This is a genomic window from Pseudoduganella guangdongensis (genome assembly GCF_009857475.1).
Lineage (GTDB): Bacteria > Pseudomonadota > Gammaproteobacteria > Burkholderiales > Burkholderiaceae_D > Rugamonas > Rugamonas guangdongensis.
This window is the reverse complement of record NZ_WWCJ01000008.1, coordinates 54,731-271,541: the sequence shown is the minus strand read 5'-3', so window position 1 is coordinate 271,541 and position 216,811 is coordinate 54,731. Positions and strand designations below refer to the sequence as shown.

Here is a 216,811-nt window from a genome sequence, read left to right as displayed (position 1 = left end):
GCCGGCCGGAGTGGCGGCGGCGGGCGCGGGCTGGGCGCGCGCGGCGCTGGCTTGCTGCGCAGCGCGTCCGGCGGCCAGCGCGGCGTCGAAATCGTTCAGCAAATGGCGCGGCAGCGAAGCGCGCTCGGGAGCGGCCAGGTGGGCGGCATGCTCGGCGGCCAGGCGTTCGAAGGTGGCGGCATCGGGCTGCTGGCGCAGCACGGCCAGCGCGTCGATCATGGCGCGCTGCAGGGCCACTTGCGCTTCCAGCCGCTCGCCCAGGGCATTGCGCACGTGGGCGAACTCGGCGGCGGCGCCGGGCGCGGCATCGATCACCTTCCATTGCCGGTCCAGGTCGGCCACCTGGTTCGGCGTCAACTTTTCATCAGCCAACAATCGCTGCGCCATGGCAATGCAGGTAGCGGCCTGTTTCTGCTCGGCCTGGGTGTGGCGGATGGCGTCCAGCCGCCCCTGCATGAGCTTGGCGACGCGCCGGTCCGAATTGCGCACGGCGTGCTGGACTTTCTCCAGGGCCTCCTGCGACACGACGTGCTCGGCTGCGGCCAGCCGCACGTCGGCAAACTCGCTGTTGAGGATAAGCTCGACCGCCGCGGCCTCGTCGCCCGCCATATTGCGGGCCAGCTCGGCTTGCGCCGCGCGGCGTTCGGCAGGAGTGCCAAGCGGTGCCTGCGATCCGCCGGCACTCGACTGCCCGGCAACGCTGGCCTGGCTGGCCTGTTGCTTGAAAAGGAACTCAAACATAGTTGGGCTATGAATGGATCAAAACCACCATCATAGCGCAGCGCCGCCCACCCGGGGCGGCGAATGCAGCCACGGCATGTCAGGCCGTGCCTGCAGCGGCGCGATGGGCCGAACGCGTGCGCCGGTGGTAGCGCAGCTTCGGCACAGGAACTGCGACCGCGTCTTCGTCCCGCAGGGAGGCATGCACCTGGCGGGCCTGGGACAAGGCTTTCCTGTCTTTCTCGGCGACAGCGGGCGTGCGGCGCGCTTCCACCACCTGGGCATCGTGCGCCAGGAATTTATTCGCGATATCAAACCATGCCTCGCCGCCAATGGTGCTGCGGGCGATGGCGAACAGCTCCTTCTCTTCCTTTTCCAGGCGCTGCAACAGCACCGTGCAAAAAGTTTCAATCGACGCGCACACGTCGGCCACCTGGCGCTCGCTGGTCTCGTTCGCCTGGTCCAGTTCGCCTTGCAGGCGGCGGATCACGGCCAGCGCCGCCTGGTTCAGGCGACTCAGCTCGTCGAGCAGCTGGTTGGCTTGTTCGGTGGCGTTTTGCAGGGCGGGAATCAGGTACAGCTCGATCTTGCGCCAGTGGCAGGCCTGGTACAGGCGCTCCAGGGTTTCGCACGCGTATTCGAGCTGGGACAGCGTCAGGCGCTGCTGGCGCAGCAGCGTCGATTGCACGTATTTTTGAAACGACAGCAGGCTAAGGCGCACGTTAGCCTGTTCAACGGATAGCGCAACTAATGTGTATGTGGCCGTTAACATTCTTGCTCCCAAAGTTCGCTACGCGGAAACGGAAGTACAAGTGTAAATAAGCCCAACCAGAACGCCTTGACATTCATCAATGTAACGTCACGACGCATTCCCCAATTTAGGAGTTTTTCGAATGCAGCGCAAGGCGAAGATCTACCATACCAGCTTCGCGCGACGGCGTCACGGTTCCGCCAAATCTGCGCATAAGTTGTTGCATTCCGATATTCTCCGACAAGGCCTCGCCCGTGATTTCCCGCGTCCCCCGGCTGCGGAAATAGTCAAGCAATTTCTGGAACAGGATATTTCCCAATCCTTTCCCTTTCAAATCGGAACGCACAATGATGGCGAACTCGGCTTTTTGGTTGTCCGGGTCGGCCACCGCCCGCACCACGCCCAGCGTTTCCGGCAAGCCGTCGGCGCCGGTGCGGGTGGCGATGAAGGCCATGGCGCGGTCGTAGTCGATCTGGGTCAGGCGCGCCAGCTGGGTCGGCGGCAATTCCTTCATGGCGGAGAAGAAGCGCAGGCGCACATCGTCCGGCGCCAGGCGGCTGAAGAAGCGCACGTGGGCCGGCGCGTCTTCCGGGCGGATCGGGCGCAGCACCAGCGGCGCGCCCTGCCACGCGATTTCCTGCTCCAGCTCCTGCGGGTAGGGGCGGATCGCCATGCTGCTTTCCGGCCGGCGCGGGCCGAGCGCGGCGCGCGCGCCGTGCACCTGCAGCACGCCGTCGACCACCGTAACGGGGTCGATTTCCAGCGCGGCGATTTCGCCGATATCGGCCACCAGCTCGGCCACGTGCACCAGGGCGCCGCACAGGATGTCGCGCTCGGCCACCAGGGCGCGGCCGACGCCGGTGCGCCGCAGCATGTCGCGCGCCAGCACGGTGTTAAGCGGCGGCAGGCCGACCGCGCGGTCGTCCACCACGCGCCCCGCGCTGCCGCCCAGCCCGACGCTGATGGCGGGGCCGAAGACGGGATCGAGCTGCATGCCGATGCGCAGCTGCTGCGTGTCCGGGCGCACCACCCCGGCGCCGGCGGGCGCCAGCGGCAGGCCGTAAGCGGCCAGCAGCGCGGCCAGGTCGGCCGGCGCCAGTTCCGCATGGCCGGCGGCGCGCGCCGCTTCCACCACCTGGCGCGCGGCCTGGCGCTCGGGCACCGAGTGGGCCGGCACCTGGCCCGGCACCTCGATCAGCAAGGCCTGGTTGCGCGCGTATTGCACCACCTGGCTGTAGGCGCGCACCGCTTTTTCCGGCGTGTCGTACGTGGGCAGGCCGGCGTCGGCAAAGACCTGGCGCGCGCCGGCCACGGCGGCGCCGCCCAGCCAGCAGGACAGCACGCTGCGCCCGCTTTGCTGCAGCAGCGGCGCCAGGGCCTGCGCCACGCCGGTGCTGGCCGCGGCCGACGAGGGCGCGTGCACCAGCAGCAGCGCGTCGGCGTCCGGGTCGGCCAGCAAGGCGCTGGCCACGGCAACGTGGCGCTCGGCGCTGGCTTCGCCGCCGATGTCGATCGGATTGACCGGCAGCAGCCCGGCCGGCAGCTCGCTGCGCAGGCGCTTGCCGGTCTCCGGCGAGAATTGCGCCAGCTTGCCGTGCACATACTGCAAGGCGTCCGCCGCCAGCTGGCCGGTGCCGCTGCCGTTACTCATGATGGCCAGGCGCGTGCCGCGCGTGGGCCGCGCGCGCGCCACCGTTTCCACCGCGTCGAACAGGTCGGACGAGGAGTACACGCGCAGCATGCCGGCGCGCCGGATCACGGCGTCGTACACCTTGTCGTCGCCGCTGCGGCCGGCCTTCAGCACCACCACCGGCTTGCTGCGCGCGGCCAGGCGCGCCGCCGAAATGAATTTGCGGGCGCAGCTCACCGTTTCGATGTGCATGACGATGGCCGTCGTGTCGTCGTCGGCGGCCAGGTAGTCCAGCATGTCGCCCAGGTCGATATCGCCGCCCGCCACCAGCGACACCACGCGCGAAAAGCCGATGCCGTGCTGGCGCGCCCAGTCCAGCACGGCCGTCATCACGGCGGACGACTGCGCAATAAAGGCGGTCTTGCCCGGCTTGGCGCCGGCGTGGGCGGCGCTGGCGTTCAGGCCGGCCAGCGGCGCCACCAGGCCGATGCCGCCCGGCCCCAGGATGCGCAGCAGGTGCGGCCGCGCGGCGCGCATGAGCTGCTGGCGGATGCTGTCGCTGACCGGGGTCAGGATGATGGCGCCGCGCGTGCCGCGCGCGCCCAGGTCGGCGATCAGTTCGGCCACCGTGTCGGGCGGGGTGCAGATGATGGCCAGGTCGGGCGCGCGCGGCAGGGCCGACAGGCGCGCGTAGCAGGGTATGCCGAGCAGCTTGTCGTACTTGGGATTGACCGGCCAGATGGCGCCGGCAAAGCCGCTTTCGGCCATATTGTTCAGGACCTGGGTGCCCATGCGGTCGGGCCGCAGCGAGGCGCCGAAAATGGCCACCGAGCCAGGGTTGAACAGGCTGTCCATATTCCGGATGCTCATCGGCCTTCCTCCTTACCAGCGCGAGTAGTGGTCTTCCGTCACGCCCGGCAATTGCGTGACGATGCGTTTCGGCGCGTCCGGCGCGCGCCGCACCCAGCCGCTGAAGTAGCCGACCGGCTGGATATAGCGGCTGGCCGCCACCAGCAGCTTGCGGTCCTGCTTGCGCGCGCCATCTGGCGTGAAGAACAGTTCCAGCTGGTCGTCCTCGGTGAAGATGTGCCAGCGCTGCATCGGGTCCTTCGGGTCGAAAATGAAGTGCGCCGGCCCTAACGGTACCACTTCGCCGTCGATCCAGAGCGCGTTCTCGTTGCTGCCGAAGTAGCCGGCCTGCAGGTTGAAGCCCAGCTCCAGGTTGTGCGCCGAGGCCCAGCGCCACGCCGTTTCGCGCGCCAGCAAGCCGTTCGAATAGTCGAAACTGGCCACGCCGCCGTCCAGCGTATAGGCGTCGCGGAAGGTGCGCACTTCGCCGCTGAGCGGCATGCCGGGCGACTTCTGCGTGCCGTGCAGCGCCCCGCCTTGCACCGCGCCGGTGGCCAGCAGCAGCGGCGCGCCCGGCGGGCCGAACTCGGCCTCGATTTCCATGTAGGGGCAGCGCAGCGTGAGCTGGTAGCGCCCGCCGGGCAGCGGCTCGATGCGGATCTGGGTGGCGCGCGTGCGGAACCAGCTCGCCGCGCCGGCATGCTCGCCCACGCTGGCCGAGAGCCGGCCGGGCAAGCCGTCCTGCGAGAAGTTGGCCATCATGTCGCTGTCATTGCGGTCGAAGACGTAGGCAAAGCAGGTGCTGGTCCAGCCCAGGTCGACGATGGCGACGGCGGCCATCACCTGCTCCGAGACCAGCGACACGTAGTGCCATTTCTTGTGATGGAAGCGGCGCCACAAGGCGCCGCGCGCGTACTCGCCGGCCAGCAGGTGCCAGTCGAAGGCTTGCGCGGCGCCGGCAAAGCGGCCCAGTTGCGGCACGCCGTCGCTGCCGACGACGCGGGCGGGTGCGCCTGGCAATGTCATTGTTCTACTCCTTGTTCATCCAGTTCGGCTTGCAGCGTGGCGGCAAAGCCGGGCGGTTCGCTGGCGGCGGCCTGCACGCGCGGGCAGCCATGCCAGTTGGCCAGGCGCTGGATGGCGCCGGCCACGTCGCGCACGAAACGGTCCGTGGCGCGCACGCCCGGTTCCAGCGCCACGTTCTTCAGTTCAAATACGCCGGCGCCACGGTGCGCCTTGGCGTCGATGCGGCCCACCAGCGCGCCGCGGCGCAGGATGGGCAGGGTGAAATAGCCGTAACGGCGCTTGTCGGCCGGGGTGTAGCACTCCAGCCGGTAGTCGAAACCGAACAGTTCCAGGGCGCGGCGGCGGTCCCATACCACCGGGTCGAACGGCGACAGGATGGTGGTCGCCGTGGGCCTCAAGGCGCCGTCGGCGGCGGCCCGCGCCAGCTCGCCCAGGTCGGGATGGATGTAGACCGGGTCCTGCCAGCCCTGCACGCGGGCGCGCAGCAGCGCGCCCGCCCCGGCCAGCGCTTCCAGGTCCGGCCGCGGCGGCTTGCTGCGGTAATAGTCGGCCACCCAGGCGCTGCGCGCCAGGCCCAGGGCGCGCACGGTTTTCAGCGCCAGCTCGCGCCGCGTCTCCTCCATGGCCGGCATCTGGCTGTCATGCCAGCCCGGCAGCACGCGCTCGGCCAGGTCGTACACGCGCTGGAAGTTGTGGCGGCGCGCGATCATCAGTTCACCGGCGGTGAACAGCACTTCGAGCGAGCGCTTCTCCGGCTTCCATTCCCACCAGCCGCCGCCTTTGCCGTCGGTGCGCTCGAAATCGGCCGAGCGCACCGGCCCATGGCTGCGGATATGTTCCAGCACGCGCTCAACGTCGGCGCGCCGATCGCGCATCCACTTCTCGGAGTACTTCCAGCCCATGGCGCCGGGATCGACCATGCGATGGCGCAGCAGGCGGTAATCTTCCACCGGCACGAAGCAGGCCTCGTGCGCCCAGTACTCGAACAGCGCACCTTCGGCCAGGTGCTCCTCCAGCCAGGGCTGGGGGTAGTCGCCCAGGCGGCTCCACAGCACCAGGTAGGGGCTGCGCGCCACCACGTGGATGGTGTCGATCTGCAGCACGCCCATGCAGCGGATGGCGTCCAGCACGTCCGCCTTCTGCGCCTTGCGCCGGCGCGGCTGCAGCAGGCCCTGGGCCGCGAGGTGCAGCGCGCGCGCCGCGGCCAGGCTGAAGGTCAATTCGGTCAAGACTCGGTTTCCTGTGACGGGGGAACGGCTATTCTAATAGCTTATTGTCAGTATTTCTTGGCATTTTGCGAAGGATGGTCGCCGCAAAGCAGCAGGCCCCAGATTTTTTTGCCCGGCGCGCCGGGATTGAGTGCAGAATACGCTGGTGCCCCCTTATTCGGACCAGGACAATTGACGACCCCCGCTTCCCCTGCCCGCCAGGTCATGCGCAGGTTGTACCGCATGATACTGCTGCCATCTTTCACCCTGGTCTTATTGGTGATCATGTGGGCCGACGTTTTCTATCAATTAAAAGAGGAAGCGGAAAGCGCCCACTACGACGCCGTGCAGCATAGCCATTCGCTGGCGCGCACGCTGGCCGAGCATTCCGGCCACCTGCTGCGCCAGGCCGACCACGCGACCCAGCTGTTCAAACTCAAGTTCGAGGAAACCGACGGCAAGCTGCGCCTGCCGGAATTCGTCAAGCGCGGCGGCCTGCTCGATTCAGTCATGCCATCGCGCCTGCAGTTGCCGATCGCCCTGATCGACGCCAACGGCAAGCTGGTGGACAGCCTGCACGGCCTGTTCCCGGCCAACGCCGCCAACCAGGCCTATTTCAAAACACTGGCCACCACGGCCGGCGATGCCGCGCTTGTAACCAACCCGATGGTTGACCCGCTAACCAAGAAGTGGCAAATCCAGATTGCGCGCCGCCTGGACGACAAGGCCGGCAAGTTCGCCGGCGCCATCGTGCTGATGATCGACCCTGTCTATTTCGTGGAGGACTACGACCGCATGCACGTGAAGGAAGGCGGACTGGTCATGCTGATCAGCCGCGACACGGCGCTGGCCACCGGTCGCATCGACGAAAAGGTGTTCATCAGCGACAGTATCGACTACGTGGCGCCGGCCGACCCGATCAACCTGCCCGAGGAACTGCTGCTCAAGACGCCGGTCGACAAGATCGACCGCATCTACGGCTTCCGCGACATGCCGCGCTACTCGCTGACGGCGGTGGTGGGCGACGCCAAGGCGCATGCGCTGGCCAAGTTCTATACCCAGCGGCGCCTCTACTACCTGGTGACGGCCGTCGTTTCCGTCGTGGTGCTGGCGTTCTCCTTCCTGCTCACGCGCCAGGCGCGGCGCCTGCGCGAAAGCATACGCGAGTCGACCGAGGCGCGCGAAAAGCTGCACGCGGCGGTGGACGCCAGCCTGGATGCCCTGTTCCTGATCAAGGCGTGCAGAAAAGGGGGCGGCGGCGGCGAGATCATGGACTTCACGCTGGTGGACGTGAACGAGCGCGGCGCGCGCATCCTGGGCTACGCCTCCGATGACGCGTTGGGCAAGCGCATGGGCGACATGCTGCCGCGATGGCACAGCGAGGGACTGTTCGACAAATGCCTGGGGGTGCTGCGTACCGGGGAACCGCTGGAGGAGGAGTTCGAGTCCACCGTCTTCGGCGAACATATGTGGCTGCGCCACCAGATCGTGGCGATCGAGGACGGCGTCGCCGTCACCGCGCGCAACATCACGGAGCGCAAACGCTCGGAGCTGGCGGTGCGCCAGAACCAGGCCGAGCTCCAGGCGGTCAACGACGCCTCTCCGCTTGGCCTGGTGCGCGCCGACGCGGACGGCAAATGCAGCTATGTCAACCGCACCTTCGAGGCCATCACCGGCATGCCGCGCGAGCAGGCCCTGGGCGACGGCTGGCTGCAGGCGGTGCATCCGAACGACCGCAACATGCTGCTTGCCTCGCTGCGCCACCTGAACCAGACGCAGCAGGCTTTCCAGGAAACGCTGCGCTGCGTGCACCCGGACGGCAAGATCGTCTGGACCTCGATCAAGGTGGCGCCGATCGTGGTCGACAATATGGTAAGCGGCTATGTCGGCACGCTGGACGACATCACCCTGGTGCGCAAATCGGTCATGGCGCTGCGCGAAAGCGAGTCGCGCCTGCGCACCATTGCCGACACCCTGCCGGCCATGATCGCCTACATCGATTTCGAGGAGATCTACCGCTTCCACAACCTGGCCTACGAGCGCGAGTTCAGCAAGACCGGCCTGCACGTGACCGGCCGCACCGTGCTGGAAACGGTGGGCGAGAAGCGCTATGCCGTGCTGCAGCCCTATATCGCGCGCGCCCTGGGCGGCGAAACCCTGACCTTCGAGGAGGAGGACGAAAGCGGCGACTACCCGCGCACCTTCGACGTGGTCTACATCCCCCAGCTGGACGAGGATGGCATCACCGTGGTCGGTTTCCACGTGATGCGGCAGGACGTGACGGCGCAAAAGCGCGAGAAGCAGCGCTTGCTGCGCCTGTCCCAGGTCGACGCCCTGACCGGGCTGACCAACCGCGCCGGCTTCCTGCAAAAGCTGAACGAAAGCATGGCCGCCTGCCGCGAAAGCGGCGGCCTGATGGCCGTGATGTACCTCGACATCGACCGCTTCAAGCCGGTCAACGACACCTATGGCCATGCGGTGGGCGACGCCCTGCTCAAGGCTTTCTCGGCGCGCCTGTCGAACACCGTGCGCGCCAGCGACACGGTGGCGCGCCTGGGCGGCGACGAGTTCACCATCATCATGGACCGCATCTCCAAGCCGGAAGACGCAGCCACCACGGCCGCCAAGATCGTGCATGCGATGCAGCAGACCTTCGAACTGGATGGCGTGCTGGCCAACGTCTCCACCAGTATCGGCCTGACGTACTACCGGGCGGAGGACGTGAGCCCGGCGGAATTGCTGAAACGGGCCGACTTGCTGCTGTACGAGGCAAAGCAGGCCGGCCGCAACACCTTCCGCAGCGGCGCGCCGATGCCGGAGCTGCGTTCCCCGAACGCGGCCTGACGCAGATCAAGACAGGGGCGTGTTGTTTGCGCTATATTTGCGCTTCCCACGCCTAGCTTTACATTCCATGCGCCTGCTGCACACTTCCGACTGGCACCTTGGCCAGTCGCTGCATAATTTTGACCGCCACTACGAGCACCAGTGCTTCCTCGACTGGCTGCTGGAGACCATCGTCTCCGAGCAGGCGGATGCCTTGCTGGTGGCGGGGGATATTTTTGACAACGCCAATCCGTCAGCGGCCTCGCAGCGCCAGTTGTATACCTTCCTGCAGCAGGCCCGCGCGCGCGCGCCGCAGCTCGATATCGTGGTCATCGCCGGCAACCACGACTCGCCGGGCCGCCTGGAGGCTCCCGGACCGCTGCTGGAAGCGCACGGCACCACCGTCATCGGCTACCCGCACCGCGACGCCGACGGCGCCATCGCCATGGAACGCATGCTGGTGCCGCTGACCGGCAAGGACGGCCAGGTTGCTGCCTGGGTGCTGGCCGTCCCCTTCCTGCGCCACGGCGACGTGCCGCGCCCCGCCGCAGCGCCCGCGCCATCCGCCGATTCCGCTGCCGACACGCCGGCCGGCGACGCCAGCCCGCCCGCGCCGCAACCCGACCCCTACCTGGCCGGCATCGCCGAGCTATACCGTCAGGCCATCGCGCTGGCCGCCGCGCGCGCCGCCGACGGCCAGGCCATCGTCGCCATGGGCCACTGCCACATGGTGGACGGCACCATGTCGGCCGACTCCGAACGCCGCATCGTCATCGGCGGCACCGAGATGCTCCCCGCCGGCATCTTCCCCGCCCCCATCGCCTACGCCGCCCTCGGCCACCTGCACCTGGCGCAGCAAGTCGGCCCGCACGCCCACATCCGCTACTGCGGCAGCCCGATCCCGCTCTCGTTCGCCGAGACCAATTACCCGCACCAGGTCCTGCGCATCGACTTCGACGGGCCGAAGCTCAGCACCGTCACAGCCTTGCCGATCCCGCGCGCCGTCCAATTGCTGCGCATTCCCGCCAAGCCCGCCCCGCTGGAAGAAGTGAGCGCCGCCCTGGCAGCGCTCGACCTGCCGGACGCGCCGCTCGCGCAGCAACCCTTGCTGGAAGTGCGCATCCTGCTCAACGCCCCCGAACCCGGCCTGCGCGCCAGCATTGAGAAAGCCCTGGAAGGCAAGCCGGTACGCCTGGCCAAGATCGAAACCAGCAGCGCCGCCCGCGCCTCCTTCGAACAAGCCGCCATCTCGCTCGACCAACTGGCAACGCTACAGCCGGACGACATTTTCAAACGCCTGTACCAGCAGCGCTACGGCAGCGACGCCCCGCCCGACCAGCTAGCCGCCTTTGCGGAACTGGTGCAGCCATGAAGGTCCTGCGCATCGCCGGCAAGAACCTTGCCTCGCTGGCCGACGAATTCTCGGTCGACTTCACCGCCCAGCCGCTGTCCGACGCCGGCCTGTTCGCCATCAGCGGCCCCACGGGCGCCGGCAAGAGCACCCTGCTGGACGCGCTCTGCCTCGCCCTGTACGACGACACCCCGCGCCTGCACAAGGCGGTTGGCAAGACGCCCGATGTCGGCGACCCGGTCTCCTCGCAAGACCCGCGCACCCTGCTGCGGCGCGGCGCCGCCGAAGGCTGGGCCGAAGTCGACTTCGTCGGCAACGACGGCCTGTCCTACCGGGCCCGCTGGAAAGTCTGGCGCGCCCGCAGCAAGGCCGCCGGCGCCCTGCAACCGAGCGCCATGTCGCTGCAAAAGCTGCCCGGCCTGCAGCCGCTGGGGCACACCAAGACCGAAGTCATGGCCGAAATCGCGCAGCGCATCGGCCTTAGCTTCGAACAGTTCACGCGCGCCGTGCTGCTGGCGCAGAACGAGTTCTCGGCCTTCCTGAAAGCCCCCGACGATGAACGCGGCACCCTGCTCGAAACGCTGACCGGCAGCGGCATTTACAGCGACATTTCAAAGCGCGCCTTCGAACGCTGGCGCGCCGAGGAACTGGCCCTGAAAACGCTGACCGCCGGCCTGGCCAACCAGCAGCCGCTGGCGCCCGAACAGCGCGCCGAAGTCGCCGCCCAGGCGCAAGCGGCCGACGCCGCGCTGGAAGCAGCGGCGCAGCGTGTCGCCGCCTTGGAGGCCGACCTGCGCTGGCACCAGCAAGCCGCCCGCCTGGCCGCTGCCGTGCAACAAGCGCAGGAAGCCTGCCAGCAAAAACAGGCCGAATCCGATGCCGCCGAAACGCGCCGCGCCACGCTGGCCCAGCTCGACGCGGTGCAGCCGGCGCGCGCGCTCAATGATGATATCGTGCGCCTGGCCGCCGAACGCAGCGCCGCCCAAGCGGCGCTCGCCGTAGCCGAACAGGAAGCCGAACGCACCCGCCTCGCGCTGGAAGTCTTGAACGGCGACGTGCAGCAAGCCCTTGCCGCCGCCGGCGCGGCGGAAAGCGCGCAGCAGGCTGCCGCGCCCCAGCTCGACCAGGCCAAGGTGCTCGACACGCGCCTGTTAGCGTTGCAAGCAGCCTTCAGCCAGGCGGCCGCCGCGCGCGACAGCGCCGCCCAGGCCGACGCCGCCGCCCTGGCGACCCTGCGCGCCAGGGACGAGCAGCAGCAAACACTGGCGCGCGAGCAGGAGGCAGGCCAGCAGTGGCTCGCCGCCCACGAACACTGGGCCGCGCTGGCCCGCGACTGGCCGCGTTGCGACGTGCTGTTCACCCAGGCACGCGAGCAGGCCGCGCGCGCCGAGCAGCAATCCCAGTCGCTGGCGGCGGTGCAGGAAGCCACCGCGCGCCAGCGCCAGGACGAAGCACATGCCCGCAGCGGCCTGGAAGCGGCCGCCGAGCGCCTGCGCCAGGCCGAGGCCCAGCGCGCGCAGGCCGGCGCCGCCCTGGCCGGCATCGACGCCGAAGCCCTGGCCGTCCAGCGCCAGCAACTCGACCAGCGCCGCGCGCAGTTGGCCGACGCCGGCGCCGCCTGGCAGGAACTGGCGCAACTCACCGAACGCCAGCAGACGCTGGCCGCGCGCAGCGCCGCCCAGCAGGCCGCGCGCGACAGCGCCGAGCAGGAAGCCGGCGCCGCGCGCCAGGCCAACCTGGCCCTGGTCGCCGCCTCCACCCAGGCCGAACGCGCGCTGAAGCTGGCCGAAGCGGCCACCGGCGAAAGCGTGGAAGAGCTGCGCGCCGCGCTGCAGGACGACGCCCCCTGCCCGGTGTGCGGCGCCCGCGAGCACCCCTACCGCCACGAGGACGGCCCGCTGCAAACCATGCTGGCCCAGCTCCAGGCCGAAGTACACGACTGCCGCGACAAGCTGCAGCGCAATATGAAATACGAAGCCGAGCAGCAGGCGCGCTGGCAATCGAGCGTCGAACAGCTCACCGCCCTCGCCGCCGAGCAGCACGGCATCGCCACTGCCCTCGCCAGTGCCCAAGCGCGCTGGCAGGCCCGCAGCAGCGCCCTGTTCACCACCGACGACGCCGGCGACGACATCCCGGCCTGGCTGGCAGCGCAGGATAGCGCCCTGCAAAGCGCCCTGCGCGCGCTGGAAGCCCAGGAGCAAACCCAGCGCCGCGCCAGCCGCGCGCGCGAAGTCGCGCAAACCGCCTGCGAGCAAGCCGCCGCCGAATGCCAGCGCCACCAGCAAGCCCTGGCCGCCGCGCAAACCGCCCTGGCCCAATCCACCGCCCAGCAGCAGGCCCTGGAAGCGCAACGCATCGACACCGCCCTGCAAATCGCCGCCCTGCTCGACCAGCTCGACGCACCGCAAGGCGGCAGCGGCTGGCAGGACGAATGGAAAGCAGGCCCGGCCCGATTCCACGAGCAGCGCAGCCGCGAAAGCAAGCAATGGCAGGCGCAGCGCCAGGCCTGCGACGAACGTTCCAACGCCCTCGCCGCCCTCGCCACCGAACTGCAAACCCTGCGCGCGGCCCAGGAACGCAGCAACACCGAAGCCCGCAACGCCCAAGTGGCAAGCGCCGCCGCGCAAGCCGCGCTGGCCGCCGCCCAAGCCGAACGCCAGGCCCTGTGGCAAGGCCGCCCCGTGCGCGAAGTCGAAGCCGGCCTGCGCAACGCCATCGAACAAACCCGCAGCGCGCTGCAGGCGCGCCAGGAGTCGGCCCAGCAAGCGGCCCAGCAACGCACCCGCGCCGACGAAGCCCTGGCGCAAGGCCGCCAACGCCTGGCCGCGCTGCAAAGCGCCGCCGCACTAGCCGAGGCCCGCCTGCAAGCCTGGCTGGCCGAAGGCCACGCCCCCGGCATCGACAGCATGGACGCCCTGCGCGCCCTGCTCGCCCACCCGCAGCAAGCCATCCGCGACGAACGCACGGCGCTGCAAGCGATGGCGCAAGCCCTGGCCTCCGCCAAGGCGGTGCACGCCGAACGCGCCGACCAGCACGCGCAACACCTGGCCAGCGCCGCCCCCGGCGACCAGCGCGGTGCCGCCGATATCGAACAGGCGCTGCAAACAGCCCAGGAGGAGCGCCAACAAGCGCACGACCAGGCCGCCGCCCTGAAACTGCAGCTGGCGCAGGACGACGCCCGCCGCAAGGCCGCGCAGGGCCTGCTGGCCGACATCGCCAGCCAGCAGGAAACGGAACGCCGCTGGGCCCAGCTCAGTGAATTGATCGGCTCCGCCGACGGCAAGAAATTCCGCAACTACGCCCAGCAATTCACCCTGGACGTGCTACTCGGCTACGCCAACGCCCACCTGGCGCAGCTGGCGCCGCGCTACCAGCTGGAACGCATCGCCAACCCGCTCCAGCCCTCGCTCGGGCTGCTGGTGCGCGACCTGCACATGGGTGATGAGAAGCGCTCCGTGCACTCGCTGTCCGGCGGCGAATCCTTCCTGGTGTCGCTGGCCATGGCGCTCGGCCTGGCCTCGCTCTCTTCCAACCGCGTGCGCGTGGAATCGCTGTTCATCGACGAAGGCTTCGGCAGCCTGGATGCGGAAACCCTGCGCGTCGCCATGGACGCGCTGGACGGCTTGCAGGCCATGGGAAGAAAAGTCGGCGTCATCTCCCACGTGCAGGAAATGACCGAGCGCATCGCCACCCGTATCGTGGTGCAGCCCGCCGCCAACGGCAGCAGCGCAATCTCAGTCAGCTAGGCGCCAGGCGCGCTCGTCCTGCTCGGCGCGCGCCATCTCCCAACCCAGCTCGCGGCGGATCTGCTGCGGGTCGGGCAACGGGCGGCGCTCCTCCTGGCGCGATTGCATCCAGTGGCGCACGGCTTCCTTGCTTGGTTGCTTGGGCTGTTCCATCGTAAACCTCCATCGGGGTGACGGTCACCCCTTCAACGCCGGCGCCGGCCGCGCGTTGACCGGCAATTTGTTATGATGTGTAAATGGGCATCGGTGCCATTTCATCGTCGACCAGCTACGCGCCGCAGGCCAGCGCGCCTGCGCGGCAGCGCACGCCCGCCGAACCCGAACTCTCCCCCGAAGACCAGGCCAAAGTCGAGCAGCTCAAGGCGCGCGACCTGGAAGTGCGCCAGCACGAGCAAGCGCACCTGGCCGCCGCCGGCGGCCTGGCCACTTCCGGCGCCAGCTACACTTACCAGCGCGGCCCGAACGGCGTGAATTACGCCGTCGGCGGCGAAGTCAATATCGACACCTCGCCCGGCCGCACGCCGGAGGAAACCATGGAAAAAGCGCGCCAGATCCAGGCCGCCGCCCTGGCCCCGGCCGAACCGTCCAGCCAGGACCGCAGCGTGGCCGCGCGCGCCGCCCAGATGCAGCAGCAAGCCCAGGCCGAGATTTCAGCCAAGCAACAAGAAGTGGCCCGCGCCTACGGCCAATCCGGCTCCCAATCTACGATCGATGTCTTTGCCTGATAAAATCGACCTTTTGCCCGGAGTCTGGCCCCATGTTGCTGAAAGCCCCACGCACCCTGACCTTCAAATGCGTTAAATGTTCTAAAGCAGTAAAAGTTTCACTACAGAAAACCTCTGCCTGCTCCCACATCACGCCTTATTACGGCGTCTGCGCCTGCGGCGAAGTCAAACTGCACGCCACCGGCGCACCGGATGCGGTAAAGTCTTATCTCGAATCCAACGGTCTGTGGTCGCACCACCATTGATCTGCCTCAAGAAATCCGGAAATTTGCCGTATCAGGGGTAGCACCCTAAAGGTTTCTTATCATGAACAACCTGAACTCCATCGGCCCACGCTCGTTCCAGAACAGCTCGTTGACCCCGGCTTTGCAGCCGCAGGGCGGCAAGTCGTCGCGCGCCAACGCGCTCAAGGAACTGAGCCCAGACACCCCGGTTTCGCTGTCGAGCGGCGCCGTCGACCTGCAAAAGCGGGTCGACCGCCTCGGCAATAAGACAGTGGACATGGCGCAGAACCTGATCGGCAGCTTTGCCCAGAAATTGCTGGGCGATGATGCCAAAGGTGCAACAATCGATTTCGATTCGATTGAACTGGAAGCCAGTTCCAGCTTTGCCGCCGGCGCCCTGCGCAGTGAAGGGGCGAACGGCATCACCCAGGCCCTGGGCTTCAGCCTGAACGAAGACTCGCACTTCATCGGCAAAGGCACCATCACCACCGCCGACGGCCGCAAGCTGGACTTTGAAGTCGAGATCAAATACGAAACCAGCCTGACCGCCGCAGCGGCCAGCAGCGTGCCGTCGCGCCGCCAGGAAATGGCCGAACAAAACCCCGCCATGCCGCTGCCGGAAGTCGAGTTCCCGGACATCGACTTCCCGGGCAGCCTGGCCGACCTGTTCCGCCTGATGGACCGCAATATCAGCGCCGCCCTCAAGCAGCTGGGCGACGACGGCCAGGAGCAGGAAGCGGGCAACCTGAGCATGCGCCTGCTGAAGATGGTGGATGCGGAAACCCCGCTCGACAGCTACCTGCCGCCGAACGCCAGCGACAAGGCCAAGGCTTACGGCCGCCTGCAGGCCGAGCCAGGCCAGGCCGCCGAGCTGGCGCAAGCCGCCAAAGCCGCGCGCGACGCCGCCAAGGGTGGTGCCATCGACCCGCCGGCAGAGCCTGCAGAGCCGCCGGTGGAGACTGCCCCTGCAGCGGACGCGGCCCCGGCACCAATCGGCTCGCCTGCCGCGACGGCCGACGCCCCGGCATCGAAGGAGCCGCCTGCCGCATAAGGCCGCGTATAATGACGCATCCTGACGAAACCGCCTTTTCAGGCGGTTTCGTCGTTTACCGGGCAAATAAATGCAAGAAATCCACTGGACAGAACAAGGCGAGCCGCGCTCCGCGCGCTGGCATTCCGAATCCGGCAATCCGCCGCCAAAGCGCGTGCAGGTCGCCGACGACACCATGAACGCCGACGTCGCCTACCGCCTCGCCTGCGAAGGGACCGCCCTGCTGTGGCGCGGCGACTTCCAGAACGCGCGCCAGCTGCTGCAGGCGCTGGCGCGCCGCGCCGACCATAAGAAGAGCAAAGGCGGCAAAGGCAGCAAGGCACGCGCCGAAAAGGCCCCGGCCAGCGCCACCGAAGCCTTCCACCTGCACCGCCAGGCCCAATCGCAGCGCGCCCGCACCCTGGCCATGCTGCTGATCCCCTTCGAGCCGGGCTACCGCATTCCACTGCGCCGCGCGCCGGACGTGGCGCTGGCCTGCAACGAAGCCTACGGCCGCGGTGACGACGCCTTCGTCATCTCCCTGCGCGAGCTGCTGGGCCTGGTCGGCGCCCACGAATGGCGCAAAGCCGGCGTGGCCGTGGCCGCGCTGGGCGAACGCATCCACCCGCACTACGGCGTGTTCTCGCCGGTACGCGGCGAGTATGTGCAACTGGTGGCCGACGCCCCCCTGCCGCGCGGCGCCAACGAGCTGGCCTTCGACATCGGCGCCGGCACCGGGGTGCTGTCCGCCGTGCTCGCCAAGCGCGGCGTCAAGCACGTGGTCGCCACCGATATGGACAAGCGCGCCCTGAGTTGCGCCCGCGACAATATTTCCCGCCTGTTGCTGGAGGGTCAGGTTGAGCTGCTGGAAGCCGACCTGTTCCCGGCCGGCCAGGCGCCCCTGGTCGTATGCAACCCGCCCTGGGTGCCGGCCCGCCCCAATTCCTCGGTGGAAGCGGCGGTATACGATCCCGACAGCCGCATGCTGCGCGGCTTCCTGTCCGGCCTGAAAACCCACCTCACGCCCGGCGGCGAAGGCTGGCTGATCATGTCCGACCTGGCCGAACACCTGGGCCTGCGCACGCGCGCCGAGCTGGAAGAATGGATCGCCGCCGGCGGCCTGAAGGTACTCGGCCGCCTGGACGCCCGTCCGGTCCACCCCAAGGCCAGCGACGCCAGCGATCCCCTGCACGCCGCCCGCGCCGCCGAGGTGACTTCCCTGTGGCGTTTAGGCGTCGCATAAATCGTCCTTGCGGAACCGTACAAGGCGAGCTATAATGCTTGCCTCAGACGCGGGGTGGAGCAGTCTGGCAGCTCGTCGGGCTCATAACCCGAAGGTCACAGGTTCAAATCCTGTCCCCGCAACCAGATTCTAAAAAGCCGTTGATTCCGAAAGGATCAACGGCTTTTTTTCATTCCAGCAGCGCCCGCCGGCGCTTCGCCTCATGCATCGCCTCGCGCGCCTGCAGCGCGTAAGCCTGCGACAACGCCTTGCACACCTCCAGCGCGGCAGGCAGCACATCCGGCGACATCTCCGCCGCGCCGCTGCTGACGGCACGCTCCACGATCGCCGCATGTGAAGACTGCATGCGCTCCATCAGCAGCGCAGCGCGCTCCCGATCCCCCTCCGGTGCAGCCAGGCTACGCGGCAACTGCGGATTCTTCAACTCCGCGATCATGCCCTCCGCCAGCGCGCGCCACGCGTCGCGATCCGCCCCGCGCGCCACCGACTGCACCGCGTTGGCCACCAGCGCCTGACGCACTTGCGCCAACTCCCGCTCCAGCGCGGCAATGCGATCATCCATCGTTACTCCTTGCAAAACTTGCATGATAGCCCAATGGACAAGGGCCAGCTTGCCCCGGCCAAGCGCCAGCCCTACAATTCGGCATGACCATTCACCCGCGCCTACTGGCAGCGCTTGTCCTTGCCCTGCCCCTGCTCACCCCCCGTGCCCACGCCGATTCGTCCGGCGCCGGGCTGCCGCAAGCCCAGTCCCAGGCCGAGACGCTCAATGCCAACATCCTGGCCAGCAGCAGCGCCACGCTGGCCCTGGAACAATGGTGCGCCGCGCACGCCATGGCCACCCCCGCGCGCATCGTCGCCCGGCTACAGCGCGGCAACGAGCAAGCCGCCAGCGCGGAACAGCGCACCCGCCTGGGCGTGGACGCACACACTGTCGTGAAGCACCGCCGCGTGCACCTCTATTGCGGCGACCACCTCATGTCCGAAGCCGACAACTGGTATGTGCCCAGCCGCCTCAGCGCCGAGATGAACCGCCTGCTGGAAGAAACCGACACACCCTTCGGCAAGGTAGTGCAGCCGCTGGCGCCTTACCGCCGCACGTTCGCCGCACGCAACCTGTGGGCCGCCGACGCACAGGAGGTGCCCGCCGCCCTGTTCGAGCACCGCGCCGTGCTCTACACCGCCGCGCACCAGCCGATTGCCGAAGTGCGCGAAAGCTACCAGCGCGGCGTCCTCGCCTTCCGCTGACAGGGTTGCCCGTGTTACAATCCGCCGGTTTGACAAGTGAAGCCCGACTGATTCAGCCGGGCTTTTGTTTTCTGCGGCTGATCATGAGAGATAAAAAAGACAACGCGACAATCGACCTGCCCGGCTTCGAGCCAGCAGCGCCGATGGCACCGGAAGCCAAGCTTCCGCCGCCACCGCGTGTCCGCCGCGCGCCCCGCAAGCAAGAGCAGATGGATTTGCTCGGCGAGCTGGGCCCCACCGATGCCAGCGGCCTGCCGATCTGGCAAAATGACCCCAACCTTGATTTGAGCGGCCTGCCGATCTGGCGCCGAGACTGAATATGACCTCTTTCGCCACCCTGCCGCTGTCCGAAGCCTTTCTCGCCAACCTGGACTCGCTGGGCTACCGCGAAATGACGGACATCCAGGCCCAAAGCCTGCCCGCGGTGATGCAAGGCCGCGACCTGATCGCGCAAGCCAAGACCGGCAGCGGCAAGACCGCCGCCTTCGGCATCGGCATGCTGTGCAGCCTGAACACCGCCTGGTTCGCCGTGCAAGGCCTGGTGCTCTGCCCCACCCGCGAACTGGCCGACCAGGTGGCGGGCGAGCTGCGCCGCCTGGCGCGCTGCGTGCCGAACGTGAAGATCGTGGTGCTGACCGGCGGCACCCCGATGCGCCCGCAAATCGCCTCGCTGGAATTCGGCGCCCACATTATCGTGGGCACCCCGGGCCGCGTGCGCGACCACCTGTCGCGCGAGACGCTCGACCTGTCCACCGTGCGCACCCTGGTGCTGGACGAAGCCGACCGCATGACCGATATGGGCTTCTACGACGAGATCGCCGGCATCGTGAAAGCCTGCCCGAAACGCCGCCAGACCCTGTTGTTCTCCGCCACCTACCCGGACGATATGCGGCAGGCCACGGAAGCCTTCCTGGCCGACCCGCTGGAAATCACGGTGGAAGCGCAGCACTCCAGCAGCAAGATCGAACAGCGCTTCTACGAGATTGGCTTCGATGAACGCGACCGCGCTGTCGGCAAGCTGCTGCGCGTTTACCAGCCGGCGTCCGCCATCATCTTCTGCAACACCAAGGTGCACTGCAAGGAGCTGCTGGACGAACTGCGCGCCGAAGGCTTCTCCGCCCTCGCCCTGTACGGCGAACTGGAACAGCGTGAGCGCGACGAGGTCCTGGTGCTGTTCGCCAACCGCAGCTGCTCGATCCTGATCGCCACCGACGTCGCCGCGCGCGGCCTGGACATCGCCAACCTGGAAGCGGTGATCAACGCCGACGTATCGCGCGACACCGAGGTGCACATCCACCGCATTGGCCGCACCGGCCGTGGCGGCGAAAAAGGCCTGTCGCTGACGCTGTGCGCGCCGAACGAGAAAAAGTGGGTCAAGCTGATCGAGGAATACCAGAACGCGCCGGTTGAATGGCACGACCTGAAAGCGCTGGGCGACGACGAATACGCCAACGCCGAACCGGCACCGATGCTGACCCTCTGCATCTCCGGCGGCAAGAAAGAGAAGCTGCGCGCCGGCGACGTACTGGGCGCCCTGTGCGGCGATGGCGGCCTGGTCAAAGAGCAGGTCGGCAAGATTGCCGTTACCGAATTTCAGACCTATGTCGCGCTCGACCGCCGCATCGCCCACGCCGCATTCGACCGCCTGAAAGCCGCCAGCACGATGAAAGGCGGCGACTTCGGCAGCTTCAAAGGCCGCAACTTCAAGATGCGCTTCATTGAAGTCTAAAAATGTCCGCCTTGGGGTCAGGAAGAAAAGTGGACATTTCCAAAAGAAATGTCCACTTTTCTTCCTGACCCCAATACGGACATTTTCTAGGGGCGGATGGAGACGCTAGGCGGGAATTGGGGAGCGCGGCGGATCTTGGTGGCTTGCTCGAAGGCGTAGGCCATGCCGATCAGCATCGCTTCGCTGTAGGCGGTGCCGACGAATGAGAGGCCGACCGGTAAGCCGCGCACGTAGCCTGCGGGGACCGTGACGTGCGGGTAGCCGGCCACCGCGGCGGGGGATGAGAAACTCTTCGGGTAGTGGTCGCCGTTGATGAAGTCGGTCAGCCAGGCGGTGCCATCCGTCGGCGCCACCAGGGCGTCCAGTTCGTGCGCTTTCAATACCAGGTCAATGCCCTCTTCGCGCGAGTAGCGGTGGTTGTTGGCCAGCGCTTCCTGGTACGCCTTGCTGTCCAGGCCCGGCTTGGCTTCCGCGCGCTCCAGGTATTCCTGGCCGAAGTATGGCAACTCCAGTTGCGCGTTCTGCTTGTTGAAGGCGATCAGGTCGGCCATGTTCTTGACCTTGGCGTCTGGCGCGTAGTCGCGCAAGTAGGCGGCTAGGTCAACCTTGAATTCGTGCAGCAGCACTTCGGTTTCGCTGTCGCCGTATTTTTCCGTGTTGGGCACCTGCACATCAACCAGGATCGCGCCCTGCGCTTTCAAGGCCTCCAGCGCTTTCTCCACCTCCGCATCGACGCCGTCGCTGCCGCCGAAGAAGTTGCGGGCGACGCCAAGCCGCTTGCCGCGCAGGCTGTCGGTCTTGAGTGCTGCGGCGTAGTCGGCGGCTTTGCCGGCACCATCTTGCGTGGCGGGGTCGGAAGGATCGACGCCGGCCATTGCCGCCAGCATCAGGGCGGCGTCGGAGACGCTGCGCGCCATCGGGCCCGCCGTGTCCTGCGAGTGGGCGATGGGGATGATGCCGCTGCGGCTCACCAGGCCAAGCGTGGGCTTGATGCCGACCAGGCCGCAAATCGATGCGGGCGAGACGATGGAGCCGTCGGTTTCGGTGCCCACCGCCAGCGTCGCCAGCCCGGCCGCAATGGCGGCGCCGGAGCCCGAACTGGAGCCGCTGCAATTGCGGTCCAAGGAATAGGGATTGCGGGTCAAACCGCCGCGCGCACTCCATCCGCTGACGGAGTGGCTGGAGCGCATATTCGCCCATTCACTAAGATTGGTCTTGCCGATGATGACGGCGCCCGCTTCGCGCAGCTTGGCGGCGACATGGGAATCGCGCGCGGCGCGCACGCCGGCCAGCGCCAGCGAGCCGGCAGTGGTGCTCATGCGGTCGGCGGTGGCGATATTGTCCTTCAGGAGCACCGGGATGCCGTGCAGCGGCCCGCGCAGCTTGCGCTGCAGGCGTTCGCGGTCCATCTCGCGCGCGATCTTCAGCGCTTCGGGATTGATTTCGATGACGGCGTTGATGCGCGGGCCGGCTTTGTCGATCGCGTTGATGCGGGCCAGGTATTGCGAGGTCAGCGAGTGCGAGGTCAGCTTGTTGGCCGCCATCAGTTCCTGTTGCAGCTGGACGCCGCCATCCAGCACCGACGGCACCGCCGCTTGCGTGCGCGGCACAGTCGCTGCGCCGCCGGCAGCCAATCCCAACTTCACGAAACCCCGTCGATCCATTTGGTACGCCCTCTTTTGTTTAAACAACAGCAGAAATCAAAAGGATACCAGCAGTTTGCAAGTAAATAATACTGTCAGAAAGTAAAAAAGCCCGCAAAAGCGGGCTTTTCATTGCGAGTTTGCAACAGATCTTGCGATATTAACCGCGAACGACCTTTTTGAACTCGTGGGTACGGGTGTCGATCTCGACCACGTCATCCTGGGACACGAACAGTGGCACCTGGATGGTGAAGTTGCGGCCTTCGATGGAGTTTTCCAGCTTGGCTTCTTTGGTCACGTTACCGGAGGTGTTGCCTTTAACAGCTGGCTCCGAGTAAATGATCTGGCGCGCGATGGTGGTTGGCAGTTCAACCGAGATGGCTTTGCCGTCGTAGAAGACAGCTTCGCATTCCATGCCGTCTTTCAGGTAGTTGACGGCGTCGCCCATGTTCTCTTCTTCGATTTCGTACTGGTTGTACTCTTCGTCCATGAAGACGAACAGTGGGTCAGCGAAGTAGGAGTAGGTCACTGGCTTCTTGTCCAGAACGACCACGTCGAACTTGTCATCGCCGCGGAACACGTTTTCCAGCGGAGCGCCGGTCAGCAGGTTCTTCATCTTCCATTTGTAGGTGAAGCCAGTGCGGGACGAGCCGTTGACGTCGGAACGCAGAACGATGAATGGCTTGTCTTCAACCATGATGATGTTGCCGACACGAATCTCTTTTGCGAATTTCATAGCGAATATATACCGGTTAAGGGGAGTTGCAGTAACCGCGCATTATAGCACGGGGTTGTGATGTATTACGTCAGCGATGCACAAAATTTAGTCAAATTCGAGGCCAGATCGCCGTTGGCCAGGATTTTTTGTTGCCATTGTGCCGACCTTGCCGAAATTTCAGGCATTGCCTCGGCGAGGCCTTTCCACAGGTCGGGCCAGTCGCCTTGCCGCGCGCCGTTCCAGCACAGCGAAAACGCGTCAAGCGCTTCGCCGCCGGAATGGCGCTGCAGGAAGGCGCGCAGTTTTTTATGGTGCAGGTTTTCGTCTTGCGCGTAAATATGCCAGATAAAGGATTTCCCAGCCCATTGCGCGCGCACCCAGGAGTCTTCACCGCGCACGAAGTTCAGGTCGCAGGACCAGAGCAGCTTGTCGTAGTCCTGCTGCGGCACGAATGGCAGCACGCGCACGGTCAACGCACCCTCGCTGCGTACGGCGCCCGGCACGGCCGGCTGGCCGAGGAAGGCTTGCACGGCATCAGCCGCCACGCCCTCCGGCACCAGGCAGGTCACGGGCTGGCCGCCATCGCGCCAGGCCGCGAACAACTCGGCGACAGGTGCGTAGGGATAGCAGAACAGCGATACCTTCAAGCCCGCCGCCTCGGCAGCGGTGACGCCGAGCGATGCCAGGAAGCGCGGCGCGGCGGCCGGATCGGCGGCAAACGCCGCGCGCTCGCCTTCCAGGCCGGACTCGCACAGCAAGCCGCCGGTCTTGTTGGTGAAGCCGGGGAAGAAGAAATACTTGGTCAACGGCAGGCGCGGATGCTTGGACGGCAGGCTGTGACAGCCCTCCACCCACTCTTCCGCGCTCAAGCCTTCCAGATTCAGCCACACCGGTTTGACCGGGCGCTGCGCCATCGCGGCGATATAGCCGGGCGGAATATCGCACGCGAAGAATTCGATCACGATATCGGCCACCTCGGACGGCGTGTACTCGCCGTCCTGGCCGACCCAGTGGCGCACGGCGACGTGCTCGATCACCTGCTGCGCGGCGCCGCTATCGACTTGCGGGCAAATGCGCTGGAAAGCGCGCAGGTCATCAACCCACAAGCGCACGGCGATGCCGTGTTCGCGCTCAAGCTGGCGCGCCAGGCGCCAGCAAATGCCGATGTCGCCGAAGTTATCGACAACTTTGCAAAACAGATCGAGGGTCAAGTTGGCCATAGCGTCGGGAAATACGCGGAAAATGAAAAAGCCGCACAAGGCGGCTTCATTCTGATCTTTGGCGTCCCCACGGGGATTCGAACCCCGGTACTCACCGTGAAAGGGTGATGTCCTAGGCCTCTAGACGATGGGGACCCTGGACTTGCACTACGCATTTAAACAACTTGGCGTCCCCACGGGGATTCGAACCCCGGTACTCACCGTGAAAGGGTGATGTCCTAGGCCTCTAGACGATGGGGACGTCGTAAAAGCGTGCGCGAATTATATCAGCGTGCAAGCGTCATTTCAAGGGCGCAACGGCGAAGTGTTCGATGCGATTATCGTGCACGTATCCCGACTCCGCGCCCATCATCGCCACCAGCACCAGTATCGCCAGCGGCGGCAACACAATCGCGGAGATCAGCGCCAGCCGTTCCCACTTCATATGCATGAAGACCGCCACGATAAAGCCCGCCTTCAACACCATCAGCACAAGAATCAGGCCCCAGCGCAGCACGCCTTGCACGTGGAAGAAATCGACCAGGTAAGAGAAGAAGCTCAGCACGAACAGCAGGATCCAGACTTTAACGTAAGTGCCTATCGGATGCTGCTGGTGCGTGCTGCCGGCATCTGCGTTGGACATGGTCGCCTCCTACCAGAGATAGAACAATGCAAAGATGAACACCCAGACAAGATCGACAAAGTGCCAATACAGGCCGGTGATTTCCACGATGCCGTAACCTTTCTGCTCATAATGCCCATTCAGCACGCGGCGCGCGATGACTGCCAGGTAAATCACGCCGGCGGAAACGTGCAGGCCATGGAAGCCGGTGATCATGAAGAAGCAGGAGCCAAATTGCGCCGCGCCCATTGGATTACCCCACGGCCGCACGCCCTCGTGAATCAGCTTGGTCCATTCGAACGCTTGCATGCCGACGAACAGCAAGCCAAAAGCTGCGGTCACCAGCATCAGTATCGCCGCCATCTTGCGGTTACCCTGGTAACCGTAGTTGACCGCCATCGCCATCGTGCCACTGCTGGTGATCAGCACAAACGTCATGATCGCGATCAGGATCAAAGGATAATTGGTGCCCATGATCGTCAGCGAGAACACTTCGCTGGGGTTGGGCCAGGCTGCGGTGGTGGCCATGCGCACCGACATATAACCGGTGAGGAAGGTGCCGAAGATGAAGGTGTCGCTGAGCAGGAAGATCCACATCATCGCCTTGCCCCAGGGTACCCGGAAGGCGACACGATCGCCGGCCCAATCCGAGACGAAGCCTTTCATGTCATTGGTGCCGGTATCCATAAGCTCACCTCACGGGAATGCCTATCGTTGTGCAGAATGCGCGGACAAACTCGGGCGTCACCAGGTAGATCATGCCGAACACGGCAAGCCAGAGCACAAACAGGAAGTGCCAGTACTGCGCGCACAGGCCGACCGCCTCCCCTGCCCTGCGCACCGCAAACGCGCCCGCCACCATGCCGCCCAGCACGTGCGCCGCGTGCAGGCCGGTGATCAGGTAGAAGAAGCTGTTGGCGGGATTGGCGGCCACGCTGTAATCGGCCGCCACCATCGCCTGCCATGCATACAGCTGCGACAGCACGAAGGCCGCCGACAACACCAGCGCGCCCATCGTCGTGCTGCGCGCCGCCTGCGCGCGGCCAGCGGAAACGTGGCTGCGCGCCAGCTCCCACGCCAGGCTGCACAACACCAGCAGGCCGGTGCTGCAATATAGCTGCCACGGGACATAGGTGATGGGCCGCCAGTCCTCATAGGCCGCGCGCATCATGTAGGCCACGCCAAACAGGCCAAACAAGGTGCTCACCACCACCATGAAGACCCACAAGCCGATGCGGCGTGCACCTTGCGGCCATGCCGGGCCGCCGCCGCGCGGGTCGCTGCCGTCACGCCAAGTTGCGCCGGCGCTCATTTCACCACCCCGGCAGCGGAGTCCGCAGGCGAAGGCGCGGGCGGCGGCGCGTGTGGATCCGGGCCGAACTCCGGCCCGGCATTCTGCGGGATGTAGTCGCCGCCGGGGCCATCGACACCGTATTCATATGCGCCGCGATGCACGGCAGGCAGTTCGGGTCCCCAGTTGCCGTGGCCCGGCGGGGTCTGCGGCGTAAACCACTCCAGGCTGGCCGCGCGCCAGGGATTGCCGCCCGAGGCGACGCCCTTGCGCGCGCTCCAGAAAATGTTAAACAGGAACAGCAACTGCGCCACGCCGACGACCAGCGCCGCCACCGTGATGAAGGCATTCAGGCTTTGGGCCGACTCCGGAATAAAGGCGTAATTCTCGTACGCGTAATAGCGGCGCGGCATGCCGAGGATGCCAAGATAGTGCATGGGGAAGAAGATGGCATAGGCGCCGATGAAGGTGATCCAGAAATGCGCCTGGCCGAGCGCCTCGTTATACATGCGGCCCGTCACCTTCGGGTACCAGTGATACAGGCCGCCGAACACCGCCAGCACGGGCGATACGCCCATCACCATATGGAAGTGCGCCACCACGAAATAGGTATTCGAGAGCGGGATATCGACGCTGACATTCCCCAGGAACAGCCCGGTCAGCCCGCCGATCAGGAAGGTGCTGATAAAGCCAAGCGCAAACAGCATCGGCACGGTCATATGGATATCGCCGCGCCACAGTGTCAGCGTCCAGTTATAGACCTTGAGCGCGGTCGGCACGGCGATGATCAGCGTCGTGGTGGCGAAGAAGAAGCCGAACCACGGATGCATGCCGCTCACATACATATGGTGCGCCCATACGACAAAGCTCAAGCCGCCGATGATCACAATCGCCCACACCATCATGCGGTAGCCGAAGATGCACTTGCGCGCATGCACACTGATCAAATCCGAGATCACGCCGAACGCCGGCAGCGCCACGATGTACACCTCCGGGTGGCCGAAGAACCAGAACAGGTGCTGGAACAGCAAGGGGCTGCCGCCCTTGTAATCGAGCTGCTGCCCCATCGACACCAGGGCCGGCATGAAGAAGCTGGTGCCGAGCAGCTTATCGAACAGCATCATCACCGCGCTGACGAACAAGGCCGGGAATGCCAGCAGCGCCAGGATGGTGGCCACGAAAATGCCCCACACCGACAAGGGCATGCGCATCAGTGTCATGCCGCGCGTGCGCGCCTGCAGCACTGTGGTCACGTAATTCAGGCCGCCCATGGTGGCCGCCACGATGAACACCGCCAGCGACACCAGCATGACGACAATGCCCCACTCCACGCCCGGCGTGCCGGGCAGGATCGCCTGCGGCGGATACAGGGTCCACCCGGCCCCGGTCGGGCCGCCCGGCACGAAGAAGCTCACGCACAGGATCACCACCGCCAGCAGGTAGAACCAGTAGGACAGCATATTCAGGAAGGGGAACACCATATCGCGCGCCCCCACCATGAGCGGGATCAGGTAGTTGCCAAAGCCCCCGAGGAACAGCGCCGTCAGCAAATACACCACCATGATCATGCCGTGCATGGTGATGAACTGGTAGTAGCTGCTGGGGTCGATGAACTGGAATTTGCCCGGGAAGCCAAGCTGCAGGCGCATCAGGTCCGACAGGATCAGGCCGATCAGGCCGATGAACAGCGCCGTGATCGTGTACTGGATCGCAATGACCTTGTGATCCTGGCTCCAGATATACTTGGTCCAGAAGCTCTGCGGGGCGTGATGCTCGCCATCAGCGTGGCCATGCTGTTCACCATAAGACATGCGAGGTCTCCTCAGCGTACCGTCTTGATGTAGTCGATCACTGCCGCCATTTCCTCATCGTTCAGGGGATTGGGCGGCATGATGTTCGGATAGCCCTTGACCAGGGTGGCCTTGGGGTCGTTGATCGCCTGCTTCAGGTAGGCCTCATCCACCGCGACAGTGGCGCCGCCCTCCAGTGCTTCCTGCTTGCCAAACAAACCCTTCCAGCTCGGGCCAACGCTCGCCGTGCCGTCCACGCTGTGGCAGGCCACGCAGCCCTTGGACTGGGCGATCAGCCTGCCCTGCTTGCCCGGCTCCATCGGCCCGCCCACGCCGCCCGCCGCACCCTTGCCGCTAAAGGTCGGCTGCTTCGCCAGCCAGGCCTGGTAAGCCGCCTGCTCCTCCACTACCACCGCGCTGCGCATATTCGAATGCCCAACCCCGCACAACTGCGCGCACAGCACCTCGAAGCGTCCCACTTGCGTCGGCGTCAGCCAGAAATGCGTCACCAGCCCCGGCACCATATTCATACGGGTGCGGAACTGCGGCACATAGTAGTCGTGCAGCACGTCCTGCGCGCGCAGCAGCACCTTGACCGGCTGGTTGAGCGGGATATGCATCTCGTTGCCGTCGACCAGCACATCATCCTGCCCCGCCGGGTCTTCCGGGTTGATGCCGAAGGGATTGGTGGCATTGATAAAGCGCACATCGGTCGCGCCCAGCTTATTGTCCTTGCCCGGCAGGCGGTAATGCCAGTCCCACTGCTTGCCCATCACTTCGAACACGCTGGCATTGGGCGGCGGGTCAATCAGCTTGGCATACACATGCAAGCCCGGCGCCAGCATCGCCACGATGCCGACCGAGGTGCCGCCGATCAGCCACCACTCCAGCTTGCGGTTATGCGACTCCGCCGCCGCGCGGTGCCCCTCGCGGTGGCGGAACTTGACCACGGCATAGGCGACAAACAGGTGGATGACGATAAAGAGGACGGCGCAGATCACCAGCGTGATCATGAAAGCATCGTCCATCGCCTGCCAGTTGGAGGCGATGGGAGTCAGCCACCATGGGCTGAGCCAATGAAAAATTATTGCGCCAAGAACAATCAGGATAAGGGAGATTGCCAACGCCATAATATTCAGCCCGGTTAGTTATGGGAACTACACACGGCTACGCCCCGCAGCTGGCGGGGCGGTTTTGCAAAGGCTTGCTTATTCGCGTTTTTCGGGCCGCTCGAGCATGCGGTAGAACAGCGCGCAGCTGGCGCCAAAGATCACATGCGCAATGAAGGTGGACCAGCCGCGCAATTGGGTGAACCAGGAGAACGCTTCCGACATGCCGTAGAAATTCAGCACATAGAGCAGCACGCCAAAGGCGGCGCCGACCAGCGTGACCAATCCGAGGCTCGAATCGAGCTGGAAGGGAGCGATAATCGCTGCCAGCATGAGGGCGAAAGCGATGCCAAGGATATAGTGGACGGCGAGCGCGGCGATCACGACAGTGAGGTCGTAGCCGGAGGTTTGCAGGACTTCCCACCCCATCACCATCGCGGCGACCATGCGCGTGACCAGCCATCGGTCCGGCGCCTGCATTGTGGCCCATATCAGCTCCACCAACATCAGGATACCGCCGGCACCAAAGCCGGCAATGGCTGCAGCGGTCCAGTCAGCCTGGCGCGCTACCCAGCGATGCGATTGCAGCGATCGAAGTTCCATGACGTTCTCCAATGCAGGGTACGTAACTAATCTTAGTACGCAAACACCTAGGATGCAAAGGAGTTAAACTTGCAGGCTTTTTATTTGATGGCGTCCCCACGGGGATTCGAACCCCGGTACTCACCGTGAAAGGGTGATGTCCTAGGCCTCTAGACGATGGGGACCTGTTGGACTGTTGCTACGTTGTGCCATTGATGGTGGAGGTAAGCGGGATCGAACCGCTGACCTCTTGCATGCCATGCAAGCGCTCTCCCAGCTGAGCTATACCCCCCGGGCACAACATATTACGAAAAGCTGGCGTCCCCACGGGGATTCGAACCCCGGTACTCACCGTGAAAGGGTGATGTCCTAGGCCTCTAGACGATGGGGACCTGTTGGACTTTCCGTTACTGCTACTACGCAATCTGTGCTTAGTGGTGGAGGTAAGCGGGATCGAACCGCTGACCTCTTGCATGCCATGCAAGCGCTCTCCCAGCTGAGCTATACCCCCAAACTGGCACAAATTGTTACTGCTCTTGGCGTCCCCACGGGGATTCGAACCCCGGTACTCACCGTGAAAGGGTGATGTCCTAGGCCTCTAGACGATGGGGACCCTGGACTACTTTTACTACCGTTTTTACTACATTTCCTTCGCTAAACTGGTGGAGGTAAGCGGGATCGAACCGCTGACCTCTTGCATGCCATGCAAGCGCTCTCCCAGCTGAGCTATACCCCCGTTTTCGAAGGAGACAGAAGTATAGCAGCCCTTCCGAAAATTGCAAATGCTAATTTGCAAGATTGTCGAAAATATTTAAATGCGGGCTGCCAGACGGGCTGCCACGGTCTCGCGGCCGAACAATTGCAGCACCGCATCGATCGCCGGCGTCTGCAGCTGGCCAGCCACCATCAGGCGCAACGGCATGGCCAGTTGCGGCATCTTCAGGCCGTGCGCGGCCAGCACTTCCTTGATCATGGCGGCAATCGCTTCCTTGCTCCACTCAACGGTGGCAATGCGTGCGGCAAAGTCAGCCATGGCCGGTTTGACGGCGTCGGTGTAGTGCTGTGCCATCAAGGCGGCATCCGGCTGCGGGGCGCGGAAGAACAGCATGGCGGCGTCTGCCAGCTCAACGATCGTATTGCTGCGGTCCTTCAGCAGGCCGATGACGGTGGCCAGCTCCGGCGCCCCGTCGAACACGGCGCCGGCCGCCAGCAGCGGTTTGCGCGCCAGCTCGGCCAGGCGGCCATTGTCGGCTTGCTTGATCCAGTGGTTGTTGACCCAGGCCAGCTTGTCGAAGTCGAACTGGGCGGACGAGGCGGTCAGGCTCTCCAGGTTGAACCACTCGATGAACTGCTCCATCGAGAACAGCTCATCGTTGCCGTGCGACCAGCCCAGGCGCGCCAGGTAGTTCAGCATGGCTTCCGGCAGGTAGCCCTTGTCCGCGTAATCGATCACGCTGACAGCGCCGTGGCGCTTGGACAGCTTGGCGCCGTCGGAGCCCAGGATCATCGGCAGGTGGCCGTATTCCGGCAGGTCGGCGCCGATGGCGCGCAGGATGTTGATCTGGCGCGGGGTGTTGTTCACGTGGTCGTCGCCGCGCAGCACGTGGGTGATCTGCATATCCCAGTCGTCGACCGCGACGCAGAAGTTATAGGTCGGGGTGCCGTCCGGGCGGGCGATCACCAGGTCGTCCAACTCTTTATTGGAGATGGTGATCGGGCCCTTGACCACATCGGTCCAGGTCACATCGCCATCCAGCGGGTTCTTGAAGCGCACCACAGGCTTGCGGCCTTCCGGGATGGCCGGCAGGGTCTTGCCCTCTTCCGGACGCCAGGTGCCGTCATAGCGCGGCTTCTCGCCGGCTGCGGTGGCCTTGTCGCGCATGGCCTGCACTTCTTCCGGCGAGGAATAGCAATGGTAGGCGGTGCCGGCGGCCAGCATCTGCGCCACCACCTCGCGGTAGCGGTCCATGCGCTGCATCTGGTAGAACGGGCCTTCGTCATGCTGCAGGCCCAGCCACTCCATACCATCCAGGATGGCCTGCACCGCCTCCGGGGTCGAACGTTCCACGTCGGTATCTTCGATACGCAGCACGAAAGTGCCGCCGAAATGGCGCGCGAAAGCCCAGGAATACAGCGCAGTACGGGCGCCGCCCAGGTGCAGGAAGCCGGTCGGGCTAGGAGCGAAACGGGTACGGACAGGTTTAGCTGGTGCGGTGGTCATCGTGGTAGCAAGCGGAAGATGTAAAACCCGCTATTTTACCCGTGGAATGAGATTCGGGGTCAGGTCTGACAATCGGACAAATGGTGCCCAAGGGCACCATTTGTCCGATTGTCAGACCTGACCCCGAATTTTGTCCTTACTTGACGGTAACGGTGATGCTCTTGGACAGGCCGGGGCCGTAGCTTTGGTGGGCGCCGTTGGCGAATTGCATGGTCAGCTTGTAGGTGCCGGGCGGGAGGGTGACGTCGGCTTCGGTCTGGCCCTTGCCGAAATGCAGGTGCTTTTCGTCGAAGGGGATCGATTCGCCGGCTTTCAGGCTGTCGCCGTTGATGATCAGATGGTGGTGGCCGGTGCTGCTGGTCATGTCGCCGGCCGGCTTCACTGCCATGCCGGTGACGGCGAATTTGACTTTGAACGGGCTGCCGACCACCGCGCCATTTTTCGGCTCGGCGAAGTCGACGGATTGCGCTGCGGCGCTGCCTGCTGCCACGACCATGGCGATGGCCGCCAGAATCTTCTTCATATTATTTCTCCTGTGTGAGTGGTGTGCCTGCATATTTCACGATCAGGCCTTGCGGGCCGACCGCCCATCCGGCACCGTTGGCGGCAAAGCCAACGGCGTTCAGTTTCGTTTCCTGCTCGATGACCGTCCAGCTGGTGCCGCCATCGCGGGTGTAGCCGGAACCGGCCAGGCCGACGGCGACGAATGTGCCGCGCGCGCCGGGCACCGGGACCACGGCCGAGATGAAGCCCGTTGGCAGGATTGGCGCCGGCGTCCAGCCTTTGCCGCCGTCCGTGCTGGCGGCGCCATTCAGCGTGCCGAGCGCGGTTTCCTTGTAGTCGCCGCCCACCGCGAATCCGCGCCCACCGGGTGCGAAACCGACCGAGAAGGCGCCTTTGGTGGCGGCTGCGGCGGGAATCGGCAGCGTGGCCGCCTGCCACGTGCGGCCGCGGTCTTTGGAGCGGAAGGCGCGCGCTTGCGCGGCGCCGCCGGTCACGAACCAGGCGTCGCTGCTGCCGGCCACGCTCAGGCAGGTGCCGCTAGCCGCGAAGGCGCCTTCTTGCGGCAAGGCGGCCAGGCCTTTCGGGTCTTCCATCAGTTGCCAGCTGTCGCCGCCGTCGTTGGTGACCAGCACCTGGAAGGCGCCGCGCACCGGGTCGCCGAAGACGATGCCGTGCTGCGCATCCCAGAATGCCATGGCGTCCCAAAAGCCTTCCGGCTCCTGGTTCACCACGAGCAGTTGCCAGGTGGCGCCGCCGTCGCGCGTGCGGTACATGCGCGACGCCGCGCCAGGGCCGGCGCCCATGACGATGGCGGTGTTGGCGTCGAAGGCTTCGATATCGCGGAAGTCGTACGCTTCCGCGTCCGGCACCTTCAGGCGGGTCCAGCGTTCGCCATCGGTGGTGCGCAGCACGGTGCCCTTGGCGCCGCTGGCCCAAGCGATCTGGTCGCTGACGACGGACAGGCCGCGCAGTTCGGCATCAGCGGCGCTGGCCTGACGCTGCCAAGCGGTTTTGGCCGCTGGCACCTGCTCGGCAGCCAGCGCCGGGAGGGACGCAAGCGCCATCGCCATCACCGCTGAACGAACCAGGGCGCGCCGCATCAGTCGTGCTTAATGACGATGCTTGGGAATTTACTGCTCATGTCCTTGGCCTTCTCGGCGACCTTGACTGCCACCTTGCGCGCGATCGCCTTGTAGATCAAGGCTTCCGGGCCGTCCGGCGAGGCCACCACGGTCGGCTTGCCGGCGTCGGTCTGCTCGCGGATCGCCAGTTTCAAAGGCAGCGCGCCCAGGAAGTCCACGCCGAAGTCGGCGCACATCTTCTCGCCGCCGCCGTGGCCGAAGATCTCTTCGGTATGGCCGCAGTTGGAGCAGATGTGGGTGCTCATATTTTCCACCACGCCCAGGATCGGGATGCCGACCTTCTCAAACATCTTCAGCCCTTTGCGCGCGTCCAGCAGGGCGATGTCCTGCGGCGTGGTCACGATCACGGCGCCGGTCACGGGCACTTTCTGCGACAGCGTCAGCTGGATATCGCCGGTGCCCGGCGGCATGTCGACGATCAGGTAATCCAGGTCGCGCCAGTTGGTCTGCTCCAGCAGCTGCTGCAAGGCCTGGGTGACCATCGGGCCGCGCCAGACCATCGGTTCGTCCGGGTCGATCAGGAAGCCGATCGAGGACACCTGCACGCCATGCCCTTCCATCGGGTCCATGGTCTTGCCGTCGGACGTGGTCGGGCGGCCGGAGACGCCCAGCATCATCGGCTGCGATGGACCGTAAATATCGGCATCCAGCACGCCGACAGACGCGCCTTCGGCGGCCAGCGCCAGCGCCAGGTTCACTGCGGTGGTGGACTTGCCCACGCCGCCCTTGCCCGATGCCACGGCAATGATATTCTTCACGTTCGGCATCAGCTTCAGGCCGCGCTGCACGCTGTGGGAAATGATCTTGCTATAGACGTTCAGGGTGACTTTGGCGCCCAGCGGCTGCAGGGCCGCCAGCACATTGGCACGGATCGCGTCGATTTGCGATTTGGCAGGGTAACCGAGCTCGATATCCAGGCTGATTTCGCCGCTTTCGACCTTCAGGTTGCGGACGGATTTGGAGGAGACGAAGTCTTTTGTTGTGTTCGGGTCAATTACGCCAGACAGTGCAGATTTAACGTCTTCTACGGTGATACTCATGCAATTCTCCATTGGTGATGGCGCAGTCTAGCGCATCCGCTGGTAAAATGCTCTTTTTATCCACCTTAATAGCGCATCAATTATGACTCGCAAGCTGTTCGTCACCACTGCCCTGCCATACGCAAACGCTGCCTTCCACATCGGCCATATGATGGAGTACATCCAGGCCGACATCTGGGTCCGTTTCCAGCGAATGCAGGCCGAGGGCGACGGTTTGCGCGAGGTCCACTTCGTGGGCGCCGACGATACCCACGGCACCCCGATCATGATCGCCGCTGAAAAGGAAGGCATCACCCCGCAGGAATTCGTGGCCAAGATCGCCGCCGGCCGCGCGCAGTACCTGGATGGTTTCCATATCGCTTTTGACAACTGGTACTCGACCGATTCGCCAGAGAACGTCGAACTGTCGCAAGGCATCTACGTCAAGCTGCGCGAAGCGGGCCTGATCCAGACCAAGACCGTGGACCGCTTCTTCGATCCGGTCAAAGGCATGTTCCTGGCCGACCGCAACATCAAGGGCGAGTGCCCGAAGTGCCACGCCAAGGACCAATACGGCGACAACTGCGAAGTGTGCGGCGCCGCCTACCAGCCGACCGAACTGGTGAACCCGTTCTCGGTCTTCACCAATGCCACCCCGATCCTGAAGCCTTCGGAGCAGTACTTCTTCAAGCTGTCCGACCCCCGCTGCTTCACGTTCCTGCGCGACTGGCTGAACACCCCGGGCCGTTTGCAGCCGGAGATGGTGAACAAGGTCTCCGAGTGGCTGGGCGAAGCCGGCGAAAAGCTGGCCGACTGGGATATCTCGCGTGACGCGCCCTACTTCGGCATCCCGATCCCGGATGCGCCGGGCAAGTACTTCTACGTCTGGCTGGACGCGCCGGTCGGCTACCTGGCTTCGCTGAAGAACTACTGCGGCAAGAAAGGCATCGATTACGACGCCCTGCTGGCGGATGAAGGCACGGAGCAGATCCACTTCATCGGCAAGGACATCGTCTCCTTCCACCTGCTGTTCTGGCCAGCCATGCTGCAGTTCGCCAAGCACCCGACCATCGACCGCATGAAGGTGGCGGTGCACGGCCACCTGACCGTGAACAACGAGAAGATGTCCAAGTCGCGCGGCACCGGCATTTCGCCGCTGCGCTACCTGAACCTGGGCATGAATCCGGAGTGGCTGCGCTACTACCTGGCCTACAAGCTGAACTCCCGCGTCGAAGACCTGGACTTCACCGGCGACGACTTCGTGGCGCGCGTGAACTCGGACCTGATCGGCAAGTTCGTCAACATCGCTTCGCGTTGCGCGGGCTTCATCGCCAAGAAGTTCGACGGCAAGCTGGCATCCGAGCTGTCCGCCTCGTCGCAGGAGTGGATCAAGAAGGCCCTGGTGGCGGAAGACGGCACCGAGCGCCAGGCTTCCATCGCCGCCAACTTCGACTCGCGCGAATTCGGCAAGGCGCTGCGTGAAATCATGGAAATCGCGGACGTGGCCAACCGCTTCGTGGACGAGAACAAGCCGTGGGTGCTGGCCAAGGACGAGACCAAAGTGGCCGAGCTGCACGATGTCTGCACCACCGCCCTGATCCTGTTCCGCCAGTTGACCATCCTGCTGTCGCCGGTGCTGCCGGGCGTTGCCACCAATGTGCGCAGCTTCCTGAACGACGCCGCCTACACCTGGGCCGACACCTCGCTCGCCTCCGGCGCCGCTTACCAGCCGCTGCTGGGCCGCACCATCGGCGCTTACAGCCACCTGATGACCCGCGTGGATGCAAAGATGATCGAAGACCTGTTCGACGCGCCGGCCCAGCAAGCCGCCGCCGCTGCTGCGCCGGCCGCCGTTGCCGACGCGGCACCAGCCGCACTCGATGCGCCAGCCGCCGGCGATATCGAAGAACTGGCCCCGGAAATCTCGATCGACGACTTCTCGAAGATCGACCTGCGCATCGCGCGCATCGTCAACTGCGAACACGTGGAAGGCGCCGGCAAGCTGCTGCGCCTGACCCTGGACGTGGGCGAAGGCCGCTACCGCAACGTCTTCTCCGGCATCAAATCGATGTACAAGCCGGAAGACCTGGTCGGCAAGCTGACCGTGATGGTGGCCAACCTGGCGCCGCGCAAGATGAAGTTCGGCGTCTCCGAAGGCATGGTGCTGGCTGCCTCCGCCAAGGATGAAAAAGCCAATCCGGGTATCTACGTCCTGAACCCATGGCCGGGCGCCGAGCCAGGCATGCGCGTGCGTTAAGCAATGGACATAATCGTTCGCGAAGCGACCGCTGAAGATGCGTCACTGATCGCCGAGCTCACGCGCAAAGCGTGGGCCGGCAAGGTGCATGTCACCTCCAGCGGACACCGTGAAACCGCCGTCTACGTCGCCGAACACCTGCGCGACGGCGGCGGTTTTATTTTGCTCGATGGCGAAACGCCGGTCGGCTCCGTGCGCTGGCTGCCGCTGGACGGCTATCCCGACGTGTGGGAAATCCTGCGCATGGGCGTGGTGGCCGAATACCGCGGCACCAATATCTCGCAGCACCTGCTGGAAGCGGTGATCCACCACGCGCTCGCCTCCGGCGTGGAAGAACTGCGCCTGGCCGTGCGCAGCGACCAGCCCAAGCTGATCGACTTCTACACCGCCTACGAATTCACCCTCGCCGAAGAACTCGAATACTCCCACGCCAACCCGCTGGAGCCCGCGCCGCTGGTCATGCGGCGTATGCTGAAGTACTGATCGGCTTATGCCTGCACCCTGACCTTGAGTCGGCAAGCTGGTCCATCATCAAAGCGCACATGGACGCGCGCGCCGCCCTTGCCCGCAAGCGCGGGCAAGGTTAGCGATCAGAACTTGGCGTTCAAGGTCAGCTTATAGCTGCGCGGGGCGCCGGGCATGATGTTGTTGTCGCCGTGGGCGGCGGCGTAGTATTTCTTGTCGAGCATATTCTCCACGTTCAGCTGCAGTCGGTAATCCTTGCCGATGTTGTAGTACAGCGCGCCATCCACGCGGGTATAGGACGGCAGCTGCACCGTGTTGCTGGTGGAGGTGAAGATGCTGTCGCGGTACACCAGCCCCAACGCAGCGCCCAGCTGCGCATTCACATCCAGGCGATTCCACAGCGAGAAGGTATGGCGCGGCACCTGCGCGACGCGGGCGCCGGCTTTCACCGTGGCCGACTGGTCGGCGGTCAACTCGGCGTCCTGGTAGGCGTAGCCGCCGGCCACGCTCCAGCTGCGCGTAACCTGGCCGTTCAGGCCCAGTTCAATGCCTTTGCTGGTCTGGCCATCAACCAGGATGCTGGTGCCGGCTACCGGGCCTGGCACGATCACATTGCTGCGATCGAGCTTGTACACGGCAGCCGTCGCCGCCAGACTTGGCGTCACATCCCACTTGATGCCCGCTTCGTAGTTGCTGAACTGCTCAGGGTCGAAGGTCTTATTGGTGACGCTCAGGGAGGTCAGTTGGTCGCCGCTGCGCGGTGCGAAGGCGCGGCTGTAGCTGGTGTAGATCGACATGGCCGGCACTGGCTTGTAAATCAGGCCCGCGCGTGGCGACACCGGCGTATCAGTGATATCGATCTCGCCCGCCGTCAGGCGGTTGGTGTGATCGACGCTGAAGCGGTCGTAGCGCACGCCCAGCACGGCCTGCCATTGCGGCGACAGTTCAAGCTGGTCCTGCAGGTAGGCGGAAGCTACGTTGGCAATGCTGGAGCTATTGCTGCTGATGGTTGCGAAGCTCACGCTGCCGGCATACACCGGGTTGGTGGCCGGAACCGTCGGCGCAGCACCGGGGAATACGCCGTTGCGGCGCACGCCATCGGTCTCCTGGCGGCCAAGCTCCAGGCCGAATGCCAGCTTGTGGCGCACCGAGCCCGCCGCCAGCGTGTATTGCAGGTCGGTCTGGTTGAAGCGGTTTTCGCGCTTGGTCTCGTCGCGGTAGGCGCCAACAGCCAGGCGGCCGGTGATGGCCGAGACGGCGCCGCCGGCAAATACGTTCTGGTAGTACTTGTCGTAGTCGGCAAAGCGGGTGCGGTTGCGCAGCAGCAGGCCGTTGCCGAAATCATGTTCGAGCAGCGCGGTGAAGGCGTTCAGGCGCACGGCATTCGGGCTCAGGTCCGCATTGCCGAAGAAGGTGGCCACGCCGGTGTCGTACGGGCGGCCGTTGAACGACGGCACGCCGCGATCGCCCACGCGCTCATCCTGGAAGTGCTCGTACGCCACACTGACCACCGTGTTGCGGCCGGCGCGCAACGTGGCGGTCGGGTTGATGCCCTTGCGCTCCAGGTGCATGCCGTTGCGGAAGCTGTCGGAGTTTTCCATCATGGCGTTGACGCGCAGCGCCAGCTCGGGGTTCACGGCATCGCCCACGTCGATCGCGGCGCGCTTCTGGCTGTTGGAGCCATAGCTCAACACCGCTTCGCGCACCGGCTGGTAGCGCGCCTGTTTGGTGGCGCGGTTGATCACCCCGCCCGAACCGCCACGGCCAAAGATCATGGCGTTGGAGCCCTTCAGCGCCTCGACCCGTTCGATATTGTAAAAATCGCGGTAGTACATCACGTCGTCGCGCACGCCGTCCACGTAGAAGTCGCCGGTGGAGCTGTTGCCGCGGAAGATGGCGGCGTCGCGGTTGCCCTCGCCCTGCGAGGTGACGATGCCGGGGACGTAGCGGATGGCGTCGGCCATGCTGGTCATGGCCTGGTCGTTGATCAGCTCACGGGTGATGACGGTGATCGATTGCGGCGTATCGCGCAGCAGGGTGTCGGTTTTGGTGGCGGTCGAAGAGGAAGCCTGGGCATAGCCCTGCTCCGCCGCGCCCAGCACGTTCACTTGGGGCAGGATTTGTGGCTCGTTAGCGAATGCGGCGCCGGCGGAAAGGGTTGCGGCGACGGCGAGGGCGATCTGGGTTGGGGTGAGGCGAGTCATGGAAAATCTAGTAAATGAGAATGAATCTCATTCTAAGTTCACCCCACCCTTTCCCGGATTAAGCCAGATCAAGGAAATTCAAGTGCGCCGCCAGCCGTACCAGAGCCCCACCGCCACTGGCGCGCCCAGCGCCAGCGCGGAGACGACATCCCACCAGCCGTCGCCCACCAGGGCGGAGAGCAGGCCGATGGCAGTCGAGATGCCGAGCGCAATGGGCGCGCCCCACAGTTTCCAGTTCATCGTGCGGCCCCTTCGCTTGGGGCCGCGCCCAGCGCTGGAGCCGCCTCGGCCTCGCCTGGCGCTGGCGTTGCCGCTGCGGCAGGCACGCTCACCCCGCGCTTAATCCACGAATACAATCCGCTACCCAGCACCGCCATTACCAACCAGGGTGAAGTTTTCTCGCCCTATATTTCGCGTCAAAAAGAACTGGGTGTGAAATTCGATACCGGCGCCCTGGCATTCAGTGCTGCCGCATTCTCCACCGGCATGCCGTCGGCCTATGTGCAGAATAATCTTTTCGGCGTATTCGGCGAACAGCGTAATCGTGGCCTGGAATTCTCGGTATTTGGCAATCCAATGCGCGGCGTGCGCCTGCTCGGAGGTTTGACATTACTCGACGCAAAACAGCGCCGCACGGCGGAACCGATTAACCAGGGCAATGACGTTATCGGCGTTCCGGAAAGCCAGCTGAATATCGGCGGTGAATGGGATATTCAAGCAGTTTCCGGTCCATCCCTGAATGCCCGTGCCGTTTATACCTCCAAACAATTCGCCGACGGTACCAATACCCAGCAATTACCGTCCTGGAATCGCATTGATTTTGGCGTCAATTATGCGACGCGCATTGCCGACCGCAACGTGACCTTCCGCGCCCGCCTCGATATTGTCTTCGACCGCAATTACTGGGCCTCGGCCGGCGGCTATCCGGGCTCGGGCTATCTGGTCGCGGGCGCTCCGCGCAGCGCGACCATTTCGGCCACCGTCGAGTTCTGATCCGCGCCAACTATTGGCGCGTTCAGGCCAGCAGCTGGCTCGTAGCGATGGGCTGGGGCGGCTTGGGTGGCGGCTTCTGGCAGGCGGTCAGCAGGACGGCCGCGGCCAGCGCGGCAAGGGTGAGGAAACGCATGGCAACCTCCGGGCGTAACGGTGAATTGAATATGAAAATTAACAGATTCAGCGACGAGCTGTCGCACGGCCCGAGGAAATAATAATCCCGCCGACAATCAGCATAAATGCCAGGGCATGATAAACATGCGGTGATTCGCCCAGAATCAGCGAGGAAAACAGCGCAGTAAATAAAGGCGTGAGATTTACGAAAAACGCGGCGACGGCCGGCCCGGCTTGCTGCACGCCGGCGCCCCAGCAGCGGAATGCAATAATTGCCGGCCCCACTGCCACATAAGCCAGGGCCGCCACCAATGTCCAGCTCCAGTTAATCGAGGCTGGCGCTATCAGCGCCTCCCCGGCAGCAAATGCACCGGACCAAACGACGCCAAATCCCACTTGCGCCGCCAGGAAGCTGGCCCAATTAGCGCGAATATCAGCCGGGCCGGTAGTGCGGGTTAATAGCCAGCTATATAAAGACCAGGCGATGGTCGCCAGGATCATGAATAAATCGCCTGCCACCAGGCGCATTTCCAATAAATGCGCCCATTCCCCGCGCGCCAATACCAGCACAACCCCGGCAATTGAAAGCACGGCGCCCGCAATCTGGCGGCGCGATACCCCAACGCCGAAAAACAGCCAGCCAGTCAGCATCATCCAGACCGGCATGCCGGACGCCACCAGGGTCACATTGATCGGCGTTGAGCTCTGCAAAGCCAGGTATTGCAGGGCGTTGTAGAGCCCGATGCCGAGCAAGCCCAGCACGGCAAAACGTTGCCAGTTCGGCCACACCGCACTGTCGCGGCGGAAGATCGGTCCGGCCAGGGGCAGCAGCAGCGCCAGCGCAATAGCCCAGCGCAGGAAGTTCAGCAGGATGGGCGGAACATCGTGCGCGACCATCCGCCCCACGATCGCGTTGCCCGCCCACAGCATGGGCGGAATCGTCAGCAGGATGGCGGTGCGTGTCTTCATGTTGCCCGCTAGCATACGCTAAGCGGGCCATCCCTGCCGGTGCTGCCAGGCGCTAGCCGCGCTTGGCCTTCTGCTTGGCGCCACCGCCGGCGCCCTCGTCCTTGCCGGCCTTGGTGCGCGACTGCTCATTCTTGGTATTGCCTTTGCGTTTGTCCTCGGTCTTGTCCGACGCCACGGTTTGCACGGACTGACGGTTCTGGGTGCCCGATTGCTTGCTCTGTGCCATGACAGCCTCCTTTAAGTGAATGGTGGCGCCACTGTGCCGCGCGCGCGGGCTTTAGTCTGTGCGCTGGCAAACCGGCGTGGCGGCATGCCCACGGCGGGGGAAGTTTTGCTTGTCGGCCGCCCGGACAGCGGGTGACAATGGGCCGCAGCACGAGGCCTGAACAACAATATTAAGAGAAGGTATCCATGAACAGACTGCTCCCGACGCTCGCCCTCACCCTTCCCCTCGCCGCATCGGCGCAAACCCAGGTTTCCATCTACGGCGTGCTGGACGCCTTTGCCGGCCGCACCGCCACCGCCAGCGCCCCGATCGCCGTCAGCGCCGTCAACAGCGGCGGCTTGATCACCTCCTACTATGGCTTTTCCGGCAGCGAGGCGCTGGGCGGCGGCATGAAAGCGCAGTTCCAGATCGAAGGCTTCTTCCGTGGCGATACCGGCGAATCGGGCCGCTTCCCCAACGAACCGCTATTCTCGCGCAACGCCAACATCGGGCTGGCAGGCAGTTTCGGCACCGTCCGCATGGGGCGCATCGGCAATCCCCTGTTTATTGCCGCCGGCCAGATCAACCCGTTCGGGCCCTCGACCCGCTTCTCGCCCCTGATCAACCAGGTCTTCACCGCGCCCGGCGGCAATGGCACCCTGGGCGATACTGGCTGGAGCAACGCGCTCCAGTACGCCTCCAACCCGGTCAACGACACCACCTTCATCGCCCAGTATGCGCTGGGCGAACAAGCCGGCGCGCATAACAACAACTGGGCTGGCGTTGCCAAGTACGTTGGCAAGGAGCTGGCCGTCACGCTGGGCGCGCAGAACGTCCGCTTCGGCCCCGGCATCGCCGCCGCCACGCCGGCGCAGCGCACCTATATGGCGGCCGCCTCGTATGACCTGAAATCGGTCAAGCTATTCGCCTCCTACACCGACCACCAAACCAAGGTCAGCGAGCGCGATGGCCACTCGGTGCAAGCCGGATTCACCGTGCCCACGCACGGCGGCCTGGGGCGCTGGATGGTGGCTTGGTCGCGCATGACCGAAGACGCCAGGGGCGTGCCCGAATTCCACCGCGACACCGGCGCCCTGGGCTACGACTACAACCTGTCGCCCCGTACCGATGTATACGCAATCGTGATGTACGACAAGATTAGCAACGCCGGCAAGGGAAATACTTATGTTGCAGGCATTCGCCATCGTTTCTGACGAGAAAAGGCGTTAAAATGTCCGTTGCTGAACCCTGTTACTTTCAAGATATGAAATTCCTCAAGCAGAATCATAAATACGAATCCGACCATTCCTTGTTCATCAAGGAACTGAAGGCAAAGAACCCGCAAATCGAGGCAGGCCAGCAAGCCGGCCGCGCCATCCTGTGGGACAAGCCGGTGACGACGCTGGACGAGCAAGCCCGTAACAAGGCTTCCGCCGTCAAGCAACAGGCTTACGTGTACCAGAACAAGGTATAAACGCCGGGACGGCACACAGCATGTCGCCAAACGACGCGGTGGACGAACAGGCTGAACTGTCGGTCGCCGCGGAGGTGCCGCCGGACGCAGGCGGCACCGATAGCGGCGCGGACCGCGCGCCACCTGAAGCGAGCGCCCCGGCTAGCGACGACGGCGCTGCTTTTGCACGCCTGTACGGCGAGCCGGTGCTGAAACTGCCGAACGACCTCTACATCCCGCCCGACGCGCTGGAAGTCTTCCTGGAAGCCTTTGAAGGCCCGCTTGACCTGCTGCTGTACCTGATCCGCAAGCAGAACTTCAACATCCTCGACATCCCGATGGCCCAGGTGACGCTGCAATACCTGAGCTATGTGGAGGAAATCCGCAAGACCAACCTGGAGCTGGCGGCCGAATACCTGCTCATGGCGGCGATGCTGATCGAGATCAAATCGCGCATGCTGCTGCCGCAGCGCCAGCACGACCTGGAAGTGGAAGCAGACGATCCGCGTGCCGAGCTGGTGCGCCGCCTGCTGGAATACGAACAGATCAAGCTGGCTGCCTACGAGCTGAACACCCTGCCCGTGGTCGGGCGCGACTTCGTGCGCACCCAGATCTTCATCGAGCAAAGCCTGGTGCCGACCTGGCCGGAAGTCGAGGTGGTGGATCTGCAGGACGCCTGGCGCTCGCTGATGAAGCGCGCCACGCTCAAGCAGCACCACAAGATCACGCGCGAAGAGCTGTCCGTGCGCGAGCACATGACCACCATCCTGCGCAAGCTGCAATCGAGCCGCTTCATCGAATTCACCGAGTTGTTCAACCCGGAAGCGCCACCGCCGGTGGTGGTGGTGAACTTCGTCGCGATGCTCGAGCTGGCCAAGGAAACCCTGATTGAAATCACCCAGGCGGAACCGTTCGCACCGATCTATGTGCGCCTCGCGTATTCGCCCGCTTAACCACTAATAACATGAAAATCATCTCCAATATCGAAGAACTGCGCGACCAGCTCAGCGGCCAGTTGCGCACCGCATTCGTGCCAACCATGGGCAACCTGCACGAAGGCCACCTGTCCCTGATGCGCCTGGCGCGCAAGCATGGTGACCCGGTGGTGGCGTCGATCTTCGTCAACCGCCTGCAGTTCGGCCCGAACGAGGACTTCGACAAATACCCGCGCACCTTCCAGGCCGACGTGGAGAAGCTGGAGAAGGAAGGCGTGTACGTGCTGTTCGCGCCGACCGAAAAGGATATGTATCCAGAGCCGCAGGAATACCGCGTGCAGCCGCCGGACGGCCTGGGCAACACGCTGGAAGGTGAATTCCGCCCTGGCTTCTTCGGCGGCGTGTGCACCGTGGTGACCAAGCTGTTCTCCTGCGTGCAGCCGAAGGTGGCCGTGTTCGGCAAGAAGGACTACCAGCAGCTGATGATCGTGCGCAATATGGCGCGCCAGCTGGGCATGCCGACCGAGATCATCGCGGCGGAAACTTACCGTGCCGACGACGGCCTGGCGCTGTCCTCGCGCAATATGTATTTGTCGGCCGACGAGCGCGCCGAAGCGCCGGCGCTGTACCGCGCGCTGAACCAGGTGGCGGACGAGGTGCGCGGCGGCCATTTGGACGTCTTCCAGCTCGAGCACAAAGCCATGGACGAACTGGCCGCGCGCGGCTGGAAGCCGGATTACATCTCGATCCGCAAGCGCAACGACCTGCAACCGCCGAATGCCGGCGATATCGCGCAAGGCGAAAAACTGGTCGTGCTGGCCGCCGCCAAGCTCGGCACCACCCGCCTGATCGACAACCTCGAAATCTAAATGTCCATCCTGGGGTCAGGAAGAAAAGTGGACAATGTCCACTTTTCTTCCTGACCCCAGGACGGACATTTTTTTTAAGTGGTGACGCTCTGGGTCCAGGCCAGGGCGGAGAGGTGGGCTTTGTTGACGTCTTCGGGGGTCAGCGACAGGGTGCCGGCCAGGCTGCTGACCAGGTTGCTGTTCAGCTCGCAAGCTTCGGCCAGGGCGAGGAAGGGGCCGTATTTGCCGCCGCGCGTCAGCAGGGCTTTCACCACTTCTTCGTTCAGCTGGATCGTTTCCAGCACCTCTTTCATCGGGATACCCAGCAGGCGGTCGAGCAGCGAGAACATGCCGGCAACGAAAATATTCTCGGCGTCGGCCTTGCCCAGGGCTTTCTGGCCCAGCAGTTCGGCCAGGCGGCCGCGTACCACGGCGGTCTCCAGCAGCACCGGCGAGAAGCCGGAGGTGGAGGCGGTCGCCAGCAACAGGGTCAGCCAGCGGTACATCGGCTGGTAACCCAGCAACTGGATCGCTTGCTTCAGCGATTGCACTTCGCGCCCGGCGCCAAAGCCGGCGGAGTTGATATAGCGCAGCAGCTTGTAGGACAGGGCGGCGTCGCGCTTGAGCACATTTTCGATCTGCACCACATCGGCATTCGCGTTCACCATCTGCATCAGCTGCAGGATGATGGTTTGCGACGGGTTCAGGCCGGCGCCTTCCGAGCCGGGACGCGGCGTCAGGTGCAGTTTGCCGACAAAGGCATCCAGCCCCAGCGCGGCGCAGGCGTCAAAATCGGCCCAGGTGCTGACCGGGCGGCCCACCATGCGGATGTTCGACGTTTTCAGCTGCGAATAGGTGCGCGCCTGCGCTGCCACGTCGGCCCCGGTGAAGCGCACTTCCACGTAGGAGCAAATCGTGCCCAGGCGGCTGCCGACGCGCGCCAGGTCGGCATCGCGCAGCAGGATGCCGACACCGCCCGCGCGCAGGCCCTGCACGGCGGCCAGGGTGGTCGGGTTGGCCAGTTCGGAGGTCTTGATCGACAGCACCGTATGCTCGGGCGGCATGTCGAACAGGGAATCGGTGGACAGCATGCCCGGCACAGCCTGCAGGAACAGGGTCTTTTGCTTGAGCAGCCAGCCGTGGTCGGGATGGTTCACCTGCCCGGCAACAAAGCCGACCAGGTCTTCCAGCTCGGCCAGCGAGGGGACGTGGGTGGCAGTTTCCTGCTGCCAGGTAAGTTCGTAACCGACCACGCGTTGCTCGGGATCGAGCAAGGGTTCGCGAACCAGGAAGTGTGTCTGATGCATACGTGGTCTTATGCGTGGCTCAGGATAGAGCAGCGGCGGTCATGGCTGCCGCCGGTGAGTGCAAACGGGCCAGCCGCCCAAGCGGCCGGCCCGACAGGATGAGGCGGCCGGATCAAGCCCCGAGTTTCTCGAAGATCTTGTTCAGCTTTTCGTCCAGGGTGGCGGCGGTGAACGGTTTCACCACATAGCCGTTGGCGCCTGCTTGCGCAGCCGCGATGATGTTTTCCTTTTTCGCCTCGGCGGTCACCATCAGCACCGGCAGTTTGGCCAGTGCCGGGTCGGCACGAATGTTCTGCAGCATGGTCAGGCCATCCATATTCGGCATGTTCCAGTCGGAGACCACGAAGTCGAATTGCTCCGCGCGCAGTTTGGCCAGCGCCATCACGCCGTCTTCTGCCTCGTCCACGTTGGCATAACCCAGTTCCTTCAAGAGATTTCGTACGATGCGACGCATCGTCGAAAAATCGTCAACAACCAAAAATTTCATCTTTGGATCAGCCATGAATTGCTCCGTTGTTTCTACTTACGCGGTTATTAATTAAAGTGGTGTTCCCAGCAAGTTGTAGGATAGCATTTTCGTTGCTCCAAGGCGAACAAACTACCCCAAAACCGTATCAATCCCGTCAAACACGCAGTGCGCGCGAGCCGTGCTGGGCCAGATAGCCCAGAACCATGCCCGGCAGCGCTTGCAATGCGCCGACTTCGTGCGTGGCACCGACGGCAATTGCCTCGCGCGGCATGCCGAACACCACGCAGCTGGCTTCGTCCTGCGCGAAATTATACGCTCCGGCGTTCTTCATCTCCAGCATGCCGACCGCGCCATCCTTGCCCATGCCGGTCAGGATAACCCCAACCGCGTTTTTACCGGCGTTTTGCGCAGCGGAACGGAACAGCACATCGACCGACGGGCGGTGCCGGTTGACCGGCTCGCCCTGGTCCAGTTTGGTCATGTAGTTGGCGCCGGAGCGGGCCAGCAGCAGGTGGGAATGGCCGGGGGCGATGTAGGCGTGGCCCGGCAGCACCCGCTCATTGCCTTGCGACTCGACCACGGAAATCTTGCACAGCGAGTCCAGGCGCTTGGCGAAGGACTTGGTGAAGCCTTCCGGCATGTGTTGCGTAATCAGGATGCCGGGGCAGTCCGACGGCATTTGCATCAGGAATTCGCGGATGGCTTCCGTGCCGCCCGTCGAGGCCCCGACAATAATCAGTTTTTCCGAAGACATCAGCGGATTCCGTAATTGCGGCAGCGCCACGCTGCCCTCCCCGGCCGTGCCGGCGGCCGGCAGGGTGCGCGCCCGCACCTTGGCCTTGGCGGCGGCGCGGATCTTGTCGGCGATCAGCTCGGTGTACTCGCGCATGCCGCTCTGGATCGAGATCTTGGGCTTGGTGACGAAGTCGACCGCGCCCAGCTCCAGCGCGCGCAGGGTGATTTCGGAACCGCGCTCGGTCAGCGAGGACACCATCACCACCGGCATCGGGCGCAGGCGCATCAGGCGCTCGAGGAAGTCGAGGCCGTCCATCTTCGGCATCTCGACGTCCAGCGTCAGGACGTCGGGATTGGTTTGCTTGATCAGCTCGCGCGCCACCAGCGGGTCGGGCGCCACGCCCACCACCTCCATGTCGGGCTGGCTCTTGATGATTTCGCTCATCACGCTGCGGATCAGCGCCGAATCGTCGCAAATCAGGACTTTGATCTTGTTCATTTGGCTTACCTGGTTTCTTACCTAGTTTCTTAGAACAGCTCGACTTCGCCCGCCACCGGTTTGGATTTGAGGCGGCTGGCGTATTCGTTTTCACGTTGCGCCAAGGTGTCGTTATGGGTTTGCATCAGTTTTTTCACGAGCACCTTGCCGGTGCGCGGGAAGAAATAGACCTTGCGCGGGTATATATCATTGAGGTCTTCGGCCACGATGCGGATCTTCTCGTTCTTCAGGAAGGTCTGCACGAAGGCGGCGTTGCGCTCGCCGACGTTGATGGCGGTAAAGCCCTTCAGCACGGCGCCGCCGCCGAATACCTTGGCTTCCAGGTTCTCGCGCCGGGCGCCGGCTTTCAGCAAATCGTTGATCAGCACTTCCATGGCATAGGTGCCGTAGCGGGCCGAGGCCGACACCGGGCTGCCGGCGTCCGAGCCGCCGTCCGGCAGCATGAAGTGGTTCATGCCCCCCACCCCCGTCACGCGGTCGCGGATGCAGGCCGACACGCAGGACCCGAGCACGGTCACGATCAGCATCTCCTTGTGGGTGTAGTAGTACTCACCCGGCAGGATCTTGGCCGCCTCGCAGTCGAACGTCCGGTCGTAGTAGACGTTGGTGGCGAAATGTTCTTTGTCCATGTCATGCTCACTATCGTTGTGCTGCTGCGTGGCCGGCACCAAGCTTGCGCTCGTCCAGCTCATAAACGGTCTTGCCACGCAACTTCAAAGCGTCCGACACGTAAAGGAAGTTTTCCGAGTGCCCGGCAAACAGCAGGGCGTCCGGTTTCATCAAAGGCACGAAGCGCTTGAGGATCTTGCGTTGCGTGTCTTTGTCGAAATAGATCATCACATTGCGGCAGAAGATAATGTCAAAGCCGGGGCGGATGTCCCATTTCTCGTCCAGCAGGTTGAGCTGCCGGTAGGTGATCAGCTGGCGCAGCTCCTGCCGCACGCGGGCCATGCCTTCGTTGGCGCCGCGCCCCTTCATGAAGAAGCGGCGCTGCTGCTCGGCCGACAGCTTCTCGATGCGCTCCATAGGGTAGACCCCGTTGGCAGCCGTGGCCAGCACATTGGTGTCGATGTCGGTGGCCAGGATATGCACCGGCGGCGTCAGCGTGTTGAACGCTTCGCAGCAGGTGATGGCAATCGAATACGGTTCTTCGCCGGTGGAACTGGCGGAGCACCAAATGTTGATCGGTTCCCCGCGCCGCGCCTTGATATGCTCGGCCAGCAGGGGGAAGTGGTGTGATTCGCGGAAAAACGACGTCAGGTTGGTCGTCAGTGCGTTGGTGAACGCCTCCCATTCGCCGTTGCCCAGGCGCCCTGCTTCCAGGTCGTCCAGGTAACGCACGAAGGTGGTGATGCCGGTGGCGCGCAAGCGTCGCGCCAGCCGGCTGTATACCATTTCCTGCTTGCTATCGGCCAGCGCAATGCCGGCCCGCTTGTAAATCATTGCGCGGACCCGTTCAAAATCCTTGCCGTTGAAGTCAAACTCTTTCACGGTCTCTCTGGTCAGCGCCATATGTGTGGCCTCCGCTATGAACTACATTAAAACTCTTCCCAGTCGTCGCCGGATGGCGCGGCTGTGGCCAGCTTCTTCGGCGGCTGCTTGGGTTCAGCCGCCGCCACGACGGCGGTGCTGCGCGCCGGGGCGGCAGCTTTCGGCTTGCGTACCGGCGCGGCGGCGCGCTTGGCGAATTCATCGCCTGCCAGCTTGAAGATCGACACGGCCTGGGCCAGGTTGGTGGCCTGGTCCTGCATCGATTCGGCGGCGGCGGCGGCTTCTTCCACCAGGGCGGCATTTTGCTGCGTCATTTCATCCATCTGGCCGATGGCGGCATTGACTTCCTCAATGCCGTGGCTCTGCTCCAGGGTGGCGGCGGTGATTTCGCCCATGATGTCGGCCACCTGCTTGATCGAGGTCACGATCAGGCCCATGGTCTGGCCGGCTTCGTCGACCAGGCGGCCGCCGTTGTCGACCTTGGTCACCGAATCGTCGATCAGGTGCTTGATCTCCTTGGCGGCGGCGGCGGAGCGCTGCGCCAGGTTGCGCACTTCCGACGCCACCACGGCGAAGCCGCGGCCCTGCTCGCCGGCGCGCGCCGCTTCAACAGCGGCGTTCAGCGCCAGGATGTTGGTCTGGAAGGCGATGCCGTCGATCACGCCGATAATGTCCACGATCTTGCTGGAGGACTCCTTGATCGAGCCCATGGTATCGACCACCTGCGCCACCACCGTGCCGCCCTTCACCGCCACCGAGGAGGCGGATACCGCCAGCTGGTTGGCCTGGCGCGCGTTGTCGGCGTTCTGCTTCACGGTGGAAGTCAGGTTCTCCATCGAGGACGCGGTTTCCTCCAGCGAGGAGGCCTGCGATTCGGTGCGCGCCGACAGGTCGGCATTGCCGGTCGCGATTTCCTGCGACGCGGTGGTGATGGTGTCGGTCGCCAGGCGCACCTGGCCGACCGTCTTCACCAGGCTGTCGTTCATGTCCTTCAGCGCCTGCAGCAGCTCGGAGGTTTCGTCCTTGCCTTCCACCGTCACCTGCGAGGTCAGTTCGCCGGCCGCCACTTTCTGCGCCACTTCCACCGCGCCCGACAGCGGGCCGGTGATGGAGCGGGTGATGACCAGGGCGCACAGCACGCCCACGCCGACGCCCACCGCGGCCAGCACCACCATCCACATGGTCAGGGTGCGGTCGGCCTTGTTGGAGTCTTCCTTGAATTTGGCGATGGCTTTTTCCTGGATTTCCACCAGCTTGTTCAGCGAGGCCAGGGCCTGCTGGTTAAGCGGGTCGATACGGCCGGCGATCACCTTGGCCGCGCCCTCGGCGTTGAAGGCCATGATCTGGCCCATCGCCTCCTTGAAAGCGGCGTCCACATCGGTCTGCAGCGCGGCGATGTCGTTCAGCACCTTCTTCTCGGCGTCGTCCAGGCCCAGGCTCTGCAGCTTGGCGCGCGCCGCGTCGTAGCGGGCGCGGCTCGCCTTGACCTTCTCTTCTTCCTTCTGCATCAGGCTGACGTCCGACTGCAAGCCGATATTGCGCATGGCGATGCCGGTTTCCAGCATGGTGCTCTTCATGGTCTGCGCCTGCAGTTCCTTGGCGCCGGACAGGTCGAGGCCCGTCATCAGGGCTGATTTGTTGCGATAGTTCAGCACGTTGGTCAGTAATACCGTGCCGACCAAAATCAGCAGGATCACCCCAAAACCGAAACCAAGCCGCGTGCCTATCTTAAATTCGCGCACGTTCATTTTATGTTATCTCCCTTTTTGTAACCTGTAATTGCTGACTATATTTTTATAACCGGTGCGCGGGGGGCACCCCGGGGTGCGGATCAAGCCGCGAGTTTTTCGCTCAGGCCCATTTCGGGGCTGGACATCAGGCGCTGGATGTCCACCAGGATCAGCATACGCTCATCGATGGTGCCCAGGCCAATCATGTATTCCGAACTGAACGCCGTGCCCATGTCCGGCGCCGGTTTGATCTGGTCCGGCGTCAGCGAGGTCACGTCGGACACCGCGTCGACCACCATGCCGACCACGCGGCCGTTGATGTTCAGGATGATCACCACGGTGAACTGGTCGTAGACCGGCTCGCCGAGGTTGAATTTGATGCGCATGTCCACCACCGGGATGATGATGCCGCGCAGGTTGATCACGCCTTTGATGAACTCGGGCGCGTTGGCGATGCGGGTCACCGCCTCGTAGCCGCGGATTTCCTGCACCTTCAGGATGTCGATGCCGTATTCCTCGGCACCCAGCTTGAACGCCAGGTACTCCTGGGATGCAGCGCCTGCGTTTTCTGCTTCGCTCATGGTTCTTCCTTCACTAAGTTTGATTCGTCAACCAGCTGGCGCGAGGAGCGCACCAGGGCCGTCACGTCCAGGATCAGCGACACGCCGCCGTCGCCCAGGATGGTGGCGCCGGAAATGCCGGTCACCTTGCGGTAATTCGACTCCAGGTTCTTCACCACCACCTGCTGCTGGCCCACCAGTTCGTCCACGAACAGGCAGGCTTTCTTGCCTTCGGTTTCCACGATCACCAGGATGCCCTTGGTCGGATCGGTAAAGCGCGGTTCGATGTCGAAAATCTGGTACAGCGGCACCAGCGGCAGGTATTCGCCGCGCACCTTGACCACGCGGCCCTTGCCGCTGATTTCCTTCACGTCCTCCGGCGCCGGCTGCAGCGACTCCAGCACAAAGCCCAGCGGCAGGATGTAGACCTCCTCGCCGGTCTGGATCAGCATGCCGTCCAGGATGGCCAGGGTCAGCGGCAGCGAAATCGACATGGTGGTGCCAAAGCCCTTGGCGGAACGGATATCGACCGTGCCGCCCATGGCGGTGATATTGCGCTTGACCACGTCCATGCCGACGCCGCGTCCGGAGACGTCGGTCACCTGCTCCGCCGTCGAGAAGCCCGGCGCGAAGATCAATTGCCAGACGTCGGCATCGCTCATATTGTCGGTCACCGGCAGCCCGCTTTGGCGCGCTTTCGCCAAAATCTTATCGCGGTTCAAGCCGCCGCCATCATCCGCCACTTCGATGATGATGCTGCCGCCCTGGTGCGAGGCGGACAGGAACAGGCGGCCGGCATCGGTCTTGCCGGCGGCGCGCCGCACCTCCGGCATTTCAATGCCGTGGTCGATCGAATTGCGCACCAGGTGGGTCAGCGGATCGACAATGCGCTCGATCAGGCCCTTGTCCAGTTCCGTGGCGGCGCCGCTGGTGACGAAATCGACCTTTTTGCCAAGCTTGGTGGCCAGGTCGCGCACCATGCGCGGGAAGCGCGAGAACACAAAGTCCATCGGCATCATGCGGATCGACATGACCGATTCCTGCAGGTCGCGCGTGTTGCGCGTGAGCTGGGAAATGCCGCTCAGGAGTTTTTCGTGCAGCACCGGGTCGATGGTGCTGGCGCGCTGCTCGATCATGGCCTGCGTGATCACCAGTTCGCCCACCAGGTTGATCAGCTGATCGACCTTTTCGATCGAGACGCGGATCGAAGAGGACTCGGCGCCGGCCGGCGCGTGCGCCTGCTTCTCCGCCTCCTTGCGGGCCGCTTTCTTTTCCTGTTCCTCGCTCGGCTTGGCCGCTTCCGGCGGGGCGTCCTTGATGCCGGCCTTGGCGCGGATCACGTCCAGCGGCTCGAAGAAGCCGTAGCCGCGCGCGTCGTCGGCGGCGCCGGCCGCGTTGGAACGGATTTCGTCCAGCGGCTGGAAGAAGCCGTAGCCTTCACCGCCGCTCGGCACGGCGGCCGCCGTCGCCGCCGGGGCCGCGGCCGGCGTGGCGCCGCCCGGCGGCAGCGGATCGAAGAAGCCGTAGCCCATGTCCGCTTCCTTGCGCGCGCGCTCGGCGTTCTCGCGCGCGGCCTGGGTCGGACTCAGGGCCGGCAGTTCGCTCACCTGCATCTGGTCGGCGTCGATCACGAAGGAGCAGATCGCCACGATGTCGTCCAGCGACTCGTGGGTGCTGACGATCATCGCGTGGCGCTCGGCGTCCAGCGGCATCAGCTCCACGTGGCCCATCAGGCCCAGTTCGGCCGCCAGCGCCTCCACCTCGCGGTGCACCATGGGCGGCAGCTCCAGGCGATAGCGCTGGCCGCCGCTGTGGTCGACCGCCTGCACTTCCGGCGTGCTGAAGCCCGACGCCACCGGCGCCATCGCTTCAATGTGCACATCCTGCGCCAGCTCCTGCAGCATCATGCGCACGTCGCCCACGGCCTCCTGGTCGACGGCGCTGCCCAGGCGGTGCCCGTCCAGCTGCATCTTCAGGATGTCCTTGGCCGCCAGGAAGGCGTCCACATGGGTCGAGGTCAGGGCCATTTCGCCCTTGCGGATGCGGTCCAGCAGCGTCTCCAGCACGTGCGTCACTTCGCTCATGTCGGTCACGCCGAACGTCGACGCGCCGCCCTTCACCGAGTGCGCGGTGCGGAAAATCGCATTCAAATCTTCGTCGCTGGGCGACGCGACATCGACGCCAAGCAGCAGACGCTCCATTTCAGCCAGCAGTTCTTCCGCTTCATCGAAGAAGACCTGGTAGAACTGGCTAATATCGATGGTCATGCCATACCCCTTAATCAGCCAATGACCTTCTTCACTACCTCAATCAGACGTTGCGGGTCGAACGGCTTGACCAGCCAGCCATTGGCGCCGGCAGCGCGGCCCTTGGCTTTCATCTCATCGGACGATTCGGTGGTCAGCATCAGGATCGGCACCTTGGCATAGGCCGGCTGCTCGCGCAGCAGCTTGATCAGCTGCAGGCCGTCCATGCGCGGCATGTTCTGGTCGGTCAGCACCAGGTCCACGGTTTGCAGCTTGGCCTTTTCCAGGCCGTCCTGTCCGTCGACCGCTTCCACCACCTGGTAGCCAGCGGCCTTCAGGCTGAATGCCACCATCTGGCGCAGCGAGCTGGAATCGTCGACTGCAAGAATTGTTTTAGCCATCTTTTTATCTCACTAAGTAAAATTTTTATCGTATTCAGAACAGTTCGATGTCGCCGCTTTCCAGGTGCTTCTGGCTGACCGCCTTGCGCAGCACGCTGCGCAGCTCCAGGCTCTGGATTGCCAAGGCCATACTGACCTTGCTCAGCAGGTCGACGATCTCGTCGCTGCCCGATTCCGGCACCACTTCGGCGCCGTGCGCCCCCAGGGTGCCCAGGAATTCGCGCAGACCGGTCACGCGTTTCAGCGTGCGGTCGATCAGCTGGCTGGTCATGTCCTGGAACTGCATGCTGGTGATGGCGGCATTCACATAGCCGCTCACCTGCTCGTTCATCTCTTGCAGGCGCGCCTTGTCCTCTGGCGAAGGGTCGCCGCCTTGCAGCAGCAACTCAATGGTCGCCTGCTGCGCGCTGACCGCCTCATGGATCGCCATGAAGTTGCGGGTCAGTTTTTCAATCGCTTCTTCCAGCAGCAGATTGGTCTGCAGCAGGTCGGTCTCGACTTCCGTCAGGTGGCGCCGGCCATGGTCCGACACACCGGACAGCAGCCGTTTCACATGGGAGCCAAGGATTTTCTTTCTCGTCATAACTGTCTCTATTATTTCTTCCCGGCGGGGGCCGGGGCCGCTGGCGTCACACCCGTTTCCGCGCCGATCTCCAGCTTGCCGCCGTCACGCAGCACGTTTTCTTCCGTTTTCTTGTTCATCACGATGATGCTGATGCGGCGGTTGATCGGGTTGAACGGGTCCTGGCGGTCCAGGTGGGCGGCGCCGGCCAGGCCCACCACGCGCAGCATCTTGTTATCGGCCAGGCCGCCATGCACCAGGGCGCGGCGCGAGGCGTTGGCGCGGTCGGCCGACAACTCCCAGTTACTGTACCCCGTTTCCGTGAAATACGGGGTGGAGTCCGTGTGGCCGGACAGGCCGATCTTGTTCGGCACATCGTTCAGGGCCGGGGCGATGGCTTCCAGGATTTCCCGCGCATACGGCTGCAGGTCGGCCTTGCCGCCGCTGAACATGGGGCGGTTCTGCAAGTCCACGATCTGGATCCGCAAGCCCTCGCTGGTGAAGTCCAGCAGCAGCTGCTCCTTGAATTTCTTCAGTTCGGCGCTGGTGTCGATGGTCATCTCGATGCGCGCGCGCAAGGCTTGCAAGCGCGACTTTTCTTCCGCCTCCATCGCCTTCTTCGCCGCATCCAGGTTGTAGGTCTTGTTCTGCTGCGGGTCTTCCGCCATTTTCACCTGGCCAGTCTTGCGCGACAGGTCCTGGCCGCCGCCCTGGATCACCGAGGAGCTGTCGCCGCTGCCCGAGCCGCCCTGCATGGCCACTTTCAGCGGCGTCTTGAAGTATTCGGAAATACCGTTCAAATCGCCCTTGGTGGTCGAGCCCAAAAGCCACATCAGCAGGAAGAAAGCCATCATCGCCGTCACAAAGTCGGCGTAAGCGATCTTCCAGGCGCCGCCATGGTGGCCGCCCCCGCCCTTTTTGATCTTTTTGACGACAATGGGCCGCAGGCCTTCTTCAGCCATGGCTGGTCCTCGCTTCCATTACTTCGACTTCGATTTCTTGATATGTTCTTCCAGCTCGGCAAAGCTTGGCCGCTCGGTCGAGTACAGCACCTTGCGGCCGAACTCCACTGCCAGGGCTGGGGCGTAGCCATTCAGGCTGGCCAGCAGCGTCACTTTGACGCATTGGAACATCTTGGTCGACTCTTCCAGCTTCTGCTCCAGCAGGCTGGCCAGCGGACCGACAAAACCATAGGCCAGCAGGATACCGAGGAAGGTACCGACCAGCGCTTTCGCAATCAGGATGCCCAGCTCGGACGGCGGGATGCCCACCGACTCCATGGTGTGCACCACGCCCATCACCGCCGCCACGATACCGAAGGCCGGCAAGCCATCGCCCAGTTTGGCGATGCAATGGGCCGGCACGTGGCCTTCCTGGTGGTGGGTCTCGATCTCATTATCCATCAGGTTCTCGATCTGGAAGGCATCCATATTGCCCGACACCATAAGGCGCAGGTAGTCGGTCATGAATTCGACAATATGGTGGTCCTCCAGCACGGATGGATATTTACTGAACAGCGGACTGTCTTCCGGCTTTTCGATATCGCCTTCGATCGACATCAGGCCTTCCTTGCGGACCTTGGACAGGACGTCGAACAGCAGCGACATCAGTTCCATGTACAGGTCCTTGGTGTAACGCGACCCCTTGAACAGGCCAGGGATGGCGGCCAGGGTGGCCTTGATGGCCTTGCCGTTGTTACCGACAAAGAAGGCGCCGGCCGCCGCACCGCCAATCATCAGCAGTTCAAGCGGCTGGAACAGGGAGGCAAGGTGGCCGCCACTCAGCGCGAAGCCGCCGAAAACCGACGCGACGACAATGACGTATCCAATGATGACTAACAAGCGCGCGGACTCCTCGAAAGCTAGTTAAAAGCAATAATATTCCACAGTGGAACTACAATAACGTGAAGACGCCTCTGCGGCAAGGAAAACTGCCTCTAAATCTCTCTTATATAGAGTGGCGGCCCGCCCTCTGTGGTAAGGATGGTCTTGACGCCGTTTGCCACTGGAATCTCAAATTCATAACTCGCCAACAAGGTGCCGGGGCGCATCTCGCGTTGCGCCTTGCGCCATAGGGCGGGCATGGCGGCCGGCGACAGGTAGGCAAAGACCAGGTCGTAATCGGCGAAATTGAGCTGCTCGTAATCGCCCCGCACAAAGCGGGCGCGGCTGCCGGTGAGCGCGGCGCGCAGCCGCGACACCAGCCAAGGCACGGGCGCCAGTTCAATACCAGTTATCTCCGACTCAGCGCGCGCGGTCGCCAGGTGCAGGGTGAATCCGCCCAGGCCGCTGCCGATGTCGATCACGCGCAAGGCCCTGCCCTGCGGCAGCTGCGCCAGCACGGCTTGCCAGACATGGCGGTTAGACGGGTAGTAGGGAACTTGGGTGCGGTAGGTAGACCAGTACCAGCCCAGCAGGACGAGGAAAGCCAGGCCCGCCAGCCAGGGCGGCAGGCGCAACGCCAGCCCGGCCAGCAAAGCCAACGGGAACAGGAGCTGGATTGGCAGCCACCAGCGCGCCAGGCCCAGCTTCCAGCTGAGCGCTGCCGCCAGCACACCTTGCAGCAGCGCGGCGTGCAGCAGGGTCAGGCCGACGCCGGCCGCATCCGCGGCAACCGCCAGCGCGGCGCATGGCAGCAGCGCGCCGGCCTGGACCAGCAGCGCCTGAAGGGCGGGAATTTTAAGCGGCGAGCGCTTCGGCGGCATCCTTGGCCTTGCGGGTTTTGCCAGCGCGCGAAGGCATGTGGCACAGGCCGCACTTGTAGTCGCGGTTCAGGTCCATGGCATCGACCACGAACTTGCCTTTGCAGCAGGTGCAAGGCTTGAGCTGCAGCATGCTGCTGCTGGCGAATTTAACCAGGGTCCAGGCGCGCGTCAGCGAGAGCAGCGGCTCTTCGCCCGGCGCCGGCGGCATTTGTTCCAGGTAGAGCTGGTAGGCCTTCATCACGGCATGGATGCCGCTGGCGCCTGCGTGCTCGACCAGGAAGTTATGGATATTCATGAACAGCGAAGAGTGGATATTCGGCTGCCAGGTCAGGAACCAGTCGGTCGAGAAAGGCAGCATGCCCTTCGGCGGCGACACGCCGCGCAGCTCTTTGTACAGCTTGAGCAGGCGCTCGCGCGACAGCGAAACCTCGGTTTCCAGCAGTTGCAGGCGGGCGCCCAGGTTGATCAGCTCGATGGCCAGCTGGATTTCCTGCGCCTCGGTCACCACACTCTTCTTGGTCATGGTCCGCTCCTTAAGCGATTTCTTCGACGGCCTGGCCGGCCATCAGGATGGCGGCGTGGGACTGGGCCAGGGAACGGTCCTTATTGTAATTGGTCAGCATGCCGAGGATGGCGCTGTCGTCGAAGCGGAAACGCGCCAGCATCATATTGCCGCCAGCCAGCTTCAGGATCTGGGCATTGCTCATGCCTTCGATCAGGTCGGCGATGTCAGCCGAGATGCCGAGGCGGAAGATGGCGGTGACCTTATCAGCGCGGATCATCTGCTGAGCCAGCATCAGGTAGCTCAGGTTCGCATCGCGGATTTCAGCCATCATATCGTTTGCAGTCATGTCCATCTCCTGTCGGTTTCAGCTTGCAACGCAAATGTTCGTTGCCGTTGAGACACATTCTGCTGGACGGGCTTAAATCCACAAAGAGGCGGGAATCCGTATTTTCGGTCGGGAATAGGCGAAGGCACCCCGTAGGATTTCGTCCTACAGAGCTCTGCCCATAGAGGGGCAACACCAGTATTGGTGCGGGTTTGCGGGGTGTTTCGGCACGCTAAAAAGCAGGAGCCGAGGGTAAAAATGCGATGGCGCGGAGATGCTTTTTTGCGACATCTAAACTGGTAACGGCAGGGTTTTGAGGAACTTTAGGGTTTTCAGCAAAAAATTTTAAATTTTTTTCGTCCAACCCAAACTGCCGAACAGCAAGCCTTTTACCGGGCTTCTAAGATTGGTAACGGCGCGACTTTGGGGAACTTTAGGTTTTTTTAAAAAAAATTTTGAAAAATTTTTGATTTCCTTGTAAATCAATGACTTGCCATCAAAACCGGTAGAGCGCTGTCTGACCCTCAGGGTCAGACAGCGGGCTGGCGGCCGTCGCGCGGGGGTGTCTGACCCTGCGGGTCAGACACCGGTTTACCGGTTTCAGGCGGGTAAACGTTGCTACAATCTCACTTTCTTTAAGCCTCAAGGAAACCCCGATGATTTCCCGCCCCGACTGCCTGGCCCGCGATGCCGCGGACACCCTGGCGCCGCTGCGCGAGCAGTTCGACCTGCCCGCCGGTGTTATTTACCTCGATGGCAACTCTTTGGGCGCCCGCCCCAAGGCCGCCCTCACCCGCGCCGCCGACGTCATCGCCAGGGAATGGGGCAAAGACCTGATCACCAGCTGGAACAGCGCCGGCTGGTTCGAAATGCCAAAACGCCTGGGCAACCAGCTCGCCCCCCTGCTCGGCGCCAGGGACGGTGAAGTGGTGGTCACCGACACCACCTCCATCAACCTGTTCAAAGCCCTGGCCGCCGCCCTGCACGACCAGGCCGGCGCCGCCCCCGGCCGCAAGCTCATCATCACCGAGCGCTCCAACTTCCCGACCGACATCTACATGGCCCAGGGCCTGACCAACTGGCTCGAGCGCGGTTATGAAGTACGCCTGGTCGACAGCCCCGAACAGCTGGCCGGCGCCGTCAATGCCGACACCGCCGTCGTCATGCTGACCCACGTCAACTATCGCACCGGCTACCAGCACGACATGGCCGCCATGAGCGCCCTCGCCCACCAGCACGGCGCCCTCATCGTCTGGGACCTGGCGCACTCGGCCGGCGCGGTACCGCTCGACCTGCACGGCGACGGCGCCGACTACGCGGTCGGCTGCACCTATAAATACCTGAACGGCGGCCCCGGCGCGCCCGCCTTCATCTGGGTGCCGCAACGGCGCCAGGAGAAGTTCCGCCACCCGCTGTCCGGCTGGTGGGGCCACGCCAATCCGTTCGCCATGGCGCCCGACTTCGCGCCCACCAGCGGCATTGGGCGCGCCCTGTGCGGCACCCAGCCCATCACCTCGCTGGCGATGGTGGAATGCGGCCTGGACGTGTTCGCGCAAACCGACATGGCGGCGATCCGCGCCAAATCGCTGGCCCTGACCGACCTCTTCATCGACCTGGTGGAGCAGCGCTGCGCCAACCATCCGCTCGGCCTGGTGACCCCGCGCGAGCACGCACGGCGCGGCTCGCAAGTGAGCTTCACCCACCCGCACGGCTATGCCGTGATGCAAGCCTTGATCGCGCGCGGCGTGATCGGCGATTACCGCGAACCGGAGATCATGCGCTTCGGTTTCACCCCGCTTTACACCAGCTTTGCCGACGTGTGGGACGCCGTGGAAATCCTCAAGCAGATCCTGGACGACAAAGCCTACGACATCAGCGCCGCCCGTGGCGCAGTGACCTGAATACCATGACCGAACAAAAGAAACCCGGCGCCGAATGGCATGGCGCACAGATGGACTTCTCCAAGTCCATGAGCTACGGCGACTACCTGGGGCTGGAGAAAATCCTCAGCGCCCAGCACCCGCTCTCGCCCAACCACAATGAAATGCTGTTCATCGTGCAGCACCAGACCAGCGAACTGTGGATGAAGCTCATGCTGCACGAGCTGCACGCCGTGTGCGAGCATATCCGCGGCAACGACCTGCCGCCCGCCTTCAAGATGCTGGCGCGCGTGGCCCGCATCATGGACCAGCTGGTGCACGCCTGGGACGTGCTGGCCACCATGACGCCGCCCGAATACACCGCCATCCGCCCCTACCTGGCCTCGTCCTCCGGCTTCCAGTCGCACCAGTACCGCGAGATCGAGTTCATCCTCGGCAACAAGAACGCCAATATGCTGGCCGTGCACCAGCAAGCGCCGGAATCGCACGCGCGCCTCGATACGGCGCTGCGCTCGCCATCCCTGTATGACGAAGCGATCCGCCTGCTGGCGCGCAACGGCCTGCACATCGACCCCGAACGCCTGGACGGCGACTGGACCCAACCCACCGTCGCCAACGAATCGGTCAAGAACGCCTGGCTCGAGGTGTACCGCGACACCACGCGCTATTGGGCACTGTATGAGCTGGCCGAAAAGCTGGTCGACATGGAAACCGCGTTCCGCTTCTGGCGCTTCCGCCACGTCACCACGGTCGAACGCGTGATCGGCTTCAAGACCGGCACCGGCGGCACCGCCGGCGTCTCCTACCTGCGCAAAATGCTCGACGTCGTCCTCTTTCCCGAACTCTTCGCCCTCCGGACCGCCCTATGACCGCCACCGCAACGACCCGATCCTTGCCCACCAAACGGGGCGCGCTGGCCTTGGCCTGGCTTGCCGCCGCCACCGTTTTCGGCGCCTCCCCGGCGCAGGCGCGCGCTGGCGACCAGCCTGGCGTGTTTGATTACTACGTGCTGTCGCTGTCCTGGTCGCCGGAGTATTGCGCCGGGCGCGGCGGCAGCGACCAGGTGCAGTGCGCTACCGGGCGCCAGCTCGGCTTCGTGCTGCACGGGCTGTGGCCGCAGCATGAGCGCGGCTATCCGGCCAGTTGCGGCCGCGTGCCGATGCCGGCTGCGCTGCGCGACAAGTATGAAAGTATTTATCCGGCGCCAAAGCTGCTCCATCACGAGTGGAACAAGCACGGCACCTGCTCCGGCCTGGCGCCCCAAGATTACCTGGCGCTGAGCGCGAAGCTGAAGGATGGCCTGAAGATCCCGGCCGCCTTCGCCCGCCCGCAACAGCCGGTGCGCGTCTCGCCCGGCCAGTTCGAGGCGGAGTTCCATAAGGCCAATCCCTGGCTGGCGAAAGACTCGGTGCTGCCGGTGTGCGGCTCCGGCGGCCGCTTCCTGCGGGAAGCGCGCGTCTGCTATGCCAAGGACGGCAAGTCGCGCAGCTGCTCGACCGAAGCGATCGCCTATTCGCAAAAAAGCTGCGGCCAATCCACCTTCCTCATGAAGAATGTGAAATGAGCGTCCTGACCCTGGCCGGCCTGTGGAATTCCGGCCCGCAGCACTGGCAGACCCACTGGGAACAAAAGCACGGCTGGCAACGCGCCCCGCACCGCGATTGGGAAACGCCCGACCGCGAGGAATGGGTGCGCGAGCTCGATGCCGCCATCGCGGCCTGCGAACATCCGCCGGTGCTGGCCGCGCATAGCCTGTCCTGCACCCTGGTGACCTGGTGGGCGGCCAAGCATGCGCAGACGCCGCAAGGCGCGCAGCGTATTGCCGGCGCCTTTCTGGTAGCGCCCAGCGATGTCGATGCACCCTCCTACCCCGATTGCACCACCGGCTTCCAGCCGATGCAATTGGCGCGCCTGCCCTTCCCGTCCCTCGTGGTGGCCAGCAGCAACGATATCTATGTGAGCGCGGCCCGCGCGCGCCAGTTTGCGCAAGCCTGGGGCAGCGAGCTGCATGTGATCGGCGCTGCCGGCCATATCAATGGCGACGCGGGCTACGGCCCGTGGCCGGAAGGCGAGAAGTTGCTGCTCGGATTCGTGCGCCGCACCAGCGCGCGTTAAGCGGACAATGGGCTCGCTGGACTACCAGGAGCCACTATGAAAAACCACCTGAGCGAGGGGCTGCTTGCGGCCGCCCTGTTGTTCGGCTGCGCAGCCGCGCAGGCCGATCCCGTCACCTTCACCGCCAACCTGAGCGGTGCAGCGGAAGCCCCGCCCAACGCTTCGCCTGCCACCGGCAGCGTGACTGTCGTCTTCGATATCGCCACCCACTACTTCAGCATCGCCACCAGCTTCAGCGGGCTGCAGGGCAATAGCGCGGCTGCCCACATCCACTGCTGCACGGCCAGCCCGGGCGCCGGCACGGCAGGCGTGGCAACGATGCTGCCTACCTTCACCGGCTTCCCGGCCAGCGTCACCGACGGCAATTATTCCGCCGTGTTCGATACCTCGCTGGCCTCGTTCTGGAACGCGAGCTTCATCAACAACAATGGCGGCACCACGGCCGGCGCGGAAGCGGCCCTGCTGGCGGCAATGGGCGCCGGCACGTCCTACTTCAACCTCCATTCGAGCGAGTACCCGGGCGGGGAAATCCGCGGCTTCCTGGCGCCGGTGCCCGAGCCGAGGCAAGCCGTGCTGCTGCTGGCCGGCCTGCCCCTGCTCCTGCTGCGCCGGCGGCGCGCGCCCGGCGCATGAGGTTTAGCGCGGGATAGGGTTGCGCGAGGCCACGTTCAGCATATTCCAGGAACGGATGACCGCCACCACAAAGCCCAGCTCTGAAATCTCTTCATCGGAGAAGTGCTGCTGCAGGCGGGCAAGAGCCGCGTCGTCGGGGTCGCGCACGGGAATGGCGTTGATCAGCTCCGCCCACTCCAGGGCGGCGCGTTCGCGTTCGGAGAAGAACGGCGCCTCGCGCCAGCCGGCCACCGCGTTCACGTGGCGCGGGTCGACGTCGATCTTGAGCAGGTCCTGGTAATGCATGTCGATGCAGAAGCCGCAGCCGTTGATCTGCGATACGCGCAACAGCAGCAGGTCCACCAGCTTGCGCCCCAACAGCTCGCGGTTCAGGCCTTCCGACAGGGCCAGCAGCTTCTGGAACGATTGCGGGGAAAGTTTGTAGAAGTTGTAACGCAGGGTGCTCATGGCAAGTCCTTTCAGTCTATGGTGAAGACCGCACCGCGCGGCCTTCTTATCCATTAGACGGAGCAGCCCCGCCGTTTGTGACAGCTTAGTGCAATACCCCTGCCAGCTTATCGGGATTACGCACCACATAAATGCCGGTAATGCGCTGGCCGTCGCTCAGGAAGCCCTGCGCCGACTCCAGTTGGCCGTCGACAAAGCGCAGCAAGCCCGGCTCGCCATTGACCAGGGCCGGACGGTATTCGATGGCCCCCAGTTTGTGCATGCCGGCATACAGGGCGGCGATCTTGTCCGGATCGGTAATGACGATGCCGAAGGATTTGACCTTGCCGCCGCCATCGCCCACCAGCTCCAGGTCTTCCGCCAGCAAGGCGCGCACGGCGGCTTTCTGGCCGGTGGCGGCAGCCTCCACAAAACGCTGCAGCAGCTGGCGGTGGGCATCCGGCGCCACCTCGAAACGCGATTGCGGCTGCTGCACGCGCTCGCCGGCCCGGCTCACCAACTGGCGGCAGGCGGCTTCCGACTTGCCCAGCTGCTGCGCCACTTCCGCGTAGTCGTAATCGAACACCTGGCGCAGCAGGAAGGCGGCGCGCTCCTCCGGGCCAAGGCGTTCCAGCATCCACATATAGGCCAGGGACAGGTCGCTGGCGCGTTCGGCCTGCGTTTCCGGCGTTTCCTCGTCGATGGCCACCAAGGGTTCGGGCAGCCACAATCCCTCATACGCTGCGCGCTCGGCGATGGCGGCGCGCAGGCGGTCGATGGCGAGGCGGGTCACCACCGTCACCAGCCAGGCTTCGGCCGATTGCACGCCGCGCGTGTCGGCGCCCTGCCAGCGCAGCCAGGCATCCTGCACCACGTCCTCGGCATCGGCGCGGATGCCGAGCATGCGGTAGGCGATGGCGAACAGCCGCGCGCGGTGCGCGGCGAAAGTGATTTCGTCAGTCATGCACGGGACTATACCCGACCTTGTGCACTTTCAGCAGGACCTCGCGCAGTTCGCGCACGCGCGGCGGCTTGCTCAGCACCTCGTCCACGCTGGCTGGTTTGGCGTCCACGTCGCCCTCGGGAATCAGGCGCTGGCCCCACCCCGTCACCAGGATCACCGGCGTGGCCGGCGACATTTCCTTGATGCTGGCCGCCACCTTGCGTCCATCCACATGCGGCATGCCAAGGTCGCTGAACACCACGTCGAACGGCCGGCTTGCCGCCTGCGCCAGGCGGAATTGCTCGATGCCCGCCGCGCCGCCGTCGACCGCCACCACGTCGTGCCCGTCGCGCTGCAGGATGGCGCGCATGGAGGCCAGCACCGCCGGATCGTCGTCGATCACCAGCAAGCGCATGGACTCGGCGATCGGCACGCTGCCCGCCGGCGTTTCCAGCGGCGGCATGACGGGATGCGCCTGCAGCAGCGGGAAGGCCAGCGAGACCGTGGTGCCCACGCCCAGCGCCGACTCCACCTGCACCACCGCGCTGTGACGCTCGGCCATGGAATTGACGGTGGCCAGCCCCAGGCCGCTGCCGCGCTCCCCCTTGGTGGTGAAGAAGGGATCAAGGCAGTGGCGGCGCGTCGCCTCGTCCATACCGATGCCGCTGTCGGCGACCTCCACCAGCACATGTTCGCCGCTGCTGCGCGTGCGCAGGGTCAGGGTGCCGCCCTCCGGCATGGCGTCCACCGCGTTGAACACCAGGTTGGTGAGCGCCTCGCGGATCTCGCTGTCCGCCCCCATGACGGCGGGCAGGCCAGGCGCCAGCTCCAGCTTCATATTGATGAAAACACCGCGCTGTTGCGGCATGTCGCTCCAGCGCGCACGCGTCAGGTCGGCCACCTGTTGCGCCAGCACATTCAGGCTCACGACGCCCAGCTCCACCTGCGGCTCGCGCCGGCGATAGAGCTCACGCATGCGCGCCACGGTGGCCGCCACGTCGTCGATAGCGCGCGCAATCACCTGCAGGTTGTTGCGGCCGGCGGCGCTCAGGCCGGTTTCCGTTTCCAGCAAGGCTTCGGTGTACAGCGCCACCGGCGAAATGGCGTTGTTGATATCGTGCGCGATGCCGCTGGCCATCTGGCCCAGCGCGCGCAAGCGCTCCTCGCGCGTCACCGTCTGCTGCGTGGCATGCAGCGTGTGGTAGGCCTGCTGCAGCGCACCGTACAACTGCGCCTGGCGCGCCGCCAGCGCCGCGTGCTCGCTCAATTGGCGCAGGAATTCGCACTCGCCGCTGGCGAAGGCGTTGGGCGCCACGCGCGCCACCGCCAGCACCCCGAACACCACGCTTTCCGCCTGCAGCGGCGCCAGCACCAGGGACGACAGCCCGCCGCGCGCCATGCGCTGCGGGAAGGGAAAGGCGGAGCCGCTGATGTCCGGCTCATACACCAATTGCCCTTTCACGCAGCGCGACAGGCCGTTGTTGTCGATGGAAATCTGGGCGCCCTCCTTCAGCGCCGCGTCGCCCGGCAGCAAGGCGTTGCCCATGCCGACGCAGCTCGCTTCCAGCACGCCGTCCTGCAGCAGGAAGACGCAGGCAAAGTCCACCGGCAGCTGGTCTTCCAGGTTGCGCACCAGGACCTGCAGGATGCTGCGCAAGTCCTGCCGCTCGCCGATCGCGCGCGTCATCTGGTGCAGCAGGCTGAGACGGGCCAGCTGCGCCTGCACTTTCAGCTCGGCCGCCTGGCGCACCTCCATTTCGTCGTGCAGGGCCGCGTTGGCGTGCACCAGTTCATCGCGCGAGACGGTGGTGGTGCGCAGGCGCTCGGTCATGGTGTCGAAGGCGCGCGCCAGGTCGCCCACCTCGTCCACCGCCTTCCAGTTCATGCGGAAATCCAGCTTGCCGGCCCCCACCTGCTCGGCCCCGTGCCGCAAGCGCTCCAGCGGATGGGCCACGCTGCGGATCGTCATGGCCAGCGCGCCCAGCACCGTCAGCGCCAGCATCAGGCCCAGGCCGGCCGCCACAATCGACGCATCCTGCTGCGCCTCCAGCACGCCCTGCCGGCTGCGCCGCGCCAACTCGTCGGCATCGCTGATCATCACCTGCGTGCGCGACATCAGCTGGCCGAACAGGCGCGCCTCCAGCTGGCGCAGCACTTCCGCCTTCTCCGGATCGCCGCGCAACTCCTGCCGCACCAGCACCAGCTCGGAAAAATGGCGCGCCAGCAGCGGCAGGCTGCGCTGCAAGTCCTGCAGCAGGCGCTCCTCCTCGCGGTCGCGGAACAGGTCGCCCCGCAGTATCAGGCCTTGCAGCGACTCCTTGCGCAACTGCCACTGCACGTGGGCGCGCCGCTCCTGGGTTTGCGCAAACTCCAGCGACAGGTAGCGCAGCGACACCACGCCGGAAGCGATGGCGCCGGCGCGCTCGTTGCGCAGCAGCTCCTGCCGCACCTGGCGCGTGGCGCCCAGCATCAGCAGCACGGCAATCGCCACGCCGGCCAGGCAAAGCCACTGGGCCCACTTAAGGCGGGTGATGATTTTCATAGGCGGCTAATGGATCACCGTGACGGCTGCCGGGCGCACCTGGAGCAACCCGTCCAGGTACATATTGTCGAGAAAATTGGGCATCTCGCGCGAACCGGCCAGTCGGTTGCGGATGGCCCAGCGCGCGCGGTCCTCCAGCGCCAGCAGCAGCGACTGGTCCAGCTCCAGGCCGAAGTGGTAGGCCGGCCACGCCGCCAGCACCTCTGCCCGGTCCAGGCGCGCAATGGCCGGCAGGATGCCATGCACCTCTTGCGGCGAACGCTCGCAGTACAAGGAGGCATCGCTCAGCGCCTGCAGCACGCGCCGGACCACGGCCGGGTTCTCCGTGGTGTAGCGCCGCAGCGCCACCAGGTTATAGATGCTCTCATACGCCTGTTCTCCCGAGAAGCTGACCGCCGCATCGCCCAGCTGCTTGCGCGTCGCGCCGAGGAAGGGCTCCCAGCCCGAAATCGCATCGACATCGCCGCGCTGCAAGGCCGGCCCCAGCTCCTCAGGTTTGTAATTGACCATGGTAACGTCGCGCCCCTCCATGCGCTGCCAATTCAGGAACACGTCGAGCGTGAAGTGGCTTGAGGTGCCTTGCGTCATGCCGATACGCTTGCCTTTCAGGCTGGCCGGCGTCACCACCCCGTGGTCGCGGCGGCCGACAATGCCGTGGTCCGTGCCGGAGCGGAACAGGGTTGCCAGCACCTTGACCGGCAAGCCGTCCATCGCCGCGTACACGATGGGGATATCCGCCACCGTCGCCACGTCGGCCTTGCCATCCAGGACCGCCTGCAGCGACGCCTTACCGCTCGAAAACGGCAGTACCTGCACCTGCAGGCCCTGCGCCGCGAAGAAGCCGCGTGCCTGCGCCGCCACCACGGCGCACGCGCCCACGTACTCCGTATTGGCCGCGATCACCAGCTTCTTCGGCGCGAAAGCGGGCAGGCTGCGCTGCTGCCACAGCCAGGCCACGCCCAGCGCCAGCAGCAGGAACAACACGGCCAGCACCTGCATGGTGCGGCTACGCATGCTGCACCTGTTGCGAAGTCTCTTGCGCCAGCGGCAGCTCAACCCAGAAGGTGCTGCCCTGGCCCGGCTTGCTGTCAACGCCGATATCGCCCTGCATGGCTTCCACCACACGCCGCGTCAGGGCCAGGCCCAGCCCGCTGCCCTCCACTTCCTCGTCGCGCCCCAGGCGGTTGAAAGGCTGGAAAATATGCTGCACCTGGTCCGGTTCCAGCCCCGGCCCGGTGTCGGTGACAGAGATACGCAAGCGCTTGCCCTCCTTTTCGCTGCAGGCCACCGCAACCTTGCCCTGCTCGCGGTTGTACTTGATGGCGTTGGATAAGAGATTGATCAGCACCTGCACCAGGCGCGTGCGGTCGGCGCGCAGTCGCAGCTGCGGCACCGCGCCGAAACCCAGGCTGATATCGTGCTTGGCCGCCAGCGGCGTGACCATCATGCGGCACTCCTGCAGCACGGCGGGCAGGTCCACCGCCTCCAGCGCCAGCGGCACCTTGCCCGCTTCGATGCGCGCCAGGTCGAGGATCTCGTTGACCAGCTTGAGCAGGTGCTGGCCCGACTGCACGATATTGCGCGCAAAGCGCTGCTTCTCCAGTTGCGTGGCCGGCAGCTTGTCGGCCGCCAGGATTTGCGCGAAACCGAGGATGCCGTTCAGCGGCGTGCGCAGCTCATGGCTCATGTTCGAGAGGAAGCGCGACTTCTCCGTGCTGGCCTGCTCGGCGGCGGTGCGCGCCTGCTCCAGCCGGTAGTTGGCCTCCGCCAGCTCGATCACGTTCAGGCGCAGCTGGCGTTCCAGTTCCGCGTTGGCGATGCGCAGCGCCCGAGTGGACTGGGCGCGCGCCAGCACCGGCAGCAGCGACGAAGCCTTGAAGGGTTTGACGATGTAATCCAGGGCGCCGGCCTGCATGGCGCGCACGGCGGAGGCAATACTGCCCTCGCCCGTCATGATGATGCACGCCAGGTCGGGGTCGCGCTGCAGCGCCGCCTTCACCAGGCTGATACCGTCCAGCCCCGGCATGTTCAGGTCGGACAGCATCAAGTCATAGCTGTGGGTTTGCAGGCGCTGCTGCGCCGCCTCGGCACTGACGCATCCCTCCGCCTCGTAATTGTACTGACGCAGCACGTCGCACAGCGCGCCGGTCTGGGCGCTCTGGTCGTCGACGATCAGGATACGCAACTTGCGAACGTCCGTCATGCAATCCTCGCAGGTGCGGGTGTGTTTTGATTATGACTTCCGAAACCACTTAAAGTCTCACCAAATCTCACGCGGCGCCGCCAATACCATGAAGCGCGGGGTACGGCGCACCAGGCGGTACTGTTGCAACTCAGGCACATCGCGTCCGAAATAGGCGACAAAATCGACAATCGGCCGGCCGTCCTCCCGGGTTTCGATCAGCAGCAGGCGCGGCGGCTTGCGATAGAAGTCTTCCGCAAACGAGCGCCGCACCCAGGCGATCGACGCCGCGTTACCGCCCTGCTCCATGGCGCCGACGATGGTCATGGTCGGAAAGCGCGTGGACGAGCCGATGCCCGGCTCCGTCACCAGCGGGAAGGATGCCTCGAAATTCGAGAACACGATCACCGGCCCGCCACCCAGTTCGCGGATCAGGGGCGCCAGCTGGCTGGGATTGGGGTTGGACAGGCGTCCCTTGCTGACCGCCACCGCCAGCGCCAGCACCGAGGCCAGCGCCACCGCCGCGCTGATGATCAGCGGCGCCAGTGGGTGCCCCTGCCATTGGCGCTGGCGCGTCGCCTGCGCGATGCCCAGCGCGAAAGCCAGCCAGGCCAGCGACAGCGCCGGCAGCCAATGGTAGGACCAGCCCTTATGCTGGATCAGCGCCGCCGCCGCGAAGCCGCCGCTGGCCAGCAGCAGCACACGCGGCAACGTACGCGCCTCCACCCGCGACGCGGCGGCCAGCCCAAGCAAAACCACCGTCGCGTAGAAGTACGGCTGGCGCAGGAAGACCAGCCAGCCGCTGGAATGCGCCCAATAGCCGCCCGCCAGCAGGCGCAGCATGTCGCGATAGGCCGGCGCGAACAGCAGCACCGCGCCCAGGTAGGCCAGCAACAGCGCAGCAGCCAGCAGGCAGCCCGGCGCCAGGCGCCGCACACGCAGCCAGGCAAAGCCTTCCACCAGCAGCGCCACCAGCAGGAAATGCGGCTTGATCGCCATGCCAAGGCTGGCCAGCGCCGCCACCGCGAGGTGCGCCCCGCGCCCGACAGGCTGGCCATCGACGCGGCGCGCCGCCTCCGCCAGGTAAGGCAAGGTGCACATCAACGCAATGTGCTCGCGCTGGCCGAAGGCATACCCCGGCAGCAGCAGCACCACATACAGCGCAGCCACCAGCCACGCCACCAGCATCGGATGCCCCAGCCAGCCGCGCAGGATAGCGCCGGACCATGCCACCACCGCGCACCCCAGGGCCAGCAGCACCACCCGCAGCACCTGCGGCTCGGGCACGCCCCAAGCCTGCGCCAGCCAGGCCACCGGCAGGTTAAGCCAGACGATCAGGGGCGGATTAATTTCAGGCAGGTCCACATACAGGGTCGCCCCCTGCAAGAGCCGCCCCGCGATGTACAGCAGGTAGGACACATCGTGGTTCAGCACATAAAAGAAGTTCGCCGCCAGCCCGCAAGCCAGGGTCAGCGCCCCCAGCAGCCACGGCGCCCGCCGCAGCCAGCGCGGCGCCGCGTCCTGGCCGGTGCGCGCCGCCAGCCCGTCCGGCACGGCGCTCACACCTGCTTCTCCACGATATAGCGCGGCCGCCGCTTGCTCTCCAGGTAAATCTTCGCCACATACTCGCCCAGCACGCCGATGCTCAGCAACTGCGCCCCGCCCAGGAAATAAATCGGAATCACCGACGACGCCCAGCCAGGGATCACATTCCCGTGCATGAGTTTCCCGTACAGCACCCAGAACACCATCACAAAACTGAACATGAAGGTCAGGAAGCCCAGCAAGGTAATGAAGCGCAGCGGCGCCACGCTGAACGAGGTGACGCCCGTCATGGCAAAGGCCAGCATCTTGCGCAGCGGGTACTTGGAAATGCCCGCAAATCGAGGCGCGCGCTCGTAATAGACGATATCGCTGCGAAAGCCAAGCAGCGGGATCACCGCCCGCAGGAACATATTCACCTCCGCGTACTCCTGCAAATGCGCCACCACGCGTTTGCTCAAGAGACGGAAGTCGGCATGGTCGTACACGATCTCCACCCCGAACAGCTGCATGGTGCGGTAATAGCCGCGCGCCGTCACGCGCTTGAAGGCACTGTCCGAAGCGCGCGAATTGCGCACACCGTAGACCACCTCGCAGCCCTCATGGAACTTCGCGACCATGGCCGTGATCACTTCGGGATCATCCTGCAGGTCGGCATCGATCGACACCAGGGCATCCGCATCCGCCAGCGCCAACCCGGCCAGCAAAGCGTTCTGGTGACCGCAATTGCGCGACAGCTTCAAGCCGTGCACCCGGCGATCACGCGCCGTATGCTCCTCGATCAGCGCCCAGGTACGGTCACGGCTGCCGTCATCCACGAACAGCAGGAAGCTATCCGGCGTCACCGCACCGCGCGCCTGCAGGCCATCGAGCAGCGCCAGCAAACGCGCCACCGTGGTCGGGAAAACCTCCTCCTCGTTATAGCAAGGAACGACGATTGCCAGTTTTGCGCTCATGCCGGGTCTCCAAACACAAACTGCTTCTGCACCAGGTAAGACAGCAACGCCATCGGCGCGATCGCCGCAGCGCCAGCCCAATACGCATCCAGCCCAAGGCGCATAAAGCCGCCAATCAGCAGGACGTTCACGCCATACAGCAGCGCCCAAGCAAGGAGATAGCGCGGAAAAGGCCGCCCACCCGCCTGCCGGAACACCAAAGCCGAATGCGTGCGAAAACTGAACACGATACCGAAGACAAGGCCGCCAAGATTCGCCAGCGCATACGGCAGCCCAAGGAACAGCAAAAGCGCATAGACCGCATAACTCGCCGCCGTATTGACACCACCCACCAGCAGAAAGCGCAGCCAGCGCCGTTGCCACAGCGCCCGCGCCGCGCTCATGCCCGCACGCCGAAGCGGTAGAACGCCATCCGCAGCAGGTTATTCACCCGCGCCATCACGCTCCCCGCCAGCAGGTCGAAGCCGCGCGCGCCCGTCTTGCGCAGGAAGCGGCGGAACGCCTCGCCCTGGCTACGCCCGATCTGCGCGCTCCAGGAACCGGCAGTCACACGAAAGCTCGCCAACGGCGCCGCGCAATACCAGGCATCCCCATGCTGGAGAAGGCGGAACCAGTAATCCAGGTCGATCACATACGCTATTTCGCCATCAAATCCCCCCACCTTCTGCGCCAGCGAACGGCGGAACAGCACCGCCCCCGGCTCGCCCAGCAGGTTGGTGCCGCGGCGCAGGCACTGCCGACGCAGCACGGCGGCCGGCACCAGCCCATCGCCAGCGCGCCCATACCCGCGCTGCATGAGCGGCCGTCCGGCCCCATCCAGGACGGTGCGCGCGCAGAAAGCCAGCGCCAGGCGCTGGTCCCGCTCCAGCGCAGCGACCTGCTGCCGCAGGCAATCCGGCGCCAGCAAATCATCATGGGGAAGCAGCTTGATATAGGTCCCGCGCGCCTCGGCGAGGCAGCGGTTCCAATTCGCCTCCGCCCCCAGGTTGCGCTCATTGCGAAAGAAGCGGATACGGGAATCAGAATAAGCGGCGACCAATTCCTCGGTGCCATCGGTGGAATGGTTATCGACCACGACCAGCTCAAAGTCGCCGAACGACTGCGTCAGTACCGAATCGATAGCCTGCCCTAAGTAGGCAGCGCCCTGGTAAGTGGGGATGCAGACGGAGACGAGCATGCCCCGATAGTAGCAACAAACAACAATAAGAAAAGGGGCCGCAGCCCCTTTTGTTGCATTACATCGACAGGTGCCAAACCGGCGCCGAACCGGTTTTGGGCCCCTACCGGCTTACTTCGACAGCAGCATTTCGTTCATGCGTTTGACGAAGGAGGCCGGGTCGGTCAATGTGCCGCCTTCAGCCAGCAAGGCCTGGTCGAACAGGATGTGGGCCCAGTCTTTGAACTTGTCGCTCGCCGCATCTTCGTACTTCAGGCGCGTCACCAGCGGGTGCTGCGGGTTGATTTCGAGGATGGGCTTGGACTCGGGCGCGCTCTGGCCGGCTGCCTTCAGCATGCGCAGCAGGTTGCCGGACAACTCATGCTCGTCGGCGACCAGGCAGGCCGGGGAGTCGGTCAGGCGGAAGGTGACGCGCACTTCCTTGGCTTTGTCGGCCAGCGCTTCCTTCATCTTGCCAACCAGTTCCTGGTACTGGGTTTCGGTCTCGGCGTGCTCTTTCTTCTCGGCTTCGTCTTCCATGCCGCCCAGGTCGAGGCCGCCCTTGGCGACGGAATGCAGCTCTTTGCCGTCGAAGTCGCTCAGGAACGACAGCATCCATTCGTCGACGCGGTCGGTCAGCAGCAGTACTTCGACGCCTTTCTTGCGGAAGATCTCCAGGTGCGGCGAGTTCTTGGCGGCGGCGTAGCTGTCGGCGGTGACGTAGAAGATCTTGTCCTGGCCTTCCTTCATGCGGCTGATGTAGGCTTCGAACGAGACGTCCTGCACGTCGCTGTCGTTGTGGGTCGAGGCGAAACGCAGCAGCTTGGCCAGACGGTCCTTGTTGGCGAAGTCTTCGCCGATGCCTTCTTTCAGCACCTGGCCGAATTCAGTCCAGAAGGTGGCGTATTTGTCCTTCTTCTCCTGCTCGTCGGCGTTGGCCAGTTCTTCCAGCATGCCGAGCACGCGCTTGGTGGAGCCTTCGCGGATGGCTTTCACGTCGCGCGATTCCTGCAAAATCTCGCGCGAGACGTTCAGCGGCAGGTCGGCGGAGTCGATCACGCCTTTGACAAAGCGCAGGTAGGTCGGCATCAGCTGCTCGGCGTCGTCCATGATGAAGACGCGCTTGACGTACAGCTTGATGCCGCCGCGCTTGTTGCGGTCCCACAGGTCGAACGGGGCCTTGGCTGGAATGTACAGCAGCTGGGTGTATTCGCTGCGGCCTTCCACCCGGTTGTGGGTGTGGGTCAGCGGCGCACCAAAGTCGTGCGAGACATGTTTGTAGAACTCGTCGTACTGCTCCTGGGTGATCTCGCTCTTGCTGCGGGCCCACAGGGCGCTGGCCTGGTTGATGGCGGCCGGCGCGTCGGCGCCTTCCTTCTTCATCAGAATCGGCAGGGAGATGTGGTCGGAATACTTGCGGATGATGGATTCGAGCTTCCATTCGTTCAGCAGCTCGTCTTCGCCTTCGCGCAGGTGCAGGATGATGTCGGTGCCGCGGCTGGCCTTGTCGATCGGTTCGACCGAGTAGTCGCCCTCGCCCGCCGATTCCCAGCGCACGCCTTCGCTGGCGTCCAGGCCGGCGCGGCGCGATTCGACGGTGATCTTGTCGGCGACGATGAAGCCGGAGTAGAAGCCTACGCCGAACTGGCCGATCAGGGCGGCGTCCTTCTGCTGGTCGCCGGACAGGCGGCCGAAGAACTCTTTGGTGCCCGACTTGGCAATGGTGCCGAGGTGGGAAATCGCCTCGTCGCGGCTCATGCCGATGCCGTTGTCGGAAATGGTGATGGTGCGCGCTTCCTTGTCGAAGCTGACCTGGATCTTCAGCTCGTGGTCGTCGCCGTACAGGGCGTCGTTGTTGATCGCTTCGAAACGCAGCTTGTCGGCGGCGTCCGAGGCGTTCGAGACCAGCTCGCGCAGGAAGATTTCTTTGTTCGAATACAGCGAATGGATCATCAGCTGCAGCAGCTGTTTGACTTCCGCCTGGAACCCCATGGTTTGTTTATTTTCTGACATTTTTTACCTCAGTAGTCTTGTGGATATGTTTCCAAGGGCAGCACATGGGGCCGCGGCGACCGATTTCAAGACCCGGCAACGTTTCAAAAATACAACCCCGCTGTGGACAATGACAAGTCATACTCTTAGCATGGATTCAACAAAAGGCACCGGAGACACTGTGATCAACCAGGGCTTGTTGCCATCCAACCTGCCGAAGGACACTTCGGATGCTTCCATGGTGCGCTGGATGCGCCTGGTGCTGGCCGTGGCTTGCCTGTTTACCCTGCTGGTGGAGCCGGCGGGACGGGCCGATGTCCTGTCGCTGGGCGTCTTTCTCGCCTATTTCCTGCAAAGCGTGACCCTGCTCCTGCTGGCCAGCCGCTCCATCCTGATCCGCAGCAAAGTGGTGTATTGGCTGGACGTGGGCTGGTTCACCCTGATGGTGTACGTGACCGGCGGCGATTCCAGCTTCTATTTCCTGCTGTTTTTCTTCGCGATCCTGACCTCGGCCTTCAGCCACGGCTTCGAAGAAGGCGCCCGCATCACCATGGTGGCTTCGCTGGCCTTCGCCTTCACCTCGCTCTACACCCATAGCCAGGCCGAGATGGCGCTGGTGATGCTGCGCGCCACCTTCCTGCTGGCCCTGGGCTATATGATCGCGCATTGGGGCGGCATGGCCACCATTCAGCGCCAGCGCATGGCTTTGATGCATGCAGTCAGCCAGATGTCGAACCCGCGTTTCGGGGTGGACCGCACCATCAGCTCCGTCCTGGAGCAGACGTGCCAGTTCTACCATGCCCATAGCTGCATCTTGCTGATGCACGATCACAGCGCCGCCATCTGGACTTTGCGCGCATCCAATCCGGCCAATGCCGGGCGCCCCATCCATGCCAGCAGCCTGGCGCAGGAGGCGGCGGCACCCTTGCTGGTGTGCGGCGAGGATGCCATTTTGCTGTTGCGCCAGCCGCGCGGGCGCTGGCTGCGGCGCACCATGCGGCTCAAGAGCTACGATGTGGCGCGCCAGCGCTGGGTGCCGGAGGAGCCGCAGGCCGGTGAAACCCTGGCCGAATTACTGGATGCGCTGTCGCTGATCGCGGTGCCGGTGCCGCTGCGGCGCGGTTCCGGGCGGCTGATCGTGGTGTCGCAGCGCCACCACTTCTCCAAGTCGGACGCGCTGTTCCTGCTGCAGATCGCGGCCCAGGCCTTCCCGGTCATCGAGAACATCGAACTGCTGGACCGCATGGCGTCGGAGGCGGTGCTGCGCGAGCGGGAGCGCATTGCGCGCGACCTGCACGACACCACCATCCAGCCCTACATCGGCTTGCGCCATGGCGTGTCGGGCATCCGCCTGAAGGCCGATCCCGGCAACCCGCTGGTGCCGGACCTGGACAACCTGCTGGATATGACGTCGCAGGTGATCCGCGATTTGCGCAACTATGCCAAGAGCCTGCGCGGCGGGCTGGAAATGAAGGAGCCGGAGCTCCTGATCGCGCTGCGGCGCCAGGCCACCCAGGTGCGCCAGTTTTACGACGTGCACATCAACGTGGAAACCAAGGGTGAGTTGCATATGAGCGACCGCCTGGCGGCCGAGGTGTTCCAGATCGTGAACGAGGGCATGAGCAATATTTGCAAGCATACGACGGCGCGCAACGGCTTTATCGAACTGGCTTGCACGGCGGGCCAACTGACTGTGCGGATTGAGAATGAATGTTCGGGCCAGCCGGTGCTAGACTTTACTCCGAGCTCGATCGCTGAACGCGCGGCCGCCCTGGGCGGCGTGGCGCGCGTGCAGCGCGGGCGCCAGAACAATACTGCAGTCCAGATCGTCATTCCGGTGTGAGGTAACTATGGGACAAGCAGATAAGCGCATCCGCATCCTGCTGGTCGATGACCACAAGACCCTGCTGTGGGGCCTTGGCAAGCTGATTGAAAGCGAAGCCTCCCACATGATCGTGGTGGGCACGGCGCGCGATTGCGACAGCGCGCTGGCCATGGCGGCGGAGGTGGTGCCGGATGTGATCCTGCTCGATATCGACCTGGGCGGCACCTGCTCGCTCGACATCATGCCGCGCTTGCTGGCCGGCTGCAATGGCGCGCGCGTGCTGGTGCTGTCGGGCACGCGCGACCGCGAACTGCTGGACAAGGCGGTGATGCTGGGCGCGCGCGGCGTGGTCAGCAAGGACGAGCCGGCGGAAACCGTACTCAAGGCGATCGAGAAGGTCCAGGAGGGCGAGCTGTGGCTGGACGGCCCAATGCTGAGCCGGGTGTTCGAGGCCATGCGCAATCCGCAAGCCACCCGGCGCCACGATCCCGATATGGACAAGATTGCTCAGCTTACCGCCAAGGAACGGCGCATTTGCAGCTTGATTGCAACAGGTGGTGGCGCAGTGAACAAGGCTTTGGCGCAACAGTTGTTTATCTCAGAGCACACTTTGCGCAACCATTTGACAACCATCTATCACAAACTGGGCGTGTCCAACCGCCTGGACCTGTACGTGTTCGCGACCAAGCACCGGCTCGATCAGGCCGACATGTAGTAGTTCTATCGCCTGCCGTCCACTAGCGGCAGTAGCGCCGAAAATATTTCTCTCCACACATCTTCATTGAACCGGGACAAATGTCCCGAATTGTCACAGAAAAAAGTGACAGCTGTCCTGCCCACAACAGGACAGATGTTTGATGGAAGTCAAAGTCCCCACGTCTAAAGTGAACTCATCAGCACGGCAGATATGTCGGCTGAGACTAGAACCAGGCAAGGCCAACACAACCATGTCCGGAGTACAGAATGCGTGAGCCAATACCGCCAACTGCAATCGCAAGCTTCATCGCCGATGAACGGGGTGGCATGTTTTACGAATATGTACTTGTAGCCTCACTGGCAGTTGTCGTCGGCATCATTGTGCTTCTAGCGCTTGGAAAGGGCAGGTAAAGCGGGCTTTGTTCCGTGGAGCTGCAAACACTTTGGTGCAATTAAATTAAAAAACCTCGAAAGGAATCATCATGAAAACCATCCAAAACTTCATCCGCGATGAACAAGGTGTGACCGCTATCGAATACGGCCTGATCGCCGCCCTGATCGCAGTCGTGATCATCGCTGCCGTCAAACTGGTCGGTACCGAGCTCGACAAAACCTTCGACAAGATCGGCAGCAAGCTGCAGACCGCCAATAGCTAAGCAATACGTGCCTGTGCCCGGGGAAGTATCCCCCACTTTCCCGGGTGTTTTTTTCCCTTTGTCCGGGAGGATGATCGTGCAGAACCCCATCGAACGCTTCCTCCGCAACGACAGTGCTGTCACCGCCATCGAATACGCCCTGCTGGCCGGCCTGATCGCCGTCATTATCGTCGCCAGCATCACCTTCGTTGGCACGCAAGTGCAAGCCCTCTTTAACTACGTGTCTTCCAAAGTCGACCAGGCCATATCATGAGCGCCGTCCTCACCACGCCCATCGCGGCCCGCAGCCTGCTGCTGCGCAAGCTGTTCGCCGAGCATGCCGTGCTGCTGTCGGTGGTTGCCGTCCACTTCTTCGTGGCGCTGGCCCTGTGCTGGGCTTTTCCCGATAAGTACCGCCAGAACCTGCAGCTGCCAGGCTATCTTGGCAGCCTGGCCATGGGCCTGGTGTTCGCCCTGTGCGGCTATACGATTTACGTCATGGTCATCAAGCGCCCGGCGCAGCTGGTGCGCTACCTGCGCCAGCACCTGGCCGCTTACCTGACCGTGGAGCGCCTGCTGTTCGCAATGCCGGTGCTGGCCATCATCCCGCTGTTCGCCGCCAGTTTCACCGTGGTGAAGGCCGCCGTGCCGATGTTCCAGCCCTTCGCCTGGGATGCGCGTCTGGCCGCCGCCGACGCCTGGCTGCATTTCGGCCGCCAGCCGTGGGAATGGCTGCAGCCGGTGTTCGGTTCGCCGCTGATGACGGCCATCGTCAACTACAACTATCACCTGTGGTTCTTCATCATGTTCGCCACCATCTACTGGCTGGCCTTCCATATGGAGCGCCGCGCCCTGCGCATGCAGTTCATGCTCAGTTTTGTGCTGAGCTGGATCGTGCTGGGGAATATCGTGGCGCTGTTCTTTTCCTCGGTCGGTCCCTGCTTCTACGGCAACGTGGTGGCCGGCGCCGATCCGTTCGCGGCGCAGATGGCGCTGCTGCGCGAGGCCGACCAGACCATCCCCGTGCTGGCCCTGCAGGTGCAGGACATGCTGTGGACTGACTACACCACCAATTCCGGCCACAATGCCCTGAGCATCGCCGCCATGCCCAGCATGCATGTGGGCACCGCCGTGCTGCTTGCCTTGCTGGGCTGGCGCCTGAACCGCGCCGCCGGCATCGCCCTCACCGTCTTTGCTACGCTGGTCATGATCGGTTCGGTGCACCTGGCCTGGCACTACGCGCTGGACGGCTATGTGGGCGGCCTGGGCGCCTGGCTCATCTGGCATATCAGCGGCCGCATCGTGCAAGGGAGCGCGCCATGATGGATCTGCGCAGCGTGGTGCCTGCGCTGTTGCTGGCCACCCTGCTGGCGTGGGCGGTGGCGACCGATGTGCGCAGCCGCCGCATCCCGAACCAGCTGGTGCTGGCGGGCCTGTTGGCCGGCTTGGCCCTGCAGGCCACCGTGACCCCGGGCGCGGGCCTGTTCAGCGAACCGTTTGGCGCGCTGGGCTTCCTGAAGGGCCTGGCGGGCATGGCCCTGGGCCTGGTGCTGCTGCTGCCGATGTATGCGCTGGGCGCCATGGGCGCGGGCGACGTCAAGCTGATGGCCGCCATCGGCGCTTTCCTCGGCCCGCTCGATACGCTGGGCGCCGGCCTGTCCAGCGTGCTGGCCGGCGGCGTGCTGGCCCTGCTGGTGGCGCTGTTCCAGGGCAGCCTGCGCAAGGTGGCCGGCAATGTCAAGGTCATGGTCCTGGGCAGCGTGCTGCGCGGCCTGTCCGGCGGCAGCGCCCGCGTCGATGCACCGGTAACGGCCACCGGCCAGTTGCCTTACGCGGTGGCGATTGCCACCGGCACCGTGGCCTACCTCTTGTTGACCCGCTATTTCGGTTGGAGCATGTTATGACCAACACCCATATCCTCGGCTCGCGCGCGGTCAATGTGCTGGCCACCACGGCGCTGGCCTGCATCTGGCTGCTGTTCTCGGTGGCGCACTGGCGCGCCTTCCAGGCCAGCGGCGACTGGAGCTACCTGCTGTTCGTGGCCTCGGAAACCCTGGTGGCGCTGCTCTTCGTGCTGCGCTCGGAGCCGGCCGCCGTGTCGCATTCGCCGCTGGACTGGGCCCTGGCCATCGCCTCCACCGGCGCCCCCTTCCTGTTCATTCCGGCCGCCGAACAAGCCTTGCTGCCGGCGGCACGCGTGCTGATGGTGGCAGCCATCATCATCCAGATCGCCGGCCTGCTGTCGCTGAACCGCAGCTTCGGCCTGGTGGCGGCGCGGCGCGTGATCAAGACCAACGGCATGTACCGCGTGATCCGCCATCCGCTGTATGCCAGCTACCTGCTGGGCTATGCGGGCTATGTGCTGTCCAACACCAGCAGCGGCAACATCCTGGCCTGCCTGGCCGCCGCCGCCCTGCTGGTGGCGCGCCTGTACCGCGAAGAGCGCTTCCTGTCGCGCGACAGCGACTACGTGCTGTATATGCGCCGCGTGAAATACCGCGTCCTGCCACTGGTCTATTGAAAAGGGACCCGCCATGCCTGCCGACTTTGAAGAACCAAGCAAGCGCCCCTGGGCCGACGACCCGCTGCGCGTGCCCGCCCCGCGCACGGTGGAGGAAACCGGCCTGCCCTTCCTGCTGCTGGTGGAGCTGACCTGCAAGATCCTGTACCTGCGCGGCCAGATCAAGCTGAATGAACTGGCCAGCCACCTCAAGCTGCCGCTGTCGGTGCTGGACCCGGTGATCGCTTTCATGCGCACCGAAAAGCTGATCGAGATGATGCGCAAGGGGATCAGCAACACCGACGCCGACATCGTCTACAACCTGACCGACACCGGGCGCGCGCGCGCCGCCGAATTCGTGCGGCGCGATGCCTATGCCGGCGCGGCGCCGGTCACCTTTGCCGACTATGCGGAGCGCGTGCGGGCCCATAGCATCGGACAAATGCGCATCAAGCGCGACGACATCCGCAAGGTGTTCAATGGCATCGTCGCCAGCCCCGCCGTACTGGACCAGCTGGGCGCCGCCATGAACTCGGGCCGCGCCATCTTCGTGCATGGTCCCGCCGGCAGCGGCAAGACCTACCTGGCGGAGCGCCTGAACGGACTGCTGAACGGCCAGATCGCCGTGCCGCACGCCCTGCTGGTGGACGGCGACATCATTCCCGTGTTCGACCCGGTGGTGCACACCGCCGTGCAGGACACGGCGCCACCCGGCATGCTGTTCGACCGCCGCACGCCGCGCGACCAGCGCTGGGTGCGCAGCCAGCGCCCGGCCGTGATCTGCGGCGGCGAGCTGACCCTGGACATGCTCGACCTGCGCTTCGACTCGACCACCCGCCTGTACCAGGCGCCGCCGCACCTGAAGGCCAACGGCGGCATCTTCATCATCGACGACCTGGGGCGCCAGCGCTGCTCGCCCGTGGAGCTGATGAACCGCTGGATCGTGCCGATGGACCGGCAGGTGGACTACCTGTCGCTGCAAAACGGCTACAAATTCCCGGTGCCGTTCGACGTGGTGGTGATCTTCTCCTCCAACCTGCCGCCCGAATCGCTGGCCGACGGCTCTTTCCTGCGCCGCCTGGGCTACAAGATCCACGTCGGCCCGCTGCAACCGGAGCAGTACGAAACCGTGTTCCGCCAGGTGTGCCAGCGCTACTCGGTGCCGTTCGAGGCCGAAGCCTTTGCCTGGCTGATGCGCCACCACCAGTTGCACGAGCGGCCGCTGATGGCCTGCTATCCACGCGACCTGATCTCGCAGCTGCGCGACCTGGCCGCCTACGAAGGACGCCTGCCCGCGCTCGATATCGGTTCGCTCGAGTGGGCCTGGAACAACTACTTTGCGGCTTAGGGGAATACCATGAGGAATACGCGAGCAATGATCATGATGGTGGTAGCCGTTGCACTGGCCTTTGTGGCGGTGGTGGTGGCGGCGCGCTGGATCAACGCGCAGGCCACCGGCAACACGGCCAAGGTGGCGGTGGCGCAGGTTGACATCAGCCTGGGCGCGCGCATCACGCCCGATATGGTGCGCCTGGTGGACTGGCCGGCTTCCGTGCAGCCACCCGGCGCCATCAAGGACGACAAGCTGCTTGAATCGCGCGTCGCCAAGAGCAGCATCACGCGCGGCGAACCGATCCTGGAGGCCAAGCTGGCGCCGCCCGGCACCCAGGGCGGCCTGTCGGCGGTGGTGGCAGAGGGCAAGCGCGCCATGACCGTGCGCGTCAACGACGTGGTAGGGGTGGCCGGCTTCGCCCTGCCCGGCAATTACGTCGACATTCTGGTCAATACGCAGGAAGAAGGCCCGCGCGCCAACAAGGACCCGACCATCTCCAAAATCGTGCTGGAGCGCATCCTGGTGCTGGCCGTGGCGCAGGAATCGTCGCGCGACGACACCAAACCAAAGGTGGTGAACGCGGTCACGCTGGAGCTGACGCCGGACCAGGTGGAAAAACTGGACCTGGCGCGCAGCGTGGGCAGCCTGTCGCTGGTGCTGCGCAACCAGGTCGACCCTAACCCGGCACTGACCAGCGGCGCCACCAAGACCTCCCTGCTCGGGCCGCAAGTGGCCGCGGCACCCGCACCGAAGGCCGCCGCCGCACCGGCGCCCAAACCGGCGCCAGTGCGCAAGGTCGCCACAGTACCGCAGCCCGGCGTCAAAGTGGAAGTCATCAAAGGACTGGATCGCAGCAGCCAACAATTCTGAACGGAGCCTCCCCATGAAACGGATTCGCACCGCTGTACCAGCCATCCTCGGCGCCATGCTCGCTATGCCCGTCGTGCTCACGCCCGCCGCCGCCCAGGTGGCGGCCGAAGCGGCCGTGGTCACGCAGCAGCCCAAGGCCAAAGCCAAGGCCCGGCCGGCGCTGGACACCAAGGCGCCCGGCACGCTGCCGGTGACCGAAGGCCGCACCGAACTGGCGCCAGCCATGCAACTGGCCGAGGGCAAGTCCAGCATCGTGCGCCTGCAGCACGCCGCCGCGCGGGTGGCGGTGGGCGACGCCCGCATCGCGGACGTGATCCTGCTCAATCCGAAAGAACTGTATATGCTGGGCCGCACGGTCGGCACCACCAACCTGATCCTGTGGCAGAAAACCGGCGACACCATCATCGCCGACCTGACCGTCAGCACCGACGTGGCGACGCTGCAGGACGGCATCGACAAGCTGACCGGCCAGAAAGGCATGGTCAAGGTGACCCCGGCGGCCGACTCCATCATGTTGAGCGGCATGGTGCCGGACGTGGTCATGGCCGACCACGTACTGCAACTCTCCAACGCCTTCATCTCGCGCGCCCGTCCTTCCGGCGGCGGCCCCGGCGCCGCCAGCCCCGGCTCCAGCGGTGGTGGCGGCGGCGCCCAGGGCGAAGGCGGCATTTCGATCAAAATCATCAACATGATGACAGTGGCGGCGCCGCAGCAAGTGATGCTGGAGGTGAAGGTGGCCGAAGTCTCCAAGTCGCTGGTCGACCAGCTGGGCGCCAGCATCGGCGCCAGCCACGCCATCGGCAACTGGACCTACACCCTGCTGTCCAACCTGTTGACCGGCAATCCGGGCTTGCTGGACGCCTTCAATAAACGCAACGGCAACTTCTTGACCATCGACGCGCAAAAACGCGACGGCCTGGTGAAGATGCTGGCCGAGCCGAACGTCATGGCCATCAGCGGGCAGGAAGCCTCTTTCCTGGCGGGCGGCCGCATCTACATCCCGGTTTCGTCCACGCCGGAAGGCGGCTTCACCCGCGTCACGCTGGAAGAGAAGGAGTTCGGCGTGGCCGTCAAATTCACCCCGACCGTGCTGGCCGACGGCCGCATCAACCTGAAGGTGGCGCCGGAAGTGTCGGAGCTGAACAAGGAAGGCGTGGGCATTTCCGCCAGCGGCGTGAACGGCATCGCCATCCTGCCCTCCTTCACCACCCGCCGCGCCTCCACCGTGGTGCAACTGTACGACGGCCAGAGCTTCGCTATCGGCGGCCTGATCAAGAACAGCACCACCACCAACATCAAAGCCCTGCCGGTGCTGGGCGAAGTGCCGGTGCTGGGCGCCCTGTTCCGCTCCAACGACTTCCAGAACGACCGCTCCGAACTGGTGTTCGTGATCACGCCGCGCCTGGTCAAGCCGCTGCCGCCCGACTTCGCCGAGCGCCTGCCGACCGCCCAGGTGACCGACCCAAGCCGCGTCTCGCGCATCATGAACGGCAAGCTGGAAGGCCCGCCGCCGCAAGAGAACAAGCCACAGAACCAGCCCGCCAAGCCAGCCGGCAGCGGCGGCTTTGACCTGAACTAGGAGTCCATCATGAGCCATTCCTTCCTGCGCGCCGCTGGCACCGCCCTGCTGCCCCTGACGCTGGCCGCCTGCGCCGTGCCAGCACCGCATGCCGATAAGGTGCTGGGGCAATCGCTGACCGACATGAAAAATGCCCAGGTCATCAACCCCGCCGCCGACCGCAATATGGCAACGGCCAGCGGCATGCCCGCCGCCACCGCCAAGCTGGGTTACGACCAGTACATCAAGTCCTTTAAAGCACCCGAGAAAACCAACGGCTTCACCATCGGCCTGGGTAAATAGGAGACTGCCATGCGCCAGCCCGCCCCTTATCGCAAACAGCAACGCGGCGCCATCGCTGTGATGACGGGCTTGCTCATGCTGTTGGTGCTGATCCCGGTGGCAGGGCTGGTGCTCGACCTGGGCCACCTGTACATCGTCAAATCCGAGCTGCAAAACATGGCCGACGCCTCGGCCCTGGCGGCCGCCAAGGATCTGGACAACAGCACGGCGGGCGTCAACAAGGCGGTCGCCACCGGCAAGGCGCTGGCCCTGAAAAACCGCTATGACTTCGGCAGCACCATGACGCTGCAGGACGCCAACTTCCGCTTCGGCCCCACGCCCGACGGTCCGTGGTACACGGTGGCGGATACGCAATCCAACCCGAATGGCCGCAGCTTTGTCGAAGTCGATACCCGCACCGGCGGCAACGGCGGCACGGCCACCAGCATCAATACTTACCTGATGCGCGTAGCGGGCCGCAACACCACCCAGACCTACGGCTCCGCTGTGGCCGGCCGCTACACCAATACCGTAACCCCAATCGGCATCTGCGCCGTCGACCCGACCACCCGCACCGCCAGCTACAACTACGGCACCTTTACCGAACTGGTGGAATACGGCTTCCGCCGCGGCGTCACCTACAACGTTTTTGAACTGGGCTCACTGGGTGGCGCCACCTCCGACCCCTACCAGATCAATCCAATCAACTCGCCACCCGGCGCCTGCAACGCCGGCAACAGCTCCGCCAACGTGACCGCGCCCTTCATGTGCGTCGGCAACAGCGCCGTGCTGCCGACCGGGGTCGGCCAGGTGTACACCAACACCGGCATGACTTCCTCGCTCGACAAGGCGCTTAACTCACGTTTCAACGACTACAGCGGCGGCTCGCAATGCGACCCTGGTTCCGCCCCCCCCGACATCAACGTCAAGGAATACCCATGCAAGGCGGGCGGCTCCGACTGCGTCAATAACAACAGCAACAATATCGCCACCACGCCGCCGATCAACTGGATGGAGACCGGCGCGAACGACCTGCCCAGCCAGATGGGCATCTCGACCGTCACCAGCGGCTCCCTGTCTACGCCACGCTACGCGACGCCAGCCGAAGCTTCGGCCGCGACTTCCGGCGCAAAAATCTGGCCCACGTTATCGGGCGCGGCTGGAGTGCCCCGCCTCCCTGCTGGTTCAGCTCCGTTTGCCAACTATGGCCCGCTCTGGTCCTATGGCCGCCCAGTGCAGAGCAATGGCACCACCTTGATCACGCCAGCCCAGGCGAACAGCACCATCGGTGGCAAAGTCCTGGACACCGACAAGCTGATGTACGGCCAGGTCGGCGCCGGTGTGAATGACTACCTCACCGAGGCGAACTACCCAACCAGCGTCGGCAACGGCTTCAGCATAAGCAACCCGCCATCGCCCTACAACCAGACCGGCGACAGCAACTACTTCCTGTCCCCGGCCGGCCGCCCCGGCGTGGCCGACCGCCGCATCCTGAACATCGTGCTGATCGACTGCCGCACCCCGCCGGTCGGCAGCGGCGCCTGCGGCGTAATGAACGTGGTCGGTATCGGCAAGTTCTTCATGCAGAAAAAAGCCGATTTCAGCGGCTCGCCGAAAAAACTGTTCGTCGAGTTCACCGGCCTGGTGGAGCCGGTCCCTTCGTCCGAAGTCAAACTGTACAAGTGAACGCCATGGCCCATCGTCCAACAACCAAACAATCCGGCGCCGCGCTGATCGAGTTTGCGCTGGTGGCGGTCATCCTGGTGGTGCTGCTGGCCGGGATCTTCGAACTCGGGCGCGCCTTCTGGTTCTACGACGCCCTGAGCAAGGCCACGCGCGACGGCGCGCGCGCCATGAGCGTGGCCAAGGTCGCCACCATCAACTCGGCCGGCGTACCCGCCGCCAAGACCGTGGTCGCCAACGCCGCCATCGCCGCCGGCATGAACACCTTCAACTCCAGCTACGTCACCGTGACCTGCCTGGACACCAGCTACAACGACACCACCTGCACCGACGGCATGACCACCCTGGGCGGCGTGCGGGTCGAGATCACCGGCTACTCGGTCAGCATCGGCCAGACCGTGCCCCTGATCGGCAACGCCGTCCGCGTCATCAATCTGACCCCGCGCACCACCATGCGCCACATGCTGTGAGGCCTGCCATGAAACGCCCACACCTCCCGCCACCACTCGCCCGCCAGCGCGGCGCCGCGATCGTCGAATTCGCGCTGATCAGCATGCTGTTCTTCACCCTGGTGCTGGGCATCGTCGAACTGGGCCGCATGATGTACCTGTATAACACCATGCAGGAAGTGACCCGCCGCGGCGCGCGCGAGGCGGTAATCCGCTGGGTTGACCAGACCGCCGCCATCAAGACCATTGCGCTGTTTGGCGGCACCAGCGTGCCGGCCGCGCCCGAAGTCGGCACCAGCAACATCACCATCAAGTACCTGAACGTGGCCGGCAACGAAGTCACCAATACGCCGCTCGACGCCGGCGACAATATGTCCGCCTGCAACGACGCCCTGCGCGTCAACGATTGCATCTACAGCGTCAGTGTCTCGCTCGACAACGTCACCTTTGTTCCCGTGGTCAGCCTGTTCGGCATGCTCAACATCGCCATGCCGTCCACCAAGGTTGTCATGTATGCCGAGAGTCTCGGCTTTACCAACTGAGTACCGCCATGAAGATCACCGCCATCTCCAGCAACGACAAGCAACTGTTCGAGATTGCCCGCATCTTGCGCGAGCGCAGCCAGTCCGACCAGGTGGATGTACTGCCTGGTCTGCTGGACAAGCTGCCGCGCTTCGAAGGCGCCGGGCCGGACCTGCTGCTGGTGGCGCAGCCGCTACTGAACGGCGAGGACCTGGACCGGCTGGAAACGCTCAGCGTGCAGCACCCGGACATGGCCATCATCCTGGCCTGCCAGCAGCAGACCCCGGACTTCCTGCTGCAAGCCATGCGCGCCGGCGTGCGCGAAGTGATGCCGATGCCGATCGAGGCCAGCGCCCTGCAGTCGGCCGTGCGCCGCATCGACGAAAAGCGCAACTTCAGCGCCCGCTCGCTGGGCAAGGTGCTGGCCTTTATTTCCTGCAAAGGCGGTAGCGGCGCCACCTTCCTGGCCGCCAACCTGGGCTACGCCCTGGCCGCCGCCGAAGGCAAGAAAGTGGCGCTGTTCGACTTCAACCTGCAGTTCGGCGACGCCTCCCTGTTCGTGTCCGACCAGCGCCCGGCCGCCAGCGTGGCCAGCGTGGCGCAGCAGATTCACCGCCTGGACGCCTCGCTGCTGTTCTCCAGCATGGTGCAGGTGACCCCGAATTTCCACGTGCTGGCCGCGCCGGACGACCCGACCCAGGCCAACGACGTGCACCCCGAGCATGTGGACGCCCTGCTGCGCCTGGCGCGCCAGCACTACGACTTCGTGCTGCTCGACATTGGTCGCAGCCTGGACGCCGTCTCGGTGCGCGCGCTGGACCAGGCCGATATGATCTTCCCCATCCTGCAGGCCACGCTGCCGTATATCCGCGACGGCAAGCGCCTGCTGCAAGTGTTCCGCTCGCTTGACTATCGCAAGGACAAAATCCACCTGATCGTCAACCGCCATTCGAACAACGGCGACATCCGCCTGCGCGACTGCGAACAAGCCTATGGCATGGAGATGTTCCGCACCATCCCGAACCACTATGAAGCAGCCGCCGCCTCGGTCAACCAGGGCGTGCCGATCCTGCAGCTGCAGCGCACCAGTCCCATTTCCAAGGCCCTACAGGACCTGGCGCGTACCCTGGCCGGCGAAGGCAGCACCGATTCGCGCGGCTGGCTGTCCCGAATCCTCCAACGTGCCTAGTCCATGGAGCACACCATGCAGATCCCAGCCCACACCCTCCGCAACCGCCTTGGCGCCACGCCGCCCATCAACGGCAACGTCGCCAGCCTGCGCAACACCGAGGCGATCGACAACCGCGCCTACCAGCAGCTCAAGCACCGCATCCACCAGACCCTGCTCGACCGGGTCGACCTGGAGAGCATGCAGCGCCTGACCCAGGACCAGATCCGCGATGAGCTGAAGATCCTGGTCGAGCGCCTGCTGGAAGAGAATATGGTGGTGATCAACGACAGCGAGCGGCGCACGCTGACGCGCGATATCCAATACGAGGTGCTGGGCTTCGGGCCGCTGGAACCATTGCTGGCCGACCCCAATGTGTCGGACATCCTGGTCAACGGCGCGCGCCAGGTGTATGTGGAGCGCAAGGGCTGCCTGGAGCTGACCGCCGTCACCTTCAACGACGACGCCCACCTGATGAAGATCATCGACAAGATCGTGTCGCGCGTGGGCCGCCGCATCGACGAGTCGAGCCCGATGGTCGACGCCCGCCTGCCGGACGGCTCGCGTGTCAACGCCATCATCCCGCCGCTGGCGATTGACGGCCCGGTGCTCTCGATCCGCCGCTTCTCGGCCGATCCGCTGGGCCTGACGGAGCTGATCAGCTTCAATTCGATGACCGAGGCCATGGCCACCATCTTGCAGGCGCTGGGCAAGAGCAAGGTCAATATCCTGATCTCGGGCGGCACCGGCTCCGGCAAGACCACCATGCTGAACGCCATTTCCGGCTATATCAGCCACAGCGAGCGCATCGTCACCATCGAGGACGCGGCCGAACTGCAGCTGCAGCAGCCGCATATCGTGCGCCTGGAAACCCGGCCGCCGAACATCGAAGGCAAGGGCGAGGTCACGCAGCGCGCCCTGGTGCGCAATGCCCTGCGCATGCGCCCCGACCGCATCATCCTGGGCGAGGTGCGCGGCGCCGAGGCGCTCGACATGCTGCAGGCCATGAACACCGGCCACGAAGGCTCGATGGCCACCATCCACGCCAACACCCCGCGCGACGCCCTGACCCGCCTGGAGAACATGATCAGCATGGGCGCCGCCGGCCTGCCGGTGAAAGCCATGCGCCAGCAGATTGCCTCCGCCATCGGCGTGGTGGTGCAGGTGGCGCGCCTGACCGACGGCAAGCGCAAGCTGATGTCGATCCAGGAAATCACCGGCATGGAAGGCGAGATGATCACCATGCAGGAGATCTTCTGCTTCAAGCAGACCAGCGTCGGCACCGACGGTTCGGTGCAGGGCTACTTCAGCGCCACCGGCGTGCGGCCGCGCTTCGGCGAACGCCTGCGCACTTTCGGCGTCACCATGGCCGACGACATCTTCGACCCAACCGTGCAAAAGAGGATGTAAGCCATGGACTACCTCTACTACGCGACCGGCATCCTGGTGTTCGTGGCCGTGGTGCTGCTGATCGAGGGCATGTACCTGACCTGGAATTCGGCCAAGGGCCCGGAAGCCGAGCGCATCGCGCGCCGCCTGCGCATGATGTCGGCCGGCGGCCATGTCAGCGGCGAAAGCCAGTCGATGATCAAGAAGCGCCTGCTGAGCGAATCGCCGGCCTTCCAGCGCCTGCTGCTGCAAATGCCGCGCGTCAGCCAGATCGACCGGCTGCTGGAGCAGTCCGGCGTGACGTGGACCGTGTCCGACCTGATCGTGCTGTCCATGATCTGCCCGGTGTTGGTGGGCGGCCTGGCGCTGTACCTGCGCCTGCCGGTGTTCGCCGTGCTGGGACTGATGGCCTTTTCCATCAGCTTCCCGCTGCTGTGGGTGATGAACGCCAAGAACAAGCGCCTGCAGAAAGTCGACCATCAGCTGCCGGACGCGCTGGACCTGATCGGCCGCGCCCTGCGCGCCGGCCACGCCTTCCCCACCGCGATGAAAATGGTGGGCGACGAAATGAACGACCCGATCGCCGCCGAATTCCGCGCCACCTTCGACGAGGTGAACTTCGGCATCTCGATGCATGACGCGCTGATGAACATGGCCACCCGCGTGCCCAGCACCGACTTGCGCTACTTCGTGATTGCGGTGCTGATCCAGCGCGAGACGGGCGGCAACCTGGCCGAGCTGCTCGACAACATCAGCCGCATCGTGCGCGAGCGCATCAAGCTACTGGGCCAGATCCGGGTACTGTCGGCCGAAGGCAAGATGTCGGCCTGGGTCCTGGGCCTGCTGCCCTTCGCCGCCGGCTTCATGATCCAGGTCACCAACCCCGGCTTCCTGTCGGTGCTGTACACCGACCCCGCCGGCCGCAAGATGGTGGGCACCGCCATCGTCATGATGATCCTGGGCGTGTTCGCCATGCGCAAGATCATCCGCATTCGCGTGTAACCGGAGAGCGTCATGACCCTCATCCAAATGGCCTTCCTGGCCCTGGTCTTCGTGCTGGTGTTCGGCTCCGCCTACCTGGTGATGGCGCGCTTCACCGCCGACCCGGTGCAGGGCCGCCTGCAACAGGTGACCGAGCGGCCCGCCGCCGGGCGCCGCCGCGAACGCATCAGCCCCAACCTGCTGGCGCGCCTGGCCGCCTGGCTGGCGCCCATCGCCAAGCTGTCGGGTGCCGAAAACGAAGAATGGGAAAAATCCGCGCTGCGCACGCGCTTCATGAATGCCGGCTTGCGCCACTCCTCGATGGGCGTACTGTACTTCGCCGCCAAGACCACGCTGGCCATCGTGCTGCCGCTCTCGCTGTACGCCGTGCTGGTGCTGATGAACTCGCGCCAGAGCGGCAACAACCTGATGTTCTACCTGCTGCTGGCGGCAGGCGCCGGCTACTACCTGCCCAACTACTTGCTGCGCTGGGCCATCAACCGCCGCCAGCTGGAGATCTTCGAATCCTTCCCGGATGCGTTGGACTTGATGACGGTATGCGTGGAAGCCGGCCTGGCCATGGACGCGGCCCTGCTGCGCGTGGCCGACGAAATCGGCATCAAGAGCCCGATTCTGGCCGATGAACTGAACCTGGTGACGTTGGAACTGCGCGCCGGCCTGGCCAAGGAGCGCGCCTTGCGCAACCTGGCGCTGCGCACCGGGGTGGAGGATGTGGACGCGCTGGTGGCCATGCTGATCCAGGCCGAGCGCTTCGGCACCAGCATCGCCGACTCGCTGCGCGTGCAGTCCGACCAACTGCGCACGCGCCGCCGCCAGCGCGCCGAGGAAGCCGCCGCCAAGATTTCGCTGAAACTGCTATTCCCTTTGATCTTCTTCATCTTCCCATCGCTGCTGGTGGTGCTGATGGGGCCCGCTTTCATTTCCATCTATCGCGTGCTGCTGCCAACCATGGCCGGCAACGGCTAAGAAAGGATTCGCCATGATCAAGCTCAAGCCAATCGCCCTGGCCCTAATCGGCTGCGGCCTGCTGCAAGGATGCCATGCGCCCAACGCGCAGCGGCCGCTGGCCGTGTCATCGGTGGTGCGCGGCGACCTGCCCGGCAACCAGGCCGCCAGCTGGAACCGCCTGGCGCGCTTCCATCACGAGCGCGGGCAACTGGCACTGGCGCTCGGCGCCTACGCCCAATCACTGGCACTGGACGCGCGCCAGCTCGAAGCACGCAATGCGGTAGCGGTGATCGAAGCGCAGCAAGGCAACCTGGAATCGGCCCGGCGCGCGCTGGTGGCGCTGGTCAACGACTATCCCGCGGAAGCCCAGCCCCATACCAACCTTGGCTACGTGCAGCACCTGATGGGCGACCACGCCGGCGCAGCGCAAACCCTGCGCCGCGCCATGGCGCTGGGCGCCGGCCCGAAAGCCTTCCAGAACCTGCAACTGGCCGAAGCCTCCCAGCGCGGCAACCCCCTGCCCGCCGCCGATGAACCGCAAATCGCCGCCGCAGCGCCTGGCGCCAGCGCCCCCAGCGTGCTGGCCCCGCCCACGCCGGCCATAGCCGCCGCGGTTGCCGCAGCCGCGCCAGGCAGCGCCGCAGCGCGCGCGCCGATCCTCCTGCCGCCACCGGCATCCGCCAACACAACGGCGACAGCGCCAGCTGCCGCCCCTGCCCCGGCCGCGCAAACCGCCGCCCCGGCCGCCGTCGCGCCAGCCATGGCCACGGCTGCGCCGGCGGCGGATGCGCGGACCACGGCCGCCGCCCTGACGATCCTGCCCAACTCCGCCCGCGAGATTGGCAGCCACATGGAGCTGGTCAAAGTCGCCAGCAACGTCTACGAACTGAAGACCCGCGTCGCCAGCGAAGCGGCGCCCGCACCCGCAGCCCCCGCCCGCATCGTTGCCGCCCCCAAGCCCGCCGCACAAGCCGTGCCGCAGGAAGCCAAGCTGCGCATGGCCCGCCTGGAAGTCGCCAACGGCAACGGCGTCACCGGCATGGCGCGCCGCTTCCGCCACCTCCTGGGTGCCATGGGCATCCCGGTCGACCGCCTGAGCAACGACAAACCCTATAAGCAGGTATCGACCACCATCCAATACAGCCCGGGTTTCGAAAAACAGGCCGCCAGCCTGCAAAAGGCGCTGCAAGGCAAAGCCCAGCTCACCAGCAAGCAGCTCAGCGCCGCCGACGTGCGCCTGGTGCTGGGTAAGGACGCCAGCCAAAGCCTGGCCGCCGCCACCGAAGCCGCCGGCCTGTCGCTGGTCGCCATGCACGACGACGACGGCAACTGAAACCGCGATACCCGATTCAATTTCTATAAGAGGTCGCCCATGTTGACGCAATTGAGGTTGAACAGCTTAGTGAACTTCCTGGTGGCCTGCCTGCTGGCTGGCTTATTGGCAGCCTGCGGCGGCGGCGGCAGCGTGAATGACGGCTGCGTCAACGTCGACCCGTCGCGCCCGAGCATCCTGCCCGGCTGCGGCACCAGCACCAACCCGGGAACCGGCACATCCACCAATGGCACCATCACCCTCGCCCTGGTCGACAGCGCTGGCGCACCGCTGCTCAACCTGATGCCCGACTCGCCCGGCATCGTGAAGGTCGTGCTGAAGGACGCCCGCTCCGTCGTCGTGGCGGATGCCGTGGTCTCTTTCACCACCACCGACAACACCGCAGTCCTTTCGCCCTCCAGCGGCACCGCCCTGACCGACGCCAGCGGGAATGCGAGCATCAAGCTCGCGCCGGGCACCCAGGCAGGCGCCTTCACGCTGACGGCCACGGCAACGGTCGCCGGCGCCGCCCTCAAGGCCACCAAGACTTACACCGTCAGCTTCCCGGCCCTGACCCTGAGCGACATGGTGATTACGCCGAGCACCCTCTCCGCCGGCGGCAATGCCAGCGTGACGATCTCGGTCAAAAGTGGCACTGCCAACTACACCCAGCCAGTATCCGTGGCATTCACCTCCGCCTGCGTAGCGACAGGTAAAGCCACCCTTGGCACCCCCGTCGTCACGCAGAACGGCACAGCCATTGCGAGCTACACCGACAAAGGCTGCGGCACCACCGACACCCTGACGGCCACCGTCGTGGTGCCCAATGCCACGCTGACCAAATCCGGCACCATCAACGTGCTGCCAGCGATTGCCGGTTCGATCAAATTCCTCAGCGTCGACACCACCAATATCGCCCTGAAGGGAACCGGCGGACTGGGGCGGCCGGAACATGCCACCCTGACCTACCAGGTGTTCGACAAGAACGGCAGCCCAGTCGCCGGCAAACTGGTAACGTTCCAGTTTGCTGATACCGGCACCACCACCGCCACCGGCGGGCTGGCGCTCAACCCAGTCTCCGCCACCACGGGCGCCGACGGCACGGTCACCACCTCGGTCGCCGGCGGGACCATCCCGACCTCGATCCGGGTCACTGCAACGGTCGACGGTTCTTCGCCAGTCCTGACCACCGTTTCGAGCCACCTGGTCGTCTCCAGCGGCGTGCCCGACATCGCCCACCTCACGATGGGCATCACTATCGGCAACTGCGAAGGCTGGGACTACAACCAGGAATGCGGCATGATTGAAGTGCTGGCCGGCGACCATTTCAGCAACCTGGTACCGGACGGCACCGTGGTCAACTTCAGCACCGAGGGCGGCGTGATCGAAGACTCCTGCAAAACCGTGAAAGGACGATGCCAGGTCAGCCTGTTCGCCGCCAATCCACGTCCAGCGAACGGCCAATTGACCGTGCTGGCCTACATGACCGGTGAAGAATCGTTCACAGACTCGAACGGCAACAACGTCTACGATGCCGGCGAACCCTTCACCGACCTGCGCCCAGACGCCTTCCGCGATGACAATGAAGACGGCAGCTGGTCGCCCGGCGAGCCGTGCATCTCCAGCCTGCCCAACTCCACTTGCAGCGCCAGCGGTGACGGCGTCTACAACGGCGTGCTGCGCGTGCCACAGGTGAAGAGCGCACAGGTGCAGTACATTTCCAAGCAGTTCGTCGCCCAGTTCTCCACCAGCAAAGCCAATATCACGTTCGGTTCGGGCGCGATTACCTGCTCCAACGGCGGCACGACGGATGTGCAGGTTACCGTGGCCGACTTGAACGGCAACTGGATGCCGTTCAATACCGTGATTTCCTTCAGCACCTTGTTCGGCACCGTGTCGACGACCGTCATACCGGCGTCCACCAAAGTACCCAACGTCGTGCTGGGAGTCGGCGAAGCGGTGAACCTGAAAACCTACACCGCCACCATCGCCTGCCCAACCCCGGCGGGAACCGGGCAATTCATCGTCAAGGTCACTTCCCCGCTTGGCGAGGAAACCATCGCCAAGAAGCAGATTAACTAATCCCTCCCCAGCCCGAGCTGCAGGTGGCACCGGATCTCCGGCGCCTGCAGCTCGGCGCCATGCTTGCTCAACGTTGAAGTACGCCCCGGCCCCGCCCCTGCAGCCCCTTACAATTGTTGCCTTGTGGTAAAGTTTGCAACGGCACCAAGCGTTTGTGCAGGCCCTCGACGTCAGCGTCTGGCTTGACGGCGGAATTTTGATACGACGAATACATTGAGGAAGATGGAATGAAATTGGACGAGCACGCGCCGCGACTCGGATCGCAGGATACGGGAACAGCTTCAGGAGCCGCTCCGTCGCACGACATCTCGACTGAAATCGTCCTCGACATACTCGGCCGGTATCAGGTGAATCTCGATACTAATAGTTTTCCGGCGACCCTTTATGCCGAGTCGCTGATCTATATGCTCTACTGGTTCCATCGCTTGCGTGACCCGATTCGCAAGAATGGCATCGAAAATTACATTGCGAGTTATTTGAACATTGACCCGCGATCGGAGGTGATCGCTGCACTGCTATCCGATCAAGAACTCAAGATGCGAGCGAAGGACCGAATTGAACAAGGCACCCTTGTTCGCAGGACCGTCGACGTACTGGTGATGCGCGAAAGCCCGAGCGGGAAGGAATTTCTAGTCCTGGACCGGGCCTTTTTCCCCGCAGGTATAGCACTGCCAGGCGGTTTGCTCCAGGAAGAGGACGAGCTGAACGATGTCGGAATTCCAGGCGACATTTTAGCTGCGCTACGGATTACCGCATCCAAGGTGCTGCGCGCTGCAGCCATCCAGTATGGAATCTCGGAACGGAACGGACGGAAATACTATTTTTCCGCGACCGAGGCAGGCAAGGAAGCCCGAGTCTACATGGACAGGACCATATCGCACGGGTTCCGCGATCACCTCAGACACATTACCGCCCCGTCGGACCCGCGCCACATCGTCGATACCATAGGCTTCCTCGTCGAGATATCGGATACGGACGGGGTCCAGGGCCGATGGGTCGCAGAGAGCCTGGTTACCACGCCCGACACGAGAACCGGCATATTCGCTTTCAGACATCACAAGCAGATTGTTGCCGCGCTCCTCGCAAAGAACTTCACGAAGACCGAAGGCGTTTCTCATCACGAATGGATTCGTAAAACGGTAGCGAGTCCGTTGGACGTGTATCGCGATATCAGGGCGCGCTTTAGCCAGAATAATGACAAGCCGGACACACCGATCATAGAGTTATTGCCGGTCATCGAGTATGTCCGCAGCCAGTTGAATTCGCCAATGGTCGAAGAAAGTTGCCGCAACAATGCGGCACTGGGAATCATGCGAGACCAAGTGCTTCACAAGCTTCATCATGTCACGATCGAGAATGGACCGATGTGTCCGTACGCACCAACATTGCGCATACTGTTCGAAGCTGTCGGCTTCTTCGACGTGGTATGGCGTGCCAAAAAGAACTTGAGCACCCACTTTCAGAAGAATTACTGGTACCGCTACGAAAGCCTGATGAGCCGAATCCCGGAAGCCATCATCATTCCGACATTCGATAACATTTCTGCGACGGACCTCATGAAGGTCAGGGGCACCGCCATCTATTTCGTGGGAGTGTCGACCGAACCCGTGTACGTGGATGAGTTCTGGCAATCGCCGCTTGAGTTTCTCATCCATGACCTGAACCATGCATGGAAGATGCTCGATATGGATGACAGATTCTTGCAATCACATCCGGACATGAACAGGGACAAACTCATGGAGGCGTCCTGTAGTTTCATTCGCGACTATCTGGCGACGATCGCAGTTCAAAAATCCGATACGGAGCTGAAGAAGGAAATCAAGAAACTCAAGAAGATCCTCCTGTTCGAAGTCGGCCACGAAGATGGGCGACCGCTACTGCCAGGCATCATCGCCGAGACGCTCTTGGAAGCTGAGGGATACGAGTTTCCAGACAATGTGGTTCGCTACGATGCCTGCGAAAGCCAGGCATATTTGGAGAGACGCATCATAGGTGGAATTACTGCGCTTTCCTATGTTCGACACAAATTGCAACACGGTTTCTTCGACCAGACCGACTCGCAGAATATCCAGATCGTCAGCCCAAAATTTCGGACGGTAGAATGGATCGTGGCAGCGGCTGTTGAATTGCTGAGGGAGATGCATGCTGTGATTCCTCCCGAAATTCAGGCAGAGGGCCTGACTGAGTACCTGATGCGGCAAGCCTGCTCAAGGGGCCCAGCAATCCTGCATGCGCCCGAAAACCTGGATCCGGTGATTGAGAACTACGGCGATGGCACAATACTCGACAGCAGCACGGAAGTCGCCATGCCCTGACAACCTGGCATCAAACCGCGAATGGAGATCTAAAAAAGATGAACTTGAGCATGCTCGGCCTTAACACCACTATCTCGCTTACCCTCCTCGCCTTCGCCGCTGATCCGGCGGCGGCGAACACGCCGGCCAATGCATCCGCGATTGGTAACCTGCCTTTTGAGGTTAAACCGCTCAGCACATTCAAGAGTCCTTGGGCCATGGCATTCCTGCCCAACGGCCACCTGCTGGTTACCGAAAAAGAAGGGGCGTTGATTCTGTTCGATCCCGCAACCGGTACCAAGCGCACAGTGTCCGGCACACCTGCCGTGAGCAGCAAGGGCCAGGGCGCGCTGATGGACATCGTCTCAGCTCCCAATTTCGCGGCCAGCAAGCTGATTTACTTCAGCTACTCCGAGGCCGGTTCCGGTGCCAGCAGCCGGGTCGTACTCGCCACCGCGATACTGGATCAGGCAAGCGGCTCGCTCAAGGAGACGAAGACGATTTTCCGTGGCCAGGACGCACCGACGGCCGGACACTATTCGGGCCGCATCGCCTTCTCGCCGGATGGAAAGTATCTCTTCTTCACAAGTGGCGACCGCCAGCTTCTCGATCCGGCGCAGGATCCCAAGTCGACACTCGGCAAAGTGCTGCGCCTAAACCTCGACGGCACGCCGGCCGACGGCAATCCGCTGGCGGCCAAGGGCTTCCATGCAGCGGTCTGGTCGTATGGCCACCGCAACCTGTTGGGCATCGCGTTCGACAAGCAAGGGCGTTTGTGGGAAATGGAGATGGGGCCGCGCCATGGCGACGAGATCAACCTGATCAAGCCAGGCCTTAACTATGGCTGGCCGAAGGCGTCGAATGGCAGCCACTATGACGGCCGGGACATTCCCGACCATGCGCCAGGCGACGGTTTCGAGGCCCCGAAAGTGTTTTGGACTCCGGCCATTTCGCCTGGCGGCCTCGCCTACTACGATGCCGATCGGTTCCCGAAGTGGAAGAACTCCCTCTTCATCACGGGTCTATCGGGCAAGTCGCTGGACCGCATCGCCCTCAACGGCGAGAATGCGACCAAGGAGGACCACTGGGACATGGGCGAACGAATCCGCGCCGTGCGCACCGGGCCGGATGGGGCGCTATGGGTACTGGAAGACGGTCCCGGCGGTCGGCTGCTCATGCTCACACCTAAGCGCTAGGCAGTTCCTACCCCAGTTCACGCTGCAGGAAGCGCCAAATCTCCGGCGCCTGCAGCGCGGCGATATTTAATCGCATGTAGCTGGAAGGCAGCTGGCTGGGCGAGAACAGGCTGCCCGGCGCCAGCAGCAAGCCTTGCGCCATGGCCTTCTCGGTCAGCACATTGGTATCGCGCCCCGCATCCACCCACACGAACATGCCCGCTGGCGGCGCGCTGGCGATGCGCATGCCGGTTTTTTCCAGCTGCCGCACGGTGCGTGAACGCAGGCTATCGAGCCGTGCGCGCATGCGCTCGGTGTGCTTGCGGTAGCTGCCTTCCGACAGCACCTTGTGCACGACACGCTCGCCGATATCGCTGGTGGTCAGCGTCTGCAGCATTTTGCGGTCGGCCAGGCGGAGCGCCATTTCCTCCGAGGTGGCGATAAAGCCGACGCGCAGGTTGGCGGCCATGGTCTTGGAAAAACCTCCCAGGTAGATCACCCGTTTCAGCTGGTCCAGCGCCGCCATGCGCGTGGCCGGCTGCACGCTACTGCCGGGGTGCAGGTCGCAGTAGATATCGTCCTCCACAATGGTGATGTCGTGTTCCTCCGCGATGCGCAGGATCTGGAACGCCTTGGCGGCCGATAGCGAAGTCGAACTGGGGTTGTGCAGCACCGAGTTGATCACGTACAGCTTGGGCTTGTGGATCGCCGCCAGCTCGGCCAACTGCGCGATATCCGGCCCGTCGGCCAGACGCGGGATGCCGATCACCCGCGCGCCCAGCGCGGCGAAGGAGCCGAACATGAGGAACCAGGCCGGATCGTCCACAAACACCGTATCGCCGGGGCGGGTGAACTCGCGCGCCACCATGTCCAGCGCCTGCGTTACGCCGGCGGTGGTGACGATCTGCTCCGGCGTGGCGCCGATTTCCAGTTCGGCCAGCTTATGCTGCAGGTGCTGGCGCAGCGGCAGGTAACCCTGCGGTACGCCGTAATTCAGCAGGATGCTGCTGTGCTGGCGGCTGATCGCACGCAAGGCGTTGCCGATTGCCACGCCATCCAGCCAGTCCGCCGGCAGCACGCCTGTACCGGGCATGTACTGGTGCGGCGCCGCGCGGAACATATTCCGCACCAGCCACACGACGTCCAGCGAGTGGGTGTTATCGGGCGGCGCCAGGGCCGCCACCGGCTGCGGCGCCTGCAGCGGCGCGCGGTCGCGGATGAAGAAGCCGGCCCCGCGCCGCGACTCAAGATAGCCGCGCGCCACCAGTTTGTCGTAGGCGCCGACCACGGTGAAGGGCGACACGCTATGGCTGCTGGCGAACTGGCGGATGGACGGCATGCGCGTGCCGGCGCGCAGCACACGGTCATCGATACGGGCGGCGACGCTGCGCACGATCTGGTCGCTGAGCGACTCCCCGCCTTCGCGGGACAGGAGGATTGTATTGGTCATATCACCATCACAGTGCGTGAAATTATCCTTGCAAGTGTATTGGTACTGTACTGGTTAATTATTCTACGATACACCCATCCCCCACCAATTACCAGTGAGACCGTTATGACCCTGCTGCCATCCCGCTCCGACCTCGACGCCGCTGCCGCCATCGTGTACGGCGCCATGCCTGCCACCCCGCAGTTTTCCTGGCCGCTGCTGAACGAGGCGCTGGGAACGGAAGCGTGGGTCAAGCACGAGAACCATACGGCGACCGGCGCCTTCAAGGTGCGCGGTGGGCTGGTGTACCTGGACGGGCTGGCGCGGCGCGAGCCGGGCGTGAGCGGCATCATCTCCGCCACGCGCGGCAACCATGGCCAGTCGCTGGCCTTTGCCGCGCGCCGCCATGGCGTGCGGGCGACCATCGTGGTCCCGCATGGGAACAGCGCCGAGAAGAACGCCGCCATGCGCAGCCTGGGCGCGCAACTGCTCGAGTACGGCGACGACTTCCAGGCCAGCCGCGAATACGCACTGTCGCTGGCGCGCAAGCAGGGGCTGCATATGGTGCCGTCCTGCCATCCGGACCTGGTGGCGGGCGTGGCGAGCTATTGGATGGAGCTGTTCCATGCGCAGCCGGAGCTGGACACGGTGTTCGTGCCGATCGGCCAGGGTTCTGGCTTTTGCGCGGCGGTGGCGGCGCGCGAGGCGCTGGGCTTGCGTACCCGCGTGATCGGCGTGGTGTCGTCGCATGCGACTGCTTATATGGATTCGTTCCGCAGCGGGGAGCTGCAGGAGGCGCCGGCGACCACCGACCTGGCCGATGGTATGGCTTGCCGCACGCCGGACGCGGGGTCGCTGGAAGTGGTGCGGCGCTATGCGGATGATGTGGTGGCGGTCAGTGATGAGGAGGTGGCGCGGGCGATTCGGCTTTATTACCGGGCGACGCACAACCTGGCGGAAGGCGCGGGGGCGGCGGCATTGGCGGCGGCCACGCGCATGAAGCATGATCCGCGCGTGGCGGGGTGCAAGGTAGGCTTGCCGCTGACTGGTGCGAATGTGGATGCGGAGAAGATTATGCGGGTTCTGTCGGAGGTGCTGCCATGACGCCCTATTCGCATGATGGAGATGGCTGGGTGAATGATGTCAAACCCGGCAAATCGGGGTACGACCCAAGGGTCGGACCCCGGCATGCGGCGGCCGCTGACCAGGGTCAGACCCTTGGGTCTGACCCTGCCTTACCGGGTTTAGCCCAAAACGAATCGCACGGCATGCTGCTAGGTTTCGTCGGCGTCGCCATCTTCAGCCTCACCCTGCCCTTCACCCGCCTCGCCGTGGCGGGCATCGATCCCCTGTTCGTCGCCATGGGCCGCGCCTGTGCCGCCGCCCTGCTCGCCTTGTGCTGGCTGGCCTGGAAGCGCGCGCCCCTGCCCACCCGCGCCCAGTTGCCAACGCTGCTGGCGGTCAGCATCGGCTGCGTGATCGGCTTCCCTCTGCTCACCTCCATCGCCATGCGCACCGTGCCCGCCTCGCACGGCGCGGTGCTGGTCGGCGTGCTGCCCCTGGCCACCGCCCTCTTCTCCGCCCTGCGCGGCCACGAACGCCCCTCCAAAGGCTTCTGGGCCATGGCCGCCCTGGGCAGCAGCCTGGTGGTCGGCTTCGCCCTGCGCCAGGGCGACGGCGGCCTGCACGGCGCCGACCTGGCCGTTTTCGCCGCCGTGCTGCTGGCCGCCATGGGCTACGCCGAAGGCGGCCGCCTGTCGCAATCCATGGGCGGCGAACAAGTCATCGGCTGGGCCCTCGTCCTCTCCCTGCCCCTGGCCGCGCCGGCGACCGCCTGGCTGCTCTGGCGCGACTGGGCACAACTTGCCGCCGCACCCGCCAGCAGCTGGCTGGGCTTCGGCTACGTCTCCGCGTTTTCCATGTTCATCGGATTCTTTTTCTGGTACCGCGGCATGGCCGTGGGCGGCGTGGCGCGGGTCGGCCAGGTGCAGCTGCTGCAGCCCGGAATGACCTTATTGGGCGCCGCCGTGATCCTGAATGAAACTTTGCATATTGAGCATATTCTGTTCACTTTTGCCGTTATTGCCGTTGTCGGCGCAGGAAAACGCATGAAAGTGGGCCGTTGACCGTGACGAATTTGGCAAGGCGCAGAGTACAATACTGAATTCACAGAACCATTTTCTTGGAAATCCCATGTCTGTCTACGAAAAACTGAAGTCGCTCGATATCACCCTGACCGCGCCCGCCGCGCCGGTCGCCGCCTACGTCATGCACGTACAAAGCGGCAACCAGGTCTTCCTCTCCGGCCACATCGCCAAGAAAGCCGATGGCAGCCCATGGGTAGGCCAACTGGGTAAAAATATCTCGACCGAAGAAGGCAAACAGGCAGCGCGCGCCATCGCCATCGCCATGCTGGGCACCCTGCAAGAAGCCTGCGGCGGCGACCTCACCCGCGTCAAGCGCATCGTCAAGGTCATGAGCCTGGTGAATTCCACCCCTGATTACACCGAACAGCACCTGGTCACCAACGGCTGCTCCGAGCTGCTGGGCGAAGTGTTCGGCGACGCCGGCAAGCACGCCCGCTCCGCCTTTGGCGTGGCGCAAATCCCGCTGGGCGCCTGCGTTGAAATTGAAATGATCGCCGAAATCGCTTAAACACTGAGACATCACTATGAAAATCGAGACCCCCAACCCACTGCAGTGGAACTTCTCCGAGCGTGCCAAGGGCATGCAGGCTTCCTTCATCCGCGAGATCCTGAAGGTCACCCAGCAGCCGGAGATCACCTCCTTCGCCGGCGGCCTGCCATCGCCAGCCACCTTCCCGGTGGAGATCATGAAAGCCGCCTACGACAAGGTGCTGTCGACCAACGGCAAAGTCGCCCTGCAATACGGCCCGACCGACGGCTACATGCCGCTGCGCCAGTGGATCGCTGACTCGCTGTCCGAAAACGGCGCCAAGATCCTGCCGGAGCAGGTGCTGATGGTCTCCGGCTCGCAGCAAGCGCTGGACCTGATCGGCAAAGTGCTGATCGACGAAGGCAGCAAAGTGCTGGTCGAGACCCCGTCCTACCTGGGCGCGCTGCAAGCGTTCTCGGTGTACCGCCCTGAATTCCACTCCGTCGCCACCGACGAACACGGCCTGGTGCCGTCCTCGCTGGACGCCATCGCCGAAGGCGCGCGCCTGCTCTACGCGCTGCCGAACTTCCAGAATCCGACCGGCCGCTCGCTGTCCGTGGCACGCCGCCAGGAACTGGTGGAAACCTGCGCCCGCCTGAACCTGCCGCTGATCGAAGATGATCCTTACGGTTCGCTGTCCTACACCGGCCAGCCAAGCCCGAAGATGATCGCCATGAATCCGGAAGGCGTGATCTACATGGGCTCCTTCTCCAAGGTACTGACCCCTGGCATCCGCCTGGGCTATGTGGTTGCCCCGCTGCCGATGGTGCGCCGCCTCGAGCTGGCCAAGCAGGCGGCCGACCTGCACACCGCCCAGCTGACCCAGATGGTGGTGCACGAAGTGGTGAAAGACGGCTTCCTCGACCAGCACATCCCGACCATCCGCAAGCTGTACGGCGACCAATGCCAGGCCATGCTGACCGCGATGGACGAGCACTTCCCGAAAGAGGCCACCTGGACCAAGCCGGATGGCGGCATGTTCATCTGGGTTGACCTGCCAAAGCACATCAACGCCATGGAACTGCTGGACGAAGCGATCAAGCACAAGATCGCCTTCGTGCCAGGCGCCCCGTTCTACGCCAACGAGCCAGCCACCAACACCCTGCGCCTGTCCTTCGTGACCGTGCCGCCAGAGCGCATCCGCGCCGGCATCGAAGTGCTGGGTAAGCTGATCAAAGCACGCATGTAACATTTGAACCAGCCGGATAGCCGCAGCGCTGGCTCGCTGCGGCATCCGATTGGCTCCAAAAGCACGGTCGCCATGCTTCCGTGCGCGCCTTCCTCGTGATGAAATGCGTTTATGAAAACGCTCACCTCCGTCGCCCTGGCCGCCTTGCTGGCCGCCTCCCCCGTACATGCCGCCAACAACGATCCCGTTGTGCTGGTGCATGGCTTCCTTGGTTTTGGCACCGATACGTTTGCCTCCACCGGCTTTAAGTATTGGGGCGGCTTTAACGATATCGCCGCGCATATGCGCGCCGGCGGCAGGCCGGTGTTCACGGCTGCCGTGGGGCCGGTCAGCTCCAATTGGGACCGGGCCGTGGAGCTGTACTACCAGATCAAGGGCGGCTGCGCCGACTACGGCGCGCGCCATGCGGCCGAACACGCGGCAGCGGGCCATATCCAGAAGCCGGCCGGCAAATGCTGGGCCGCCGATGCCGCCAATAATCCGAACAACTATCCGCTGGCCCTGTACCCGCAGTGGGACGCCCAGCATCCGGTCCATTTCGTGTCGCACAGCCAGGGCGGGCAGACTATCCGCACCCTGCTGCAGTTGATGGAGAACGGACCGCCCAACGGTGCTGGCAGCGAAGGCGATGGCGCCCTGTACGCGGGCGACAAGGCCGGCTGGGTCAAGAGCGCGACGACGATCTCCTCGCCACACAACGGCACCACACTGCGCGATGTGGTGGTGGATTTTGTGCCGAAGGTGTCGGAGCTGGCGGGGGCTTTCGTCCAGGTGGCGGGACTGGGCGGCTCCGGCGGCACCGGCTACAAGTTCCGCCTGGAGCAGTACGGCCTGGCCCAGGGCCCGCTCGAGTCGATCAGCGATTATGTCGCGCGCACGCGCGGTGCGCCGTTCTGGCAATTGGCCAACCGTGACGCGGCGCAGTGGGATCTGGGCCCGGATGGCGCGGCCCAGCTCAATGAATGGGTGAAGACGTCGCCCAATGTCTACTACTTCTCCATCGGCTCGCGCGCAACCGAGCAAGGCAGCTGGTGCTGCAATAATACGGACCGCGTGATCGCGCCCTTCCAGGACCGCGCCTACCAGTATCCCCGCAACGATATGATCTTCTTCCTGAAGAATGCGGCGGGCGAGTGGGTAGTGCCGTCGGTCCTGCAGCGCGGCATGGGTTCTTATCGCGCTGCCGATTGGTACGCCAACGATGGCGTGGTCAATACCAACAGCATGCGCGGCCCGGCCGGACAGCCGCAGCGCCAGTTCAACGGCACGGCGCAGAAAGGCAGCTGGAACTATCTTGGCTACTACGACCAGCATGACCATTTCGACGTGATCGGCTGGGACGCGCCGCCGTCCATGGTTTCCCCCATCTACGACAAACTGCTCGGCATCCTCTCAGGACTCTGACCATGCGGCTCGTGCTCGCAAACGCGGCACTGGCAGCGCTGCTGGTCGCCATGTACGGTTCGGCCGGGGCGCCCGCCGCGCCGCGTGCCGATACGCGCTCCAGCGCGGCGCCAGCCCCGCCATTGGCGGCAACTGCCGCGCCCTATGTCCCAACGCCGGCGCCGCCGCGCGGCAACCCGGCGCACACCGCCGCCGCAGCCGTGCTGCACGCGGTGGAGACCTCCGTGCAGGCGGCTCGCCTGCGCGGCGCCGGCGCCAATGAAATCCACCAACTGCGCGCAAGCCGGCTGACGGCGGCGCAAATGGAAGCGCTGCTTGCAATGGAATCCGCCGAAGAGCACTGGGGCCGGCAAGTGCTGGATTTGCGCGCGCGCTGCGGCAACGGCGAGGCATGCAGCGCGCGCCTTACGCCGGAAGAGCAGGCCCGCTGGCGCAGCTACGCGGCACCGGCGCTGCGCCAATAGCCGCGCCGCGCGCCAGGTTCAGGGGCCCAGCATCCGGGTCGCTTCCTCGGCATCGACATAGCGCTCGATCAGGCGCTGCAGCGTGCCGTCGGCGCGGATCGCCTTCATCAACTCGCTCCAGCGCTTCGCCTCCTCCGCGCTGAAGCGCTTTTTGCTCAGCATCACGCTGGCCGGTCCGCGCGAACGGTTGCCGCTCCAGTCCTCGATGCGCACTGCGTCGGCCATGATTTCGTCTTTCAGGTAGCGGCTATACACCATCTTCGGCGCCAGCATGGCCTGGAAGCGCCCTGCCTTGAACATAGCGTACAGGCGGTCGCCGTCGTCCACATCCTCCACCCGCCCGATATTGCGCAATTGGCCGACAAATTCCTCGAATACCGGTCCGGCCGCATAGCCGCGCCCGAAGCCCAGGCGCAGTTCGGGCGTGGCGATAAACTCCGCCATGGAGCGCACGCCCGGCGCCACCTCCTTACGCAGGATGACCAGGTTGCGCAGCCAGATGTAAGGTTCGGACCAGGCGAACAACAGCCGTTCCGGTGTTGGCGCGGCGGAGAAAGTCATATCCACGGCACCGCTTTGCAAGGCCGGCCAGATGGCGCGCCGCTGCATGACTTTAAGCGAGAACTGGCAGCCGCTGCGCTGGCGCAACTCCTCGGCCAGATCCTTGTCCAGGCCCGCGCCGGCAGTGAAGAAATGCCCGAATTCATACAGGCCGACCACGATCGGCCGCTCGGGACAGACTGGCGCCGCCCGCGCCGGCAGGCACACGCCCGCCGCCAACAAAGCCATAGCCGCGCCAGCGCGCAAGCCACGCATCAAGTCCAGCATGCCGCCTCCCGCAGGTGTCGATCGCTGGACTTGATTATGACATGCTTATTTGCTGTTTTACTTGCTGGTGATGTTGACCATGCCCTTGAAGTCATACGGAACCACCACAGTCTGGACCTTGCCGGCTGCGATGCCTTCCGCGATCTTCATCTGGGCCTGGGCCTGCATGTAAGAGATGGCGCCGGCATTGGCGTTCAGGGCGGCGATACGTTCCGCCTCCTTGCGCGCGATCTGCACCTCCACTTCCTTGGTTTTCTCCTCGTTCTTGGCGCGCACCAGGTTGTCGGCGCTCTGCTTCACCGCGTCGCTCGGGACCATGCTGCCCACGCGCACCTGCGAAACGGTAATACCGTTTAGCTTTTCATCGTTCAGGGTGGCGATCATGGTGGCCTGGATCTCCTGCTCGATCTGGGTGCGGTTATCGTTCATGTTCAGCGCCTCGTACTTGCGCGCCACCTTGTACACCGCGTTGCGCGCCGTCTGCGAGATGTAGGCGTGCATCAGGTAGATATCGCCGCTCGCATCCTGATTGTGAAAAGCGCGGCTCTTATTGATGTACAGGTCCGACACGGCCGACGGCGTGATGTTGTAGATCACCGCCAGGTCGAAATCCTTCATGGTGGAGTTGTCGGCAGCCAGCGGCATCAGGTCGCGCACGTCGACGCTGACATCCTTGATCGGGAAGGTCAGGATGGAACCGACCAGCACCTGGTTGAAACTGCCCGCCACGCGCTCCTCCGCCTCGACCGTCTTGTCGAAGTTCACGCGCAGCCCCACTTCGCCAGTGTCGATCACCTTGCAGCCGGTCAGGGCGAAGGCCGACAACAGGACGGGAACCAGCAGGAGCGATTGTTTTTTCATGATGTACTCGAGAAGTGAAAGAAACTCGATTCTATTGCTTTCCGAACACAAAAAAATCATATAAAACACGCCAGGATTACCGTTGATCAAAAACCAACAAATATGTTCCGATATGCACCAAATGTCACAACTTCTCTTAGTCTGCCGGAAACTTTAGATAACCATCATCAACTCATCGTCTTTTTTCAGCAAAACCAACCTTGAATTTCTACAATTCCACTTGGCAACACGGTATCATCATTGGCACATCCTACTCACCCCTAGTCAGTATGAATCAAGGCGGTACCAGCTTTTCCCCACGGCGGGACGCCGTGATTTTGATTGTTGATGATGCGCCGGACAACCTCTCTGTCCTGCGCAAGTTGATGGTCGAGCAAGGCTACCAGACCTACGTCGCGAACTCCGGCGAGCGCGCGCTGGAGATCGCACGCCGCGTGCACCCGCACCTGATTCTGCTGGACGTGATCATGCCCGGCATGGACGGCTTTGAAACCTGCCGCCAGCTCAAATCCCACCCTGCCACCGAAGACATCCCGGTGCTGTTCATGAGCGCCCGCAACGAGCAAGAAGACGTGGTGACCGGCTTCGAACTGGGCGCGGTCGACTACATCGGCAAGCCGCTGCGCATGGCCGAAGTGTGCGCCCGCGTGCGCACGCAATTGCAGATCCGTTTCGCCACCGAGACGCAGCAGGAACAGGCCGAGCGCCTGCGCACCATCGTCAACAATATGGCCGAAGGCCTGCTGATCATCGAAGCCGACGGCCGCATCCAGTTCACCAACCCGGCCTGCGACCAGCACCTCGGTTACATGGCGCACGAGCTGGCCGGCAAGTCGATTTCCGACCTGCTGAACCCGCTGGTGGCCGACGAATACCTGGAGTACTTCGCGCGCTACGCGGCCAACCCGGAAACGGCGCACAGCCACGGCACGCGCGAAGTGATCATCCGCCACCGCACCGGCAAATCGGTGTGCATGGACTTGACCTTGACGCCGATGTTCCTGCGCCAGCCGCTGTTCATCGGCCTGCTGCACGACATCACCCACCACAAGCTGTCGGAAGACGCGCTGCAGCGCGCCGCCATGATCGATCCGCTGACCAAGATCGCCAACCGGCGCCACTTCGACTCCTTCCTGGAGAAGGAATGGCAGCGCGCCATGCGCACCGGCGCCCCGCTGTCGCTGGTGGTGCTGGACGTGGACCACTTCAAGCTGTACAACGACACGCTGGGCCACGCCCAGGGCGACGTTTGCCTGCAGCAGGTGGCGCAAGCGATCGGCGGCCACGCCCTGCGCGTGACCGACCTGGCGGCGCGCTACGGCGGCGAGGAGTTCGTGCTGCTGTTCGCCGAGACCGACGCCGACGCCGCCTTCCAGATGGCCGAGTCGATCCGCACCCACGTCGAATCGCTGCGCATCCCGCACCCGCGTTCCGCCACCTCGCCCTACATCACCGTCAGCATCGGCGTCGCCACCTTATGCCCGACCCCGAGCGACAATATCGAATCCCTGTTCGTCGCCGCCGACCGCGCCATGTACGTGGCCAAGGAGGAAGGCCGCAACCAGGTGCGCGCCACCCGCCCTCCCACCACCGCCATCGAGGCAGCACGGGCAATTCGGGGCCAGGTCTGACAATCGGACCCCGAATTTTCAAAGGGTGTCTGGATAGCCGGTAATGGCGGCGATCTCGGCGTACATCGGCTGCAGGCGTTTATACATTTTCAGGTAGACGCGGTGGTAGAGCTGGTTGTAGGTCTTGCGGTGCGCGGGGTCTGGCTGGAAGACGCGGCCGGGGCGCGTCATGGCGTTGATGGCGCTGGCGAAGTCCTTGTGCAGGCCGAGGCCGGCCGCGATGGCGATGGCGGCGCCCAGGCCGCTGGTCTCATACACGTGGGCGCGCGCTGCCGGCAGGCCGAAGATATCGGCTGTCAGCTGCATCGCGGCGTCGCTTTGCGAACCGCCGCCGGCTACGCGCAACTCGGTGATCTTCGTGCCGCTGCGCTTTTCAATCCGTTCACGCCCTTCACGCAAGGCATAGGCCAGGCCCTCCAGGATGGCGCGGTACATGTGGGCGCGCGTGTGCACGTCGCCGAAGCCGATCATGGCGCCCTTCGCTTCCGGGCCCGGCACCTTGATGCCGGGGCTCCAGTATGGCTGCAGCATCAATCCCATCGAGCCGGGCGGCACATCGTTCACCAGGCGGTCGAACAGCGCTTCCGGCGGCATGCCCTGCTCCACGGCGGCCGATTGCTCCAGGTGACCGAACTGCTCCTTGAACCAGTTGACCATCCAGTAGCCGCGGAAGATCTGCACTTCGGTGCTGTAGGCGCCCGGAATCGCAGCCGGATACGGCGGGATGAAGGGCGTGACTTCCACGTACTTGGTGGTGGTGGTGTTGATGGTGGCGGTGGTGCCGTAGCTCAGGCAGCCGATGTGCGGCTCCAGCCCGCCGGCGCCGATCACTTCGCAGGCCTTGTCGGCGGCGGCGGCCACCAGCGGCACGCCTTCGGGAATCCCGGTCGCCTGGGCGGCGGCGGCGTTGATGGCGCCAATCACGGCGCCCGGCTGCACCAGCTCGGGCAACTGGTCGGGACGCACGGCCAGCGCCTGCCATTTCCAGTCGCGCGCGCCGGCCCAGGCGTGGCGCTTGTAGTCGAACGGCATATAGGCCACCTGGGAGCCGGTGGAGTCGGCATAGCGTCCGCTCAGGCAGAAATTCAGGTAACCCGATAGCAGCAGGAACTTGTGCGTGCGCTCCCACAGGAAGGGCTGGTGCGCTTTGATCCAGTTCACCTCCGCCTCGCGGCGGAAATAGTCGATGGTGCCCTCCACGCCGGCCAGTTTGAAGGCGGCCTTCCACAGCGGGCCAAGCGGCGGCACCTGCTCGGTGCGGCGCTGGTCGAGCCAGGTGATGGCGGCGCGCAGCGGCTTGCCATCGCTGTCGACGCTGACCACGGTGCCGCGCTGGGTGGTGACGGCCACGCCGGCCACCGCGCTGCGCGGGATGTCGGTGACGGTCCACAGGCGCTGGCAGGCGGCGCAGACGGCGTCCCAATAGCCCTCGGCCTTGTGTTCGGCCCAGCCGGGCTGCTCGGAATAATAGGCCGGCTGCAGATGGACCTGGGTCTTGGCCACCAGGTTGCCGTGCAGGTCGAACAGCAGCGCGCGCACGCTTTGCGTGCCATTGTCGATGGAGAGGAGGTATTGGGTCATGCGCGTGCTTTCGGCAGGCTGTAGTTTGCTCGGCATAATGCCAGATATGCCGCTTCTTCGGCAGCCCAGCGCTGGTCGTCCCAACCCAGTTCCGGCTGGCAGATGGCGCGGATGCGCGGCAGCACGGCGGCGCCGCCATGCGCCAGCTGGATGCCGAGGCGGCTGCGGCGCAGCATCAGGTCTTCCAGCTGTTGCACCGATTCGTGGCGCGCGGCCCAGCGCAGTTGGGCCCACAGGGTTTGCGTGCCGGGGATAAAGGCCAGTTCGCCGTCCTGCGCGGCGGCGGCCAGTTGCGCGGACAGGGCGCCGTAGCGGCCTTGCAGGCGCTGCGCCTGGCCGGACGGCAGGTCTTGCAACAGGCCTGCCTGCGCGCGCGTGGCCGGCGTTGGGGCGAAGATGGGGCGCGGGCCAAGGTCGGCCTGCCAGCCGGGCAACTGCGGGGCGGCGTGGCGCAGCACGTCCAGCGCGATGGCGCGGAAGGTGGTGAGCTTGCCGCCGGTGACGGTCAGCAGGCCTGGCTGCTGCCACAGCACGTGGTCGCGCGCTTCTTTCGAGGGATCGGCCTTGCCGGTGTCGATAACGGGCCGCACGCCGGCATAGGTGGCCAGCACGTCGCTTTCCTCCAGCGCGAGCGTGGGGAACTGGTCGTGCAGGGCTTCCATCAGGTAGTCGGTTTCTTCCTGCGTGATGGCGGCTTCCTGCTGCAGGTCGGCACGGTGGTCGACATCGGTGGTGCCGACGATGCTCACGCCCTCCCAAGGGAAGGCAAACACGGGCCGGCCGTCGCGCGGATGCATCAGGCTGATCGCCTGCGCCAGCGGCAAGCGCCACGCCGGCAGCACCAGGTGGCTGCCGCGCAGGGGCCGCAGGCGCGCGGCAGGCTGCTGGTGCAGGCGGTCGGCCCAGGCGCCGGTGGCGTTCACCACCAGGCGCGCGCGCACTTCATGCGTGGCACCGCTCACGGCGCAGCGCACCTGCGCTCCATTCACGCGGCCGGCGGCCGCGGCGTCCGCGCGCAGCAGCGACTGCACGGCGCAGTAGTTCAACGCCACCGCGCCCAGCGACTGGGCTTCCTGCAGCACGCGCAGCACCAGGCGCGCATCGTCGGTCTTGGCGTCCTGATAGCAGATGCCGCCCTGCAGGCCCGCGGTGCGGATGCGCGGCGCCATCTGCAGGAACTCCTGCGCGCCGAAATAGTGGCGCGCACGCTGGCCCGCCATGCGGTCATAGATCGCCAATCCAAGCAGGAAGGCGCGCCGCCCCGGCTTGCGGCCAAGGTAGTCGCCGAAGGCAAAGCTTTGCGGCTCCACCAGTCCCGGCGCATCGCGCAGCAGGGCATCGCGTTCATGCACCGATTCCCGCGTCAGGGCAAACTGCCCCTCCTTCAGGTAGCGCAGGCCGCCGTGCACCAGCTTGGACGAGCGGCTCGACGTGCCCCAGGCGAAGTCGCGCTGTTCCAGCAGCAAGGCGCGCAAGCCGCGCCGCGCCGCCTCCAGCAGGATGCCGGCGCCGGTAATGCCGCCGCCCACCACCAGCACATCCCACTCCTGCGCCAGCAGGGCGGGCAACTGGGCGCGCCCGCCCGGGGACCAGTGCGCGGCGCAGCTCATGCGCCCTGCCCGCCCGGCAGCAGCTTGCCCGGATTCATAATGCCCTGCGGGTCGAAGTGCGAGAACAGCGCCTGCATGGCCGCAATGCCCGCCGGGCCCTTCTCCGCCGCCAGGTAGGGCGCATGGTCGCTGCCCACGCCGTGCTGGTGGCTGATGGTGCCGCCATTGTCGACAATCGCCATGCTGACCGCGTGCTTGAGCGCGCGCCAGCGCGCCATGTCCGTCTCGAAGTCGCCCGCCAGGCGGTAGACAAAGGTGGTGTACACGCTGGCGCCCTGCGCATACAGGTGCGACAGGTGGGTGTATGTGTGGACTTTCTCGCCCATGCCGCCCAGGACACCGGTGGCGGCAGCTTCCACCGCGCCCATCATCAGGCTCACGCGCGGCCAGTCCACCGCTGTTTCCACGGTGTCGATCACATAGCCCTGCTGCCACGCGGCGTTGCGCAGGTAGACATTGCGGAAGCGCCCTTCCTTCCACTTGTCGCCCATGCGGCGCCCCACATGCACGCCCTGGTGGGCGGCGCAGGTGGCCAAGGCCGCCGCCAGCGCCACGCGGGCCAGCCGGCGCGTGCCGCTGACGCCGATCATCAGCATGCATTTGCCCTCGCCGCAGCCGCGCAAGCGCAGCCAGCCTTCCAGCAGGCCGATCAGGCGCTTGTGGCCGGCCAGCGCCAGCATAGTCACGGTTTCCAACGGATTCGACAGGCGCAGCATCGACAGGCCGCCGCGCGCTTGCGCCAGGGTGCGCACCGCCGCTTCCGCGCGCTCCCAGTCCGGGAAGAACACGGCGTGGAAGGCTTCGTATTCCGGCAGCGCGCTGACGCGCACCGTGGCCTCGGTCAAAATACCCATGCGGCCCTCGGAACCGAGCACGATTTCGCGCAGGTCGGTGCCGGCGGCGGACGCCGGGAACGTCGGGATATCAAGCCGCCCCTGCGGCGTTTCCACCACGCCGCCGGCGAACATCTGCTCAATGCGGCCGTAGCGCAGCGATTGCTGGCCGGAGGAACGGGTCACCACCCAGCCGCCCAACGTCGAGTATTCGAACGACTGCGGGAAATGGCCCAGCATATAGCCGTGGGCCCGCAGTTGCGCCTCCAGGTCCGGCCCCAGCACGCCGGCGCCGAAGGTGGCGAGCTGCGCTTGCCGGTCCAGGTGGTGCAGTCGCCCCATGCGCGTCATATTCACCGCCAGCACCGGGCGCTCGCCGTCGGGCGCGGTCAGGTGGCCGGCCACGCTGGTGCCGCCGCCCTGCGGGATCAGCGCCGCGCCGTGTTGCATGGCGAAGAAAATCAGCTCGCGCACCTGCTCCGCGCTCTCCGGATAGGCCACGCCGTCCGGCGCCCTGCCGATGCGGCCATAGCGCAGCTTGAGCCAGTCCGGCAGGCTTTGGCCGAGGGCGTTGCGCAGGCGTGTGGCAGGGGCCTTATCGACCAGCGGATGGTCCGGCAGGCGCGAGGCGGCCAGCGAGGCGCAGGCGGCCTCGAAACTGGCGTCCTGCACGGCCTGGCCGGTGCCGATGCGGCTGGCCAGGAAGGCCAACGCGTCATCGTGCAGCGGATATTCGAATGTCTCCTCGCCCCAACCATTCCAACGTTTCATGTGCAATCCCTTGTTATACTTTGCTCAAGAAAGATTAACCCATTGCCCGCCGCCAGTCTTGCGTATTCATGCCAGTCATGCCAGCCGTTTTGTTCGATCATGCCAAGCCGCCCCGCGTTGCGGGTTCCTACCTGCAGCCTTTGCTGGAGGCGGCGGCCGCGCGGGGTGTCACGCCGCAGGCGCTGGAGCAGGCCGCGGGGCTGCCAGGCGGATCGCTCGAACCTTTGCCGGAATCGCTGGCGGCCGATGCCTACGTGCGCCTGCTCGATGCGGGCGCCGAACTGGCGCACGATCCGCACTTCGGCCTGCATGTCGGCGAGCGCGTCAAGCTTGGCACCTACACGGTGTACGGCCTGATCCTCCTCAGCTGCCGCGATTTCGGCCAGGCCTTCGAGCAGACCCTGCGCTACGAACAGCTGGCGCATGACCTGGGGCGTTCCACCCTGCAGGCCGAGGGCCAACTGGCCTGCTACACCTGGCACTCCCACTATCCCGCCCATCACCGCCACTTGGCGGACAGCGTGTTCGCCGGCATCCGCGTGTTTGGCAACTGGCTGGCCGGCATGCCGCTGCCGCCGGCCGAATTGGCGTTGACGCACGACGGCGGCGACCCCGCCGGGCACGCGGAGTACCTGCGGCTGTTCGGCGCCCTGCCGCGCTTCAACGCGCCCGCCAATGTGGCGCGCTTTGATGCGGCGATGCTGGCCTGGCCGGTGCCGAACGCGGATGTCAGCCTGTACCCCGTGCTGACGCAGCACGCCGAGCAGCTGTTGAGCAAACGCGCCGCCGCGCCCGTCCCGGCGATCGTGCAGCAGGTGCATGCCGTCATCGTGCGCCGCCTGGCGCATGGCCAGGTGCGGGTAGCGACCGTGGCGGAAGAACTGGGCCTGTCCGCGCGCACCCTGCAGCGCAAGCTGGCCGACGCCGGCTCCAGCTTCCAGCAAGTACTGGATGAAGCGCGTTTCGCGCTGGCGCGCGACTACCTGCGCCAGCCCGGCCTGTCCCTGGTGGATATCGCCTTCCTGCTGGGCTACCAGGAGCAAAGCGCTTTCACGCATGCCTTCCGCGACTGGTCGGGCATGAACCCGGGCGCCTGGCGCGCCGCCGGGCGCTAGATCTCGGTCCCGCGCACGCGGATAAAGGGGCCGATGCAGCTGCCCATATCGCGCCGCTGGCACATCAGGAACATATTTTTCGAAGGGTGGAACAGGATATAGGCCTTGATCACATGGCCGACCTGGGTGATCTCGCCGGTACAGTCCTTCTTGCCGTTGTCCTTGACGATCTTGTCGTTGGAGCCGTAAAAGCCGTCGCCATCGGGCTGGTCGTCGATATCGAATTCGGTCTCCGCCACCTCGGCAGCGCTGGTGATCAGGGCGGTGCCGTCGGCGCGGATGCGGTACATCTCGTGGCAGGAACCATCCGGCAGTTCGAAGCGCCAGGTGCCTACAATGGGGTGGTCGGGCCTGAGGGGAGCAGCCAGCGCACATTGGGCAGCCAGCAAGGCTGCGGCGAGCAACAAAGAGGATTTCATGGCGACTCCCTGGGAGTGGTTACAGCCAGTATATCCCTGTTGGCCTACTTGCACTTTCCTGTTGCTGCCGCGTAGGCCCAGCCGGGCAGCCCAAGCCAACCGCCAAGCCTGAGCGGCACATGCTTGGTCGCATCGGCATGCAGGCAATCAGGTTTTTCCGCCGCCTCGAACGCGCGGTCGATCTTCTGCCGCGCGCCCTTGTCCAGGGTGCCGCCGCTGCTGAAATCAGCGGCCGCCGGCACGCGTTCCAGTTTTGGCATTTCCGCCACCGTGGCGCGTACCGCTTCCCTGATCACCTTCTCATCGATGCGCAACGGCGCCTGCGCCGCAGCCGGTGCAACGGCCGCCGCCAGCACAGCACACGCAAGGGCGCGGTGGGACATCATTTTTCAGCCACTTCCTTCAACTGGGCCAGGCCTTTTTCAAAGTCCTTGCCCACCAATTTGTCCATGCTCGTGAACACGCCCATCAGCTTGGTGGCGAACAGGCTCTTGCCCTGCATGGTCCAGGTAATCAGGGTGCCCTCGCCGTCCGGCTGCAGCATGAATTCGGTCTGGTTGGAGGACGCGAAGGGCTTGATGAAATCAAGCTTGATGGCCAGGCTCGAGGGCACCTGGCTGTCGATGATCTCCATCCGGCCCTGGCCCACATCGCGATTGCCGCTCCAGGCGTACACCGCGCCTTTGCCGCTGGCCGCGCCGGTAAAGGTGCGCTGCATGTTCGGGTCCTTCTTCTCCCACGGCGACCAGGCCGGCCATTGGTGGAAATCGTTCAGGTAGGCCATGACTTTTGCCGGCGGCGCCTTGATGCTCGCGCTGCGCTGCACGGTAAAGCTGTCCGGCTGCGTCAATGCCAGGCCGAGCAGGATCACCGCCACCAGGATCAGGCCCATCGAGATATTCTTCAGCATAGTCCACTCTTCGCTTTAGTACCACTGCCAGACTAACACAAGGTACGTGCGCGCAAAAGCAGGGGCAGCGCGCTCGGCGTCATGGTGAAACTGAACACCTCCTCCACCGGCGGCGCGCCCGGCACCAGCTCGATGGTGAAGCTGCGCGCCAGCATCGAGACGACCATGCGGATCTCGCACATGGCCAGGTAGCGCCCGGGGCAGAACCGCGGCCCGCCGCCAAAGGGCACCATCTTGCGGCCCGGGTCGTCGAGCTGTTCCTTCATACCCGGCTCCAGCCAGCGCTCGGGCCGGAATTCATCGCCATCCTGCAGCGGCACCTGCAGCGCAAAGGCATGGCGCAGCAGCATGAACACCACCACGCCGGACGGCACCCGCACCCCGTCCAACGCCACCTCCTGCACCGATTCCGAGCCGAGTATCGGCGCCACCGGCTTCATGCGCATGGCCTCCTGCACGCAGGCATCCAGGTAAGGCATATGCTCCAGGCCGGGCGCCGCATCGGCCTCCTGCGCCAGGCGCGCGGCCGCCTGCGGCGCCCGCGCCAACAGGTAGAGCAGCCAGGCGATGGTGTTGGCGGTCGTATCCTCGCCGGCAAACACCATATTGATGGCATTGGCCTGCACCATCTTGTCGTCAAAACCGGAGCCGGGCATGTCGGCCGCCACCAGCATCGCCTCCAGCAGGTTGCCCGGCTTGTCGTACAAGGCGGGGTTGGCCGCCATGCGGGCGCGCGCATCGGCGATGAAGCCATCCACTGCGGCGTGGATGCGCCGTCCCGCCGCATCGGCGGCACGGTCCACCGGCAGCTTGAACGTGCGCCAGTAAGGGATGGGCGCCAGCAGGCGGCGCGCCACCTGGGTGAACAGGAATTCGATATCCTGCTGCAGCGGGTTGTCCTCATGCGTCAGCATGTCCTGGTCCTGCCCCATCGCCATGCCGATCGTGACATCCAGCGCAAAGGCCTTCAGGTCGCGCAACAGGCGCTGCGGCTGGCCCGCTGCGGCCTGGGCCTGCCAGCGCCGCCGCAAGCGTTCGGTCATCGCAGCCAGGGCGGGATGGAAACGGTTGATCACCTCCGGCGTCAGCGCATGCATCACCAGCTTGCGCTGGCGGCGCCACTCCTCGCCCTCGGCCGAGAACACGCCGGCCGCCGCCGCCTCGTTGATCACGCTGGCCACGCGCTGCGAACGACGCCACTGGTCGGGGCGGTCATGCAGGATTTGCGCGATATCGGCGCGCCGGCTGGTGACGATGATGCGCCGGTCGGCCAGGCGCATGCGGTAGATGGGGCCGAATTCGCGCGCCCAGCTTTCCAGCTGCTGGTGGAAACGGTGGCTCTTGATTCCAAAATTACCCAGCAGCGGCACGCCGCTGGGGCCAGGCAGGTGATCCATGTGACACCTCCTTTAGAAACCGCACTCCCGCAAATAGTCGATGAACAGGCGCAGCCGGGCCGGCGTGAACTGGCGCGACGGACGCACCGCGAACAAGCCGAACGGCTCCGGGCTGGCATCGGCCAGCAGCTGCACCAGGCGGCCATCGGCCAGCGCATCGGCCAGCACAAACTCCGGCAGCAGCACAATGCCCATGCCCTGCATCGCGCACTCGGCCAGCGCCTCCGCATTGTTGGCCGCCAGCGGCACCTTCAGGTCGAGCTGCTCGCCCGGGTCGCCGATCAGCCGGCCCCATTCTTCGCGCACGCTCAGCAAGCTGTAATTTAACACCGAGTGGCCGCGCAGCCCCGCCAGCGTGGCCGGCCGCCCGGCGCGCGCCAGGTAGGCTGGCGCGGCCGCGAACACCCGGCCCACGCTGCCGATACGCGTCGCCACCAGCGAAGAGTCGCGCAGGAAGCCGATGCGCAGGGCGACGTCGATCGCCTCCGCATGCAGGTCGGTAGTGCGATCCTCCAGCAGCAGCTGCACCTTCAGGTCCGGGTGGCGCCGCATGAACGGCGGCAGCACCGGCGCCACCTTCTGGATGCCGAAGCTGAGCGGCGCCGCCACGCGCAAGGTGCCGCTGGCGGCATCCTGGCCCTGGCGCACGCGCTCCTGGGCTTCGTCCAGCAGCTGGAACACGGCCTGCGCGTCGGCGTAGAAGGCGCGGCCGGCCTCGGTGATGTCGTTGCGGCGCGTGGTGCGCGTGATCAGCTGGCTGCCCAGCGCCGCCTCCAGCGTAGCGATGCGGCGGCTGATGGCGGCGGTGCTGACCGCCAGCTGCTCGGCGGCGCGCACAAAGCTGCCGCTTTCCACCACCGCGATAAAGCTGCGCAGGTCGATCAAGTCATATTGTTCCATTTTGCGTAAATATTATTTGCACAGACAGCAGTTTATTACGCATTCCGAGTTTATTAAAGTACACCCATCGCAACCACAACCACCAAGGAGCACAGCATGAACTTCAAGTCCCTGATCAAAGCCGCCCTGCCAGCCGTTCTCGCCTTCAGCGCCCTCTCCGCCCAAGCCGCCCCGCCTGCCGAACAGCTGCTGACGCCGAAGAACCACACCCTGGTGCTGATCGACCACCAGCCGCAGATGGCCTTCGCCACCCGCTCCATCGACGTGACCGAACTGCGCAACAATGTGACCGGCCTGGCCAAGGCAGCCAAGGTGTTCAAGGTGCCAACCATCCTGACCACGGTCGCGGCCAAGTCGTTTAGCGGCCCGATCTTCCCTGAACTGCAGGCCGTATTCCCCGAGCAGGCGCCAATCGACCGTACCACCATGAATACCTGGGAAGACCAGCGCGTGGTCGATGCGGTACAGAAGAACGGCCACAAGAAAGTGGTGATGGCCGCGCTGTGGACCGAAGTCTGCCTGGTGCAGCCGGTGCTGTCGGCGATCGACCAGGGCTACCAGGTGTATATCGTGACCGACGCTTCCGGCGGCGTGACCAAGGAAGCGCACGACATGGCGGTGCAGCGCATGGTGCAGGCCGGCGCCCGTCCGGTGACCTGGCTGCAGTACATGCTGGAACTGCAGCGCGACTGGGCCCGTGGCGAGACCTATGCGCCGGTGACCAAGATCGCCGCTGAACACGGCGGCGGCTATGGCCTGGGCATCGTGTATGCCAAGGAGATGTTCAACGCCAAGGAAGGCCAGAAGTAAGCATGCGCCTCGCCAGCGCCCTGCTGGCAGCCTGCGGGCTGCTGGCATCCGCCGCGGCCCCGGCGCAGCAGCCGGGCCGCGCGGTGTACGAATCGGTCTGCATCGCCTGCCACGCCGTCGAGAATGTGATGGTGAGCGCGCCCAAACTGGGGGCGCGCAAGGATTGGCAGCAACGCCAGCAGCGCGCCGGCGGGCTGGATGGCCTGGTGCGCAACGCGGCCAACGGGGTGGGCGCCATGCCCGCCCGGGGCGGCCGCGACGAGCTGGACGAGGCCCAGCTTAAGGCCGCGATCCGCTACATGATGCAGGCGGATTGACCCGGCTCCATTCGCACCAGCCGCCGTCGTACACGCTGATGCGCTCCCACGCCATCAGCCAGGCATAGAAAAACGCCAGCGAAGCCCGCCAGCCGGTGCCGCAGTAGAACGCGGTGCGCTGGCCGGGCCCGACGCCCGCCTGGCGCCACAGCGCGCTAATTTCCGCCGGCGGCTTCATGGTGCCGTCCGCATGCTGGTACTCGCTCATGCTGTGCACGTCGCCGTCGTTGCCGGCGCGGCCCCAGCGGGCGCCCGGAATATCGCCGCGCGCTTCGATATAGCTGTAGCCCGAAGTCGCCCCGACATGCTCCTGCCAGGTACGGATGCTGACCAGGGCGCCGTCCGCCTGCTGCAGCAGTTCGCGCGCCTGGGCAGTGTCAATCAGGAAGTCGGGGCGCGCCGGGAAGGCCGCGCCAAAGGCGGCCGCCGGCGGCACTGGCGCCGGCGCGCCCTGCTGCAGCGCATGGCCGGCGCGCAGCCACCCATCCAGGCCGCCATCGAGCAGGCGCACGTCGGCCACGCCGGCATACAGCATCAGGTGGGCGGCGCGCGCGGCCGCCAGTGAATTGCGTCCGTACAGGATGACGGTGGTATCGTGGCCGATGCCGTTTTCCAGCAACAGCGCCAGCAGGGCCTCGTCGGACACCTTGTTCCACAGGGGCTGTCGTTCCAGGCGATTGGTATCGATATAGGCGGCGCCCGGGATATGGCCGGCCAGGTAGGCGGCCCCGCTGTCGCAGCCTACCTCGAACAGGCGCCACGCCCCGGCCGGCGCGGCCTGCACAGGCGCGCCGTCCAACAAGCGCGCCAGCCAGGCAGGCGAAGGCAGCTGGCGCCAGCGCGCCAGGTCGGGACGAAAGTGCATTTATTACAACTCAAGATCAGTTACCAGCCGGGAGTTTAGCAGCTTCCGGCTTGGCCTCCGGCTTTGCTTCCGGCTTGGCTTCCACCTTTTCCGCCGGGTGCAGCACCACCTGCACATAGTTCTTGAAGTCGAAATAGCGCTTGGCGGCAGCCTGCACATCGGCCACGGTCAGGCTGGCAATCATCTCGTTGTGGCGCAGGATGGCCTTGGGATCGGTCTGGTTGACCAGGGCGGCCTGCAACTGGCCCGCCCACCAGCCGTTCTCGCGGATCGCGCGGCGGTAATTGTTGCTCCAGTTTTCCTTGACCTTGACCAGGTCGGCCGCCTCCGGCCCTTGCTCTTGCAGCTTGCGCGCCTCGGCAAAGGTGATCTCGATCGCCTTCTCGACATTCTCCGGCGCCGTCGGCAGGCCCAGGGTGATGCTGTAGCTCGGGTAAGGGTTGCGCGCCAGGCCGCCATGGATGCTGGAGGTGTACACCAGGCCATGCTTCTCGCGCAGCGCCTCGGTCATCTTGATCTGCATGATCTCGACCAGGGCGCGCAAGCGCATCTGCTCCGTTTCGTTGAAGGTCGCCTCGCCGGTGAAGGCGATGCTGACCTGGCTCTTCTGCTCGCGGCCACGGCGCACTTCCTTCTTGACCACGCCGCGCAGCGGGCGCACGCCGCGGTCCTTGTACGCATCGACGATGCGGTGCGCCGGCAGGCCGCCCAGATAGGTGGCCAGCAGCGGCTTGGCGCGCGCCAGGTCGATACTGCCGACAAAGAAGAAGGTCATGCCGTAGGCGCTCGACATGCGCTCCTTGTGCAGCGCCATCACGCGGTCCAGGCGGATGCCGTCGAACTCCTCCGGGCGCGGCGTCAAGCCCACGCGCGGGTGGTTGCCGAACATGGTGGTGCGCATGGTGTCGTTCAACACGACATCCGGACGCGCCTGCGCATTGCGCGCCTGCTCCTGCTGCTTGTCGATGAAAATATCGAACAGCGCCTGGTCGCGGCGCGGCGCAGTCATTTGCAGGAACACCAGCTGCAGCATGGTTTCCATGTCCGCGCTGGTGGACGTGCCGCCGAACGCCTCGTTGATGCCGCCCAGCACGTAGGCCGAGCCGACGCTGCGCCCGGCCAGCATTTTCTGCAGCTCGAACGGGCTGTAGTCCTTTACGCCCATCGCCGCCAGGATGCCGCTGGCATAGCGCGCATTGGTGATGTCGCCCTCCTCGGCCAGCGAACTGCCGCCGAAACGGGTGGATGTCATCACCACCTGGTCGTTCTTGAAATCGGTCGGCTTCAGCACCACGCGCACGCCGTTCGACAGCAGCAGCTCGGTCGTGCCGAGCGCCTTGTCGCTGGTCTCCTTGACGATGCGCCCGCCCTTGGGCGGCTGCGCCATCAGGCTCGCGGCCAGGGCCTTCTCTTCGCGCGCGGCCATGGTCGCCTTCTCGGCCGCCTCCACGGTGGCCAGCATCTGCGGCGCCTGCGGCACCACGGTGCCCGACTTGTCGTTCCCCATGAAGATGATCAGCTTCTTCTGCCCCATCGGAATCGCGCTGCGCACCTGGGCATTGACCTCCTCCAGCGTCACGCCGGGCAGCAAGTCCTTGTAGTAGCCGTATTCCGCCACAATGCCGGGCATGGCCTCGCCATCCAGGAAATGACGCTGGATCTCGGCCACGTGCACACCGGAGTCGGTCTTGTCGCGCTCGTTGTACAGGTTTTCCATGAAGCGCATCATGTTCTTCTTGGCGCGCTCCAGTTCCGCCGCGCTGAAACCCAGCTGGCGCGCGCGCTCGCCCTCCTCCACCACCGCGCGGATGGCCGGCAGCGTGCCCGCCTTGCCCACGACGGCGCTGGAAACAAAGGCGCGGTAGCCGTGCACCGCCTTGGCCATGGTGCTGGAGCCTTGCAGGAACGGCGGGTTCGGTTGCTGCGTCAGTTCCGCAATGCGCTGGCTCAGCATCGATGCCGACAACTGCTCCACCATCTTGCTGCGGTACTCGCCTACGGTGCGCGCCTCCTCCCGCTTGAGGAAGGGATAGCGGATCGCCACCAGGTTCGAGGGCGATTCGCGGTCGGTCACCACCAGCGCCTCCGACTCGGTGCGCTCGGGGATGGTGGCGTAGGTGCGCGGGCGCGGGTTGGCCGGATTCACCAGCTTGGCGAAATGGCTGACCACCAGGCGTTCGGCATGCGCGGGGTCGACGTCGCCCACCACGATCACCGCCATCAGGTCCGGACGGTACCAGTCCTTGTAGAAGCGGCGGATCGCCTCCGGCTTGAAGGTCTTCAGCACCTCCGCCTTGCCGATCGGCAGACGGCGCGCATACAGGGAACCGTTGAAGATCTTCGGCAGCAGCACCTTGTTCATGCGGTCGGAAGCGCCTTTCCCCAGGCGCAGCTCCTCCAGCACGATGCCGCGCTCGCTCTCGATGTCGGCATCGTTGAAGGTCACGCCCTGGGCCCAGTCCTCCAGCACCAGCAAGCCCTTGTCCAGGTTCTCCGGCTTATCCAGCGGCAGCGGCAGCATGTACACCGTCTCGTCGAACCCGGTATAGGCATTCAGGTCGGCGCCGAACTTCACGCCCACCGACTGCAGCCAGGACACCAGCTCATGGCGCTTGAAATTGGCCGAGCCATTGAACGCCATATGCTCGGTGAAGTGGGCCAGGCCAAGCTGGTCCTCGTCCTCCAGCACGGAACCGGCGCGCACCACCAGGCGCAGCTCGACCCGCTTTTCCGGGCGGCGGTTTTGCTGGATATAGTAAGTCAGGCCGTTTGCCAGCTTGCCCATTTTGACTTGCGGGCCGATCGGCAATGCGGTGGAAGGTTCGGGCGCCGCGGCAGCCACCAAAGAGCAGCACAGCAAAGTGGCCGCCAGAAGCAGATTTAGTAGTTTCATAACAGTGTACGATACACCATTGCCCTTCCTTAGTGCTAGTATCGCGCCTATGAACGCCCACCGCTCTGCAATCAACTGGCTCGCAAGCTGGTGGCGGCTGCTGCAGTTTGCCGCCCTGCTGCTCACGCGCGCCATGGCGCCATCCAGCTACCGGCGCGACAACCGGCGCGTGCTGTCCGAGCAGATCGTCATCGCCACCAGCAACAACCTGGTTTGGTTCAGCGTGCTGTGCGCCCTGATCAGCCTGGTCATCATCCGCATTGTCGTCGTCACCTCCAACAGCTACGGCCTGTCGCGCTTTGCCCTGGAAATGGTGGTGCGCGTACTGGTGCTGGAACTGCTGCCGCTGACCGCCGCCCTGTTTGTCGCCCTGCGCACAACGCTACCCGCCGGTGTCGAATTCGCCCAGCAAAGGCTGGCCGGGACCGCGCCCGATCCGCGCGCCGCCCTGCGCACCCAGTTCTACCCGCGCGCCGCCGCCGGTGTGTTCGCCGTGTGGCTGCTGGCCGCGGTCAGCTGCGCCATCACGCTGGTGCTGGCCTACCTGGTGATGTACGGCTTCACGCCGTGGGCGCTGCCGGGCTACACGCGCGTGGTGGGCCAGATCTTCAATCCCGCCGTCAGCCTGATCCTGGTGCTGAAAGTGGTATTTTTCAGCCTGGCGGTAGCGGTGATCCCGCTCGCTTCCTCCTATTACAGCGGCGCCGCCAGCCCCCTGCGGCGGCGCACCGGCGCGGCGCACGGGCTGGCCGACATGGTGCGCATGTTTTCCGTGATCCTGCTGGTGGAAGCAGCTTCCCTGATGGGCAACTACTACTAACTATATGAACGAAACAAACAACCCGCCGGCACCGGCCCCGATCCATAACGCCGAAGCCAAAGCCGTCGCCCTGCTGGTGCTGCTGGTAGCGCTGGTACTGGGCGCCATCATGTACCTGATGTACGCGCGCGGCGCCTTTGAGCCCACACAGAGGCTGGTGCTGACCGCGGACGACTCGGAAGGGGTGAGCGTCGGCATGGACGTCACATTCGCCGGCTTCCCGATCGGGCGCGTGCAGCGCATCGAGCTGGCGCAGGACGGCAAGGCCCGCATCCTGATCGACGTGCCGAAGAAGGATGCGCACTGGCTGCGCGCCTCCAGCATCTTCACGCTGGAAAAGAGCCTGGTCGGCGGCGCCAAGCTGCGCGCCTTCACCGGCATCCCCACCGACCCGCCGCTGGCGGAAGGCGCCGAACGCGCCCTGCTGGTGGGCGACATGGCCGCCGAAATCCCGCGCCTGCTGCAAACGGCCAAAGACCTGTTGAGCAACCTGGCCGCCCTCACCGCCGAAGAGTCCGCCCTCGGCACCAGCCTGCGCAACGTGCAAGGCGTCACCGAAAAACTGAACGGCCCCGGCGGCGCGCTGGGCCTGCTGGCCGGCGAAGACCAGAAAGCGCGCGAACTGCTGCGCAATGCCAATTCCCTGGTACTCAAAGCCGACAGCCTGGTCGGCAACGCCGACAAGCGCGTGTTCGGCGACAAGGGCCTGGCCAACGACACCCAGGCCGCCGTGCAGCAGTTGAACGCGCTGTTGGCCGACGCCCGCACCAGCCTGAAAAAGCTCGACGCCGTGCTGGTCGAAGCGCAAGCGGTCGGCGCCAACACGCGCGCCGCCACCGAAGACCTGGGCGCCCTGCGCGCCGAAGTCGACGCCAACCTGCGCAAGATCGAACAGATGATCAATGAACTGAACCGCAAATGGCCGTTCAAGCGCAACGAACCGGAGATCCGGCTGCCATGAAGACCAACCACCCCGCCCCGATTGCGCTGGCCGCGCTGCTCATCGCCGCGCTGGCCGGCTGCGGCAGCGGCCCGCGCGTGCCCGACTGGCAACTGAACGCCGCCAGCGCCACCGAACGCGCCAGCTCGGCCTACCTGGAAGGCCGCAGCGCCGTCGCCGAGCACGAATTCAACATCGCGCGCAAGCAAGTGGGCAGCACCGGCCAACCCGGGCAAGCCATCCGCGTCGAGCTGCTGCGCTGCGCCGTGCAGGTTGCCGCCCTGGCCTACGACGACTGCCCCGGCCTCACGCCGCTGCAGCCCGACGCCAGCGCCGCCGACCTGGCCTACGCCCGCTACCTGGCAGGCAGCGCCAGCGCCGCCGACGCCGGGCAGTTGCCCGAAGCCCAGCGCGCCGTCGCCGCCGCGGCAGACGACCGTGCCGCCGCCGCTGCGGCCGCAGCGATCGCCGATCCCCTGTCCCGCCTGGTGGCCGCCGGCGCCTTATTGCGCGCCAACCGCGCCACGCCCGAGCTGATTACAACGGCCATCAGCACCGCCTCCAGCCAGGGCTGGCGCCGTCCCCTGCTGGCCTGGCTGCAGCTCCAGCTCCAGCGTGCGGAACAAGCCGGCGACCAGGCCGAAGCCGACCGCATCCGCCGCCGCATCGCCCTTGCCACCCCTTAGGCACGGCTGTATTAAGCGAGTCTGTAGTCAGCTGGCGGACTTGGCGGCGGCTTCGCGCAGCTTGTCCTTTTTGCTCTTGCGCTTGCCTTTGATGCCGCCGGTGCCGTCGTTGGCGCCGGGCGGGAGGGGCTGGGCGAGCGTGGCGGGCTCAAAACCGGGCAGGCGTTCGCGCTCAACGCGGACGTTCTGGCGCTTTTCGATCAGGCGGAAGTGCTGCTCGGCATCCGGCGTGATGAAGCTGACCGCCAGGCCGGAAGCGCCGGCGCGGCCGGTGCGGCCGATGCGGTGGGTGTAGTCGGCCGGGGCGCGCGGCAGGTCGTAGTTGACCACCACCGGCAATTGGGCGATGTCGATGCCGCGCGCGGCGACGTCGGTCGCGACCAGTACCTTCAGTTTGCCTTCGCGGAAGTCGTTCAGCACCGAGGTGCGGGCGCCCTGGCTGAAATCGCCGTGGAACGCTTCCGCCGCCACGCCGCCGCGGCGCAGCTTGTCGGCCACATGCTCGGAGGCGTATTTGGTGGCGACAAACACCAGCACCTGGCGCCAGCCCTCTTCCTTCAGCAGGATGCGCAACAGCGAGGTGCGCTGCGACTGGTCGACTTCAATCGCGCGCTGGGTAATGTCGGGCGCTTGCGATGCTTCCTGCTCGGTGGCGACGCGCACCGGTTCGTGCAGCAGCTTGTCGGCCAGGACCTGCACCGCCGGCGGGAAGGTGGCGGAGAAGAACAGATTCTGGCGCCGCGCCGGCAGCAGCGCCATGATGCGCGCCAGTTCGTCGGCAAAGCCCATGTCGAGCAGCTTGTCGGCTTCGTCCAGCACCAGCACCGACGTGTCGTCCAGCTTCAGCGCATTGTGTTCGACCAGGTCCAGCAGGCGGCCCGGCGTCGCCACCATGATGTCGGTGCCGCCGCGCAGCGCCATCATCTGGGGATTGATCGAGACGCCGCCGAAAGCGACCGAAACCTTGACCGGCTGCGGCAAATGCGAGGCCAGCCCGCGCAGCACTTCGCCCACCTGGGCCGCCAGTTCGCGCGTCGGCGCCAGCACCAGGCCATGCAGCTTGCGCGGGGCGTTGCCGGCTGCGGTGCGCGCCGCCAGCAGGCCGTGCAGCAGGGGCAGCGCGAAGGCGACCGTCTTGCCGGAGCCGGTTTGCGCCTGCCCCAGCACGTCGGCGCCGCGCAAGGCGGGCGGAATGGCGGCGGACTGGATGGCGGTCGGCGTGCTAAAGCCGCTTTCCGTAATGGCGTTAAGCAGTGGGGCCGCGAGGCCCAGGCTGGAGAAATTCATGGTGTGCTTGGTGTGGACAAGCTGCCAGTATACCTTGCGCAGGGTTTCATGCGACTATACGCGTGCTATCCAACCACCAACAAGCCGTAGAAGTATGATTAATTGGGATGCCCACTTCTGCCTGCCGCAACATGCGCAGGCGGATTTCTCACCGCTTAAACAGCTGCATGCAGCGGGCGTGAATTACGTATCGATCAATGTGGGCGCGGACATGAATCCTGTCTCGCAGGTGATGTCCGTGATCGCCGGCTACCGCGCCACCATTGCCGCCAATCCGGAACGCTATCGCCTGGTGTCGGGCGTGGATGACATCGTGCAGGCGGCGGCGGACGGCGTGCTGGCCATCGGCTTCGACCTGGAGGGTTCGATGCCGCTGATGGAGCAGCCGGAGATGGCGGCCCTCTATGCGCAGCTAGGCGTGCGCCAGATGCACTTTGCCTATAACCGCAACAACAGCGTGGCCGACGGCTGCCACGATACGGCGCGCGGCCTGACGCCGCTCGGCCTGCGCGTGCTGGAGGCGGTCAACCAGGCCGGCATCATTGTCGATTGCGCGCACACCGGCCGCCTGTGCAGCCTGGAGATCATGGCGGCATCGAGCAAGCCGGTGGTGTTCAGCCACGCCAATCCATTCGCGCTGGTGCCGCACGGGCGCAACGTGACCGATGAACAGATCCACGCTTGCGCATCGACCGGCGGCGTGGTGTGCGTGTCCGGCTTGTCCTGGTTCCTCGGCAGCGAGCAGCCGGCGGCGGCCGACGTGGCGCGCCATGTGGGCTATGTGGCGGACCTGGTGGGCGTGGCCCACGTCGGCATCGGCCTGGATATCTGCATCAGCCAGAAGGACCTGGACGACACGCCGCCCGGCGCCTTCGATCCCGCCTGGTGGTGGCCGGAAGCTGCCGGCTACCGCGCCGGGCGCGCGCCCGCCTTCGTGCCGCTGGATGCCTGGAAGGCGCTGCCGCTCGAGCTGCGCAAGCTGGGCATGGCCCCCAACGAGATCGAACAGGTCCTGGGCCGCAATATGCTGCGGGTGGCGCGCGCCACCTGGCGGTAACTACATGCCGACGTCGCCGTAAGGCCCGGCCAGCACCACCACATAGCCTTCCGGATCGCGCAGCCACAGCTCCCTGTGCTGCGCGTTGCTGTTTTCCTTCGGCCCTTCCAGCACGGTGGCGCCGGCGGCGCTGGCGCGCTCCACCGCGTCGTCGAAATCATCGGTCCAGAACCAGAGCAAGGCGCCGTTGCCGTACGGGCGCAGCTCCGGGTTGCCGATATGGGGATGGTGGTGGGCGTCCCAGCGGTGCAGCTGCAGCACCATGCGGCCATCGTGCAGCAACTGCTCGTAGTCGTTGCCGCCATGGCCGCTCTTCAGTCCCAGCGTCTTCTGGTACCAGCGGCTGGCCGCTTCAACATTGCTGACCGCGATCAAAGGTTGCGCTTGCATGTGACCCTCCCTTTTTGCTCAACGGAGGAACAGCATACCATTGCACGACGCCCCACGCGAACTCGGGAACGATGAAGAGCCAGACCAGCGGCAGGCCGCCCTGTCCCAGCGCCAGGGTCCAGGCAAACCATGCACTGAACAGGAAGCGCGCCGTGCCGTCGTAGGTGGCGTAGCGCGGCAGCGGGTCGCGCAGGCGCAGCCAGGACCACACCACCACAATGCTGCCCAGCAGGCCGGCAAACAGCATGTGCATGACGCCGAACTCCGGCAGCGGCGCGCCGCCCAGCGCCTGGTTAAGCGCGGAGAGGTGGCCGTGGGCGATGGCGAAGGTCCATGGCGTGGCGAAAGGAGCTGTCAGCAGGAGGTCGTAGGCGGCGCTGGCCCGCACAAGTTTTTGAGTATTCATGCTGCGCAGCTTAAACCTTGGAGTACACTCCAGGGTCAAGCACTTTTTTACGGGGACGCCATGCAAATCGGGGGCCTGGCGCAAGCGACGGGCATCAGCCGCGATACCTTGCGCTATTACGAAAAGCGCGGCTTGCTGCGCGCGCGCCGCAGCGACAACGGCTACCGCGACTATCCGGAAGAGGCGGCGGACTGGCTGCGCTACATCCGCACGGCGCAGGCGCTGGGCTTTACCTTGCAGGAGATCGAGGCCGACTTGCCCTTGCTGACGGCGGCCGACGGCGACCCGGCCAGCACCGCCGCCGCCCTGCGCGACGCGCTGCGCGCCAAACTGGCCGAGATCGACCGCCGCATCGACGGCTTGCAGGTGCTGCGCGCGGAACTGGCGCGCCGCCTTGGTGCGCCGCTGGCGGAGTGCCCCTTGCAGGCGGCGACGGCAGGCTAAGCGGCCATGGTCAGCGCCACCTTCCGCTTTTACGAGGAGCTGAACGACTTTCTGCCGCGCGCGCGGCGCAAGGTGGAGTTCGCCGTGCCCTGCGCCCGCGCCGCCACCACCAAGCACATGATCGAGGCGCTGGGCGTGCCGCATACGGAGGTGGAGCTGGTTCTGGTCAACGGCGAGTCGTCCGGCTTCGACCGCCTGCTGTGCGACGGCGACCGGGTGGCGGTCTATCCGAAGTTCGAGGCCTTCGACGTGCGCCCTTTGCTGCGCGTGCGCGCGGAGCCATTGCGCACCATGCGCTTTGTGGCGGACGCCCACCTGGGCGGGCTGGCGCGCCTGCTGCGCATGGCCGGCTTCGATACGCTGTACGACAACCATATCGACGATCCGACCGTGGCCGCGCTGTCCGCCGGCGAGGGACGCGTCGCCCTCACCCGCGACCGCGACCTGCTCAAGCGGCGCGGCATCACGCATGGCTGTTACGTACGGGCGCTGAAACCCGCGCAGCAGTTTGCCGAGATTTTCCAGCGCCTGGACCTGGCGGCGAGTGCGCGGCCGTTCACCCTTTGCCTGGCCTGCAATGCACCGCTGCGGCGCGTGGCCAGGGAGACGGTGGCCGAACGCCTGCCGCCCTCCGTGCAGGCGTCGCATGAAGAGTTTTTGCGCTGCGATGTCTGCCAGGGCGTATTCTGGCGCGGCTCGCACTGGCGCCGCATGGCGGCGCTGCTGGCCAGCCAGGGCATATCTGCCGGCTAGCGGCCGCAATCGAGGCGGCGCGGCTCGACCGGCGTCAATGCAATACGCTGCCCGCCGACCTCGATCTCGCGCAGGCGCGGCGCCGCCAGCGTGTAATCGCCGGCCCGCAGGCGCTCCTGCCAGGCCTTGCAGCCGGCCAGCTGCACATGCATCGGCGTGCGCGCCGCCAGCAGCCAGACGCCCTCGCGCTCGGCCAGCAGGGCCTCGCCATCGCGCACGGTGTGGCCCACCAGCAGGACCTCGTCGCGCCCGTCGCCGTCCGCGTCCATCAGGAAGGCGTCGCAGCGGCTGCCGGCGTGCAGCAGGCAGCCCGGCGCCTGTCCGGCGCGATAGCCATGCCAGTCTTGCCGCAACAGGCTGTCCGGCAAGCGCGCGCCCTGCGGCCAGGCCTGCAGGTTGGCCGCGACGTCAAGCGCCGCCGCGCGTCCCGCCGGGCCTTCGTACTTCATGCGCAGCGTCGCCGCCGCGCGGCGCCGCACTGCCGCCGCCTGCGGCCCGGCGCCCTGCGCTGCCAGCGCCTGCAAGGCCTGTGCGCCGTAGCGCGCACCATGGAAGCGCAGGAAGTTGTAATCAAAGCGCTCGGCCGGGATGGCGCCGCGCGCTAGGCGCGCCATCTGGTCGGCCACCGCGATGCGCGCCGGGTCGGCCACTGGCGTGAACAGGGCCAGCGCCAGCGCCAGCACCACAAAGGCGGCGGCCAGGTTCACATAGCGCAAGCCATCGAGCCAGGGCGCGCCCCGGCGCACGGCGGCCCAGCCATAGCCGCCGGCATAGAACAGCGCCGCCGCCAGGCAGGCGGCGGCAATCACCCGATCGGTGCTCCAGCCGTAATCGCCCACCCGCAGGCCAAGCGCATACACGCCCAGCAGCGCCAGCGGCAGCAACAGCAGGCAGGCCACGCGCGCCGCCAGCCGCACGCCGCGCGCCAGCCGGCCAGCGGCATCGCCGGCCTGGAATGCGGCATTCACCAGCACCACCAGCACCGCGCAGGCGGCCAGCAGCACGGCGGTGGCATGGCGCGTCTGCCACAACACCTGCAAGCCGGTAAAGGGCAGCGCCGCCAGGAAACCGCCCACCAGCAGCACGGCGATCGGCACGATCCAGGCCATCAGCATCAGCAGCAGGCTGCGCACGCCGCGCACAATGGCGGGCCGCACGTCGGTGGTGTGCATGGCGCTGGAGAAGGCCAGGCACACCAGCGGCACCGCGAACCACGATTGGCGCAGCAGCTCCTCCAGGAAATTCAGCTTGAGCAGGTCGAACAGGGAATCGCCCAGCCACATCACCAGCCACACGGCCAGCACGAACATGGCGGAAAAGAGCAGCTGGATGGCGAGCTTCCAGGCGCTGTCAAAGCAGGTGGCGTAGCGCACCAGGCGGCGCCCGTCGTGCGCCACCGCCAGCACCAGGCTATGCGCGATAAAGAAGAAGCCAAGGCAGAATGGCAGCACCAGGAAGCCGGGATGCCTGAGCGGCGTCGGATCGAGCGCGCTACGCCAGGCATCGTGCAGCCCGACCACCGCCAGCAGCAAGGCGGCCCCGCCCAGCCACAGGGCCAGCGCGCGGCGCCGCAGGTGGCCAAGGCTGGAAATCAACAGCACCGGCAACACGATCGCCTCCAGCACCAGCGGGTAGAACAAGGCTGGCGCGCTGGCCGGCCAGGAGCCCGCCTGCTGCGCGTGATACAAGAAATACAACAAGCCGCCCTGCACCAGGCCGACGAACAGCCGCAGCTGGCCCACGCGCTGCGTTACAGCGGCATTGCGCACGGATTCATGGGGCGTAAAGTCCATCCAACGATGATATATCGTTGCCAATTTTGCAGCAACGCCACTGTTGCGCGGTGTCGCTATATAATCAATAGCTCAACCAGCCGCAAGCGCCATGAATCCACACTTAGACAAGCTGCAGTCCTACCCGTTTGAAAAGCTGCGCCAGCTCTTCGCTGGCAGCGTTCCCAACCCGGCATACAAGGCGATCAGCCTGGGCATGGGCGAGCCGAAGCACCCTACTCCGGACTTCATCCGCCAGGCGCTGGTGGACAACCTGGATGGACTGGCCAGCTACCCGGTCACGGCCGGCACCGAAGCGCTGCGCAACGCGATCGCCAGCTGGCTGGAACGCCGCTACGACTTGCCGGCGCTGGACCGCGCCACCCAGGTGCTGCCGGTGAACGGCTCGCGCGAGGCGTTGTTCTCCTTCGCGCAGACGGTGATCGCGCCCGATACCGGCGCGCTGGTGATGTGCCCCAACCCCTTCTACCAGATCTACGAAGGCGCGGCTTTCCTGGCCGGCGCCGAACCGTATTTCGTCAATTCCGACCCGGCGCGCAATTTCGCGCCGGATTACGACAGCGTGCCGGAAGAAGTCTGGCAGCGCGTGCGCCTGCTGTTCATCTGCTCGCCGGGCAACCCGACCGGCGCCGTGCTCACCCTGACCGACTGGGAGCACCTGTTCGCCCTGTCCGAACGCTACAACTTCATCATCGCCGCCGACGAGTGCTACTCGGAGATCTACCACGGCGACGAAGCGCCGCTGGGCGCCATGCAGGCGGCCAATATCCTGGGCCTGACCAGCGTCGGCGAGCCATATGCGCGCCTGGTGGTGTTTTCCAGCCTGTCCAAGCGCTCCAACGTGCCCGGCATGCGCTCCGGCTTCGTGGCCGGCGACGCGCAAGTGCTGAAGAAATTCCTGCTGTACCGCACCTACCACGGCAGCGCCATGGGCCCGCACGTGCAGGCCGCCTCGGTTGCCGCCTGGGACGACGAGACCCACGTCGAGCAAAACCGCGCGCAATACCGCGCCAAGTTCGCCGCCATCACGCCCCTTATCCAGGAAGTGCTGGATGTGCAAATGCCGGACGCCGGCTTCTACCTGTGGGCCGATGTGACCCGCAGCGGCCTGTCCGACACCGAATTCGCCCGCCGCCTGCACGCCGAGTACAATGTTACCGTCCTGCCGGGTAGCTACCTGGCGCGCGACGCCCATGGCTCCAACCCGGGCCGCAACCGCATCCGCATGGCGCTGGTTGCGGAAACCGGGGAAGGGCTGGAAGCGGCGCGCCGTATTGTCCAATTCTGCCAACAACTAGCTAAATCATGAGCATCCAGCAAATTATCGACACCGCGTGGGAAAACCGCGCCGAAATCAACCCGTCCAACGCCACCGCCGAAGTGCGCGACGCGGTCAACCACGTACTGGCAGGCCTGGACAACGGCACCCTGCGCGTGGCGCACAAAGAGAACGGCGCCTGGGTAGTCAACCAGTGGATCAAGAAGGCCGTGCTGCTGTCCTTCCGCCTGGAGAACAACGTGGTGCTGCCGTCCGACGGCACCATGCAGTTCTACGACAAGGTACCGACCAAGTTCGCCAACTACAGCGCCGAAGATTTCGCCAAGGGCGGCTTCCGCGTGGTGCCGCCGGCTGTGGCGCGCCGCGGCTCCTTTATCGGCAAGAACGTGGTACTGATGCCGTCCTACGTGAACATCGGCGCCTACGTTGACGAAGGCGCGATGGTCGACACCTGGGCCACCGTGGGTTCCTGCGCGCAGATCGGCAAGAACGTCCACCTGTCCGGCGGCGTGGGCATCGGCGGCGTGCTGGAGCCGATGCAGGCCAACCCGACCATCATCGAAGACAACTGCTTCATCGGCGCCCGTTCCGAGATCGTGGAAGGCGTGATCGTGGAAGAGAACTCGGTGATTTCGATGGGCGTGTACATCGGCCAATCGACCAAGATCTACGACCGCACCACCGGCGAAATCCACTACGGCCGCGTGCCGTCGGGTTCCGTGGTGGTCTCGGGCTCGCTGCCGTCGGACGACGGCAAGTACAGCCTGTACTGCGCCGTGATCGTCAAACGCGTGGATGCACAGACCCGCGCCAAGACCGGCATCAACGAACTGCTGCGCGGCGTTTAAACCCGCTAACTTGCAGTTAGGGACGGGAGCTGGACCTAAGGCCAGTTCCCGCCGCAGTAGCGACCGCCACGTCATACGAGGTCTGACCCTTGGGTCTGACCTAGCCCTACCGGGTTCAAAGAGGAGATACAAAAAAAATGGCAATGGACCGCCTGTTCCAGCTGATGAAGGAAAAGAACGCCTCGGACATGTTCTTTGCCGTAGGCTCGCCTGTGCACCTGAAAATCAATGGCATCCTGATCCCGATCAACCAGCAAAAGCTCGAACCCGAGAACCTGCGCGGCCTGCTGGCCGAGGTGTGCTCGCCCGAGCAGCTGGAAGAACTGGACACGACCAATGAGCTGAACATGGGTATCTCCATGCCCAACCTGGGCCGCTTCCGCCTGTCGGCCTTCCGCCAGCGCGGCAGCATTTCCGCCGTCTTCCGCTTCGTCCCGGCCAACATCCCGCCGCTGGGCGAACTGGGCCTGCCGCCCGTGCTGGCCGACCTGATCATGGAAAAGCGCGGCCTGGTGCTGCTGGTCGGCGCCACCGGCTCCGGCAAGTCCACCACCATCGCCTCCATGCTGGACCACCGCAACGAACTACGCTCGGGCCACATCCTGACACTGGAAGACCCGATCGAATACCTGTTCCGCAACAAGAAATCGATCGTCAACCAGCGTGAAATCGGCAGCGACGCCAAGGACTTCTACACCGCCCTGCGCAACTCCATGCGCCAGGCGCCGGACTGCATCCTGATCGGCGAGATCCGCGACCGCGAAACCATGGCCGCCGCCATGGCCTACGCGCAGTCGGGCCACCTGGTGCTGGCCACCCTGCACGCCAACAACTCGTACAACGCGCTGAACCGCATCATCTCCTTCTACCCGATCGAGAACCGCCCGGCGCTGCTGCAGGATTTGTCCTCCACCATCAAGGCCATCGTCTCGCAGCGCCTGATCCGCTCCGCCGGCGGCGGCACCCGCACCCCGGCAGTCGAGGTGATGGTGAACACCCGCTACATCTCCGACCTGATCGAAAAAGGCGAGATCGGCGCCATCAAGGAAGCGCTCGAAAAATCGCTCTCGCCCGGCTCGCAATCGTTCGAGCAGGCGCTGTACAAGCTGGTCATCGAGGGCACCATCACCAAGGACGAAGCGCTGGCCAACGCCGACTCGGCCACCAACCTGCTGTGGCTCCTGAACCATGGCATGGAAGCGCCGCCACCGTCCGAGGAAGAAGCACTGAAATCCGTCGGCGACACCTCCTTCACCGAGTTCACCCTGAACTCCTGATCCGCCGCAAGGTCCGCGTGCCCGCCCCGTAGTACAACAAGGCTTCGGCCTGCACTACGGAGCGCGCAACAGCATCGGTGACGCCTGACGCAGGAACTTTCCGGCCTGGCCTTGGTCGAAACTCACCAAACGGGGGCGGAGGACAGAAATATCAGACAATAGCTGCGCCGTAACGGTAGCTTACCAAGCGCGTTCGATGATGTAATATCAGAATTTCATATCAACAAGAAATTCTGCCCCCCATGAGCGCCACTCTGCCCATCGCCAAAACCGCCGACCAAACCCTCGACATGCTGTCCAGCCTGGTGAACCGCCACGGCTGCATCACCGGCGCCACCGGCACCGGCAAAACCGTCACCTTGCAGCGCATCGCCCAATCCCTGTCCGATATCGGCGTGCCGGTCTTCATGGCTGACATCAAGGGCGACCTGTCCGGCATGGCCAAGCCTGGTGTCTTGGGCGAGAAAATGGCCAAGCGCCTGGAGGCGCTCAAGCTGGAAGCGCCGCAGTGGGCCGCCTGCCCGGTCACCTTCTGGGACGTGTTCGGCGAGCAGGGCCACCCGGTGCGCGCCACCATCTCCGACCTCGGCCCCACCCTGCTCTCGCGCATGCTGAACCTGAACGACACGCAGGAAGGCGTGCTGCAGCTGGTGTTCAAGATCGCCGACGACAACGGCATGCTGCTGCTCGACACCAAGGACCTGCGCGCCATGCTGCAGCATGTGGGCGACAACGCCGCCGACTACAAGACCAGTTACGGCAACGTCAGCGCGGCCAGCATCGGCGCCATCCAGCGCGGCCTGCTGACGATTGAGGAGCAAGGCGGCGAGCAGTTCTTCGGCGAACCAATGCTGAACATCGACGACCTGCTGCAAACCGATGCGGCGGGCAAGGGCGTGGTCAACATCCTGGCTGCCGACAAGCTGATGAACGCGCCGCGCATCTATGCGGTATTCCTGCTGTGGATGCTGTCCGAGCTGTTCGAGAACCTGCCCGAGGTGGGCGACCTGGATAAGCCGAAACTGGTGTTCTTCTTCGACGAGGCCCACCTGCTGTTCGCCGAAGCGCCGAAGGCCCTGCTGCAAAAGATTGAACAAGTGGTGCGCCTGATCCGCTCCAAAGGCGTGGGCGTGTTCTTCATCACCCAGAACCCGCTCGACATTCCGGAAACCGTGCTGGGACAGCTGGGCAACCGCGTGCAGCACGCCCTGCGCGCCTACACCCCGCGCGACCAGAAGGCTGTGAAATCCGCCGCCGAAACCTTCCGCCCGAATCCAGCGCTCGATGTGGCGCAAGTGATCACGGAGCTGGGCGTGGGCGAAGCGCTGGTCTCCTTCCTTGACGAAAAAGGCACACCGCAGATCGTGCAGCGCGCCTTCGTGCTGCCGCCTGGCTCGCAACTGGGCCCGATCTCGCCCGCCGAACGCCAAGCCGCGCGCAACACCTCGGTCGTCGCCGGCGTCTACGAACAAACCGTCGACCGCGAGTCGGCTTACGAAAAACTGAACGGCCGCGTCGCCGGCGGCAGCGGCAACGACCGCAACGCACCGGCGTCCGCCAGCCGCGCCCCGGCCGGCCGCGCGCCAGCCCCCACCAAAGCGCCAGCCGACAGCGGCGGCTCCATCTTCGGCGACGTGCTGGGCGGCCTGTTCGGCGGCAGCAGCAAGCGCGACACCGCCGTGCAGGCGATGGTGAAATCCGCCGCCCGCAGCATCGGCTCCCAGGTCGGCCGCGAAATCATCCGCGGCGTGCTCGGCTCGATCCTGAAAAAGCGTTGATCGCCATGCGCATCAAGCTCGCGGCAGGCGCCGCACTCCTGGTTGCGGCAACCATCACCTGGGAATACCTCAACGGCGGCGTGCTTAGCCACCACCTGCTGGCGCAACCGGACCTGCCGTCCATCTCCAACTGGTGGGGCCTGGCGACGTTGCCGGCCCTGGCCTGGTTCCTGGGTGGACGCATGGAACGGCGCAGCGCCGCCGGCACCCGCGCCATACCGGCCGGCTTTGCGCTCGCCCTGCTGTTTGGTATCGGCCTGTCGGCCTTCTTCCGCAGCAGCTGGCCCGAGGCGCCGGGCTACATGGTCATGGCGCTGCCATTGATTGCGCTCGCTTACCCGATCTATCGCGCCGAATGTGTGCTTGGCTTTGTCGCAGGCATGTGTTTTGTTTTCGGCCCCATCCTGCCGATGATCGCGGCATGCATCTTTGCCGCCGTGGGCGCCCTGTTCTATCACGTGCCGCGCTACTGCATCGCCATCGCCACCCGGCGCCGGAAGAGCGCATGAGCGCCACCCCGGGCAGCATCTGGGACAGGCCGGCGCCCTTCATCCTGCCGGTTACGCCGCAAGCGGCCGATATCGATGGCCTGGACCACACCAACAACGCGGTCTACGTGCGCTGGTGCGAAGAAGCCGGCTGGGCGCATTCCCATGCGCTGGGCCTGACGCTAGCCGACTACAAGCGCCTTGATCGCGGCATGGCGATCCGCCGCAGCGAGTTTGATTACATCTACGCCACCAACGCGGGCGAAGAACTGTTGCTGGGCACCTGGCTGCTGCCGGGCGATAGCGCGCTGTCGATGCAGCGCTGCTTCCAGCTGGTGCGCCAGCGCGACAACGCCACGGTGCTGCGGGCGCGCTGGGACCTGGTGTGCATCGAGCTCTCCAGCGGACGCCCCAAACGCCTGCCGCCGGAATTTGCGGAGATCTACTTGCCCGCCATTCGGCAGGAACAATGACCGCGAGCCCGATCGATACGCGCTACGACCAGCAGTTCGCGGCACGGAAGTCCTTGCCATGGTGGCCCTGGGTCGGCTGCGCGTTCGCCGAATCACCGGTACGCACCATGATTGTCGGCGAAAGCATCTATATGTGGAGCCCGGAGGCGCGCGAGCGCTATAGCCGTGCCGACGGCCTGCGCGTCACGCATACCAACCATGCCATGGCGTTGCGGCGCGATTCACGCTATGTGCGGAATATCGAGCGCGCACTCTTTGCCTGCCGCAAGCCAAGCGACCGGCAAAAATACGGGTTTTGGACCAATGTGGCCTACCACAACCTGGTGCTGGTGCCGCTCTCTTCGCGCCGCCGCCGGCCCACGCAGGCGGAGTATCAGGCTGGCTGGCGCGAACTATTCGCCCTTTGCCAGCTGATGGAAGTAAAGCAGTGCCTCGTGTACGGACTTGAACACAGCAAGCTAAAGGCACTGGAGTCGGCTGCCGAACAGAGCGGGCACGCTTGCGTGCTGCGCGATGCTGGAACACTGGGAGCCAGGCGGGCCACGCTGCAAATGGGGAACGCCCAGCTTGAGCTGCTCTTCATCCGCCACCCCAGCGCCTTTTTCAGCTGGCGCCAATGGGCACCCCTTGTGCGGGACAATCTCGCGCTGGAGTTCCTGCCCCCCGGGCCGGAACCCAGCGTAGGCTGAGGCGGCTCAGATCAAGGCGTGGTCCATATCGTGCATCGCGTGGCTGCGTTGCCCGACCAGTTGCACGTGATGATCGTCGCCCGCGACCTCAATCATCTTCGACACAGTCGATGCCAAACCCGTGGCGCCGCTCGCGGTCGTCGCGGTAGCGGTTGTCGCGCCGGTGGCGGCGACGATGGTTGCGTTGGCGGTCAGCGCGATGCTGCGGTCGGTGAACTGCAGCACTTCGATATTGCTCAACAAATCCACGCCCTCCAGGCCGGAGACCTGCCAGCTACTGGTGCCGGTGCGCAGCACACTGAAAGCCGTGCTGGCGCCGTTGAACACCGCGATATCGTTGCCGGCGCCACCATTCAGCACGTCGTTACCCAGCCCGCCTTCCAGCTTGTCGTTGGCAGCGGTGCCGGTCAGCGTGTTGGCTGCGCTGGTGCCGGCGAAATAGCGCCCGCCCGTGGCCGAATTCACGCCCAGCGTACCGGCCAGGCCATCGCCGCCGTACAGCCACTTCAGCGCCGCCACGTCGAACTCTTTGAACGTGGAGTAGAACCCGCCCACGTGGGTATAGGACATCAGCGTGTTGGCGGTATTGTCCTGCGCCGCCGGCAGCTTCACCGTACCGTCGAAGGAATGCTTCAGGCCCAGCATGTGGCCGATTTCATGCAGCAGCGTTTCATAGCCCTGCGTACCCTTGGCCAGGTTGGCGTTCTTCGTTGCCCACTCCGCGTTATCCAGGTAGACATAGGACTGCGCCGCGAACTTGGTCACCGTGCCGTCGCTCATATACGAGTAGCTGTACTTATTGCTGGCCAGGCCGGTGGTATAGCTGCCGCTGATATTGGCATTGGCAAAGTGCACCTGCGCCGCCGCGCCGTTGCTGGTTTCAACGAAATTAATGCCGGTCAGCTTGGCGGCATACGCCATCGCCTCGCGCGTCGCCGTTTGCTGCGCCACCGAGAACGCCTTGGGCGCGCTCAGGATCGCGCTGTTACCCGTTTCCACGCCGCTGGCGACGGAAAAGGTGTAGTACAGGGTATTGCCGCCCGCAGTCTGGTAGTTCCAGTTGGGCAGGTTGCCCAGCAGGGAGTCGATGTAGTTCAGGCCGGAAAGTGTGGTGCTGCGGACTTGGGAAACGGTTGCCATGGCTGCTCGCAAAGCTAGTAAATCGAAAGCCCAGTATTCCGCGATAGTTGCCACACGTCAACGAAAACTCAACTGTGCGAAGGTCAGTGTGCACTCCGGGTCGAAATGCCAATTGCCAGGAAAGCACCGCCGCAGCGGGATATAATGTCGTCCTTCGGCCGCCAGGCCTCCCCCGCACAACAATATTTACTGAATGATTACCCTCTACGGCATCCCGAACTGCGACACCGTCAAGAAAGCCCGCGTATGGCTGGCCGGCCAGCAGCACGACTTCACCTTCCACGATTTCAAGAAGCAGGGCCTGGACGAAGCCACCGTGCGCGCCTGGCTGAACACCCTGGACTGGGAAGTGCTGGTCAATAAAAAAGGCACCACCTGGCGCGCCCTGCCCGACGAGCGCAAAGCCGCCGTCACCAATGCCGATGCCGCTGTCGCCCTGATGCTGGAAAACCCGTCCGTGATCAAGCGCCCGGTGCTGGTCGGCGCCGGCGCACAAGCCCATGTCGGCTTTAACGACGCCATGTACCAGGAAATCTTCGCAGCATGAGCGCGTCCCGTACCCTCGACCTGACCGAGAAGCTGCTGGGCCGCGAATCCGTCACGCCGGACGACAAGGGCTGCCAGGACCACCTGAAGTCGTGGCTGGAGCCGCTGGGCTTCCACTGCGAGACCATCATTTCCGGCGAAGTGACCAACCTGTGGGCGCGCAAGGGCAGCGAAAGCCCGGTGCTGGTGTTCGCCGGCCATACCGACGTGGTGCCGACCGGCCCGCGCGAGAAGTGGTCGTCGGAGCCCTTCTACCCGACCCACCGCGACGGCAAGCTGTACGGCCGGGGCGCGGCGGACATGAAGACATCGATCGCCGCCATGGTGGTCGCCTGCGAGGAATTCCTGGCCGCGCACCCTGGCCATAAGGGCTCGATCGCCTTCCTTATCACCTCCGACGAGGAAGGCCCGGCGGTAGACGGCACCGTCAAGGTGGTGGAAAAGCTGCGCGCGCGCGGCGAAGCGATCGACTATTGCATCGTCGGCGAGCCGACTTCCGACAAGACCCTGGGCGACATGATCAAGAATGGCCGCCGTGGTTCCTTGTCCGGCATCCTGACCATCAAGGGCGTGCAGGGCCACATCGCCTACCCGCAACTGGCCAAGAACCCGATCCACCTGGCCGCGCCAGCGCTGGCCGACCTGGTGGCGGAAGTCTGGGACAACGGCAATGAGTACTACCTGCCGACCTCCTGGCAGATGTCGAACATCAAGGGCGGCACTGGCGCCAACAATGTGATCCCGGGCGAGCTGCATATCGACTTCAACTTCCGCTTCTCGACCGCCTCCACGCATGAAGGCCTGCGCGAGCGCGTGCACGCCATCCTCGACAAGCACGGCCTGGATTACCATATCGACTGGACCCTGTCCGGCCTGCCCTTCCTGACGCCGCGCGGCACGCTGTCCGAAGCGCTGTGCCACGCCATCAAGGATGAAACCGGCATCGACACCGAACTGTCCACCACCGGCGGCACCTCCGACGGGCGCTTCATCGCCCAGATCTGCCCCCAGGTGATAGAATTTGGCCCCCCGAATGCCAGCATCCACAAGATCGACGAGCACATTGAAGTGCGTTTCATCGACCCGCTGAAGAACATTTACCGCCGCACACTGGAAAACCTCCTGGCTTAAGAAGAACACTATGGATACTACCCTGTACACGACCCCGCGCGACCTGATTCGCCACGCCGTCACCCGTTTCAACAAGGCCAAGCTGTTCTTCGGCCACGGCAGCGCCGAGGCTTACGACGAAGCCGCCTACCTGACCCTGCACACCCTGTCCCTGCCGCTGGACCGCCTGGAGCCGTTCATGGACGCGCGCCTGCAGCCGGAAGAAGTGGCCGAGGTGCTGGCGGTGATCGAGCGCCGCGCCAGCGAGCGCGTGCCGGCCGCCTACATCACCAAAGAAGCGTGGCTGGGCACGTACAACTTCTACGTGGATGAACGCGTGATCGTTCCGCGCTCGTTTATCGCGGAACTGATCCCGAACTATTTCGCGCCGTGGGTGAATGACGCGGAGAGCGTGTCGAACATCCTGGAACTGTGCACCGGCTCCGGCTGCCTGTCGATCATGATGGCTGACGCTTTCCCGGATGCGGAAGTCGATGCGGTCGATATCTCCGGCGATGCGCTGGAGGTGGCGCGCAAGAACGTGGATAAGTACGAGCTGGCCAAGCGCGTGAACCTGATCCAGTCGGATCTGTACGCGAATGTCCCGGCGGGTAAGAAGTATGACCTGATCATCACCAATCCGCCGTATGTGAATTCTTCCTCCATGTCCAAGCTGCCGCAGGAATACCTGCACGAGCCGCAAATCGCGCTCGATGGCGGCGCGGACGGCATGGATCTGGTGCGCAAGATCATCGAGGGCGCGGCTGAGCGTTTGACCGATGACGGCTTGCTGATCGTTGAAATCGGCAATGAGAAGGAATTCGCGGAAGCCGCATTCGGCCACCTGGGGCTGACCTGGCTGACCACCAGCCAGGGCGATGATATGGTGTTCCTGCTCACCGCTGACCAACTGAAACTGTAAACCGGTAACCCGGTGTCTGACCCACAGGGTCAGACACCAGATACGCGACTCCCGCAGGCCATGGTGTCTGACCCTGCGGGTCAGACATCGACTTACCGGTTTTAAAGAAACGACCAAATAAATGATCCGCCTCACCAACGTCAGCCTGATGCGCGGCTTGAAGCCGCTGCTGGAATCCGCCGACCTGACCCTGAACCCGGGCGACAAGATCGGCCTGATCGGCGCCAATGGCGCCGGCAAATCCAGCCTGTTCGGCATGCTGCGCAACGAGCTGCACCCGGACCTGGGCGACATCGACTTCCCGAAAAGCTGGCGCATGGCCTACGTGGCGCAGGAAACCCCTGCCCTGCCGCGCACCGCCATCGACTACGCCATCGACGGCGACGCCCACCTGCGCCAACTGCAGGATGACCTGGCGCGCCTGGAAGCCTTGCCCGACGCGCAGGAACACGGCATCGAAATCGCCCACCTCCACACCGAGCTGGCCGATGCCGACGCCTACACCGTGCAGTCGCGCGCCGAACAGCTGCTGCTCGGCCTGGGCTTCTCGCTGGACCAGATGCAGCAGCCGGTGGCCAGCTTCTCCGGCGGTTGGCGTATGCGCCTGAACCTGGCGCAAGCGCTGATGTGCCCATCCGACCTGCTGTTGCTCGATGAACCGACCAACCACCTGGATCTGGACGCGATCATCTGGCTGGAAGACTGGCTGAAGCGCTACCCCGGCACCCTGATCATCATTTCCCACGACCGCGATTTCCTCGACGAGATCGTGAACGTGATCGTCCACATCGACGAACGCAAGCTGAAACGCTACTCCGGCAACTACTCCAGCTTCGAGCGCCAGCGCGCCGCGCAGCTGGTGCTGCAGGCCTCCGCCATCGAGAAGCAGCAGCGCGCCCGCGCCCACCTGCAATCGTTCATCGACCGCTTCAAGGCCAAGGCCACCAAGGCGCGCCAGGCGCAGTCGCGCATGAAGCAGCTGGCCCGGATGGAAGAACTGGCCCCGCTGCGCGCCGCCGCCGAATTCAGCTTCGAATTCCGCGAGCCGGTCAGCGCGCCCAATCCGCTGCTGGTGCTGGAAGACGTGAACTGCGGCTACCATACCGACCAGGGCGACAAGACCATCGTGCGCGGCGTTACTTTCTCGCTCGTGCAAGGCCAGCGTATCGGCCTGCTGGGCGTGAACGGCGCCGGTAAATCGACGCTGATCAAAACCATCGCCGGCGACATCGACCCGCTGACCGGTACCGCCACCACCGGCAAGGGCCTGGTGATCGGCTACTTCGCCCAGCACCAGGTGGAGATGCTGCGCCACGACGAATCGCCGCTGTGGCACTTGCAGAAAATGGCGCCGACCGTGCGCGAGCAGGAACTGCGCAACTTCCTGGGCAGCTTCAACTTCCCGGGCGAGATGGTGACCAGCAAGATCGCGCCGTTCTCCGGCGGCGAAAAGGCGCGTCTGGCGCTGGCCCTGATCGTGTGGCAGCGCCCCAACCTGCTGCTGCTGGACGAACCGACCAACCACCTGGACCTGGAAACCCGCGAGGCGCTGACCGACGCGCTGGCGCAGTTTGAAGGCACGCTGCTGGTGGTGTCCCACGACCGCCACCTGCTGCGCGCCACCACCGAGGAATTCATCATCGTCGAGAACGGCCGCCTGCGCCCGTTCGACGGCGACCTGGATGAATACAAGGACTGGCTGCTGCAAACCAAGCTGGCCAAGCCTGCCGCCGCAGCAGCCGCCGCGCAGGCCGGCGGCGCCGGCCCGGCTGCCGCCGAGGAGGTGCCGCTGTCGGCCGCCGACCGCAAGGAGCAAAAGCGCCTGGAAGCCGAGCAGCGCCAGCGCCTGTCGGCCCAGCGCAAGCCGCTGGAAAACCGCCTGAAGAAGGTGGAAGCCGCCATGGCCCAGCGCAGCGAGCAGAAGACCGCGATCGACGCCGCCCTGGCCGATCCCGCCATCTACGAAGCGGACAACAAGCCCAAGCTGAAAACCCTGCTGGCCGACCAGGTCGAATGCACCAAAGAGCTGGAGCAGCTGGAAGGCGAATGGCTCGAGCTTCAGGAGCAGCTGGAAGCGCTGGCCGCCTGACGCGGCCGCATCGCATTGCGCACCGCCATCAGGCGGTCGATATCGAGCACGATCAGGCGCCGCTCGCCGAAGCGGCCCATGCCCAGCAGGTAATCCACCTCCTCGCCCACATGCGGCAGGGGGTGGATGGCCGACGCCGGCAAGCTAATCAAATCGGTCACGCCATCGGTCACCATGCCCATGATGCAGGTGGACAGCTGCAGGATGATCACATCCGTGCACGGATCATGCGCCGGCGGACGCGGACCGAAGGCCACCCGCATATCCACGATCGGCATGATGACCCCGCGCGACAAGGCCACGCCCTCCACGATCTCGCCGCCGGACGCCACCCGCTCCAGCGCGCTCAAAGGACGCAGCTCCTGCACGCGGCGATAGTCCAGCGCATACTCAAGGCCGCCCAGGCGGAAGGTCAGGTACTGTCGCAGGTCGGCTTCCATAATGCTCCTCTGATTCCGGCCGATGCCGGCCAAACCGGCTGATGCGCCGATACGCTGTTCCATCGTACCGTTACGCAACAGCAAGCAGTTTGAGCATCCTCAAAGGTTGCCGCGTGGGCTACAATGCTTTCATAACAATTGCCTGGAAAAGCACCCATGTATCAATGGCTGAAGCGACTGCTCGCCAAACCTGACAGCGTCCCGCCGCCGGACGCACCGAGCGCGCCCCAGCCCGCAGTCCAGGAAAGCACCACGCCGCCCGCCCCCATCCTGTCGCCCGCCGTGGAAGGCGGACCCGATTTCGAACAGAAGGACCTGGTCAACTCCGCCTACCAGCACTGGCTGTTCGCCCTGCCCGCCGGCGACTCGCTCGACACCACGCCGCCCGAAGGCCGCGTGCTGCACGAACTGATCATGGCCGCCAAGTCCGGCCACAGCGCCGCCGACATGCTGCGCCGCATGCCGGGCGTGATCCCGCAGCTGCTGCAAAGCCTGCGCAGCGAAAACTTCGCCGGCGCCGACATCGCGCGCAAGATTTCCAACGACCTGGTGCTGGTCGGTTCCGTGCTGCGCCTGGCCAACGCCGCCATCCAGCACAGCGGCGACGCCACCACCATTAACAGCGTCGAACACGCCGTCATCGTGGTCGGCCAGGAAGGGCTGCGCCAGCTCATCACCACAGTCGCCTTCCGCCCCATCATCGACCTCAACTCCGGCTACTACACCAAGCTGATGGCGCCGCGCATCTGGGAGCAATCGGAAAAGAGCGCGGTCGCCTGCCGCATGCTGGCGCCGGAATTCGGCGTCGACCCGTTCGAAGCCTTCCTGGCCGGGCTGGTGCAAAACGCCGGCCTGCTGACAGCACTGCGGGTAATGGACAGCACGACCAACGTACCCGGCACGCTGGGCTCCGCCATGTTCCGCGCCCGCCTGATACAGGAAGCGCGCGCCATTTCCGCCGGCATTGCCGAAGCCTGGCGCTTCCCGCCCGCCATTACGCAAGCGATCCGCGAGCAGGGTGATGTGCGCAAAGGCGGAGCGCTCTCGCCGATGGCGCGCGTGCTGGCCTTGGGCGACTATCTGGCCAAGATCCGGCTGCTGGCGGCGCATGGCAAGCTGAATGATTCCGAGAACAATCTGTTCCACGGGCTGCCGCTGGGGGCGATGCCCTGCTATGCGGCGCTGATTTAAATTCGGGGTCAGGTCTGACAATCGGACATTTTGCGCAGCAAAATGTCCGATTGTCAGACCTGACCCCGAATTTCCTATGCGCTCCAGTCGAAGTCGCCGTTGGGGGCGGTGTGGAGCGGGGGCTGGTTGCCGAGGGCGCTGCGCAGGCGCGCCTTGACCTCTTTGGGCGGCAGCAGGTAGGCGGGACCGAGGTCGGGGTTGAAGATCATCTTGCGCACCGTGGTGTCGCCGAAAATCTGCCGTATCGTGCAGCGCGCGCTGCCAATGATCATCAGCTTCTGCTGCTGGACTTGTTCGCTGAGGATCAGCTCTTTCTGTTGCGCGACTTGCGCTTCCTTCATCTCCACCTGCAGGCGCGCGATCATCTTCAGCGAGGGACCGGCTTTCAGCGCCATCTTCTGGAACAGTGCCAGTTGCTCCTGGTTCAGCGTGACTTCCTGCTTGCGCACTTTGCTGGCCAGCTGCATGTAGTTGCGCAGCTCCTGTTCGGCCATGAGGGCATCCATCTGCTCCTTGCAGCGCGCGGCCTGCTGCGCGTTGCGCTCGGCGCGGGCGGCGCATTCGGCCAGCTTTTCGTCGTACTTGGTGGTATCGGGCAGCAGCACGTGCAGCTGCATCTCGGCCTGCTTGCGCGGGCCGGCGGCATCGATCTCGATGCGGCGCGCGGCGATCGCGCAGCCGGCGGCCAGCTTGATCAGCACTTCGTCGGCGATGATTTCGCAGTTGAGCGCTTCGGTGATGATGACGCGCGCGCCGGTGATCACGCAGTTCTGCGCCTTGCCCAGCACGACTTCGCCCTTTTTCGCCTGCAGCACCGCGCCGGAGGCGACGCCGGCCACGCGGATGTTGCCATTGGCGTTGGCGGCGCTGCCGCCCATCAGGTTCTTCAGCAGCGCGATGGTGCCGCCGCGCGAACTGATGTTGCCGAAGACGTCACCGTGCACCGTGATATTGCCGCCCTCCACCACGCGCTGCTCCTGCACTTCGCCGAACTCCTCGTAGTCGCCCTCCAGCTGCAGGTTGCCGGTGGTGCGCACCGACACGCCTTCGCGGCTGACGATCTTGGGGCCGATGGAAATGCGCTTGCTCTTGCTGTCGACATTGAGGAACCCCTCCACCGATGCCACCAGGTAGTCGGTGTCGTCGATATGCAACACCAGCGTGCCTTCGCCGGCCACGCTGGTCAGTTCCACATCGCGCGGCGGCGGCGCTTCCAGCACGATGCCGGACAGTTCGAAGCCGCGCACGCCCGGCACCGCCGGTTCCTTGCGCAGCAGGCGCACCTGCGCCTTCACTTGCGGGAAGCGGTTCTGGAAGGTGTGCAGGTCGAAGCGGCCATTGGCCAGCAGGCGCGGTGCATTGGACCGGTGGATGCTCTCCGAGACTTCGACGATGGCGGCGTCGCGCCCCGGCGCCGCCGGCAGCTTGCGCGCCACGATCACGCGTGCCACGCGGCCGCTGGCGATCGCCTCGCGCACTACCGGGGCGTCGATGCCGAAGCGTATGCCTTTGCTCCACATATCGGCCACGAACTCGCCGAAGTCGAGCTGGGCCGGCGTGGGCGGGTTGCCTTCGATTTCAAGGAACACCGGCTCGAAATAGTATTCCGCCTCGCCGCCCACGATGCGCACCGATTTGTACAGCTCGCGGCGGGCACTGGGGAAAGGCGCGATCTCGTCGGCGATACGCCACAGCGGCTGGCCTTTCATGCCTTCCGGCAGCTCGGGACCGACCCCGTACAGAGCGCGGATGAACACGCCGTAATCAATGCCACGGAAGTAGGCGCCGGAAAGAAAGACCTGGTTGGCGGCAGCCTGCAGCAAGGCGGGAGCCACTTCCGCCTTGAAATAAACGCCATCGGCGCGCTGCACCAGGGCCGATGGCAGATCGCCAGCCTGTGGTGCGGCGGCAGCAGCGTCTGCAGGCACGTTGTCTCCCGGGAGATGGTCTTGCGCCATGGTACGGCTAGCCCGGTACCGCCTCAACCGGCGCGGCGCCGTGCCAGGATACCGAGCCACTGGTGCCGGTGAAGATGGTCAGGCTGTCCAGTCTCGGCCCGCGCAGCATGGCCTTGTAATCCTTGGACTGTGCCATGAAATTGCCGGCCGTGGCGTCGCCCAGGGGCAGCGTGCGCACCAGCACTTCGCCATCGACCAGCATGACGCGCACCGAGGAGCGTGCCGCCGCGTCACGCTTGAGCGCTTCCAGTTCGTCGCGCCGGGCGCGGGCGCCGGCCAGGGCGTCTTCCGTGGTGCGGATCGACTGCAGCAGCTGGCCGATGGCTTTCACCTGCGGCGCCACGGCGGCGGCGACTTTTTTCAGTTGCGGGACCTGGGCCGGCGTCAGCTGGATTTCGCCCTTGCGCAGCTTTTCCGCCAGGGTCAGGTAGCTGCGCACCTCGGCCAGCCCGTTCAGGCGGTCATGCTCGGCGCGCCAGAGGGCGATGTCGGCTTCCTGTTTGGCGCTCTGTTTCTGCAGCGCCTCCAGCTCGGCCTCGTGGCCGGCCACATCCTTGACCACCACGTAGACGAACATTTCGCTGCTCTTGCGCGGTCCGGCGCTTTCCACCTTGACGCTGCGCCCGGCCACCGCACAGCCCACGGCCAGCTCGATCTCCACCTCGTCCGCGAAGACTTCGCAATTGGAAGCTTCGGCTATCACCACCCGCGGCGCGCTGATGACGCAGCTTTCCGCGCGGCCCTTGATGGTAACGGTGCCGCTGGCAGTCTGGATGATGGCGCCGGAGGCGACGCCGAGCACCGTGATATCGCCCTTGGCATTGATGGCCTTGCCGCCCACCAGGTTGCGGCCCAGCACAATCGTGCCGCCGCTCGAGTGGATATTGCCAAACACGTCGCCGTGCACGGTGATGTCGCAGCCGTTGACGTCGCGCAGCTCCTGCACGTCGCCAAACTCCTCAAAGGCGCCCATCAATTCCAGGTTGCCGGTGGTGCGGCCGGACACGCCGTCGCGGCTGATGATCTTGTCGCTCAGCGCCACCTTGCCGCTTTTCGGGTCCACGTCCAGGAACCCTTCGCGCGCCGCCACCAGGAACTCGCCCTCGGCATCGCGCGCGATCAGGGTGCCCTCGCCGGCCAAGCGCTGCAAATCGACGTCGCCCGGTTGCAGGGCCGGCATGGGCTGGCCGCCGATGGTGCGGCCCGGCGCGCCCGCCTTGCCGGGCAGCTTTTGCAGCATGCGCATGCCCTGCTTGATTTGCGGGAAACGGTTCTGGAAGCTGGTCAGGTCCACCGTGCCGTCGGCGCGCTGGCGCGGGGCATCGCTGCGGTGCAGCTCGGATGCCACCTCCACCACTTGCGCATCCTGCGCCGGGGTCGGCTCCAGGTCGCGCGCCGCCACCACCCGCTCGCCCTTGGGCGCGGCCAGCGCGGCGCGCACCTCGGCCACCTGGATGCCGAAGCGCACATTCTTCAGCCACATATCGGCCACGAACTCGTCGAAATCGAGCTCGGCCTGGCGCTCCGGCAACAGGGTGCCATCCGGCAATTCCTCGGCCGGCAGGTAAATCGGTTCCACGAAGTATTCGGCTTCGCCGTCGCGCACCTTGACGTTGCGGTACAGCGTCTTGCGCAGCGCCGGGAATGGCTCGACCCGGTCGGCGATGCGCGCCAGCAGCTCGGCATTCGGGGCCAGCTCCGGCCCCACGTCGTACAGGGCGCGCGCCAGCACCGGGTAGTCCAGGCCGCGCAGCACATAGCCGCTGCGGAACAGGGCGTCGACCGCCCCCACCAGTTCCGGCGCAAGGCGGCGCAGGTCGAGAAAGACCCCGTCGGGCCGCGCGACCACGCCTTCCGGCATGGTGCCGGCACTATCCTGCTGTTGTACGGTTTGGGACAAAGCTTTCCTCCAGAGCCCTATTTTTGGGCGCGCCGGGGCGCGATGTCTTGCGGGCAATCAATATTACACGCAAAACATCAAAAATCGGAGGATTAACAGACCAAAAGCTTTCGTAGCGTTACGTAAATGTCACATTCCTAGCGCTTGGGCGGCAAGGAATAGACTTGTTGGCCTGCTTCGTTAATCTGGCGGCGCAGGTCGCGGCGCTCGTCGGCCGTCATGCGGCCCATGCGGCGCGAGGCTTCGGCATTGCTATTATTTTCTTCCATTAAGCGGCGCTGTTCTTCCGCGCGTGCTTCGAAAGAACGCGGATCGCGGGCATCGCCCCAGCGGCTGTCGCGCGACTCGCGCGCATCGCGCAGGTCGCGGAAGTCGCGCCGGCCCTCCTTGCGCGGCTGGTTGTTTTGCGGGTCCGACTGCGCCTGGGCGCTGGCCATCACGGTACAGCACAGGCCAGCACAGAGCGCTGCTGCCGCCTTGCCCAAACCTGATTTTGCACCGAATTTCATTGCCGTCCTCGTCGTACTAGCCGTATCCATGCCCGCAGTGTATGCGCTCCTACTTCCTATAGTAAGAGCGCCGGGGTAAAGTTTGTAAGAATTTGTAATGAGTTTTCTCCGGGGTGGCCCCGGCAACGATTATGACGTTACCATAGCGACATGCATCTGACAATTCAACAAGATCAACAAAGCCCAATATGACTACCACCACTACCCCGCCAGCCGCCACCGGCGGCCAGACCGGCCACCAGGCCAAGATCATGGTGGTGGACGATGACGTCCGCCTGCGCGACCTGCTGCGCCGCTACCTGACCGAACAGGGATTTAACGTCGTCACCGCCGAAAACGCCACCGCCATGAACAAGCTCTGGCTGCGCGAGCGCTACGACCTGCTGGTGCTGGACCTGATGCTGCCGGGCGAAGACGGCCTGTCGATCTGCCGCCGCCTGCGCGGCGCCGGCGACCAGACCCCAATCATCATGCTGACCGCCAAGGGCGAGGACGTGGACCGCATCGTGGGCCTGGAAATGGGCGCCGACGACTACCTGCCCAAACCTTTCAACCCGCGCGAGCTGGTGGCCCGCATCGGCGCCGTGCTGCGCCGCAAGCAGCCGGACGAAATCCCGGGCGCGCCGTCGGAACACCCGCAAACCTTCGAGTTCGGTCAGTTCGTGCTGGACCTGGGCACGCGCACGCTGAAGAAAAACGGCGAAACCGTGCCCCTGACCACCGGCGAATTCTCGGTCTTGAAAGTGTTTGCCCGCCACGCGCGCCAGCCGCTATCGCGCGAAAAGCTGATGGAACTGGCGCGCGGCCGCGAGTACGAAGTGTTCGACCGCAGCCTGGACGTGCAGATTTCGCGCCTGCGCAAGCTGATCGAGCCGGACCCGTCCAGCCCGCTGTACATCCAGACGGTGTGGGGCCTGGGCTACGTCTTCATCCCCGAGGGCCAGCCGCGCTGATCCTGATGCAGCAATGAAAATCCGCCTGCCGCGCCTGGGGTCGCTGTCCAGCGGCCTGTTCTGGCGCACTTTTTTATTGTTGAGCGTGCTGACCACGCTCTCCATGTCCGCCTGGTTCGGCGTGATCAACTTCGTCCAGCGCGAGCCGCTGGCACAGCAGACCGCGGCCCAGGTGGTGTCCGTGGTGACCATCACCCGCGCCGCCCTGACCCACTCCGCGCCCGACCTGCGCAACGAGCTGCTGTTCGAGCTGGTGTCCGACGAGGGCATCCGCATCTTCACCATGGACGACAGCGACCAGGTCGAACCGCCGCCCGATTCCGCCCTGATGCGCGATTCGCAGGCTCTGGTGCGGGCCAAGCTGGGCGCCGACACCCGTTTCTCGTCCGAAGTGAATGGCGTGCCGGGCTACTGGGTCAGCTTCAAGATTGCCGACGACCGCTACTGGCTGATGCTGGAGCGCGAGCGCGTGCGCGAATCGGTTGAATGGCTGGGCTGGGCCGGCGTGGTGTCGGTGGTGTCGCTGCTGGGCGCCGCCCTGATTTCCGGCCTGATCAACCTGCCGCTCAAGCGCCTGACCGCCGCCGCGCGCGAGGTGGCCCAGGGCCGCCACCCGGAAGCGCTGCCCGAAGTCGGGCCGCTTGAGGTGCGCCAGGCCAACCGCAGCTTCAACCAGATGGTGGACGATTTGCAGCAGGTCGAGTCCGACCGCGCCGTGATCCTGGCCGGCATTTCGCACGACTTGCGCACGCCGCTGGCGCGCATGCAGCTGGAAGTGGAAATGGCCAACCTGTCGAGCGAGGCGCGCGAGGGCATGCAGTCCGATATCGCGCAGATGGATGCGATCATTGCCCAGTTCCTCGATTACGCCAAGCCGACCGAGACTTCCAGTTTTATCAATGTGGACATGGCGGCGCTGCTGGCCGAGTGCGCGCATGAAGTGGGGCGCCAGGCCGATGTGCGGGTGACCGCTGAGCTACCGGAACAGGCGCAGGTGCTGGGCAATTCGACCGACCTCAAGCGCGTGATCGCCAACCTGATGGAAAATGCGCGGCGCTATGGCAAGACGCCGGGCAAGGATGTGGCGGAAATTGATATCAAGTGCTTCGTGCGCGGCATGCATACCGCCAAGCGGGTGGTGGTCGAGGTGCAGGACCATGGCGTGGGCGTGCCGGATGCGCAGATTGCGCAGCTGCTGAAACCGTTCACCCGGCTGGATACGGCGCGCGGGCAAGCCAACGGCGCCGGGCTCGGGCTGGCGATTGTGGACCGGGTGCTGGCGCGCCATGATGCGCAGCTGGAAGTGGTCAATCGCGAGGGCGGCGGCTTGAAATTCACTATCATCTTGCGCGCGCTTTGAAGCTTTAAAAAATCTTCTGCAATCGTGTCGATCTGGCGCATCGCCGTTCGTCGTGGGAATATGGAGGCCGCAAAACGGTGTCCAGACTTCTCAACAACAACGGAGATACACCATGACTGTCAAAGCCATCCCCGAAGACATGCACTCGGTCACCCCGCACCTGGTGTGCGACGGTGCCGCCGATGCCATCACTTTCTATACAAAAGCCTTCAACGCCGTGGAAAGCGCCCGTATGCCAGGGCCCGGCGGCAAGATCATGCACGCCCAGATCAAAATCGGCGATTCGCATATCATGTTGGTCGACGAATTCCCCGACATGGGCTGCTTCGGCCCCAAGCACCTGAAAGGGTCGCCGGTCACCCTGCACCTGTACGTGGAAGACGTTGACGCCGTCTACCAGCAGGCCGTGCAAGCCGGCGCCAGCGCCAAGATGCCGCCGGCCGACATGTTCTGGGGCGACCGTTACGGCGTGCTGGTCGACCCGTTCGGCCACAACTGGTCGATCGCCACGCACCAGCGCGACCTGACGCCGGAGCAGATGCAGGAAGAAATGCAGAAAACCATGCCGGAATGCGGCAAACCATAATCCCCCTAAGGAGACACCGCTATGCGATTCATGCTCATCATCAAAGCCACCCCGGAATCCGAAGCCGGCAAAATGCCAAGCACCGAGCTGCTGGAAGCCATGGGCAAATTCAACGAAGAACTGGTGAATGCCGGCGTGCTGCTGGCCGGCGAAGGCCTGCACCCCAGCTCGCGCGGCGCGCGCGTCCACTTCTCGGGCAACAAGCGCACCGTGATCGACGGCCCATTCTCGGAAACCAAGGAGCTGATCGCCGGCTTCTGGCTGATCCAGGTCAAGTCGCTGGACGAGGCCATTGAGTGGGTCAAACGCTGCCCGAACCCGATGGAAAGCGATTCGGACATCGAAATCCGGCGCGTCTTCGAGATGGAGGATTTCGGCGCCGAGTTCACCCCCGAGCTGCGCGAGCAGGAACAACGCCTCGCCGGCCGACTGGCCGCCAACGCCTAAAGGAGACTGGCATGCAGTACATGGTAATTCGCAAATCCGACGCCGGGTCGGAACTGGACAGCTTCCCGTCCGCTGAACTGGTGCAGGCCGTGCCGGGTGCCAGGTGGCTGCGTTCCAGCGCCGACGGCGGCCTGCGCATGCGCCGCCGCGACGGCCAGTGGCTGTACCAGGAAGGCCCGTTCGACGATGTCAGCGTGGCCGGCTTCACCTTCATCGAAGCGGAAGACGGCCGCGCCGCGCGCGACCAGGCGGCGCGCTGGCCGAGCGCCGATGCGGAAGGCAGCGCCGTGCTGGAAGTGCGCGAGGCCGGCTGCCCCGGCGGCTGCTGCGGCTTTGACACCGGCGCCGCGCCCAAGCACACCGCCTGGGCCATCCTGCTGCGCTCCGACCCGGTGTTCGAATCGGACATGGAACCGCCGGCGCAGGTGATCGACATGATGAACCGCGCCAACCAGGCCGGCGTCAAAGCCGGTATCGCCCTCTCCGGCGAAGGCCTCAAGTCCACCGCGCGCGGCGCGCGGGTCAAGTTCAGCGGCGGCAAGCCCTTTATCACGGACGGCCCGTTCACCGAGGTGAAGGAACTGATCGCCGGCTATTGGACCCTGGACGCGGCGTCGCGCGACGACGTCATCGCCTGGGTCAAGGCCTACCCCTACCCGGTGCCGGGCGATATGGAAGTGGAGCTGCGCAAGGTGGCTGTTTAAGCCCGTGTCGTGGTGGAGGCGCGCAGCACCAGTTGCGCGTCGACCACCGTAAGCGGCTCGACCTCCTGGCCGTCGATGATGGCCAGGAGCTTCTGCATGGCGGCCGCGCCCATGCGCTCGCTCTGCAGGTCCACGCTGGTCAGCGCCGGCGTGGAGAAATTGCCGAACTGGATATTATCGAAGCCGACCACCGAGATATCCTCCGGCACGCCGAAGCCCAGCACCTGCGCCGCCTTCAGGAAGCCAAGCGCGGTCAGGTCGTTAAAGCACACCAGGGCATCCGGCGGCTGGCGCCCCAGCAGGATGGACGAACAGGCCTTCTCGCCGGCAGCGGCGGTCGGCGCTTCGACTTCGAAAACCGTCAGCTCCCGGCCGTGCGCCGCCAGCGCCTCGCGCACCCCGGCCATGCGCTCGACATCACGGCGCGACGACGCGAAACTCAGGTAGGCCACGCGCTGGTGGCCCTGCGTCAGCAGGTGGCGCGTGACCATGAAGGCGCCCAGCTGGTCGTCGCTGGAAACCGCCGGCACCTGCAGCTGCTCCGGCCGGCCGAAGTACACGGCCGGGCGGTCCAGCGCCAGCAGCCAGTCCATCTCCTCCTCCGCCGTGCGCGAATAAACGATCATGCCGTCCACCCGGCGGCTCAGCGCCTCCAGCAACTGGCGCTCGCGGCCCTGCGTCTCCTCGGTATCGACCAGCAGCACCGTGTAGCCGTGCTCCTGCGCCACGCGGTTGGCGCCTTTCACCACGCTGGTGAAATGGGGGTTGGTGATGTCCAGGACGGACAAGCCGATGGCCTTGGTGCGGCCGGTGATCATGGACTGCGCCAAGGGGTTGGAACGGTAGCCCATTTCCGCGATCACGCTGGAAATGCGGGCCTCCACTGCGGGCGAAAAACGCTGCGTGCCGTTGACGAACTTGGAGATGGTTGCGGTGGAAACACCGGCCGCGGCGGCCACATCGCGAATTGTCGCTACGCTTTTCTTCATTACGGTTCTTAGCTGGAAAAGTTTTCAAGTTTATCATGCTAAAGTGAGCACATGAACGACAACAGCACCCACCGCGCCATCGTTGCCGTCTGGCGCATTGAAGAAGCCAAGATCATCGCCGTGCTCACCCGCATGCTGCGCGACGTCGCCCTGGCGGAAGAGATGGCGCAGGAAGCCCTGGTCAGCGCACTGGAAACCTGGCCGGAAAACGGCACGCCCGAGCGTCCCGCCGCCTGGCTGATGCAGGCCGCGAAAAACAAGGCCCTGGACTACCTGCGCCACCAGAAGCTGGCGCAGGAAAAAGAGCCGGAGCTGACCTATGAGATCGAAGGGTTGCTGCAGGATGCCGCGCCCGACCTGGAGCGCGAGCTCGACGACAATATCGGCGACGACCTGCTGCGCCTGATCTTCATCTCCTGCCACCCGGTGCTGACCATGGAAGCGCGCGTGGCGCTGACCCTGCGCCTGCTGGGCGGCCTGACCACGGACGAAATCGCGCGCGCCTTCCTGGCCGCCGAGCCGACCATCGCGCAGCGCATCGTGCGCGCCAAACGCACGCTGGGCGACGCCAAAGTGCCGTTCGAAGTGCCGCGCGGGGCCGAGCTGGAAGAACGCTTAGCGGCCGTGCTGCAGGTGATTTACCTGGTCTATAACGAAGGCTATTCGGCCAGCGCCGGCAGCGACTGGATGCGCCCCGGCTTGTGCCACGAAGCGCTGCGCCTGGGGCGCATCCTGGCCGAGCTGGCGCCGGGCGAGCCGGAAGTGCATGGCCTGGTGGCGCTGATGGAAATCCAGTCCTCGCGCGCACGCGCCCGCACCGATGCGCAGGGCAAGCCGGTGCTGCTGCTGGAACAGGACCGCACGCGCTGGGACCAGATGCTGGTGCGGCGCGGGCTGGCGGCGCTGGAGCGCGCCCAGGCCCTGGGGCGGGTGCCGGGGCCGTATGTGCTGCAGGCAGCCATTGCGGCCTGCCACGCGCGCGCCAAGCGGGCGCAGGACACGGATTGGCAGATGATCGCGGACCTCTACCTGGCCCTGGCCACGCGCGCGCCCTCGCCGGTGGTGGAGCTGAACCGCGCGGTGGCGCTGGCCATGGCTTACGGGCCGGCGGTCGGGCTGGAGCTGGTGGATCAGTTGCTGGACGAGCCGGCGCTCAAGCACTATCACCTGCTGCCCAGCGTGCGCGGGGATTTCCTGTTCAAGCTGGAACGGATGGCCGAGGCGCGCGCCGAGTTTGAGCGGGCCGCGGGCTTGACGCAAAATGAGCGCGAGCGCGATTTGCTGCTGGCGCGGGCAGCCGCCTGCTAGGCGCTCTCCAGCGCCCCATCGCTCCGCGTGCGCGAATAGCGCGGCAAATCATCGCACAGCGCCTCCCAATGCAGCCGGCTGGCCGCAAAGGTATGATCCTGCGGCGGCATGGCATCCGGCTCATCCAGGCTGCAGGTCGTCACATCCACCTCCAGCGGCGAGCGCTCATCAACAAAGGTCAGCTGCGTCCCGCACGCCGCGCAGAACTCGCGCGTTACGCCCGGACTGGAATGAAAAGCGGCAGGCTGCCCCCGCACATAGCGAAACCGCCCGCGCAGCACGCTAAACCACGCCACGCCGGGCGCCCCGCACGAGCGGCGGCACATCGAACAGTGGCACCAGGTGCTGTTCCGCGCCGCCCCTTCCGCCTCGTACCGCACCGCCCCGCAAAAACAGCCGCCTGTGTGCATAGGACCTCCCTACTCCAGCAGCTTGGTCATGAGCAGCTCCGCCGAACCATAGCCGAACAGCGAATCGCTCTCCAACCCCTCCGTATCATACGGAACGGACACCTCGCGCTCCGGCTTGCCCGGATCGTCGCCATAGGTCGCCTGCCAGGCGCGCTTCAACGCATCGGCACGGCGGATAAACATCGGCACCGGCCAGTCCTCGCGCTGGTAGCCCACCGTATTGCCGAGCACAGGCCAACGCCCGTTCGCCAGCGCCATATCACCGGTGCGTATCACCTTCAGCGCATCGGATGCCGTCAGCCCCTGCACCTCGGCCAAGGTCGGCAAGGTCCAGTGGGTAGGCCCGAACAGGTAGGCCAGCATGACCTTCCCCTGCGGTGACAGGCGCGCCACCAAACCGGTGGCATAACCGCCATTCCTGAGCGGGATGGCAAACCAGCTGCCTTCCCGGTACGGCTGAAACTTCATCGACTTCCTTTACTCGTAATGATATTGCGCGGCGATCGGACCCGCTTTGAACAGCGCTTCCTTCATTTCCTTGTCCATTTTCGGGTCGCGCCGGCGCACCCACTCCAGCAGCATGGCGATTTGCTTGCGCGTGGCATCGCGGTGGCTGGCCATCACCAGCTTCAGCTCCGGATCGGTGCAGGTTTCGATACGCTGGTTATGCAGGTCCAGTGCTTCAATCTTCTCGCCCAGCGACGTCAAGGCGCGGTGCATGTCCAGCACCTGCGCATTGAGGTAGTCGCGCGGCTCGACCACGTGTTCCTGTGTCATCTCATTCTCCATAGGCTGACGGATACCCGCATTGTCAGCCTGCGGCGCGGATTTCTCAAGTGTAGCAAGGCCTTTCGCGTGGTGTCGCACGGCTGGGCGCGAATTGCGCGATAATCGCGCCACTATGCAAAACTTCGAATTCCACAACCCGACCCGCGTCATTTTCGGCACGGGCCAGATCGCCGCCCTGGCGAAATATATTCCTGCCAACGCCCGCGTCCTCATGCTCTACGGCGGCGGCAGCATCAAGACCAACGGCACCTACGACGAAGTGCGCGCCGCGCTGGCGGGCCATACTGTGCTGGAGTTCTCCGGCATCGAACCCAACCCGCGCTACGAAACCCTGATGCAGGCGGTAGAACTGGTGCAAGGCGAAAAGATCGACTTCCTGCTCGCCGTAGGCGGCGGCTCGGTGGTGGACGGCACCAAGTTCATCGCCGCCGCCGCGCTGTACGACGGCGACGCCTGGGACATCCTGAAAATCGGCGGCAAGGTCGTGAAGGCCGCCCTGCCCTTCGGCGCCGTGCTGACCCTGCCCGCCACCGGTTCCGAGATGAACAGCGCCAGCGTGGTCAGCCGCGCCGCCACCCAGGAAAAGCGCGCCTTCATGAGCCCCCACGTCTACCCGCGCTTCTCCGTGCTAGACCCGGCCAAGACGCTGACCCTGCCGCTGCGCCAGGTCGGCAACGGCGTGGTCGACGCCTTCGTCCACACCACCGAGCAATACCTGACCTACCCGGCCAACGCGCCGGTGCAGGACCGCTTTGCCGAAGGCCTGCTGCAAACCCTGCTGGAACTGGGCCCGCAAGTGCTGGCCCGCCCGGACGACGTCGAAGTGCGCGCCAACATCATGTGGACCGCCACCATGGCCCTGAATGGCCTGATCGGCGTCGGCGTGCCGCAGGACTGGGCCACCCACGGCGTCGGCCACGAGCTGACCGCCCTGTTCGGCCTGGATCACGCGCAGACGCTGGCGATTGTCCTGCCGGGCATCCTGCAGGTGCGGCGCGAGGCCAAGCGCGGCAAGCTGCTGCAATACGCCGAACGCGTATGGGGCCTGGACGCCAGCCAGGGCAGCGAAGAGGAACGCATCGACGCCGCCATCGGCAACACGCGCGCCTTCTTCGAGCAGATGGGCGTGCCGACCCGCCTGTCCGGCTACGGCCTGGGCGCGCCAGCCATCGACGCCACCGTCGCCGCGCTGGAAGCCGCCGGCATGACCGGCCTGGGCGAACGGCGCGACATCACGCCGGCCGACGTGCGGCGCGCCCTGCAATTGAGCCTGTAGTACAATACCGCCTCGCTAGGGGTCCTCGCGCATAGTGCGCGGGGTGAGAAATACCCTCCGAACCTGATCTGGATAATGCCAGCGAAGGAAAGCGCAGATGGATGAAGGCCCGGGGACCCGGGCTTTCGCGTGCTCTCCTGCTGGCGCCTACGCAAAGCAAGAGCACATATATGAATCGCACTCGCAACACCACCCAACTGAGCCTGGCCGCACTGGCCGTCGCCACCGCCTTCGCCCCTGCCGCCTCCGCGCAGGAACAGAAACTGACCGAAGTGGTCATCACCGCCAACCGCATCGTGGCCGACCGCGCTTCCGTCGCCGGCTTCGGCGAACAGGCATTGCTGCAAACCCCCGCCTCCGTCAGCGTACTGACGCGCGAGCAGCTGCAAGACCTGAACATCCGCAACACCACCGACGCCGTGAAATTCGACGCCAGCATCGGCGACGCCTACAACGCCGTCGGCTACGCCGAGCAATTCTCGATCCGCGGCTTCAAGCTGGATAACGCCAGCTCTTACCGCAAGGACGGCCACGCCATTTCCGGCGACACCCAGATCCCGCTGGAAAACAAGGAAAGCATTGAAGTGCTGCGCGGCCTGGCCGGCCTGCAGATGGGCGTCGCCGCGCCGGGCGGCATCATCAACTACGTGACCAAGCGCCCGACCGAATCGAACCTGCGCTCCGTGCTGCTGGAAGTGAGCGAGCGCGGCACCGTGCTCGGCACCGTGGACCTGGGCGGCCGCTTTGAAGACCGCCGCTTCGGCTACCGCATCAACGCCGCCGGCGAACGCCTGCGCTCCATCGTCAAAGGCGCCGACGGCCGCCGCAGCTTCTTCTCCGCCGCCTTCGACTGGCGTATCAGCCCGCAAGCGCTGCTGACCGTGGATGCCGACTACCAGAAGAAATCGCAGCTGACCGCGCCCGGCTTCCAGCTGACCGGCGGCACTCGCCTGCCAGTGGTCGACGCCGACCTGTTCCTGAACGACCAGCCGTGGGCCAAGCCGGTAATGACCGAAACCAGCAACATCGGCATCGCCTTCCAATACCAGCTCGCGCCGGAATGGAAAGCCACCCTCAGCGCCAACCAGCACCGCTTCAAGCGCGACGACTACACCGCCTTCCCCTACGGCTGCTCCAGCGAAGAACTGTGGCCGGGCTACTGCAGCAACGGCGACTACGACGTGTACGACTACCGCAGCCTGGGCGAAGAAAAAAAGCCGACGTCCGCCAAAGCCCACCTGCAAGGCAAGTTCGCCACCGGCAGCATCAAGCACGAACTGACCGCCGGCCTGTCCGTCTTCTCCAACCATGAACGCTGGGGCGACTACGTGTACGACAAGGCCGGCGTAAGCAACATCTTCAAACCGGTGGTCGTGCCGCTGTCGAGCGGCGTACTGGGCCCGGTCTCCGAACGCCGCGCCGACAACGAGCGCGCAGCCTATGTGCAGGACATCATCGGCCTGAACGAGCAATTGGCACTGCACACCGGCGCCCGATTCGTCTCCGTGCGCCGCACCCAGGCCAAGGCCGCCGCCACCAGCGACAACTTCTGGCTGCCGAACGTCGCGCTGGTGTACAGCCCGAGCAACAAGCTGTCCTACTACGCCTCCTACGCCCAAGGCCTGCAGCACGGCGGCGTCGCACCGATCGAAACCACCAACAAGCAAACCGCGCTGGCACCGGGCAAATCCAAGCAAGTGGAATTAGGCGCCAAGACCGAGGTCAATGGCGTGTCGCTGTCCGCAGCCGTGTACCAGATCGAACAAGGCCTGGAGTTCACCAACCCGGCCAACACCTTTGTCCGCCAAGGCGTGGACCGCCACCGCGGCCTGGAATTCAGCGCGCAAGGCAAGCTGTCGCGCGAACTGCTGCTGGGCGCATCGATGGCCGCCATCGACACCGAGCAAGATGGCACCGGCCTGGCGATTTTTGACGGCAAGCGCGTGACCAACGTGCCGAACTTCAAATCCACCGTCTGGGCGGATTATGTGGTGAGCGCCGTGCCAGGCCTGAAGCTGACTGCCAACTGGCAGCACGCCGGCCGTAAAGCCTTCGACCAGGAAAACAAGGTCATGGTCCCGTCGTACCACGTGGTGAACCTGGGCGGCTCATACGCCTACCGCGTAGGCGGCGCATCCGTGATCGTCCGCGCCCAGGTCAAGAACGCATTCGACAAATTCTACTGGCGCGACGTGACGCCGGATGTCGGCGGCTACCTGTTCCCAGGCGCCCCGCGCACGTTCCAGCTGTCCGCGCAGGTCGACTTCTAACCCGGCAAACCAGGGTCAGGCCCAAGGGTCTGACCCGCCCTACCGGGTTTCAAAAGAAGTACTGCACCCGCAACGTAAACGAATTCGCCGTCCGCCCCGAATTCCGCCCAAAGAGATAAGCCGCCTCATACTTGAAGCGCCCCGCCTCCCCAAACAAAGCCGGCCCCGCCCGGCGCGAATGCGCCCGCCGCTCGCCAAACCCCTGCGCCCCGAACGCCAGTCCCGGCAACCAACGCTGCCTCACCTGCCACTGATACGCCAGCTCCGTCTCATTGCGCAAGCCGTTATCAAACTCCCGCTGCAAGAACAGATTAAGATTCAACTGCGTCCGCCAGACATACGTCTGCAGCACCGGCCCCACCTCAAGAAAATAGCCCCGCTCCCGCCGCCGCGCGCGCTCCACCAAGGTATGCAGCGCCACATCCACATCGAACTGGCCCTGCGTCAGCAGAAAGTCGTTCTGCCACTCCAGCCCCGTATGGCGCGTCCGCCGCCCATCGACCTGGATCCACTGCGCCGTCAACTCCGTGTACCAGCGCGAATTCACCCCATAGCCGACGCCAATCTCCGGGCTAGCCACGTTGCGCGAGTTCTTATAGTGCGCATTCCAATACTTATAATCGATCGAAGCCTGGCCCTCCACGTCATAGACCGAGACCAGGTAATACCCCGTCTCCGCAAACGCCGCCAACGGCAGCCAGCCAGCCAGCGCGAGCAATCTTTTCATAAGCCTCAATCCCCCAATAAATGCCCCACCTGCAGCAAGCGCTCCTCCAGGCCACCGCTGATACGCGTATAAGGCACACCGCGTCGCGCCAGCTCATTGAGCAAGATGGAATCAATAATACCGCTGACATCCTCCTCCTCATGATGTAGCCCATCGGGCACCCACGCGAATTCAGGCTTGCAGACCAGGGTAATGTCGTAACGGCGCGACGCAGCAAGGCCCTCAAGCTGCGCATCGATGCCACCGAAATAATGGATGGAATAGACCGCCGTCATCAATGGCGTGGTATCGCAAAAAAGAAAACGCCCACCCAGCGCAGCCAGCGCTTCCTCGCGCGCCACCTGGGTCGAAGCGATATGGAACTGGTCCGACGCCACCGGCACATCCTGCCGCAGATCGCAAAACTCGCGCAAGTACTCCGGCACCCATGCCGCCCCATAACGCAGCGCCAGCGCCTGCGCCAGGGTAGTTTTTCCCGACGACGCCGCGCCGAGGATAGCGACGCGGAAAGGCAGCCTCATTTCCAGACAACCGCCGCATCCGGCGCCGCGCTGCTGTTGCGCCAGGCACGCAGGCCCGCGAAAGCCATGGCCACGAACATGCCATAGAGGACAGCCGTCAGCATCAGCCCCTTATGCACGTAGAGCGCAACGTAGAGCACATCCACGATAATCCAGACATGCCAATTCTCGATTTTTTTACGGGACAAAAGAGCCTGGCCCACCAGGCTACCCGCAGTCAGGAAAGCATCCGCATGCGGCACATCGGTGTCGGTGAAAGAGCGCAGGAACCAAGCCAGCACCCCAAAGCCCGCCAGCCAAGCCACGCCAGCCAACACCCGCCCGCGCACGGACAAGCTCGAAACGCCCAGCGCCGCGCCCTGATTCCCCCGCAGCCATTGATACCAGCCCCAGAACGAAACGGTGATGAACACCCCCTGCAAAGCCATATCGCCATACAGCTTAGCCCCGAAGAAGACCACGCCATAGGTTGCCGAAGACAAGATGGCAAACAGCCAAGCCCAATGATTCTGGCGGATATTCAGCCACACCGTCGCCACCGACAGCACAAACGACAGCAGCTCCAACAGAGTGACATTGAGCAAGCCAAACACGGAAATCGATTCGTTCATAGTTTAAATTCGGGGTCAGGTCTGACATTCGGACAGCCAGCCCACACCTTTGAGAAATATCAAGCTACCCGTGCGAAATGTGAGGTGCAAAATTGACCTCGGAACAACGTAAATCTGCAAAACCCGCACCGGAAAAACCGGTACGGGTTTTGAGAAAATTCAAAAGTGCGCCGTGGGTGTCCGATTGTCAGACCTGACCCCGAATTGTGACCCCGAATTGGTTTATTTTTTTGGGTACTTGATTTTCATTTCTTGCAGCAGGTTGTCGGCGTGGTCGACTTCTTTCATGACCCACAGCATGTAGCGGGCGTCGAGGTGGATGGCGCGGGTGATCTCGCGGTCGAAGTACCAGTCCTTGGTGATCGATTCGTAGGTGGAGTCGAAATTCAACCCGATCAGCTCGCCGCGCTTGTTGACGATGGCGGAGCCGGAGTTGCCGCCGGTGGTGTCCGCGGAGGACAGGAAGTTGACCGGCACCGTGCCCAGCACCGGGTCCTTGAACTGGCCGTAGCGCTTGGCTTTCACCGCTTCCAGCAGCGCTTTCGGGGCATCGAACGGGTCTTTGCCGGTGTGCTTTTCAACGATCCCTTCCACCGTCGTGAACGGGCCTTTGGTGACGCCGTCTTTCGGCGAGTAGGCGGAGACGGTGCCGTAGGTGACGCGCAGGGTGGAGTTGGCGTCCGGGTAGACCGGTTTGCCTTGCGATTTCTTCCAGCCGATTACGGCGCCCATGTATTGCGGGATGATCTTTTCCAGCGTGCCGTCCACTTCCTTGCGCTGGTCTTCCAGCGCCATCGCGACGTCGTGCATGCGCACGGCGAGCTTGATGAAGGGGTCGTCGGATTGCTGGAATTCGGCCGGAGCTTTGTCCATCCAGGCCAGGCGGGTGGCGGTGTCGGCCAGCTTGGTCTGCTGGTACATGGCCGGCACGTCGGCGACGGCTGGCAGCAGCGGGTCCAGGCTGCGCGCTTTGCCGGAAGCCTTGGCGTAGCGCTGCAGGCCGGAGACGTAGCGGGCCTGGTCGACCGCTGGCACCAGCGATTGCTCAAGGCGGCTCAGGCGGCCTTTGATGTTGGCGATGTCGCGCTCCTGGAAGCCGGATTCGCGCTCGGCGTCGGGCTTTTGCTTTTCCAGCGCCAGGCGGTACAGGGTGCGCGCGCTTTTCAGCAGGTCGCTGTTGGTGGCCATGCCGTAGAAGAAGTCTTCGGTGGTCTGGGCCATGTCGGCGCCGATGGCGGCGTCCAGCTGCGGCAGCAATTCGCGCGAGGCGTTGGCTTGCTTGCCGTACCAGGCGCGGAATTCGGCGTCCTGCGTGTCTTTGATGGCAGCCAGGTCTTTGCGGGCGAAGCCGTCCAGCAGGCCCTGGGTTTTCTTCATGCGGTTGTTGATCGACTTGACCACGCTGGCATAGCGCACCACGTGGTTGTCGTTGCCTTTGGTGGCGGCGGCGATGGCGTCCAGGTCGGCCTGATAGTCGGCCACCATGGCTGGGTAGTTGACGTCGCGCGCGAAGCGGATTTCAGCCGGCAGCTTGTAGCGGCTGGTGCGGCCGGGGTAGCCGGCCAGCAGGATCGGGTCGCCGTTCTTCAGGCCTTCGGCGGAGACCACCAGGAAGTCCTTGGATTTGTAGGGTACGTTGTCCGGCGATGGGTCGGCCGGGCGGCCGTCTTTGCCGACGTAGGCGCGCAGGAAGGCGTAGTCGCCGGTGTGGCGCGGCCATTCGTAGTTGTCGATGTCGCCGCCGTAGTTGCCGATCGATTCGGCCGGGGCGTAGACCAGGCGCACGTCCTTGATCATCATCTGGCGGATGCGGTAGTACTCGGCGCCGCGGTGGAAGGCGGGCACGGAGCAGCGGTAGATCTTGTCGCTTTCGCATTCGGCCACCAGGGCTTTGATGCGCTTCTTGGCTTCTTCATGGCGCGCTTTGCCGGACAGCTTTTCCAGGCCGTCGTTGACGCGGGCGGTGACGTTTTCCAGCTTGTCGGTGACGTAGACGCGGGTGGTCGGGCCGCCCGGCAGCTCGGCGGCGCGGGTCTTGGCCAGGAAGCCGTTGGCAATGTAGTTCTTTTCTGCGGTGGAGTTGCGCTGGATGGCGCCGTATGCGCAGTGGTGGTTGGTGACCACCAGGCCTTCAGGGGAGACGAAGGAGGCCGAGCAGCCGTCGAGCGAGACGATGGCGCTCATCGGGTGCTTGGACAGGTCGGCCAGGCGTTCGGCCGGGATGGTGATGCCGATGCGCTTGAGCTCCGCCTTCAATTGCGGCAGCTGGTGCGGTTGCCATTGGCCTTCGTCGGCCAGGGCAGGTACAAAGGCAGCTGCCATGGCAGCCGAAAGTGCGAGTTTTTTGAGCAAGGCAGTCCCCTGATGGTGTAAAAGCACCGGCAGTATACGCGCTGCCGGGCTGCAGGGCTATTGACCTTTTCACAACGGCAGGCGCAGCGTGATGCGGCAGCCGGCGCCCGGTTCGTAGTCGCTCAGGGTGAAACTGCCGTGCAGGGCGTCGGCGCGCTCCTGCATGCCGATCAGGCCGAAGGAGCCGGGGCGTTCGCGGCAGGCGGGGGCAATGCCGATGCCGTTGTCTTCCACTTCCAGCAGCACGCCGCTTTCGCCCGCCTCCAGCCGCACCGCGACCCGCGTGGCGCGTGCGTGGCGCAGCACGTTGACCAGGGCTTCCTGCACGATGCGGAACAGCACCAGGCTGGTTTCGCTGTTGATGGCGGCCAGTTCGGCCTCGCCGGGCAGCGCCAGTTCGTAGTGCAGTTTGCTGCGCTGGCGGAAGTCGTTGACCAGCCATTCCAGCGCCGCCGCCAGGCCCAGGTCCAGCACGGCGGGCCGCAGTTCATTCATGATGCCGCGCACGCTGCGCAAGGTGGCGTCGATATTGGCCAGCGCCGACGAGACGCGGCGCGCGAGGCGGTTCTGGCGTCCGCCCATGCGCTCGTTGAGCTGCACGATGTCGAGCTTCAGGGCCAGCAGGTTCTGCCCCAGTTCATCGTGGATTTCGCGCGCGATGCGCTTGCGTTCTTCTTCCTTGACCGAGGCCATGTGGGCCGACAGCTGGCGCAGCTGGCCGTTGGTGTGCAGCAGTTCGGCGGTACGCTGCAGCACGCGCGATTCCAGGTTGCGGTGCAGGTCCTGCAGCGCACTTTCGGCTTGCTTGCGGCGGCTGATATCGCTCAGCACCGCCACCACGCCGGCCACGCTGCCGTCGGCACCGGCCAGGCTGCGCAAGGACAGGGCCGCCTGGAATTCTGCGCCGTCCGGGCGGCGTCCGGCCAGTTCGCCCTGCCAGCCGCCCTCCTCCAGCCCCGCCAGCGCGGCTTCGACGCCGCAGATGGCGGCCAGCTCGCAGCCGATGGCTTGCGCTTCGCTCCGGCCGCTGATGGCACTGAAGGCGGGGTTGACGGCGATGATGACGCCGTCGGCGTCGGCCACGGCGACGCCCTCGCCCAGGGTGTCCAGCACGGCGAAGGCGCGCCGCAGGGCGCCGTCTTCCGCATGGTGCTGGGCACGCATGCGCAGGTCGCTCAGCACCATGCGGATGGCGCCGCCCGCCGGTTCCAGGTTGGCCTCGATGCGCACGCGGCCGCCACCCAGGCTTTCAAACAGCTGGGCTTCGATGGCGCTGCTGCTGCCGTCGGCGTGCAGGCGTGCCAGCAGCGCGCGCAGGGCCGGCTGGCTGGCTGGCGCCAGGAAGCGCTCCACCGGCTGGCCCGGCAACCGGTCAAGCGGCATGCCGAACAAGGCGGCGGCGGCGCGGTTGGCGCCGGCAATGCAGCCGTCGCGCGCCAGCGCCAGGTAGCACACCGGCGCCTGGTCGAACAGGCCGGCGTAACGCTGCAGGCCTTGCTCCGCCTCCCGCTTTTGACGTCCGAGTTCGGCCAGGGCGGCACTCTGGACTTCCAGTTCCAGCTGGCTGACTTGCAGCTCGTGCCAGTGGCGCAGGGCGTCGCTGCGGCTCATGGGGTATTGCCCCCGTCAGGCGTCAGGCGCGCTTCCAGCAGCTTCAGTTCGGTCACGTTGACAAAGGTGAGCACCAGGCCGTCGATCACGTTGTTCACGGTGCGGTAAGGCATGATGCGCACCATGAACCAGCGCCCGTCGCGGGTCGGGATCTGGCGTTCGCAGAACACCAGGCTGCGCAGCACTTCGCGCGCGTCGTCTTCCATGGCCGGATACACCAGGTCATTGGCGATGTCGCTCAGGGGGCGATTCAGGTCGGTGGCGATCAGCTTGTAAAGCTGGGTGGCCTGGTTGGTGTAGCGCCGGATATTCATCTGGCTATCGAGGAAAATGACGGCGATGTCGGTGCTGTTCAACAGGTTCTTCATGTCGCTGTTGACCAGCGACAGGTCGTCCACCTTGGACTGCAGCTCGGCATTGACGGTGTACAGCTCTTCGTTCAGCGACTGCATCTCTTCCTTCGAGGTGGTCAGCTCCTCGTTGGTCGATTGCAGTTCCTCGTTGGTCGATTGCAGCTCCTCGTTGGCTGCTTTCAGTTCCTCGCGCGAGGTTTGCATCTCTTCGCGCACGGACTGCAATTCCAGGCGCGCCACGGTCAGTTGCTGCTCCAGTTCCTGCGGCCGGGTGTCGCTGCGGCTGGCGCGCTTGCGCGCCGGCACCGGCGCGGCCTGGAACGTGACCAGCAGGCTGTGGCCGGCGTGCGTATCCTCGCGCACCACCTCGGCCGTCATGTCCACCAGCAGCGACTGCGCGCCGTCCTTGATCAGCAGCTCGCGCACCGCTTCCATGCCTTCGCTGCGGTTGGCCCGTTCAATCAGGTCGGCCAGCTCGTAGCGCAGGCCGTCGCGCGCCATGGCGTGGATGTTCCAGTTGGCGCGCCCGGCAGCCGGTTCCAGGAAGGTGCCGGTGCGGCCGTGGATGTAGAGGATGTCGCCGTCCGAATTGATCATGACCGCTGCCGGCGTGTGGCTCTTCAGCAGCAGATGTTCTATTTGAGTCTGGATATTGCCATTCATGGTCATGGTAGTCACTTCGGTGGAACTCGGTTGCGCGGCCTTGGCGATCTTGGTCGGGAAATAGTTGGCCACGCGTTGCGTGCTGGCGTCCAGGCGGCGGTAGATGCGGCCGCAGCCGGGCACCGGCGCAAATAATTCGTTATAGCTGCCCGGGGTATCGGCGCTGCCCAGCACCAGCAAGCCGTCCGGTTTCAACGCGTAATGGAACAACGGTATCAGCTGTTCCTGCAGCTTCGGGTTGAAGTAAATTAGCAGATTGCGGCAGCTAAGAATGTCGAGCTTGGTGAACGGGGGATCGGAAATGATGTTCTGCTGCGCAAAGATGATCATATTGCGCAGTTCCTTGCGGATGCGGTAGGAGACCCCGTCCGTCGTAAAGTAGCGCGCCAGGCGCTCGTGCGAGATCGCCTCTTCCACGCCGCGCCCGAACAGGCCCAGGCGCGCTTTGTCGATCGCGTCGCCGTGCAGGTCGGTGGCGAAGATCTGCAGCGAGTATCTGCCGCTTTCGGCGGCGGCTTGCACCGCCTCGTCAAACACCATGGCCAGGGTATACGCTTCCTCCCCGGTGGAACAGGCCGGCACCCAGGCCTTGAAGGCGGCGCCGTGCGGATTGGCGGCCAGCAGCGCCGGAATCGTGTCGTTGCGCAGGTGCTCCCAGACGCTCGGGTCGCGGAAGAAGCTGGTCACGCCGATCAGCATTTCGTGGAACAGCAGCTGCACCTCGCCCGCGTTGTCACGAAGGTAGGCGACATACTCTTCCATGGATACGTGCTGGTGCAGCTTCATGCGGCGCTCGATGCGGCGCAGCACGGTGCTCATCTTGTACTCGGTGAAGTTGTTGCCGGTATGGCGCTGCAGCAGCGTCATCAGCTCGCGCAAGGCCTGGCGCCGCGCGCGCGCCGCGCCGTGGGCGCCGACGTGCGGCGCCGAGCGCACCTGGCACAGCCACATGGGCATGGCGACCGGCGCGGCGACGAAATCCGCCACGCCGGCGCTGATGGCGCTGCGCGGCATGGAGTCGAACTTGGCCGAATGGGGTTCCTGCGCCAGCGTCACCCCGCCGGCTTCCTGGATCGCGCGCAGGCCGGCGGTACCGTCGGTGCCCATCCCGGAAAAGACGACGCCGGCGGCGGCCTGGCCTTTTTCAGCAGCCAGGTTGCGGAAGAAAGTGTCGATCGGGTAGCGGCCATGCACCTCGGCCATCTCCACCGGCATCAGCTTGCCGCTGCCGAAGGCCAGGTCGCAATTGGGCGGCGCCACGTACACGTGGTCCGGGCGCAGCTCGATCGACTCGGCGATTTCGCACACTTCCATGCTGGTAATGCGGCGCAGCAGCTCTGGCAGCAGCCCGCGGCGCGACGGGTCCTGGTGCTGCATGACGATGAATGCCATCCCGCTGCGGGATGGCATGGAGGCCAGGAATTCGGAAATGGCGTCCAGCCCTCCGGCCGAGGCGCCTATGCCGACAATCTGCACCGCCTGGCGCTGGCGTTGCGCCTCGCCCGGCTCTGATCCGGGGGAAACTAAAGGGTTGGTCATCCCGCAATCATGCCAGCGCGCCAGGGAATTAGCAAACCGACACTTACTTGCAAACCTCAGTCAGGCGCGGCGCACAGGCAGTGCGTCAGCGCCATGAACGGCTTGCGCTGCGCCGTCATGTCGTTCAGCCAGCCCAGGTCGCGTACCACGTCCTGCGCCACCCCGGCCGGCATGCCCGCCGGCAGCAGCGCGGTGCGCGCCTGTTCGCCGTAGGCCTTGGCCACCGCCTTGGCGGCGGAGGCGCCGAAGAACTCCAGCACCTTGTCAACGCGCGACACTTCACGTTCGATATAGACCACGCGCGGCTCGCCCGTCAACTTGGCGCGGCGCGCGGCGGCTTTCAGCGCGTCCTTGTAGCCGCCCAGGGTATCGACCAGGCCGCGTTCCTGCGCCTGGGCGCCGGTCCAGACCCGGCCCTGGCCCACGGCGTCGATCTTGTCCGGCGTGGTGTTGCGCGCCTTGGCCGCCTTGGCGGTGAATTCGCCGTACGTGTGGCCGATGGCGCCCTGGATCAATTGGCCGAAGCGCGGGTCCATCGGGCGCAGCGGGTTGCCGGCGTCGCCCAGCCAGGTGGTGGTCTGGCCGGCGGTGTGGATGCCCAGCTTGTCGATCACTTTTTCCACGGTCGGGAACAGGGCGAACACGCCGATCGAACCGGTGATGGTGGCCGGGTCGGCGATCACCTCGTCGGAGGCCATGGAAATCCAGTAGCCGCCGGATGCGGCCACATTGCCCATCGAAACCACCACCGGCTTGCCGGCGGCGCGCGTCAGCTCCAGTTCGCGCCGGATCAGTTCCGAGCCGAAGGCGCTGCCGCCGGGCGAATCCACGCGCAGCACCACGGCCTTGATCGAGCTGTCCTCGCGCGCCATGCGCACCAGGCGCGCGGTGGAGGCGCCGCCGATCTGGCCGGCCGGCGCGTCGCCGTCGCTGATCTCGCCCACCGCCATCACGACGCCGATCGCGTCGCCGGTCAGTTTCGGGAAGACGCGCGCCAGGTAGTCGTGATAGCTCACCTGGCGGAAGGATTTGGCCGCGCTGTCATGCACGCCCATCTTGGTCACCAGGACGCGCAGTTCGTCCTTGGTTTTCAGGCCGTCCACCAGTTTGGTGTCCAGCGCCACCTTGGCCAGGTTGCCCTTGGCGCCTTCCACCAAAGCCGGCAGGTTGTCGATCGCCTTCATCACGGCGCCTTCCGGCAGCTTGCGCGATTGCTCCACCTGGGCGGTGTAGCGCGCCCACAGGTCGTTGTTCAGGAAGGCGTCCGCTTCGGCCGCGGCCTGCGACGGGCCGTTGGCGATGAACGGCTCGGCAAAGCTCTTGTAGGTGCCCACCTTCATCAGGTTGACGGTCACGCCCACTTTATCCAGCGCGTCGCGGTAGTAGTTGCGGTATTTGCCAAAGCCTTCCAGGAACACCGCGCCCATCGGGTGCAGGTAGACCTCGTCCGCGTGCATGGCCACCTGGTACTGGCGCTGGTTGTAGCTGGAACCCCATGCCACCACCTTCTTGCCGCTGGCCTTGAAACGGTCCACGGCGGCGCCGATCTCGCGCAGCATGGCCTGGCCGCCGCCCTGCATATCGTCCAGGATCAGGACGGCGCCGGCGATCTGCGGGTCTTTGGCGGCGGCATCGAGCACGTTCAGCACATCGCGCAGCTGCACCGACTTGCGCACCTCGCCGCCGGCCAGGCCGGCCATCAGCGCGTCGCGGCTGCTGCCGTGCGATTGTTCCACCAGCGCGCCTTCCAGGTTCAGGACCAGCATGGTCTTGCTGCCCAGCGGCTTGGCGCCGCCGCCGAAAATGGCGACCAGCAGCAGCACCACGATCAGCAGGAACAGGAAGTTCAGCGCGGCGCGGCGGCTAGTATCGACAGCGTGCCAAAACCAGGCAAAACCGCCGCGGATATACGAGAAAACAGAGCGGGACATCTCTACTCCTAGTGCTAAAAAAGTAACTACTCCACACTATAAGCGACATTCGCCTTAGCCGGGTAGGAAATCAGGTAAAGCCCAGCCACCACCAGCAGGCCGTTCAGCACCAGCAGTTCGAGCCCCATCCGGTAGCTGCCGAACAGCAGGTGCTGGTTGTAGTCGACCAGGGCACACAGCAGCGGCCCGGCCAGCGCCACCCACGGCACCAGCCGGTCGTTGACGGCGCGCTGGCACAGCAGGCCGAAGGCGAACAGGCCGAGCAGCGGGCCGTAGGTGTAGCCGGCCAGCTTCAGGATCACGCCGATCATGCTGGCGCTATCGATCCATTTAAATACCATCACCAGCAGCAGGAACAGCGCACAGAAGGACAGGTGCACGCGGTGGCGGATGCGCAGTTGGGCGCCCTCGCCCAGGTCATCGCGCCGCTTCAGGCCCAGGATGTCGATGCAGAAGGAGGATGTCAGGGCCGTGATGGCGCCGTCCGCGCTCGGGAACAAGGCGCTGATCAGGGCGATGATGAACACCAGTTGCAACACCGCCGGCATATGGCCCATGACCACCGCCGGGAAGAGCTTGTCGCCGCCGGCCGTCACGCCCACCTGCGGCGCGTACAGGTGCAGCAGGCCGCCCAGCAGCAGGAACAGCGACAGCACCACAAACAGGATGGCCGTCAGCACCAGCATATTCTTCTGCGAGTCGGCCAGGGTGCGCACCGAGATATTCTTTTGCATCATCTCCTGGTCCATGCCGGTCATGGCAATGGTGATGAAGGCGCCCGCCACCACCTGCTTCCAGAAGTAGGCCGGGCTGTCCACGTCCATGGTGAACACGCGCGCCAGGCCGGCGGAGCGCATCTGCTCCACGCTCTCGATCAAGCCCAGTCCCATCTGGTCCAGCAGGAAGGCGACGCAGGCCACCAGGCCAAACAGCATGCCGGTGGTTTGCAGGGTGTCGGTCCAGACGATGGTCTTGACCCCGCCCTCATAGGTGTACAGCAGGATCATGGCCAGGATGATCAGGTTGGTGGCCCAGAACGGCACGCCCAGGCTGTCCAGGATGGTGGCCTGCAGGATGTTTACCACCAGGTACAGGCGCGCCGTGGCGCCCAGGGTGCGCGAGAGGATGAAGAAAGCCGCCCCGCTCTGGTAGGCGCGGCGCCCCAGGCGCACGTCCAGGTAATGGTAGATCGAGGTCAGTTTCAGGCGGTAGTACAGCGGCAGCAGCACGAAGGCCACGGCGACATAGCCCAGCGTGTAGCCGAGCATGATCTGCAGGTAGCCAAAGCCGTCGCGCCCCACCGCGCCCGGCACGCTGATGAAGGTGACGCCGCTCAGCGTGGTGCCCACCATGCCGAAGGCCACCAGCATCCAGTTCGAGCTTTTATTCCCGATGAAGAAACTGTCGTTGTCGGCATTGCGCGAGGTGGCCCAGGCCACGCCGAGCAGCAGGCCGAAATAGGCCAGCACCACGAGGAAAAGTGCAGCAGGTGACATTTTATTATCCAGCCATGAAACAAATTGGCCTGCAATATACCGTAGAATCGCCACATGTACGATCAAACCACCATTGACTTTGCCCGCGCCCAGGAGGCGCTGGTGCTGCCCCTGGAATACCGCGTCCACAGCCAGGCCGACGGCCGCAGCGAAAGCCGCGAAGAATGCATGCGCGATTACGCGCGCGTGCTGTATTCCTCCTCCTTCCGCCGCTTGCAGGGCAAGATGCAGCTGCTCGGGGTGGACGCCAACCGCTTCAACCGCAACCGCCTGACGCACAGCCTGGAAGTGGCGCAGATCGCCCGCTCCATCGCCGCCGAACTGGGCCTGGAGCGCAGCGTGGTATCGGAAACCTGCGCGCTGGCGCACGATATCGGCAACCCGCCCTTCGGCCACTACGGCGAAAAGATCCTGGACGAGCTGGCGGCCGATGCCGGCGGCTTCGAAGGCAATGCGCAGGCCTTCCGCACCCTGCGCACGCTGGAAAAGAAGCACCACGCCTATGCGGGCCTGAACCTGACCGTGCGCTCGCTGCTGGGCATCACCAAGTACTTCCAGCGCCGCGCCGACAATCCGAAGAAGTTCCTGTACGACGAGGATTATGCATTCCTGAGCGGCCAGCTGGCCGCCCACGGCGTTTCCCTGCGCAAGAGCATCGACGCCCAGATCATGGACCTGGCCGACGAAATCGCCTATGCCGCGCACGACGTGGAGGATGCGCTCAGCTTCGGCATCATCACCTGGGGCGAGATCGTGCACGAGTTCAAGATCAGCAAAGACTTCTCGGGCGCCTACGAACAGTTCTCCGCCATTGCCAACCATGCCCACGCCGTGGCGCTGGACTGCGATATGCAGGAAAGCTCGGAGGAATACTCGATCGTGCTGCGCAAGGAGCTGACCTCGCAGATCGTGCATGAGCTGTGCCGCGACATCGCCGTGGTGGAAGGCAAGCACGGCCCGGAGCTGGGCTACCGCAGCAAGGGCCTGCTGGCGCGCGGCCTGAAAAGCCTGCTGTGGCGCGCCATCCTGCGCAAAAAGGACGTGCAGCTCTACGAAAAGCGCGGCGAAAAAATCATCCGCGGCCTGTTCGAAGTACTGACCGACACCAGCTACAACAAGGGCGGCATCCTGCTGCCGCCGGCCATCCGCAGCCTGAAGGATTCGCGCGAGCGCCTGGTGGTCGACTACATTTCCGGCATGATGGACTCCTACGCCGCGCGCGAGTACGAAAAATACTTCGGCCCCGGCAGCCTGGACCGCATCTACCCCGTCACATGAACGACGCGCGCAACGAATACGAGCGCCGCATGAACCGGGTGCTCGACCACATCGACCGCAACCTGGACGCGCAGCTCGACCTGCCGGCCCTGGCCGACATCGCCAACTTCTCGCGCTACCACTTCCACCGCATCTTCGCCGGCTGGATGGGCGAGACCATCGGCGACTATGTGCGGCGGCGCCGGCTGGAAGTGGCGGCCGGCAAGCTGGCGGCCGGCGGCGCCGTGCTGGAGGTGGCGCTATCCACCAGCTTCGGCTCCGGCGAAGCCTTTGCGCGCGCGTTCAAAGCCCGCTTCGGCAGCACGCCCACCGAGTGGCGCGCCAATACGCCCGAGCGCATCGCCGCCTTCCTGGCCGGGCTGCGCGCGCAAAATAGCAATTTTGATCAGGTGAACCGCAAGCACGGTCAGGCGGGCAACGGCGACAACGGCGAACATGGCGACTCCAACCACCCATACGGAGAAAACACCATGGACGTGAAAATCATCGACCTGCCGCCTTCGCGCGTTGCCTACCGCCGCCATATCGGCCCCTACGGCCCGGCCATCGGCGAATTCTGGGGCCGCACCATGATGCCCTGGATCCTCGGCAACGGCCTGGCCAATGCCACCTGCTACGGCATCGGCCACGACGACCCGAGCCTGACCCCGGCCGACAAATGCCGTTACGACGCCTGCGTTGAAATCCCGGACGGGTTCGAACCGGGCGGACAATTCAGCGTCGCCAACCTGCCCGGCGGGCGCTACGCCGTCACCCGCTACAGCGGCGCGCCGCGCGATATCGGGCCGGTGTGGAACCGGCTGATGAAGGAATGGCTGCCATCCAGCGGCCTGCAATGCGACGAGCGTCCCTGCTTCGAGCGCTACGAGAACCTGGTGACGCAAAGCGACGGCAGCTTCACCTGCGATATCTGCATCCCTGTCAAAGCACTGTAATCAAGATGAGCCCTGAGTACCTGGCAATGCTGGTGGCACGCGATATGCCATATGGGAAATACAAAGGCCGCAAGCTGGCCGACTTGCCAGGTCATTACCTGGGCTGGATGGCGCGCGAAGGCTTTCCGAAAGGGGAGCTGGGCGCGCTGCTGGCCCTGATGTACGAGATCGACCACAACAACCTGCGCAGCCTGCTCGACCCATTGCGCAAACGCTAGCCCGGCGCGCGCCGGATCGCCAGCTCCGCATAGCCCGTCAGCGGATCGTGTTCGCGCGCGAAGGCATGCGCGGGCAGGACCGCCAGCAGCAACTCCGCCGTGGTGCGCACGATGCAACCGCGGCCCACATGGCCGCCGAAGGTGCGGCCGCGCGCATCGGACAGCATCATATGCAGGTGGGCGCCATCCGGCGCCACCGAGCCGGCCACGGTCAGGATCTCCAGCTCGCCCAACAACTCGGTCGGCTGCGCCAGGCCCGCATAGCGGATCTGCGCCACCGACAAGCTGCCTATCCCCTGCAAGAGGAAGCCCGCCGTCGCGCCGGCATCGCGCAAGGCCTGCTCCACCGCCTCGCGCACGTCATCGCCCGGCTTCAGGCGCAATGGCAGCGCCTCCATCATCCCTGCAGACGCGGCGCCAGGAGGGAGGTGAACTCGCCCTTCTCGATCAGGCGCTCCAGGTCTTGCGCGCCGCCGATCAGGACACCGTCGATGAAAATCATCGGCAGGGTCGGCCAACCGCTCCACATCTTCAGCGCCGTGCGGCGGCGCCACTGGCTGAAATAGCTGCCGTACTCCAGGTAGGCGTACGGCGTGCCCTGCGCGTCGAGCATGCGGCGCGCCTTTTTCGGGAACGGGTTCTGGCGCATGCCGACCACCACCACCCGGTTCGAGGCAATCGCCGACTGCACCTCCGCCAGGATATCGGCATGGTTTTTCGCCACCCGTTCACGGATGGCCGGGTGCAGGTGGGCGTCGTCGAGGATGGTGCGGGTCATTTCTTCTCCTTAAGCAGTAAGTCAAGCGTGGCCTGGTCGGGCACAGCGCCAAAATATTTGTCGAGGCAGGACAGGAACAGCGCCTCCTGCGGCGCCGCTTGCGCAAACAGCGTCATCGACGAATGGAACTTCATATTGTCCGGCGACCCGAAGATACCATGGACCGTGGCCCCCTGGACAGCCAGCACCAGCGCACTGCACTCGCGCAACCGCGTGCCGAGCAGCGCATGCGCCAGGTAGGCGCGCGCCTCGCCCAGCCCGCTGATGGCATAGCGCTGCGCCATGGCGCTAAAGCCCAGGCCAGCCAATTGCGGGAAGACAAACCACATCCAGTGCGTACGCTTGCGTCCAGCCGACAGTTCGAAAACCACCTGTTGGTAGATGGCTTCCTGCGCCGCGACAAAGCGCTCCAATTGATACATGGCGCCCCAAAAAAGTTACTTTTCAATGAGCCATTGTCCTACAAAGTCTAGTCGCGTGTTCTGATTAATACGGCCTGCCCTGCCGCCTACCATGACGACTCCTTCGAACCTAATGGGAGATGATCATGGCATCGAGCAATCAAGACAAAGGCGGTTCCAAACAGTCGGGCGGCCAAGGCGGCAACAAGCAGAGCGGCGACACCAGCAACCGAGGATTCGCCTCGATGGACCCGGAACGCCAGCGCGAAATCGCCAGCGAAGGCGGCAAAGCCGCCCACGCCTCCGGCAATGCGCACGAGTTCACTTCGGAAGAAGCGCGCAAAGCCGGCAGCATGAGCCACAAGAACGACGGCAACCGCCAGTCGGGCTCCGAATCCGGCAGCAGCCGCCAAAGCGGCAGCGGGGGTAGCGGTAGCAGTAGCAGTGGCGGCAGTGGTGGCAGCGGCGGCGGCACCCGCGGCGGCACCCCAGAGCAGCACGCCGAAGCAGGTCGTCAAAGCCACAAAAACGACGACAAGCGCTAACCCCGCCTAACGCAAAATGTCCACCTTGGGGTCAGGAAGAAAAGTGGACATTCCTACGAGAATGTCCACTTTTCTTCCTGACCCCAAGGTGGACATTTACAGGCTGAGGGTGGCTTGGCGGCCGGAGACGGCGAGCCGTTTGCCTTCGCGTAGCATGCGCTCAAAATCGGCGGCGGCGATGGGTTGGCTGAACAGGTAGCCTTGCAGCTGGTCGCAGCCCAACTCGCGCAGGAAACCCATCTGCTCGATCGTTTCCACCCCTTCGGCCACAATCTCTTGCCGCAGTTGCTTGGCCATCGTCACGATGGCGCGCGCAATGGCGCAGTCGTTTTCTTCAAACGGCAGGCCAACGACAAAGGCGCGGTCGATCTTCAACGTGCTGATGGGGAATTTCTTCAGGTAGGCCAGGCTGGAATAGCCGGTGCCGAAATCATCCAGCGCCAGCGATAAGCCCATCGCCACCAGCTCATTCATAATCGCGATCACGTTCTCGGCGCCGCGCACCAGCAGGCTTTCGGTGATTTCCAGCATCAGCTGCTCCGGGTGCACGTGGTGGCGCGCCATCACGTCGGCGACCCGCTCGGGCAGGTGGCTGTCGAACTGCCGTGCGGATAAGTTGACGGCGATCGGCGGCATCATCAGGTTGGCGTCGCGCCAAGCGGCGATCTGGCGGCAGGCCTCTTCCAGCACCCAGTTGCCCAATTCGTAGATCAAGCCGGTTTCCTCGGCCACCGGGATGAACACGCCCGGCGATACCAGCCCGCGCACCGGATGGCGCCAGCGCAGCAGCGCTTCGGCGCCGACAATCCGTCCGCTGCGCAGGCTGACCTTGGGCTGGTAGTACAGCAGCAGCTCCTTGTTCGCCAGCGCCAGCCGCAGTTCGCTCTCGATGCGCAGGTGCTCCTTGGCGCGCTGGTTCATTTCCTCGCTGTAGAACAGCAGCGCCGGCACCTGGCCCGGGACTACGCGCGACATGGCGGCATCCGCGCCGCGCACCAGCTCCGCCGCGTCCTGCGCATCCTCGGGATAAACGGCGACGCCGACGTGCGCGCTCAGTTGCAGGCGATGCGCGCCGATCTGCAGCGGCGCTTCCAGCGCGGCCATCAGCTTTTGCGCGACGATGGCGGCGTGCTCGCGCTTTTCAATCTGCGGCAGCGCGGCCGCAAACTTGCCGCCGTCCAGGCGCGCCAGGATATCCTCGTCGCGCAGCACCAGGCGGAAAATGCGCCCCACTTCCAGCAGCACGGCGTTGCCCACCTCGTGCCCCAGCGTGTCGGCAATCGCGCCCAGGCGATTGATTTCGATCACCAGCAGCGCGCCATGCTCCTGCTTGCGGCGCGCTTCGGTCATGGCCTGCCCCAGCAACTGCGACAGCAGTCCCAGGTTCGGCAGGCCGGTCAAGGTGTCGTAGTTGGCCAGGCGCTGCATGCGCGCCTCGGCATCCTTATGCACGCTGATGTCGGAGAACAGCGAGAAGGTGTGGCGGATGGCGCCGTCCTCGTCGCGCACCGCGCTCACCGTGACGGCCTGCGGAAACAGCTCGCCGTTCTTGCGCCGGCCAATGATTTCGCCGCGCCAGGGTCCAGCGCCTTTCATGGCCGCGCTCACGCGGGCGGGGAAGTCCGCGCCCGGCACGCCGGAGCGCAGCATGTCCGGCGTCTTGCCCAGCGCTTCCGCCGCCGTGTAGCCGGTGATGCGGGTGAAGGCGCTGTTGATGGAGACGATGCGTTCGTGCGCATCGGTGATCAGGACGCCCTGGTCGCTGTCTTCGATGATGCGGGCATGCAGCTTGGTTTTCTCGCGCGCGCTCAGGCCTTCCACCATGGGCGCGATCAGCACCCGCATGCCGCTCGGCTGGCCCGCGCTGTCGCGCAGCAAGGTGATGTTCAGCCGCACGCGAATCACCTCGCCGGACTTCTTGCGGCGCCGCACGTCGATCACGGCATGATCGGCGTCGACCAGTTCGGCGATATCGCCGTCCTCGTCATCCCCGGCATACAGGAACAGCACGTGCTGGCCCAGCGCTTCGCTGGCGCGGTAGCCAAACAGGCGCTCGGCGCCCTCATTCCAGGCGGTCAGGTAGCCGGCGGCGTCAAGCATCAGCTCCGCCCCGGCGGGCGCGATGACGGGAGCCGGCTGCAGCGCCTGCAGCGCCGCCTCCAGCTCCGCCAGCGTGGCGGCCTGCGCCTCGCCCTGCCCTTGCTGGCTGCGCGCCCGCTGGCTCAAGGCAAGGCAGTGCGCGATCCGCTCGTTATCCATGGTGGCCTGCATCGCCCGTCACGTCCAGCATCCACAGGTTGGCCTCCGCGACCAGACGGTTGAAGTCGAGGACCGGCAACTGCAGCGCCTCCAGCCCCCTGGCCACGGCCACCATATCGCTATGCTCGGCCGCCTCCAGCACCGCCAGCAATTCGCCCAGCGCGCCGGACTTGGACAGCAAGGCTTGCTGCGCCGCGTCGCCCAGGTTGAGGGGCGCCAGCAGCTCGCCCAGGGGCACGCCGAACAACACGCCCAGCAGCGAAAACATGCCAACCATGAAAGCCTGCTCCTGCACCTGCTTGCCCTGCCCGGTTTCGCGCGCCAGCAACTCCATCGTGCGGGCCCGCACGGAGACGCGCGCCAGCAGCATCGGCGAGCGCGCATCGTCGCTGCGGGCAGCAAACAGCATCAGGTTCAGCCAGCGCCGCAGTTGCTGCCGGCCCAGGATCAGGATCGCCTGGCTGAAACTGGTGACCTTGCGCCCCGTGCCCATGCCCAGCGAATTCACCAGCTTGAGCAAATGGTAGGACAAGGTGGGGTCGCGCCGCAGGAGTTCTTCGATTGCGTGCGTGTCGGCGTCGTTGCTGACCAGTTGCACCAGTTGCAAGGCCATGGCGCGCGAGGCGGCCTGCGCGCCGCTGGCACGGGGCGGCGCTTGCAGCGGCCAGTCGCCCTCGATCCAGTCGACGTTCGGCTCCAGCGCCAGGTCGAACTCCCGGTCGTTGCGCTGCAGGGCGGCGCCAGGCAGCGCCTGGAAGCCCGCCGCGCCCAGCTGCGCTGCCAGCGCTGCCGGCAGCGCTTCGCGGTAAAAGCAAGGCAGCTTGGCGGCCAGCCCGGCCAGGTCCGGCGGCAACGCCGACGCGCCATCGCCGCAAAACAGCAAGCCACCCGGCCGGCCCTGGCGGTCGGCGAGCAGCTTCAGGAACAAGGGAGTTGCATGACTTGTCATACCTTAAAAACCGGCTAGGGTGAACGCCTATGTTACCCCTAAACAGTTGGCTCACGTCAACACGAAACGCCACCTCATTTGCTCATTCCTTGATCACGCGCAACACTCGGCAGGTGCAGGCATAGACGATCGAACAAGCCCGGCTGCGCCATGCGCTCCTGCCACCAGCGCAGCGCCGCGCCGGACTCGCCGCTGCGCCAGGCCAGGTAGAAGGTTTCCTCCGGCTTGGGCTCCTCCACCTCCTTCTCCACCAGCAGGCCGGCGGCAATCGCCTGCCGCGCGCAACGCTCGGGCAGGAAGCCAAAACCCATGCCCGCCAACTGGTAGTCGAACTTGGCTTGCATGGTTGGCACAGCCAGCGCATCCTGGCCCAGCACCAGGCCCACGGTGCGCGGCGCCAGCAAGCGCGACGAATCGGCCACCACAATGGCGCGGTGCCGCTGCAGATCATTGCGTCCCAACGGCCCCGCCACCTGCGCCAGGGGATGGCCGGGCGCCACCGCGAACACCCATTTCAACTGCCCGATGGCCTGCGACACGTAGCCGCCGCCGGCCGGGCCGTCGCCCGGCGCGCCCACCACCAGGTCCACGCGCCGATCCAGCAGCGCCTCCCAACTGCCGCCCAGGGCTTCCTGCACCAGGCGCAGGCGGGTTTGCTGCGTCACTTCGTAGAAGGCGCGCACGTCGTCGGCCAGCACCTGGGCGCTGAACATGGAATCCATGCCGACCGCCAGTTCGGTCTCCCAGCCGGACGCCACACGCCGCACGCGCTGCTCCAGGTCGCCCGCCGCCTTGAGCAGGTAGCGGCCCTCTTTCAGCAGCTCGCGCCCGGCCGCCGTCAGCTCCACGCGCGGGCCGATGCGTTCGAATACCTGCACGCCGAGCTCCTCCTCCAGCTTGCCGACGGTGTAGGAGATGGTGGAGGGCACGCGGAACAATTCGCGCGCCGCGGCGGCAAAGGAGCCGCCACGGTCGATGGCGTCCACGATTTGCAGGGCTTCCAGGCTGAGTCTGAGCATTCGAAATTTTCGATCATAAGAAGGCAAATTATTCGCTTTTTTACACGAAGAACCAGCCATATACTGTGAAACATCTGATCGTAATTATCGCACAAGGAGATAAATATGTTGCAAGTTCGTAAATCTGAAGACCGTGGCGTTGCTAACTTTGGCTGGCTGGACTCGCGTCACAGCTTCTCGTTCGGCCACTACCACGACCCAAAACATGTCGGCTTCGGCCCGCTGCTGGTGATTAACGAAGACAAGGTGTCGCCCGGCCAGGGCTTCGGCACCCACGGCCACCGGGATATGGAGATCATTTCCTATGTCCTGAGCGGCGCGCTGGAACATAAGGACAGCATGGGCAACGGTTCGGTGCTGCACTATGGCGATGTGCAGCGCATGACGGCGGGCACCGGCGTGCGGCATAGTGAGTACAACCATTCGGACCGGGAAGGCGTGCATTTCCTGCAGATCTGGATCCAGCCGTCGCAGGGCGGGATTGCGCCGGGGTATGAGGAGAAGCACTTTACGCCCGAAAGCAAAACCGGCGTGCTGCGCCTGGTGGCGTCGCCGGATGGGCGCGAGGGTTCCGTGCTGGTGCACCAGGATGCCTATATCTATGCCTCGATCTTGAATGAGGGTGGGTTGGAGCATACGCTCGCTGCCGGGCGCCAGGCGTATGTCCATATCATTCGCGGCTCGCTGACGGTGAACGGGGTCGCCTTGAAAGGTGGCGATGCTGCCAAAATTACCGGGGAGGAGAAGGTGCTCTTGTCCGGGGCGGATAATGTGGAGGTTCTGCTGTTCGATTTGCCTTAACCCCGGCAAACCAGGGTCAGACCCAAGGGTCTGACCCTGTCTGCGCTGCCACCTGCCTGGCGACCGTTGGGGTCAGACCCCTTGGGTCTGACCCCGCCTTGCCGGGGTTTCGGTTATGATTGCAGGGTTACACAACACAAAGATCGAAAGAGCAACATGCAGCCCGTAGCAGAACAACCGGTAAAAGAAGTCTTGGACTACGTCACGTCGTGCGCCCTGCCGACCCCGTGGGCCCAGTTCACGCTGCATGCCTTCGTCGAACACGCCACCGGCAAAGAACACCTGGCCATGGTGCTGGGCGACATCGGCGACGGCCAGCCCGTGCTGGCGCGCGTCCACTCCGAATGCCTGACCGGCGACGTGCTGTTCTCGCAGCGCTGCGACTGCGGCGCCCAGCTGGAAGGCGCGCTGAAACGCATCGCCCAGGAAGGCCGCGGCGTGCTGCTCTACCTGCGCCAGGAAGGCCGCGGCATTGGCCTGATCAACAAGATGCGCGCCTACCGCCTGCAGGAGCAAGGCGCCGACACCGTGCAAGCCAACGAACAACTGGGCTTCAAGCCCGACCAGCGCAACTACGCCCTGGTCGAACCGATGCTCAAGCAGTTCGGCGTGAAGAGCCTGAAGCTGATGACCAACAACCCGCGCAAGATCGCGGCCATGGGTTCGCTCGGCGTGGAAGTCGCCGAACGCGTGCCCCTGCTGGTCAACCGCAACGCCTTCAACCAGCACTACCTGAACACCAAGGCGCTCAAGCTGGGCCACATGATGACCCCGGCCACCCCGCCCGCCGCCGAAGACGGCGAACTGTAATCCCCGCCCCGCTCCCCCGCACCAGGTTCGAAGGATTAGATGAAATTCACTAAACTGGCTTTACTACTGACTTTGACCTGGGGCTGCGCGGCAGCCAATGCGCAACAAACGCCCGCCCCCGCCGCCGCAACGGAGCCGGTGGCCCTGCCCACTCCCTCCAGCACCGCGCAAAAACTATACTCCGCCGCCAAGGCCGACCTGCTGCAAGTACGCTCGCTGCTGAAAAGCGGCCGGGTCCAGTCCTCGGTCGGCTCCGGCTTCCTGGTTGGCACCTCCAACCTGGTGATGACCAACTACCACGTCGTCTCCCAGTTCGCGCTCGACCCGGACACCTACACCGGCGAATGGGTCGATACCGAGGGCCAGCGCGGCAGCATTGAACTGCTGGCGGTGGACGTGCTGCACGACCTGGCCGTGGTGCGCGTGAACCGCTACGGCACCGGCTACTTCAAGCTGGGCGACAAGCCGCTCCGCCTGACCCAGGGCCAGTACCTCTACTCGCTCGGCAACCCGCTCGACCTGGGCTTCGCCATTTCTGAAGGCGCCTATAACGGCGTGATCGCGCGCAGCTTCTACGAACAACTGATGTTCACCGGCCCGATCAACGCCGGCATGAGCGGCGGCCCGAGCGTGACGGTGGACGGCGAAGTGGCCGGCGTCAACGTCGCCAAACGCCTGGACGGCGAACTGGTGTCCTTCCTGGTGCCGGCCAAGCACGCCCAGGAGCTGCTCAAGAAAGTCAAGCCGGAGGCCAAGCCGCCGAAAGACTTCACCGCCATCGTGGCGCAGCAGTTGCTGGCGCACCAGACGGCCATGGTCGACCAGCTGCTGGCCAAGCCGCTGACCATCAAAGGCATGGGCCCGTACTCTGTGCCGGTGCGCGAATCGGAGCAAATGCGCTGCTGGGGGCGTTCCACCGACCGCGACTCCTTCTCGGTGGAGCTGACCAACTGCGCCATGGAATCGTCGCTCTTCGTTTCCAGCACGCTGCAGACCGGCCAGGTGCAGATCCAGCACCAGTACATGAAAAGCACCGGCCTGGATCAGGTGCGCTTTGCCGTGCTGTCCAGCGCCTCCTTCCGCAACGAGAATTTCGGCAGCCATAAGGACAAGCGCCTGACCGGCCCGATTTGCACCGAACAATTCGTCAAGAACAGCAGCCTGCCGATGCGCGCCGTGATGTGCGTCAGCGCCTACCGCAAGTTCGACGGCCTGTACGACTTCGCCCTGCTCACCTCCAGCACCGACGACGGCAAAATGAACCTGCAAAGCCGCCTCGATGCACGCGGCGTCTCCTACGAAAACGGCATGCGTGCCTCGCGCGCCTTCATCGAAGCACTGGGGCGCGGGGGCAAGAAATGAACGGGCCGTTCTTCATCGAATCCCTGGCGCGCAATGGCGATGTGCTGCACCGCCACCGCGTAAACACGCTGCCGATCACCATCGGCCGCGGCTACAACAACGATTTCATCCTGGACGACGCCCACACCGCCGCCACCCACGCCGTGGTGGAACTGGCGGAGGACGGCGGCCTGGTGATGCGCGACCTGGGCAGCCAGAACGGCATTGTCGTGCATGGCAGGCGCCAAGGCTCGGTGCCGATCAACGGCACCACCGTGGTGCGCCTCGGCCACACCCGCCTGCGCGTGCGCGACGCCGCCTTCCCGGTCGAAGCGGAAGTCACCGACACCACCATGCACGCCTGGGAAGGCGGCATACCGGCGCTGGCCGGCCTGGCCCTGATCGCCCTCTTCGTCGGCGTCACCGAAGCGCTGTCCAGCACCGGCGCCTTCCAGGCCACCCGCTTCCTGCTGATGATTGCCTCCGGCGTCGGCTTCGGCCTGGTATGGAGCGGCGTCTGGGCGCTGGCCAACCGCCTGTTCGGCGGCCACGCGCGCCTGGGACGCCACCTGTTCATCCTCGGCACCGGTCTGGTGGCCATGGGGGCGTGGAAGGCTGTGAGCGGCGTGCTGGCTTACGCCTGGTCGGCGGAGATCTTCACGCGCTATGGCAACCACGTGATCATGCTGATCCTGGTAACCATGATCTACAACCACCTGCGCACGATCAAGCCGCACAAGCCGCGCGCCTTTATTTCCTCATGCGCCATCTTCCTGGCGCTGGGCTCGGGCCTGATCCTGATGCGCAACTACGAGAACGCCGGCCGCCTGCGCGACGAACTGTATATGTCCCTGATCCTGCCGCCGTCGGTGCGCCAGAGCCAGGACCACAGCGTGGATGAGTTCATGGGCGAAGCCGGCAAGATGAAGGCCGCCGCCGATGAGGCACGCAAGGCCTCGAAATTCAATAAGGACGATGAGGGCGAAGATTAAGGTAGATTAATTTTCAATCTATAAAGTTTCTTGCTTTAAAGAAATTAGTGGCCTATGATGGGTATACAAACCTATCCTTCATGGTTAGCTATATGTTGCTCAATGAGCCCACAGCCGTCCACATTCGCAAGGGACCTCCAAGGCTGCAAGACGCGATTCCCCCTTTCCTGGCCACCGCCGGATCGTACGACATGGAGGGGGAAGACGATATCGGCGATGCGCTGACCCTGCTGGCGGAACATGGCGATGCCATTTCCATGTACGCCAGCGGCAGCCGCGAACCGATCCTCGGCCGCATCCTCTCGGTCGACCCTGAACAGCCGCACTTCGTGATGGAGTTGAACGAAGGCGCTGTCCTGCCACCCGGCAAGATCACGTTCGTGGCGGTGCTGCGCAACGCCAAGCTACAGTTCAAGCTGGGCAAGACGGACTGGGATTCAGTGCCCGGCAAGCCGCAGCTGATCCCCATGGTGTTCCCCGAGACCTGCCAGGTGCTGAACCGGCGCGCCCACGAACGCGCGGAGGCGCCGCTGGGCGCCAACTTCTCCGCCACCTTCGTCCTGAACGGCAATCCGCACGAGGTAGCGGTGTACGACCTGTCGCTGGGCGGTATCGGCCTGCGCGGCGCCAAGAGCGATGTGAAAGGCCTGCTCAAAGGCCGCAAGCTGCTCGAAGTGCAGCTGGAGTTCGGCGAAGACAATATCTACGTCACCGACCTGGAAGTGCGCTTCACCTGCGCTTACCGCTCCTTCCTGATGGGCGAGCAGGTGCACGTCGGCTGCAAGTTCATGAACCTGGCGCCGGAGCTGGAAGCCGAAATCAAGAGCATCATGGAGCAAATCCGCGATGCTCCGCGCTAGTTAGGCCGCGAACGGCGCGCCGCGCAGTTCGACGGTGTTCCCTTCCGGGTCGTTGACGTAGATCGAGGGCCCCTCCCCTTCGGCGCCGTAGCGCGATTCGGCGGGGCCGTTGGCTACGTCGTGCGCGCTCAGGTGGGCGCGGATCGCGGCTTCGTCGAATGGATCGACGCGGAAGCAGAAGTGGTCGACATTGCGGCCCTCCTTGCCGGGCGCGGCGCCGCCCATCCTGCCCAACTTTTTATCGACCGGCACCAGGTCCACCAGCGAGCTGCCGGCGCGCAACTGGATCAGGCCGATCTCGTCCTGCCGGCGCTCGATCTGGCAGCCCAGCACTTCGGTGTAGAAGCGGATCATGCGGTCGGCATCGACAACGCGCAAAACGATATGGTCAATCTCACGGATCTTGATCAAAGCAGTCTCCTTGCTTATGCGTCTGGAACGGGGTTGCTGCCGGAGACGGGCATGTAACGCCCGCCACGGAATTCGAATGTCATGCTCTGCTCGACGCGCTGCGCTGGCGCATTGGCGAGTTTGCTCGCGCCGCTGATGGCGCCGGTGAAGCGCAGTGTCAGCGGGCTCGGACTCGTGCCCTCGCCTGCGGCGCCAATCTCCCATCGGCCCTCGATGGCGTAGCACTTCCCTGGCGCGAGCAGCTCGCGCGCGCCGTCCGGCGCTGCCAGGCCTGGCAGCAGGCCGCGCAGGCGCTCGACGCAATCGGGGCGCGAATACACGTTTGCGCCTTTGATCTTCTGCAGCAGCAGCGGCTGCGGCTTCACGCCGTCCGCACCGAGCGCGTACAGGGCGAACACCTCCACGCAATGGCCTTGCCAGCAACTTCCCCAGCGCGCATGCACGGCTTGCGCGGCTTGCGCGGCCGCCCCGAGCGGCACCACATCCACCTCGGCCCGGCCTTCAAAGCCCTGCAAATCAAACGGCTCCTGGCGCCGGGCCACGGCCCAGCCATCCTTGCCCGGCTTGAAGGTGTAGGCGGCAAGTCCGAGCGGCGTGCCGTGCGCCACCTGCGGCTCGCCGCTGTCGCCGACCGGCGTCATGGCGGCCAGCAGCAGCCAGCGCTCCGGCGCCACGCGCACCACCCGGCGCGGCACGACGAGCACCTTGCGCTGCTTGCCTTGCCGCGTATCCCAGCCACGCGTCAGCGCGCTGGTGGCGATCGAGACCACGCGCCCGCCCTCCTCGTCCGACCATTTGGGGAAGGCAAGCTGCATCAGCTCTTCCGGCTGCGGCGCGGCCACCTGGGCCAGGGCCAGCACGGGCAATGACAGCAAGGCGGCGATGGCGGTTTTCACGACGCTCCTCAGATCCGCAAGCGGCGCCGGTCGTTCAGGAATTGTTCCAGCTGCGCCGGCGCAAGCACCTTGACCGGGTCGCCGTGGAAGACATACAGGTAAGGCTCGCCGCCCAGCCGGTCGGTCATCTTCGCCAGCACCAGGAAGCTGGTGCCAAGCGGATAGGCGCTGGTGTCGCGCAGCCGCTGCGAGCATTGCACCCGCATCTCGGAGCTGAAGGCCTGCCCGTTCACCGGCCGCAGCACCACCTGGCCGCCCTCCTGCAGCGACTCCACCGCCACTTCGCGATATTCAAACAGATCTCTTGTCATGCCAGCATGTTACCTGATCCACCTCCATCTATGGGAAGGTCAGCTCCAGGCCCGGCGTGCCGACCAGGACCAACGCGGCCAGGGCCAGCACCAGCAGCGAGAGCACCAAGGCGGCGGCCACATTGCCGCGCGCCCGCAGCAGCGCGCGCTTTTCGCTCCGCTGCGCCGTCTGCTTCCCGCTTTCCTCTTTCTCCTTATCGTAATGCCATTTGATGGCGTAGAACATGCCCGTGCCGAACACGAGAAGCTTGAACGTCACTAAGACTAAAGGAACCCAATCCATTTTTTGCGTACTTTCCGGTGATGTGTTGTCGCGACCTGATGCATACTACTCCAAAGCAATTTCCATACATCGAAACAAAATGCCGCAGACAAAAGCCATACAAGATGAGCAATTATTCCGCTGGTTGCCGCCCCTGGCCGCCCACGCCGGGCCGCGTTTCCTGCAGATTGCCGACGCCTTGCAGGCGGCGCTGGCCGACGGTTCACTGAAGCCGGGCGACCGCCTGCCACCGCAACGCCAGCTGGCGGCGCGGCTGCAGGTGGACCTGACGACGGTCACCCGCGCCTACGACGAAGCCAGGCGCCGCAATTTGCTGGAGGGGCGCGGCGCCCGCGGCACCTACGTCGCGGCGCCGAAGGTCGAACTGAGCGCACGCCTCGACCTGGGCATGAATACCCCGCCGCCGCCGGACGGCGTGGATTTCGACGATCTGTTGCAGCAAGGGTTGGCCCAGGTTCTGCTGCGGGCCGACAAGGGCTTGCTGATGACTTACCACCTGGCCGGGGGCAGCGACTCCGAGCGCAAGGCAGGCGCCAAATGGCTCGAGCCGATATTCGGGCAGGTGGAAGCGCAGCAGCTGGTGGTCTGCCCCGGGGCGCAAGCGGCACTCGCCGCACTCATCCTGGCACTGACCCAGCCTGGCGACACGCTCCTGGCGGAGCCCACGACCTATCCCGGCGTGCGGAGCGCCGCCAGCCAGCTCGGCCGGCGCCTGGTTGCGGTGGAGGCGGACCGGGACGGCATGCTGCCCGCGCTGCTGGAGCAAGCGTGCCGGCAGCACAAGCCAGGCCTGGTGTACCTCAATCCGACCCTGCAGAACCCGACCGCCAGCACCATGCCGGAACAGCGGCGCAGGGAGCTCGCCAGCGTCGCGCAGCGCTGCAATGTGCGCATCGTCGAGGATGACCCCTACTGGCTCCTGGCCGACGCCCCGCCGGCGCCGATCGCCACGTTTGCGCCGGAACAGGTGAGCTATATCTCAACCCTGTCGAAATGCCTGACGCCCGGCTTGCGCGTCGCCTTCGTGCTGATCCGCGACGCGCAGGAACGCGAACGGTTCCTGGCCGCGCTGCGGTCGTTCGCCCTGATGGCCACGCCCCTGACAGCGGCGCTGGCCACCCAATGGATACTCGACGGCTCGGCCGGCGCACTGCTGCAAGGCGTGCGCAAAGAGGCGCGCCTGCGCCACCGGATGGCCTGGGATATCCTGGCCGGACGCTATAGCGGCGCCGGCGACGGGCTGCACGTCTGGCTCGATTTGCCGGCATACTGGACTCCCGCGCAGCTCGCGCGCGCCGCCGACAGCGCGGGCATCGCGATCACACCGGCCGATGCCTTCGCTACCGGCGGCAAAACCGCGAATGCCATCCGCATTTCCCTGGGCAGCATCAAGGACCGCGCGCGCCTGCAGACCGGCCTGCAACGGCTGTCCCACCTGCTCACGCAGCGGCCCGAGTCGTACGGCGCCGCCGTGGTTTAAAGCCCGGGCGCGTTGGCCGACAGCGCGAGCGGCACGCCGCGCGCCCAGCGGTTAGACGACAACGAGAACGTCAGCGCGCGCACCTGGTGGTACCAGCCGGCCGGGATGTACAGCATGTCGCCCGGCTCCACCAGCACTTCCAGCATGCTGGCCTGGCGCGCCAGCGGGTAGCGTTCGTAGTCGGGCGCTTCGGGGTCGAAGGGGCTGCCGAACAGCACCGGGTTGGCTTCGCGCGTGTAGAGGAATGCGTCGTGGTGCGCGGGCGCGAGGAAGATGCGCTTGCGGCCCCACACCTGGGCAAAGATGTTGTCGTCGAAATCGCTGTGCAGCGGCGTGACCGTGCCGGCGGGGCCGATCCAGAAACGTGGCGGCCCCATTTTCTCGAAATAGGTCGGCCAGTGGCACAGGCTATTCAGCTCGCGCAATTCCAGGTTGCCCAGGTATGGCGGCAGGCCTTCGGTGGCGTCGGCCAGGTCGAGGTACTCGCGCATGGTCATGTCCTGCATGGCGCGGTCGGCGGCGAAGGCGGTGCCGATGTAGTCGCCGACCCGGGCCCGCACCGGCACGTCGCCAAAACGTTCGCGCAGCACAGCCGGCTGCAGCGCGCAGATCGGCCAGCGCGCAATCGCGCCGGGGACCAGGAAGGGCAAGCCTTGCCGCGCACGCTCGCGGAAGGTGGCGGCGTTCATGCCGCGCACGCGCGGCACGGCGTCTAGCGCGGGCAGCGCGCGGCTGGCAGCGCGGATCGCGTCGCGCATCTCCTGCATCGAGGCCACGCCGCGCACCTGGGCGTCGCGACGGGCGCGCGCCTCGGCTTTCGCGGCCGCAGCGTCGGCGCCGCCTGGCGCCGCCACGCGCGACGCTTCCAGCGGCGGCAAGCGCGATGCGCCCGGCTTGCCTGCCGGCGTGGCGTCGGACGAGGCGCTCGGCGCCGTCCCCGGCAGCGGACGGGATGTCATGGCTTACGCCCCCTGGCGCAGCACCAGCAGCGCCACGGCTTCGGCGTTGATGCCTTCCTCGCGCCCCAGGTAGCCGAGCTTTTCGTTGGTCTTGGCCTTCACATTGACGTGGCCCACCGGCACCCCGAGATCGGCGGCGATATTGGCGGCCATGCCGGCGATATGCGGCGCCATCTTCGGGCGCTGGGCGATGATGGTGCAGTCGACATTGCCGATATCGTAGCCGGTGGCGCGCACGCGCTTGGCCGCCTCGCGCAGCAGCACGCGCGAATCGGCGCCGCGGAATTCTTCGGCGGTGTCGGGGAAATGCTTGCCGATATCGCCCAGCGCGGCGGCGCCGAGGATAGCGTCGGTAATCGCATGCAGCAGCGCATCGGCATCGGAATGCCCCAGCAGCCCGCGTTCGTGCGCGATCTCGACCCCGCCGAGTATCAGCTTGCGGCCTTCAACCAGGCGGTGCGAGTCGTAGCCCTGGCCGATACGGAATGGAAGTTGCGTCATTTTGAATCCTGTCCTAAATACATTTCTGCGATGGCGATATCGGTTGGCAGCGTCACCTTCAGGTTGCGCGGGTGGCCTTCCACCAGCTTGGGCGAGAAGCCCAGCATCTCGACCGCGCTGGCATCGTCGGTGATCGCGTTCGGGTCCGGCGCCAGCGCCAGGGCGCGCAGCAGCAGCGCGTAGGAAAACATCTGCGGCGTCTGCGCCAGCCACAAGCCGTCGCGCGGCGTGGTTTCCAGCGCGCCGGAGCGCGTGGACTTTACCGTGTCCACCACCGGCAGCGCAAGCAGGCCGCCGCCTTCATGTTCACCCACGGCGGAGATCAGCTTGGCGATCAGGGCCGGCGTCAGGCCGGGGCGCGCGGCGTCGTGCACCAGCACCATATCGTCGTCGCGCACCTCGGCGCGGATGGCGCGCAGGCCGTTCAGGATCGAGTCCATGCGGGTGGCACCGCCGCAGCGCAGCACTGTCACGCCGCCCTCCGGCGCCACCGAGTCGATATAGCCGTCGGCCGCGCTCACCACCACATAGGTATGGGCAATCAGCGCGCTGCGGCGGAAGGCTTCCAGCGTGTGCTGCAGCATGGGCACGCCGTTGAGCGGCAGGTATTGCTTGGGGCTGGAGGCCGCCATGCGCGCGCCGACGCCGGCGGCGGGAATCAATGCGAAATAGCGCTTCATTTTTTACTGCGTGACTTTCTTAAAATAGTCTGTATCTCGCCGTTGCAGGCTTTGCTCAGGCGGGCGTACTCCGCCGGCGAGTCGATCACGGCCTGCTGCACTTCCACCTTGGCCATTTCGGCTTTGATGTAGGGCATCCAGCCGCTGTCGATTTCGTGCGCCAGCGCGGAACGGGCGGTGCCGGCCGGCGCGTACAGCGGCTTGGCCTCGAAGCGCCGCGCCAGCGCCGCACGCACCACCTGCTCGACTTTGGGCAGATGGTCCATATAGGCGTTCATGTGGCGCAGCTCGTGCGACAGGATTTCCGCATAGCCGCAGCTGCCCGGGGCGAACTCGTTGCCGACATAGATGCGCACCGGAGCGTACGTCAGCTGCACCCGGATCTGCGGCGCCACGCATTCATAGCCGCTCAGCGGGTCGGTCAGCATCGGGCCGTCCAGGCCGATCTGCACGCGCGATTCGGTGCGGGTCAGGCCCAGCACAAAACCGTTGGACGGCATCTTATCGGTTTTCATGGCCGACAGCTGCTTGTACGAGAGCTGGTTGTTCACAGTGTAGCCGCTCTGCCGGGCCGACAGCACGGACACGGTTTTGCTGATCGTGTCCTCGCAGCGGACCTGGAACTGCGTGCGCTTGACCGGCGCCGCCTGCGCCTGGCCCGCGCCACAGGCGAGGACCAGCAGCAGCAGGCGCACGGCGCTCATGGCCTCAGTCCAGTTTCCAGTCGCCGGAGCGCAGCTTGTCGAGCCAGAAGGTGCCGATCACGGTTTTCACGTCGGTGATCTGGCCGCTGCGCACCCAGTCCAGCATCTGGTCGACGCTGGCGGTGAAGGTTTCGATGAATTCGCCGTCGTCCAGTTTGACCTCGCCGGCGCTCAGGCCGCGCGCCAGGTAGATGTCCAGGTGTTCGTCCGAGTAGGCGATGGCGTTGTGGATGGTGGCGACGAATTGCCAGTCGGTCCCGGTGTAGCCGGTTTCCTCCTCCAGCTCGCGGATAGCGCAGGCCAGCGGGTCTTCGCCCGGGTCGATCTTGCCGGCGGGGAGTTCGATGAAGACGCGGTCGTTGGGGTAGCGGTATTGGCGCTCCAGCAGGACCTGGCCGTCGTCCAGCACGGGGATGATGACCACGGCGCCGGGATGGCGGATGTATTCGCGTTTGGTGTGCTTGCCGTCCGGCAGGGCGACGGTGTCGCGGTGGACTTTGAGGAAGCCGCCGTTGTAGGCGAGTTCGCTGTCGATCTTGGTTTCTTTGAGGTGTTTGTCCATGTCTCTTTTGGAACCCGGTAAGGCGGGGTCTGACCCGCAGGGTCAGACCCCCAACGGTTTCGCAACAGGCGGTTTTGGGTAACCCCACACCTGCGGCCTAAGCCGGCCTGGGGTCTGACCCTGTGGGTCTGACCCCGCCTTACCGGGTTTTAGTGGTGTTTACGCAGGTAGCGTACCACGAAGCCAGGGAATGCAAATACCAGGAAGGCGAACGCCGCGACCCAATAGAACTCCCAGTTCTGTGGAAACGCGGTGCCGATGCGGGATTCGAGGGCCATGCCGATGCCGCCCACGGCGACATACAGCACCACCAGTTCCGCCATGCGCACCATAAACGGCTTGCGTGCGGCCCGCAGCGGAACCAGGCCAAATACCTTCTCGTTCACGAAAGGCAGGTTGGCGGCCACCACTGCAAGCAGGATGACCAGCCAGGATGATGCGTTGACGTCCATCGCTCAGGCGATCAGGAAGCCAGGGTCTTTTCGATCGCCGTGTAGCAGGCGTGCAGCAGCGAGTCCGGCATCATGCCCAGGGCTACAACGGCCAGGCCGTTGAGCGCCAGGACAATGCCCTTGTCGGTGTTGACAGCCAGCGGCGCGGTGTCGGTCGGCTCGTCGAACCACATGACCTTCACGATGCGGATGTAGTAGAACGCACCCACCAGCGAGAACATCACGGCAAACACGGTCAGCCACACGGCGCCGGTGGTCAGCACCGACTGCAGCACTGCGAACTTGGCGGCGAAGCCCATCATCGGCGGCACGCCGGCCAGCGAGAACAGCAGCACCGACATCAGCGCGGCGTACAGCGGGCTGCGCTTGGACAGGCCTTTGAAGTCGTCGATCTCTTCCGCCTCGAAGCCCTGGCGCGCCAGGACCATGATCAGGCCGAAGGTGCCGACGGTGGTCAGCACGTAGGTGATCGAGTAGTACATGGCAGCCGAGTAGGCAGCGGCGGCATGGGTCGGCTTCTGGTCGACCACGCCGGCCAGCAGGCCAAGCAGCACGAAGCCCATCTGGGCGATGGTGGAGTAAGCCAGCATACGCTTCAGGTTGGTCTGCGCAATCGCAGTCAGGTTACCCACCGCCAGCGACAGCACGGCCAGGATCATCAGCATGTTCTGCCAGTCGAACGCCAGCGGCAGCATGCCTTCCACCAGCAGGCGCACGCAGATGGCGAAGGTCGCCAGCTTCGGTGCGCCGCCCAGCAGCAGGGTCACGCCGGTCGGCGCGCCTTGGTAGACGTCCGGTACCCACATGTGGAACGGCACGGCGCCCAGCTTGAAGGCCAGGCCGGCCACCACGAACACCAGGCCGAAGGTCAGGATCGAGCGGTCAACGGTGCCGGAGCCAATCTTCTTGGCGATTTCGCCGATTTCCAGGGTGCCGGTGGCGCCGTACAGCATCGACATGCCATACAGCAGGAAGCCGGAAGCGAGCGCGCCCAGGATGAAGTACTTCATCGCGGCTTCGGTCGCTTTCGCGTCGTCGCGGCGCAGCGCCACCAGGGCGTACAGCGAGAGCGACATCAGTTCCAGGCCCAGGTAGATGGTCAGGAAGTTGTTGGCCGAGATCATCACCATCTGGCCCAGCATGGAGAACAGCGCCAGGACGTAGAACTCGCCGCCCAGGTTGCCGCCCAACATGCCGCGGTCAGTCGAATACTGGCGCGCGTACACCAGGGTCATACCCATGGTCAGGTAGGAGAACAGCTTGAGCAGATTGCCCATCGGGTCGTTGACGAACATGTTCGAGAACGCGTACACCGTGCTGCCCGAGCTGTAGTCGGCGAAGCTGAAGAAGGCGGCGCCCACCAGGGCGGCCAGGGTCAGCGCGTACGTGATCGCGCGCTTGCTCTGGTCCAGGAACATGTCGATCAGCAGGATCGCCGAAGCGGCGATCAGCAGAAAGACTTCCGCGTAGATCGGAACCAGGTTAGCGGCTCCTGAGATCATTTGAGTGTTATTCATGAAAACTTGGTCCTATCTGCTATCAAGGGGCCACTACGGCTGGCAGCTTGCTCTGTTCGACATGCGCCAGCAGGTCGGCCACGGATACTTGCATCACGTCGGTAAACGGAGCCGGATACAGGCCCATGAACAGGACGGCGATCGCCAGGATGCCCAGCATCAGGAACTCGCGGTTGTTAACGTCGGTCAGTTCTTCCACGTGCGGGTTGGTGATGGCGCCGAAGATCACGCGCTTGGCCATCCACAGGGAGTAAGCCGCGCCGAAGATCAGGGCGGTCGCCGCCGCGATGCCGGTCACGAAGTTGAACTGCACCGCGCCCAGGATCACCATGAACTCGCCCACGAAGCCGGAGGTGGCTGGCAGGCCGCAGTTGGCCATGGAGAACAGGATGAACAGTGCGGCGAACTTAGGCATCTTGTTCACAACGCCACCGTAGTCGGCGATCTGGCGCGAGTGCATGCGGTCGTACAGCACGCCGATGCACAGGAACATGGCGCCGGAGATGAAGCCGTGCGACACCATCTGCACGATACCGCCCTGCACTGCCATCTCGTTGAACATGAAGAAGCCCAGGGTCACGAAGCCCATGTGCGCGATGGACGAATACGCCACCAGTTTCTTCATGTCTTTCTGCACCAGGGCCACCAGGCCGATGTAGATCACCGCCACCAGCGACAGGCCGATGATGATCCAGGCGTATTCGCGCGACGCGTCAGGCGCGATCGGCAGCGAGAATCGCAGGAAGCCGTAAGCGCCCAGCTTCAGCATGATCGCGGCCAGCACGGCGGAACCGCCGGTCGGCGCTTCCACGTGGACGTCCGGCAGCCAGGTGTGGACCGGGAACATCGGCACCTTCACGGCGAAGGCCATGAAGAAGGCGAAGAAGATCAGGCCCTGCTCCGTCATCGACAGCGGCAGCTTGTGCCAGGCCAGGATATCGAAGCTTTGCGACTGGTTGTACAGGTAGATGATCGCGACCAGCGTCAGCAGCGAGCCGAAGAAGGTGTACAGGAAGAACTTGAACGCGGCGTAGATGCGGTTGGCACCACCCCAGACGCCGATGATGATGTACATCGGGATCAGGGTCGCTTCAAAGAAGAAGTAGAACAGCAGGCCGTCCATGGCGGCGAACACGCCGATCATCAGGCCCGACAGGATCAGGAACGCGCCCATGTACTGCGCCACGCGTTCGGTGATCACTTCCCACGCCGAAATCACCACGATGATGGTGATGAAGGCGGTCAGCGGGATGAACCACATCGACAGGCCGTCGACGCCCAGCGAGTAGAAGATGTTGAAGCGCTCGATCCACGGCGCCTTTTCCACGAACTGCATGCCGTGCGCCGCTTTGTCGAACTGCGTGAACAGCGGGATGGTCGGCACCAGCGAAACGATGGCGCCGAGCAGCGACAGCACGCGTACCATGCCAGCGCGCGAATCGCGGCCGATGGCCAGCACGATCAGGCCGAAAACAATCGGCAGCCAGATCGAGAGGCTGAGGTAAGGAGGTAGAGTATTAATCGTTGACTGCATTTGTTATCTCTTTTGCGTCAGCTGTTAAGCGTGCCAAAACGGCAGGAAGTACACCAGGAAGCCCAGGATACCGAGGATCATCACGAAGGCGTAGTGATAGATGTAGCCGGTCTGCAGCACGCGGGTCAGGCTGGAGAACCAGCCCACCACTTTGGCCGAACCGTTCACCAGCAGGCCGTCGATGATGGCCTTGTCGCCCACCGACCACAGGCCCTCGCCCAGCAGGCGTGCGCCGCGGGCAAAGACAGCCTCGTTGAACTTGTCCATGTAGTACTTGTTGTCCAGCAGGGTGTGCAGCGGCTTCAGGGTCTTGTAGAAGGCGGCAGGCACCTTCGGGTTGACCATGTAGCAGTAGTACGCCGTCGCCACGCCGGCCAGTGCCAGCCAGAACGGCGCGGTCTGCACCGAGTGCATGGCCATGCCGAGCCAGTCGTGGAAGTGGTGACGCAGTGCTTCCATCGCGCCGTGGTTCTCGCCGACGTAGATCACGCCCTTGAAGAAGTCGCCGAACAGCATAGGCTTGATCGCGATCGCGCCGATCACGACGGACGGGATGGCCAGCAGGATCAGCGGCAGGGTCACCACCAGGCCTGGCGAATGCGGCTTCTCGCCCGGGGCCAGGCCGTGATGGCCGTGGTCGTCCTCTTCGCCTTCATCCGCGTGGTGCGAATCGTGGTCGTGGTGGTGTTCCTTGCCGAAGTTCTCCGGGCCATGGAACACCAGGAAGTACATACGGAACGAGTAGAACGCGGTCACGAACACGCCAGCCAGCACAGCGAAGTTGGCAAAGCCGGCACCTGGGATGGTGGTGGCATGCACGGCTTCGATGATCATGTCTTTCGAGTAGAAGCCGGAGAACAGCGGGGTACCGATCAGCGCCAGGGAGCCCAGCAGCGAGGTGATCCAGATGATCTTCAGGTACTTCTTCAGGCCGCCCATATTGCGGATGTCCTGGTCGTGGTGCATCGCCATGATGACGGCGCCGGCGCCCAGGAACAGCAACGCTTTGAAGAAGGCGTGGGTCATCAGGTGGAACACGGCCACCGAGTAGGCCGAGGCGCCCAGCGCCACGGTCATGTAGCCCAGCTGCGACAGGGTGGAGTAAGCCACCACGCGCTTGATGTCGTTCTGGATGATGCCCATGAAGCCCATGAACAGCGCGGTGATCGAACCCACCACCAGGATCACCGACAGCGCGGCGTCCGACATTTCGAACAGCGGCGACATGCGGGTCACCATGAAGATACCGGCGGTAACCATGGTCGCCGCGTGGATCAGCGCCGAAATCGGGGTCGGGCCTTCCATCGAGTCAGGCAGCCAGACGTGCAGCGGGAACTGCGCCGACTTGCCCATGGCGCCGATGAACAGGCAGATACAGGCGACCGAGATGATGGCCCAGTCGGTGCCCGCCAGGGTACCGTTGATCAGCGCATCCTTCTTGGCGAACACTTCCTGGTAGTCCATGGAACCGGTGTAGGCCAGGATCAGGCCAATGCCCAGGATGAAGCCGAAGTCACCGACACGGTTGACCAGGAAGGCCTTCATGTTGGCGAAGATGGCGGTCGGGCGGGTGTACCAGAAACCGATCAGCAGGTAGGACACCAGGCCCACCGCTTCCCAGCCGAAGAACAGCTGCAGGAAGTTGTTCGACATCACCAGCATCAGCATGGAGAAGGTGAACAGCGAAATGTAGGAGAAGAAGCGGTTGTAGCCTTCGTCTTCCGCCATGTAGCCGATGGTGTAGATGTGCACCATCAGCGAGACGAACGTCACCACGTTCATCATCATCGCCGTCAGCGTGTCGATCTGGAAGCCCACGGCCAGCTTGACGCTGCCCACGGTCATCCAGGTGTACAGGTCGCCGTTGTAGGTGGCGCCGTCCATCACCTGCAGCAGGGTCTGGAACGAGATCAGGAAAGCGATCAGCACGCCCAGGATGGTCGCGCTATGCGCCACCTTGCGGCCAACGACGTTGCCGAAGAACTTGGTGCCGAACAGGCCCGCGATAGCGGAACCTGCCAATGGCGCCAGCGGTACGGCCAGAAGGAGGGTTGGGTTAAGTTGCCCCGTCATGATTTACCTTATCTATTATTCGAGGATTTAACTTAGCCTTTGAGGCTGTCCAGGTCTTCCACGTTGATGGTGTCCAGGTTACGGAACATCACCACCAGGATCGCGAGGCCGATTGCCGATTCGGCGGCCGCCACGGTCAGGATGAAGAAGACAAAGATCTGCCCGGCCGCGTCGCCCAGGTAGTGCGAGAACGCGATGAAGTTCATGTTCACTGCCAGCAGCATCAGTTCGATGGCCATCAGCAGGACGATGACGTTCTTGCGGTTCAGGAAAATACCGACGATCGAGATCGCGAACAGGATCGCGCCCAGGACCAGGTAGTGAGCCAGGGATAAAGTCATGGTGCCTCCTTCGTTTCCACCGGAGCGACCGGGGCGTGGACGGTGGCGTCCATCTTCACGATCTTCAGGCGGTCATTACGCTTGACGCGGACCGCATCGGCCGGGTCGAAGTGCTTGGTGTCTTTGCGCTTGCGCAGGGTCAGTGCCACGGCGGCCACGATCGCCACCAGCAGCACCACCGCGGCGATTTCAAACGCCAGGATGTACTCGGTGTAGATCAGCAGGCCCAGGGCCTTGGTCTGGCCGATGGTGTTGGCCGCTTCCGGCACAACGGCGCCGCCGTTGGACGGGAAGGCGCGCCAGATCACGGCAGCCATTTCCAGCACGATCACGCCGCCCACGATGGAGGCCACCGGCAGGTAGTTCCAGAAGCCCGCCCGCAGCTTGTCGAGGTCGATATCGATCATCATCACGACGAACAGGAACAGGACCATGACCGCGCCGACATACACCAGCACCAGCACGATGGACAGGAATTCCGCTTTGAGCAGCATCCAGATGCCGGCCGCCTGGAAGAAGGCCAGCACCAGGAACAGCGCAGCGTGCACCGGGTTGCGCGCGGTAATCACGCGCAGCGATGCCAGCACCAGGATGGTGGCAAACGCATAGAACAGGAAAGTAGTGAAGTTCATTTTTCTTTAACCTCGGCGATCAGCGGTACTTGGCGTCGGCTTCGCGGTTGGCCGCGATTTCCGCTTCGTAGCGGTCGCCCACGGCCAGCAGCATTTCCTTGGTGTAGTACAGGTCACCGCGTTTTTCGCCGTGGTATTCCAGTACGTGCGTCTCGACGATCGAGTCCACCGGGCAGGATTCTTCGCAGAAGCCGCAGAAGATGCACTTGGTCAGGTCGATGTCGTAGCGCGTGGTGCGGCGGCTGCCGTCGTCACGCTGCTCCGATTCGATGGTGATCGCCATCGCCGGGCAAACTGCTTCGCACAGTTTGCAGGCGATGCAGCGCTCTTCTCCGTTTGGATAACGGCGCAGGGCGTGCAGGCCGCGGAAGCGCGGCGAGATCGGGGTTTTCTCTTCCGGGAATTGGACGGTGATCTTCTTGGCAAACATGTATTTGCCGGTCAGCGCCATCCCCTTGAACAGTTCGGTCAGCAAGAAGCTGCCGAAGAAGTCTTTCAATCGGTCCATTTCGTATTCGCTCTCTTACTTCCAAATATTCCAGGAGGTCTGCATCCAGGTCGCCACGACCACCAGGTAGAACAGGGTCAGCGGGATGAATACTTTCCAGCCCAAACGCATGATCTGGTCATAGCGGTAGCGCGGGAAGGTGCCGCGCGTCCAGATGAACAGCGATACGATGAAGAAGGTCTTGATGAACAGCCAGAAGAAGCCGCCGAACACGCCGCCGAATTCCAGCGCTGCGATCGGAGCGGACCAGCCACCCAGGAACATGATCGACGCCAGCAGCGAGATCAAGATCATATTGGCGTATTCCGCCAGGAAGAACATGGCGTAAGCCATGCCGCCGTATTCGACCATGTGGCCGCCGACGATCTCGGACTCGCCTTCCACCACGTCGAACGGGTGGCGGTTGCATTCGGCCAGGCCGGACACCAGGTACACCACGAAGATCGGCAGCAGCGGCAGCCAGTTCCACGACAGCAGGTTCAGGCCCATGTCGGCCATCATGCCCTTCTGCTGGCCGGCGACGATTTCCGACAGGTTCAGGGAACCTGCCACCATCAGCACGATCACCAGGCAGAAGCCCATGGCGATTTCGTAGGACACCATCTGTGCCGATGCACGCATCGCGCCCATGAAGGAGTACTTCGAGTTGGCGGACCAGCCGGCGATGATGATGCCGTACACCTCCATCGAGGCGATCGCCATGATCAGCAGCAGGCCGGCGTTGACGTCGGCCAGGGCCGCGCCCGGAGCGAACGGCACCACCACCCAGCATGCCAGCGCCGGCATGATGGTCATCACAGGACCGATGAAGAACAGGGACTTGTTCGACTTGGTCGGGACGATGATCTCTTTGAACAGCAGTTTCAGCGCGTCGGCGATCGGCTGCAGCAGGCCGTTCGGGCCCACGCGGTTGGGGCCGATACGGATCTGGATCCAGCCCAGCAGCTTACGCTCCCACAGGGTCAGGTAGGCAACCAGGCCCATCAGCGGCAGGGTCACGCACAGGATCTTGGCCATGGTCCAGACGAACGGCCAGAAGGTGCCGAGGTTGGCCTCGCCCATTGCTTTAATCGAATCAATCATATCTGGCAGAGCCATTACTTGCCCTCCCCTGCTTTAGCCACGGTGATTTCACCGAACATCGCGCCCAGCATCGAGGTCGATGCATGGGCGGCAGACACGCGCACCACGTTGGCCGGCAGGCCGGCTTCGATGGCGGCTTCCAGGATCGCAAAGCCGGAGCCCTGCTTCACTTCGACCTTGTCGCCGGCCTGCACACCGATCTGCTGCGCGGTGGCGGCGGACAGGTAGGCTTTCGGCGCGGCGGCGTCGACCGTCGCCAGCAGCGGGCCGGAACGGCGCACCAGGGCGTCAGCGAAGTAGATCGGCACATCGGCCAGACGCTGCAGGCCTTGCACCGCGAACGGTACGCCGGCAACAGCGGCTTTGCGCGACACGTTCGACAGCTTGGCCGACAGGTCGGCGCCTTTTTCGAACAGTTCGTCGCGGATCGATTCCGAGGTCTCGTAGTCGAAACCGCCCAGGCCCAGGATGTTGCCCAGCACGCGCAGCACCTTCCAGGCCGGACGCGCTTCGCCCGCCGGCTTGACGGTGCCGTTGAAGGACTGCAGGCGGCCTTCGGCATTGACGAAGGAGCCGGAAGTCTCGGCGAACGGCGCGATCGGCAGCAGCACGTCGGCGTAGTCGGCGCCATGCTTGAAGGCGGACAGCACCACCACCATGTCGGCGGCGTGCAGCGCAGCCTTGGCAGCTTGCGGGTTGGCTGCGTCGAGTTCTGGCTCGGCGTTCAGCAGGACGTAGGCTTTCTTCTGTTGCGAGAAGGCCGGTGCAGCGTTCTTCGCAGTGGCGCCGACCAGGTAGCCGCCCACGGTGTTGGCGGCTTCGGTCAGGTAGCCCAGCTTGGCGCCGGTCTGTTCCGCGATCCACTGCGCCGCAGCGTGCAGCTTGGACGCTTCCGGATGCGCCACAGCGGCGTTACCCAGGAAGATCGCCTTGCGCTCGCCGCCGATCAGGGATTCGGCAATCGCTTCCGCGTTGGCCGATGCCACCACGTTTTCGAAGCCGGCCGGAGCGGCCACGCCTTTGGACTTGGCCACAGCAGCCACCACGCCGGACAGCGCAGCCAGCCAGTCGGATGGCGCAGCGATGATCTTGTTGGCGGTGGTGATCAGGTTTTCGGTATCAGCCGCGTGCAGCACGGACAGCTTGCCGCCGGCTTTCACCGCCGCGCGGATGCGGGTCGCGAACAGCGGGTGGTCCTTACGCAGGAAGGAACCGATCACGAACACGCGCTGCAGCTGCGACAGTTCGGCGATCGGCATGCCCAGCCAAGGCTTGACTTCGCCGTCCAGCGCGAAATCGCTCTGGCGCAGACGGAAGTCGACGTTCTCGGAACCCACGCCGTGCATCAGCTTCTTCAGCAGGGCCAGTTCTTCCACGGTCGAATGCGCGGTCGCGTAAGCGGCCAGCGCATCGGCGCCGTGTTCGTGCTTGATGTTCTTCAGGCCGTGCGCCACGTATTCCAGCGCCACTTGCCAGTCCACTTCCTTCCATTCGCCGCCCTGCTTCAGCATCGGCTTGGTCAGGCGCTCGGCGCTGTCCAGCGCTTCGTAGGAGTAGCGGTCCTTGTCCGAGATCCAGCATTCGTTGACGTCGTCGTTTTCGAATGGCAGCACGCGCTTCACCGAACCCTGCTTCACTTGCACGATCAGGTTGGCGCCGGTGGAGTCGTGCGGCGAGACCGATTTGCGGCGCGACAGTTCCCAGGTACGGGCGCTGTAGCGGAACGGACGCGAGGTCAGCGCGCCGACCGGGCACAGGTCGATCATATTGCCCGACATTTCGGAGCTCACTGCTTCGCCGACGAAGGTGGTGATCTCGGAATGCTCGCCGCGGCCCAGCATGCCCAGTTCCATCACGCCGGCCACTTCCTGGCCAAAGCGCACGCAACGGGTGCAGTGGATGCAACGCGACATTTCTTCCATCGCCACCAGCGCGCTGCCAGCCTTGGGCGGCACCACGCGCTTCTCTTCCTCGTAGCGCGATTCCATCTTGCCGTAACCCACGGCCAGATCCTGCAGCTGGCACTCACCGCCCTGGTCGCAGATCGGGCAATCCAGCGGGTGGTTAATCAGCAGGAATTCCATCACCGACTTCTGTGCTTGCACAGCCTTGTCGGAGGCGGATTTCACAACCATGCCCGCCGATACCGGCGTGGCGCATGCTGGCAAAGGCTTAGGCGCCTTTTCCACTTCGACCAGGCACATACGGCAGTTCGCGGCGATCGACAATTTCTTGTGATAGCAGAAGTGCGGGATGTAGGTGCCCAGCTTGTTGGCGGCGTCCATCACCATGCTACCCGCAGGGACTTCTACCTTTTTGCCGTCAATTTCGATTTCAACCATGATAATCGCAGCTTAGTAAGCCGAAACAGGCACCAGGCAGTGCTTGTGTTCGACGTGATATTCAAATTCTTCGCGGAACTGCTTGACGAAGGCGCGTACCGGCATTGCGGCAGCATCGCCCAGCGCGCAGATGGTGCGGCCTTGGATGTTGTCGGCGATGGAGTTCAGCATGTCCAGGTCGGTCGGACGACCCTGGCCGTTTTCGATGCGGTGGATCATGCGGTACATCCAGCCGGTGCCTTCACGGCACGGAGTGCATTGGCCGCACGACTCTTCAAAGTAGAAGTAGGACAGACGTTCCAGGGCTTTCACCATGCAGCGCGTCTCGTCCATCACGATCACGGCGCCGGAACCGAGCATGGAGCCGGCTTTGGCGATCGAATCGTAATCGAGGTCGGTCTGCATCATGATCTCGCCGCGCACCACCGGGGCGGAGGAGCCGCCCGGGATCACAGCCTTGATCTTTTTGCCGCCGCGCATGCCGCCGGCCAGTTCCATCAGCTTGGCGAACGGAGTGCCCAGCGGGACTTCGTAGTTGCCTGGACGCTCAACGTCGCCCGAGATCGAGAAGATCTTGGTGCCGCCGTTGTTCGGCTTGCCCAGCGCCAGATAGTTCTCGGCGCCCATGTTCAGGATGAACGGGACGGCCGCGAAGGTCTCGGTGTTGTTGATGGTGGTCGGCTTGCCGTACAGGCCGAACGAGGCCGGGAATGGCGGCTTGAAGCGCGGCTGGCCTTTTTTGCCTTCCAGCGATTCCAGCAGCGCGGTTTCTTCGCCGCAGATGTAGGCGCCGTAACCGTGGTGCGCGTGCAGCTGGAAGCTGAAGTCCGAACCCATGATGTTATTGCCCAGGAAGCCGGCGGCGCGCGCCTCTTCCAGCGCTTCTTCAAAACGCAGGTAGTCCTGGAAAATCTCGCCGTGGATATAGTTGTAGCCGACGGTGATGCCCATGGCGTAAGCGCCGATGGCCATGCCTTCGATCAGCGAGTGCGGATTGAAGCGGATGATGTCGCGGTCTTTGAACGTGCCCGGCTCGCCTTCGTCGGTGTTGCAGACGAGGTACTTCTGGCCAGGGAACTGGCGCGGCATGAAGGACCATTTCAGGCCGGTCGGGAAACCGGCGCCGCCGCGGCCGCGCAGGCCGGAGGTCTTCAGGTCGGCGATGATCTGCTCTTGCGGGATCTTCTCTTCGATGATGCGGCGCAGCGCCGAATAGCCGCCACGTTTCACGTAGTCGGCCAGGTGCCAGTTGTCGCCGTTCAGATCCTTCAGGATCAGCGGATTGATGTGACGGTCGTGCAGGGAAGTCATTTCTTGAGCTCCTCCACGAGGGCGTCCAGTTTATCGTTGCTCATGTGGGAACACATGCGGTGGTTGTTGACCAGGATGACCGGTGCGTCGCCGCAGGCGCCCATGCATTCGCCTTCCATCAGGGTGAACTCACCGTCTTCGGTGGTGCCGCGGAAGTCGATGCCGAACTTGGCCTTCAGGTGCTCGGCCGCTTTCACGCCGCCGGACAATGCGCAAGGCAGGTTGGTGCACACGGTGATCTTGTGCTTGCCGACCGGCTTCAGGTTGTACATATTGTAGAAAGTCGCGACTTCCTGCACGGCGATGGCCGGCATGCGGATGTAGTCCGCGATTTCCTTCATGGTTTCTGGCGACAGCCAGCCCAGTTCCACCTGGGCGTGGGCCAGCGAGGCCATCACGGCCGACTGGCGCTGGTCGGCCGGATACTTGGCCAACTCGCGGTCGATTTTTTTATAGCATTCTTGGGATAACAGCATTTCTAGCCCTTAGCGGTCGATTTCACCGAAAACGATGTCCTGGGTACCGATGATGGTCACGGCGTCGGCGATCATGTGGCCGCGCGACATTTCGTCCAGACCCTGCAGGTGGGCAAAGCCCGGTGCGCGGATCTTCATACGGTATGGCTTGTTGGCGCCATCGGAGATCAGGTAGATGCCGAATTCGCCTTTCGGGTGTTCCACCGCGCTGTACGCCTCGCCTTCCGGCACGTGGAAGCCTTCGGTGAACAGCTTGAAGTGGTGGATCAGCGATTCCATATTGGTCTTCATGTCCACGCGCGACGGCGGCGCCACCTTGCGGTTGCTGGTCATGACAGGACCCGGATTGGCTTTCAGCCAGGCCACGCACTGCTTGATGATCTTGTTCGACTGGCGCATCTCTTCGATACGCACCAGGTAGCGGTCATACGAGTCGCCGTTGGTGCCGACCGGGATGTCGAAGTCCATCTTGTCGTAGACCTCGTACGGCTGCTTCTTGCGCACGTCCCAGGCGATGCCCGAACCGCGCAGCATGGCGCCGGTGAAGCCCATGGCCATCGCGTCTTCCGGCGAGACCACGCCGATGCCGACGGTACGCTGTTTCCAGATACGGTTGTCGGTCAGCAGGGTTTCGTATTCGTCGACGTAGGTCGGGAAGCGCTTGGTGAAGTCTTCCACGAAGTCGAGCAGGGAACCCTGGCGGTTTTCGTTACGTTCGGCCAGCGCTTTGGCGTTGCGGATCAGCGACGCCTTGTACTGCGGCATCGAGTCCGGCAGGTCGCGGTACACGCCGCCCGGGCGGTAGTAGGCCGCGTGCATGCGCGCGCCGGACACCGCTTCGTAGCAGTCCATCAGGTCTTCGCGGTCGCGGAAGGCGTACAGGAACGGGCCCATGGCGCCCACGTCCAGCGCGTGCGCGCCCAGCCACAGCAGGTGGTTCAGCAGGCGCGTGATCTCGTCGAACATGACGCGGATGTACTGGGCGCGGATCGGCACTTCCAGACCCAGCAGCTTTTCGATCGCCATCACGTAGGCGTGCTCGTTGGACATCATGGACACGTAGTCCAGGCGGTCCATGTACGGCACGGATTGCAGGTAGGTCTTCTGCTCGGCCAGCTTTTCGGTGGCGCGGTGCAGCAGGCCGATATGCGGGTCGGCGCGCTGGATCACTTCACCGTCCAGCTCCAGCACCAGGCGCAGCACGCCGTGCGCTGCCGGGTGCTGCGGACCAAAGTTCAGGGTGTAATTCTTAATTTCAGCCATTTCTTACTTCCCGTAGTTTTCTTCGCGGATCACGCGCGGCACGTTTTCGCGCGGCTCGATGGTCACAGGCTGGTACACCACGCGCTTCTGCTCCGCGTCGTAGCGCATTTCCACGTAGCCGGACACAGGGAAGTCCTTGCGGAATGGGTGGCCGATGAAACCGTAGTCGGTCAGGATGCGGCGCAGGTCGTTGTGGCCTTCGAAGATGATGCCGTACAGGTCGAACGCTTCGCGCTCGAACCAGTTGGCGGCGCGCCAGATCGGGGTTACCGAGGCCACGATCGGCATTTCGTCGTCGGGCGCGAAGACGCGCACGCGCAGGCGCCAGTTCTTCTGAACCGACAGCAGGTGGGTCACGGCCGCGAAGCGCAGGCCGTCCCAGGTGCCTTCACCGTAGGTCTGGTAGTCGACGCCGCACAAGTCGATCAGCGTATCAAAACGCAAAGCTGCGTCGTCGCGCAGCTCTTGCATTACCTGGTAGTAGTCCCCAGATTTGACTGTAATCGTCACCTCGCCCAGCGCGACGACGAGGGAGGCCCGCTCGCCCAGCTTTTGTTCCAGGGCGGTGACCAGTGTTTGCAGATGTGTGTTCATATGGTCTTAGCGCGCGATCGTATTGGTCTTCTTGATCTTGTTGTGCAGCTGCAGGATGCCGTACAGCAGGGCTTCCGCGGTCGGCGGGCAGCCCGGCACATACACGTCCACCGGCACGATACGGTCGCAGCCGCGCACCACCGAGTAGGAGTAGTGGTAGTAGCCGCCGCCATTGGCGCAGGAACCCATCGAGATCACCCAGCGCGGATCCGGCATCTGGTCGTAGACCTTGCGCAGCGCGGGCGCCATCTTGTTGCACAGGGTGCCGGCCACGATCATCACGTCGGATTGACGTGGCGACGGACGGAACATGAAACCGAAACGCTCCAGGTCGTAACGGGCCGCACCAGCATGCATCATCTCCACTGCACAGCAAGCCAGACCGAACGTCATCGGGTACATGGAACCCGTACGCGCCCAGTTGATTACTGTGTCAAAGGTAGTGGTGATGAAGCCTTCGTTAAATACGCCTTCAATAGACATGGCTTATTCCCAATCAAGGGCACCTTTCTTCCAGATATACCAAAAACCGACCACGAATTCGGCGATGAATACCATCATCGTCACGTAACCCTGCCAGCCCAGTTCACGCATGGAGACACCCCATGGGAAGAAGAATGCAGTTTCAAGGTCGAACAGAATGAACAAAATTGCGACGAGGTAGTAGCGCACGTCGAATTTCATACGCGCGTCTTCAAAAGCTTCGAAGCCGCACTCGTAAGGGGAGAGCTTGGCCGCATCGGGCTTGTTCGGGCCAAGGATATGGCCCAGCACTTGCGGGACTACGCCGACACCGAGGCCGACGAGCAGGAAAAGAAGAACTGGGAAGTAATTTTCGAGGTTCACGATTGGTAAGCTTTAGTTGAATTACGCTCGACCCCAATCATTTAAAGCTGAGACCAGGATCAAACGACACATCCTCGTAAAAAAACCAGCTAAGCCATGAATTTCACATTCATACGACCTGCTGGCTCTTTGATTTTTTGCTTGGTGCCGACGACGAGACTCGAACTCGTACAGCTTGCGCCACTACCCCCTCAAGATAGCGTGTCTACCAATTTCACCACGTCGGCATTAAGGCCGCTATTCTACACTGTCATCACGCCTTTGTTAATGCACATTGCGCAGAATCAAGAAGAAAAGCGGCAAAAATTTTAAAATTGCCAGTTTTACTTCGCAGGCGACGCGGCAGGAGCCGCCGCCGCCGGGGCCGACGCTGCCGGGGAAGCCGCAGGCGCGGCAGCCGCTGGCGCAGGGGCGGCGGCAGGCGCTTCCACTGCGGCGGGAACCGAATTCGCAGGAGCCGGGGCCGGAGCCGGGGCCGCCGACGGGATGGCGCCAGCGCCTTCCACCACGGCCGGGGCTTTGACGTTATCCATCACGCCCGCGCCAGCCGACACATTGCCCTTGCTGGCCAGGACCGACAGGCCCAGGGTCGCTGCGAAGAAGATGGCGGCGGCGGCCGCGGTCGACTTGGACAGGAAATTGGAGGAGCCGGAGGCGCCGAACAGGCTGCCGGACGCGCCGGAGCCGAAGGCCGCGCCCATATCGGCGCCCTTACCATGCTGCAGCAATACCAGGCCAATGATCGCCACGGCGGAGATGACCTGCACTACGATAATCAGATTGAACAAAGAGTTCATGCTATTCCTTAAATAATAAAAGTGCCCTGCTTCGCCGGGCGCCACCCGGACTGCGCGGCGCGTGCGCGCCGCGCCGTGTTCTTTATGCCGCGCCGATGATGGCGAGGAAATCCGCCGCCTTCAGTGCCGCGCCGCCAATCAGGCCGCCGTCGATATCCGGCTGCGCCAGCAGTTCGGCGGCGTTTTCCGGCTTCATGCTGCCACCATACAGGATCTGCATGCCGGCCGCAGCTGCCGCATCTTTCTGCGCCACCCGCGCGCGCAGCAGTGCGTGCACTTCCTGCGCCATGGCCGGGGTAGCGGTCTTGCCGGTGCCGATCGCCCATACCGGCTCATAAGCCAGCACGATCTTAGCCAGTTGCCCGGTGCCCAGCACCTCCAGCACCGCATCCAGTTGCGCGCCCACCACGTCGGCGGTCTTGCCAGCCTCGCGCTCGTCCAGCGTCTCGCCCACGCAAACCACCGGCACCAGGCCGGCATTCACCGCCGCCAGGGCCTTCTGCGCGACCAGGGCGCTGCTTTCCTGGTGATAGGAGCGACGCTCCGAGTGGCCGACAAGCGCGAACTTGCTGCCGAAGTCCAGCAGCATGGCCGCCGAGACCTCGCCGGTGAAGGCACCCGAGGCGTGCGCCGACACATCCTGCGAACCCCAGGCGATCGGGCTGCCGGTGAGTTCAGCCTGGCATTGTGCCAGATACGGGGCCGGGACGCAGACCGCGGTATCGGCCTTTGCGTCACCCAGGCCAGCCTTGATACCTGCCAACAGGGTGCTGTTGGCGGCACGGCTGCCGTTCATTTTCCAGTTACCGATTACGAGTTTGCGTCGCATAGTAGCTTAATTTTTAATAACCCGTAATTGTAGCGTGCGCCCCAAAGCCGGGTCAAACGCTAGACTCCACGGCCATGAAAAATAAACTTTCTGACATCTTTTCCGCTTTTGCACTGACCCTGCCGCTGGCCATGCTGGCCGGGGCGCTGTCGCTGGGCGTGGACAGCGGTTCCGCCATCCTGTTCCTGGCCGCCACCGGCGGCACCCTGCTCCTGGCCTGGCCCGCCCTGGCGCTGCGCTGCCAGCACGGGCGCGAGGTCGGACGCCGCCACACCTTCCGCCTGCACCTGGTCGGCAGCCTGCTGCTGTTGCCGCCCGCCGCCAGCGTCATCATGTTCCGCGTGGTCGAGCTGCCGGGCGGCTATGCCGGCGGCATTGTCTTTATGATCATGTGCGCTGCGGGCGCCACTACGGTGCTCGTGGGCTGGCTCGGCGCCGCCATCACCTGCCTGCTGGGCGGGCGCGAGGTGGCGCTATGAGGGCGCTGCTCGGGACGTTGTGGCGTTTCCTCATGGGGTGCGTGGTGGGCTTTTTGCAGGCCCTGGTGCTGGCCATCATCCTGGCGTGGCTGCTAAGGAGTGAAGTTGCCTTCCCTGCCGTGCTGCTGCTGGCGTGGCCGCTGCTCACCTGGCGCAGCCTGCGCCAGCGGCGCGGCGACCAGGAGCGCCCGGCCCTGCTGCGCCGCTCAGTGCTGCCCCTGCTGGCATTGCCGGTGGCGCTGACCTTCCCCGTGCTGGCTTTGATAAAAGGCGCCACGGGCTACGCCGGCGTCGGGGTTGGCATTGTAGGCATATTCGTCCTGCTGCTTGCCTACGCCTTCTGCTGGGGCTCCGCCCTGGTGGCCGGGCTGGCCCACCTGAAAACCCGCACCAAGCCTTAAAGCACCTGCAGCATGATCTTGCCGACATGGGTGCTGCCCTCCATCAAGGCATGCGCCTTGGCGGCCTGCTCCAGCGGGAAGCTCTCATAGATCACCGGCTTGATATCGCCCGCCTCGATCAGCGGCCACACTTTGGCGCGCAGCTGGCGCGCGATGGCGGCCTTGAAGGCCACCGAGCGCGGACGCAGCGTGGAACCGGTGATGGTCAGGCGGCGGCGCAGCACCTGCCCCATGTCCAGCATCCCCTTGCTCCCGCCCAGCAGCGCGATGAGCGCGATGCGGCCGTCGTCGGCCAGGCAGCTGATCTCGCGCGGCAGGTAGTCGCCGCCCACCATATCGAGGATCACATCGACCCCTGTATCGCCGGTCAGCTCGCGCACCACCGCCGCAAAGTCCTCGGTGCGGTAGTTGATGCCGCGCGCCGCGCCCAGCTTCTCGCAAGCGCGCGCCTTGTCGTCGCTGCCCGCGGTGGCGAACACGCGGTGGCCGAGCGCCGTCGCCAGCTGGATTGCCGTCACGCCGATGCCGGACGTGCCGCCCTGTACCAGCAAGGTCTCGCCCCGGCCCAGCTGGGCGCGGTCGAACACATTGCTCCACACGGTAAAGAAGGTCTCCGGCAGCGAGGCCGCCTCCAGCGGCGACAGGCCGCGCGGCACCGGCAGGCATTGCTCGACCGGCGCCGTCACGTACTCCGCGTAGCCACCGCCCTGCACCAGCGCGCACACCATATCGCCCACCTTGAAGCCGCTCGCGGCCAGGTCGCCATCGACGATTTCGCCCGCCACTTCCAGGCCGGGGATATCGGTCGCGCCGGGCGGCGGCGCATAGCTGCCCATGCGCTGGAACACGTCCGGCCGGTTGATGCCGGCGGCGTGCACGCGGATGCGCAGTTCGCCCTGCCCTGCCACCGGCAGCGGGCGTTCGCACAGGCGCAGCACATCGGCCGCGCCGGGTTTCGGGATTTCGATTGCTCGCATCATCGGCTCACCTCTTCGGGAAAGAGGCGATTGTAGCGCTTACACACCGAAACGCGCGCCCATGCCGAGCAGGGTCGCCAGGCCCAGCGCGGCGAACATGGCGGCGGCGATGCCGTGCACCAGCTTGAGCGGGATTTTCGCGGCCAGCTTGTCGCCGGCGAAGACGGCGGGCACGTCGGCGATCAGCATGCCGAGCGTGGTGCCGGCCACCACCAGCAGCGGCTCCGGATAGTGGGCGGCCATGGCCACGGTGGCGACCTGGGTCTTGTCGCCCATCTCGGCCAGGAAAAAGGTCACCAGGGTGGCGCCGAACACGCCGAAGCGGGTGGCGATATTGGTTTCGTCTTCCTCGATCTTGTCCGGCACCAGGGTCCAGGCGGCCATGCCGAGGAAGGACAGGCCCAGCACCCAGCGCAGCACTTCCGGCGTAAGCAGGGAGGTGATCCAGGCGCCTAGCGCGCCGGCCAGGGCGTGGTTGAAGATGGTGGCGACCAGGATGCCGGCCACGATGGGCAGCGGCTTCTTGAAGCGCGCGGCCAGCAGGAAGGCCAGCAGCTGGGTCTTGTCGCCGATTTCGGCCAGGGCGACAACGCCGGTTGAGACGAACAGGGATTCCATGAGGTGTTTGGATGCCGGCCACGTGTGGGGCGCGCATTATAACCCGTGACGGCAGGGTCAGACCCCGACTTCCCGGGTTCAGCCGCCCCCCGTCCGCGAAGCCCGCGGCAACGGCGTCCCCCGCTTCCAGGCCGACGACAGCGCCTGTCCTTCCTCAATCTGCTCCTGCGTCATGCCGCGCGCCACGGCCGCACGCTGCTCCGCCGCATTCGACGACCCGCCCGCCGCCGCCAGGTTCCACAACATATACGCAATCACATTATCCTGCGGCATACCGCCGATGTGGTACCGGTACATCAGCCCCAGCACCTGCTGCGCATCCGCATGCCCCTGCTCCGCCGCCTTGCGGAACCAGGTCACCGCCTCCTTGTGATCCTGGATCACCGCATTGCCGGTGTAGTACATGGCCCCGACCACATACTGCGCATCCGCCTTGCCCTTGGTGGCCGCCTTGCGGTGCCAGGCCAGCGCCTGCTTATAGTCCTGCGGCACGCCCCGCCCCATGTAGTACATCAAGCCGAGCAGATGCTCGGCATCCGTATTGCCCGCCTTGGCCAACGGCAGGATCTCCTTATAGGCCAGCGCATAGTTCTTGTTGTTATACGCCGTGGCCCCTTCCGCAAAGCCGGCATGGGCGCTGGCCTGCAGCCCCAGCGCGATGCCGATTGCGAGTAATACGCCTCGTAGTTTTGTCATGGTGCTTAGAATTTATCTGTTTTATGCACTGCAAATTTTCTTTACTTCCAGCTCACCTTGCCCAGCCCGTCCACGCTGACGTTGCGGTTGGTCGGCTTGCCGTACACGGTCACGGAACCCAGTCCGCTCAGGTTCAGGTTGGCATTCACCGAAGCGTTGATGGTCGCGTTACCCAGGCCGCTCAACTCCAGGTTCACATCTTCCGCCTTGAACTGCTGCGCATTCAGGCCGCCCAGGCCGCCCAGCGTGGCGCGCAGGTTCTTGCTGCGGCCGCCGATCGTGATGTAGCCCGCGCCCTGCAGGTCCAGGTCCACATTCTCGTTCTCGGTCACCCACACATGCATGCTGCCCACGCCGCCCAGGTTGGCCTTCAGTTTCTTGTAGTCGCACACCACCTTCATGCTGCCGGCGCCGTCCAGGGTCAGGTCGATGTGGTCGCCGCTAAAACCGCTCACTTCGGACGTGCCCACGCCATCCGACACCAGCTCGCGCAAGTGCGGCAACACCAGCTCCACCTTCACGGCAGCCGACTTGAGTTTGACGCCACGGCTTTCCGTATCGAGGTAGAGCGTGTCGCCGGTCTGCACCGCCGTCACCTTGCTGACGTAGCGCTTGTCGGTGGTGATGTTCAGGGCCGGCGTGTCGCCGCGGCGCAGCTTGAGGTCGATCACACCGTCGAGCTTGACGCGCACCACGCGCGCATCGATGGCCCGCGATTCCGTGGTCGTGTCCTCAGCGCGGGCCAGGCCCAGGCACAAACAGAACGCGGTCAGCAGCAGGCCAATCTGGAATGGTTTCTTCATCATGTATCCTTGGGAAGTCATCGGCGCATTATCACAGGTTGGCTGCCACCACGACAAAGGGCAGCTCGGGGAAAGCGCTGGTTGCCATATTAATACCACCGAGCAGCAACAGGGTGGCGACGAAGATGGCTTCCATGTGTTTAGCGATTTTCATGTTGCGGCTCCTGGAGACTGGGTTTTTCGATGGTTCCATCTTATCGGCGCCCCCCGCCAGCGTCCCGCCCTATGCGACGAAATGCAAAAAACAGGGAACAGGCGGATAATTCGCCAGCCTTTTTGTCATTCCACAGGGAAATACAATGATCAAGACCCCATCGCTGCTGGCCGCCGTGGCCGCCGCCGCGCTGCTGGCGCCCAGCGCCCATTCCGCCCCGTCCGCCCCCGCTGCGCCGGCCACCGTCAGCGCTGCCCACAAGCTGTACCTGGCCAACTGCGCCCAGTGCCACGGCAAGGCCCTGGAAGGCGCCACCGGGCCCAGCCTGGCCGACGCCGCCTGGCTGCACGGCCAGCCCACCAAGGCCAACCTGGTGCGCCTGATCGGCAAAGGCGTGCCTGAGAAAGGCATGCCCGGCTGGGACAAGCAGCTGAACGCCACCCAAATCAGCCAGCTGGCCGAGTACCTGATGCCGACCAATGTCGCCGCGCGCCAGGCTGCCGGCGCCGCCCCGGCAGCCGTCGGCACGGCCGCGCCGGCCGCCCCTGCCCTCGCCAACCTCAAGCTGCCGAAAGGCTTCCACATCGCCGTCTACGCCGACAAGGTGGAGAGCGCGCGCGAGCTGGCCGTCACCGACAGCGGCCTGGCCTTCGTCGGCTCGCGCAAGGCCGGCAAAGTCTACGCCCTGGTCGATGCCGACAAGGATGGCGTGGCCGAGAAAGTGGTCACCGTGGCCGAAGGCCTGAACAAGCCGATCGGCGTCACGCTGCTCAACGGCGCGCTGTACGTGGGCGAGATTTCGCGCATCATCAAGTTCGACGACATCGAAAAAACCTACGCCAGCAAGCCCGCCTACAAGGTCATCAAGAACGACCTGCCGACCGACACCTGGCACGGCGAGAAGTACATCAAAGCCGGCCCGGACGGCAAGATCTATGTGCCGATCGGCGCGCCCTGCAACGTCTGCGACAAGGACGACGAGGCCTACGCGAAAATCTGGCGCATGAACCCCGACGGCAGCAACTGGGAACTGTTCGCGCGCGGCGTGCGCAACACCGTCGGCTTCACCTGGCACCCGCAAACCAAGGAGATGTGGTTCACCGATAACGGCCGCGATGAGCTGGGCGACAACCTGCCATCGGACGAGTTGAATATCGCGCCGCGCCCCGGCATGCACTTCGGCTTCCCCTACTGCCACGCCGGCGCCCTGCTCGACCCGCAGTTCGGCCAAGGCAAGAACTGCGACAGCTACAGCGCCCCGGTGGCCGCGCTGGGCCCGCACGTGGCGTCGCTCGGCCTGGCCTTCTACACCGGCACCCAGTTCCCCGAACAGTACCGCAACCAGCTGCTGATCGCGGAGCACGGCTCCTGGAACCGCGCCAACAAAATCGGCTACCAGGTGCGCCTGCTGACCCTGCATGGCAACAAGGTGCTGAGCGATACCGCCTTTATTGACGGCTTCCTGCAGAACGAAGAAGTCAGTGGCCGTCCGGTCGATGTCGCCGTGATGCCGGATGGTTCGATACTGGTTTCCGACGACCACGCGCACAAGGTGTATCGCGTTACGTACCGCCCCTGATCGGGCATATGCAAAGCGTATCGGCACCGCGCCTTCAATCAAAATATTGAAATGCCACCCGCTCGCACCAAGGCTATATTGGAAGTGCCTGACATAAATTTATAAAGGCACGCTTGGTCCTGAACGGGAGGCAGACATGAAGCATTCCTTAACTGCCGTCGGCTTGTTACTGGTCGCTGCAAACGCAGCGGCACAGGGCAGCGCCGGCGCAGACCAATCGGTGGTAGTGCCCGCGCAGAAAGCCAAAGCAGAACACCGGCTCATCTCGCCGCAAGACTTCTACCAATACCAGGGCGCCTACGCCCTGTCCAATGGCCAGACCCTGACGCTGACACGCGGCGCCGTCCGCCTGTACGCCCAGCTTGGCCAGCAAGCCCGGCAGGAAATCCACTGGTATGGCGACGGCCGCTTTACAGCCGCCGACGGCAGCCTGACCATGAACATCGTCTGGCTCAACGACGACACCGCAACCGGCGAATTGAGCTTTACGCCGCGCGTGGCCGGCACATCTCCCATCAAAACACATATCGCATTTGCAGCGCGCTGAGCGCTAAGGACATTCTCGGTGCTAGATTGTTTGAGCGCGGAGGACTATAGTGAAAGAGCCAGGTCATTTTGAGACCCTGGCCACACCAAAGCACAATGGAGGTAATCATGAAGCGGCTAGTGGCTGTCAGCAGCTTGTTTGCGTTCGCCTTAACGGCATTCGCACAAAGCAGCGGAGATCAGAAAGTGGTGATTCCCGCCTCGAAAGAGGCACAAACGCAGCGTAGTTATATGTCCCCTGGCGACTTTGCGCGCTACAAAGGTTCATACGAGCTTTCCAACGGCAAGACCCTCTACCTCACGCGCAAAGCGACGCGCATGTATGCCCAGGTTGACGAGCAGACCCAGCACGAAATCACCGGCTCCAGCAGCGGGAAGTTCCAGGCTCTGAACGGCAATATGGCCATGCACCTGGTGTTCGGGGCAGATGATTCAGTCAGCGGTGAGCTGTACTATATCGATGAAACGCAAAAATCCGTGGCCGGCCTGCCGCTGCAAACCACCCATGTCAGGTTCGCCTCCCGCTAAGCACAGCAAAGCGGGATTCAGCTCACGGGCATACGCACCGAGGAAGACGCGCTAGCCGCGGGCACGTCCGGGTCGCCAGCTTGCAAGTTCGCTGGCGGCCTCTTTTTGTTACTGGCGCAGCGCCGTTTCATCCACGCCCGGCTGGCGCACCAGCAGGCCGCGCACCTTACCATCCGCGCCGCGCAGGAATTCCAGGCGCGCTAACGAACCCTCCATAAAGAAGCTGTCCGGCCCGAA

At 64.7% G+C, this 216,811-nt stretch carries 216 protein-coding genes, 10 tRNA genes, 1 pseudogene and 1 riboswitch (1 of these 228 only partly in view); of the genes and pseudogenes, 96 read left to right on the top strand and 131 right to left on the bottom strand.

Translation table 11 applies throughout. From position 1 onward, the window contains the following. From GTP41_RS13670 to GTP41_RS27170, 6 genes and pseudogenes are all read right to left on the bottom strand, one after another. Positions 1 to 741, bottom strand: a pseudogene (locus GTP41_RS13670) (DUF349 domain-containing protein); the annotation flags it as partial. Positions 742 to 820: 79 nt separating this feature from the next. After that, positions 821 to 1,408 carry a hemerythrin domain-containing protein gene (locus tag GTP41_RS13665; RefSeq protein ID WP_371867354.1) on the bottom strand — a complete coding sequence of 196 codons (588 nt, stop codon included), beginning with the start codon at positions 1,406 to 1,408 and terminating at the stop codon, positions 821 to 823. 190 nt (positions 1,409 to 1,598) lie between these two features. After that, positions 1,599 to 3,971 (bottom strand): bifunctional acetate--CoA ligase family protein/GNAT family N-acetyltransferase, encoded by a 2,373-nt coding sequence (locus tag GTP41_RS13660; protein ID WP_161026113.1) that lies wholly within the window; start codon positions 3,969 to 3,971, stop codon positions 1,599 to 1,601. Between the two features lie 12 nt (positions 3,972 to 3,983). After that, the gene (locus GTP41_RS13655; protein WP_161026112.1) at positions 3,984 to 4,976 is read right to left on the bottom strand and encodes a DUF2804 domain-containing protein; all 993 of its coding nucleotides are present in this window, start codon (positions 4,974 to 4,976) and stop codon (positions 3,984 to 3,986) included. Then, positions 4,973 to 6,205 carry a winged helix-turn-helix domain-containing protein gene (locus GTP41_RS13650; protein ID WP_161026111.1) on the bottom strand — a complete coding sequence of 411 codons (1,233 nt, stop codon included), beginning with the start codon at positions 6,203 to 6,205 and terminating at the stop codon, positions 4,973 to 4,975. Before GTP41_RS13650 ends, GTP41_RS13655 begins: the two co-directional genes overlap by 4 nt. Positions 6,206 to 6,252: 47 nt before the next feature. After that, complete coding sequence (locus GTP41_RS27170; protein ID WP_202419736.1) at positions 6,253 to 6,471, bottom strand: hypothetical protein; 219 nt, start codon at positions 6,469 to 6,471, stop codon at positions 6,253 to 6,255. Between GTP41_RS27170 and GTP41_RS13645 the strand changes: the two genes are divergently transcribed. The 3 genes from GTP41_RS13645 to GTP41_RS13635 all read left to right on the top strand — a co-directional run bounded on the left by GTP41_RS13645 (position 6,470) and on the right by GTP41_RS13635 (position 14,104). Then, on the top strand, positions 6,470 to 9,028 hold the full coding sequence (locus GTP41_RS13645) for a sensor domain-containing diguanylate cyclase (RefSeq protein ID WP_229502844.1): 2,559 nt from the start codon (positions 6,470 to 6,472) through the stop codon (positions 9,026 to 9,028). The genes GTP41_RS27170 and GTP41_RS13645 overlap by 2 nt on opposite strands. A 67-nt stretch (positions 9,029 to 9,095) precedes the next feature. Next, positions 9,096 to 10,379, top strand: a complete 1,284-nt coding sequence (locus GTP41_RS13640) for an exonuclease SbcCD subunit D C-terminal domain-containing protein (RefSeq protein ID WP_161026110.1) — start codon at positions 9,096 to 9,098, stop codon at positions 10,377 to 10,379. After that, complete coding sequence (locus GTP41_RS13635) at positions 10,376 to 14,104, top strand: AAA family ATPase (protein ID WP_161026109.1); 3,729 nt, start codon at positions 10,376 to 10,378, stop codon at positions 14,102 to 14,104. The genes GTP41_RS13640 and GTP41_RS13635 overlap by 4 nt, the downstream gene beginning before the upstream one ends. On the opposite strand, the gene GTP41_RS27165 is transcribed toward GTP41_RS13635, so the two are convergent. Next, positions 14,093 to 14,257: a hypothetical protein gene (locus tag GTP41_RS27165; protein WP_202419731.1), complete on the bottom strand. Its 165-nt coding sequence runs from the start codon at positions 14,255 to 14,257 to the stop codon at positions 14,093 to 14,095. The genes GTP41_RS13635 and GTP41_RS27165 overlap by 12 nt on opposite strands. An 83-nt stretch (positions 14,258 to 14,340) precedes the next feature. Here GTP41_RS27165 and GTP41_RS13630 point away from each other — a divergent pair, with 83 nt between their 5' ends. The 5 genes from GTP41_RS13630 (at position 14,341) to GTP41_RS13610 (ending at position 17,451) form a co-directional block, all read left to right on the top strand. Continuing rightward, on the top strand, positions 14,341 to 14,829 hold the full coding sequence (locus GTP41_RS13630; RefSeq protein ID WP_161026108.1) for a putative metalloprotease CJM1_0395 family protein: 489 nt from the start codon (positions 14,341 to 14,343) through the stop codon (positions 14,827 to 14,829). Between the two features lie 32 nt (positions 14,830 to 14,861). After that, positions 14,862 to 15,074, top strand: a complete 213-nt coding sequence (locus GTP41_RS13625; protein ID WP_202419730.1) for a hypothetical protein — start codon at positions 14,862 to 14,864, stop codon at positions 15,072 to 15,074. A gap of 61 nt (positions 15,075 to 15,135) precedes the next feature. Beyond that, complete coding sequence (locus tag GTP41_RS13620; RefSeq protein WP_161026107.1) at positions 15,136 to 16,104, top strand: hypothetical protein; 969 nt, start codon at positions 15,136 to 15,138, stop codon at positions 16,102 to 16,104. A 70-nt stretch (positions 16,105 to 16,174) separates the two neighbouring features. Further along, a complete protein-coding gene (locus tag GTP41_RS13615; RefSeq protein WP_161026106.1) occupies positions 16,175 to 17,326 on the top strand; it encodes a methyltransferase in 1,152 nt (383 codons plus the stop codon). A 48-nt stretch (positions 17,327 to 17,374) separates the two neighbouring features. Continuing rightward, positions 17,375 to 17,451, top strand: a tRNA-Met gene (locus GTP41_RS13610). Positions 17,452 to 17,495: 44 nt separating this feature from the next. Here the strand turns inward: GTP41_RS13610 and GTP41_RS13605 are convergent. Next, positions 17,496 to 17,888, bottom strand: a complete 393-nt coding sequence (locus tag GTP41_RS13605; RefSeq protein ID WP_161026105.1) for a hypothetical protein — start codon at positions 17,886 to 17,888, stop codon at positions 17,496 to 17,498. Positions 17,889 to 17,971: 83 nt separating this feature from the next. Here GTP41_RS13605 and GTP41_RS13600 point away from each other — a divergent pair, with 83 nt between their 5' ends. From GTP41_RS13600 to dbpA, 3 genes are read left to right on the top strand one after another with little or no spacing between them, the layout of a single operon-like run. Continuing rightward, on the top strand, positions 17,972 to 18,574 hold the full coding sequence (locus tag GTP41_RS13600; RefSeq protein WP_161026104.1) for a hypothetical protein: 603 nt from the start codon (positions 17,972 to 17,974) through the stop codon (positions 18,572 to 18,574). An 11-nt stretch (positions 18,575 to 18,585) separates the two neighbouring features. Then, positions 18,586 to 18,891: a hypothetical protein gene (locus GTP41_RS13595; RefSeq protein ID WP_229502843.1), complete on the top strand. Its 306-nt coding sequence runs from the start codon at positions 18,586 to 18,588 to the stop codon at positions 18,889 to 18,891. Positions 18,892 to 18,893: 2 nt separating this feature from the next. Beyond that, positions 18,894 to 20,303, top strand: coding sequence for an ATP-dependent RNA helicase DbpA (dbpA, locus tag GTP41_RS13590; protein ID WP_161026103.1), 1,410 nt, complete (start codon positions 18,894 to 18,896; stop codon positions 20,301 to 20,303). 86 nt (positions 20,304 to 20,389) lie between these two features. Here dbpA and GTP41_RS13585 read toward each other — a convergent pair whose 3' ends face one another. From GTP41_RS13585 to apbC, 21 genes are all read right to left on the bottom strand, one after another. Continuing rightward, the gene (locus tag GTP41_RS13585; protein WP_161026102.1) at positions 20,390 to 21,967 is read right to left on the bottom strand and encodes an amidase; all 1,578 of its coding nucleotides are present in this window, start codon (positions 21,965 to 21,967) and stop codon (positions 20,390 to 20,392) included. 139 nt (positions 21,968 to 22,106) lie between these two features. Continuing rightward, on the bottom strand, positions 22,107 to 22,682 hold the full coding sequence (locus GTP41_RS13580) for an elongation factor P (protein ID WP_161026101.1): 576 nt from the start codon (positions 22,680 to 22,682) through the stop codon (positions 22,107 to 22,109). A 65-nt stretch (positions 22,683 to 22,747) separates the two neighbouring features. Beyond that, the gene (gene earP, locus GTP41_RS13575; RefSeq protein ID WP_161026100.1) at positions 22,748 to 23,884 is read right to left on the bottom strand and encodes an elongation factor P maturation arginine rhamnosyltransferase EarP; all 1,137 of its coding nucleotides are present in this window, start codon (positions 23,882 to 23,884) and stop codon (positions 22,748 to 22,750) included. A 59-nt stretch (positions 23,885 to 23,943) separates the two neighbouring features. Continuing rightward, positions 23,944 to 24,019: transfer RNA gene (locus GTP41_RS13570), tRNA-Glu, on the bottom strand. A gap of 30 nt (positions 24,020 to 24,049) precedes the next feature. After that, positions 24,050 to 24,125, bottom strand: a tRNA-Glu gene (locus GTP41_RS13565). Between the two features lie 39 nt (positions 24,126 to 24,164). Then, complete coding sequence (locus tag GTP41_RS13560; RefSeq protein ID WP_161026099.1) at positions 24,165 to 24,506, bottom strand: cytochrome C oxidase subunit IV family protein; 342 nt, start codon at positions 24,504 to 24,506, stop codon at positions 24,165 to 24,167. 9 nt (positions 24,507 to 24,515) lie between these two features. Then, on the bottom strand, positions 24,516 to 25,172 hold the full coding sequence (locus tag GTP41_RS13555) for a heme-copper oxidase subunit III family protein (RefSeq protein WP_161026098.1): 657 nt from the start codon (positions 25,170 to 25,172) through the stop codon (positions 24,516 to 24,518). A 4-nt stretch (positions 25,173 to 25,176) separates the two neighbouring features. Continuing rightward, entirely contained in the window at positions 25,177 to 25,797 is a 621-nt protein-coding gene (locus tag GTP41_RS13550) for a cytochrome c oxidase subunit 3 family protein (RefSeq protein WP_229502842.1), read from the bottom strand. Then, entirely contained in the window at positions 25,794 to 27,587 is a 1,794-nt protein-coding gene (gene ctaD, locus GTP41_RS13545; RefSeq protein ID WP_161026097.1) for a cytochrome c oxidase subunit I, read from the bottom strand. Before ctaD ends, GTP41_RS13550 begins: the two co-directional genes overlap by 4 nt. 11 nt (positions 27,588 to 27,598) lie before the next feature. Beyond that, a complete protein-coding gene (locus tag GTP41_RS13540; RefSeq protein WP_161026096.1) occupies positions 27,599 to 28,696 on the bottom strand; it encodes a cytochrome c oxidase subunit II in 1,098 nt (365 codons plus the stop codon). 78 nt (positions 28,697 to 28,774) lie between these two features. After that, positions 28,775 to 29,278: a hypothetical protein gene (locus tag GTP41_RS13535; RefSeq protein WP_161026095.1), complete on the bottom strand. Its 504-nt coding sequence runs from the start codon at positions 29,276 to 29,278 to the stop codon at positions 28,775 to 28,777. 88 nt (positions 29,279 to 29,366) lie between these two features. Beyond that, positions 29,367 to 29,442, bottom strand: a tRNA-Glu gene (locus GTP41_RS13530). 31 nt (positions 29,443 to 29,473) lie between these two features. Beyond that, a tRNA-Ala gene (locus tag GTP41_RS13525) sits at positions 29,474 to 29,549 on the bottom strand. Positions 29,550 to 29,573: 24 nt separating this feature from the next. After that, positions 29,574 to 29,649: transfer RNA gene (locus GTP41_RS13520), tRNA-Glu, on the bottom strand. 43 nt (positions 29,650 to 29,692) lie between these two features. Further along, positions 29,693 to 29,768, bottom strand: a tRNA-Ala gene (locus GTP41_RS13515). A gap of 26 nt (positions 29,769 to 29,794) precedes the next feature. Next, positions 29,795 to 29,870, bottom strand: a tRNA-Glu gene (locus GTP41_RS13510). 47 nt (positions 29,871 to 29,917) lie between these two features. Then, a tRNA-Ala gene (locus tag GTP41_RS13505) sits at positions 29,918 to 29,993 on the bottom strand. Positions 29,994 to 30,068: 75 nt separating this feature from the next. Beyond that, positions 30,069 to 31,478: a glutamate--tRNA ligase gene (gltX, locus tag GTP41_RS13500; protein WP_161026094.1), complete on the bottom strand. Its 1,410-nt coding sequence runs from the start codon at positions 31,476 to 31,478 to the stop codon at positions 30,069 to 30,071. A 136-nt stretch (positions 31,479 to 31,614) separates the two neighbouring features. Further along, positions 31,615 to 32,001, bottom strand: a complete 387-nt coding sequence (locus GTP41_RS13495; protein ID WP_161026093.1) for a DUF4399 domain-containing protein — start codon at positions 31,999 to 32,001, stop codon at positions 31,615 to 31,617. 1 nt (position 32,002) lies between these two features. Next, positions 32,003 to 33,082 carry a WD40/YVTN/BNR-like repeat-containing protein gene (locus tag GTP41_RS13490; protein ID WP_161026092.1) on the bottom strand — a complete coding sequence of 360 codons (1,080 nt, stop codon included), beginning with the start codon at positions 33,080 to 33,082 and terminating at the stop codon, positions 32,003 to 32,005. Beyond that, a complete protein-coding gene (gene apbC / locus GTP41_RS13485) occupies positions 33,082 to 34,164 on the bottom strand; it encodes an iron-sulfur cluster carrier protein ApbC (protein ID WP_161026091.1) in 1,083 nt (360 codons plus the stop codon). Before apbC ends, GTP41_RS13490 begins: the two co-directional genes overlap by 1 nt. Before the next feature lie 82 nt (positions 34,165 to 34,246). On the opposite strand from apbC, the gene metG reads away from it, so the two are divergent. Then, on the top strand, positions 34,247 to 36,400 hold the full coding sequence (gene metG / locus GTP41_RS13480) for a methionine--tRNA ligase (protein WP_161026090.1): 2,154 nt from the start codon (positions 34,247 to 34,249) through the stop codon (positions 36,398 to 36,400). Positions 36,401 to 36,403: 3 nt separating this feature from the next. After that, positions 36,404 to 36,883: a GNAT family N-acetyltransferase gene (locus GTP41_RS13475; RefSeq protein WP_161026089.1), complete on the top strand. Its 480-nt coding sequence runs from the start codon at positions 36,404 to 36,406 to the stop codon at positions 36,881 to 36,883. A 107-nt stretch (positions 36,884 to 36,990) separates the two neighbouring features. Here the strand turns inward: GTP41_RS13475 and GTP41_RS13470 are convergent, their stop codons facing one another. Beyond that, complete coding sequence (locus tag GTP41_RS13470) at positions 36,991 to 39,069, bottom strand: TonB-dependent receptor (RefSeq protein WP_161026088.1); 2,079 nt, start codon at positions 39,067 to 39,069, stop codon at positions 36,991 to 36,993. A gap of 78 nt (positions 39,070 to 39,147) precedes the next feature. Then, positions 39,148 to 39,309, bottom strand: coding sequence for a hypothetical protein (locus tag GTP41_RS27160; protein ID WP_202419729.1), 162 nt, complete (start codon positions 39,307 to 39,309; stop codon positions 39,148 to 39,150). Positions 39,310 to 39,411: 102 nt separating this feature from the next. Here GTP41_RS27160 and GTP41_RS13460 point away from each other — a divergent pair, with 102 nt between their 5' ends. Beyond that, positions 39,412 to 40,062 (top strand): TonB-dependent receptor domain-containing protein, encoded by a 651-nt coding sequence (locus GTP41_RS13460; protein ID WP_161026127.1) that lies wholly within the window; start codon positions 39,412 to 39,414, stop codon positions 40,060 to 40,062. Positions 40,063 to 40,242: 180 nt separating this feature from the next. Here GTP41_RS13460 and GTP41_RS13455 read toward each other — a convergent pair whose 3' ends face one another. Together GTP41_RS13455 and GTP41_RS27155 are read right to left on the bottom strand one after the other, a co-directional pair. Continuing rightward, positions 40,243 to 41,145 carry a DMT family transporter gene (locus GTP41_RS13455; RefSeq protein WP_229502841.1) on the bottom strand — a complete coding sequence of 301 codons (903 nt, stop codon included), beginning with the start codon at positions 41,143 to 41,145 and terminating at the stop codon, positions 40,243 to 40,245. Positions 41,146 to 41,197: 52 nt separating this feature from the next. Next, positions 41,198 to 41,371: a hypothetical protein gene (locus GTP41_RS27155; RefSeq protein WP_202419728.1), complete on the bottom strand. Its 174-nt coding sequence runs from the start codon at positions 41,369 to 41,371 to the stop codon at positions 41,198 to 41,200. Positions 41,372 to 41,556: 185 nt separating this feature from the next. On the opposite strand from GTP41_RS27155, the gene GTP41_RS13450 reads away from it, so the two are divergent. From GTP41_RS13450 to panC, 4 genes are read left to right on the top strand one after another with little or no spacing between them, the layout of a single operon-like run. Next, a complete protein-coding gene (locus GTP41_RS13450) occupies positions 41,557 to 42,564 on the top strand; it encodes a porin (protein ID WP_161026086.1) in 1,008 nt (335 codons plus the stop codon). Between the two features lie 50 nt (positions 42,565 to 42,614). Beyond that, positions 42,615 to 42,824, top strand: a complete 210-nt coding sequence (locus GTP41_RS13445; RefSeq protein WP_161026085.1) for a DUF3460 family protein — start codon at positions 42,615 to 42,617, stop codon at positions 42,822 to 42,824. A gap of 20 nt (positions 42,825 to 42,844) precedes the next feature. Next, positions 42,845 to 43,756 carry a segregation and condensation protein A gene (locus GTP41_RS13440; protein WP_161026084.1) on the top strand — a complete coding sequence of 304 codons (912 nt, stop codon included), beginning with the start codon at positions 42,845 to 42,847 and terminating at the stop codon, positions 43,754 to 43,756. Positions 43,757 to 43,767: 11 nt separating this feature from the next. Further along, a complete protein-coding gene (gene panC / locus GTP41_RS13435) occupies positions 43,768 to 44,607 on the top strand; it encodes a pantoate--beta-alanine ligase (RefSeq protein WP_161026083.1) in 840 nt (279 codons plus the stop codon). A gap of 74 nt (positions 44,608 to 44,681) precedes the next feature. Here the strand turns inward: panC and GTP41_RS13430 are convergent, their stop codons facing one another. From GTP41_RS13430 to flhD, 15 genes are all read right to left on the bottom strand, one after another. Continuing rightward, complete coding sequence (locus tag GTP41_RS13430) at positions 44,682 to 45,893, bottom strand: EAL and HDOD domain-containing protein (protein WP_161026082.1); 1,212 nt, start codon at positions 45,891 to 45,893, stop codon at positions 44,682 to 44,684. Between the two features lie 112 nt (positions 45,894 to 46,005). Continuing rightward, a complete protein-coding gene (gene cheY, locus GTP41_RS13425; RefSeq protein ID WP_028104141.1) occupies positions 46,006 to 46,395 on the bottom strand; it encodes a chemotaxis response regulator CheY in 390 nt (129 codons plus the stop codon). A 121-nt stretch (positions 46,396 to 46,516) separates the two neighbouring features. After that, on the bottom strand, positions 46,517 to 47,596 hold the full coding sequence (locus GTP41_RS13420; protein ID WP_161026081.1) for a protein-glutamate methylesterase/protein-glutamine glutaminase: 1,080 nt from the start codon (positions 47,594 to 47,596) through the stop codon (positions 46,517 to 46,519). 29 nt (positions 47,597 to 47,625) lie between these two features. Beyond that, positions 47,626 to 48,225, bottom strand: a complete 600-nt coding sequence (gene cheD, locus GTP41_RS13415; RefSeq protein ID WP_161026080.1) for a chemoreceptor glutamine deamidase CheD — start codon at positions 48,223 to 48,225, stop codon at positions 47,626 to 47,628. A 10-nt stretch (positions 48,226 to 48,235) separates the two neighbouring features. Continuing rightward, positions 48,236 to 49,108, bottom strand: a complete 873-nt coding sequence (locus GTP41_RS13410) for a CheR family methyltransferase (RefSeq protein WP_161026079.1) — start codon at positions 49,106 to 49,108, stop codon at positions 48,236 to 48,238. A gap of 26 nt (positions 49,109 to 49,134) precedes the next feature. Then, positions 49,135 to 50,835, bottom strand: coding sequence for a methyl-accepting chemotaxis protein (locus GTP41_RS13405; protein ID WP_161026078.1), 1,701 nt, complete (start codon positions 50,833 to 50,835; stop codon positions 49,135 to 49,137). A gap of 83 nt (positions 50,836 to 50,918) precedes the next feature. Further along, positions 50,919 to 51,398, bottom strand: coding sequence for a chemotaxis protein CheW (locus GTP41_RS13400; protein ID WP_161026077.1), 480 nt, complete (start codon positions 51,396 to 51,398; stop codon positions 50,919 to 50,921). Continuing rightward, entirely contained in the window at positions 51,395 to 53,644 is a 2,250-nt protein-coding gene (cheA, locus tag GTP41_RS13395) for a chemotaxis protein CheA (RefSeq protein ID WP_161026076.1), read from the bottom strand. Before cheA ends, GTP41_RS13400 begins: the two co-directional genes overlap by 4 nt. Before the next feature lie 14 nt (positions 53,645 to 53,658). Beyond that, positions 53,659 to 54,024, bottom strand: a complete 366-nt coding sequence (locus GTP41_RS13390; RefSeq protein ID WP_028104148.1) for a response regulator — start codon at positions 54,022 to 54,024, stop codon at positions 53,659 to 53,661. A gap of 34 nt (positions 54,025 to 54,058) precedes the next feature. Continuing rightward, positions 54,059 to 54,607, bottom strand: a complete 549-nt coding sequence (locus GTP41_RS13385) for a chemotaxis protein (RefSeq protein ID WP_161026075.1) — start codon at positions 54,605 to 54,607, stop codon at positions 54,059 to 54,061. An 11-nt stretch (positions 54,608 to 54,618) separates the two neighbouring features. Further along, positions 54,619 to 55,548 (bottom strand): flagellar motor protein MotB, encoded by a 930-nt coding sequence (gene motB / locus GTP41_RS13380; protein ID WP_161026074.1) that lies wholly within the window; start codon positions 55,546 to 55,548, stop codon positions 54,619 to 54,621. A gap of 18 nt (positions 55,549 to 55,566) precedes the next feature. Continuing rightward, a complete protein-coding gene (gene motA, locus GTP41_RS13375; protein WP_161026073.1) occupies positions 55,567 to 56,427 on the bottom strand; it encodes a flagellar motor stator protein MotA in 861 nt (286 codons plus the stop codon). A gap of 95 nt (positions 56,428 to 56,522) precedes the next feature. Beyond that, positions 56,523 to 57,290, bottom strand: a complete 768-nt coding sequence (locus GTP41_RS13370) for a class I SAM-dependent methyltransferase (protein WP_161026072.1) — start codon at positions 57,288 to 57,290, stop codon at positions 56,523 to 56,525. Then, positions 57,265 to 57,813: a flagellar transcriptional regulator FlhC gene (gene flhC, locus GTP41_RS13365; RefSeq protein ID WP_161026071.1), complete on the bottom strand. Its 549-nt coding sequence runs from the start codon at positions 57,811 to 57,813 to the stop codon at positions 57,265 to 57,267. The genes GTP41_RS13370 and flhC overlap by 26 nt, the downstream gene beginning before the upstream one ends. Positions 57,814 to 57,823: 10 nt before the next feature. Then, the gene (flhD, locus tag GTP41_RS13360; protein ID WP_055936061.1) at positions 57,824 to 58,141 is read right to left on the bottom strand and encodes a flagellar transcriptional regulator FlhD; all 318 of its coding nucleotides are present in this window, start codon (positions 58,139 to 58,141) and stop codon (positions 57,824 to 57,826) included. A 635-nt stretch (positions 58,142 to 58,776) separates the two neighbouring features. Here flhD and kynU point away from each other — a divergent pair. Genes kynU through GTP41_RS13335 form a run of 5 tightly spaced genes read left to right on the top strand, consistent with a single transcriptional unit; the run spans position 58,777 to position 62,748 of the window. After that, positions 58,777 to 60,021 carry a kynureninase gene (gene kynU / locus GTP41_RS13355; protein ID WP_161026070.1) on the top strand — a complete coding sequence of 415 codons (1,245 nt, stop codon included), beginning with the start codon at positions 58,777 to 58,779 and terminating at the stop codon, positions 60,019 to 60,021. 5 nt (positions 60,022 to 60,026) lie between these two features. Beyond that, positions 60,027 to 60,869 carry a tryptophan 2,3-dioxygenase gene (gene kynA, locus GTP41_RS13350; protein ID WP_161026069.1) on the top strand — a complete coding sequence of 281 codons (843 nt, stop codon included), beginning with the start codon at positions 60,027 to 60,029 and terminating at the stop codon, positions 60,867 to 60,869. Beyond that, positions 60,866 to 61,564 carry a ribonuclease T2 family protein gene (locus tag GTP41_RS13345; RefSeq protein ID WP_161026068.1) on the top strand — a complete coding sequence of 233 codons (699 nt, stop codon included), beginning with the start codon at positions 60,866 to 60,868 and terminating at the stop codon, positions 61,562 to 61,564. The genes kynA and GTP41_RS13345 overlap by 4 nt, the downstream gene beginning before the upstream one ends. Further along, on the top strand, positions 61,561 to 62,115 hold the full coding sequence (locus GTP41_RS13340; RefSeq protein ID WP_161026067.1) for an RBBP9/YdeN family alpha/beta hydrolase: 555 nt from the start codon (positions 61,561 to 61,563) through the stop codon (positions 62,113 to 62,115). Before GTP41_RS13345 ends, GTP41_RS13340 begins: the two co-directional genes overlap by 4 nt. Before the next feature lie 36 nt (positions 62,116 to 62,151). Further along, the gene (locus GTP41_RS13335) at positions 62,152 to 62,748 is read left to right on the top strand and encodes a CHRD domain-containing protein (protein ID WP_161026066.1); all 597 of its coding nucleotides are present in this window, start codon (positions 62,152 to 62,154) and stop codon (positions 62,746 to 62,748) included. Between the two features lie 3 nt (positions 62,749 to 62,751). On the opposite strand, the gene GTP41_RS13330 is transcribed toward GTP41_RS13335, so the two are convergent. From GTP41_RS13330 to htpG, 10 genes are all read right to left on the bottom strand, one after another. Further along, positions 62,752 to 63,195: a carboxymuconolactone decarboxylase family protein gene (locus GTP41_RS13330; RefSeq protein ID WP_161026065.1), complete on the bottom strand. Its 444-nt coding sequence runs from the start codon at positions 63,193 to 63,195 to the stop codon at positions 62,752 to 62,754. Between the two features lie 85 nt (positions 63,196 to 63,280). After that, entirely contained in the window at positions 63,281 to 64,138 is an 858-nt protein-coding gene (gene sigJ, locus GTP41_RS13325; RefSeq protein ID WP_161026064.1) for an RNA polymerase sigma factor SigJ, read from the bottom strand. Next, positions 64,131 to 66,659 carry an ATP-binding protein gene (locus GTP41_RS13320; protein ID WP_161026063.1) on the bottom strand — a complete coding sequence of 843 codons (2,529 nt, stop codon included), beginning with the start codon at positions 66,657 to 66,659 and terminating at the stop codon, positions 64,131 to 64,133. The genes sigJ and GTP41_RS13320 overlap by 8 nt, the downstream gene beginning before the upstream one ends. A gap of 6 nt (positions 66,660 to 66,665) precedes the next feature. Next, positions 66,666 to 67,673: an ABC transporter substrate-binding protein gene (locus tag GTP41_RS13315; RefSeq protein WP_161026062.1), complete on the bottom strand. Its 1,008-nt coding sequence runs from the start codon at positions 67,671 to 67,673 to the stop codon at positions 66,666 to 66,668. After that, positions 67,666 to 68,862, bottom strand: coding sequence for a hybrid sensor histidine kinase/response regulator (locus GTP41_RS13310; RefSeq protein WP_161026061.1), 1,197 nt, complete (start codon positions 68,860 to 68,862; stop codon positions 67,666 to 67,668). Before GTP41_RS13310 ends, GTP41_RS13315 begins: the two co-directional genes overlap by 8 nt. 57 nt (positions 68,863 to 68,919) lie before the next feature. After that, the gene (locus GTP41_RS13305; protein ID WP_161026060.1) at positions 68,920 to 70,404 is read right to left on the bottom strand and encodes a hypothetical protein; all 1,485 of its coding nucleotides are present in this window, start codon (positions 70,402 to 70,404) and stop codon (positions 68,920 to 68,922) included. After that, entirely contained in the window at positions 70,401 to 71,339 is a 939-nt protein-coding gene (locus GTP41_RS13300; RefSeq protein WP_161026059.1) for a glycosyltransferase family 2 protein, read from the bottom strand. The genes GTP41_RS13305 and GTP41_RS13300 overlap by 4 nt, the downstream gene beginning before the upstream one ends. Next, positions 71,336 to 71,722, bottom strand: a complete 387-nt coding sequence (locus GTP41_RS13295) for a GtrA family protein (RefSeq protein ID WP_161026058.1) — start codon at positions 71,720 to 71,722, stop codon at positions 71,336 to 71,338. Before GTP41_RS13295 ends, GTP41_RS13300 begins: the two co-directional genes overlap by 4 nt. Continuing rightward, entirely contained in the window at positions 71,719 to 72,516 is a 798-nt protein-coding gene (locus GTP41_RS13290; RefSeq protein WP_161026057.1) for a glycosyltransferase family 2 protein, read from the bottom strand. The genes GTP41_RS13295 and GTP41_RS13290 overlap by 4 nt, the downstream gene beginning before the upstream one ends. A 111-nt stretch (positions 72,517 to 72,627) precedes the next feature. Then, complete coding sequence (gene htpG / locus GTP41_RS13285) at positions 72,628 to 74,508, bottom strand: molecular chaperone HtpG (protein ID WP_161026056.1); 1,881 nt, start codon at positions 74,506 to 74,508, stop codon at positions 72,628 to 72,630. A gap of 130 nt (positions 74,509 to 74,638) precedes the next feature. On the opposite strand from htpG, the gene GTP41_RS13280 reads away from it, so the two are divergent. The 22 genes from GTP41_RS13280 to GTP41_RS13175 all read left to right on the top strand — a co-directional run bounded on the left by GTP41_RS13280 (position 74,639) and on the right by GTP41_RS13175 (position 98,231). Continuing rightward, positions 74,639 to 76,330, top strand: coding sequence for a sensor histidine kinase (locus GTP41_RS13280; protein WP_161026055.1), 1,692 nt, complete (start codon positions 74,639 to 74,641; stop codon positions 76,328 to 76,330). A 7-nt stretch (positions 76,331 to 76,337) separates the two neighbouring features. Further along, positions 76,338 to 77,027 (top strand): response regulator, encoded by a 690-nt coding sequence (locus GTP41_RS13275; RefSeq protein ID WP_161026054.1) that lies wholly within the window; start codon positions 76,338 to 76,340, stop codon positions 77,025 to 77,027. 463 nt (positions 77,028 to 77,490) lie between these two features. Then, positions 77,491 to 77,664 (top strand): Flp family type IVb pilin, encoded by a 174-nt coding sequence (locus GTP41_RS13270; protein ID WP_161026053.1) that lies wholly within the window; start codon positions 77,491 to 77,493, stop codon positions 77,662 to 77,664. A gap of 76 nt (positions 77,665 to 77,740) precedes the next feature. Next, positions 77,741 to 77,917: a Flp family type IVb pilin gene (locus GTP41_RS13265; protein ID WP_161026052.1), complete on the top strand. Its 177-nt coding sequence runs from the start codon at positions 77,741 to 77,743 to the stop codon at positions 77,915 to 77,917. Next, complete coding sequence (locus GTP41_RS13260; RefSeq protein WP_161026051.1) at positions 77,914 to 78,966, top strand: phosphatase PAP2 family protein; 1,053 nt, start codon at positions 77,914 to 77,916, stop codon at positions 78,964 to 78,966. The genes GTP41_RS13265 and GTP41_RS13260 overlap by 4 nt, the downstream gene beginning before the upstream one ends. Next, positions 78,963 to 79,547, top strand: a complete 585-nt coding sequence (locus GTP41_RS13255; RefSeq protein WP_161026050.1) for an A24 family peptidase — start codon at positions 78,963 to 78,965, stop codon at positions 79,545 to 79,547. Before GTP41_RS13260 ends, GTP41_RS13255 begins: the two co-directional genes overlap by 4 nt. Next, positions 79,544 to 80,164, top strand: a complete 621-nt coding sequence (locus tag GTP41_RS13250; RefSeq protein WP_161026049.1) for a methyltransferase family protein — start codon at positions 79,544 to 79,546, stop codon at positions 80,162 to 80,164. The genes GTP41_RS13255 and GTP41_RS13250 overlap by 4 nt, the downstream gene beginning before the upstream one ends. A 13-nt stretch (positions 80,165 to 80,177) precedes the next feature. After that, the gene (locus tag GTP41_RS13245) at positions 80,178 to 81,491 is read left to right on the top strand and encodes a DUF8689 domain-containing protein (RefSeq protein ID WP_202419726.1); all 1,314 of its coding nucleotides are present in this window, start codon (positions 80,178 to 80,180) and stop codon (positions 81,489 to 81,491) included. A 9-nt stretch (positions 81,492 to 81,500) separates the two neighbouring features. Then, positions 81,501 to 82,346: a Flp pilus assembly protein CpaB gene (gene cpaB / locus GTP41_RS13240; RefSeq protein WP_161026048.1), complete on the top strand. Its 846-nt coding sequence runs from the start codon at positions 81,501 to 81,503 to the stop codon at positions 82,344 to 82,346. Positions 82,347 to 82,359: 13 nt separating this feature from the next. Further along, complete coding sequence (locus GTP41_RS13235) at positions 82,360 to 83,925, top strand: type II and III secretion system protein family protein (RefSeq protein WP_229502840.1); 1,566 nt, start codon at positions 82,360 to 82,362, stop codon at positions 83,923 to 83,925. A 9-nt stretch (positions 83,926 to 83,934) separates the two neighbouring features. Then, positions 83,935 to 84,207 (top strand): hypothetical protein, encoded by a 273-nt coding sequence (locus GTP41_RS13230; RefSeq protein ID WP_161026047.1) that lies wholly within the window; start codon positions 83,935 to 83,937, stop codon positions 84,205 to 84,207. A gap of 9 nt (positions 84,208 to 84,216) precedes the next feature. Next, positions 84,217 to 85,872: a pilus assembly protein TadG-related protein gene (locus GTP41_RS13225; protein WP_161026046.1), complete on the top strand. Its 1,656-nt coding sequence runs from the start codon at positions 84,217 to 84,219 to the stop codon at positions 85,870 to 85,872. A 5-nt stretch (positions 85,873 to 85,877) separates the two neighbouring features. Continuing rightward, positions 85,878 to 86,339, top strand: a complete 462-nt coding sequence (locus GTP41_RS13220) for a TadE/TadG family type IV pilus assembly protein (protein WP_161026045.1) — start codon at positions 85,878 to 85,880, stop codon at positions 86,337 to 86,339. Positions 86,340 to 86,347: 8 nt separating this feature from the next. Further along, complete coding sequence (locus tag GTP41_RS13215; protein WP_161026044.1) at positions 86,348 to 86,860, top strand: TadE/TadG family type IV pilus assembly protein; 513 nt, start codon at positions 86,348 to 86,350, stop codon at positions 86,858 to 86,860. 8 nt (positions 86,861 to 86,868) lie between these two features. Further along, positions 86,869 to 88,029 carry a CpaE/TadZ family protein gene (locus GTP41_RS13210; RefSeq protein WP_161026043.1) on the top strand — a complete coding sequence of 387 codons (1,161 nt, stop codon included), beginning with the start codon at positions 86,869 to 86,871 and terminating at the stop codon, positions 88,027 to 88,029. 15 nt (positions 88,030 to 88,044) lie between these two features. Next, positions 88,045 to 89,418 carry a TadA family conjugal transfer-associated ATPase gene (locus GTP41_RS13205; protein ID WP_161026042.1) on the top strand — a complete coding sequence of 458 codons (1,374 nt, stop codon included), beginning with the start codon at positions 88,045 to 88,047 and terminating at the stop codon, positions 89,416 to 89,418. 3 nt (positions 89,419 to 89,421) lie between these two features. Further along, entirely contained in the window at positions 89,422 to 90,399 is a 978-nt protein-coding gene (locus tag GTP41_RS13200; RefSeq protein WP_161026041.1) for a type II secretion system F family protein, read from the top strand. A gap of 12 nt (positions 90,400 to 90,411) precedes the next feature. Further along, positions 90,412 to 91,365 (top strand): type II secretion system F family protein, encoded by a 954-nt coding sequence (locus tag GTP41_RS13195; protein WP_161026040.1) that lies wholly within the window; start codon positions 90,412 to 90,414, stop codon positions 91,363 to 91,365. 13 nt (positions 91,366 to 91,378) lie between these two features. Then, positions 91,379 to 92,680 (top strand): LytR C-terminal domain-containing protein, encoded by a 1,302-nt coding sequence (locus tag GTP41_RS13190; protein ID WP_161026039.1) that lies wholly within the window; start codon positions 91,379 to 91,381, stop codon positions 92,678 to 92,680. A 57-nt stretch (positions 92,681 to 92,737) separates the two neighbouring features. Beyond that, on the top strand, positions 92,738 to 94,741 hold the full coding sequence (locus GTP41_RS13185) for a hypothetical protein (RefSeq protein ID WP_161026038.1): 2,004 nt from the start codon (positions 92,738 to 92,740) through the stop codon (positions 94,739 to 94,741). Between the two features lie 227 nt (positions 94,742 to 94,968). After that, positions 94,969 to 97,056, top strand: a complete 2,088-nt coding sequence (locus tag GTP41_RS13180) for a hypothetical protein (RefSeq protein ID WP_161026037.1) — start codon at positions 94,969 to 94,971, stop codon at positions 97,054 to 97,056. A 38-nt stretch (positions 97,057 to 97,094) separates the two neighbouring features. Then, positions 97,095 to 98,231 (top strand): PQQ-dependent sugar dehydrogenase, encoded by a 1,137-nt coding sequence (locus GTP41_RS13175; RefSeq protein WP_161026036.1) that lies wholly within the window; start codon positions 97,095 to 97,097, stop codon positions 98,229 to 98,231. A gap of 7 nt (positions 98,232 to 98,238) precedes the next feature. Here GTP41_RS13175 and GTP41_RS13170 read toward each other — a convergent pair whose 3' ends face one another. Beyond that, positions 98,239 to 99,660: an aminotransferase-like domain-containing protein gene (locus GTP41_RS13170; protein WP_161026035.1), complete on the bottom strand. Its 1,422-nt coding sequence runs from the start codon at positions 99,658 to 99,660 to the stop codon at positions 98,239 to 98,241. 105 nt (positions 99,661 to 99,765) lie between these two features. Between GTP41_RS13170 and GTP41_RS13165 the strand changes: the two genes are divergently transcribed. The 6 genes from GTP41_RS13165 to GTP41_RS13140 all read left to right on the top strand — a co-directional run bounded on the left by GTP41_RS13165 (position 99,766) and on the right by GTP41_RS13140 (position 105,372). Next, positions 99,766 to 100,743, top strand: a complete 978-nt coding sequence (locus tag GTP41_RS13165) for a threonine dehydratase (RefSeq protein WP_161026034.1) — start codon at positions 99,766 to 99,768, stop codon at positions 100,741 to 100,743. A 164-nt stretch (positions 100,744 to 100,907) separates the two neighbouring features. Next, positions 100,908 to 101,765, top strand: coding sequence for a DMT family transporter (locus tag GTP41_RS13160; protein WP_161026033.1), 858 nt, complete (start codon positions 100,908 to 100,910; stop codon positions 101,763 to 101,765). 67 nt (positions 101,766 to 101,832) lie between these two features. Continuing rightward, positions 101,833 to 102,294 carry a RidA family protein gene (locus tag GTP41_RS13155; protein ID WP_161026032.1) on the top strand — a complete coding sequence of 154 codons (462 nt, stop codon included), beginning with the start codon at positions 101,833 to 101,835 and terminating at the stop codon, positions 102,292 to 102,294. Between the two features lie 16 nt (positions 102,295 to 102,310). Beyond that, the gene (locus GTP41_RS13150; protein ID WP_161026031.1) at positions 102,311 to 103,504 is read left to right on the top strand and encodes an aminotransferase-like domain-containing protein; all 1,194 of its coding nucleotides are present in this window, start codon (positions 102,311 to 102,313) and stop codon (positions 103,502 to 103,504) included. 111 nt (positions 103,505 to 103,615) lie between these two features. Next, positions 103,616 to 104,908: an esterase/lipase family protein gene (locus tag GTP41_RS13145; protein ID WP_161026030.1), complete on the top strand. Its 1,293-nt coding sequence runs from the start codon at positions 103,616 to 103,618 to the stop codon at positions 104,906 to 104,908. Positions 104,909 to 104,910: 2 nt separating this feature from the next. Continuing rightward, positions 104,911 to 105,372 (top strand): hypothetical protein, encoded by a 462-nt coding sequence (locus GTP41_RS13140; RefSeq protein ID WP_161026029.1) that lies wholly within the window; start codon positions 104,911 to 104,913, stop codon positions 105,370 to 105,372. Between the two features lie 18 nt (positions 105,373 to 105,390). Here the strand turns inward: GTP41_RS13140 and GTP41_RS13135 are convergent, their stop codons facing one another. Together GTP41_RS13135 and GTP41_RS13130 are read right to left on the bottom strand one after the other, a co-directional pair. Beyond that, entirely contained in the window at positions 105,391 to 106,200 is an 810-nt protein-coding gene (locus tag GTP41_RS13135; protein ID WP_161026028.1) for a substrate-binding periplasmic protein, read from the bottom strand. 57 nt (positions 106,201 to 106,257) lie between these two features. Continuing rightward, positions 106,258 to 107,061 (bottom strand): SPFH domain-containing protein, encoded by an 804-nt coding sequence (locus GTP41_RS13130; RefSeq protein WP_161026027.1) that lies wholly within the window; start codon positions 107,059 to 107,061, stop codon positions 106,258 to 106,260. 269 nt (positions 107,062 to 107,330) lie between these two features. Here GTP41_RS13130 and GTP41_RS13125 point away from each other — a divergent pair, with 269 nt between their 5' ends. Continuing rightward, a complete protein-coding gene (locus tag GTP41_RS13125; RefSeq protein WP_161026026.1) occupies positions 107,331 to 108,692 on the top strand; it encodes a diguanylate cyclase domain-containing protein in 1,362 nt (453 codons plus the stop codon). Between the two features lie 18 nt (positions 108,693 to 108,710). Here the strand turns inward: GTP41_RS13125 and GTP41_RS13120 are convergent, their stop codons facing one another. The 3 genes from GTP41_RS13120 to GTP41_RS13110 are packed head-to-tail and all read right to left on the bottom strand — an operon-like array spanning position 108,711 to position 113,487. Further along, positions 108,711 to 110,273: an FGGY-family carbohydrate kinase gene (locus GTP41_RS13120; RefSeq protein WP_161026025.1), complete on the bottom strand. Its 1,563-nt coding sequence runs from the start codon at positions 110,271 to 110,273 to the stop codon at positions 108,711 to 108,713. Then, positions 110,270 to 111,883, bottom strand: coding sequence for a glycerol-3-phosphate dehydrogenase/oxidase (locus GTP41_RS13115; RefSeq protein ID WP_161026024.1), 1,614 nt, complete (start codon positions 111,881 to 111,883; stop codon positions 110,270 to 110,272). Before GTP41_RS13115 ends, GTP41_RS13120 begins: the two co-directional genes overlap by 4 nt. Then, positions 111,880 to 113,487: an FAD-binding oxidoreductase gene (locus GTP41_RS13110; protein WP_161026023.1), complete on the bottom strand. Its 1,608-nt coding sequence runs from the start codon at positions 113,485 to 113,487 to the stop codon at positions 111,880 to 111,882. The genes GTP41_RS13115 and GTP41_RS13110 overlap by 4 nt, the downstream gene beginning before the upstream one ends. Positions 113,488 to 113,564: 77 nt before the next feature. Here GTP41_RS13110 and GTP41_RS13105 point away from each other — a divergent pair, with 77 nt between their 5' ends. After that, on the top strand, positions 113,565 to 114,602 hold the full coding sequence (locus GTP41_RS13105; protein ID WP_161026022.1) for an AraC family transcriptional regulator: 1,038 nt from the start codon (positions 113,565 to 113,567) through the stop codon (positions 114,600 to 114,602). Here the strand turns inward: GTP41_RS13105 and GTP41_RS13100 are convergent. The 5 genes from GTP41_RS13100 to GTP41_RS13080 are packed head-to-tail and all read right to left on the bottom strand — an operon-like array spanning position 114,599 to position 118,228. Continuing rightward, complete coding sequence (locus tag GTP41_RS13100) at positions 114,599 to 115,021, bottom strand: hypothetical protein (protein ID WP_161026021.1); 423 nt, start codon at positions 115,019 to 115,021, stop codon at positions 114,599 to 114,601. The two genes, GTP41_RS13105 and GTP41_RS13100, sit on opposite strands and share 4 nt — an antisense overlap. Before the next feature lie 44 nt (positions 115,022 to 115,065). Continuing rightward, positions 115,066 to 115,407 carry a hypothetical protein gene (locus GTP41_RS13095; protein ID WP_161026020.1) on the bottom strand — a complete coding sequence of 114 codons (342 nt, stop codon included), beginning with the start codon at positions 115,405 to 115,407 and terminating at the stop codon, positions 115,066 to 115,068. Further along, positions 115,404 to 115,931, bottom strand: coding sequence for an SRPBCC family protein (locus GTP41_RS13090; protein ID WP_161026019.1), 528 nt, complete (start codon positions 115,929 to 115,931; stop codon positions 115,404 to 115,406). The genes GTP41_RS13095 and GTP41_RS13090 overlap by 4 nt, the downstream gene beginning before the upstream one ends. A gap of 32 nt (positions 115,932 to 115,963) precedes the next feature. Further along, positions 115,964 to 117,328, bottom strand: coding sequence for a cytochrome P450 (locus GTP41_RS13085; protein ID WP_161026018.1), 1,365 nt, complete (start codon positions 117,326 to 117,328; stop codon positions 115,964 to 115,966). 12 nt (positions 117,329 to 117,340) lie between these two features. Beyond that, positions 117,341 to 118,228, bottom strand: coding sequence for a LysR family transcriptional regulator (locus GTP41_RS13080; protein WP_161026017.1), 888 nt, complete (start codon positions 118,226 to 118,228; stop codon positions 117,341 to 117,343). A gap of 96 nt (positions 118,229 to 118,324) precedes the next feature. Here GTP41_RS13080 and GTP41_RS13075 point away from each other — a divergent pair, with 96 nt between their 5' ends. Both GTP41_RS13075 and GTP41_RS13070 read left to right on the top strand, forming a co-directional pair. Continuing rightward, the gene (locus GTP41_RS13075) at positions 118,325 to 119,038 is read left to right on the top strand and encodes a hydrolase (protein ID WP_161026016.1); all 714 of its coding nucleotides are present in this window, start codon (positions 118,325 to 118,327) and stop codon (positions 119,036 to 119,038) included. Positions 119,039 to 119,040: 2 nt separating this feature from the next. Beyond that, positions 119,041 to 119,355, top strand: a complete 315-nt coding sequence (locus tag GTP41_RS13070) for a c-type cytochrome (RefSeq protein ID WP_161026015.1) — start codon at positions 119,041 to 119,043, stop codon at positions 119,353 to 119,355. Here the strand turns inward: GTP41_RS13070 and GTP41_RS13065 are convergent. Both GTP41_RS13065 and GTP41_RS13060 read right to left on the bottom strand, forming a co-directional pair. Beyond that, positions 119,318 to 120,220, bottom strand: a complete 903-nt coding sequence (locus GTP41_RS13065; RefSeq protein WP_161026014.1) for a sulfurtransferase — start codon at positions 120,218 to 120,220, stop codon at positions 119,318 to 119,320. The two genes, GTP41_RS13070 and GTP41_RS13065, sit on opposite strands and share 38 nt — an antisense overlap. A gap of 16 nt (positions 120,221 to 120,236) precedes the next feature. Further along, positions 120,237 to 123,113, bottom strand: coding sequence for a M16 family metallopeptidase (locus GTP41_RS13060; protein WP_161026013.1), 2,877 nt, complete (start codon positions 123,111 to 123,113; stop codon positions 120,237 to 120,239). Positions 123,114 to 123,162: 49 nt separating this feature from the next. On the opposite strand from GTP41_RS13060, the gene GTP41_RS13055 reads away from it, so the two are divergent. From GTP41_RS13055 to GTP41_RS13045, 3 genes are read left to right on the top strand one after another with little or no spacing between them, the layout of a single operon-like run. After that, on the top strand, positions 123,163 to 123,933 hold the full coding sequence (locus tag GTP41_RS13055) for an MlaE family ABC transporter permease (RefSeq protein ID WP_161026012.1): 771 nt from the start codon (positions 123,163 to 123,165) through the stop codon (positions 123,931 to 123,933). A 4-nt stretch (positions 123,934 to 123,937) separates the two neighbouring features. Continuing rightward, positions 123,938 to 124,894, top strand: a complete 957-nt coding sequence (locus GTP41_RS13050) for an MlaD family protein (RefSeq protein ID WP_161026011.1) — start codon at positions 123,938 to 123,940, stop codon at positions 124,892 to 124,894. After that, entirely contained in the window at positions 124,891 to 125,559 is a 669-nt protein-coding gene (locus tag GTP41_RS13045) for a hypothetical protein (protein ID WP_161026010.1), read from the top strand. The genes GTP41_RS13050 and GTP41_RS13045 overlap by 4 nt, the downstream gene beginning before the upstream one ends. 27 nt (positions 125,560 to 125,586) lie before the next feature. Here GTP41_RS13045 and GTP41_RS13040 read toward each other — a convergent pair whose 3' ends face one another. After that, entirely contained in the window at positions 125,587 to 126,846 is a 1,260-nt protein-coding gene (locus GTP41_RS13040; protein WP_161026009.1) for a DEAD/DEAH box helicase, read from the bottom strand. A 94-nt stretch (positions 126,847 to 126,940) separates the two neighbouring features. Here GTP41_RS13040 and GTP41_RS13035 point away from each other — a divergent pair, with 94 nt between their 5' ends. Then, entirely contained in the window at positions 126,941 to 127,903 is a 963-nt protein-coding gene (locus tag GTP41_RS13035) for a dipeptidase (RefSeq protein ID WP_161026008.1), read from the top strand. Here GTP41_RS13035 and GTP41_RS13030 read toward each other — a convergent pair whose 3' ends face one another. Together GTP41_RS13030 and GTP41_RS13025 are read right to left on the bottom strand one after the other, a co-directional pair. Beyond that, positions 127,904 to 128,293, bottom strand: a complete 390-nt coding sequence (locus tag GTP41_RS13030; RefSeq protein WP_161026007.1) for a VOC family protein — start codon at positions 128,291 to 128,293, stop codon at positions 127,904 to 127,906. Further along, positions 128,256 to 128,699, bottom strand: coding sequence for a hypothetical protein (locus GTP41_RS13025; protein WP_161026006.1), 444 nt, complete (start codon positions 128,697 to 128,699; stop codon positions 128,256 to 128,258). Before GTP41_RS13025 ends, GTP41_RS13030 begins: the two co-directional genes overlap by 38 nt. A 60-nt stretch (positions 128,700 to 128,759) precedes the next feature. Between GTP41_RS13025 and GTP41_RS13020 the strand changes: the two genes are divergently transcribed. Together GTP41_RS13020 and GTP41_RS13015 are read left to right on the top strand one after the other, a co-directional pair. Further along, positions 128,760 to 129,143 carry a MerR family transcriptional regulator gene (locus GTP41_RS13020; protein ID WP_161026005.1) on the top strand — a complete coding sequence of 128 codons (384 nt, stop codon included), beginning with the start codon at positions 128,760 to 128,762 and terminating at the stop codon, positions 129,141 to 129,143. A gap of 6 nt (positions 129,144 to 129,149) precedes the next feature. Next, a complete protein-coding gene (locus tag GTP41_RS13015; protein ID WP_161026004.1) occupies positions 129,150 to 129,896 on the top strand; it encodes a Mut7-C RNAse domain-containing protein in 747 nt (248 codons plus the stop codon). Here GTP41_RS13015 and GTP41_RS13010 read toward each other — a convergent pair. Continuing rightward, the gene (locus GTP41_RS13010) at positions 129,893 to 131,689 is read right to left on the bottom strand and encodes a DUF4153 domain-containing protein (RefSeq protein ID WP_161026003.1); all 1,797 of its coding nucleotides are present in this window, start codon (positions 131,687 to 131,689) and stop codon (positions 129,893 to 129,895) included. The two genes, GTP41_RS13015 and GTP41_RS13010, sit on opposite strands and share 4 nt — an antisense overlap. 91 nt (positions 131,690 to 131,780) lie before the next feature. Here GTP41_RS13010 and dapC point away from each other — a divergent pair, with 91 nt between their 5' ends. From dapC to GTP41_RS12975, 7 genes are all read left to right on the top strand, one after another. Then, positions 131,781 to 132,998, top strand: a complete 1,218-nt coding sequence (dapC, locus tag GTP41_RS13005; RefSeq protein WP_161026002.1) for a succinyldiaminopimelate transaminase — start codon at positions 131,781 to 131,783, stop codon at positions 132,996 to 132,998. Next, positions 132,995 to 133,816 (top strand): 2,3,4,5-tetrahydropyridine-2,6-dicarboxylate N-succinyltransferase, encoded by an 822-nt coding sequence (dapD, locus tag GTP41_RS13000; RefSeq protein WP_161026001.1) that lies wholly within the window; start codon positions 132,995 to 132,997, stop codon positions 133,814 to 133,816. Before dapC ends, dapD begins: the two co-directional genes overlap by 4 nt. A gap of 137 nt (positions 133,817 to 133,953) precedes the next feature. Beyond that, positions 133,954 to 135,093 (top strand): PilT/PilU family type 4a pilus ATPase, encoded by a 1,140-nt coding sequence (locus GTP41_RS12995; RefSeq protein WP_161026000.1) that lies wholly within the window; start codon positions 133,954 to 133,956, stop codon positions 135,091 to 135,093. A 242-nt stretch (positions 135,094 to 135,335) separates the two neighbouring features. After that, positions 135,336 to 136,871, top strand: coding sequence for a helicase HerA-like C-terminal domain-containing protein (locus GTP41_RS12990; RefSeq protein WP_161025999.1), 1,536 nt, complete (start codon positions 135,336 to 135,338; stop codon positions 136,869 to 136,871). Positions 136,872 to 136,876: 5 nt separating this feature from the next. After that, complete coding sequence (locus tag GTP41_RS12985) at positions 136,877 to 137,380, top strand: hypothetical protein (protein ID WP_161025998.1); 504 nt, start codon at positions 136,877 to 136,879, stop codon at positions 137,378 to 137,380. Beyond that, positions 137,377 to 137,832, top strand: a complete 456-nt coding sequence (locus GTP41_RS12980; protein WP_161025997.1) for an acyl-CoA thioesterase — start codon at positions 137,377 to 137,379, stop codon at positions 137,830 to 137,832. The genes GTP41_RS12985 and GTP41_RS12980 overlap by 4 nt, the downstream gene beginning before the upstream one ends. Continuing rightward, on the top strand, positions 137,829 to 138,521 hold the full coding sequence (locus GTP41_RS12975) for a hypothetical protein (protein ID WP_161025996.1): 693 nt from the start codon (positions 137,829 to 137,831) through the stop codon (positions 138,519 to 138,521). The genes GTP41_RS12980 and GTP41_RS12975 overlap by 4 nt, the downstream gene beginning before the upstream one ends. A gap of 6 nt (positions 138,522 to 138,527) precedes the next feature. On the opposite strand, the gene GTP41_RS12970 is transcribed toward GTP41_RS12975, so the two are convergent. Then, positions 138,528 to 139,661: a matrixin family metalloprotease gene (locus tag GTP41_RS12970; RefSeq protein ID WP_161025995.1), complete on the bottom strand. Its 1,134-nt coding sequence runs from the start codon at positions 139,659 to 139,661 to the stop codon at positions 138,528 to 138,530. A gap of 193 nt (positions 139,662 to 139,854) precedes the next feature. Between GTP41_RS12970 and GTP41_RS12965 the strand changes: the two genes are divergently transcribed. The 4 genes from GTP41_RS12965 to GTP41_RS12950 all read left to right on the top strand — a co-directional run bounded on the left by GTP41_RS12965 (position 139,855) and on the right by GTP41_RS12950 (position 144,328). Beyond that, entirely contained in the window at positions 139,855 to 140,208 is a 354-nt protein-coding gene (locus tag GTP41_RS12965; protein ID WP_161025994.1) for an ArsC family reductase, read from the top strand. Continuing rightward, positions 140,205 to 141,338 carry a succinyl-diaminopimelate desuccinylase gene (dapE, locus tag GTP41_RS12960; RefSeq protein WP_161025993.1) on the top strand — a complete coding sequence of 378 codons (1,134 nt, stop codon included), beginning with the start codon at positions 140,205 to 140,207 and terminating at the stop codon, positions 141,336 to 141,338. Before GTP41_RS12965 ends, dapE begins: the two co-directional genes overlap by 4 nt. 10 nt (positions 141,339 to 141,348) lie before the next feature. Continuing rightward, on the top strand, positions 141,349 to 142,239 hold the full coding sequence (prmB, locus tag GTP41_RS12955) for a 50S ribosomal protein L3 N(5)-glutamine methyltransferase (protein WP_161025992.1): 891 nt from the start codon (positions 141,349 to 141,351) through the stop codon (positions 142,237 to 142,239). Between the two features lie 121 nt (positions 142,240 to 142,360). Further along, entirely contained in the window at positions 142,361 to 144,328 is a 1,968-nt protein-coding gene (locus GTP41_RS12950) for an ATP-binding cassette domain-containing protein (RefSeq protein ID WP_161025991.1), read from the top strand. Here the strand turns inward: GTP41_RS12950 and GTP41_RS12945 are convergent. After that, the gene (locus tag GTP41_RS12945; protein ID WP_202419724.1) at positions 144,298 to 144,768 is read right to left on the bottom strand and encodes a chemotaxis protein CheW; all 471 of its coding nucleotides are present in this window, start codon (positions 144,766 to 144,768) and stop codon (positions 144,298 to 144,300) included. The two genes, GTP41_RS12950 and GTP41_RS12945, sit on opposite strands and share 31 nt — an antisense overlap. A 156-nt stretch (positions 144,769 to 144,924) precedes the next feature. Here GTP41_RS12945 and GTP41_RS12940 point away from each other — a divergent pair, with 156 nt between their 5' ends. After that, the gene (locus tag GTP41_RS12940) at positions 144,925 to 145,959 is read left to right on the top strand and encodes an HDOD domain-containing protein (protein ID WP_161025989.1); all 1,035 of its coding nucleotides are present in this window, start codon (positions 144,925 to 144,927) and stop codon (positions 145,957 to 145,959) included. Positions 145,960 to 146,033: 74 nt separating this feature from the next. On the opposite strand, the gene GTP41_RS12935 is transcribed toward GTP41_RS12940, so the two are convergent. The 3 genes from GTP41_RS12935 to GTP41_RS27150 all read right to left on the bottom strand — a co-directional run bounded on the left by GTP41_RS12935 (position 146,034) and on the right by GTP41_RS27150 (position 150,326). Continuing rightward, the gene (locus GTP41_RS12935; RefSeq protein ID WP_161025988.1) at positions 146,034 to 147,887 is read right to left on the bottom strand and encodes a flagellar assembly protein A; all 1,854 of its coding nucleotides are present in this window, start codon (positions 147,885 to 147,887) and stop codon (positions 146,034 to 146,036) included. 37 nt (positions 147,888 to 147,924) lie between these two features. Further along, on the bottom strand, positions 147,925 to 149,817 hold the full coding sequence (locus tag GTP41_RS12930) for a flagellar assembly protein A (protein ID WP_161025987.1): 1,893 nt from the start codon (positions 149,815 to 149,817) through the stop codon (positions 147,925 to 147,927). A 137-nt stretch (positions 149,818 to 149,954) separates the two neighbouring features. Next, positions 149,955 to 150,326, bottom strand: coding sequence for a hypothetical protein (locus GTP41_RS27150; RefSeq protein WP_202419735.1), 372 nt, complete (start codon positions 150,324 to 150,326; stop codon positions 149,955 to 149,957). 188 nt (positions 150,327 to 150,514) lie between these two features. Here GTP41_RS27150 and ompR point away from each other — a divergent pair, with 188 nt between their 5' ends. From ompR to GTP41_RS12905, 5 genes are all read left to right on the top strand, one after another. Continuing rightward, the gene (ompR, locus tag GTP41_RS12925; RefSeq protein ID WP_161025986.1) at positions 150,515 to 151,279 is read left to right on the top strand and encodes an osmolarity response regulator transcription factor OmpR; all 765 of its coding nucleotides are present in this window, start codon (positions 150,515 to 150,517) and stop codon (positions 151,277 to 151,279) included. A gap of 13 nt (positions 151,280 to 151,292) precedes the next feature. Further along, the gene (locus tag GTP41_RS12920; protein ID WP_161025985.1) at positions 151,293 to 152,639 is read left to right on the top strand and encodes a sensor histidine kinase family protein; all 1,347 of its coding nucleotides are present in this window, start codon (positions 151,293 to 151,295) and stop codon (positions 152,637 to 152,639) included. A 112-nt stretch (positions 152,640 to 152,751) separates the two neighbouring features. Continuing rightward, positions 152,752 to 153,225 carry a VOC family protein gene (locus GTP41_RS12915; RefSeq protein WP_202419723.1) on the top strand — a complete coding sequence of 158 codons (474 nt, stop codon included), beginning with the start codon at positions 152,752 to 152,754 and terminating at the stop codon, positions 153,223 to 153,225. Positions 153,226 to 153,246: 21 nt separating this feature from the next. Next, entirely contained in the window at positions 153,247 to 153,672 is a 426-nt protein-coding gene (locus GTP41_RS12910) for a YciI family protein (protein WP_161025984.1), read from the top strand. Positions 153,673 to 153,683: 11 nt separating this feature from the next. Further along, on the top strand, positions 153,684 to 154,376 hold the full coding sequence (locus GTP41_RS12905; protein ID WP_161025983.1) for a YciI family protein: 693 nt from the start codon (positions 153,684 to 153,686) through the stop codon (positions 154,374 to 154,376). On the opposite strand, the gene GTP41_RS12900 is transcribed toward GTP41_RS12905, so the two are convergent. Then, on the bottom strand, positions 154,373 to 155,365 hold the full coding sequence (locus GTP41_RS12900; protein WP_161025982.1) for a LacI family DNA-binding transcriptional regulator: 993 nt from the start codon (positions 155,363 to 155,365) through the stop codon (positions 154,373 to 154,375). The two genes, GTP41_RS12905 and GTP41_RS12900, sit on opposite strands and share 4 nt — an antisense overlap. 51 nt (positions 155,366 to 155,416) lie before the next feature. On the opposite strand from GTP41_RS12900, the gene GTP41_RS12895 reads away from it, so the two are divergent. Further along, positions 155,417 to 156,673, top strand: a complete 1,257-nt coding sequence (locus GTP41_RS12895; RefSeq protein WP_161025981.1) for an RNA polymerase sigma factor — start codon at positions 155,417 to 155,419, stop codon at positions 156,671 to 156,673. Here the strand turns inward: GTP41_RS12895 and GTP41_RS12890 are convergent. From GTP41_RS12890 to GTP41_RS12880, 3 genes are read right to left on the bottom strand one after another with little or no spacing between them, the layout of a single operon-like run. Continuing rightward, positions 156,670 to 157,083 carry a GFA family protein gene (locus GTP41_RS12890; protein WP_161025980.1) on the bottom strand — a complete coding sequence of 138 codons (414 nt, stop codon included), beginning with the start codon at positions 157,081 to 157,083 and terminating at the stop codon, positions 156,670 to 156,672. The genes GTP41_RS12895 and GTP41_RS12890 overlap by 4 nt on opposite strands. A gap of 9 nt (positions 157,084 to 157,092) precedes the next feature. Then, positions 157,093 to 157,551 (bottom strand): immunity 26/phosphotriesterase HocA family protein, encoded by a 459-nt coding sequence (locus GTP41_RS12885; protein WP_161025979.1) that lies wholly within the window; start codon positions 157,549 to 157,551, stop codon positions 157,093 to 157,095. 9 nt (positions 157,552 to 157,560) lie between these two features. Then, positions 157,561 to 157,860, bottom strand: coding sequence for a ferritin family protein (locus GTP41_RS12880; RefSeq protein ID WP_161025978.1), 300 nt, complete (start codon positions 157,858 to 157,860; stop codon positions 157,561 to 157,563). 124 nt (positions 157,861 to 157,984) lie between these two features. On the opposite strand from GTP41_RS12880, the gene GTP41_RS12875 reads away from it, so the two are divergent. Together GTP41_RS12875 and GTP41_RS12870 are read left to right on the top strand one after the other, a co-directional pair. Next, a complete protein-coding gene (locus GTP41_RS12875) occupies positions 157,985 to 159,148 on the top strand; it encodes an iron-containing alcohol dehydrogenase (protein ID WP_161025977.1) in 1,164 nt (387 codons plus the stop codon). 7 nt (positions 159,149 to 159,155) lie between these two features. Beyond that, positions 159,156 to 159,255: riboswitch (TPP riboswitch) on the top strand. A gap of 63 nt (positions 159,256 to 159,318) precedes the next feature. Continuing rightward, entirely contained in the window at positions 159,319 to 161,418 is a 2,100-nt protein-coding gene (locus GTP41_RS12870; RefSeq protein WP_161025976.1) for a TonB-dependent siderophore receptor, read from the top strand. A gap of 49 nt (positions 161,419 to 161,467) precedes the next feature. On the opposite strand, the gene GTP41_RS12865 is transcribed toward GTP41_RS12870, so the two are convergent. From GTP41_RS12865 to GTP41_RS12830, 8 genes are all read right to left on the bottom strand, one after another. Continuing rightward, positions 161,468 to 162,145, bottom strand: coding sequence for a hypothetical protein (locus GTP41_RS12865; RefSeq protein ID WP_161025975.1), 678 nt, complete (start codon positions 162,143 to 162,145; stop codon positions 161,468 to 161,470). 5 nt (positions 162,146 to 162,150) lie between these two features. After that, positions 162,151 to 162,666 carry an AAA family ATPase gene (locus GTP41_RS12860; RefSeq protein ID WP_161025974.1) on the bottom strand — a complete coding sequence of 172 codons (516 nt, stop codon included), beginning with the start codon at positions 162,664 to 162,666 and terminating at the stop codon, positions 162,151 to 162,153. Beyond that, a complete protein-coding gene (pnuC, locus tag GTP41_RS12855) occupies positions 162,663 to 163,277 on the bottom strand; it encodes a nicotinamide riboside transporter PnuC (RefSeq protein WP_161025973.1) in 615 nt (204 codons plus the stop codon). Before pnuC ends, GTP41_RS12860 begins: the two co-directional genes overlap by 4 nt. A gap of 222 nt (positions 163,278 to 163,499) precedes the next feature. Beyond that, a complete protein-coding gene (locus GTP41_RS12850; protein ID WP_371867353.1) occupies positions 163,500 to 165,629 on the bottom strand; it encodes a S46 family peptidase in 2,130 nt (709 codons plus the stop codon). Positions 165,630 to 165,698: 69 nt separating this feature from the next. Beyond that, positions 165,699 to 167,240: a PAS domain-containing sensor histidine kinase gene (locus tag GTP41_RS12845; protein WP_161025972.1), complete on the bottom strand. Its 1,542-nt coding sequence runs from the start codon at positions 167,238 to 167,240 to the stop codon at positions 165,699 to 165,701. Beyond that, positions 167,237 to 169,795, bottom strand: coding sequence for a chemotaxis protein CheB (locus GTP41_RS12840; protein ID WP_161025971.1), 2,559 nt, complete (start codon positions 169,793 to 169,795; stop codon positions 167,237 to 167,239). The genes GTP41_RS12845 and GTP41_RS12840 overlap by 4 nt, the downstream gene beginning before the upstream one ends. 56 nt (positions 169,796 to 169,851) lie before the next feature. Then, positions 169,852 to 171,726, bottom strand: coding sequence for a signal peptide peptidase SppA (sppA, locus tag GTP41_RS12835; protein ID WP_161025970.1), 1,875 nt, complete (start codon positions 171,724 to 171,726; stop codon positions 169,852 to 169,854). A 26-nt stretch (positions 171,727 to 171,752) separates the two neighbouring features. Then, a complete protein-coding gene (locus GTP41_RS12830; RefSeq protein ID WP_161025969.1) occupies positions 171,753 to 173,222 on the bottom strand; it encodes a sodium:solute symporter in 1,470 nt (489 codons plus the stop codon). Positions 173,223 to 173,276: 54 nt separating this feature from the next. Between GTP41_RS12830 and dgt the strand changes: the two genes are divergently transcribed. The 3 genes from dgt to GTP41_RS12815 are packed head-to-tail and all read left to right on the top strand — an operon-like array spanning position 173,277 to position 175,653. Beyond that, positions 173,277 to 174,500: a dGTP triphosphohydrolase gene (gene dgt / locus GTP41_RS12825; protein ID WP_161025968.1), complete on the top strand. Its 1,224-nt coding sequence runs from the start codon at positions 173,277 to 173,279 to the stop codon at positions 174,498 to 174,500. Beyond that, a complete protein-coding gene (locus GTP41_RS12820; RefSeq protein ID WP_161025967.1) occupies positions 174,497 to 175,435 on the top strand; it encodes an AraC family transcriptional regulator in 939 nt (312 codons plus the stop codon). The genes dgt and GTP41_RS12820 overlap by 4 nt, the downstream gene beginning before the upstream one ends. 5 nt (positions 175,436 to 175,440) lie before the next feature. Then, positions 175,441 to 175,653, top strand: coding sequence for a DUF3820 family protein (locus GTP41_RS12815; RefSeq protein WP_161025966.1), 213 nt, complete (start codon positions 175,441 to 175,443; stop codon positions 175,651 to 175,653). On the opposite strand, the gene GTP41_RS12810 is transcribed toward GTP41_RS12815, so the two are convergent. The 3 genes from GTP41_RS12810 to GTP41_RS12800 are packed head-to-tail and all read right to left on the bottom strand — an operon-like array spanning position 175,650 to position 176,853. Beyond that, positions 175,650 to 176,051 (bottom strand): PPC domain-containing DNA-binding protein, encoded by a 402-nt coding sequence (locus tag GTP41_RS12810; RefSeq protein WP_161026122.1) that lies wholly within the window; start codon positions 176,049 to 176,051, stop codon positions 175,650 to 175,652. The genes GTP41_RS12815 and GTP41_RS12810 overlap by 4 nt on opposite strands. Further along, positions 176,051 to 176,431, bottom strand: coding sequence for a glutaredoxin domain-containing protein (locus GTP41_RS12805; protein WP_161025965.1), 381 nt, complete (start codon positions 176,429 to 176,431; stop codon positions 176,051 to 176,053). Before GTP41_RS12805 ends, GTP41_RS12810 begins: the two co-directional genes overlap by 1 nt. Continuing rightward, positions 176,428 to 176,853: a DUF1810 domain-containing protein gene (locus GTP41_RS12800; protein ID WP_161025964.1), complete on the bottom strand. Its 426-nt coding sequence runs from the start codon at positions 176,851 to 176,853 to the stop codon at positions 176,428 to 176,430. The genes GTP41_RS12805 and GTP41_RS12800 overlap by 4 nt, the downstream gene beginning before the upstream one ends. A gap of 125 nt (positions 176,854 to 176,978) precedes the next feature. Here GTP41_RS12800 and GTP41_RS12795 point away from each other — a divergent pair, with 125 nt between their 5' ends. Next, positions 176,979 to 177,377 carry a KGG domain-containing protein gene (locus GTP41_RS12795; RefSeq protein ID WP_161025963.1) on the top strand — a complete coding sequence of 133 codons (399 nt, stop codon included), beginning with the start codon at positions 176,979 to 176,981 and terminating at the stop codon, positions 177,375 to 177,377. Positions 177,378 to 177,473: 96 nt separating this feature from the next. Here GTP41_RS12795 and GTP41_RS12790 read toward each other — a convergent pair whose 3' ends face one another. The 3 genes from GTP41_RS12790 to GTP41_RS12780 form a co-directional block, all read right to left on the bottom strand. After that, positions 177,474 to 179,636: a putative bifunctional diguanylate cyclase/phosphodiesterase gene (locus GTP41_RS12790; protein WP_161025962.1), complete on the bottom strand. Its 2,163-nt coding sequence runs from the start codon at positions 179,634 to 179,636 to the stop codon at positions 177,474 to 177,476. Further along, the gene (locus GTP41_RS12785; RefSeq protein ID WP_161025961.1) at positions 179,629 to 180,564 is read right to left on the bottom strand and encodes an EAL and HDOD domain-containing protein; all 936 of its coding nucleotides are present in this window, start codon (positions 180,562 to 180,564) and stop codon (positions 179,629 to 179,631) included. The genes GTP41_RS12790 and GTP41_RS12785 overlap by 8 nt, the downstream gene beginning before the upstream one ends. A 95-nt stretch (positions 180,565 to 180,659) precedes the next feature. Next, the gene (locus GTP41_RS12780) at positions 180,660 to 181,604 is read right to left on the bottom strand and encodes a LysR family transcriptional regulator (protein ID WP_161025960.1); all 945 of its coding nucleotides are present in this window, start codon (positions 181,602 to 181,604) and stop codon (positions 180,660 to 180,662) included. A gap of 105 nt (positions 181,605 to 181,709) precedes the next feature. Between GTP41_RS12780 and GTP41_RS12775 the strand changes: the two genes are divergently transcribed. The 5 genes from GTP41_RS12775 to GTP41_RS12755 all read left to right on the top strand — a co-directional run bounded on the left by GTP41_RS12775 (position 181,710) and on the right by GTP41_RS12755 (position 186,408). Beyond that, entirely contained in the window at positions 181,710 to 182,405 is a 696-nt protein-coding gene (locus tag GTP41_RS12775) for a pirin family protein (protein ID WP_161025959.1), read from the top strand. Positions 182,406 to 182,561: 156 nt separating this feature from the next. After that, positions 182,562 to 183,215, top strand: a complete 654-nt coding sequence (gene ribA / locus GTP41_RS12770) for a GTP cyclohydrolase II (protein ID WP_161025958.1) — start codon at positions 182,562 to 182,564, stop codon at positions 183,213 to 183,215. A 39-nt stretch (positions 183,216 to 183,254) separates the two neighbouring features. Further along, positions 183,255 to 184,577, top strand: a complete 1,323-nt coding sequence (locus tag GTP41_RS12765; protein ID WP_161025957.1) for a S1 family peptidase — start codon at positions 183,255 to 183,257, stop codon at positions 184,575 to 184,577. Continuing rightward, the gene (locus GTP41_RS12760) at positions 184,574 to 185,548 is read left to right on the top strand and encodes an FHA domain-containing protein (RefSeq protein WP_161025956.1); all 975 of its coding nucleotides are present in this window, start codon (positions 184,574 to 184,576) and stop codon (positions 185,546 to 185,548) included. The genes GTP41_RS12765 and GTP41_RS12760 overlap by 4 nt, the downstream gene beginning before the upstream one ends. Before the next feature lie 191 nt (positions 185,549 to 185,739). Beyond that, a complete protein-coding gene (locus GTP41_RS12755) occupies positions 185,740 to 186,408 on the top strand; it encodes a flagellar brake protein (protein WP_229502839.1) in 669 nt (222 codons plus the stop codon). Here the strand turns inward: GTP41_RS12755 and GTP41_RS12750 are convergent, their stop codons facing one another. Genes GTP41_RS12750 through GTP41_RS12735 form a run of 4 tightly spaced genes read right to left on the bottom strand, consistent with a single transcriptional unit; the run spans position 186,409 to position 188,285 of the window. Continuing rightward, positions 186,409 to 186,819 carry a VOC family protein gene (locus GTP41_RS12750; protein WP_161025954.1) on the bottom strand — a complete coding sequence of 137 codons (411 nt, stop codon included), beginning with the start codon at positions 186,817 to 186,819 and terminating at the stop codon, positions 186,409 to 186,411. 14 nt (positions 186,820 to 186,833) lie between these two features. Then, positions 186,834 to 187,715, bottom strand: coding sequence for a hypothetical protein (locus tag GTP41_RS12745; RefSeq protein WP_161025953.1), 882 nt, complete (start codon positions 187,713 to 187,715; stop codon positions 186,834 to 186,836). Positions 187,716 to 187,723: 8 nt separating this feature from the next. After that, complete coding sequence (locus tag GTP41_RS12740; protein ID WP_161025952.1) at positions 187,724 to 188,026, bottom strand: hypothetical protein; 303 nt, start codon at positions 188,024 to 188,026, stop codon at positions 187,724 to 187,726. Between the two features lie 28 nt (positions 188,027 to 188,054). After that, complete coding sequence (locus GTP41_RS12735; RefSeq protein WP_371867352.1) at positions 188,055 to 188,285, bottom strand: hypothetical protein; 231 nt, start codon at positions 188,283 to 188,285, stop codon at positions 188,055 to 188,057. Between the two features lie 103 nt (positions 188,286 to 188,388). On the opposite strand from GTP41_RS12735, the gene GTP41_RS12730 reads away from it, so the two are divergent. Next, the gene (locus GTP41_RS12730; RefSeq protein ID WP_202419722.1) at positions 188,389 to 189,789 is read left to right on the top strand and encodes an aminotransferase-like domain-containing protein; all 1,401 of its coding nucleotides are present in this window, start codon (positions 188,389 to 188,391) and stop codon (positions 189,787 to 189,789) included. Here GTP41_RS12730 and GTP41_RS12725 read toward each other — a convergent pair. The 23 genes from GTP41_RS12725 to tpiA all read right to left on the bottom strand — a co-directional run bounded on the left by GTP41_RS12725 (position 189,786) and on the right by tpiA (position 209,793). Further along, positions 189,786 to 190,748, bottom strand: coding sequence for a cupin-like domain-containing protein (locus GTP41_RS12725; RefSeq protein ID WP_161025950.1), 963 nt, complete (start codon positions 190,746 to 190,748; stop codon positions 189,786 to 189,788). The two genes, GTP41_RS12730 and GTP41_RS12725, sit on opposite strands and share 4 nt — an antisense overlap. A 3-nt stretch (positions 190,749 to 190,751) precedes the next feature. Further along, entirely contained in the window at positions 190,752 to 191,249 is a 498-nt protein-coding gene (gene ispF / locus GTP41_RS12720; protein WP_161025949.1) for a 2-C-methyl-D-erythritol 2,4-cyclodiphosphate synthase, read from the bottom strand. Beyond that, positions 191,246 to 191,929 carry a 2-C-methyl-D-erythritol 4-phosphate cytidylyltransferase gene (ispD, locus tag GTP41_RS12715; RefSeq protein WP_161025948.1) on the bottom strand — a complete coding sequence of 228 codons (684 nt, stop codon included), beginning with the start codon at positions 191,927 to 191,929 and terminating at the stop codon, positions 191,246 to 191,248. Before ispD ends, ispF begins: the two co-directional genes overlap by 4 nt. Beyond that, positions 191,926 to 192,633: a hypothetical protein gene (locus tag GTP41_RS12710; RefSeq protein ID WP_161025947.1), complete on the bottom strand. Its 708-nt coding sequence runs from the start codon at positions 192,631 to 192,633 to the stop codon at positions 191,926 to 191,928. Before GTP41_RS12710 ends, ispD begins: the two co-directional genes overlap by 4 nt. Before the next feature lie 4 nt (positions 192,634 to 192,637). Then, positions 192,638 to 193,195, bottom strand: a complete 558-nt coding sequence (locus GTP41_RS12705) for an NUDIX domain-containing protein (protein WP_161025946.1) — start codon at positions 193,193 to 193,195, stop codon at positions 192,638 to 192,640. Positions 193,196 to 193,344: 149 nt separating this feature from the next. Further along, complete coding sequence (locus tag GTP41_RS12700) at positions 193,345 to 193,647, bottom strand: DUF2818 family protein (RefSeq protein WP_161025945.1); 303 nt, start codon at positions 193,645 to 193,647, stop codon at positions 193,345 to 193,347. A gap of 11 nt (positions 193,648 to 193,658) precedes the next feature. Further along, the gene (gene nuoN, locus GTP41_RS12695) at positions 193,659 to 195,164 is read right to left on the bottom strand and encodes an NADH-quinone oxidoreductase subunit NuoN (RefSeq protein ID WP_161025944.1); all 1,506 of its coding nucleotides are present in this window, start codon (positions 195,162 to 195,164) and stop codon (positions 193,659 to 193,661) included. Positions 195,165 to 195,186: 22 nt separating this feature from the next. After that, a complete protein-coding gene (locus tag GTP41_RS12690; protein WP_161025943.1) occupies positions 195,187 to 196,698 on the bottom strand; it encodes an NADH-quinone oxidoreductase subunit M in 1,512 nt (503 codons plus the stop codon). Between the two features lie 24 nt (positions 196,699 to 196,722). Then, entirely contained in the window at positions 196,723 to 198,771 is a 2,049-nt protein-coding gene (nuoL, locus tag GTP41_RS12685; RefSeq protein ID WP_161025942.1) for an NADH-quinone oxidoreductase subunit L, read from the bottom strand. 32 nt (positions 198,772 to 198,803) lie between these two features. Beyond that, positions 198,804 to 199,112, bottom strand: a complete 309-nt coding sequence (gene nuoK / locus GTP41_RS12680) for an NADH-quinone oxidoreductase subunit NuoK (RefSeq protein ID WP_028104269.1) — start codon at positions 199,110 to 199,112, stop codon at positions 198,804 to 198,806. Next, positions 199,109 to 199,744 (bottom strand): NADH-quinone oxidoreductase subunit J, encoded by a 636-nt coding sequence (locus GTP41_RS12675; protein ID WP_161025941.1) that lies wholly within the window; start codon positions 199,742 to 199,744, stop codon positions 199,109 to 199,111. The genes nuoK and GTP41_RS12675 overlap by 4 nt, the downstream gene beginning before the upstream one ends. 19 nt (positions 199,745 to 199,763) lie before the next feature. After that, positions 199,764 to 200,252: an NADH-quinone oxidoreductase subunit NuoI gene (gene nuoI / locus GTP41_RS12670; protein ID WP_161025940.1), complete on the bottom strand. Its 489-nt coding sequence runs from the start codon at positions 200,250 to 200,252 to the stop codon at positions 199,764 to 199,766. 15 nt (positions 200,253 to 200,267) lie between these two features. Further along, positions 200,268 to 201,350 (bottom strand): NADH-quinone oxidoreductase subunit NuoH, encoded by a 1,083-nt coding sequence (nuoH, locus tag GTP41_RS12665; RefSeq protein ID WP_161025939.1) that lies wholly within the window; start codon positions 201,348 to 201,350, stop codon positions 200,268 to 200,270. Further along, positions 201,350 to 203,677: an NADH-quinone oxidoreductase subunit NuoG gene (gene nuoG, locus GTP41_RS12660; RefSeq protein ID WP_161025938.1), complete on the bottom strand. Its 2,328-nt coding sequence runs from the start codon at positions 203,675 to 203,677 to the stop codon at positions 201,350 to 201,352. Before nuoG ends, nuoH begins: the two co-directional genes overlap by 1 nt. A 12-nt stretch (positions 203,678 to 203,689) precedes the next feature. Further along, positions 203,690 to 204,988, bottom strand: coding sequence for an NADH-quinone oxidoreductase subunit NuoF (gene nuoF / locus GTP41_RS12655; protein ID WP_161025937.1), 1,299 nt, complete (start codon positions 204,986 to 204,988; stop codon positions 203,690 to 203,692). Then, positions 204,985 to 205,464 (bottom strand): NADH-quinone oxidoreductase subunit NuoE, encoded by a 480-nt coding sequence (gene nuoE, locus GTP41_RS12650; protein WP_161025936.1) that lies wholly within the window; start codon positions 205,462 to 205,464, stop codon positions 204,985 to 204,987. Before nuoE ends, nuoF begins: the two co-directional genes overlap by 4 nt. A gap of 9 nt (positions 205,465 to 205,473) precedes the next feature. Next, on the bottom strand, positions 205,474 to 206,727 hold the full coding sequence (locus GTP41_RS12645; protein WP_161025935.1) for an NADH-quinone oxidoreductase subunit D: 1,254 nt from the start codon (positions 206,725 to 206,727) through the stop codon (positions 205,474 to 205,476). Between the two features lie 3 nt (positions 206,728 to 206,730). Further along, positions 206,731 to 207,321, bottom strand: coding sequence for an NADH-quinone oxidoreductase subunit C (locus GTP41_RS12640; RefSeq protein WP_161025934.1), 591 nt, complete (start codon positions 207,319 to 207,321; stop codon positions 206,731 to 206,733). Between the two features lie 6 nt (positions 207,322 to 207,327). Next, positions 207,328 to 207,804: a NuoB/complex I 20 kDa subunit family protein gene (locus tag GTP41_RS12635; protein WP_028104278.1), complete on the bottom strand. Its 477-nt coding sequence runs from the start codon at positions 207,802 to 207,804 to the stop codon at positions 207,328 to 207,330. A gap of 3 nt (positions 207,805 to 207,807) precedes the next feature. Next, positions 207,808 to 208,167, bottom strand: coding sequence for an NADH-quinone oxidoreductase subunit A (locus tag GTP41_RS12630; protein WP_161025933.1), 360 nt, complete (start codon positions 208,165 to 208,167; stop codon positions 207,808 to 207,810). A 142-nt stretch (positions 208,168 to 208,309) separates the two neighbouring features. Beyond that, a tRNA-Leu gene (locus GTP41_RS12625) sits at positions 208,310 to 208,394 on the bottom strand. Between the two features lie 96 nt (positions 208,395 to 208,490). Then, entirely contained in the window at positions 208,491 to 208,964 is a 474-nt protein-coding gene (gene secG, locus GTP41_RS12620) for a preprotein translocase subunit SecG (RefSeq protein WP_161025932.1), read from the bottom strand. Between the two features lie 82 nt (positions 208,965 to 209,046). Then, positions 209,047 to 209,793, bottom strand: coding sequence for a triose-phosphate isomerase (gene tpiA, locus GTP41_RS12615; RefSeq protein ID WP_161025931.1), 747 nt, complete (start codon positions 209,791 to 209,793; stop codon positions 209,047 to 209,049). A 74-nt stretch (positions 209,794 to 209,867) separates the two neighbouring features. On the opposite strand from tpiA, the gene GTP41_RS12610 reads away from it, so the two are divergent. Then, entirely contained in the window at positions 209,868 to 210,272 is a 405-nt protein-coding gene (locus tag GTP41_RS12610) for a hypothetical protein (RefSeq protein ID WP_161025930.1), read from the top strand. Next, positions 210,269 to 210,673, top strand: a complete 405-nt coding sequence (locus GTP41_RS12605; RefSeq protein WP_161025929.1) for a hypothetical protein — start codon at positions 210,269 to 210,271, stop codon at positions 210,671 to 210,673. Before GTP41_RS12610 ends, GTP41_RS12605 begins: the two co-directional genes overlap by 4 nt. On the opposite strand, the gene GTP41_RS12600 is transcribed toward GTP41_RS12605, so the two are convergent. From GTP41_RS12600 to GTP41_RS27660, 5 genes are all read right to left on the bottom strand, one after another. Further along, a complete protein-coding gene (locus GTP41_RS12600; protein WP_161026120.1) occupies positions 210,670 to 211,650 on the bottom strand; it encodes an NAD(P)H-quinone oxidoreductase in 981 nt (326 codons plus the stop codon). The two genes, GTP41_RS12605 and GTP41_RS12600, sit on opposite strands and share 4 nt — an antisense overlap. A 39-nt stretch (positions 211,651 to 211,689) precedes the next feature. Continuing rightward, positions 211,690 to 212,268 (bottom strand): TMEM165/GDT1 family protein, encoded by a 579-nt coding sequence (locus GTP41_RS12595; RefSeq protein ID WP_161025928.1) that lies wholly within the window; start codon positions 212,266 to 212,268, stop codon positions 211,690 to 211,692. A gap of 78 nt (positions 212,269 to 212,346) precedes the next feature. Next, positions 212,347 to 212,964 carry a tetratricopeptide repeat protein gene (locus tag GTP41_RS12590; protein WP_161025927.1) on the bottom strand — a complete coding sequence of 206 codons (618 nt, stop codon included), beginning with the start codon at positions 212,962 to 212,964 and terminating at the stop codon, positions 212,347 to 212,349. Between the two features lie 41 nt (positions 212,965 to 213,005). After that, the gene (locus tag GTP41_RS12585; RefSeq protein ID WP_308700852.1) at positions 213,006 to 213,770 is read right to left on the bottom strand and encodes a GIN domain-containing protein; all 765 of its coding nucleotides are present in this window, start codon (positions 213,768 to 213,770) and stop codon (positions 213,006 to 213,008) included. Between the two features lie 28 nt (positions 213,771 to 213,798). Further along, positions 213,799 to 213,921, bottom strand: coding sequence for a hypothetical protein (locus GTP41_RS27660; RefSeq protein ID WP_260115184.1), 123 nt, complete (start codon positions 213,919 to 213,921; stop codon positions 213,799 to 213,801). A 145-nt stretch (positions 213,922 to 214,066) separates the two neighbouring features. Between GTP41_RS27660 and GTP41_RS12580 the strand changes: the two genes are divergently transcribed. The 3 genes from GTP41_RS12580 (at position 214,067) to GTP41_RS12570 (ending at position 216,574) form a co-directional block, all read left to right on the top strand. Then, complete coding sequence (locus tag GTP41_RS12580) at positions 214,067 to 215,500, top strand: DUF7133 domain-containing protein (RefSeq protein ID WP_161025926.1); 1,434 nt, start codon at positions 214,067 to 214,069, stop codon at positions 215,498 to 215,500. 136 nt (positions 215,501 to 215,636) lie between these two features. After that, positions 215,637 to 216,047 (top strand): hypothetical protein, encoded by a 411-nt coding sequence (locus GTP41_RS12575; protein ID WP_161025925.1) that lies wholly within the window; start codon positions 215,637 to 215,639, stop codon positions 216,045 to 216,047. A gap of 107 nt (positions 216,048 to 216,154) precedes the next feature. Further along, positions 216,155 to 216,574 (top strand): hypothetical protein, encoded by a 420-nt coding sequence (locus GTP41_RS12570; RefSeq protein WP_161025924.1) that lies wholly within the window; start codon positions 216,155 to 216,157, stop codon positions 216,572 to 216,574. 108 nt (positions 216,575 to 216,682) lie between these two features. Here GTP41_RS12570 and GTP41_RS12565 read toward each other — a convergent pair whose 3' ends face one another. Next, a protein-coding gene (locus GTP41_RS12565) for a serine hydrolase (protein ID WP_161025923.1) crosses the window boundary here: on the bottom strand, positions 216,683 to 216,811 show its 3' end. Its footprint extends 1,233 nt past the window's final position; only the last 129 of its 1,362 coding nucleotides appear in the window; its start codon lies beyond the right edge, outside the window; its stop codon occupies positions 216,683 to 216,685.

Bases quoted from the DNA above. Each gene is read 5' to 3' on its own strand.
- GTP41_RS13040 (WP_161026009.1), bottom strand. From the start codon at position 126,846: ATGAATTTCTCCAGCCTGGGCCTCGCGGCCCCACTGCTTAACGCCATT.
- GTP41_RS12975 (WP_161025996.1), top strand. From the start codon at position 137,829: ATGACCGCGAGCCCGATCGATACGCGCTACGACCAGCAGTTCGCGGCA.
- nuoN (WP_161025944.1), bottom strand. From the start codon at position 195,164: ATGAATAACACTCAAATGATCTCAGGAGCCGCTAACCTGGTTCCGATC.
- GTP41_RS27165 (WP_202419731.1), bottom strand. From the start codon at position 14,257: ATGGAACAGCCCAAGCAACCAAGCAAGGAAGCCGTGCGCCACTGGATG.
- GTP41_RS12780 (WP_161025960.1), bottom strand. From the start codon at position 181,604: ATGCTCAGACTCAGCCTGGAAGCCCTGCAAATCGTGGACGCCATCGAC.
- nuoE (WP_161025936.1), bottom strand. From the start codon at position 205,464: ATGCTGTTATCCCAAGAATGCTATAAAAAAATCGACCGCGAGTTGGCC.
- GTP41_RS13615 (WP_161026106.1), top strand. From the start codon at position 16,175: ATGCAAGAAATCCACTGGACAGAACAAGGCGAGCCGCGCTCCGCGCGC.
- GTP41_RS13600 (WP_161026104.1), top strand. From the start codon at position 17,972: ATGACCATTCACCCGCGCCTACTGGCAGCGCTTGTCCTTGCCCTGCCC.
- GTP41_RS13440 (WP_161026084.1), top strand. From the start codon at position 42,845: ATGTCGCCAAACGACGCGGTGGACGAACAGGCTGAACTGTCGGTCGCC.
- GTP41_RS12640 (WP_161025934.1), bottom strand. From the start codon at position 207,321: ATGAACACACATCTGCAAACACTGGTCACCGCCCTGGAACAAAAGCTG.
- GTP41_RS12950 (WP_161025991.1), top strand. From the start codon at position 142,361: ATGATCCGCCTCACCAACGTCAGCCTGATGCGCGGCTTGAAGCCGCTG.
- GTP41_RS13205 (WP_161026042.1), top strand. From the start codon at position 88,045: ATGCAGATCCCAGCCCACACCCTCCGCAACCGCCTTGGCGCCACGCCG.
- GTP41_RS12970 (WP_161025995.1), bottom strand. From the start codon at position 139,661: ATGGCAACCGTTTCCCAAGTCCGCAGCACCACACTTTCCGGCCTGAAC.
- nuoK (WP_028104269.1), bottom strand. From the start codon at position 199,112: ATGACTTTATCCCTGGCTCACTACCTGGTCCTGGGCGCGATCCTGTTC.
- GTP41_RS12945 (WP_202419724.1), bottom strand. From the start codon at position 144,768: ATGGAAGCCGACCTGCGACAGTACCTGACCTTCCGCCTGGGCGGCCTT.
- GTP41_RS13055 (WP_161026012.1), top strand. From the start codon at position 123,163: ATGAACGCCCACCGCTCTGCAATCAACTGGCTCGCAAGCTGGTGGCGG.
- dbpA (WP_161026103.1), top strand. From the start codon at position 18,894: ATGACCTCTTTCGCCACCCTGCCGCTGTCCGAAGCCTTTCTCGCCAAC.
- nuoI (WP_161025940.1), bottom strand. From the start codon at position 200,252: ATGGACCGATTGAAAGACTTCTTCGGCAGCTTCTTGCTGACCGAACTG.
- cheA (WP_161026076.1), bottom strand. From the start codon at position 53,644: ATGACCATCGATATTAGCCAGTTCTACCAGGTCTTCTTCGATGAAGCG.
- GTP41_RS13105 (WP_161026022.1), top strand. From the start codon at position 113,565: ATGCCAGCCGTTTTGTTCGATCATGCCAAGCCGCCCCGCGTTGCGGGT.
- GTP41_RS13170 (WP_161026035.1), bottom strand. From the start codon at position 99,660: ATGACCAATACAATCCTCCTGTCCCGCGAAGGCGGGGAGTCGCTCAGC.
- GTP41_RS13345 (WP_161026068.1), top strand. From the start codon at position 60,866: ATGACCGCCACCGCAACGACCCGATCCTTGCCCACCAAACGGGGCGCG.
- GTP41_RS13130 (WP_161026027.1), bottom strand. From the start codon at position 107,061: ATGAAAAAACAATCGCTCCTGCTGGTTCCCGTCCTGTTGTCGGCCTTC.
- GTP41_RS13190 (WP_161026039.1), top strand. From the start codon at position 91,379: ATGATCAAGCTCAAGCCAATCGCCCTGGCCCTAATCGGCTGCGGCCTG.
- GTP41_RS13180 (WP_161026037.1), top strand. From the start codon at position 94,969: ATGAAATTGGACGAGCACGCGCCGCGACTCGGATCGCAGGATACGGGA.
- GTP41_RS12705 (WP_161025946.1), bottom strand. From the start codon at position 193,195: ATGGACAAACACCTCAAAGAAACCAAGATCGACAGCGAACTCGCCTAC.
- GTP41_RS12940 (WP_161025989.1), top strand. From the start codon at position 144,925: ATGTATCAATGGCTGAAGCGACTGCTCGCCAAACCTGACAGCGTCCCG.
- htpG (WP_161026056.1), bottom strand. From the start codon at position 74,508: ATGTCAGAAAATAAACAAACCATGGGGTTCCAGGCGGAAGTCAAACAG.
- GTP41_RS13280 (WP_161026055.1), top strand. From the start codon at position 74,639: ATGGATTCAACAAAAGGCACCGGAGACACTGTGATCAACCAGGGCTTG.
- ribA (WP_161025958.1), top strand. From the start codon at position 182,562: ATGCAGCCCGTAGCAGAACAACCGGTAAAAGAAGTCTTGGACTACGTC.
- GTP41_RS13320 (WP_161026063.1), bottom strand. From the start codon at position 66,659: ATGAAAATCATCACCCGCCTTAAGTGGGCCCAGTGGCTTTGCCTGGCC.
- GTP41_RS12585 (WP_308700852.1), bottom strand. From the start codon at position 213,770: ATGATGAAGAAACCATTCCAGATTGGCCTGCTGCTGACCGCGTTCTGT.
- GTP41_RS27150 (WP_202419735.1), bottom strand. From the start codon at position 150,326: ATGAAATTCGGTGCAAAATCAGGTTTGGGCAAGGCGGCAGCAGCGCTC.
- GTP41_RS13490 (WP_161026092.1), bottom strand. From the start codon at position 33,082: ATGCGGCGCGCCCTGGTTCGTTCAGCGGTGATGGCGATGGCGCTTGCG.
- GTP41_RS13070 (WP_161026015.1), top strand. From the start codon at position 119,041: ATGCGCCTCGCCAGCGCCCTGCTGGCAGCCTGCGGGCTGCTGGCATCC.
- GTP41_RS12755 (WP_229502839.1), top strand. From the start codon at position 185,740: ATGGAGGGGGAAGACGATATCGGCGATGCGCTGACCCTGCTGGCGGAA.
- GTP41_RS12610 (WP_161025930.1), top strand. From the start codon at position 209,868: ATGAAAAATAAACTTTCTGACATCTTTTCCGCTTTTGCACTGACCCTG.
- GTP41_RS13010 (WP_161026003.1), bottom strand. From the start codon at position 131,689: ATGGACTTTACGCCCCATGAATCCGTGCGCAATGCCGCTGTAACGCAG.
- GTP41_RS13410 (WP_161026079.1), bottom strand. From the start codon at position 49,108: ATGGCGCTGACCAGAGAGACCGTGAAAGAGTTTGACTTCAACGGCAAG.
- GTP41_RS13065 (WP_161026014.1), bottom strand. From the start codon at position 120,220: ATGCACTTTCGTCCCGACCTGGCGCGCTGGCGCCAGCTGCCTTCGCCT.
- GTP41_RS12845 (WP_161025972.1), bottom strand. From the start codon at position 167,240: ATGAGCCGCAGCGACGCCCTGCGCCACTGGCACGAGCTGCAAGTCAGC.
- GTP41_RS12700 (WP_161025945.1), bottom strand. From the start codon at position 193,647: ATGGACGTCAACGCATCATCCTGGCTGGTCATCCTGCTTGCAGTGGTG.
- GTP41_RS13330 (WP_161026065.1), bottom strand. From the start codon at position 63,195: ATGAGCACCCTGCGTTACAACTTCTACAAACTTTCCCCGCAATCGTTC.
- GTP41_RS12800 (WP_161025964.1), bottom strand. From the start codon at position 176,853: ATGTATCAATTGGAGCGCTTTGTCGCGGCGCAGGAAGCCATCTACCAA.
- GTP41_RS12765 (WP_161025957.1), top strand. From the start codon at position 183,255: ATGAAATTCACTAAACTGGCTTTACTACTGACTTTGACCTGGGGCTGC.
- secG (WP_161025932.1), bottom strand. From the start codon at position 208,964: ATGAACTCTTTGTTCAATCTGATTATCGTAGTGCAGGTCATCTCCGCC.
- GTP41_RS13275 (WP_161026054.1), top strand. From the start codon at position 76,338: ATGGGACAAGCAGATAAGCGCATCCGCATCCTGCTGGTCGATGACCAC.
- flhD (WP_055936061.1), bottom strand. From the start codon at position 58,141: ATGACTGCAAACGATATGATGGCTGAAATCCGCGATGCGAACCTGAGC.
- GTP41_RS12820 (WP_161025967.1), top strand. From the start codon at position 174,497: ATGAACGACGCGCGCAACGAATACGAGCGCCGCATGAACCGGGTGCTC.
- GTP41_RS12810 (WP_161026122.1), bottom strand. From the start codon at position 176,051: ATGGAGGCGCTGCCATTGCGCCTGAAGCCGGGCGATGACGTGCGCGAG.
- GTP41_RS13025 (WP_161026006.1), bottom strand. From the start codon at position 128,699: ATGAATACTCAAAAACTTGTGCGGGCCAGCGCCGCCTACGACCTCCTG.
- GTP41_RS27155 (WP_202419728.1), bottom strand. From the start codon at position 41,371: ATGGCACAGAGCAAGCAATCGGGCACCCAGAACCGTCAGTCCGTGCAA.
- GTP41_RS13560 (WP_161026099.1), bottom strand. From the start codon at position 24,506: ATGTCCAACGCAGATGCCGGCAGCACGCACCAGCAGCATCCGATAGGC.
- GTP41_RS13075 (WP_161026016.1), top strand. From the start codon at position 118,325: ATGAACTTCAAGTCCCTGATCAAAGCCGCCCTGCCAGCCGTTCTCGCC.
- GTP41_RS13495 (WP_161026093.1), bottom strand. From the start codon at position 32,001: ATGAAGAAGATTCTGGCGGCCATCGCCATGGTCGTGGCAGCAGGCAGC.
- GTP41_RS13370 (WP_161026072.1), bottom strand. From the start codon at position 57,290: ATGCCGCCGAAGCGCTCGCCGCTTAAAATTCCCGCCCTTCAGGCGCTG.
- dapD (WP_161026001.1), top strand. From the start codon at position 132,995: ATGAGCATCCAGCAAATTATCGACACCGCGTGGGAAAACCGCGCCGAA.
- GTP41_RS13045 (WP_161026010.1), top strand. From the start codon at position 124,891: ATGAAGACCAACCACCCCGCCCCGATTGCGCTGGCCGCGCTGCTCATC.
- GTP41_RS13215 (WP_161026044.1), top strand. From the start codon at position 86,348: ATGAAACGCCCACACCTCCCGCCACCACTCGCCCGCCAGCGCGGCGCC.
- ispD (WP_161025948.1), bottom strand. From the start codon at position 191,929: ATGAAGCGCTATTTCGCATTGATTCCCGCCGCCGGCGTCGGCGCGCGC.
- dapE (WP_161025993.1), top strand. From the start codon at position 140,205: ATGAGCGCGTCCCGTACCCTCGACCTGACCGAGAAGCTGCTGGGCCGC.
- cpaB (WP_161026048.1), top strand. From the start codon at position 81,501: ATGAGGAATACGCGAGCAATGATCATGATGGTGGTAGCCGTTGCACTG.
- GTP41_RS13300 (WP_161026059.1), bottom strand. From the start codon at position 71,339: ATGAGCGCAAAACTGGCAATCGTCGTTCCTTGCTATAACGAGGAGGAG.
- GTP41_RS13540 (WP_161026096.1), bottom strand. From the start codon at position 28,696: ATGGCGTTGGCAATCTCCCTTATCCTGATTGTTCTTGGCGCAATAATT.
- GTP41_RS13135 (WP_161026028.1), bottom strand. From the start codon at position 106,200: ATGCTGGACTTGATGCGTGGCTTGCGCGCTGGCGCGGCTATGGCTTTG.
- GTP41_RS12605 (WP_161025929.1), top strand. From the start codon at position 210,269: ATGAGGGCGCTGCTCGGGACGTTGTGGCGTTTCCTCATGGGGTGCGTG.
- tpiA (WP_161025931.1), bottom strand. From the start codon at position 209,793: ATGCGACGCAAACTCGTAATCGGTAACTGGAAAATGAACGGCAGCCGT.
- GTP41_RS12775 (WP_161025959.1), top strand. From the start codon at position 181,710: ATGTTGCAAGTTCGTAAATCTGAAGACCGTGGCGTTGCTAACTTTGGC.
- GTP41_RS13260 (WP_161026051.1), top strand. From the start codon at position 77,914: ATGAGCGCCGTCCTCACCACGCCCATCGCGGCCCGCAGCCTGCTGCTG.
- nuoH (WP_161025939.1), bottom strand. From the start codon at position 201,350: ATGGCTCTGCCAGATATGATTGATTCGATTAAAGCAATGGGCGAGGCC.
- nuoF (WP_161025937.1), bottom strand. From the start codon at position 204,988: ATGACTTCCCTGCACGACCGTCACATCAATCCGCTGATCCTGAAGGAT.
- GTP41_RS12840 (WP_161025971.1), bottom strand. From the start codon at position 169,795: ATGACCAACCCTTTAGTTTCCCCCGGATCAGAGCCGGGCGAGGCGCAA.
- GTP41_RS12870 (WP_161025976.1), top strand. From the start codon at position 159,319: ATGAATCGCACTCGCAACACCACCCAACTGAGCCTGGCCGCACTGGCC.
- pnuC (WP_161025973.1), bottom strand. From the start codon at position 163,277: ATGAACGAATCGATTTCCGTGTTTGGCTTGCTCAATGTCACTCTGTTG.
- GTP41_RS13660 (WP_161026113.1), bottom strand. From the start codon at position 3,971: ATGAGCATCCGGAATATGGACAGCCTGTTCAACCCTGGCTCGGTGGCC.
- GTP41_RS13635 (WP_161026109.1), top strand. From the start codon at position 10,376: ATGAAGGTCCTGCGCATCGCCGGCAAGAACCTTGCCTCGCTGGCCGAC.
- GTP41_RS13140 (WP_161026029.1), top strand. From the start codon at position 104,911: ATGCGGCTCGTGCTCGCAAACGCGGCACTGGCAGCGCTGCTGGTCGCC.
- GTP41_RS13445 (WP_161026085.1), top strand. From the start codon at position 42,615: ATGAAATTCCTCAAGCAGAATCATAAATACGAATCCGACCATTCCTTG.
- cheD (WP_161026080.1), bottom strand. From the start codon at position 48,225: ATGGACAAAGAACATTTCGCCACCAACGTCTACTACGACCGGACGTTC.
- GTP41_RS13250 (WP_161026049.1), top strand. From the start codon at position 79,544: ATGACCAACACCCATATCCTCGGCTCGCGCGCGGTCAATGTGCTGGCC.
- GTP41_RS13210 (WP_161026043.1), top strand. From the start codon at position 86,869: ATGAAGATCACCGCCATCTCCAGCAACGACAAGCAACTGTTCGAGATT.
- GTP41_RS13620 (WP_161026107.1), top strand. From the start codon at position 15,136: ATGAACAACCTGAACTCCATCGGCCCACGCTCGTTCCAGAACAGCTCG.
- GTP41_RS13290 (WP_161026057.1), bottom strand. From the start codon at position 72,516: ATGCTCGTCTCCGTCTGCATCCCCACTTACCAGGGCGCTGCCTACTTA.
- GTP41_RS27170 (WP_202419736.1), bottom strand. From the start codon at position 6,471: ATGATCACCAATAAGACCAGGGTGAAAGATGGCAGCAGTATCATGCGG.
- GTP41_RS12595 (WP_161025928.1), bottom strand. From the start codon at position 212,268: ATGGAATCCCTGTTCGTCTCAACCGGCGTTGTCGCCCTGGCCGAAATC.
- GTP41_RS13255 (WP_161026050.1), top strand. From the start codon at position 78,963: ATGATGGATCTGCGCAGCGTGGTGCCTGCGCTGTTGCTGGCCACCCTG.
- GTP41_RS13015 (WP_161026004.1), top strand. From the start codon at position 129,150: ATGGTCAGCGCCACCTTCCGCTTTTACGAGGAGCTGAACGACTTTCTG.
- GTP41_RS13225 (WP_161026046.1), top strand. From the start codon at position 84,217: ATGCGCCAGCCCGCCCCTTATCGCAAACAGCAACGCGGCGCCATCGCT.
- GTP41_RS13095 (WP_161026020.1), bottom strand. From the start codon at position 115,407: ATGATGTCCCACCGCGCCCTTGCGTGTGCTGTGCTGGCGGCGGCCGTT.
- sppA (WP_161025970.1), bottom strand. From the start codon at position 171,726: ATGTCCCGCTCTGTTTTCTCGTATATCCGCGGCGGTTTTGCCTGGTTT.
- GTP41_RS12890 (WP_161025980.1), bottom strand. From the start codon at position 157,083: ATGCACACAGGCGGCTGTTTTTGCGGGGCGGTGCGGTACGAGGCGGAA.
- GTP41_RS13315 (WP_161026062.1), bottom strand. From the start codon at position 67,673: ATGCGTAGCCGCACCATGCAGGTGCTGGCCGTGTTGTTCCTGCTGCTG.
- GTP41_RS13245 (WP_202419726.1), top strand. From the start codon at position 80,178: ATGCCTGCCGACTTTGAAGAACCAAGCAAGCGCCCCTGGGCCGACGAC.
- GTP41_RS12725 (WP_161025950.1), bottom strand. From the start codon at position 190,748: ATGACATCCCGTCCGCTGCCGGGGACGGCGCCGAGCGCCTCGTCCGAC.
- GTP41_RS13080 (WP_161026017.1), bottom strand. From the start codon at position 118,228: ATGGAACAATATGACTTGATCGACCTGCGCAGCTTTATCGCGGTGGTG.
- GTP41_RS13235 (WP_229502840.1), top strand. From the start codon at position 82,360: ATGAAACGGATTCGCACCGCTGTACCAGCCATCCTCGGCGCCATGCTC.
- GTP41_RS13625 (WP_202419730.1), top strand. From the start codon at position 14,862: ATGTTGCTGAAAGCCCCACGCACCCTGACCTTCAAATGCGTTAAATGT.
- GTP41_RS13020 (WP_161026005.1), top strand. From the start codon at position 128,760: ATGCAAATCGGGGGCCTGGCGCAAGCGACGGGCATCAGCCGCGATACC.
- GTP41_RS12570 (WP_161025924.1), top strand. From the start codon at position 216,155: ATGAAGCGGCTAGTGGCTGTCAGCAGCTTGTTTGCGTTCGCCTTAACG.
- sigJ (WP_161026064.1), bottom strand. From the start codon at position 64,138: ATGACTGACGAAATCACTTTCGCCGCGCACCGCGCGCGGCTGTTCGCC.
- GTP41_RS12865 (WP_161025975.1), bottom strand. From the start codon at position 162,145: ATGAAAAGATTGCTCGCGCTGGCTGGCTGGCTGCCGTTGGCGGCGTTT.
- GTP41_RS13085 (WP_161026018.1), bottom strand. From the start codon at position 117,328: ATGGATCACCTGCCTGGCCCCAGCGGCGTGCCGCTGCTGGGTAATTTT.
- GTP41_RS13390 (WP_028104148.1), bottom strand. From the start codon at position 54,024: ATGGCTAAAACAATTCTTGCAGTCGACGATTCCAGCTCGCTGCGCCAG.
- GTP41_RS12675 (WP_161025941.1), bottom strand. From the start codon at position 199,744: ATGAACTTCACTACTTTCCTGTTCTATGCGTTTGCCACCATCCTGGTG.
- GTP41_RS13470 (WP_161026088.1), bottom strand. From the start codon at position 39,069: ATGACTCGCCTCACCCCAACCCAGATCGCCCTCGCCGTCGCCGCAACC.
- GTP41_RS13155 (WP_161026032.1), top strand. From the start codon at position 101,833: ATGTCTGTCTACGAAAAACTGAAGTCGCTCGATATCACCCTGACCGCG.
- GTP41_RS13030 (WP_161026007.1), bottom strand. From the start codon at position 128,293: ATGCAAGCGCAACCTTTGATCGCGGTCAGCAATGTTGAAGCGGCCAGC.
- nuoG (WP_161025938.1), bottom strand. From the start codon at position 203,677: ATGGTTGAAATCGAAATTGACGGCAAAAAGGTAGAAGTCCCTGCGGGT.
- GTP41_RS13340 (WP_161026067.1), top strand. From the start codon at position 61,561: ATGAGCGTCCTGACCCTGGCCGGCCTGTGGAATTCCGGCCCGCAGCAC.
- motB (WP_161026074.1), bottom strand. From the start codon at position 55,548: ATGGCTGAAGAAGGCCTGCGGCCCATTGTCGTCAAAAAGATCAAAAAG.
- GTP41_RS13550 (WP_229502842.1), bottom strand. From the start codon at position 25,797: ATGAGCGCCGGCGCAACTTGGCGTGACGGCAGCGACCCGCGCGGCGGC.
- dapC (WP_161026002.1), top strand. From the start codon at position 131,781: ATGAATCCACACTTAGACAAGCTGCAGTCCTACCCGTTTGAAAAGCTG.
- GTP41_RS12990 (WP_161025999.1), top strand. From the start codon at position 135,336: ATGAGCGCCACTCTGCCCATCGCCAAAACCGCCGACCAAACCCTCGAC.
- nuoL (WP_161025942.1), bottom strand. From the start codon at position 198,771: ATGACGGGGCAACTTAACCCAACCCTCCTTCTGGCCGTACCGCTGGCG.
- GTP41_RS13115 (WP_161026024.1), bottom strand. From the start codon at position 111,883: ATGAGCTGCGCCGCGCACTGGTCCCCGGGCGGGCGCGCCCAGTTGCCC.
- GTP41_RS13120 (WP_161026025.1), bottom strand. From the start codon at position 110,273: ATGACCCAATACCTCCTCTCCATCGACAATGGCACGCAAAGCGTGCGC.
- GTP41_RS13585 (WP_161026102.1), bottom strand. From the start codon at position 21,967: ATGGATCGACGGGGTTTCGTGAAGTTGGGATTGGCTGCCGGCGGCGCA.
- GTP41_RS12635 (WP_028104278.1), bottom strand. From the start codon at position 207,804: ATGTCTATTGAAGGCGTATTTAACGAAGGCTTCATCACCACTACCTTT.
- GTP41_RS12815 (WP_161025966.1), top strand. From the start codon at position 175,441: ATGAGCCCTGAGTACCTGGCAATGCTGGTGGCACGCGATATGCCATAT.
- GTP41_RS13455 (WP_229502841.1), bottom strand. From the start codon at position 41,145: ATGAAGACACGCACCGCCATCCTGCTGACGATTCCGCCCATGCTGTGG.
- GTP41_RS12920 (WP_161025985.1), top strand. From the start codon at position 151,293: ATGAAAATCCGCCTGCCGCGCCTGGGGTCGCTGTCCAGCGGCCTGTTC.
- GTP41_RS13090 (WP_161026019.1), bottom strand. From the start codon at position 115,931: ATGCTGAAGAATATCTCGATGGGCCTGATCCTGGTGGCGGTGATCCTG.
- GTP41_RS13165 (WP_161026034.1), top strand. From the start codon at position 99,766: ATGACCCTGCTGCCATCCCGCTCCGACCTCGACGCCGCTGCCGCCATC.
- GTP41_RS12575 (WP_161025925.1), top strand. From the start codon at position 215,637: ATGAAGCATTCCTTAACTGCCGTCGGCTTGTTACTGGTCGCTGCAAAC.
- GTP41_RS13655 (WP_161026112.1), bottom strand. From the start codon at position 4,976: ATGACATTGCCAGGCGCACCCGCCCGCGTCGTCGGCAGCGACGGCGTG.
- GTP41_RS12690 (WP_161025943.1), bottom strand. From the start codon at position 196,698: ATGCAGTCAACGATTAATACTCTACCTCCTTACCTCAGCCTCTCGATC.
- GTP41_RS13175 (WP_161026036.1), top strand. From the start codon at position 97,095: ATGAACTTGAGCATGCTCGGCCTTAACACCACTATCTCGCTTACCCTC.
- panC (WP_161026083.1), top strand. From the start codon at position 43,768: ATGAAAATCATCTCCAATATCGAAGAACTGCGCGACCAGCTCAGCGGC.
- GTP41_RS12980 (WP_161025997.1), top strand. From the start codon at position 137,377: ATGAGCGCCACCCCGGGCAGCATCTGGGACAGGCCGGCGCCCTTCATC.
- GTP41_RS12805 (WP_161025965.1), bottom strand. From the start codon at position 176,431: ATGACCCGCACCATCCTCGACGACGCCCACCTGCACCCGGCCATCCGT.
- ompR (WP_161025986.1), top strand. From the start codon at position 150,515: ATGACTACCACCACTACCCCGCCAGCCGCCACCGGCGGCCAGACCGGC.
- GTP41_RS13220 (WP_161026045.1), top strand. From the start codon at position 85,878: ATGGCCCATCGTCCAACAACCAAACAATCCGGCGCCGCGCTGATCGAG.
- GTP41_RS13335 (WP_161026066.1), top strand. From the start codon at position 62,152: ATGAAAAACCACCTGAGCGAGGGGCTGCTTGCGGCCGCCCTGTTGTTC.
- GTP41_RS13535 (WP_161026095.1), bottom strand. From the start codon at position 29,278: ATGGAACTTCGATCGCTGCAATCGCATCGCTGGGTAGCGCGCCAGGCT.
- metG (WP_161026090.1), top strand. From the start codon at position 34,247: ATGACTCGCAAGCTGTTCGTCACCACTGCCCTGCCATACGCAAACGCT.
- dgt (WP_161025968.1), top strand. From the start codon at position 173,277: ATGTACGATCAAACCACCATTGACTTTGCCCGCGCCCAGGAGGCGCTG.
- flhC (WP_161026071.1), bottom strand. From the start codon at position 57,813: ATGACCAAGAAGAGTGTGGTGACCGAGGCGCAGGAAATCCAGCTGGCC.
- gltX (WP_161026094.1), bottom strand. From the start codon at position 31,478: ATGACCACCGCACCAGCTAAACCTGTCCGTACCCGTTTCGCTCCTAGC.
- GTP41_RS13605 (WP_161026105.1), bottom strand. From the start codon at position 17,888: ATGGATGATCGCATTGCCGCGCTGGAGCGGGAGTTGGCGCAAGTGCGT.
- GTP41_RS13420 (WP_161026081.1), bottom strand. From the start codon at position 47,596: ATGAACAAGATCAAAGTCCTGATTTGCGACGATTCGGCGCTGATCCGC.
- GTP41_RS27160 (WP_202419729.1), bottom strand. From the start codon at position 39,309: ATGAACTGGAAACTGTGGGGCGCGCCCATTGCGCTCGGCATCTCGACT.
- GTP41_RS12795 (WP_161025963.1), top strand. From the start codon at position 176,979: ATGGCATCGAGCAATCAAGACAAAGGCGGTTCCAAACAGTCGGGCGGC.
- GTP41_RS12895 (WP_161025981.1), top strand. From the start codon at position 155,417: ATGAACGACAACAGCACCCACCGCGCCATCGTTGCCGTCTGGCGCATT.
- GTP41_RS12710 (WP_161025947.1), bottom strand. From the start codon at position 192,633: ATGAGCGCCGTGCGCCTGCTGCTGCTGGTCCTCGCCTGTGGCGCGGGC.
- ispF (WP_161025949.1), bottom strand. From the start codon at position 191,249: ATGACGCAACTTCCATTCCGTATCGGCCAGGGCTACGACTCGCACCGC.
- GTP41_RS13450 (WP_161026086.1), top strand. From the start codon at position 41,557: ATGAACAGACTGCTCCCGACGCTCGCCCTCACCCTTCCCCTCGCCGCA.
- GTP41_RS13150 (WP_161026031.1), top strand. From the start codon at position 102,311: ATGAAAATCGAGACCCCCAACCCACTGCAGTGGAACTTCTCCGAGCGT.
- kynU (WP_161026070.1), top strand. From the start codon at position 58,777: ATGATTTCCCGCCCCGACTGCCTGGCCCGCGATGCCGCGGACACCCTG.
- GTP41_RS13160 (WP_161026033.1), top strand. From the start codon at position 100,908: ATGCTGCTAGGTTTCGTCGGCGTCGCCATCTTCAGCCTCACCCTGCCC.
- GTP41_RS13385 (WP_161026075.1), bottom strand. From the start codon at position 54,607: ATGACGAGAAAGAAAATCCTTGGCTCCCATGTGAAACGGCTGCTGTCC.
- GTP41_RS12740 (WP_161025952.1), bottom strand. From the start codon at position 188,026: ATGACAAGAGATCTGTTTGAATATCGCGAAGTGGCGGTGGAGTCGCTG.
- GTP41_RS12730 (WP_202419722.1), top strand. From the start codon at position 188,389: ATGCCGCAGACAAAAGCCATACAAGATGAGCAATTATTCCGCTGGTTG.
- GTP41_RS12580 (WP_161025926.1), top strand. From the start codon at position 214,067: ATGATCAAGACCCCATCGCTGCTGGCCGCCGTGGCCGCCGCCGCGCTG.
- GTP41_RS27660 (WP_260115184.1), bottom strand. From the start codon at position 213,921: ATGAAAATCGCTAAACACATGGAAGCCATCTTCGTCGCCACCCTGTTG.
- cheY (WP_028104141.1), bottom strand. From the start codon at position 46,395: ATGGCTGATCCAAAGATGAAATTTTTGGTTGTTGACGATTTTTCGACG.
- GTP41_RS12880 (WP_161025978.1), bottom strand. From the start codon at position 157,860: ATGACACAGGAACACGTGGTCGAGCCGCGCGACTACCTCAATGCGCAG.
- prmB (WP_161025992.1), top strand. From the start codon at position 141,349: ATGGATACTACCCTGTACACGACCCCGCGCGACCTGATTCGCCACGCC.
- GTP41_RS12760 (WP_161025956.1), top strand. From the start codon at position 184,574: ATGAACGGGCCGTTCTTCATCGAATCCCTGGCGCGCAATGGCGATGTG.
- GTP41_RS13100 (WP_161026021.1), bottom strand. From the start codon at position 115,021: ATGAAATCCTCTTTGTTGCTCGCCGCAGCCTTGCTGGCTGCCCAATGT.
- GTP41_RS13580 (WP_161026101.1), bottom strand. From the start codon at position 22,682: ATGAAATTCGCAAAAGAGATTCGTGTCGGCAACATCATCATGGTTGAA.
- GTP41_RS12790 (WP_161025962.1), bottom strand. From the start codon at position 179,636: ATGGATAACGAGCGGATCGCGCACTGCCTTGCCTTGAGCCAGCGGGCG.
- GTP41_RS13145 (WP_161026030.1), top strand. From the start codon at position 103,616: ATGAAAACGCTCACCTCCGTCGCCCTGGCCGCCTTGCTGGCCGCCTCC.
- GTP41_RS12985 (WP_161025998.1), top strand. From the start codon at position 136,877: ATGCGCATCAAGCTCGCGGCAGGCGCCGCACTCCTGGTTGCGGCAACC.
- earP (WP_161026100.1), bottom strand. From the start codon at position 23,884: ATGGCCAACTTGACCCTCGATCTGTTTTGCAAAGTTGTCGATAACTTC.
- GTP41_RS12875 (WP_161025977.1), top strand. From the start codon at position 157,985: ATGCAAAACTTCGAATTCCACAACCCGACCCGCGTCATTTTCGGCACG.
- GTP41_RS13430 (WP_161026082.1), bottom strand. From the start codon at position 45,893: ATGCATCAGACACACTTCCTGGTTCGCGAACCCTTGCTCGATCCCGAG.
- GTP41_RS13405 (WP_161026078.1), bottom strand. From the start codon at position 50,835: ATGAACGTGCGCGAATTTAAGATAGGCACGCGGCTTGGTTTCGGTTTT.
- GTP41_RS12885 (WP_161025979.1), bottom strand. From the start codon at position 157,551: ATGAAGTTTCAGCCGTACCGGGAAGGCAGCTGGTTTGCCATCCCGCTC.
- GTP41_RS12915 (WP_202419723.1), top strand. From the start codon at position 152,752: ATGACTGTCAAAGCCATCCCCGAAGACATGCACTCGGTCACCCCGCAC.
- GTP41_RS13200 (WP_161026041.1), top strand. From the start codon at position 89,422: ATGGACTACCTCTACTACGCGACCGGCATCCTGGTGTTCGTGGCCGTG.
- kynA (WP_161026069.1), top strand. From the start codon at position 60,027: ATGACCGAACAAAAGAAACCCGGCGCCGAATGGCATGGCGCACAGATG.
- GTP41_RS12645 (WP_161025935.1), bottom strand. From the start codon at position 206,727: ATGGCTGAAATTAAGAATTACACCCTGAACTTTGGTCCGCAGCACCCG.
- GTP41_RS13310 (WP_161026061.1), bottom strand. From the start codon at position 68,862: ATGACGGACGTTCGCAAGTTGCGTATCCTGATCGTCGACGACCAGAGC.
- ctaD (WP_161026097.1), bottom strand. From the start codon at position 27,587: ATGTCTTATGGTGAACAGCATGGCCACGCTGATGGCGAGCATCACGCC.
- GTP41_RS13475 (WP_161026089.1), top strand. From the start codon at position 36,404: ATGGACATAATCGTTCGCGAAGCGACCGCTGAAGATGCGTCACTGATC.
- GTP41_RS13555 (WP_161026098.1), bottom strand. From the start codon at position 25,172: ATGGATACCGGCACCAATGACATGAAAGGCTTCGTCTCGGATTGGGCC.
- GTP41_RS12905 (WP_161025983.1), top strand. From the start codon at position 153,684: ATGCAGTACATGGTAATTCGCAAATCCGACGCCGGGTCGGAACTGGAC.
- GTP41_RS12590 (WP_161025927.1), bottom strand. From the start codon at position 212,964: ATGACAAAACTACGAGGCGTATTACTCGCAATCGGCATCGCGCTGGGG.
- GTP41_RS13630 (WP_161026108.1), top strand. From the start codon at position 14,341: ATGGGCATCGGTGCCATTTCATCGTCGACCAGCTACGCGCCGCAGGCC.
- GTP41_RS13125 (WP_161026026.1), top strand. From the start codon at position 107,331: ATGAATCAAGGCGGTACCAGCTTTTCCCCACGGCGGGACGCCGTGATT.
- GTP41_RS13295 (WP_161026058.1), bottom strand. From the start codon at position 71,722: ATGAGCGCGGCGCGGGCGCTGTGGCAACGGCGCTGGCTGCGCTTTCTG.
- apbC (WP_161026091.1), bottom strand. From the start codon at position 34,164: ATGAGTATCACCGTAGAAGACGTTAAATCTGCACTGTCTGGCGTAATT.
- GTP41_RS13035 (WP_161026008.1), top strand. From the start codon at position 126,941: ATGATTAATTGGGATGCCCACTTCTGCCTGCCGCAACATGCGCAGGCG.
- GTP41_RS13050 (WP_161026011.1), top strand. From the start codon at position 123,938: ATGAACGAAACAAACAACCCGCCGGCACCGGCCCCGATCCATAACGCC.
- GTP41_RS13230 (WP_161026047.1), top strand. From the start codon at position 83,935: ATGAGCCATTCCTTCCTGCGCGCCGCTGGCACCGCCCTGCTGCCCCTG.
- GTP41_RS13270 (WP_161026053.1), top strand. From the start codon at position 77,491: ATGAAAACCATCCAAAACTTCATCCGCGATGAACAAGGTGTGACCGCT.
- GTP41_RS12910 (WP_161025984.1), top strand. From the start codon at position 153,247: ATGCGATTCATGCTCATCATCAAAGCCACCCCGGAATCCGAAGCCGGC.
- GTP41_RS12600 (WP_161026120.1), bottom strand. From the start codon at position 211,650: ATGCGAGCAATCGAAATCCCGAAACCCGGCGCGGCCGATGTGCTGCGC.
- GTP41_RS13110 (WP_161026023.1), bottom strand. From the start codon at position 113,487: ATGAAACGTTGGAATGGTTGGGGCGAGGAGACATTCGAATATCCGCTG.
- GTP41_RS13645 (WP_229502844.1), top strand. From the start codon at position 6,470: ATGTGGGCCGACGTTTTCTATCAATTAAAAGAGGAAGCGGAAAGCGCC.
- GTP41_RS13640 (WP_161026110.1), top strand. From the start codon at position 9,096: ATGCGCCTGCTGCACACTTCCGACTGGCACCTTGGCCAGTCGCTGCAT.
- GTP41_RS12995 (WP_161026000.1), top strand. From the start codon at position 133,954: ATGGCAATGGACCGCCTGTTCCAGCTGATGAAGGAAAAGAACGCCTCG.
- GTP41_RS13195 (WP_161026040.1), top strand. From the start codon at position 90,412: ATGACCCTCATCCAAATGGCCTTCCTGGCCCTGGTCTTCGTGCTGGTG.
- GTP41_RS12860 (WP_161025974.1), bottom strand. From the start codon at position 162,666: ATGAGGCTGCCTTTCCGCGTCGCTATCCTCGGCGCGGCGTCGTCGGGA.
- GTP41_RS12900 (WP_161025982.1), bottom strand. From the start codon at position 155,365: ATGAAGAAAAGCGTAGCGACAATTCGCGATGTGGCCGCCGCGGCCGGT.
- GTP41_RS13060 (WP_161026013.1), bottom strand. From the start codon at position 123,113: ATGAAACTACTAAATCTGCTTCTGGCGGCCACTTTGCTGTGCTGCTCT.
- GTP41_RS12830 (WP_161025969.1), bottom strand. From the start codon at position 173,222: ATGTCACCTGCTGCACTTTTCCTCGTGGTGCTGGCCTATTTCGGCCTG.
- GTP41_RS12965 (WP_161025994.1), top strand. From the start codon at position 139,855: ATGATTACCCTCTACGGCATCCCGAACTGCGACACCGTCAAGAAAGCC.
- GTP41_RS13400 (WP_161026077.1), bottom strand. From the start codon at position 51,398: ATGAGCGAAGCAGAAAACGCAGGCGCTGCATCCCAGGAGTACCTGGCG.